This window comes from Alsobacter sp. (genome assembly GCF_059501845.1).
In genome coordinates this window covers 1-187,005 of the sequence record NZ_JCACDK010000022.1, presented here as the reverse complement: position 1 = coordinate 187,005, position 187,005 = coordinate 1, and the positions used below count along the sequence as shown (strand labels likewise).

Sequence of the window (187,005 nt, the reverse complement as noted above, 5' to 3'; positions counted from 1 at the left end):
GCTCCTGGTTCATCGGCGCGACGTAGTCGAGCCGGTCGAAATAGGGCAGCGCCTGGAGGTAGGTCTTGGCCTCGATCAGCTTCTCGGTGCCGCGATGCAGCAGGCCGATATGCGGGTCGACACGCTCGACCACCTCACCGTCGAGCTCGAGCACGAGGCGGAGCACGCCGTGTGCCGCCGGGTGCTGGGGCCCGAAATTGATCGAGAAGTTGCGGATGTTCGTCTCGCCCATGGCGATGCCTCTCAGCCCTTCGCCTTCTCGTCGCCCGGCAGCACGTAGTCCGTGCCTTCCCAGGGTGACAGGAAGTCGAAGTTGCGGAATTCCTGGTTGAGGCGCACGGGCTCGTAGACCACGCGCTTCTGTTCGTCGTCGTAGCGGACCTCGACGAAGCCGGTCAGCGGGAAGTCCTTGCGCAGCGGATGACCCTCGAAGCCGTAGTCGGTGAGGATCCGGCGCAGGTCCGGATGGCCGGAGAAGAGGATCCCGTAGAGGTCGTAGGCTTCGCGCTCGAACCAGTTGGCGGCCGGGAACACGTCGACGGCGCTGGGAACCGGCGTTGCTTCGTCCGCCTGAACCTTCACCCGAATGCGCCTGACATGCTTCGGTGAAAGCAGGTGGTACACCACGTCGAAGCGCTTCTCGCGCGCCGGGTAGTCGACGCCGCAGATGTCGATGAAGCAGTAGAACGCGAAGCGCGGATCATCGCGCAGCATCCTCAGGGCGTCGACGATCGAGCCGGCCTCGATGACTACGCTGAGTTCGCCGAACACCACCGAGGCTTCGACTGCGCCCGGCACGCTGGCGACGATCGTCTGGCCAAGCTCGTTCAGGCTTTCGTCCATAGGACGGATCTCGCTTTGTGGACAGTGACGGAGCCTGTCCGGAGGAACATGCCACCGCGCCGGGGCGCGAAGGCCGTGGTCGGCATCCAGTCCCGAGAGGGAGCCGGACAAGGGTGTCAGCGCTCGATGGTACCCGTGCGACGGATTTTCTTCTGCAGCAGCAGCACCCCATACAGCAGGGCTTCAGCAGTCGGCGGGCAACCCGGCACGTAGATGTCGATCGGCACGATGCGGTCGCAGCCGCGCACCACCGCGTAGGAGTAGTGGTAGTAGCCGCCGCCATTGGCACACGACCCCATCGAGATGACGTAGCGGGGCTCCGGCATCTGATCGTAGACCTTGCGCAGGGCCGGAGCCATCTTGTTGGTCAGTGTGCCGGCGACGATCATGACGTCGGACTGGCGCGGGGAGGCACGCGGCGCGAAGCCGAACCGCTCGGCATCGTAGCGCGGCATCGACATCTGCATCATCTCGACGGCGCAGCACGCGAGCCCGAACGTCATCCACATCAGCGAGCCCGTGCGGGCCCACTGGATGAGATCGTCGGTGGCCGTGACGAGGAAGCCCTTGTCGGCCAGTTCGGCGTTCACGTCCTGGAAGAAGGGATCGTTGGCCCCGATGGGCTTTCCTGTCGACGGATCGATGATGCCGCGGGGCGCGGGCGCGACGAGGGGCGACGCCTTGTCAGCGATCAATCCCATTCCAGAGCCCCTTTCTTCCACTCATAGGCGAACCCGACGGTGAGCACGCCCAGGAACACCATCATCGACCAGAAGCCAAATGCCCCGATTTCCCGGAACGCCACTGCCCAGGGGAACAGGAACGCCACCTCCAGATCGAAGATGATGAAGAGGATCGACACCAAATAGAACCTGACGTCGAACTTCATCCGGGCATCGTCGAAGGCGTTGAACCCGCACTCGTAGGCCGAAAGTTTCTCCGGGTCGGGTCGCGAATAGGCGACAACGAACGGCGCGACGAGCAGGGCGACACCGATGCCCATGGCGACGGCGATAAACACCACCAGCGGCAGGTACTGTGAGAGCAGCTCTGGCATGGCCTCTCCGGAATGCTCGCGCGGACGACCGGCTCGGCGGAGGAACCCACCCCGGCCGGCGGCCGAAACGGGCATAAAGCCACGAGTTTCGCGCGAAACGGCCGCCCCGCCACGCGACGGGAGGCTTATCGCAGCGCAACGAGCGACGCAAGCCGCATCGGGTCGCACGGGCCAGGCGTCCACCGGGGCAAGCGCCCAAGGATTCAGCCCTCTCGACGGGCGCGGAGCGATCCGTATGATCGCGGCCCGTCAGGGAGCTGAAAAGACATGTCCAATTCCATCGATCTCAAGGGCCGCATCGCCGTCGTCACCGGAGCCGCCCAGGGCATCGGATACGCGGTGGCCTCGCGTCTCGCCGAATCGGGTGCGACCATTGCGGTCTGGGACCGTGACGACCAGCTGATGGCCGAGGCGCTGCCCGGCCTGGGTGCCGGGGCGAAGGGCTTTCGGGTCGAGCAGGCCGACAACGCCTCCGTTCAGGAAGCCGCACGCGCGACCGAGGCGGCGTTCGGGCGCATCGACATCCTCGTCAACAATGCCGGCATCTCGGGGCCTACCATGCCCGTCGTGGACTATCCGGTCGACGAGTGGCGTCGCATCCTCGACATCGACCTGAATGGCGTCTTCTACTGCTGCAAGGCCGTGGTGCCCGGCATGATCTCCCGGGGCTATGGCCGCATCGTCAACGTCGCCTCCATCGCCGGCAAGGAAGGCAATCCGAATGCCGCGGCGTACTCCGCCGCCAAGGCCGGGGTCATCGCGCTGACCAAGTCGCTCGGCAAGGAGCTCGCCTCGCACGACATCGCCGTGAACTGCATCACGCCGGCGGCCGCCAAGACCCGGATCTTCGACCAGATCAGCCAGCAGCACATCGACTACATGCTGTCGCGCATCCCTCGGGGCCGGTTCCTCAAGGTTGAGGAAGCTGCGGCCATGGTCGCCTGGCTTGTCTCGCAGGAGAACTCGTTCACGACCGGAGCCGTGTTCGACCTCTCGGGTGGCCGCGCCACCTACTGAACCCCTCAGCCGCCGAAGGCCGCCGCCGCCATCGGAACGGCATGCGTCGAGGACAGAAGCCCGGTGCCGTCATTGGCGGCAATCTGGGGCGCGTCGGCCGCATAGAAGTGCTCGATGCGCTGCCAAAGGGCCTTCGGTGCGAAAGGCTTCTTCAGCACGGTCTTGACCTTGCGCGCGGCCGCCTGCGCCAGAGTGCGCTGCGTCGGCGTGGAGGTCATGACAATGATGGGCACGTCCGCGTCGTTGGAGCGGGAGGGATCCCTCAGCACGTCAAGGACGTCGATCGCCGACAGGATCGGCAGGTTCCAGTCGATGATGATCAGGCCGGGGCGGAACTGGGTGAGCCGGAGCAAGGCTTCCGCCCCGTCCCGGCACTCGATGACGTAGCGCAGGTTCACCGGCTCCAGCATGCCGCGGACCATCCTGCGCACGAAAGCGCTGTCGTCCACGAGCAGGACCGGAATGTTGGGGAAGGACGGTGTCTTGAACATCGACCCGTAACGCAGAAGGCCAGTCGTGGGCAGCAGCTTGGCCATCACGCCCGCCGACCTTTGCTGGTCGACCGGCGGCGACGGACGCACCCACTGCTCACTTGCCATAGCAGGTTGCACGTCGAGGCTTACCGGGTCGCTCAGAAAATCAATATCATTGTCCAACATCGCGCACTATCCGGGGTCCACCGAAGCCAGACAGCTTCAGGAAATTGGCTGGCTGAACCAGCTGGGCCTAGTATTAGCATGCGCAGGTTAATCGACCGTCATTTATCATGCTTCTGTCCTTCAAAGTTCGTCTTTGCGGTAGGCGCGTGAAGCGTATCGTATTGCTGCGTTCGAGCTTCGTCATGTCCAGAGCAACTTACGGCGCATTGACAGACTTGATCCACGGCTGACACCCTCACCCGGGAGAGCCGGTCAGGCCGGCTCCTGAACTCGTCCGGAAATGCAACCCGGGCGCAATGATATGGGCGGGTACGCGCAACAGGGGTGGTAGCCGGCGAACCTGGAAGCAGGGCCGGCGTTCTCCGCCAAACGGGCGGCGTGCCCTCCCCTGCAAGGAGGAATTCCCATGATGCGCTTCACGAGACGCGACACGCTTGGTCTCGGACTGGGAGCCGTCGCCGCGTCGGCAGGTCTCGCCGGGACGGCGCGGGCAGCAATCCCTGTCGGCAATGCCACGGCTCCCAAGCTCGATGTCGAGAAGGACGCGAGCCTGCGCGTGCTGCGGCCGGCGAAATTCGTGCCCGCCGACGAGACGCTCTTCAACGAGAACACGAAGAAGTTCACGCAGGCCACCGGCGTGCAGGTGAAGGTCGACTACCAGGCCTGGGAGGATCTGAGGCCACAGACGGCGGTCACCGCCAACACCGGGGCGGGCCCCGATGTGGTCATCGGCTGGACCGACGATCCGCATCTCTATTCCGACAAGCTGATCGAACTGACCGACGTCGCCGAGTACCTCGGCCAGAAGTACGGCGGCTGGTACCCGCTGGCCGAGCGATATGGCAAGCGCTTCGGCACCAACAACTGGGTCGCCATCCCGATCGGCGGCAGTGGCGGGCCTGCCGTGTACCGGATGTCCTGGGTCAAGGAGGCCGGCTATGACACGTTCCCGACCAACCTCGACGACTTCCTGAAGCTGTCGCGGACGCTGCAGAAGAACGGGCATCCTGCCGGCTTCGCCGTCGGCCACGCCGTGGGGGACGCGAACTCATTCTGCCATTGGCTTGTCTGGTCGCATGGCGGCTTCATGATCGACGAGAACCAGAAGGTCGCGATCAATTCGAAGGAGACGGTTGAAGCGCTGAAATACGGCAAGGCGCTCTACGAGACGTTCATCCCCGGTACGAATTCCTGGCAGGATTCGTCGAACAACAAGGCCTTTCTGGCCGGCGAACTCGGTATGACGCAGAACGGCGTATCGCTCTACAACGCCTTCAAGAACGCGCAGGACCCCAAGCTCAAGGCCACGGCAGACGACGTGAACCACGCGCGCATGCCGGTGGGCCCGGTGGGCCGGGGGACGGAGACGGCGCTCGTCGTCAACGCCATGGTGTTCAAGCACACCAAGTTCCCCAACGCCGCCAAGGCCTACCTCACCTTCATGATGGAATCCGAGCAGTACGACCCCTGGCTCACCGCATCGAACGGCTACTGGGCGCAGCCCCTCGCCGCCTACGCTCAAAGCGAGGTGTGGGCCAAGGACCCGAAGGTGACGCTCTACCGGGACACGATGAAGGACGCGCTCTGGCTGGCCTACAAGGGCCCGATCTCGGAAGCGTCAGCCGCCGTCGTCGCGGACTACGTCATGGTCGACATGGTGGCGGCCGCCTGCACGGGCTCGATGACCGCCGAGGAGGCGGCAGCCGAGGCCGAGCGCCGCGCCAAGCGCTACTACAAGGCCTGATCCGCCCCGAACGTCCGGCGCGGGCTGAACCGCGCCGGATCCCCTGACCGGGAGCCGCCATGACGACGCAGACCGCCCTCCGTGAGCCTGCCATGGAGCGCGAGAGCTTCATGACGCGCTTGGCCGACTCCAAGCCGTTCCTGATCGTGGTGTGCCTCGCGCCCGCCCTCGGGCTCCTGCTTGTGTTTCTCACCTACCCGCTGGGTCTCGGCTTCTGGCTGGCCTTCACCGACACCAAGATCGGTCGGGCGGGCGTGTTCGTCGGGCTCGAGAACTTTGCCTCGCTGGCGCATGACCCGATCTTCTGGCTCTCGGTCTTCAACACGCTCGTCTACACCGCCGTGGCGACGGTACTGAAGTTCGGGCTCGGGCTCTGGCTTGCGCTGCTTCTGAACGAGCACATGCCGTTCAAGTCGCTGATCCGGGCCATCGTGCTGGTGCCGTGGATCGTGCCTACGGTGCTGTCGGCCATGGCGTTCTGGTGGATCTACGACCCCCAGTTCTCCATCATTTCCTACTTCCTGAAGGACGTTCTCGGCGTTCGCCAGACCAATATCGACTTTCTCGGCACGCCCTGGTCGGCACGGCTTTCGCTGATCGCAGCGAATGTCTGGCGCGGGATTCCGTTCGTGGCGATCTGCCTGCTAGCGGGGCTGCAGACGATCTCGCCCTCTGTCTACGAGGCAGCCCTGCTGGACGGCGCGAGCGGCTGGCAGCGCTTCCGCTACATCACCATGCCGCTGCTGATGCCGGTGCTGGCGATCGTGCTGACCTTCTCGGTCCTCTTCACTTTCACCGACTTCCAGCTCGTCTACGCCATCACGCGCGGCGGTCCGGTCAACTCGACGCACCTCATGGCCACCCTCGCCTTCCAGCGCGGCATTCCGGGCGGGCAGCTCGGCGAAGGCGCGGCGATCGCTGTGGCCATGGTCCCGTTCCTGATCGCGGCGACGATTTTCAGCTATTTCGGCCTCGCGCGGCAGAAGTGGCAGCAGGGAGAAAGCGATGACTGACGCCACCGCCGGCCGCGTCGGCGAGACCGGGCTTCGCAACCTGCCGAGGCGGTTCCTGACGCTGTGGCTGCCGCTCGGACTGTTCATCGTCGTGCTGCTGTTTCCGTTTTACTGGATGGCGATCACGGCGTTGAAGCCGAACGGGGAGCTTTACGACTACAAGACCTATTCGCCGTTCTTCGTGCATGCCCCGACGCTGGAGAATTTCCGCAAGCTCCTGTTCGAGACCGACTATCCCCGCTGGCTGTGGACGACGATGATGATCTCCATCGCCGCCACGGTGCTCTCCATCGCCGCCAGCGTGCTCGCGGCCTACGCCATCCAGCGGCTGCGCTTCCGGGGATCCCACTGGGTCGGGCTGGGCATCTACCTCGCCTACCTCGTCCCGCCCTCGATCCTGTTCATTCCGCTGGCGACGGTGGTGTTTCAGCTCGGCCTCTACGACTCGCCGCTGGCGCTGATCCTCACCTATCCCACCTTCCTCATCCCGTTCTGCACGTGGCTCCTCATCGGGTACTTCAAGTCGATCCCCTACGAGCTCGAGGAATGCGCCATGATCGACGGGGCGACGCGGCTGCAGATCCTGCGGCGCATCACATTGCCGCTCGCCGTTCCCGGCCTGATCTCGGCAGGTATCTTCGCCTTCACCCTGTCCTGGAACGAGTTCATCTACGCGCTGGCTTTCATCCAGTCGTCGGAGAAGAAGACGGTCCCCGTGGCAGTGCTCACGCAGCTCGTGCAGGGCGACGACTACCAGTGGGGCTCGCTGATGGCGGGCGCGCTGCTCGGCTCGATCCCGGTGGCGATCTTCTACTCGTTCTTCGTCGACTACTACGTCTCGAGCCTGACCGGCGCCGTGAAGGAGTGATCTAGCCGAAGACGAAGGGCGGCTCGATGTCGGCGAGACGAGGCAGCACCTCGTCCTTTCCCGACAGCGTCAGGTCTGCCACCGGCCAGGGCCATTCCACGCCGACGGCGGGATCGTCCCAGCGGATCCCGCCGTCGCATTCGGCGGAATAGACGGCGTCGACCTTGTAGGCGACCTCCGTGTCCGGCTCGAGAGTGACGAAGCCGTGCGCGAAGCCGCGGGGCACGAAAAGCTGCTCGCCGCCCTGCGCGGTCAGCGTGGCCCCGCACCACCGTGCGAAATGCGGCGAGCCTTTGCGGACGTCGACGGCGACGTCGAAAATGGCACCGCGGACCACCCGCACGAGCTTGGCCTGTGCAAAGGGCGGCCGCTGGAAGTGCAGGCCCCGCAGGGTCCCCGGCTTGGCCGACATCGACTGGTTGTCCTGGACGAAGTCGGCGTCGATCCCCGCCGCCGCCCACCGATCCCGGACCCATGTCTCCATGAACCAGCCGCGGTGGTCGCCGAAGCGCCTGGGGCGCACCAGCACCACGCCCGGGATGGAAAGTTCCTCGCTGTCGATCGCCATGCGCTTCGCCGTGCCCTGTCGCCAAAAACCCGCAGCACCACAACCCGACACGGCCGCCGCGTGCAAGGCCGTCCGCCGACCGCGGTGATCCCGCCGTGATGTCAGTGACGGTGATTTGCCTGAATTCTCGTCGCTTTCGCCGCTCGGGATTTTTGCGTGGCCTGCATCAGATGCGGCGAGGGCTACCGCGTCCGGTGAGCCAACCTGCGCGGGGCGCAGTGGCCCTGCTCGGCTCTCTGTGCTTCTCTTCCCAGCGACGTGCCCGGCGGCCAAGCGCCGGACCGCAAGAAACGCGAAAACGGGGGAAATTATGCTTCTCGGTATCGATCCGGTCCTCAACGCCGAAGCGCTCTACGTCCTGCGTGCGATGGGCCACGGCGACGAGATCATCATCTGCGACACCAACTTCCCGGCCGATTCGGTGGCCCAGCAGACGGTCCACGGCTCGCTGATCCGCATGGAAAACGTCACGGCCGCCCGCGCCGCCCGCGCCATCCTGTCGGTGATGCCGCTCGATACCTTCGTCGACGAACCGGCACTGCGCATGGAAATGGTCGGAAAGCCCGGCGAGATCCCGCCGGTGCAGCAGGAGGTCCAGGCCGAGGTGGACCGCGTTGCCCCCGCCCAGTTCGGCAAACCGAACTTCCCCCTTGCCTCCATCGAGCGCTTCGCCTTCTACGAGCGCGCCAAGGCCGCCTACGCCGTGGTCGTCACAGGCGAACGGCGGTTCTATGGATGCTTCATCCTGAAGAAGGGTGTGGTGCCGCCGGAAGCGTAGCACTCTGCCCGGAGCGCGATATCCGACAATTCCCGCCGCGGCCGTTCAGGTCGCGGAAACGCAAGGCGCGGATTGCGACCGGCGCGCCTTGCTCCACCGCTGCAACGCTTCCCATACTCGGATGTCACGAGGATGGGCGGGGTTCATGGCAAGCAGCAGACGCGTCCGCCGGACTAGCCTGACAATCGGACCCGCCCTCACGGCCGCCCTTGCCGTGGCCATGATCCAGATGCCGGCGCTGGCCGCGGGACAGGCGCCGACACTCGTCATCTCCCCATCGGGGAACCCCCACCCCGTCTATGTCTGGGCAACGCAGAGCTGCGATGCGGAGGCGATTCCGGATGCACCGGCCCGGGCTTTCCGCAGGGCGGACGACCAGGTTGCACTGATCGCGACGCATTACGAGAACTGGTCCCTGCTCGGCACCAGTCCCGCCGACCTCAAGCCGCGCTGCGGCACGATCTTCAGCAGCAAAAAGGCGTCCGACCCTGACCTCGGAAAGGTGTGGATCGAAGCCGTGTATTCACCCGATGGGCGCCGCGTGGCCGCCATCGGCAGCCGGGACATGACAGAGGTGATGAAACGCCGCGGTTGCCGTGCCACAGGCGGCCAGGGTGCCTGCTGGCTCAACGATCTCGTCAGCCTCGGCTCGTCCGACATGGGCGACACGTTCTCGTTGGGCGAGACGGTCGCGTCTTTCGGATCGACCTACCCCGAAGGTGAGAAAGGCCGCCTCGGCGCTTTCACGACGAGCAACATCGTCGCCTGGGAGGGGACGCACGTGATGCTGGCCTGGGTCGAGGCACCGCCCCGCCAGGCGCGCGGAAACTGCCTGCTTTCCAGCCGAGACCCCATGGATGGCCGCAGCTGGAGGGCGTGGAACGGGCGCGACTTCGGCGCCGATCTCGCACTGGGCGAACCGTGCGAGCCCGTGTCCCTGGGGTTTCTTCCGAACGAAGTTCGCTCACTCTCGTGGAGTGCCCGCCACAAGCAGTGGATCGCGGTTTACTCGAGCCGCCAGAAGCTGGCCGGTGACCGGGAGCCGGTACCGGGCTTCTACTACTCGCTGTCGCCCGACCTCCGGTCCTGGTCGACACCGCAGCGGATCATGGCGGCCCCGACGCGGCCGCGGGAGCAGCAGAGCGAGTTCTTCGTCGCTTACCCGTCGCTGATCGACCCCGAAAGCCGGTCCCGCAACTTCGACACCGTCGACGGAAGCAGTCCGCTGCTCTTCTACACCGTGCACCGTCTCAGGAACGGGTCCGGCACGCTCAACCGCGACCTCTACGCCCAGCCGCTCGACCTGCGTTAGGCCGACACCAGCCTATACCGCCATGGCGAGCTGCTGGATTTCGGCGATGTCCGACAGCCTCTCGTCCCGCTCCAGTCCCGCTCCGTCGAGAATGGAAAGGTAGGACTGCGCGAGCGACCGCCGTGTGCGGCGATAGCGTTCCGCGTCGAACGGGAAGAGGCGGCGGAGGCTGTCGAGCGACAAGGGTAGCGGGACATCCTTGTAGTCCAGCACCGGCAGCGCCATCGTCTGGCAGAGTTCGAGCGTACGGCTGTCATGCGCCACGCAGCCCGCGGGCACGCCCGCCTGGATGGCAAGCATGATGCCATGGAAGCGCGGGCCGACGACGAAATCGTGCCGCTGAAGCCACTTCATCCAGGCCTCGGCGTTGCCGAAGCAAAGCATGTTCCGGCGGCACCAGTACGCGAACTCCTCGTCGCTCAGCTTCGGACGGAAGTAGGCCTTGAGGAACGCGTAGTTCTTTTCGTCGATCTTGTTGAACTCGGCCTGGCCGAGATGAACCATCAGCTTATTGTGCTGGATGATGCAGGACCCGTCGGTCTCGTCGACGAGATCGAGGATCGACCGCTCGATGGCGGCGAGTTGCGGCCAGTGCGGCTGCCCCGCGGCGGATGCCACACGGCGCACCGGGCGCTCCGACCGGGCGATGATGTCGGCGACGAAGTCGCTTTCGAGGTTCGTGAAGTTGGACGGGCATCCGATCACGACGGCCTGCCGGTCGAGGCCGAGACGCTCCAGCTGCGCCAGAGTGTAGGCGCCGCGGACACCGATGTTCGGCGCCTTCGAGGGCGCATGATCTGACAGCACGCGAAGCCAGCGCTGCGTTCCCTCCGGGATTTGCGCATCCTGGGACTGGCTGTTGGCCTGTGCGCCGAGACCGATGGCCACAACCGGCAGCCCGGCCGCTTCCAGAACCGCCGCATTCCGGCCGAGGTCGACATGGGGACCGAGCTGGTTGGCGCAGGCTATGACGATCATGTCGGCGATCGCCTTGAGCTGGGCGGCGGGAGTGCCCCAGGACACGACCGTGGCCTTGCGCCCGAGATGCAGGTCTATCGCGTTCACGAAGGCCAGGTTGCCGGTATTGCCGCCGTGGAGGCGGTCGATCGTCTCGCCGTCCATCAGGTGCACATTGTCGAGGCCGACGGCGGAACTCATAAGGGCTATTCTCATCGCACGTCTCCTGTCGCGTCCTGCCGTTCGAATTGCACGTGCCCGGCGGCACCGCGGGCGAGCGACATCGGCCTGCCCGGTTCTGTCTGCCGCGACGTGTTGTGGGAGTTGCGCTGGGTCACTGGTAGCGCCCGACGATATCGGTGGTTGCTGCCGCCGGCAGCTCGGGCGGCGGGACCAGCCGGTCTTTCCAGCGCCCGATGTCGAGCAGTCGAGCCGCCAGGTCGCTGGCGCTTCCCGGCTCGAAGTAGAGCCCGGTCTCGCCGTCGCGCACCTTTTCCGCCATGCCGCCGATGCGGCTGCAGAGGATGGGCTTGCCGACGGCAAGCGCCTCCTGGATGACGACGGGCGAGTTCTCCCACCAGACGGAGGGGACGATGATCCAGTCGTACTCGGCCATGAGTTCGAGGACGCGGTCGTTCTGGTAGGCACCGCGGAGCGAAACGCAGTCCTTCACCGCGCCATGCAGCCGCGCGAACTTCTCCTGGAACCAGGGCTCCTGGATCTCCAGGTTGGCGCCGTGCAGGCCGACATGGAAGGCCGCCCTCTCCTCCTCGTCGAGGAGCGACAGGGCTTCCAGCAGCACGTCCACCCCCTTGTAGGGATTGATCTGGCCGAAGAAGCCGATACGCAGCCGTGGTCCGCGGCGCCGGGGGCGGCGCCTGTCCCTGCCGCGGTAGCCGTCGGTCTCGATCAAGGCGGGCTCGGGATCGGGTTCCGGCGGCGGCACGGGCGGCATGGCGGCGACGCGCTCGCGCACCCTCCTGGCCGCAGCCAGCACCTCCAGCGCCAGCGGGTTCTCGACGACGCTGATGCGGTCCGCAGGCACGCCCCAGGCCACGTAGCGGTCGGCAAGGAAACGGCTTGGCGCGATGAAGTGGTCGACGAAGCCGAAGAACGCCTTGAACATCTTCTCGCGCAGGAAGAACTTGCCCGGCGTGAAATCCGGGAAGCATGCCGCGCATTCGGCCGGCGAGGACACCGTGCACAGCCGCCCGTTGGTCTTCAGCATCTGCCCCTGCCGGTGGCAGATCGCGATGAATTCGTGGATCGTGAAGATCACGCGCACACCGCGCTTCTTCAGGATCTCGAAGAGCTCGATACCCCAGAAGGCGAAATGGTGGACATGGGCGACGTCCGGCTTGAAGCGGGCGAGCACCGCGTCGACGATCTCCTCCAGCCGCGCGTAATCGAGCGCCGTGTGGGTGAAGGGATCGAGGCCCGGCGGGCAGGCCAGCAATTCGTCCTGCCGCCCGCGGAAGGCGCCGAGGAAGGCGCTGTGGCCGATCGCGTCGCCGGGCGCCCGGGCCAGGAAGACGGCCTCCTCCACCCCGGCCGCGGTGCGGATGTGCTGGAAGAGCGAGTATGCCGCCCGCTCGCCGCCGCCGGCGGAGATGTCGGGATGGGCGTGTGAGATGACGAGGACTTTCATTCCGCGGCCGCCGGGTAGTCGATTGCGGGAGACTTGCGATCGGCGACGATGCCCGCCGCCGCGTCGTCGAGCGCCGTCTTCCAGCGCCGGTTGAAGGTGATGCAGTTCAGGTACATGACCACCTCGCGGAACGAGACCTCGCCCATCATGCGGATGGACTGGCGCTCGAGGTGATAGATGCCAGGCTCGCGCACGATGCCGGTGGGCAGGCCGAGTTCGGCGATGCGCAGGCAGAGGTCCGCATCCTCGAAGTCGCCGCGCACATAGATTTCATCGAAGCCGCCGACGCGGTTGAAGAGCTCGCGGCCGACCATCAGCAGGGCGCCGGTCGCGGCCGGGGCCCTGGCGATCTCGCCGGGAATTGCCGGGCGTGGCGGCAGGCCCTTGCCAGGATGCTCGACGAGGTAGAGGTCGTGCACGTCGGGGTGGGTCTGGAAGGCCAGTCCGTCATGCTGGATCGTGCCGTCCTCGTACAGCAGGCGGAACCCGATGGCGCCGAACTCTCCCCCGTCGAGCGCCGCGACGGCCCGCTCCAGCGGCCCGGCATCGTCGACCCAGATGTCGGAGTTCATGAAGAGCAGGTAGTCGCCCTCGGCGATCGAGGCGGCGATGTTGTTGGACGGGCCGTAGCCGTAGTTCTCGTGGTTGACGACGAGGCGGGTGCGGTTGCGCAGCAGCGGGGCGCGGCGGCGCAGATAGGTCTCAAGGTTCCGCCTGAGCGAAGGATCGTCGCAGACGAAGATCCACTCCACCGTTTCGGAGAACCACATCTGCATCGTGGTCAGGTGGCGGATGAACATGTCCTCCTTGTAGAAGGGGACGATGATGCTCAGGTCGGGCCTGACGGCGAGTGGCTTGACGTCGATGACCGTCCAGGCCGGCTCCTTGCGCGGCTCATGCATGAACGGACGGTAGAGCCGGTCGGCAGCTGCCGGCGCAACGAACCGCCCGCCGCCTTCCACGGCATTGATGCGGGCGAAGAGCCCTGCCATGTCGGAGTTCGCCTCGGTCCCGGCCGTGAAGAAGGCGGTGAGGCGCCCGCCGTCGAACGATCCGGCGAGAATGTGCCTTGCATGGGCGCCGGCGCAGGAGAAGACCGCGATCATGCCGTGGTCTTCGGTGGCCACGGGATGACCGATACGGCGCAGGTGCTGCGTCACGTCCGGCCGCGGGAAGAACAGGGCATCGCCGGGCCCGACGAAGGCGGCACCGTCGCCCGAGAGGAACGCGATCTGCCGCTGCCGGGCGTTGGCGATCCAGCCGTCGCAGGCGAGGCCATGCCCGGCCCGGGCGACGGCATCGACATGGGCCTCGAGGCGCGGGAGTCCTTCGAAGCCCGACATCGCCGCGTGGAAAAGGCGGGCGGCAGCCTGCGGTACGATGCCGGCCGCCGTCGCGTGCCCGACGCACTGAACGGCTTCCGCGTTCACTTCGCCGCCGATCTGCCCGACTGTCGTGCCTGGGCCGGCGTAGGCCGCCACCTCGTGGCCGTCGACGAGAAGCCGCCAGCGCGTTTCCTCGTCGGGAGCGATGCCCGGCAAGCGCGTCCGGTCCAGGCTGACGACGAAGCCGAAGCGCTGGTCGGCGCTGCCCCCGTTGGCCGCCCGCAAGGACGCGACCACGTCAGGCCTGTCCACTCTCGCAAGGCCTTCGAGGGGAAGAAGATGGGTCGCTCCCTGCAGGTCCACCTCGACCTCGCCCCTTTCCAAGGGCGGCATGCTCCAGCCCTCGAGGAGAATGCGGTTTGCGAAGTAGACGATCCGGTCGATGCAGGCTTGTCGGCGTTTCGGCCGGTCGTTCATCGTGCCACCTGTCTATTCTGTCTACGCGTTCAAGGGCGCAGCATTTGATTCTATTTCGACGAACTCTGGCGCCTTGGTCAGTGCCTTTTGCAGGCTTTCCTTGACCGTTTCCGCAGAGGTCAGCGCGACGATCGTCCTTCTGACCTCTTCGATGACGCTATCGTTCGTCGTGTTCCCGTTGTGTAGCTCCAATATTGCTTTTGAAAACGCTTCGGCCCCATTAACGGTCCACCCTTGTATTGTAGTCATTCTTGGTAAACCCTCGGCTGCGCATTCCGACATGAGGCATGGAACCCCGGAGGCAAGGCTGAAAAGCACCTTTCCCTTCAGCCCCGCCCCGAAGCGAAGGGGCGCGACGGTGAGGCGGACACGCGACAGCACCCCGTCGTGCAGATCCGGTACCCAGCCGGGCATCTCGATGCCTTTCCGGCCCGCGGCGAAGCCGTCAGGCAGCCCCGCCCCTGCCAGGATCAGCCTGATGCCGGGGTCCTCGCGGTGCACGAGAGGCATGATCTCGTCGACGAGGAAGCGCGCAGCATCGAGGTTGGGGGCGTGCGCATAGCTGCCGATGAAGGCGATGCCCGAGCGATCGTCGCGCAGCCGCTCGATGGGGCGCGCCTCGACCGTCCAGGGAACGACGAAGACACGCTCGGGCGCGATTTCCGCGGACAGGATGCGGGCCTCTTCGCCCGAGTGGGTGATGACGGCGTCTGACTGCGCGGCGAGCGCCATCTCCTCCACCCGCAGCGCTTCTGAGGCGGCCAGCCTCTCCGGATCCCCGGTCACCTCGGCCTCGCGCCGGTCGCGCAGGAAATGCAGGTCGGCGACCGAGAAGACGATCCGGGCGCGTGGTGCGAGTTCGCGCGCGATTGGCAGGTAGCCGCGGGCGTTCGGCAACCGGTGAATGTAGACGACGTCCAGTTCCGGACCCAACTGCCGCAGCACGTCGGCGGGGCCGGAAACGAAGGGCGCGTGCCAGCACGCAACACCCATCGCCTGCAAAGGCGCCATGGCGCGTTCATCCCGATCCGGCGGTCCTCCGGGGACAAAGGACACGTCGTAACCGAGCGAAATCATCGCGCGGATATGCGAAACGACCGCGGCGGAGCCAGCGTCCCGATCCGGTGTCGGCCAGGAATGATCGATGACGAGCGCACGCATCGCCTTGCCCCGCAGCCCCGGACGCTCCCCAGGATGAGGCGCGGACAGCTGTTCGGCCCAATGCTTCGCGAAGCGCGCGGACGCGTCGGCATGGCGCAGACGCCCGGAGACATGGCCGCCGGTCAGCACGGCCTCCGCCGAGATGGCGGTCGCGAAGCGGGCTCGCGGATCAATGATCGCGATGCGGCCGGCCTTGCGGGCGCGCATGGCGAGATCCGCACCGGCATGGGCGCCGTCGCCGCTCTCCTCGTCACACCCACCGATCCGGGTCCAGAGCGCCTTCTCGATCATCAGGGCGAGCGCCGGTACGGCGTCGACCTCGCACCGCCGTGCCGAGAGAGGGTCATCCGGCGGCAGGCCGGCGCCGAGAACGCGCAGGATGCCAGTGGGGTCGATCGCCATTCCCGCGCAGGCCAGCTTGCCGTCGCCGCCTTCGAGGAGGCCACCGACGATTCCGGGGCGGTCCTCTGCCTCGAAGGCTGCGGCCATCGCGTCGATGGCGCCTCGCGACGGGCGGACGCCGGGATCGAGGAACAGCACGAACCTGCCCTGTGCCAGCGCCTGTCCGGCCCGCATCGCCCTTACTGGCCCGAGTGGCTGAGCCGTCCGGAACAGGCGCACCGATGCCGGCAGGACCGACCGCGCAATCATGGTCTCGTCGGTCGAGCAGTCGTCGACGAGGATCACCTCGGTCGGCACGGAAGGCGGTGCGGCCGCGATTGCCGTGATGCAGGCGTGGGCTTCGGCGAAACGGTCCCTCGACACGATGACCACCGACACGAGCGGCGAGCGCACCAGGTCCAGGCTGATTTCGGAATAGCGACGCCGAATGCTCTCGACCGCCTCGCTGAAGCTGCCGGGCGGCAAGTCCCGCGTCTCAGCAGGGCGTTGTGCCAGCACCGGCAGCCCGACCCGGAAACGCTGCGCGAGTGCCTCGTCGATGGCGCCGGCCAGCATGTGGACGAACCCGCCGAGCTCGTCGGCGTCCGCAATGGCTTGCAGGCGAGCGATGATCGTGGCGCGCAGGCGCGCGGCGTCGAGAGCGATGTCCTCGCCCGGCTTGCGGATGATCGTGGGCGATCCCGCCAGATCGACCCCTGTATCCCCGAAGCGGACCCGGACGGTATGCAGGCCGAGAGGAAGGAGGTGCGGGTCGAGCCGTAAGGTGAAGCCGTACTGGCCTGTGCCGATCCCGGCTTTCAGGAGGTCGGGCCGGTTCTCACTGGCCAGCACGCGCGACAGCACGCGATCGCCCTCCAGGAGTTCGACCGCGACGGCGCGTTCCGGGGCTGATGGGTCCCAGGCCCAGCCCTTCACGCGGCCGACCTCCACCAGGTCGACGTGCCCGCGCAACGGGCGCAGCTTCGGCTGGCCGGCATCGGGCTTGGTATCGATCGCTTGCGTCATGCCCCTGTGTTCCCGGAATTTCGTGGTCTAGAGCGAGCCCCGCCGGCGTCAGGCCGCGGCAACTCCCGTGCCCGCCACGCGGTCGATCAGCCCGAGTTGCGCGGGCAGGCAGCGCGTCCGCAGGTCGTAGCGCTCGACGATCGTGTCGCGCGCCGCCCGGCGCAGCGGAACCATGTCTGCGCGCCGTTCCAGCGCGTCGCAGACCCGGGCGGCGAGTGCCTCAGCGTTGAAAAAGTCGACCAGGAGGCCGTTGGCGCCGTCCGTGACAATTTCTTCGACTGGAGGGGTGCGGGACCCGATCACCAGCGCCCCGCAGGACATCGCTTCGAGCAGGGACCAAGACAGGACGAAGGGATAGGTCAGGTAAATGTGCGCCGTGCTGATCTGCATGGCCGCGAGGAAGGCCTCGTAGGGCAGCGGGCCCAGGAAATGGACCCGCTGGCGGTCGAGCCGTGATCCCACTTCCTCCAGCATCGTGTCGGTCCAGGACCGGCCGCGGGGCGGCTTCGTGCCGTACGACGTTCCGTCACCGCCGATCACGAGGACTTTGCAGTTGGGGCGGTTCTCTAGGATCCGCGGAAGCGCCCGCATGAAGACGTGGAAACCGCGATAGGGCTCGAGGTTTCGGGCGACATAGGTGACCACCTCGTCGTCCGGGGAGAGCACGACATCGCCGAGGTCCATCCGAACGGAGGGGTCCGGCACGGCCCGCCGTGTGTCGACTCCCTCGTGGACGACGTCCAGCCGAGCGCGAATATCCGCCGGGAAGCGGCTGGCCTGCCACTGCGTCGGCGTGACCAGGGCGTCCGAATCGACCGCGGCAAACAGCGCCGGGGCGTTCCGCGCCCGCACCCGCTCACGTGCGTCGACCCCCAGGGGCGGGAACTCCGGATCGAAGTTCACGTCGGCGCCGTCGAAGCTGAAATAGAACTCCAGGTAGGAGACGATCCGGGCGTGCGGGAAGACGTCCCGGACGAACTGCATCTCGCCCCAGCCTGAGTGCCCGACCACGACTGCGGGATCGCAACCCTGCTCGCGCAGCGAACGGCAAACAGCGGCGACCGCCAGCGCGCGACGCGTCTCCACGGCACCGCGGCGCACGACCGGCTCAAGCCCGTCGAGACCGTCCGCGTCAGCGGCGTAGCGTTCCAGCCGAATGCCGGGCAAGCCCCTGGCGGTCTCTCCCCCGATGGAGAAGACCTTCCAGCGACCCGACCGCGCCAGTGCCTTGGCAAGGTGTACGAACTGGCCCGGAAAATTGATGTGAATGAATAAAATGTCTCGCATCTTCCCCCCGTCGAGCGTATCAACAAATCATCTTATGATCACTTTCATCGACGTTAAATTGTACTGCTGTCGAGGCGGCGATCTGTGTAACTCCCACTTCACCATAGGATATTCTTTACTTCCGGTTCTGCTGCATTCTCTTTGACCGGAGCCGGGCGCTGCCTATCCTCAGCTCTTCGGGCGCGCCGCATCCGCCGCTCAGCCCTCACATCACGGACCAATCCGGGGACCCCATGACCGAACGCTTCGCGACCGTCCTGCTGCCCGTGAAGAAGGGGTTGCACGTGCTGCGCTACGTGTCGGCCACCGACATGATGCGGCCCCCGCGCATTCTCGTGCTCGGCAAGCCCGGTGCTGCCGAGGGCATAGAGATGCTGTTCTCTCCGGACGTCTCGGAGCAGGTTCTGTCCCGCTTCGACGACTGCGTCGCCATCAGGGCCTCGCAACCGGCCACGCTCATGGTCACGTCGATCGCGGACCCGTTGTGCGTTTCGACGGACGTCGAACTGAAGCTGGAGCCAATCGGCAGGCCGGAAGTCCGCCCGCCTGCGGCCGCGAACCAGCAGGCGCCTGCCGAGGCCGCCATTTCCTCCGGGCGCTTCATCCTCGAAGGCCATCTGAACAAGCAGGGTGATGCCCGGGCCGGCGCTTCCGGCTGGCTCGGCTCGGTCGGAGGCGACGACAGGCTGGAAGCGTTCTCGCTCTCCTGGATCGAGTCGATCAAGGGCGTGAGGCTGTCCTACGGCTGCGAAATGCCCGGGCGTGGCCGGCACATGGCGCGTGTGCCGGGCCAGATGGTGGGAACGAAGGGCCAGGCCACACCCATCACGCGCGTCTTCTTCGAGTTGAACGGCTCGCAGGCCGACGGCTACGAGTTCGTTGCCACGGCTGTGTTCAAGGGCATGCCGGCGCGAACCGTCACCGGGCGGACGGTCGAGATCGCCGGGCCGACCGGACACGAGGCTCTCACCGGCTTGCGGGTCGACCTCAAGCCCCGCGAGGCCGCAGCATTGGCCGAGCCCGCGCCGGAGACGGAAGCGGCCCCTCCGGCTGCCTCGCCCGAGCCTGTGCCCGCCCGGGGCCGCGTCAGGGTCTTCCGCGCCGCCAACATCGCGCGCTAGGAGCAATCCCTTGCTGTCCCAACCGGCCGACCTCCGGCCGGAGGCCGACCCCGTGCAGGCCTGCCACGAGACCGCGCCCGGCGCGGTGCTCGAGCGGGTGTGCCTGCACGTGGGCTGCGGCCACCGCCATGCCGACAAGCTCCACCCTGCCTTCCGGGGTACAGCATGGCGCGAGCTGCGCCTCGACATTGATCCGTCGGTGTCCCCTGATGTCGTGGCATCGATCGCCGATCTCGGCTGCATCGCGGACGGCAGCGTCGATGCGGTGTGGTCGTCACACAATCTCGAACATCTCTACGAACACGAAGTCCGCAGGGCACTGCGCGAGTTCGTCCGCGTTTTGAAGCCGTCCGGCTTTCTCCTGTGCACGACGCCGGATCTCGTGCGGGTCGCGGCGGAGATCGCGGCGGGCCGGCTCGAAGACACGCTCTACCTGGCGCCGGCCGGGCCCGTGACTCCGGTGGACGTGCTGTTCGGGCTCCGCAGCGCCGTTTCTGCGGGCAACGCCTTCATGGCTCACCGCACCGGCTTTTCCGCCGAGCGGCTCGGCCGACTGTTGCTGGAGGCCGGCTTCGAGGAAGCGCGCACCTGGGAGGGCCGCGTCTTCGATCTTTGGGGGCTGGGCCTGAAGCCCGGCACGGACACCGCGGAACTCACCGCCTTCTTTCCGGTGTGAGCGCCCGGGCGCTCCCAAAACTCCCCAATCGGCCTTCGCTACCCCGCAAATGAAAAGGGGCCGCCCCGCGGGACGGCCCCTCTCCGTTTCGACTGTCCTGGCCGCGTCAGGCGGCCCTGCGCAGCGGCTCCGGCTGCGGCAGCCCTTCGAGAACGGCGCGGAGAGCGTCGCCCCCTGTCGCGAGCGGATAGGGCCGCTCGAACTCGCCAGCGGCGTTCGGCTGCACGGCGTCCTCCGACCCGTAGAGGTCGACGTATTCGCGCCAGTTCACGAACATGCGGCGGCTGTTGTGGTTGGCGAACGTCTCCGTTGCCGCACCGTTTGCGAAGATCACGTCGGCTGTGTCGAGCTCGACGTGGAAGTACTCGATCAGCTCCAGGCTGGTGTCCCGGGTGATCGTGTCGCCGTTGACCAGATCTTCGGCGCGCACGAAGACGCCGTCGAAGAACATGGCATGCTTACCCGAAACTGTGAGATCCCGGTGCGGCACGCCGAGGCCGAGGGCACCCGCGCTGATGAGCACGGGGTTTGCCTCGGAGTTCCGGCCGATGAACCGGCGCTTGTAGGAGCGCCGGCCGATCCACTTCACGGGGCGCTCGACCCCGCCCAGCGTCGAGACGAGGTCGCCGATGGCGAGCGTCTCGACGGGTACTTCACCTGCAGGCGTCAGGATCGCCGTCCCCCGCACGAAGCAGGCAACGAGCAGGTTTTCCTTGGTGAGTTCAGCCTCGGTCACACCCTTGAGAAGGATGCGAACGTTGATGTTCGCGTCGGTCGAGTAGACCTCGACACCCTGCGAGGTGGCATTGAACGCCAGGTGGTTCCTGGTGAGGCCGGTGATGCCGGTCAGGTCGAGCGTATCCTCCGATGGATTGAAGTCCTGGATGATGTCGCTGCCCGAGTTGGCACCGTCGTAGACGAACGTGTCCTTGCCCCGGCCGCCGGACAGGAGATCGCTCCCTGCCCCGCCGCTGATGACGTCGTCACCGGCTCCGCCACGGATCGTGTCGTTGCCGGCATCGCCTGAAATCGCATCGTTTCCGGCGCCTCCGAGGAGGTAGTCGTTGTCATCCCCACCGAAGATGTCGTCCTGTCCGGCGCCGCCGATGATGGTGTCGTCTCCGCCGCCACCAAAGAGCGCGTCGTCACCGTCCTTTCCGATGATGCGATCCGCCTCGTCCGTTCCGAAGATGTAGTCGTCCTCGTCATCGCTTCCGATGTATGTGGCCATGATCGTGTTCCTTGAACTCTAGAACGCTGTGATCGAAGGCGATCAGGTCGTGGTGGTGTCGATGTGGATGCCGATGTGGTCGTCGGCCGCGGAGATCTTGGTCACCAAGTCGGCGACGATCTTGGCCTTGCTCCAATTCGGCAGTGACGACACGTAGCTGTCCACGTCGGCGCTCTTCCAGGCACCCGCTGAACCGTCGAACAGGTTGCCGATCACCTCGGTGACAAAGGTCTTCTTGGCTGCGGCGCTCGTGAGGTCGGCCCCACCCAGGTCCGTGTCACCGTCCAGCTTGTCGACCATGGTCTTGGCGATGTTCTCGAGCGAGTCGCCATTGTTGAGGGCGACGAGCGCGCTCTTGTAGTCGGCCGCCGTCGGGTCCTGGTTGTTCACGGCCTGGAACAGCCTGGCCAACGCGGCCTGGTGGTCGGACGCCACCGTGATCAGAACGCTGTCATCGCTCAGTTGCGTGTATTCGACATTGCCGATCTGGTCGCCGGTCTCGGAGCTGACCCAAGCGTGACCGACATAGTGGAAGTCGGCCTTTGCGCCATCGACCACCGCGACGTCGAAACCCGAGCCGCCGTCGATCGTGGCGTCGCCGCCACCACCGATGATGCTGTCGTCGCCGCGCTCGCCTGACAGATGATCCGCGCCACCGCCACCGTAGATGGTGTCGTTGCCGCGGCCTGCCAGGACAATGTCGTCGCCGTCGCCAGACATGATCAGGTCGTTGCCTTTCCCGGTCTGGACGAAGTTGTCGCCAGCACCGGCATCGACAATCTGAGCGGAGCTGCCGCTGATGGTGATGCTGTCATCGCCGGCGGTGAGTCCGATGAAATGCGACTTGCTGCCGGCCAGATCGAGGTCCACATCCTCGACAGATTTGTCGAAGAGAATGATCCGGGCGTTGTCCAGCGCCGTCTGACTTGTACTGTCGGCCGCGTTGTATGTGGAGATATAGGCGGCGTCGTAGCCGGAGTCGTCGAAGTTCTCGCCGTAAAGATCGAGATTCTTGATATCTACCTGACCAACCTTGCCGGTCTGGTCCGGCGCAGAGTTGAGAAGTGCGTGCTCAAAGGCATCGCTGTAATTCTGCGCGTGTACGAAGTCTGCGAACGAACCGAGCGCAGACCCCTTGTCGAGGTTATACTGGAGAGCCATCTGCTTGCCTTTCCCGATATTTCAGGTTTTTTGATAAGTTTTATTCTTGTTATGATTTTGTTGTTCTTGTTAGTGCGACGTACAATCGGGCCTCAGGAATTAACGCGCAGTAACTTTGGCTTCTCAGGTTGCATACATTGGCGATATTTCTTTCTGACTCACAACCAATCTACGCGATGCAACGAAAACGCTCGTTTATTGTTTGCTTAGGCCGATAAATTACTTCGGAGTTGCTGAGCATCGCTATTCTGCCGTTCGCGCCAAACGAAGCGCGCGGCGGGATGGATCCCCGCCGCGCGCCGCCTTCGATCAGCTCTACCTCGACGCTGTATGCCGGCCCGTCAGCGCTCGCGCATGCCGGAGCGCAGCCGTTCGACGAGCGGGCCGATCAGGTACTGGATGGCCGTGCGCTCGCCGGTTGCGATGACGACATCGGCGGCCATGCCGGCCAGGATCCGGTCACGGTACCAGGGCTCGATCTTGTCGTAGTCGACGGCGATCTCGGCCGCGAAGTAGGGCTGAGCATTCGGGTTGCGGTCATCCGTCACGCGATCCCGCGACAGCCTCCGGACAGTGCCGAAGAAGAGCGGCGGCTTGGTGCTGGAGAAGGACGGAAAGCGGATCTCGGCCTTGTCGCCGATATGTACGGTGTCGACGTCGATCGGATTGACCTGGGCCCGTATCACGAGCTGGTCGGCCACGGGAGCGACCTCCATCAGCGGATCGCCCGGCCTGATCACGCCACCCACCGTGAACACTTTTGTACCCTGGATCACCCCGGTCTGCGGGGCCACGATGTCGACGCGCCGCAGGATGTCGTGCTGGACGGAGAGCTTTTCCCGCAGTTCCGCGATGTTGCGCCGGACGTTGGGAAGATCCTTGCTGACGTTTTCGAGAAACTGCTGCTTCAGCTGGGCGATCTGCATCCGTGTCTCGCCGATGGACTGCTCGGTCTTGGCCAGGTCCGCCTGTGCCCGGCCGACCGCGCCGCCGAGCCGGGAGCGTTCTCGCTCCAGCGCGAGCACACGCGGCAGCTGGACGAGGTTCTTCTCCAGCAGGCTGCGGAGGCCGACGAGTTCCCGCTCGATGGTGGCCAGTTGCTCCTCATTGGCCTGGTTCTCGCGCTGCGTGCCGGTGATCACCTCGCTCAGCTGGCCGATGCGCGCCTCGAGGATCGCCTGCTGGGCCGTCACGTTCGAGTTGCGCTCGCGGAACTGGGCGAGCTGGTCGGCAATCGCGCGCGCGATCATCGGGTCGTCCTGCTCACGCGTCACCTCGGGCGGGAAGGCGACGGTTTCAGCGCCATCCCGCTCGGCGACGAGCCGGGCCTCTTCGGCGAGCGTGGCCGCCAGCTGCTTTTCGATGACGCGGGCCGAAGCTCTCGCCTGCGTATCGTCCAGCCGGACGAGAAGCTGGCCCTTTTGAACCAGGTCTCCGTCGCGGGCCAGGATCTCCTTCACGATGCCGCCTTCGAGGTGCTGGACAGTCTTGCGGCTGGATTCCACCGCGACGACACCTGGCGCCACGGCGCCGGAGTCCAGACGTGCCGTGAAGGCCCAGGCTCCGCCCAGCCCGAACACGCAGAGGATCACGATCCAGGACTGGCGGACGAGCCGGCTCCAGTCGGCGTGGGGCGCGAGGTCTGGCGTAGCGTGGTCGGTGCTGGCCGTCATGAGCCGGTCCTCGTGCGGAGCGCTGCGGGAATCCAGGTCTGCGGCCCGGTGCGTCCCTGGGCTGCCTCGACCGTGGTCTTGGGAGGGGGTGCCATCATGGGCACGACGTTGCGCATGCCGAGCTGCCCCATCACCTCCTCCCGCGTGCCGTAGAGCCGCGCGGTCCCCTCGGACATCAGCAGGATGCGGTCGACCTGGGAGATCATGTTGGAGCGGTGGGTGACGATGACGACCGTCGAGCCCGCGCGCTTGAGGTGGCGGATCGCCTCCACCAGACACTCCTCCCCGATGGTGTCGAGGCTCGCATTGGGCTCGTCGAGAACGATCAGGGGAGGCGTGCCGAAGACGGCCCGCGCGAGCGCGATGCGCTGGCGCTGGCCGCCGGACAGGCGCAGGCCGCCGTCGCCGATCTCGGTGTTGTAGCCGTCGGGAAGCGACTGGATGAGGTCGTGCACGCCGGCCATCATCGCCGCCGCGATCACCTCCTCGCTGGTCGCGCTTCCGAAGCGGGCGATGTTCTCGGCCACGCTGCCTGCGAAGAGCTCGACGTCCTGCGGGATGTAGCCGATGTGGCGGCCGAGTTCCTGCGGGTCCCAGTGCGAGATCTCGTTGCCGTCGATGCGGACAGCGCCCTCCGCGGTCGGCCAGATGCCGACGAGGACGCGCGACAGGCTCGACTTGCCGGCCGCGCTGGGGCCGATGACACCCAGAACCTGCCCTGCCTCGAGCTCGAAGCTCAGCTTGCGCAGGACGGGCCGCCCGCCTCCTGGTGCGGTCGCGGTCACGTTGTCGAAGGTCACGTGCCCCGCCGGACGAGGCAGCGCCATCCGCGGCGGCAGGTCGGGAAGGCTTTCAAACAGGCGGTCGACTCGCTGGAAGGAGTATTCCGTGGAGACGAAAGACTTCCAGTTGCTGGCGAGCTGCGACATCGGCAACAAGGCCTTCGCCGCCATCACCATGGCACCGAACAGGATGTGGGCGGAGGCGAGGTTTTCAAGAACGAGGAACAGGGCGATGGCGGCAACGAGGGTTGAACCGCCAAAATTGATGGCCTGGAGACCGATACTGGCCCAGACGGCGCTCTCCCCGGCCTTTGCGTGCCAGGCGAGGCCCGCTTCGCGCAGCCGCCGCCAGCGCCCCTGGAGTTCCCCGCCCATGCCGTGGGCCTGGATCACCTCGCTGTTGCGCAGGATCGCGGTGGCGAATTCGGAGGCATGAACACTCGCCGCGGTAGCACGCAGCATCGAGTTCGCGCTCGACATGTTCTGGATGAAGCCCAGCGCAACGACACTGGCCATCAGCACGAGGGTGGCGAGGCCGATCAGCGGGTGCAACAGGCCCAGCGTGATCACAAAGAGCGGCGCGAAGCACAGGTCCACGCCGGAGGCGACGAGCTTGCCCGAGAGGTTGTCGCGGATCACGTCGAGGTCGCGCATCGCCTGGACGGGCGTCACGACGCCCTGCCCGGGCGCCCGGCCGAGCATGGCCCGGTGCACGGCGTCGAACAGCTTGCGGGACAAAGCCTGGTCGAAGGCGTAGCTGACGCTCGACAATGTGCGCGCCCGGAGGCTGCTCAGGATGGCGTAGGCGAAGCAAAGGACCACGAAAATGCCGGTCAGGAACGTCCACGTGACGACGTTCCGCGACGACAGCACGCGCTCGAATGCACCCATCATGTAGAGCGCGGGGGTGAATGCGAGGAGGTTGAGAAACAGGCTGATCGCGATGATCGAACGCATCGCCGGCCACGTTCCCCTGACGGCATCGCGCAGAGGGTTCGACTTCGCGAATATTTGTCTGATCACGACGTCGATCCTCGTGCCATCGTCAGCCTGCTTGCCCGGATCCCGGACCGGACCCGTGTGGAAGTCTCTGTGATCGAGTTACTCGTCATCCGCCGGCCTCCGGCAGGATTCGCAGATCGCGGCTCCGAGGCGGCGCCGCGAGGCCGCTGAACGGGTAGAGGTCGAGGCAGAGGCTCGGGTGGTAGAAGGGGTCGTCTGCCAGCACGTGCCCCCACCGCCGCCGCAGCTCCTCGAGTTCCTTGCGGGCGCGGGACCGCTTCTCGTGAGAGAGGTGGTCGAGGCCCCGGCTGGCGCTCTCTTTGTGCAGCAGGCGCGCCCGCGGGGTGATCAGCACCTCGCCACCCGCCGCGCCGGCCTTGAGGCAGAGGTCCACGTCGTTGAAGGCAACCGGGAAGGCGTCCTCGTCCATGCCGCCAAGGGCGAGGTAGTCGGCCCGGCGCATGAGCATGCAGGCTGCGGTCACGGCGCTCTGCCGCCGCGGGACGAGAAGCTGGTCGTCAAAGCCCCCCTCCCCGTCAATCCGGTCGTTGAAGGAGTGCGCTGCGGCGAAGTGCGGCCCCAGCACCACGCCGCCGTGCTGGACGATGCGGCTCGGCCACAGCAGCGTGGCGCCGACGACGGCGACGGACGGGTCGGCCAGCTCCAGTGCCATCTCCCGCAGCCAGGCGCCTTCAATGATCTCGACGTCGTTGTTGAGGAAGCAGACGAGCTCGTTGGAGGCGCGGGCGACGGCGAGATTGTTCAGCCGCGCGTAATTGAACGGCATGTCGGCGCGGATCACCGTGCCGCCCGCCTCGGACAGGGCCTGCAGGAAGGCCAGGGTCGCCGGCTCGCGTGAGCCGTTGTCGACCACGATCACCTCATAGGCGACGCCCTGCGTATGATGCAGCATGGTCTCGATGCAGGGCTGCAGGAGGTCGAGCCGGTCCCGTGTCGGGATGATCACCGACACCCTGTTCGCCCTAGTGTCCTCCGGCCAAGCAATGGACAGAGCGGGCCGGGCGGCGGAGGCCAGCGGTTCGACGATGGCGGCCCGTCCGCGCGCGGCTGCTTCCTCGCGAACGGCGGCGACGACATGAAGAATGCGAGCGGGCGAAGCGGCCTCGTTGACCGTGACGAGAAGCTCGGGCAGGTGCGCCACTATCTCCCCGAGGCGCCCAGCGATGCGAACCGACCGGAAAAGAAAGCTCCACAGGCTCGAAGGAGGTTGGTGTCGAAGCTCTTCGAGTACCCGGCGGGAGATGGCGAAGAGGTCGGCCGCATACGGCTGGGCGAGCAGCCGGTGGCGGTCGAAGGACGGCTTGAGGCTCGGCGCCGTCCGGCCGTCGCGCATGCGAACGACGGAGTCGGAGTAGACCACTCCGGGAAAGCGGGCATCCTCGAACGCTGCGGCGAGATGGCCGAAGGCATGGGGATCGAGGAGGGCATTGGCCTCGAGCACGACCACGATCTCGGCGCCTGCATCCGCCAGTTCGGAGGCGGCTGCCACGAAGGCTTCGCCGGAGAATGCGCCGTCGCTCCCGGCGATGCTGACAGCGACCCAGTGCGGATGCGACTGCGCACTCAGGTTGATCAGGGTCGAGCTGACGTCCGCATCGATGTCGCCGATCACTGCGACGCCGACGAGCGTCGCAGTCTCGCGCGGTGGGCGTACCGGGAAGTGGACGCGCCAGGCATCGAACTCGCCCATCGGTACGGAGGACGGCATCAGCCGGTCCAAGAGCCGGGCGCGCAGGAGATGGCCGGTCGTGCCGTCCGGGTCGATCTCGGCCGCGAGCCCTTCGAACCCCTGTCCGTGGGCGAGGACCACGCAGGGTGAGCCGGCCAATTCGGTTCCGCCCACGAGGCAGCGCACGGTGTGGACGATGCCGTCGGCGAAGCGCGCCGGCAGGCACGCATCGAAGGCAAAGCGGCCGGACGGCGCGGCCTCGTTCGGCCCGGCCTCGCGCCAGCGGTGCGGCGTGACCTGTGTGATGGGATCGCCGTCGACGAGAATGTCGATGGTCAGCGGCAACACGGGGGCGGCGACGTCGCAGGCCCAACCGGTGATGCGCAGGCCTCCCATCCAGTGCGTCTCGCCGACGATGCGCCCGGTCCCCGCAGCCGGCTCCTGCAGCTCGTCGAGCCGGAACGCACCGAGGCGGATGTCCGTATTCGCGACGTAAGCCTCGACGAGCACCGCGCCGGCGAGGCGGACGCGGTCCAGCCGTACCAGGAAGCCGTGGCATCCATCGCCGCCGAAGCGGTCGCGCAGTGTCGGGATGAAGGTTTCGGCGAGGATGAGCGACATGCTCTCCCCGTCAACGCGCACGTCGACGACAAAGCGCCGGGACGGGTCCTGCGGGTCGTAGCACCACCCCATGGCGTGCTGGCCCACCGGATGGAAGGCGCGCAGCCCCTGGGCATCGTCGTCAGAGCTATCCTGCGGAGGTGGCGGGATCACGTGTGCGGTCATGCGGCATCCAGGTTGCGCAGGCTGCGGTCGTTGCGGAGTGACAGGAAGCTCTCGACGACGAGCGCGATCTCCTCGGCGTCCCAGTTGAGGTCGAGCGTCAGCGCGTCGCGACGGGACAGCAGGTCGGCTGCTCCGCCGACCGGGTAAGCGGCGAAGGGCAGGCCCGACTGGTCGGCAATGTCGAGCGACACGTGAGCGTAGACCGGCCGGCGGAGCGTCAGGACGAGCCCGGCGCAGGGGTGGATCCTGAAGGCCTCGCGCCAGTCCTCCTCCGAATTCAGGGCGCCGGTGACGAAAATGTTCCCTGCGCGCATGAGGCCGACGTCGCGGAACGTTTCGCCGAAGACAACGAGCCCGCGCGGCGCATTCCGGCGGCGCCACGCCCGTGCCAGCCCGGCAATGGCGGCGCACGTTCCCGGCGACGCATCGCCCGGCAGGATGCCGAGCAGCGGACCCTCGAAGCCGAGCGCCATCCCCGCCGGGAAGGCGCGCGGCAGGTGGACGTGATCGAGTGTGCGGCCCGCCACGTCCGACGCGGCCGCCGGCGTGGGCAGCAGGATCCGCCGCGCCCGGGCTGACACGGCGGGCGGAACGCGTGTTCGCGCGGCCAGCGGCATGAGATCCACCGGCAGTCCCGCCGCGAAGCAGGCCTCTGCCAGCTCCGGGGAAAGTCCGGGCGATGGCGCGACGACGATCTCCTCCGCTCCAAGACGCTCTGCGACGTCGACCAGTGCGTCGGCCGGCGAAAGAGCCTGCGTCTCGGTCAGTGGCGGTACGGGAATGTCGAGGCCGGGCAGCCGGAACGACCAGTTCTGCGGGCTAAGCCCCACGGCGGAGAGGACAGCGGTTTCCAGAGCGGGCTGCTCGCGTGCTAGCCGCAGGGCGAGCGAGGCGTCGAGGCCATCCTTTCCGGTGACCACGAGCCGGCGCCCTCCGGCCCGGCGCAGGCTGGGCCAGGCCAGGGCGAGGCGCACCGGCCGAAGCGGATCGGCGGCGACGAAGGCTTCCGTCTCCGCCTCGATGTCAGGCCAGCGGCGAACGAGGGCGGCAGCATTCGACAGCACGAGGGCGCGCTTGCTCCCGCCGAAGGAGGCTTCGCCGCGATGCCCGACGAAGACGTTGGTGGCGCAAACGTTGCGGTAGCCGGCCGCTGCGACGCGGAGGCAGAAATCCACCTCTTCCAGGTAGCCGCGCTCATAGCGCGTCGCGTCGAGCGACCCGACTGCGCGAAGGGCGTCGTTGCGCACGTAGAGGCAGAAGCCGACGCCGTTGGGCATGTCGACCACCCCGCCCCCGATGCGGGCTGCCGAGGCGTCGATCTCGGCGAGGCGCGCCGGGTCCGGCATCGGGTTTGAGCGAAACGGAACGGGAAGGCTGACGAGTTCGCCATTGTTGGAGAGCGGCGTCACCGTGCCGATGTCGGGCGCGGTGCAGGCTGCTGCACGCAGCCGGTCCAGCCAGCCGGGCGGCACGCAGGTGTCCGCGTTGAGGAGGACGACGTCCTCCATGCGCACAAGCCGGAGCGCCCGGTTCACGGCGCGGATGAAGCCGACATTGTGCGGATTCCGCAGCAGCGTGATCCGCCCCTGGGCGGCCAGCCTATCGAGCAGAGCCCGGATCATCGCGTCCGGGCTGGCGTCGTCGACGACGACGATCCGCGAACGCGTCTGGGACACGGTGTCTGCGGCGAGGCTTTCGAGGCACTCGCGTGTCGCGGGCGCATCGGCGTAGATCGGCACGACGATGGTGACGTCGACCTGTTCGACGGGCGCGGGCCTCGAATGGCCGTCGAGTGCTGCGTCATCCATCAGCGGCGCGCCCCGCAGCAGTTGGCCGGAGACGGCGTCCCGCACCTCTAGGACGGCAGCGCCGACCGGCCAGCCGAGACGGAACGCCGCGTGACGGAAGCCGAGGCGGGCCCAGGCGGGATTGGTCCTTGCCTCGACAGCGAATGTCGCCTGCCGTCCGTCGGCGATGACGAGGAGGTCGCGCGCGGCATCCTCGCTGCGCCAGATGCACCAGCCCTCGATCTGCCTCCCGGTATGCCGCACCGCGCCGAAGGCCGCCGGGCCGGCGCCGCGACCGCATTGCAGTGCGACGGCGATGGCCTCGGGATCGTTGGCAGAGTGGAGCAGACCTGCCGCGAACGTCTCCGCCTCGCGGTCCTCCCCGGCGTCGAGGAGGCCGTGCAGCAGCCGTTTCTGGATGACCGGGTCTGTCGGATCCACGGAGAAGGCGCGGCGCAAGGCGGGAAGAGCTGCCAAAGGTCCGGCGAGATCACGCCTGATGGAAGCCTCGAGGAGACGGTCGGCCGCCGTTTCTCCCCCCAGCCGGCGGTACCGGGCCAGCAGCGGCAGCGCCTCGTCCGGGCGGCCCTTCGACTGCAACCAGCGCGCGAGAAGCGGAAGCGACATCCTGTGCCGCTCCTCGTCGAGGTAGAAGGTCGCGAACTCGGTGACGAAGCGTTCGACCGCAACGTGGTGGTGTCCGGAGGAGGCGTTCATCGCGTCGCTCCGATAAAGCTCGGCAGCCTTGCGCCGATCAGAAGAATTCGAGCACGCGCGCGGGAGATCTCGTTCACGGTCTGCCCGCTATGTCTTTGGGCATCGGGCACCTCCGCTACCGTGACCACCGAGGACGACACGCCATGTACAGCGCCCTGCGCCCCCTCGAGAAAGCCGCCGACCTCCGCCGCATGCCGGCCCTGGAGGACCTGCTGCCGCAGGCCAACCCCGTGTCGATCCCGGTCGCTCCGGTAGAGGTGCCTCTGCTGATGGAGCGCTACCCCATCGCATGGCGTCGGGACGGCGCTCTGTGGGACCTCGTTGCCATTACCGGCCTCGCCCCCGACCAGGAGACCTGGCGTCCAGCCCAGGGCGACAGCGGCGCCCGCGTCGTGCCGCTGGTCGTGCGCGCCTACCCGCTCGCCGTCGCGGACGGAGTTGCCGTCGACACGATGGCTGTGCTGGTCGACGAGCCCGGTCTGCTTGCGCCGACGCGGCCCGGCACAGCATTCGACGAGGCTGCCGCCGAAGCCGATCTCGACTACCGGCTGCAGGCGCTGTGGACGTTCGCCAATTCCCGGCATGCGCTGCAGGCCGCCTATGCCGACATCGAGGCCGCCGGCGGCTTCGTGACGTGGCCACTGACCTTCCGCAGCCGTACCCGCAGCATCGCCCTGGACGGCTTCTGGATCGTCGACTGGGCTTTCATCGGAACGCAGGCGCATGCCGAAATCGTCGCCAGGCACGGCTGGCTGGCTGCGAGCCTGATCTCGCTCCACCGCATCTCCACGCACCGCGTGAACGGCCTCCTGCACGATCTCGCGCGGCAGGACGCTGCCTGAGGCGGAGTCCAGGGGCGGCTGGTGGCGTCCCGGGCTCACGTCAGTCTCGCATAATCGAGGGTGTCGGAGCGATCGAGGGCAAAGCCGGTCGTCACGGCCGCAGGCGGCGCCGCCGGAACGACATCGGGCGCGGGTACGGCGCCGCCCTTCATGAGGTCGGCGATACGCCCCTCGAGATCGGTCAGGGCCGCTGCGTCGTAGTGGCCTTTGAGGAGCCGCATCGAGTAGATGGAGGCGAAGGCGAGATCGAGCGCTGACGGCGAACCAGCGGCAAGACTGGCGAGCAAGCGAGGCTGAGCCTCGACCATCCGGAGCGCGTCGACGCAGAAGAGTGCCGCCAAGCCCTGGGACATCGTCTCGGCCACGAAAGCCATGGGGACGGGCGTGATGAGCCCGGCACGCTCGAGCCTCGCGGCGTGATCCCTTAGCTCGGCCCTGCCTTTGGCTGCGTCGGCCAGCATTGCCTTGATGGTGACGAACTCCGGCGCTGGGGAGCCGTCCGGCAGGTAGAACGGCCGACCGCGCTCGCGCGCCTGCGCCAAGCCGACTGGGTCGACCTCCCACGCCTCACCGTCCGGCGCCGGGCGGAACGGATGGATCCGTAGCAGAAACGGCGAGTAGCCGCCGAGCCAGGCCCCATCGCGGGAAACGAGTGACCGGCGCAGAGCCGGATCGGTGACGACGCCGACGACGTCCCAGCCCCGAACGCTTTTGGCGAACAGGACCGGGACCTCGTGGCACACGTTGTAAAGTTCAGATGCGATCAGAGGGACGAGCTGGCGGCCGAGCGCATGTGTGAAATCGCGGCTGAAGCGATAGCGCTTGGACCGCAGCTCGTCCTCGTCACGAATCATCTGACCTCAGTTCCCGTATTTCGGCGCCCGTCCCCGCATGAGGAGAGGCGCCGGGACCTTCCTTTTTGTTGAAGTGTCCGAAAGGGACATTGAAGCCTCAGGAGTTAATTTTGCTTCATACCAACCTCTGCAATTCTTCAGCAGAGACGACAAATTCAGCTGAAATATCAGCAACTCAGGAGACTTTGACGAAACCTTGGCGTAGTATACGATGTAAACCTTCACCCGTCCTTTCCATTTACCTCCCATTTACCCACAGGTGTCGGAGATAAACAGAAAATTGCAGGCGATCACAGGCTCGCGACTGGGCTCCCGCGGGCGTCGTTCGCAGACCGCGGTCACGGGATTTTCGCTGGCTTATCTGGGCCTTAGCCAAGCCCTTGGCGATCAGCCGGCTCGTTTCGCGGCAAATGCGCGCTAACGCGGTGACGATTGCTTGAGGAATGTCATCTACGGTCCGCCGCGGGTCAACGCCATCTGCTGACCCAGTTCCCGACTTCGCCCCGGTGCATGACGCCGGGGCCTTTTTTGAGCGGGACCCTCAACCCATCAGAACGGAAAGCGCGAGCAGGAGGCATCCTGCTCCGATCAGCGCGACCGCGATGGTCTTGGCAGACTGTTCGAGGCGGCGCTGACGCGCCGAACGATGAATTGCGAATGTCGATACGCGAACGCCCGGTATCGAGGCCATCGGACCACTCCCAAGCGGCAGGATGCATGATCCTCCCACCGTCCCCCCTGCTTCGCCAGTGCAGCGAGGACACACTCGCCGGCGGGGCGGCCCTTCCGGCAGAACGTCGGCGTACAGATGGCTGATTTAACACTCATCCGCATTTTAAATTTACGCGTTTGATACTCCGCCCGCGCAGGATGCCGACCTCTCAAGCCGGGTCCCCGAATGTCCGCCTCGCTGCGCGCCCAACGTCCCCTGCCCTATGACCCAGGAACGGCTGCAATCCAGCCGGACCGGACACAACCCGCTGCCGAGAAACGCGGCCATCAGGCGCGCACGCCCGACGAAAGCGGCGACGGCTCGCCCCGCCGACGCGGGGCGTTGCGGCCGGACGTTCTCGCTCCGTCACGCGCCCGGATCGGCGGCCGGACCCGCGTGGCGCTGTTCCGGGCGGTCGACATGTTCGCCGTATCGCTGCTGGCCGCGCTCGGCTGGACGATGGCCGTGGGCGGAAATCCCCTGCTCGCGCCGGCCGGATTCCTTTTGCCGTTCGTTTTCGGGCCCCTCTGGACCATGGGTCTCCTGAAAGCGGCCGACTGCTACTCCTTCGGCAACCGCGACGGGCTGCTGGCCCATGTGGCGAAGGTGGCGGCCGCAATCCTGTGCGTCTTTCTGCTGCTGGTCACGCTCGTCGAGGTTCTTCCCCAGCGCCTCGCGCTGCGCCCTGCCCTGCCCGCCCTGACACTCCTGCCCGTCATCCTGTGCGGATTGCACGGGATCTGGTGGATGCTGGTGCGCCGGTGGCGCAAGGCGGGCGTGCTGACCCCGAACATCGTGCTCGTTGGCGCAACGGCGAACGCCGAACGCTTTATCAGCAAGGCCAAGGAGAGCGGATCGGTTTCCATCCTCGGCATCTTCGACGACCGCGCCGGGCGCGTGCCGCCTGACATCCTCGGCGTGCCGGTTCTCGGCGACACCCGCGACCTCGTCGAGCACAGGCTGATGCCGTTCGTCGACCGGATCGTCGTTTCGGTTCCCGCCGAGGCACAAGGCCGGGTCAGGGAACTCATGCAGCGGCTGCGCGTGCTGCCGAACGAGATCAGCCTGATTCTCGACGAGGACGACCCGACACGCCAGGCCGCGTTCGACCGGCTCGCGGACGCTCCGCTCGCCCGCCTGTCGGGAGTGCGGGCCGGCAGTCACCCGGCCTTGCTGAAGCGCCTGCAGGATCTCGTGCTCGGCACCATCATCTTTGCGCTGGCCGTGCCGGTGATGGCGATCATCGCGGTTGCCGTCCGTCTCGACAGCCCAGGCCCAATCTTCTTCCGCCAGCGCCGGCACGGCTTCAACAACGAGGAGATCGTCGTCTGGAAGTTCAGGTCGATGCGGCATGACGCGAGCGACGCCCGGGCGCACAGGCAGGTGTCGGCCGGCGACGACAGGATCACCCGCGTCGGGCGCTTCATCCGGCGCACCAGCCTCGACGAGATCCCGCAGATCATCAACGTGCTTCGTGGCGAGATGTCGCTTGTGGGCCCACGCCCCCACGCCATCGGCATGCGCTCGGGCGGCCAGGAAAGCGCAAGGCTCGTGGCGGAGTATGCGCACAGGCACCGCGTCAAGCCCGGCCTGACGGGCTGGGCCGCGATCAAGGGCTCGCGCGGCCCTGTCGATACGCCGGAGGAAGTCCGCCGCCGCGTCGCTCTCGACGTCGAGTACATCGACCGCCAGTCGTTCTGGCTCGACCTCTACATCATCCTCATGACTGTGCCCTGCCTGCTCGGCGACCGGTCAGCGGTGCGCTGAGGAAAGCAAGCTGCTTGACTTGAGCGCCGGTCGCGACGTTCCGTACCGAGCCTGAACGGGACTCACGAGGCAGCCGGCACATGGCGACGGGACACGGCGACGACCTCCCCGCCTGCCCCATGTGCGGGGATACCGCGGTGTCCCTCGTCTGGAAGAGCTACCCCGGATACCGGGAGCCGGACGTCTTCGACATCGCCGAATGCAGGGCTTGCCGCACGCGCTTCGCCATGCCCCTGCACGGGGACACGTCCGCATTGTACGAAGCGATCTACCGGCAGGCTGACCGGATCCCGGGCTACGAGCGCTATGCGCGCTATGCCGTGGATGTGGAACGTTCGCTGGACCCTCTCGGATACCTGGCGAACCGGGAGCCCGCCTATTGGGGGATCTGCAAGACACTTGCGAGAGAGACGGGAGACCGCTTGAAGGTGCTCGAAGTCGGCAGCGGCCTGGGCTACCTGACGTCCGCACTGCGCCACGCCGGGCATGAGGCCACCGGGCTCGACATTTCGGCTGAGGCCGTGAGCCGTGCCAGGCAGCGCTTCGGTCCGTATTTCGAGGACATGTCGATCGAGAGCTTCGCTTCGTCGCAGCCTGGTCAGGTCGACGTGGTGGTTGCAACCGAAGTGGTGGAGCACCTTCCAGCCCCCCTGCCCTTTCTCGAGTCCTGCCTGAGGGCCGCCCGCCCGGGTGGCGCGGTCGTGGTGACGACGCCGAACAAGGACTGCTACGCTCCGCACGTCACCTGGGCAGTTGACTCGCCGCCCGTGCATCTTCTCTGGCTCACGCAGGACAGCCTTGCTGCAGCGGCCATAAGGCTGGGAGCGACGGTGGAGTTCGTGGATCTCGGCGGCTTTCCGGGCTCGTCGTCGTGGCGGCTCCGGACACCCCGGGCAGGATCGGTCAAGCCGCCTATCCTCGACCGGGACGGCCGGCCCCGGCGCAAGCCGGAACCTGCGCAGGGGTTGGCCAGATCGCTGAAGTCTCTGCGCAAGGCCGCGAGCCTGCGCGTCGCCCAGCTGACCGGGCGGACACAGGCCGGGCAGGTCGGCCCCAGCCCGACGCTTTGTGCGGTTTTCCGGCGGTCGCCATCCACCTGACTTCCGTTCCGGTGACCATGCCGGCAACACATTCGTCTGTTGAACGGGTCGCAGCTTGACACCAACAGGCCGCGGCAGGCTGATGAACTGACCAAGGACGAGACTGACGTTGAGACAGCTACTCTGGGCAATCACCGACATTTCGGATCAGGCGGTGATCCTGCCGGTCGTCGTCTCCGTCGCAGCACTACTGCTGCTTGCGGGTGAGCGGCGCGCGGCCGCGTGGTGGAGCTTCGCGATCTGCGTTGCACTCGGCGGCACGTTCTTCGCGAAGATCGTGATGATCCCCTGCGGGCCCCATTTCGGGATCCCCGTCAGGAGCCCCAGCGGCCATGCCGCGGCGGCGGTCGGCGTCTTCGGAGGGCTGTGCGTCCTCGCGGTGCGTCTCGGCATGGCCCGTGTTCTGGCTGTCACACTCGGGTGCGGGTGTGCCGCCCTTGCGGTCGCGGTCGGCCTGTCGCGCGTCCTGCTCCACAAGCACAACGTTCCGGAAGTGCTGATGGGCGGAGCGATCGGCCTGTCGGCGCCGATGATCCTTTTCTCCGTGCGCCGGCTCTACCAGGAGGACCCGCAGATCCGGATGCGCTGGCTGGCCGCCGCTCCGCTCGCGGTTGCCGTGCTCTTCGTCGGAGGGCAGGCCGGCGCCGAACCCAAGATCCTGCGCCTCGCCCATTTCTGGGCCGACAGCCTGCAGGTCTGCCAGTCGCGGCGCGCCGTCCATGCCGGGTCACACACAGCGCAGCTTCAGTTGCCGGAGGCAGGAACCTCTGCCGAGCCTGCCTTGCCCTTCCGCTTGCCGGGATAGGTGGCCACGCCCTCCTGCTTCTGCCAGTTCGGGTCATAGGGCTCGTAGGGCTCCGCCGGGAGGACGGCTGCACCGTCGACGTCGGGCGGCGGCGCGGCGGCGGCGTCGAGCTGAGCCTTCCATGCAGCCTGTGCCTGCGCCCTGCGCTGGGGTGACTCCTGGACGGCGCGTTCGTCGACGGGACGCGGCCGGAACATGGGTCGCGGCCCTTTCGCCGTCACCACCGGGAGCGCCATCAGCCTGCCGCCGTTCCTGACCACCTCGATGCCCTCCTGCGTCGGGCCGAAGGTGACTTTCCGGCCGCCGAGGATGTCGAGGATGGAACAGCGCGCGAAGTGCTCCTCGCAGGCCTTACGGGTGGGGAATCGCGGCGATGTTTCCCCGAGTTCGGCGCGGGTGTTGGCAAACGCGTTCGAACATTGCTGCTGGGACAGTCGGCCCGAGAGCTGGCACGTGTAGGGCGTGCCGAACGTCCCCGTCTGCGCCGCGGCGGAACCGGGAGACCCCAGCAGAAGCCCCAACGCAAGCGCGGCGACGGCGGCGGCAGCCGGCTGCGCCGGCACGGCACGGTTGCAGATCATCGATCGCTCTCCAGGCCGGAGGCTCCGGCGATGCCGCCCCTAGCATCCTTGGCGGCCCGGGGGGAACCCCCTGCGTCCACGCGCGAAGCAATCGGCCGGAGCCGCGGAAGGCGGGGTTTTGCCGGGCGGCGTACCGCTTCCGGCCAGGTTTCCGCAGCGGCATTCGCCAGCTTAATTACTGCCTTGCGTTAATGTATCGAGTGTAAAGCCGCATGACCACCGCTGCGCGTCACGATTCCGCCGGAGCTCCTCCGGCGCGGCACTACAAGGTCCTGCGCACCAAATCGAAGGCGGGAGGGCCGTGGGTGGTCGCCTGGGGCTTCCTCGTGAGGCACCAGACGCCATCCGGGCGGAAAGTGCTGAAGTTTCGCTCAGAGACGATCGTTTCCGAACATGCCACGCGCGAGGAAGCGGAAGAAGCCGTTCTCCGCCTGACCCGTATCGGTGGCGCGCCCGAGGGACCCACAAGCGAATGAACACACGTGCCGTGGGGGTCGCGCTCAACCATTGGCAAGGCAGCGTTCCGGCTTACTCACCACATTTCAAGGATGTGGGATTGTGCATCTTGCGGTTTGTCCGGGTGTAGCCGATAGATGTGCGGCGCAATGGGGTCGGCGGAATCACTGGCGGGGGCGCAACGCGGTCTTCCTCAGAGTGAGCGATCGATCCCAACGCATGACGGCCTGGTGGCGGAGTGTTACGCACGGGATTGCAACTCCCGGTAGGGAAGGTTCGAATCCTTCCCCAGGCCTCCATTCAGCACTGCGATCGACATGTCGTCTGGCCGTCCGTGACCGGCGGACGCCGTGATAGGGTTGAGCAAGCATGGCGCGGCGGCGACCATTGCGCCAGGTTCGCACTGCGATGGAATCGGCCATGACCCCTTCTTCCGACGATGACCCGGTCCTGGTGACGGGGGCAGCCGGCTTCATCGGCTATCATTTCGCGCTCAGGCTGCTGCAGGCAGGCCGTCCCGTCGTCGGCATCGACACCGTGAACGCCTATTACGATCCGGCCCTCAAGCGTGCCCGGCTCGAGCGTCTCGCCGCCCTGCCCGGCTTCACCTTCATCGAAGCCTCGATCTGCGACCGCGTGGCCGTGGAAGAGGCGTTTTCGCGCCACCGGTTCCGCCACGTCGTAAACCTCGCCGCGCAGGCGGGCGTGCGCTACTCCGCCGTCAACCCCTACGCCTACGGCGAAAGCAACCTGGACGGCTTCCTCGTCCTGATCGAGGCGTGCCGCCGGCACGCAGTGGAGCACCTCGTCTTCGCCTCGAGTTCGTCCGTCTATGGCGGCAACACGGCGATGCCGTTTTCCGTGCACCAGAACGTCGACCACCCGCTCTCGCTCTATGCCGCCACCAAGAAGGCGAACGAGCTGATGGCGCACGCCTACGCCCACACCTACGGGCTGCCCTGCACCGGGCTGCGCTTCTTCACAGTCTACGGCCCCTGGGGCCGGCCGGACATGGCGATGTGGCTGTTCACCGAAGCAATCCTCGCCGGCAAGCCCATCACGCTCTTCAACCAGGGCCGCATGCGGCGTGACTTCACCTATGTCGACGATATCGTGGAGGCGATGGTCCGCCTGCTGCCCCTCGCACCGGCGCCGGACCCGGCCTGGTCCGGCGAGATGCCGGATCCCGGCACCAGCGCCGCGCCCTGGCGCATCTACAACATCGGCAACAACAATCCGGTGGAGCTGATGCACCTCGTCGCGGTGCTGGAGAAGTGCCTGGGCCGCACGGCCGAGAAGGTCTACGCACCCATGGCAGTGGGCGACGTGCCCGCCACCTACGCCGACATCTCCGACCTCTCGGCCGCCGTCGGCTTCCGGCCCGCCACGACAATCGAGGACGGCGTCGCACGCTTTGTCGCGTGGTACCGGGAGCGGTACGGCGTGTGAGGGCTTCGATCCACCGCTGCAACGCAGCCGTGCTGTTTAAGCGACCCAAATGACCCCAATCAACCCGGTTCGCTCGCAAATCGTGCCTCAAGATACGTCAGTCAGCTTGTTTGAGGACTTTGTTCCGCCGGCTTGGCAATCCGGAGCGCGCAATTTCCCGGTTGACTGCACAGCAACACTGCTTAACCTCCAGTACTGAGGTTGATTTCAAAGTTTGCCTGGCTGTGGAGCGTGTTCTGCCGAAGACTTACTTACCGCAGATAGACGGCATACGGTGCATTGCCGTTCTGCTGGTCATGTACTCGCACTATTGCGATCCAGATTCTGCCTGGGGTCATTACGGTGTACGAATATTTTTTCTGCTAAGCGGGCTTCTTATCACATCAATATTACTCAGGCCCTCTGCTCAGGAACCCCATCGTAAGCTCATCAATTTCTATGCACGCCGCACATTGCGGATATTCCCAGCATATTATGTTCTCGCGGCTATTCTCGCATTTGAATCGGCCGACGTGCGCGCAGTCTTTGGATACGTCGTAACCTACCTCGTAAATTTCTACTTTGCCTTCCACGCCACATGGGAACCTTGGCAGGTTGTCCATCTTTGGACGCTCAGCGTGGAAGAGCAGTTCTACCTTCTCTTTGCACCTTTCTTTATCTACGTGAGAAGGTCGCTTGCTGTTCCTATTCTTGCGGTCTGCGTTGTAGCCGCCCCTGTTTTCCGGTGGGTTGTATTCGGCCTCGCCCCGGATGTTGCGCCATATGTACTGCTACCGAGTTCACTTGACGCACTCGCCGGTGGAGCGCTTCTCGCCGTGTTTGCAAAACACTTGGAGCGCTTTCCCGATGCCGGCTTGATTGCCATCATGCTCCTGTTCCCAGCAATCATCTTCTTGATGGGTTTCGTCTCCGAGAGGAACGACGTAGCGGTTGAAGATTTTCTTGAGCTTTTACCTTTTTCAGCTCTGCTGCTATACGCTGCGCGGGGAAGAGCCGGGCCGCTGGGAACACTGCTTGGTAATCCCGTCATGGTATCGATGGGACGAATTAGTTACGGCTTGTACCTTTATCATTTGCTGCCCGTCTCAATATTGGTTCGCGTGTCAGAGCATTTTGGCTTGGGCTCAGTGTTTGAAAAGCCCGGCCCCGCCCTCTTTGCCGCTGCGATGCCGGCAACGGTGCTGATCGCAGCGTGCTCGTGGTTTGCGTTTGAGAGGTGGTGCAACAGTCTCAAGGTCAAATTCCCAAACTGACCGGCCGAAGAGGGGCCCGAGCATTGGCCAGCGTAAGGTGATCCCGCTCCCTGAGCGCGGCTGCATCCGGAAACTCATTAGGGCCGGCTCAAACCACGAAGATGTCGGTGTGGTCCAGGATCGCGCCCGGCTTCAGTTTTGCGAAGGCCGACAGGCCTCCGGCGTCCGATCCATTGGCGTCGTAGGAGAGCGTTCCCGTCGTCGCGTCGTACACGATGTGCTGTGCCGGCGTGGTTGCGGCTGTGCCCTGGATGAAGGCAGATGCATCCAGCGATCCTGCGGATAGCTGCGTGAACACCGTGTGGTCGAGGACGAGACGGTCCGCGCCGTGGGCGAAGTCCGTCAGAGTGTCGATGTTGCCGGACGACAGCGCCGACTTGAAGACGAAGCTGTCGTTGCCCTTGCCTCCGGTCAGGACGTCGTTGCCCGGCCCACCATTGATGACGTCGTTCCCCAATCCGCCGTCGATGCTGTCCTTGCCGGCTCCTCCCAGGAGCGTGTCGGCCGCGTTTCCGCCCGTGATCTTGTCATCGCCAGACCCGCCGGTGATCGTGTTCGTGCGGTTATTGCCGGTTGCGGTGAAGTTGCCGCTGCCGGCGAAGGTGAGGTTTTCCACCCATGGCGTGGAGGCGAGGCTGTAGGACGACAGTGTCGTGACGATGGTGTCCGTGCCGCGGCCGCTCAGCTCGACGACCACGTCGAGAGGGTTGTCGACGTAGTAGGTGTCGTCGCCGTAGCTGCCCGACATCGTGTCGGCACCCTTCCCTCCGTCCAGCAGGTCATTGCCGTTGCCGCCGTCGAGATTGTCGTTTCCGGTGCCGCCGAAAAGGGAGTCGTGTCCGTCGCCGCCCTTCAGGACGTCGTTCCCGGCATCCCCGCGCAGGACGTCGTTACCGCCCTTGCCGTCCAGAAAGTCCTGATTGTTGCCGCCGGAGAGTACATCCTTGCCGGCTCCACCGATGATCGTGTTGTCACGGTTGTTTCCGGTCCCGGTGAAATCAACGGCTCCCGAGTAGACGAGATTTTCCACATACGGGGTAGACGCCAGCGAGTAGGACGCGAGGCCTGTGATAACCGTATCGGTTCCCCGGCCGGACTGTTCGATGACGGTGTCGCCGGGACTGTCGACGTAATAGGTATCGTCGCCGTAGCTGCCCTCCATGCGGTCGGCGCCCAGGCCGCCATTCAGCGTGTCGTTGCCGGCGAGCCCGAAGATCGTGTCCCCGAACGCGGTGGGGAAGGGCTGCCCTGGAACGGTGCTGGACGGGGTGATGAGGTCTGCACCCGCGGTGCCGGTGATGGTCACGCCCGCTCCCGTTGAGTCGATGATCGTGCCCGACCCGGTATCGGCGCCCCCGATCTTGCCCGCCCCGCTGGTCCCGGTAAGGAGCAGGGTGACGGCTTCGTTCCCCTCCACGAGCGCGTCCGCCTTGGTCGCGACCTCGATCGTCTTTGTGAGCTCGTTGGCCGCGAACGTCACGGATGTGGAGGGCACGGTATAGTCGTCGTTCGGCGTCGCCGATCCGCCGAGCGAGAAGGACACCGTTTCAACCGTGCCCGTTGCCGTGCGGCTTACGGTGAACTGGAGATTGCCACCCTCCGCCACCGGGGATGCATTGCCGATGGTGTAGACCGACGCGGGTGTCGCATCGGTGATCGTGCCGGACGCGGAATCAGACGCGCCGATCATTCCCGTTCCGCTCGCGTTGGTCAGTGTCAGGCTGACCGTCTCGTCACTCTCGATCACCTTGTCCGTCTTGGTGACCACGCTGACCGTGGCGGTAAGGTCGGACGCCCCGAAGGTGACCGACCCCGAGGGGACGGTGTAGTCGAGCCCCGGCGACGCGGACCCGCCCAGCGAATAACTCACCGTCTCCGAAGCACCCGCCGTCGTGCGGCTCACGGTGAACATGAGGGTTCCCCCCTCCCCAACCGTGGGTGCCGCGGCGATGCTGTAGACGGGTGTTGCCGTGGCATCCAGGATGGTGCCAACCCCGGGAGTGGCGTCGACCGTCCCGGTACCGCTTGCATTGGTCAAGGTCAGGCTCACGGTTTCGGGTGACTCCGGGACCGCGTTCGTCTTGGTGCCGACGACGATCGTCTTGCTCACCTCGTCCGCTCCGAAGGTCACGGAGCCTGCGGGAGGCGTGTAGTCGTCGTTCTGGGTCGCCGTCCCGCCCAGAGTGTAGTTCACCGTCTCTTGGGTTCCCGTAGACGTCCGGGTGACGGTGAAGACGAGGTCTCCACCCTCGGTCACCGCCGCGGCGTTCCCGATGCTGTAGACAGGATCCGGGGTCGCGTCCGTGATCGTGCCGGTGCCGGTCTTGGCCGCGCCGAACGTGCCGGAGCCGCTGGCATGCGTGAGCGTGAGGCTCACCGTCTCGTCGGCTTCGATCACCGTGTCGGTCTTTGTGGCCACCGTCACGACCTTGACGAGCTCATCCGGCTTGAAGGTCACGGTCCCGTCCGGAGGCGTGTAGTCGGCGGTGGGCAGAGCCGTGCCGCCGAGGGAGTAGCTGATCGTCTCGTCGGTCCCGCTGGTTGTCCTGCTGATGGTGAAGCTCAGCGAACCGCCTTCGGCCGCCGCGTCGGCGTTGGAAATGGTGTAGACGGGCGCCCCGGTCGTGTCGGTGATGGCGCCGGTGCCTGTCTTGACCCCGCCCAGGGTGCCGTCGCTGGCGGCGGTCAGCGTCAGGCTGACCGTCTCGTCCGTTTCCGTGACCGCATCCGTCTTCGTCGCGATGGTGACGACCTTCGTCAGGTCGTTGATCCCGAAATCCACAGAACCTGACGGCGCCGTGTAGTCGGCGCCTTGGCTCGCCGTGCCGCCCAGCGAATAGGTCACCGTCGAAGCGGCGCCACTGGCCGTGCGGCTGATCGTGAAGCTCAGCGTGCCGCCCTCGGTAACCGGACTGGCGTCGGCGATGGTGTAGACGGGCGCACCATTGCTATCGAGGATGGTACCGACACCTGTCTGCACTGCGCCCAGCGTGCCACCGGGGGCATTGGTCAACGTCAGGCTGACCGTCTCGTCCGGTTCAGCGACAGCGTCCGTCTTCGTTGCGATGGTGACGACCTTCGTCAGGTCGTTGATCCCGAAATCCACAGAACCCGACGGCGCCGTGTAGTCGGCGCCCTGGCTCGCCGTTCCGCCCAGCGAATAGGTCACCGTCGAAGCGGCACCGCTGGCCGTGCGGCTGATGGTGAAGCTCAATGCGCCGCCCTCGGTGACCGGGCTGGCGTCGGCGATGGTGTAGACGGGTGTCCCGGTTGCATCGAGGATGGAAACGCTGGCGCTCGCGGGAACGCCGAGCGTTCCGCCTCCCGACCTGCTCCCGAGAGTGAGTTCGACGGACTCGGTGCTTTCCGCAGCGGCATCCGTGAGGGTGTGGATCGTCACCGTCTTCGACGTATCCCCGGCGCCGAAGACGACTGATGTCCCGGGTGACGTGTAGTCGGTGCCCTCCGTGGCCGTGCCGCCCAGCGAAAAGTTCACGGTCTCGCCCACGCCGGTTGTGGTGCGGTTTACCGTGAAGGTCAGGTCGCCCCCCTCCGACACGGATCCTGGGGACGGCCCCGTGACCGTGTAGGCAGGCTGAGGAGTTGCGTCGGTGATGGTCCCCGTCGCGCTCTTGCCCACCTGGCCAATCGTGCCGGTGCCGCTTAGCGTCCCGAGGGTGAGCTCGACGGTTTCGGATCCTTCGATGACGGTGTCGCTCTTCGTCGCGATCGTGACCGTTTTGGTGACGTCGTTCAGGCCGAATTCGACAGAACCGGACGGAGCGTTGTAGTCGGACGGGGAACCTGCGGAGCCTGCGAGCGAATAGCTCACCGTTTCCGCTGTGCCCGTGGCCGTCCGCGTGATCGTGAAAACGAGGTCATTGCCTTCAATGGCGGCCGCCGGGGTTCCAACAGTGTAGACGGGCGGGGCCGTCTGATCCGTGATGATGCCTCCGGCAGTGCCCTGCCCTTCCGCAATTGCACCGCCGGCGGTGGGGTTGCTCAACGAGACCGTCACCGTCTCGTTCGGCTCGATCTTCGTGTCGGTGAGGGTCGGGACCGTGACCGTCCTGGTGTACTGGCCGTTGGTGAACTGCACCAATGTGGACGGGGCGGTGTAGTCTTCGCCTGACGTCGCCGTGCCGCCGAAACTCACGGTTACCGCGCCGTTGCCGGTAGCGTTACTCCGGGTGATCGTAAACTGGAGGGCCCCCCCTTCGGCTACTGTTAGGGCGTCGGAGATGGCGTATTCAGCGGCGCCGCGAAGGCTCGCGGCCGAGAAGGTTACGCCGTTGCCGAAGGAGACTTTTTCGACGTTGACGATGTCGTCGATTCCGTCCGGCGAACCGCCGCGCTTGTCGGCAATGTGGAGGTACCCATTGCCCGGTTCGGTCACCGTGTAATCGGAGCGAAGGCCGCTATACGCGACGGTGTCGGTGTCGCTCCCCCCGTCGATTGTGTCGTTGCCGGCGCCGCCCGAGATCGCGTCGTTGCCGCCAAGTCCTGAAATGGCATCGTCTCCGCCGCCGGTTGTGATCCCGTCATTGCCGCTGTTGGCCTGATTGGGGTCGACGTTGAGAACGACTTCGCTTCCAGTAATGCTTGCGGCTGTTGTGCCCAACTCACTGGAAAGGTCGACAATGCCCGCTTTCGATAGCGTCAGGTAAACTCGGTCGTTTGGAAAATCAGCGTTGTAGCGGATCGTGTCGAACGCCTCAAACTGAGTCGCCGTGCCGCGCACGTTTCCGCCGATCGTGTTGAGAATTTCCATTCCCGTGAAAGTCAGGGAACCCAGGATCTGACTTCCTTGGATCGTGAGTTGGTCGTTGCCGGTGCCTCCGTCGACAGTGCCGGCCCCGGCATTCAGGACGTATAGGCTGATGCTGTCGTCGTCGGTACCGGCGCTTATGCTGGTGGTGCCTCCATCGTCGATCGTATCGCTTATGATGTCATCACCGGCATTACCCTGAAGGGTGTCGTTGCCGGTGCCTCCCTCAAGCGAGTCGTTGCCTGAACCGCCAGTTACCGCATCGTCCCCGGCACCCCCGTCTATTGTGTCGTTTCCAATCCCGCCCGACAATGTGTCATTGCCCCCCCGTCCGGAGAAGACGTCATCGCCATCGCCGCTCGTGATCTTGTCATTACCGCTGTTGGCCTGGTTGGGATCTACGTTGACAACGACATCACTTCCCGTGATGTTCACCCCTCGTGTGCCCAACTCACTTGATAGGTCAACGGTGCCCGCCTTTGACAACGTGAGATAAACTGAGTCATTCGGGTAATCAGCGTTGTAGCGGATAGTGTCGAAGGCCTCGAACTGCGCGGCCGTTCCCGTAACAACACCTCCATTGGTGTTGAGGAACTCCATGCCCGCAAAAGTCATAGAACCCAAGTTCTGAGACCCTCCAACGCTCAGCTGGTCGGACCCGCTACCTCCGTCGACGGTGCCGGCTCCTGCATTAAGAATGTAAAGGTTGATAACGTCGTCGTCGGCCCCACCAGAAATACTGGTCGTACCGCCATCATCGATCGTGTCAGAGATCGTGTCGTCGCCCGCATCGCCGTTCAGCGTGTCGTTGCCGGCGCCGCCATCGATCGTGTCGTTGCCGGCGCCGCCCGAGATCGTGTCGTTGCCGCCAAGTCCTGAAATGGCATCGTCTCCGCCGCCGGTTGTGATCCCGTCATTGCCGCTGTTGGCCTGATTGGGGTCGACGTTGAGAACGACTTCGCTTCCAGTAATGCTTGCGGCTGTTGTGCCCAACTCACTGGAAAGGTCGACAATGCCCGCTTTCGATAGCGTCAGGTAAACTCGGTCGTTTGGAAAATCAGCGTTGTAGCGGATCGTGTCGAACGCCTCAAACTGAGTCGCCGTGCCGCGCACGTTTCCGCCGATCGTGTTGAGAATTTCCATTCCCGTGAAAGTCAGGGAACCCAGGATCTGACTTCCTTGGATCGTGAGTTGGTCGTTGCCGGTGCCTCCGTCGACAGTGCCGGCCCCGGCATTCAGGACGTATAGGCTGATGCTGTCGTCGTCGGTACCGGCGCTTATGCTGGTGGTGCCTCCATCGTCGATCGTATCGCTTATGATGTCATCACCGGCATTACCCTGAAGGGTGTCGTTGCCGGTGCCTCCCTCAAGCGAGTCGTTGCCTGAACCGCCAGTTACCGCATCGTCCCCGGCACCCCCGTCTATTGTGTCGTTTCCAATCCCGCCCGACAATGTGTCATTGCCCCCCCGTCCGGAGAAGACGTCATCGCCATCGCCGCTCGTGATCTTGTCATTACCGCTGTTGGCCTGGTTGGGATCTACGTTGACAACGACATCACTTCCCGTGATGTTCACCCCTCGTGTGCCCAACTCACTTGATAGGTCAACGGTGCCCGCCTTTGACAACGTGAGATAAACTGAGTCATTCGGGTAATCAGCGTTGTAGCGGATAGTGTCGAAGGCCTCGAACTGCGCGGCCGTTCCCGTAACAACACCTCCATTGGTGTTGAGGAACTCCATGCCCGCAAAAGTCATAGAACCCAAGTTCTGAGACCCTCCAACGCTCAGCTGGTCGGACCCGCTACCTCCGTCGACGGTGCCGGCTCCTGCATTAAGAATGTAAAGGTTGATAACGTCGTCGTCGGCCCCACCAGAAATACTGGTCGTACCGCCATCATCGATCGTGTCAGAGATCGTGTCGTCGCCCGCATCGCCGTTCAGCGTGTCGTTGCCGGCGCCCCCGTCGATTGTGTCGTTGCCATCTCCACCATTGACGGTGTCATTGCCTCCCTGCGCCGTCGCCGAATCGTTGCCTCCCAGCAAGTTGAGCAACGGATCGGCCAAATCGGAACCCGTGAAGCTGTCATCGCCTTCGGTCGGCAGGGTGTTCGGCGTCCAGGCCATGACGGATCCTCCGGGCTCGAGTTGGTGCCCGCGAGGCCTGTCGCTTTGCCGTCCCTACCTGCGCTCCACTCGGCGCACAGGTCCGCGATCGCGCGGGAGGGCACGGTGTGACGGTTTCAGGCGTATCGGAGCTACCACTTTTGGTTGGGTTAAGTTTTCAGTAACCATGTTCGTGTGTCAAGCGGGATGACGTCCAATTAGACCAGTTTCCGTACGCAAGATTCGTTTACTCAAGTTTTTCAATTACTTGTTTGCCCCTTTCATGGAAGTGCCGCCCGTTCGCCACACTGCTGCCTCGAAATGGACTGAGCGAATTCAGTGCGTTTGACATTGGCTGCTCACGATCATTAAAGTTACCAAAGTGTTACCTCATTGGGGCGAGGTGGATGCGCGTTCCTGTTCCAGCCTCCTGGCCAAAGCTCCGCTTCGACCTCACGGCAGGCCGACTGCTTGCCGGCCTCGTGGCGCTCAGCGCCGGCACGAACATCCTGTATCTCACCGGCTCCTTCTTCATGCTGGAGGTGTATGACCGCGTCATTCCCAGTCACAGCGTCCCCACGCTCGTCGCGCTGTGCGTGATCGCGGGCGTTCTCTATGTCTTCCAGGGCCTGTTCGACGTGCTGCGCGGCCGTGTGCTGCACCGGGTCGGCACAGGCCTCAACGCGCGGCTGGGCCCGGCGGTGTTCGATGCCGTGGCGAGGCTGCCGCTCAATCGCGAGCGCGGCGGCGACACCCTGTCCCCGCTTCGCGATCTCGACCAGGTGCGGGCCTTCGTGGCGTCGGGGGGCCCGGCCACCTTCTTCGACCTGCCCTGGATCCCGCTCTATCTCGTCATCTGCTTTGCCTTCCACCCCCTGATCGGGGTCACCGCCCTGGCGGGTGCGGTGGTGCTCTTCGGGCTGGCGCTTATGTCGGAACTCGGCGCACGCCGGCCCGCCAAGGCGGTGGCGGAGGAGGCCGGGGCCCGCTTCGCGCTCGTGGCGTCGGTGGCCCGCAATGCCGAGGCCACGCGCGCGCTCGGGATGAACGGTTTCCTGCGATCCGTGTTCGACGGCCGCAACGAGGCCTTCGGGCTGCGGCAGCAGGAGGCAGCGGACCTTGTTTCGACACTGGGCGGCATTTCGAAAGTGGTGCGCCTCGCCCTGCAGTCCGGTGTCCTCGCCATCGGGGCGCTCCTGGTCATCGAAGGCTCCGCGACGGCCGGCATCATCATCGCCTCGTCCATCGTCACCGCGCGCGCGCTGTCTCCCGTCGAGCAGGCGATCGCGCACTGGAAAGGCTTCGTCGCGGCACGCCAGGCGTGGGGGCGTCTCACGGATCTGCTGGCCTCGGCGCCGGAGGCCGAGCCGAAGATGCAGCTTCCCGCTCCCAAGGCCGTGCTAACCGTGACAGGCCTCACAGGCGCCCCGCCGGGATCGCCGATCGCCGTGGTCCAGGATGCCACCTTCACGCTGAAGGCCGGGCAGGCGCTGGGGGTGATCGGCCCCAGCGGATCCGGCAAGTCCTCTCTCGCCCGGCTGCTCGCGGGCGTCTGGAAGCCTGCGCGCGGAACCGTTCGCCTGGACGGCGCGGCGCTCGACCAGTGGGACCCCGACCAGCTCGGCCGCCACCTCGGCTACCTGCCGCAGGACGTCGAGCTGTTCTCGGGCTCGGTCGTGCGTAACATCGCCCGCTTCGACCCGCAGGGCCGGGCGGAGACCGCCCTTGCGGCGGCCAGGGCCGCCGGGGTGCACGAGATGATCCTGCGCCTGCCGGACGGGTACTCCACCGCCATCGGCGAAGGCGGAGCCCGCCTCTCCGCCGGCCAGCGCCAGCGCGTCGCGCTCGCCCGTGCGCTCTACGGGGATCCTTTCCTGGTTGTGCTCGACGAGCCGAATTCCAACCTCGATGCGGAGGGCGACGAGGCGCTCACCGCCGCGATCCTCGGCATCCGCGGCCGGGGTGGCATCGCCGTCGTCGTCGCGCACCGGCCGAGCGCCCTGGCCGGCTGCGACCTCGTCGCCGTGATGCGGGAGGGAAGGATCGTCGCGTTCGGCCCCAAGGACGAGGTGCTCAACGCCGTGCTGCGCGAGCCGCCCGCTCCGATGCGCCCCGCTGCCGTCGTCACCGGCATCGGCGCCGGCGCGCCGCGGGCGGCGAATGGCGGGGGAGCCTGATGAGCAAGTCCCGTTCTCTCCTGGGGCCACTCGCCGGCGCACTGGACGGCCGCCACCCTGCGGTGTCGCCGACGATCCGCCGGCATCTCATCATGGGCGGCGCCTCCCTGTTGCTGCTGTTCGGCGTTGCGGGTGGCTGGGCGGCCACGAGCGAGTTCGCCGGCGCGGTTATCGCGCCCGGCATCATCGTGGTCGAGAGCGCCGACAAGAAGGTCCAGCATCCCACGGGCGGCGTCGTAGGCGAGATCCTGGTCTCGGAAGGCGATGCCGTGCGGGCGGGAGACGTGATCCTGCGCCTCGACGGCACGGTGACGCGCGCCAACCTCGCCATCGTTTCCAACAGCCTCGACGAGACGATGGCACGGCTGGCCCGTCTCGAGGCCGAGCGCGACGGCGCCGACGAGATCATCTTCCCCGACGCCCTGACGCAGCGTGTGGGCTCGCCTTCCGTTCAGCGGCTGATGCAATCGGAGCAGAAGCTGTTCCGGCTGCGGCTGGAATCGCGTGTCGGGCAGAAGGGACAGCTTTCGCAGCGGGTCGCCCAGCTCCGCGACGAGATCGAAGGGCTGAACCGCCAGATCGAAGCAAAGGCAAGGGAGGTCGAGCTGATCTCCGGCGAACTCGACGGCGTGCGCAAGCTCTACCGCCAGAAGCTCGTGCCGCTGACGCGCGTCAACGCGCTGGAGCGCGAAACGGCCCGGCTGGAGGGCGAGCGCGGGCAGCTGATCGCGGCCACTGCGCAGGCCAAGGGCAAGATCGCCGAAACGGAGCTTCAGATCCTCAACGTCGACCAGGATCTGCGCTCGGACGTGGCGCAGGACATCCGGGAAGCCCAGGGCAAGATCGAGGAGCTGGTGCAGCGCAAGGTCACGGCGGAGGACCAACTCCGCCGCATCGAATTGCGGGCTCCGCAGGAAGGCACCGTCCACCAGCTGGCGGTCCACACGGTGGGAGGCGTCGTCGCCCCCGGTGAAACCGTGATGGTGATCGTGCCGGCCGCCGAACTGCTGGAGATCGAGGTGCGCATCGCGCCTCAGGACATTGACCATGTCCGCCAGGGCCAGGCGGCGATGCTGCGCCTGCTCGCCTTCGACCACAGGGCGACGAAGGAGGTCCCCGGCACTGTGCGACGCGTCTCGCCTGACCTCACCAACGAGGACCGGACCGGCAAGTCGTTCTACACCGCGCGGGTCGCGCTCACGCCCGAGGCAGTCGAGCAGCTGAAGGCTCTGCGGCTCGTGCCGGGCATGCCCGTCGAGGCGTACATCCAGACCCTGCCGCGAACGGTGCTCTCCTATCTCACGAGCCCGCTCGTCGACCAGGTTCGGCAGGCTTTCCGGCATTGAGCCGATGCGCTGGTGGAAGGGAGGCGGCGTGAAGATCCTCTTCGTCCATCAGAACTTTCCCGGCCAGTATGTCAGGCTGGCTCCGGCCCTGGCATCCAGGGGACACGAGGTGACCACCATCGGCGGACCGCGCTCCCGTCCGCTGCCCGGCATCCGGCATGAACGCTACAGGCTCCCGGCTGACACGCTCTCGGCGACCCATGGACTGGCGCGCGACTTCGAAGCCAAGATGGTGCGCGCCGAAGCGGTTGCTGGGCTGGCTCTCAAGCTCCGGCAGGCGGGCTACCGGCCCGATCTCGTGCTCGGCCATTCCGGTTGGGGCGAGACCGTCTTCCTCAAGGACGTCTGGCCCGACGCGAAGCTGGTCAGCCTCGTGGAATTCGTCTATGGCGCGAGCGGTGCAGACGTGGGCTTCGACCCAGAATTCTCGGGCAATGGGGCGGAGTCTGTCTCCCTGGTGCGCGGGCGAAATGCCGCCGTGCTCCTGGCCATGGATGCGTCGGACAGCATCGTTGCCCCCACAAAGTGGCAGGCGAGCCGAATTCCGCCGAATTATTCAGACCGGACCAGCGTGATCCATGACGGGATAGACACTACAGCGGTGCGGCCCGATCCCGCGGCCAGCATCTCACTCGCGCGCGACAGCGTCGTCTGCAGGGCGGGCGACGAGATCGTCACCTTCGTCGCCCGCAATCTGGAGCCATATCGCGGTTTTCACAGCTTCATGCGCGCGCTGCCCGAGATCCTGGAGGCCCGGCCCAAGGCACGCGCCGTCATCGTCGGCGGGGACGGCGTCAGCTACGGTCAGCCGCCGCCGCCGGGGCAGACGTGGAAAGCGATGATGCTCGCGGAGGTCGGCAGCAGCCTCGACATGTCGCGCGTGCACTTCGTCGGGCAGATCCCTTACGGCACCTATGTCCGGCTGCTGCAGGTCTCTGCCGCGCATGTCTACCTGACCTACCCCTTCGTGCTCTCCTGGTCGATGCTGGAGGCCATGGCCGCGGGGTGTCTCGTCATCGGCTCCGCCACCCCTCCCGTCCAGGAGGTCCTGCGGCACGGCGAGAACGGACTGCTGGTGGATTTCTTCTCGCCAGACGATATTGCCGGCCGGGTGATCGAGGTTCTCGAAACGCCCCGCCGATATGCGGACCTCCGCGACGCCGCGCGCGGGACCGCGAAGCGCTACGATTTCCGAGGAGCCTGCCTCCCCCGGCATCTCGACCTGCTCGACGGCTTGATGGCGGGTCGCGCGTCGGCGTCCGACGCGGCGTGAGAAGAAAAGATCACGCCGACGGGACGGCGTGGTGCTTCAGGAACCAGTCGTAGGTCGCCTCGATCCCCTGCCTCAGCCCGATGCGGGGGGACCAACCCATTTGGATGAGTCTTGAGATGTCCATCAGCTTGCGCGGGGTGCCGTCGGGCTTGCTCGTGTCGAAGCGCAGTTCTCCCCGGAAGCCGACGGCCGTGCACACCATCGATGCGAGTTCGCGGATGGTGAGGTCGTCGCCACACCCGACATTGACGTGTGTCTCGCCGGAGTAGTGCTTCAGCAGATGCACCACCGCGTCCGCGCAGTCGTCGACATGCAGGAATTCGCGGCGAACCTGGCCGGTGCCCCACACCTCCAGCGCGGCCGCGCCCGAAAGTTTCGCCTCGTGCGCCTTGCGGATGAGGGCGGGCAGCACATGGCTCGACTGCAGGTCGAAGTTGTCGCCCGGCCCATACAGGTTCGTCGGCATGGCGGAGATGAAGTCGAGACCGTGCTGGCGCCGGAACGCCTGGCAGAGCTTGATGCCGGCGATCTTGGCCACGGCATACCACTCGTTTGTCGGCTCCAGCGGGCCTGTGAGGAGGCTTTCCTCCTTCAGCGGCTGGGGCGCGAGCTTGGGGTAGATGCAGCTCGAGCCGAGGAAGACGAGCTTTCCGACGGGCTGCGCCGCCGCGGCGCCGATCACGTTCGTCTCGATCAGGAGGTTTTGATAGAGGAAGTCGGCCGGGTACCGGTCATTGGCGAGAATGCCGCCGACCTTCGCGGCAGCCAGCACCACGGCGTCGGGCCGGTTGGACTGCATCCAGCGCTCGACGGCATCCTGGCGCAGCAGGTCGAGTTCGTCCCGCGTGGCGACAAGCACGGTGCAGTCCTCGCGGGCAAGACGGCGCACCACCGCCGACCCGACCATGCCGCGATGGCCGGCAACGAAGATGCGCTTGCCCTTGATGTCGAACGCGCGTGCCTGCGCGCCCTCTTCGGCCGCCATGTCCGGTCAGTCCTTCTCGGGCCCCCGCCCGTCGTGCTTCACCCTTTCGAGGTCCTCGGCGACCATTTCACGCACGAGTTCCTCAAGCGTCGTCTCATGCCGCCAGCCGAGCCGCTGGTGCGCCTTCGACGGATCTCCGATCAGCAGGTCCACTTCCGTCGGACGGAAATAGCGCGGATCCACCTCCACCACACAGCGCCCGGTCCGCGCGTCATACCCCTTCTCGTCAACCCCGGCACCTTTCCAGACGATCTCAGTGCCGACCTCTGCGAATGAGCGCTCGACGAAGGAGCGGACCGTGTGTGTCTCGCCGGTCGCGAGAACATAGTCGTCCGCCTCGTCCTGCTGCACGATCATCCACATGCCGCGGACATAGTCGCGGGCGTGGCCCCAGTCGCGACGCGCGTCGAGGTTGCCGAGGAAGAGCTTTTCCTGCTTGCCCAGATGGATCGCCGCGACTGCACGGGTGATCTTGCGGGTCACGAAGGTTTCGCCGCGGATGGGGCTCTCGTGATTAAAGAGGATGCCGTTTGAGGCGTGCATGCCGTAGGCCTCGCGGTAGTTCACCGTGATCCAGTAGGCATAGAGCTTTGCCGCCGCGTAGGGACTGCGGGGGTAGAATGGCGTGCGCTCGCTTTGCGGCGTTTCCTGCACCTTGCCGTAGAGCTCGGACGTCGAGGCCTGGTAAAAGCGCGTCTTCCCGGTGAGCCCCAGGAGCCGGATCGCCTCCAGGACGCGAAGAGTGCCGATGCCGTCGGCGTTGGCGGTGTACTCGGCCGTCTCGAAACTGACCTGCACGTGCGACTGCGCCGCGAGATTGTAGATCTCGTCCGGCTGTACCTCCTGCACGATACGGATGAGGTTGGTCGCGTCCGTCATGTCGCCGTAGTGAAGGACGAAGCGCCGGTCCTCCTCGTGCGGATCCTGGTAGAGGTGCTCGATGCGGGACGTGTTGAACGACGAAGACCGTCGCTTGATGCCGTGGACGACGTAGCCTTTCGAGAGCAGGAGCTCGGAAAGATAGGCTCCATCCTGCCCGGTGACCCCGGTCAGAAGGGCGACTTTCCTGTGCGGCGGCCGATCAGTGATGTTCAAATGGGGTTCCCTTCACAAAGTTGGCCGCCTCAGGCGGGCTCGTAAGGTTGGCTCGGGACTTGAAGCCCCCCTGCTCCGGCCAGCGGCACCCGTACGGCCTCCCCCATAGGCTGCAAACCTGACGGATTGCAGCGAGCTAGGCAGCAATGATCGCGCGAGGTCAATGACAACAAGCTGCAATGGGCTCAAATTTGATGCTATTATTAATAGTAGACTGTCGCTCATCCTCGTTTAAACAGGTCCGGCGCGGGCTCGGCTGGTGGCGTCAGGAGTGGCGTCAGCCAACCAAAGGCAGCGCGAGGGAATAAAGGTGCCGGTGGCGACCGCAGTGCTGCATCGGGTCGATGTGCCTTGTTAGCGACCTACTGCGTCGATAACTTGCGTGCAGTTGACCAACGAGGTGCGCGGCGCTTGGCGACGGTGCGATAGATTTCAGGTGCCGATGATTGCCCGCCCGAACGACCTCCTGACCCTGCGGCGTCTCTGGCGCATTGCCGGAGTCCCCCGGTGGTCACTGCCCTCCGTGGTCGCTCTCAGCACGGTCTCCACCATCGCCGAAGGCATCGGCATCGGCCTCCTGATCCCCATCCTCGGCTCGTTCGGGCAGGGAAGCTCGGATTTCGAGGCCGACGACGAGATCCTGGGCAGGCTCGGCGCGCTCACTTCCGCCATCCCGGAAGACCGGCGCATCCTGGTTCTGTCGATGATCGTGTTCGCGCTGATCGCCGTGAAATCGATCCTGGTCTACTTCGACGGCCTCCTCTCCTCCTGGGTGACCGGCCTTGCTGCGCACCGCCTGCGTCTGGCCGTCGCGCACCAGCTTCTCACCGTCAGGTTCGACTACATCAACGAAAACGACGACGGGCGCTTCCTCAACACGCTGGAGAGCGACACGTGGGCGGTCACGTCGGCCATGTTCGCCGTTCTCGGCTTTGTCACGCGGATCTGCGTCATCCTCGTCTATGGGGCGTTGCTGCTCCTGCTGTCATGGAAGCTGACGCTGGCGTTCCTGGTCGGCTCCGTGTGCGTCTGGTTCGCGACGCGCCCCTTCGCGCGCTTCGCCTGGCGCGAAAGCCCCGGCTTGCTGCGCGCCGAGCAGATCATCTCCGAGAGGGCGTGTGACCTGCTCGATGCCATGCGCACGATCCGGGCCTTCGGGAAAGAAGAGGCCGAGCTCCAGCGTTTCGGGCGCGCTTCGGAGACGCTGCGGACAAAGAGCTTCAGCGTCGAGAGGCTGACCGGATTGACAGGGCCGGTCCTCGAACTCGTCTATGTCGCCCTTTTCCTTTTCATTCTCATCGTGGCCCAGTGGACCGGGATGCAGGGCGCCGCGCTCGTGACCTATCTGGTGGCGCTCTACAGGGTCCAGCCGCATGTCCGGGCGCTCGACGGGCTGCGGCTGGAACTGGCGAGCGTTTCGGCTCCGCTGCAAAACATCGACAAGCTGCTGGACCGCTCCGACAAGCCCTATGTCCCTGACGGCAGCCGCCGGTTCGAGCATTTGCGGGATAGTGTGACGTTCCGGGACGTCAATTTCGGCTATTCCCTCTCGCAGCCCGTCTGGCCCGTGCTGAAGGGGGTCTCCTTCGAGATCGCGGCAGGCAAGGTCACCGCCATCGTCGGCGGGTCGGGGGCAGGCAAGACCACACTCATCAACCTCCTGCTCCGGCTCTATGATCCAGATTCGGGCGAGATCCTGGTCGACGGCGTCCCCCTGTCCACCTTCGACATCGGCAGCTGGCGTTCACGCCTCGCCATCGCCGGACAGGACATCGAACTGCTGAACGGAACCGTCCGGGACAACATCGCCTACTCCCGGCCGGATGCGACCATCGAGGAGATCGTGGCGGCAGCCATCAAGGCGAGCGCCCACGATTTCATTGCGGCCATGCCGAAGGGCTACGACACGCGGGTCGGCGACGCCGGTGCCCTGTTGTCCGGCGGGCAGCGCCAACGTCTCGGCCTCGCCCGCGCGATCCTCGCCGAGCCCCGTCTGCTCATCCTGGACGAGGCCACGAACGCGCTGGACGCGATCACGGAAGATTCCGTTCTCACCGGCATCGAATCCTGGCGAGGCGACATGACGGTCGTCGTCGTAGCGCACCGTCTGAGCACGTTGCGTCAGGCCGACCACGTCGTCGTCCTGGAGGACGGAAAAGTGAGGGAAAGCGGTCCACCGCGGCAACTCATCGAACAGAAGGGCCTCTTTGCCCGCCTGCGCGACCTGCAGCTGATCGGAGACTAGCGTGCTGCCAGAGCCATACCGGACGCAGGGTGAAACCGCTGCCGTTCCGTTGAAACCATGGAGGCGATGAGGTCCGTGCCGAAGACCAATCTTGTCGACGCAGCCCGGAAAGTCGTGCGGCCCCGCCTGGAACGCTTCCTGGTGAGGAACGTACTGGGCCGGGAGTACAACCCTGCGCCCGGACGGGTCGATTGGGGCGATTTTCGCTCGCTGGAGCCGATCAGCCGCGACTACGGCTATGGCCGCGGACGTCCGGTGGACCGCTACTACATCGAGACGTTTCTCGAAGCGAACGCGCAGGTCATCCGCGGGACGGTCTTCGAGATCGGCGACAACACCTACACGATGCGGTTCGGCGGCGACCGGGTGGAGAAAAGCGTCGTCCTTCACGCGTCGGAATCCGCCCATTGGGCGACCTATATCGGCGATCTGACGGACGCGCCCGACATCCCGACCGCCTCACTGGACTGCGTGATCCTGACCCAGACCTTGCAGCTCATCTACGATCTGCGCGCGGCGCTGGCGACTGTCTATCGCACGCTGAAGCCCGGCGGGGTGTTGCTGGCCACCTTCCCCGGAATCACCCAGATCGCCGACGAAGACTGGAACGACACCTGGCACTGGGGCCTGACCCGGGCTTCTGCAGAGGCGCTGCTCAGGGAGACTTTCGGGCCCGAGGCCGAGATCAAGATCGAGCACTTCGGCAACGTGCTGACCTCGATCGCATTCCTGGAGGGCCTCGCTGAAGAAGAGCTGACACGCGAGGAACTCGCCTTTTCTGATCCCGAGTACCAGATGCTGCTCGCGGTGACCGCGCGCAAGCCGCTGGATGCACCGGCGGAGCGCGTCAAAGGCCGCTGGCAGTACGAAGGCCGGCCGCAATTCGCCTACGATGACGACCAGTCCTACCGGAAGGGCATCGAATTTCTCGACGGCCACGGCACCATCGAAGACTGGGGCTGCGGGACGGCCTACGCCAAGACATTTGTTGCGAAGAGCGCCTATGTCGGGCTCGACGGATCGGAGAGCGAGTTCGTCGACAAGGTCGTCGACCTGCAGGCGTATCGGTCCTCGCCCGACTGCATCTTCATGCGCCACGTGCTGGAGCATAACTACGGCTGGCGCGCCATTCTCGCGAACGCCGTCGCGTCCTTCCGGAAGAGGATGGTGCTCGTCCTTTTCACCCCATACGCGGACAAGCAGACAACCCTGACCCTGAACGACGGCATTCCCGACCTTTCCCTGCCGAGATCCGCCATCATCGAGGCGCTATCCGGATGCCTGATCACGGAGGAGAGCATCAAATCGGCAACGGAGTACGGGCAGGAGACGATCTTCTACATCAGGCGCGCGGATGAGACAGAAGCTGAAAGCCGGCATCCGTAGGCTCCTGCGCCGGGTACGCGGCGCCGACCAGCGGAAGATCCTGATGTACCATCGGATCGGCAGCGAAACGGTCGATCCGTGGGATCTCGTCGTGTCTCCCGCGCACTTCGAGGAACACGTCGCCTATCTCGCTCGGACCGGGCCCTGCGCGACGCTTTCGGCTGCCCTGGCGGCTTCGCCGGCTCAGCGGCAGCGCCTCTCGGTCGTGACCTTCGATGACGGCTACCTCGACAATTTGATGGTCGCTCTCCCGATCCTGGAGCGTCACGGCGTTCCCATGACGCTTTTCGTGGTGTCGGGCGCGGTGGGGAGCGCGAGTTGGTTCTGGTGGGACGCAGTGGAAGCTGCCCTTCTCGGCAAAACCGAACTGCCAGCATCGCTCAGATTGAGCCTCGACGGCGCCATTCGCGAATGGCAACTCGACGAGGCTGCGGTCCTCTCGCCGGCCGAGGCCAGGCGGTTGGCGACGTGGCGTGCGGACCAGGATCCCCCCGACACGCCGCGTGCGGTCTTGTTCCTCTCCGTCTACGAAACCTTGTTCGAGCTCAGCCCCGAAGCGCGGGATCTCGCTGTCGAGGAGCTCCTGTCCTGGGCCGGCCTTCCCCCCTCTGCCCCTGGTGACCGGCGCTGCGTGACGCGGACCGAACTGATGGAACTCGCCAACCATCCGCTCGTGGAGATCGGAGCACATACCGTTTCACATCCGGCGCTTTCACTTCTGAACGCCGAGCGTCAGGAGGCCGAAATCGCAGGCGGGAAGCAGGCGTTGGAGCAAATGCTGGACCGGCCGGTACGCACCCTCTCCTTCCCGCACGGCCGCTACGACGAGACGAGCGTCAGGCTGGCGAGCGAAGCCGGCTATTCATGCGCCTGCACGAGCGGCCCGGGGCCGGCCTTCGCTGCCTTCCGCAAGATGGCGCTTCCCCGCCTCCAGGTCTGCGACTGGCCCGCCGACCGCTTCCGGCAAGAGCTCGCGCTCACTTTTGGAACCTGAGCCATGCCAACGACACCTCACTCCGCTCCGGGCGGCGATGCCGTTCTGTCACCCCGCGTGACCGTGGTGATGATCTTCCTGAACGGCTTGCCTTACATGGACGAGGCCATCGAGAGCGTGCTGGCGCAGGAGTACCGGGACTGGGAACTCGTCCTCGTGGACGACGGGTCCACGGACGGCTCGTCGGAGCTGGCGAAGTCCTACGCGGATGCCCATCCCGCCCGGATCCGTTACGTCGAGCATGAAGGCCATGCCAATCTCGGCATGAGTGCGTCCCGGAACAGGGGCATCGCCGAGGCCAGGGGCGAGTTCGTCTGCTTTCTCGACGCCGACGATATCTGGCTGCCCCGTCGGCTGTCAGAGCACGTGGCTATGCTGGACGCCAACCCGGAGGTCGGCATGGTCTACGGGCCGACGCTCTACTGGTTCAGCTGGCATTCGAAACAGGACGTCGATCCGTTCTTCGCGGACCAGTCCGACGTCGCTGGAGACATGGTGTTGTCAACAGGCAGGGTTCACTCCCCTCCATCCGTGCTGACGGCTTTCCTGACGACCCGCGGTGGATCGCTCCCCGGAATCTGCAGCCTGCTGTGCCGCAAGGAAGTGTGCGTCTCGCTTGGGGGGTTCGAGAGCAGTTTCAGGGGCCTCTACGAAGACCAGGTTTTCCTCTCGAAAGTCTGCCTGAACGTCCCGGTCATGATCCACCCCCAGGTTCTCGACTACTACAGGCAACACCCCGACTCGCATTGCTACCAGGCCATCGGAAGGGGTGACTACGATCCCGACAAGCCGCATCCCGCTCGGGGGCGGTACCTGGACTGGCTGGAATCCTACCTCAAGTCACACCGTATCGATGATCCGGTGATCTGGTCTGCCCTGAAGAAGGAGCAGTTCCCCTACCGGCATCCCACGGCCTACGCGGTAGCCAACGCACCCGGCGAAGCCGTCGAGCGGGCAAGACGCTTCGTCGCCCGCCGCGTTCCCCGCGGTGTGCGGACGAAGATCAAGTCGCTTGTGCTCGGACGCCGTCCCGAGCGATGACCCCGGCCGCGGACGAGCAGGGTTCTTCCGACCGCGCCGCGATCATCGTGACTGCCGGCGCGGTCACGGACGCCCTGCGGGACACACTGGCCTCGTGCGACGAGCAGACACTGCCTCCCGCACGGGTAATCCTGGTCCTCACCGGGCCTGCAGGCAACGAAGATCAACCCGTCCCTCCCCGGCCTTCGCTCACGGTGCTCAGCCGCCCCGGCCTGTCCCGGTCGGCTGCGCGGAACGAGGGCCTCGCCGCGGTGAGCGAGCAGTTCCTGGTCTTTGTCGAAAGCGGAGATCGCCTGGCTCCTGAAGCGATCCGGGCCGGCCTGGCGGCCTTTTCGGCTCATTTGGGCGCCGTTCTCGTGTACGGGGCGCACCGGTATGTCGACCGGCTGGGACACCCGTCATCCTTCATCCGGTTCGCGCCTGCGCCGGAGGACGCCCACGCGGCGCTGCTCGGCACTGGCGACTTCATCGGATTGGCCGCTTCCGCGCTGTTTCGGCGTGACGCGCTGGCGCAGGCCGGCGGGTTTGATCCGGCTGCCGAGCCCATGGACGAATTCGACGCGTATTTGCGGCTTTCCCGTTCCGGTCCGTTCGCCTCCCACGACATGGTCACAGCCGAGCGAAGCCAGGCCGAACGCCGCGCCGAAGCGCAGCCGGCCGAGATGCTTTCGGCCCTCCGCAACGTGGTCGACCGAGACGAAAGGCGGTGCGGCTCGCCGAGCGAGCGTGAGGCTCACAAGGCTGCCCGCCGCCGCCTGTCCGAGCAATATGGTCCGCTGGTTCTCAAGCAATCGCTGGGGCTGTCGGACGGCGACGGTGGCGCCCGCCCTCCCCTCCCCGCCGAGACCGCCCGCGGCCTCGCGACGGCATTGCGGCTTGCTCCTCGCGGGAGTGCGCTGGCAGCGGCGGCAAAGGGCAGAAAAGTCGCCGCGAAGGCGCTGCAGCGGCCGTTCGGATCCGTGCTGGACTCCTGGACGCCCGCGAAAGGTCATGTGCGCTTCGGGGATTTCGGGCGCACTTCTCCGATCAACGACAATTTCGGCATAGGCCGCGGGTTGCCGGTGGATCGGCACTACATCGAGGACTTTCTAGACACCAACAGCGCCTCCATCCGAGGGCATGTCCTGGAGATCGGAGGCAACGCCTACACCGTCCGTTTCGGGGGCGAGGCGATTACGCGAAGCGACGTTCTCCACGTCGACTGCCGGAACTCCGCGGCGACCCTCTTCGGGGACATATCGCGACCGGGATCGCTGCCCGAAGCGGCGTTCGACTGCATCGTGCTCACGCAGACCCTGCATCTGATCGAGGACATGGCGAGCGCGCTGCGCCATCTCGCAGGCGCGTTGAAGCCCGGGGGCTCGCTTCTCGTGACCGTTCCCGGCGTGTCTGCGATCGACAGGCACGAATGGGGTGACGCCTGGCTCTGGTCGTTGAGTGCAAGGGCGCTCACCCTCTTGCTGTCGCACGCCTTCGGGGAGGCGTTCGTCGACGTCGTGTCCTACGGCAACGTCTATGCGGCCTGCGCCTTTCTCCACGGGCTCGCGACCGAGGAACTGGATCCGGGCAAGCTTGCGCAGGCCGATCCTTCGATCCCGGTCATCGTGGCTGGCCGGGCGTGGAGGGCTCCGGATCCCGACTGACCGGGCTCGCAGCGGTGCGCTTTCTGCATTCCGCGAAAATCACGACAGGGCGCGCCGGGTCAGCCGGTTGAAGCGCTGCCTGGTCGATCTCGCTCTCGAGCAGGCCATGCCAGGCCGCCAGGGCGGCGTAGTCGTTTCCCTCGCTCCAAATTCTCACGTCTGGGAAAACGGAAGCGAGAACGCTCCGGACAGCATCGATCGTCGACATGGATGAGGCGTGATCGCGGGGCTCAGATCGAACGAGTTGGAAGGACAAAAGAAGCCGCCCACCAGGCTCAAGCAGTTCCTCCGCTTGGCGGATGGGGACTCTGGCCTGCTCAACGGGCAGGCCCGCCGCCAGCAGGATGATTGTCTCGAGACTTGCCGGCGTCTGGCCCGCGGCGATGGTCTCGCTGCCGGGCATGAGAAGCGCCGGAATGCACACCGGCCTGCGGTTCAGACCTGCGGCCGGAGCCGTCCAGATTTCCAGGGCGCGATCGCCGGCCTGTTGACGCCACTTCGGCAGGACGCCCCGCAGATACAGCTGGGGGATCGTCAGTTCGGCGCCTAGCTCGAGCTGTTGCCTGTGCGCGACCTGCCTCTCCAAAGCCCTGGGATCCACGCGACGGCGTTGCGGGACGCGAACCTCCTTGTAGAGCAACTCGCCCAGCGGTCGTGGCAGCCGGCGGGCGGTACGGTCCCTGATCCTGTCTGCGACGGTCGCCACGACATCGGCGGGGTGTCGCGCGGCGATCGCGACCGCGCGGCGCAGGCCGGCACCGGTCACGCCGCCCGCAATGGCATCCCTCACCATCGGGCCGGCGTATATGCGCGTAAGAGCCGCAATTCCCGCTTCCGCCTGGGCGCGGGCGTTGGCCGATCCACCCGACCGTTCCGCTTCCCGCATCAGCACGCGGGAGGCGGTGGCCAGCATGCGTGCACGGTTCTTGGACATGTTGCCGCCGTGCCGGCGATACTCCGCCACCGTCTTCCCGTGCGCGGCCACGAGCCTCGTGCGGGACATGCGGAGATAGACGTCCAGGTCTTCGCACTCCCTGAGGGTCTCGTCGAACCCGCCTTCGGACTCCAGCGCACGCCGCTGGTACATCACCGCGCCATGCATCCCGACGACATTGCCGCGGGTCATGAATGTGAGGTGAGGATCCCGACCGGGAGCAGCGAAGATGTCGCCCGTTGCAGGCCGCAGCCCCTCGTCCACGAAACGGAAGGCGCCGTAGACGAAGCCGGCGTCCCCGTTATCATGATGGCACGCGAGACCAGCGGCAATCGCCGGCGGCAACAGGCGGTCGTCCGCGTCGAGAAACACGATGCCGTCGCCGCTGGCACGTGCGAGCCCGGCGTTTCTCGCCGCCGCAAGCCCGAGATTGTCTTGTCGAAGAAGAATGACGCCGGGGAATTCGCGAACCACCGCGGCAGGATCGTCCGAGGAACCATCGTCGACGACGATGATCTCGTCCGGCAGGACACTCTGATTGAAACAGCTCAGCAGCGCGTCCCAGAGATACGCGGCATGGTTATAGGTCGGGATAACGATGGTGATTGTCCGGACTGGACTCATTCGGATCCCGCACCCATAGACCAGTTCAGCGCCGGCTCGCGGCGCCAGACAGGTCTTGATCCGGCAACTCAGGCTGGACCTGACAATAACTCAATGGTCTGTTCGGCCTCATGTCAACGCCGGTGGTCTCGGTCGTCATTCCTGCACGCAACGCGGCCAGAACGCTCGGCCTGACGCTGGGCGATGCTTTGGCCCAGACGCTGCAAAGCATCGAGGTCATCGTCGTTGACGACGGCTCGAACGACGAGACGGCCGACATCGTCAGGGCCGCGGCGTTTCAGGACCAGCGGGTCTCGCTCATCCGGGGTCCGCATCGCGGACTGCCGGCAGCGCGGAATGCAGGTATCGCCGCGGCGCGTGGACGCTTCATCGCGCCTCTCGATGCTGACGATCTCTGGCATCCCACAAAACTCGAGCGGCAGGTCGCCGTTCTCGAAGAGGCGGGCGCATCGGCTGGCCTGGTCTATTGCGGGTTCCGCGACATCGACAAGCACGGGCGCGTGATCCGGACGCCGCCACCGTATTTCTACAATGGCAAGGTGCTCAACCGGCACCTTTACTACAACTTCGTCGGCAACGGGAGCAGCCCGCTCTTCCGCCGCGACATCCTCGACGTGGTCGGCCCCTACGACGAGAGCATGGTTCGCGGTTGCGAGGACTACGATTTCCAGCTGCGCATCGCGGCCGGCTTCCGCTTTGTCTACGTCCGCGACTACCTCGTCGGCTACCGGCGTGGGGATGGCGGGATGTCTGGCGATTACGAGCGCATGCTTGCCGAGGAACTGACCCTCGCGAAGAAGGTCGCCCGGTCCCGCCCGGAGGTTCAATCATTCACCGCCCGTCTGAAGGAGGCGGAGGTTCTGCTCGGCCTGTCCAGGAGGCGGCTGAAAGACGGCCAGGTGCGAGGCGGGCTGCGGGCCGCGGCTCATGCCGTCACCGGCTATCCTTCCGCGACTGCCACGGCGATGGTTCGCATGTTCACCGGGCCGGCGGAGCTTATGATCCGCCTCGCGCGTCCGGACCCTACGGTGGGCCGGTACTTCCACGATGTCGACCCCACCGAGTACACGAGGCGGCGCTTCCATTCGCGCTCGCTCCTGATGTCCGTCATCGGCGATCGGTGACCAGACCACCAGGTCACGACGCGGCCCTCGTCTTGCCCGCAAGCGCGCCACGATAGACGTCGATCACGGCCCTGCACTGCGCCGTCGCCGTGTAGCGCGCGTGAATTTTCCTCGCGGCCTCCGCCCCGATCTTCTCGCGATCAGTGCTCCGGAGCGCCCTGATGATCCCGGCGGAGAGAGCTTCGGGATCGTCGGGGGGGACAAGGAAGCCGCTCACCCCATCTTCGATCGCCTCGGCAATTCCGCCGACCCGGGTGGCAACGACCACACGCCCCATGGCCATCGCCTCGAGCGCAACCATGCTGAGCGATTCATGATGGATCGAGCTGGAAACAACGACGTCCATCGCCTTCATCCAGCGGTAGACGTCGTTGCGGTGACCGACAAAATGAACCTGCCGGGCTATGCCGAGCGCCTGGGCAGTGGTTTCGATTTCGCTGCGGAACTTGGCCGAGTGCGGCGAAGGGGTTCCGCCTACCACCCAGATTTGCGCGTCCGGCATCTGCGAGAGGATCGAGACGGCGGATTGCAGCAGTACGTGGTGCCCCTTCCTTCGCTCCAGGACGCCGAACACACCGACGTGCGGCCCTTGGCCAGTGATTTCCGGCGGCGCCGCTTCACCGGCCGGTGGAAGCTGCGAGAGGTCGACACCGTTTGGGATCACCTGCGCCCGCGACCCATCCGCACCTGCGACCCGCAGCAACTCGTTCCCGACCGACGACACGCACACGATGCGGGTGGCGAGCGCGGATGCCTGCCTCAGCGCTCTCGAGTACAGCGACTTGGCGGGCAGCCCCTCGTGAATGTGCAGCACGAGCGGGATGTCGAGGTGCCGGACGGCGTCGCGGCAGTAGAGCGCGCTCAACGGGTGGTGGGCATGGATGAGGTCGATCTGCCTCGACTTGCAGATGCCCAGGATCTCCTTCTGCACCGTCCGCAGTTCGAGCAGGTATCGGACGAGGAGCAAGGGGTTCGACGTGACCCTGAGATGGGCGGCCGAGATCATGGCCGTGCCGAGCCCCGCCCGCCTGGCGAGATCCTGAACTTCGCCCGGCGGCGAAACGACTACGGGTTCCGCTCCGAAACGCCGAGAGCACTCGGCGATGGTCAGAAGCACCCGCTCCGCTCCGCCGAGATAGCCGACGCGCGCAACGTGAAGGACGCGGCCATGGAACAGTGGCTCACGGATGTCGCGCTGCTCGGGGTCAACTTTTCCTAAGGTCGTGAATGGGCTCGTCACATCGATGACTTGTCGCTGCCGCGGTACGAAACGTGGATCTTCTCGTTGCACAATCGGCACTCAATTCTGCCAACGCAAGCAGCAACGACCCAAGCCGAATGCCTGAAGTTCAGCTAGCTTAATACTGCTTAAGTCGCGCGCTCAAGGCAAGCAAGGCGCGTGATTCGTTTCCCACTGATTTTGAACGCTCACCTTCTTGTGGCCAGCGCGGTCAGGCGCCCCGCGAGCTTAATGGCGCGTTCGATGGCGTTCTTTTCGCCGCGTGACCTGTCGAGCAGATCGTAGCGCAGCTCTCTCGCGAGGAAGCGGATGTCGCTGGAGAATAGATAATGGTCGAGGTTTTTTCGCGTGCGCTCCTCGATGCGATCCTCGAGTTCAACGCCGTCCTCTTCCCCGACAAGATAGTCAGCCGCGTGCAGGAACAGCCGTCGCATGCGCCAGTCCGACTCCATGTCGTGCATCAACCGGGATGGCAGGCTGGTCCCGAGCAGGCGATGGGACAGCAGCAGGCCCGGGCCAACCACGCGCGTCACGCCCAGGCGCCTGGCAGCCTCGTAAAGTTCCTCCGCGTCAACCCAACCCATTCGGAGAGCGGCACCTATGTCGGCCAGCCATTTGAGCCGCATCCAACCGTGCTCGGCGCCATGCACGCAGAGATAGAGCAGCTCGAGCTCGCGAGGGAGTACGCTGACCTTGCGCCCACCCATGAGCATCGTGTCTCGCTCGCGGATTGCACTGCGCGGGAAAAGAAACGGGTTCTGGAACAGCCTCCAGTGAAGCTCGATGACGACGTCGCGTGCGGGGTGCACGAAGACGAAGTCCTTGTGAACGAGAACGTGTCGGGCCAGCAGCCGTTGTTCCACATCCTGCGCGGGCTCAATGCGTCTGTAGCCGTCGGATTCGAGCTGGTGCGAGGCAGCATCGATGCTCTCGGCGGAGATGAGCAGATCGACGTCCACGCTTTGCCGTATCCCGAGCCGGCCATAGATGCGCAGGGCGAGTTCGGCCCCTTTCAGAACGGCGACCGGCACGCCTCCCTCTTCGAGTATTCCGGTGAGCCGGAGCGTCTCGTTGAGGAGCATCAGCTCCGTCAGCGTATCGTTACGCGCAGCAAGGGCCAGCTCTCGCTGAAAAGTCTCCGGGATGCTGGCGTGCGACGGGCTGAGCGTGGCATTCACCAGTCCGGCCACCCTGTGCTGCCGCACGAGCGCAAGAAACCGCCGCCAATCGATCGGTGATGACAAAAGCTGGCCGATGCGATCCGGGTCTTCCGGTTGGGCGGGCCAGCGAACACAGCGCGTGAGTAGCTCGAACTCGCGGGTGCGGAACAGTGTGCTGCCCGCCTCACGGCAGTCCGTCCAATCCGTGTGCCGACCTCTGCCGCTCGTCATCTTCAGCCTGAAAGGGAGAGCCGCTCTCTCCCCACGTCACATTCTCAGTCGCCGCCGTTTACGCGGCATCCGTGTTAGCGGGTCGCCCATGAGAGGCAAACACCGGGTGGGTCTATACCCGGCAGAACCTCCGCTGTGCGCGCTTGCGCACACCCGAGTCATGGCAGGGAACCGTTCTCCTCATTCACGGGAACCTTTCAATGCACAAAAACTTGACGCCAATAAAGCTTGAACGGGTGGTTCCGAGTTTGATGGGTGACTGCTTGTTTCAAGTGCATTCAGGTACGACGCAACCGCTCATTGTGCAAAATTTGTGGGTCCGAAACATGCCGAGAGCGAGGACTGCCTACCATCCAGACAACATGCGATCATGGTTAATGCATCCCTATGAAGGTGAGCTTAAATAATGCCATGATGCAATGAAGTCGAGCACGGCAAGGTCCTAAATTTTGTGCGAGTGTTGTAAATCCTCAACAACAATTCGATGACACAGATCTGCGGGCAAACCTGCCGGTTCGCCCTGTTCTTGCCACAGATTTTGGTGCATCATTCTGACTGCATGAAGCTTGAACGAAACTCCACGCTCACTTGTTTTAAAATTTAACATTGAGACGTTATGGACGGTTGTGCTAGTGGGTGCAGAGATTCGGAAAGGACATATGGATGAGGCAGACCGAATCCACTGAATGGGCCCCGCCGCAGACCGCGGTCGACATGTCTCTTGCGGTGACGCGGGACGACTGGGCCCGGGTGGACAGGCCGGTGGGCGGGCGGGCGAAGCGCGCTTCCGATCTGGCATTCGCATTCACCTGCATCGTTCTGCTCCTTCCCCTGATTGCCACGATCGCGCTGCTGATCTGGCTGCAGGATCGGGGGCCGGTGTTCTATTCCCAGAAGCGCCTGGGATACCGGGGGCGAATGTTCTCCTGCTACAAGTTCCGGTCGATGGTCCCGAACGCCAACCAGGTGCTCTCCGACCTTCTCGAGCGTGACGCGGCCGCACGGCTGGAATGGGAGCAGACGCGCAAACTCAAGCGCGATCCGCGGTGCACGACCCTGGGACGCATTCTCCGCAAGACGAGCCTCGACGAGCTCCCGCAGCTGATCAACATCCTGCGCGGCGACATGAGCCTGATCGGCCCGCGTCCGATCGTGCAGGCTGAGCGGTCCTACTACGGCCGCATCATCCACCTGTACGAGGCCGCCCGCCCGGGACTGACCGGCCTCTGGCAGGTGAGCGGCCGGAACGACACAAGCTACACCGAGCGTGTCGAGTTGGACGGCCGCTACGTCTCCAACTGGTCATGGCGTCTCGACGCCTCGATCTTCATCCGGACGTTCGCCATCCTGATGTCCGGCCGGGGCAGCTATTGACGACCGTCCGCCGGACCTGCCCCTTTTCCTTCCTGATCGCGGGCCCGTTCTCGAGCCCGCGGCGACTGGGTTGACTGAAGCACTGACCAAGCTCTGGCACATCAATGGCGATTTCCTGTCGCTGAAGCCGACTGGCGTTGCGCGCTACGGCCATGAGGTCGCCCAGGCGCTTGATGCGCTCGTGGCCGAAGGACACCCGCTGACGCAAAGTGTGCGGTTCGAGGTGATCTCGCCGGTTCAGCCTGCAGCCGGATTCTTCCGGTCGATCCCGGTGCGGGTCGTGCCGCCCCTGCCCGTCCACATCCCGCAATTCTGGGTTCAGGTTCAGCTCCCCTGGGCGGCGGCGGACCGGCTCCTCAGTTTCGGCAACCTCGGCCCTGTGGCTGCCAGACGCCAGATCCTGTGCGTCCACGACCTCCATTCGATCACCATGCCGGAAAGCTTCAGCCGCGGCTTCCGCTACGCTCATTCGCTCCTGACGCCTCTCTTGGGGAAGCGCGCGCGCCTCATGACTGTCTCGGAGTTCTCGAAGGCCGAGATCGTGCGCCTCGGCTTCAGCCGGCCGGAGAACATCACGGTCACCTACAATGGCAGCGAGCACGCGCTCCGCTGGAACCCCGCCCTCTCCCATTCGCTTCCGGAGCTTCCCAAGCCCTTCGTTCTCGGAATCGGGCGGGACCTGCCCTACAAGAACACTGGACTTATGGTCGGAATGGCCGAAGCACTCGACGCGCTGGGCCTCGATCTCGTGCTGGCCGGGTCGTTCGACGTCAGCCGCTACGACGGCTGGCAGGCTGGCAACATCCGGGTCGTCGGCCGGGTCAGCGACGACGATCTGGCGTCGCTGCTCGACAGAGCCCTGTGTTTCCTCTTCCCCTCGCGGATGGAAGGCTTCGGCCTGCCGATGGCCGAGGCGATGGCGCGCGGCTGCCCCGTTCTCGCGTCTCGGGCCGGGAGCCTTGCCGAGATTGGACGAACCGGCGCGATCCTCCTCGACCCCGACGATCGGGATGCGTGGGTCGATGCGACGGCGTCACTTCTGCACGACCCTGCTGCACGGCAGGCGCTGGCCGCCGCGGGCCGCAGGCGGGCAGAAGACTTCTCGTGGCGCCGGATCGCCGTCCAGTATCTGGAAGCCATGGCGGATATCGACGGACATCGCCCGGCCTGAAGCCGACCGGGGCTCGCGACGGCTGCCGGGTGGTTGGCGGGCTGGCCGGGAGACGCGCCCGGCCAGCGCGCTTAGTCGCCGTCCTTGAAATACTTCTCGAACTCGGGCGCGCCGTAGTACTGGTACGGCTTGTCGTGACCCCATTTGGGGTCCACGTCGTTCAGCACTACGCCCGCGATTTTACGCAGCGGAAACTTGCGCAAAGTCTGGACGACCGCTTCTCGCGGCGTCATCTGCCACTTCACCACGAAAATGATGCGGGTGAAAAACTGCGAGAGAACGATCGCATCGGTAACGGCGCCGGCCGGCGGCGTATCGACGATCACCACGTCGTAGCGATTCGCGAGACCTTCCAGCAGGACGCGAATCATGTTCGACGCGATCAGCCCGGACGGGTTGCCGACCGGCGTGCCGGCGGGCAGGACGTCGACGGAGAGTTCCTGAAGCGAGGAGATCGCCTGACCGACCGGAGATCTGCCCATCAGGATATCCGTCAGGCCCGCCTGCCCGGTCAGGTGCAATGTGCCCGTGATCGAGGGCCGGCGCAGGTCGGCATCGATGAGGAGCACCCGGCTGCGATTTTCAGCGGCCGCGATGGCGAGCGCCAGGGCAACGCTCGACTTGCCCTCCTGAGGGAAAGCTGACGACACGGCATAGATCTGCCTGCCCGGCTCTGCTCCCCCGGTCCGCATGAAGGCCCAGATGGACCGGACTGATTCGGCATACCGCGACAGGGGCCGTTCGATCAGGCGAAGCGCCACCGGTTCACCGGCGGTGGTTGCCCTCTGTCGCATGATGGTGGCGAGGACGGGGAAGCCGGTGACGTCCTCGACCTGCTTCGTCGTGGAAAATCCCGACGCCATGAATTCCAGCGCCGCGCTGATACCGACGCCGACAACGAGGCCGAGCATGGCACCGAGAGCCATGGTGAGCTTCTTGCGCGGCCAGCTGGGCGCCCCGATCGGGATTGCCTCGGTGATCACGCGAACATCTTCAACGGGCAGCTTGGCCTGTTCCTGCGAGCGCATGGCTCGGGTCAGGAAGTCCTCGTAGATCGCCTTGTTGGCCGCAGCCGTGCGCTCGAGTTCGTTGAGCTGCACCCCCACGACGCCGTTGGACCCCGACTGCGTTGTCAGGTTCTTGAGGCTGGCAGTCAGCGCGTCTTCTCGCGCTTTCGAAATCTCGTAGTCGCTGCGGATGGTTGCCAGGGTCCGCCGGACCTCGGCTCCCATGGCTGCGCGCAGCTTGCCGCGTTCTGCGCGAACGGACATGACCTGAGGATGCTGCGGACCGTAACGCGCGGCGAGGTCTGCCTCCTTTCTCGCGAGTTCGGAGTCCTGCTGCTTGAGGTTCTGAATGACCGGTGAGCGCATCACCTCCGGCACCGCCTCGACGTTGCCCAAGTTCGAGCTCGCTTGCGTCGCCTGCTCCAGCCGGACTCGCTTCTCGGCCGTGTCGGTCTGTGCCGCGACAAGCCGGGAGTTGATGTCGGCGAGCTGCTGGTCGGTCACCGTCTGGGTGTCGCGGCTCAGGGTGAGCTCGTTCTGGTTCCGGAAATTCGCGACGGCATCCTCGGATGCGGTCAACTGAGAGCGCAACTCGTTCAAGCGCCCCTTCAGCCAATCTGCATCCCGAGACGCACGCTCGTATCGCTGTTCGGAGCGCTCTTTCGAGTAGCCGTAGCTGATCGCGTTGGCGAGTTGCGAGGCCTTGTCTGGAGTTGATGCAGTCACTTGAACGGTGATGACGTAGGCCGTCCCCGACCGCGCAGTGGTCAGCATACCCTGAAGGCTGTTCGCGGCTGTCACCGCCGGATCGTTCGCGTCTGCGTCAGCCGTGTCGTCCGCCTGGGAAGAGGAGAACAAGCCCGCTATCCAACCCATCAGACGTGCGGTAAGCGGCGGCGCATCGACCGGAGGATTGAGCTCCGGGTCGTTCTCGAGCTTGTTGCGCACCACTACGCGCTTTAGAAACTCAATTGAATTGAGAACCTCGATCTGCGTCTCGACTGCCGCAGTCTCGGCAAACTCGGACCCCGTCTGCCCGGCCTTGGTGATCTGGTCCGAGAGCTCATCGCTGTTGCGGTCGAGCAGCACGGTCGCTGTCGACGAAAAGAGCGGTGTCGCGCGCATCACATAGACGAGGGCGCACGCAATGCCGATCGCCATGCAGATGCCGACGATCCACCACCGCCGGCGAACGACGTCCGCGATCTGACGCAGCTCGATCTCGGCGATCTGCGAAGAGCCGCCGCCGATCTCGCTCGTCGTCATTGCCGGCAGTTGATCGCCAATGTTCATTCGCATGTCGATCCCGAACCTCGCTCCTGGATACGCTCGACCCGTTTTGCGGGTTGCGCCCCGAGCAGCCGGGGCACTCTATCCTGTCCTTGAAATCGGTTCCTATTATGGTGCTTGCTGCGCCGCAGCATAATCATTGCGTGCAGGCGTTCAATGTTCCCGCCAGCCGGGCCATCTGATGGCGGCAACAATGTTCAGGTTCCATCTTTACTCAACATGGTTAACAAGATCGTTGCCACACGACCGCCACCTCCGTAGGCAATCGTCGCGTTGAAACGCATGAATCAGGCCAGAATCGGCCCTGTCCGGCCAAGCTTCAGTGAAATGAATGGATAGGGGTTTTAATCCAATGTGAGGTGTTGCTCTGTTGCGACGGATGGTGCCCGTCGCCTCGGCTATGGTGAGTTCGCAGGTGCGTACGAAAGGGAGTGCCTTGGCTGGTATGCACGGTTTAGCTTCAGTCCTTGGGCGGGGACTTGTGATCCTGACGCTCGCCTCCCTGGCGGCATGCGACACGATAGATCAGTCAAACCTCGGCTCACCCGTGGTGGCGAACCAGGCGGTGCGGCTGGCTCCGGGCGACAAGGTACGTGTCACCGTCTTCGAGGAAGACCGCCTGTCCGGCGAGTTCGAGGTCGATGCGGTGGGCAACCTCACAGTGCCGCTCGCCGGCACCGTTCCCGCCAAAGGCCGCACGACGGACGACGTGGCGAGGTCGATTGCCGCGGGCCTTCGGGGGCAGTTCCTGACGAGCCCGAAGGTGACGGTGACTTCCGTCTCGCTTCGTCCCTTCTACATTCTCGGCGAAGTCACGCGCCCCGGAGAGTATCCGTTCCGCACAGGGCTTAACGTGCTGAGCGCGATTGCCGTCGCGGGAGGGCCGACCTACCGGGCCAGCAAGGCAAAGGTCCAAATCCAGCGGGCCGGTACGGAAGATTTTAAGGACTTCCCGATGGACCCCTCCGTCATGATCGCGCCAGGTGACCTGATCAAGGTCCCCGAGCGCTATTTCTAGCGGAGGCGCGACGTCCGACATGGCCGGCCGCTCGACCAAACTCTCCTTGTCTGCGTGCAAACGTACAGTTCCACTGTGCGTCGTTCTCGCGGCTACATGTGCCGCATGGCCCGTTGCTGCTCAGCAAACGGTCACCATCTTCGATCCGGAACTGTTGTCCGCTTCCCAGTTCGGACGCGGGTTCAGTAGGTCGCAGCTCAATCCGGCGCCAAGCACCGAGAACGAGGCCATCGAGGCCTGGGGCTGGCTGTTGTCGCCCTATGTGTCCGCAGGAACGGTTTACGACACCAATCCCGGCAATGCGTCCTACAACGCCAAAGGGCAGTGGGGAGTGCGGCTGCAGCCTGGGTTCAGCGCCCGCAGGGACACCGGCATCCACAATACGCGTATCTATGGCGCTGCCGATCTGCGCGCTTACGAGGGTGGGGACTACAATCAGGTCACCGGCTATCTCGGGTTCACGCATCGATACGAGATCATGCGCGATCTCGTCTGGCGCTTCCAGGGCGAGTATGGCCAGTATGCAACTCGCGGCTCTGGCGGGTTCGGCCGGTCCGGCGTGGACTATTTCCGGGACGCCTATTTCTCGACCGCGCTGCTGAAGGGCTTCGACCGCTTCACGATTGGTGGTGGGGCGTCGTTCTCGAACTCAGACCCTCTGTCCTCGTTCCAGAGTGGCGGCAGCACGGCTACGGTCTCCCTGCAGTCGGGATACCAGCTGCTGCCAAGGCTGAACGGCTATATCACGACGGAGTACGATCACGTCTTCAACACGTCCCGTGACTCGTCCGGCTACAACGCCACCATGGGGGCGACCTACGCCATCACTGATCTTTGGAATTTGAACGCATATGGTGGCGTTGCCACGCAGGAATATACCGGAACGTCGATTGGCTCGGTCACGACGCCCATCTTCGGGGCTACGCTGAGCTGGACCGCTACGCCGGAAACGAGCTTCATACTCCAGGCTCGCCGCCGCGTTGGCGTCGCCGGCATCACAGAGTTCGAAAACCAGGACTACGCGCAAATCGTCACCGACGACGGCGCATCGTTAACCGGAAACTGGGCGTTCGGCTCGCGGATCACATCCCAGTTGCGCGTTGGCTACGATCGCCGCCAGTTTTCGCAGTCGGACCGCGTCGACAACATTTTCCTCGCGGGCGGGCAGCTCAACTGGCGGTTCACGAACAACGTCAGTTTCCTGCTTTCCAATGTGTACACGACCGTCGACTCCAACAGACCCGGAAAGAGCTACGACCGGAACGTGACGACCGTTGGCGTCAGGTCGAATTTCTGACGTGATGATCGACGTCGAGTTCTCCCTCGCGCTTCACAATCGAACGGGCAAATTTTTTCTCGGCCGGGACATTCTGGAAGACCAGAACGACCTCGTCCGTTCGATTTGGTTCTGGCGGAAACAGTACGGTCGGCCACCGGCGCGCGCGACGAGCCGGGTTCTCGGTAAGCTGATGGCCGCCGAGATCAATGCGCGGCAACATCTGTCGGGATTGTCGCAGTCAATGAAGCTGAGGCCGAATAGACCGGTCCTGCACACCGATCCGTTCAGCGTCGTCATCCACGCCTTGCAGAGATCCGATGCGATTCTCTGCCATGATGTCGGGCCACTGACCCACCCTGCCTTATTCGCCCCGGACGTGACCGCGCTTTATCGCAGGGCCTATGCAGAGATTGCTCTAGCCAAGCCCCACATGGTTTTCGTGAGCGATGCGACACGGCGGAGCTTCGCGTCGTTGTTCGGCGACGACTTTGCGAGCATGGAAGTGATCCATGCCCACTTGCGGGCCGAGGTCGACAGCAGCCGCGAGGTCTCACCTGTCGCGGTCTCGAAGCCTTTCCTGCTGACGGTCGGCAACGTCGGCGCACGCAAAAACCATCTGGCTTCCATCAACGCCTTCGAAGCTTCGGGCCTCGGCCGGGAAGGCGTGAGCTATGTCCTTGTTGGCGGAACCGAGCCTGGTGGGACGGACGCCCTGTCCCGAGCCCGTGAGGTCGAGGGAGTGAAGTATCTGGGCTATGTCGGAGACGGTGAGCTCGCCTGGCTATACGGCAACGCGACCGGGTTCGTCCTGTTGAGCCAGCTTGAAGGGTTCGGCATGCCCGTAGCCGAGGCAGCCCACCGCGGTGTTGTCCCGCTGGTGGCCTCGTCCAGCGTGCTGGAGGAAGTGGCGGGGTCGGGTGCCCTGGCGGAACAGCCGTCAGATCGTGCCGCTGTCGCAGCCGCCATGAGGCGGCTCGTGAGCATGAGTTCCGAGGAGCGCGACGCCCGAAGGAGCGCGCTACGCGACAGCACGAAACGCTTCGGCCGAGACACGTTCTCGCGAGCCTGGCGCAGTCTCATCGAGAACCGCATGATCAGAGACTTCGTCGAGCGTCCGTGACGCGCGGCGCCATCCACACGGGCACCATCACAGACGTTGTGCGAGGCGCCGTTCGGGTGTAGCGCAGGCCGACAATCGTGCCGAGCACGATGCCGGCGAAGGCTCCGTAGTCAACGCCCACCGCGACCAGCGAGTAGGTGGCGAGGTTCGTCGCAACGATCAGCTTCAGGCGCCGCACGAACGGTCTGAGCTCGAGCGGGCCCCTCGAGATCGCGAACGTCGTCGTGATGAAGATCGCGAAGAACGTTCCGCCGATGACGCCCCCGGCGGCAAGCAGCGCGACCGGCCAGCTGGAAGTTCGAGTGGATCCAGGGCCTAAGCCGAGTCCATATGACTTCAGCATCGCGTTGAATGACACTGTGTTCCACATTGAACGCTCCTTGAAGGAGCCGCTACTCGATTTCTGGAACACGAAATAGTCGATCGTCTTCGTGATGCTATCGATGAATTTTTCGTTCGTGAGAATAAGCGTGATGATGAGGACAACTCCCAGCACGACGAAGGACACCTCGATCATCGTCGACGTGGAGACAGATACCCCCTTTTTTTCCAGCAGATCCAGGAACCAGGAAGCCCCGATCAGGGCTGTTACCATGCCCAGACCGAGATAACCGGTGCTCGAGCGGGCCGTGAAAATGAGAAAGAACAAAAGCAGGATGAGCGGCCGGCAGTAGTAGTTCTTGATCCTCGAGCTCTGCACGAACGGCTGCAGCAGGTAGAGCGCTGCGAGGTAAGGCACGCCGATCTGGGCAAAGGTCGATGCCTCCGGCATAAGACCGATCGTTCGTCTGGCGCCGCCATACTCGACCTCGGTCAGGAGCGAATAAGATGCCGTGCGAAACGGTTCGAGGAGATTGCCGAGCCCAACGCCCCCGAGCACAAAGTCGACCGTGCCGGTCAGTGCTACCGCACCTGCTCCGATGAGGAGGCCCTTCACGAGGGCTTGCCTCATGTCCTGCAACGCCGCCAACGCCGCATAGGAATAGAGCAGTCCAGAGGTGATCAGCAGATAGCCGAGCTGTGAGACGTTGGAGTTGGTGAACCGCAGCGGCGCGGTGTCGTGAACCAGTCCCCGAACGGGGAAAATCATGATCTGACCGTGGAACAGCCTCGGCATGATAAAGGCCGCAAAGCCCGCATAGACCAGGAACAGCGTGTAGAAGCCGAATGCGAGCGGCCGGCAGGCGAGGTCGAGCATGACCATGCGCACTCTCGACGAGAGCAGCATGCGCATCACAAAGAGCAGCGCGAAGACCGTGTAGGGCAGGATCGTCAGCCCCCCAAGCGCTTCGGGAGGCAGCATCGCAAGAGATCCGAACGGGACCGAAGAGAGCAATATCGCCGTCGCCGTCGGGATCGACACGAAGGGGATCGCGAGCGCGACCAGCCAGAAAAGAACGGCGATCATGACGCGCCCGAAAGCCTCTTTAAGTAGAGATCAATCTGCCGGTCCACCCATTCGGTGGGTGTGGTGCAGAGCTCGAACGCCCGGGTGAAGGCCGCGTGGCTCATGGCCGCGACGAGTTCGTCGTCAGACGCGCAGCGCTGCAGGGCCGTTGCGAGCTGATCGGCATTGCCTGTGGGAAACATCAGCCCCATGCCCTTGGCCTCGACCTCCGGCCCGAGAAACGCCATTGCCGACAGCGCTACGGGAATGCCGCTTCCGAGTGCCTCGAGCGCCACGAGCCCGAAGGGCTCGGGATAGCGGGAGGGAAGAACGAGCACCCTGGCCTTCAAGGCCTGCTGCCGGAGTCCGTCCCGGTCGAGCCAGCCAGGCAGTTGTACCTCGGGGAAGCGCTCGGCGATCTCGGCCCGCTGGGGCCCTTCCCCGACCATGACCAGCGGCACGCCGGCCTTGCGGGCTGCGAGGGCAAGGTCTCCGGCTCCCTTTTCCCGCTCGATCCGGCCTGCAAAGAGCACAGCGGAATTGTCCTCTGCCCGGACCCGCTCGTCCACAAACGGCACCACAGGGTTGCGGACCTCGTGGAGCACGCCGGGAGCAAAGCCTGCGCGCTCGAGTCCGTCGCTCATGGACCGGTGGATCATCAGGAGGGGAACGTCGTCCCTGCTGCCGAAGGTCCGGAGAAGCAGGGCCTGCCGCGCGACCCTCCAGAGCTTCTGGACGTGGCTCCGCTTGTCGCAGCGGCGGACGAGGCATGCCGCGGAGAGGGGCGTGAGCGCGCACGCTTCCATGGACTGGTAGTCCATGTAGGCGCCGTTCGGGCAAGCGTTGAAGAAGTCGTGGCAGTGGACGAGCAGCCGGCTCCGTGCCTTTCCGAACGCCGTGAAGATTGCAGGGGAGAGTGCCTTCGACCAACCGTGAAGGTGGTAGACCGTCTCCTCGTCGTCGTTGTCCGCAATCCAGCGCTTGAGTCCCGCCGACGCCGCGGAATTGTAGAGGCCCGCGGCGGCGGTGCCGAGCGACATGCGTCCCCCGATGTGCTCTCCGGGCAGCTTCACCATCTCGACACCAGCCTGGCGGAGACCGTCATTGCCCTCGTCGAGGGCATGCACGAAGGTCACCTCGATCCCGCGCTCGCGCAGCCACAGCGCCAGCGACAGAGCAAGCCCTGTCGCTCCCCCGCGCGCCACGGCAGCATCGTTCACGAGGACCACCCGGCGCAGCCCCTTCATACCGTGACCCCGGAGCCCGAAATCAGATCGGCCCTCGCCTGTTCCACTATGCGGCTGAACCGCTCGTTGAAGTGACGCCGGTCGAACGTCTCGGCGTGGGCGCGGATCACGTCGGGATCGAAGGAGCCCTCGCGGGCTTCGAACGCAGTGACGCACTGCTTCAGGCTGTCGACCGTCTGCTCTTCGAAGAGCATGCCTGTCCGGCCGTCGATGACCGTGTCGAGCGCACCTCCTCGCCCATACGCCAGGACGGGCTTGCCGCAGGCCATCGCCTCGACCGGCACGATGCCGAAATCCTCTTCGCCCGGGAAAATAAGGGCGCGGCACTCGCCATAGGCCCGCGCCACCTCCTCGTCACTCTGCCAGCCGCGAAACTCGATCGTCGGACCGGCAATTTTCGCCAGCATCTTCTGCTGCTCGCCGGTTCCGATGACGACCAGGCGCTTGCCAAGTTCCGTGAACGCCCTCACGGCGAGGTCGACGCGTTTGTAGGCGACCATCTGGCCGACGACGAGGTAATAGCCCTCGCTTGATCGGCTCACACGAAAGGCATCCACATCGACCGGCGGGTTCACAACATGGGCGCCGCGCCGGTAGAACTTGCGAATCCGGCCTGCGACGAAACTGGAGTTGGCCACAAAACAGTCGACGCGCGCTGAGGTCGTCACGTCCCACATGCGCAGGAACGGACCGAAAACGTAAAACGCCCAGCGCGCCAGCACGCCTCTTGAATTAACATACTGGTTGAACTGATCCCAAACGTAACGCATTGGCGAGTGGCAGTAGCACACGTGGAGAGTGCGGGGCCCGGTGATCACGCCTTTCGCCGGACCGGCCTCCGATGAGATGACGAGGTCATAGCCCGAAAGATCCAGCACCTCGAGCGCAAATGGCATCAGAATGAGATAGTACTGGTAGAACCTGCGCGCGAACGGCATGCGAGCGATGAACGTCGTGTGCACCTTACGACCGGAGACGAGCGGAGCAACCTTGTGCGGGTCAACGACGTGCGTGAAAATGTCAGCGTTTGGGTAAAGCTTGCACAGTTCTTGAACAACCTTTTCTCCGCCGCGCATGCCCACAAGCCAATAGTGTATGATCGCCACTCGCAATCGCTGGACTCCTTAAGTTTGGCGTTGCAACAACGGCCCTGAACCACAGCCCGCTCGCCCGTGAGGGCTCGTCGCAGACACCGGCGTTTATGAGGATGAGGAAGGCGCTTTATATGTCGACACGAGCCTACCCTGGACATCTGGCCTCAATATGAAGCTTTGTGTGATTATTGCCACGCACGGCCGTATCGCAATCGTGGAGCGGCTGCTTGGACATCTCTCCTTGCAGACCCGGCCCGCCGATGCCGTCGTGCTGGCGGTTCCACTTGGCGCAGCGGCCGAGGGAACTGCCCCGGGGTTTGCACAGGTTGAGGTCGTCAGGTCGGAATTAGGGTCATGCGCTCAACGCAATGCTGGCCTGGAGGCGGCCAAGGACCGGTTCGACATTCTCATATTCCTGGACGACGACTTCGTACCGCATGACACGTTTCTGGAAACCGTCGAGCACCTGATGGAGCAGAACCCGGACTGGGCTGTTCTTACGGGAACGGTTATCCTCGATGGCGTCCGCGGTGAGGGGTACAGCTACGATGTCGCTCTAGATACCCTGCGGGCGGCGGCGCTGCCGGCTGAAGCCGCGCCGGAGCCGACCTTGGGCGCCTATGGGTGCAACATGATCGTGAGGTCGTCGATGATCGGCGACACCCGGTTCGACACAAATCTGCCACTCTACGGATGGCAGGAAGACATCGATTTTTCGGTGCAATTGTCTTGCCGGGGTAAGGTGATCCGGGCCAAAAATCTCCTGGGTGTCCATCTTGGGACGAAGAAGGCGCGTTCTCCCGGGCGAAGGCTAGGCTACTCGCAGGTTGCGAACCCCGTTTATCTTGTCCGGAAGGGAACGATGCCGTTCGCATTCGCACGCAAGCTGGTCGTCCAGAACATTGGTGGCAATCTCGTCCACGCGCTCAACCCAGAGCCTTACGTTGATCGCAGGGGGCGGCTCGCAGGGAACATGCTGGCCATCGCCGATCTGGTGCGGGGCAGACTGCACCCCACCAAGATCCTGTCCTTCGATTAGGCGGGACGGAATGCCAAAGAACGTAGGCCTGGTGAATGTCGCCTACTCCCCCAATCTCGGGGATGGCGTCATCGCAGAATGTCTCTCGGCCATTCTGCTGCAGCACTTTGGATGGCGGGCTCACAACGTCGACATCGCCGGAAGGCACGGTTTCGGCGAAGCTCCACGCCGCAGCCTCATGCTGAGGACGCTTTCCACCATGCCCCCGCCGGTACGGAGGGCCAGCGTTCGTCTGGCGCTCGCGGTCAAGCACATGCGGGACGAACGCCCGCTGACGAACCCGGCTGACCTTGTGCTGGTCGGAGGGGGCCAGCTCCTGCAGGACGACGACCTCAACTTTCCGCTCAAGCTCCGGCGCGTGCTGAACGAGGCGGCGAAGCTGAAGATACCCGTCGCGGTCGTGTCCGCGGGCGTCGCCGGGACCTGGTCGGACCTCGGGCTCAGCATGATCCGCGAGGCTCTCGCGAAATGCGACGTGATCGCGATCGGCCTGCGCGACCCCGGTTCGCTTTCGAACTGGAAGCGCCTGTTCGGTGACCTCGCTCTTCCGCAGGCCCAGCTCTGCCCCGACCCCGCCATCGGCATCGCGACACTCATGCCGGAGCTGCGGCGGCAGGGGCCGCGTGAGGGCCCCGCCCGCATCGGTGTCAACATCACCAACCCCATGGTGCTTGCGCGGCACGGGCGCACGGCCCTGCCGTCTCACCGGGATGCGCTGGCTGCCTGGGCCGGGCTTGTCCGCGCCATCGCGACCAGCGGCCGCACGCCGGTGATGTTCACAAACGGCTCGCCCGAAGACGAGGAGTTCCTGAGCGAGGTGATGGCTGCACTGGGCACTTCGTCCACTGCCGTACGCTTGCGCAAGGCTGCCAACCCCATCGATCTCGTTCGAGCCATCGCCGGGCTCGATGCCCTTTTCGCCTACAGGCTTCACGCCGCGATCGTGGGCGTGAGCTACGACGTCCCCGTGATCGGGTTCAGGTGGGACGACAAGCTCGCCGCATTCTTCGAGTATGCGGGGCTTGGAGAGTTCGCGATGGACCTCCATTCGACCCCTGCCGGCGAACTCCTCGCGGCAGTCGATCGCGCCGCGGACGCCAGATATGACGCCGTTCGCGCAAGGATGCGCGACAGCTCGCAGGACCTGCTCGTGCGGTTCCTCGCGCAGACGCTCGCCTGTTGCGACAACCGGCCGACGAAGGCCGAGACGGCGCTTCACGTCGGCTAAAATCGGAGTCGGGACCCATTCAGGAGGACAGAATGCGCAGTCGGCGCCTCTCTACATTCGCCGGTATTCTGGGCATCGCGCTGTCGATCACTGGTTCCGTTCCCGGCCGTGCGGCGGAGATCGAGCCTGGCGCGCCGGTCGCAGTGTCCACCTTCCTGGACATGATCGGCGTCCAGACACACATGAGCTATTCCGACACGGCCTATGCGGACCGTGACCGCGTGCTTTCGGCGCTTCGACTACTCGGGATCGATAGCGTTCGAGACCGCGTCCCGAGCGGCCGAGGCATGGACGCCACGAAGTACCTCGCGCAACGCGGCATCAAGTTCACGCTCACGATCCGGGCCGGCCAGACCCCCGAAGACGTGCTTAAGGCGCTCTACGATATCCGCCGCTCAGTCCCGAACGCCGTAGAGGCGGTGGAGGGATACAATGAGATCGACCATGGTCCGGTCACGTTCGAAGGCAAGACGGGCGTCAAGGGGGGAGCAGCAGGTCAGGCCGCGATGTACGCCGCCGTTAAGGGCGACCCGACCTTCGGCAAGCTGCCGGTCTACAATCTCACCGGGATCGACATGGTGAAGGATCCCGAAGTGCCCTGGAACAGCCTGAAGGGCTTCGCCGACTACGGCAACTTTCACCTCTATCCGCAGAACGGGCGCCAGCCGGGAATCTGGATAAGCCCTCGCCTGTCGAGTGGCTACTCGATCCAGGGCGACTTCCCGAAGGTGATTTCCGAGTTCGGATACTTCACCCTGCCGAAGCCCAACGTCTCGGGCTTCATCGGCGTCGACGAGAAGACCCAGGCCAAGGGCATCGTGAATGGTGTTCTCGATGCCGCTAAGTCAGGTATTAAGCGCATCTTTCTCTACGAGTTGCTGGATGAAAAGCCGGACCCGGAACGGCGGCTGCGCGAGCAGAACTTCGGGCTGTTCCGGAATGATTTCTCGCCCAAGCCTTCTGCCATGGCACTGGCGAACCTTCGGGCGATACTCACGGGCAAGCGTTCGGGGAACGGTCGCACGGAGGTCAAGGATCTCACCATCCGATCAGAGGCTGCCGATATTCGGGCCCTTCGCCTGAGCGCCGGCGGTAGCCGCGAGTTTTTGGCACTTTGGCGCGAACCCCCGTTCTGGGACAGGGCGGCAGGCGTGCCAATTGAGGTGACACCCGTTCCGGTCAGCATCGACCTCCATCGCCCTGCCACAGTGAGTGTCTTCGATCCGTTCACAGGGCGGGAGGCAACACGGACGGACCGGAACACCACTTCAAGCACGGTCGAGGTCAGGGATACACTTGTTCTCCTCGGTTTGGACTGATGTGCCCGGCGTCTCCCGTCCATGCCTCACGCGAAGCGCAGATACGCCCTCTTCAGCCCACGCGATCGAAGGAACAGCGACTGAACGGACCAATAGACCAGGCGCGCAGCAAGGCCCACTGGGCCAAATCGCCTCGACCGGCGACCCTCATTGGCGCCAGCGTCCATGCGTTCGGCACCAATGGCGCTCTTTGCCGCGCTCTCGTCGGCTGCCGTCCGTCCGGGCCACATGGCCAGCTGGATGCAGGGGGCAGGGCAAACCTGGAACACCGTGACGCCCCGCGCGCTGGCGCGCCCGGGCTCGAACATCTCTTTGTCGATAGGCAGGATCATCTCGGTCCAAACTGCCCTGAGCCGTTCGGCGGCTGCGCGGTTGATGGCGTAGATCCCGGTGCCGGCATGGAAGGACTTCAGCTCGCAGACGCTATGCTTCCCGATTTTCTGAAACGGCGTGCGCGAGAGAAGCGCCGGAACGAGATATGTCTCCAGTTTCGTCACGGCGGGTTCGTCGACCGGCATCCGGAGTTCGCCGAGAACCGCGCGGGCAGAAGGCGAGAAATGGACGTCGTCCTCGCAGACGAAGGCGAAGGGCATGTCAGATGCGAGAAGCAATTCCCAACAGCGGACGTGGCTCAAGAGGCAGCCAATCTCTCCGGGAGAGAGTCCCAGGCTCGACCTGTGCTTGAAACGGTCAAGTTCATCGTCGCTGAGATTGCGGCCAACAACGCCGGGTACGAAGACATGCGGAAGACCGAGCTTCCTGAGAAGCGGCTCGAGGCGGGCGCGGCGATCAAAAGCGTCTTCCAGGCTGATAACGAACAACTGCATGTCGGTACGGATCTCCAAACGCACTACGACGGCCCGATTCGTCAGGCCACTACTGGGAGCGAAATGTGAACGACGCAAGTGACACAATTCAGGCGCTACAGTCGGTAATCAATGAACATCTGGCCCCACTGGTCCCGAAAGACCGTCCGTTTGCTCTCATCGACTTTCCAGACCACGCTAATGTCGGCGACTCCGCGATCTGGGTCGGCGAAATAGCCTATTTCGAAAAGGTTGCAGGGCGTCGCCCAGATTACGTTGCGAGCTTCCGGACATATTCGGAGGAGGCGTTGCGCAATGCTGTTCCGGACGGACCAATCCTCATCCACGGTGGCGGCAACTTCGGCGATATTTATCGAGAGACCCAGGAATTCCGGTGCACGCTCCTGGACCGTTTTCCTGATCGTGACGTCATCCAGCTGCCGCAGTCGGCGTTTTTCTCGAACGAACAGGCCACACGCCCGACCGCAGAGGCTATCGCGCGGCACGGGCGCTTCACGTTTCTGGCGCGAGATGTCCCGTCTCTGGAACTGGCCAGAAAGTTCTTTTCCTGCCAGTCGCATCTTTGCCCCGACATGGCCTTCTGCATTGGTGCCATGTCGGCCGGAAGCCCGGAGACCGATGTCGTTGCCCTGATGAGGGCGGACGTCGAGCGGGCCGACTTCGGTCAGGCGGATGTCCCCGGCAGAGTTCAACTCGAGGACTGGATGAAAGAGCAGAACAATGCACGGCGTGTTGTTCAGTATTCGGGAGCACTGGCCGGTTTGGTCTCCCACGGCAGGCCGGGCGCCCGGTATGGCCAGTTCGAGGCCATCGCCACCGCACGTCTACGGCGGGGAGCGAGGCAGCTTGCGCGGGGTCGGACCGTCGTGACGGACCGGCTCCATGCACACATCATGTCACTGCTCTTGGGCCGTCCTCACGCCGTACTCGACAATTCCTACGGCAAGATCCAGAGGTTCATGGACGCTTGGAAGACCGACGTGCCACTCACCTACCGGGCGAAGTCGTGGCCTGACGCTCTTGAATGGGCAGAGCAAGCGGCACGCAAGCCTTAGTTGCGCGCGCTCAAGACGCCGTTTCAGGCCTGCTCTTCGCAAATTGAGCAAAAACGGCACGCAGACCTCTGAGCGCCTCGGCTTCAGGTCCTTTCGGCCGACCCTGAAGGGTCCAGAGCAAATATGTGCACAGCCCGTAGGTGAAAGCGCCAACGGCAATCGAAATCGCCAGTTTCGCGATGAGAACAGACGTGTCCAGGCTCGTGAAGAAGGTCTGAACGCCGGCGACCGCGATCGCCATCACAACGACGCTCGCCATTGCCCGGCCATTAAGACTAAGCTGCCGCCACATGGTGACGTTCACCGTCTCCTTGACGAGGTACAGGTTGATCGCAATCGCGATCAAACCAGTCACCATACGCGCGATGATCACGCCCTGTAGTCCGGCAACGACCATGCCAAGCACAATCAGCGGAATGCGGATTACGAAACTCATCAGGTCTCGAAAGAAAAGCTTTCGCGTTTGGCCGAGAGCCATCATCAGCGCCTGTGTACCGCCGCTGAGTGTCTGCAGTGCAAAAATGGCGGAGAGTCCCTGGATCACCGGTATCACCGGCGCCCAGGTTGCTCCCAGGGCGAGACGCACGAGCGGCTCGGCGCACAAGGCGAAACCAACGCCGATGGGCAAGGCGATCGCCGTCATCAGCGCCTGAGCGGACAGGTAGGCCGAGCGAAGCCGGTCGGGCTCGAAGGCAAGCCGCGCAAGCCCGGGAAACAAGACTTTTGTGATCGGCATGATCGCTTCGCGCGTCGGCAAGCTCGCGAGATTGTCGCCAACCGAGTAATAGCCTAGCGCGGGACGGCCGACGTATGTTCCGATCAGCAGGTAGTCGGCGCGCCAATTGATCGTATTCAGGACCTGGCCGGCCGTCAGCCAGAGAGAGAAGCTGAACAGCTCCCGCGTGTGGGTAAGGCGGAATCGCGGACGGTAGGGCAGCAGGAGATAGGAGACCAGAATGTTGGCCGCCTGGCTCGCTATGGCGCTCAGGACGAGAGCCCAGTAGCTCCGCGTTATGAGCGCTACAATTACGGCTACCGCGAAACCGACAACCTTCTGTGACAACTGCAGAATAAAGTCCTGGTGGAAAGTCAGGTTGCGCGAAAAAATGATGGTCTTCGGGTTCGACATGCCTGTGAGCGCTGCACTCAGGGCAAGGGCGAGCATCACGTTCAGAAGCCTGGGATCGTCATAGGCGTTCGCAATGGGCAGCGCTGCCGCAGCGAACCCAATTCCGACGATGAGCGACCGAAGGATGCCCAATGTCCAGGCACTATGGAAATGGTCGTCCTGGGGGTCCTTATGTTGGATCAGCGCATTGGCAAGCGAGAGATCCGTGATCGAGCTGATGACCGCCAGCATGGTGGTCGCGAGAGCGACCAGGCCAAAATCCTCAGGCGTGAGCAGACGCGCGAGGATGAAGGTGCTTACGAGAGAGATCAGATTGACCGAGGCACGCGACACCAGCGACCAAACGGCGCCCTTGGCAAGACGGTCCCGGATTGCGCTCACTGCAGATCGTCTCCATTTCGCATTCGTCGGCCGGAGCACGATCCCAGCAATGTCGCGCGAGAATGCAATCCCCGCGAGGCATGATCATTTAACCGGAAACGGTGTCCGGCGATCCTGAGATTTGCCTTGGCGCGTTCCTGCTAGTGGACGTTTGCGGCGAGAGTCCGACACGTTCGGAATGATACCAGCCGCTCTTTGCCGTTCGCACTCCGAGATTGCCACCCGGAGTGCAACGTCCGGGGTGAGGTCAGCCAAACGCAAAGTTGTCCGCAGTCAGCGAGCTGAGCATCACGTTGCGCAACAGGATGCTGTCCTCGGGTGTGAGGGAGATGAGCACATCCTTCCCGGACGTCTGCGCGCAAGCCATCACCTCACTCAGCGAGGCAGGTCCCTCCGTGAACCTGATGACATCGTGAGCGCTGCCGCGGACCGTGAAATCAGTGATGACGTCCTTGCCGTCGTGCGCACCGAAAACGAAAACGTCCGCTTCGGAACCGCCGGACAGCGTGTCGTTACCCCGACCACCGACAATCGTGTCGCAGCCCCGCCCGCCCGACAAAATGTTCGATCCCTCATTCCCCACGAGGACATTGTCCATGCGGTTCCCGGTTGCAGAGAGATTTCCTGATCCGAGCAGGCGGAGCTCTTCTACATTCTCGGGCAGGGCGTAACTGACCGACGAATAGATGACGTCCCGGCCCTGCCCCGCGGATTCGACGACCACGTCCCCGGAATTGTCCACCATGTATGTATCGTCGCCGATGCCTCCCGCCATCCGATCGGCTCCGGCACCGCCGTCGAGCAGGTTGGCCGCGGCGTTCCCCACCAGCTTGTTGTCGAGATCGTTGCCGTATCCGTCGATTGCGTCGTCGCCCGTCAGGTAGAGCCACTCCACGTTTGCCGAGAGATGATGCGTGACCGAGCTGCGGACCTGATCGATGCCCTCACCTGGCCTTTCCGTGACCACGTCTCCTGCCGAGTCTACGATGTAAGTGTCGTTGCCAAGGCCGCCCGACATCACATCGGCGCCTGCCTTCCCGTCGAGGACGTTATCAGCGACGTTGCCGACCAGGATGTTATCCAGGCCGTTGCCTTCCCCCTTCAGGGCGCGGCCCGTGAGATAGAGGTCCTCGACATCGTTGGACAGCGTGTAGCTGACCGAGGAATAAACCGTGTCATGGCCCTGCCCGGCATGTTCGACGACCTTGTCGAGCGCGTTGTCGACCACGTAGGTGTCGTTCCCGGCGCCTCCCTCCATGAGGTCAGCTCCGGCTGAGCCGTCCAGCCTGTTGGCGCCGTCGTTTCCGACAAGATGGTTCGTCAGCTTGTTGCCAACGGCATTGATGTCGGCCGTACCCATCAGGATCAGCCGTTCCACATTGTCCGGCGCTGCATAGGAGATCCAGGACTGGATCGTATCAGTGCCGCCGCCCGTCTTCTCGACAACGCGGTCACCCGCATCGCGCACGAGGTAGGTGTCGTCGCCGACTCCGCCGATCATCAGATCCGCGCCTGCACCGCCGTCCAGCGTGTTTGCCGCGGCATTGCCCGTGAGGGTGTTGTCGAGGTCGTTGCCCGTGCCGTCGATTGCGGCCGTTCCGGTCAGGATGAGCTTTTCGACATTGGCGTCCAGCGCGTGGCTGAAAGCCGTCATGACGGTGTCGGTCCCGCCGCCAGCCTTCTCGTCGACGTGGGATTGAGCCACCGTCAGCGTGTAGACGTCGTCGCCGGTGCCCCCGCACAGGGTCGCGCAGGTGCCCGCGTCCGTCATCTTGTCAGCCGCGGTGGTCCCTGTGAGGAAGCGGGCCGTCACCGCTCCGCCATACTCGATGATGACGGGGTGGTCGGAGATGGCGACATCGATGCTCGAGACGTTCGACCAGGACTTGATGGCAGTGTCGCCGACCAGGGGATCGTAGAGCTGGACCGAACTGACGATGCTTCCGAACGTCACCGTCACGTTCTGCGCGGGAACGGTCATGGGCTTGCGGTTCGCCTGGTCCCAGATGTCGGGCTCGGCCCAGATCACGAGGTCGCGGACGCCGTAGCCCTTGTCGAGCAGCAGGCTCGCTCCCTTAGCCGGCAGTTGCCCCACTGTCGCGTCGACGGCGTCCCCCAAAGATGCGCCGGGAGCGTGTCCGAGGATCGAGGTCAGGTTGTGCAGGGCGACCGCAACGTCCTTGGGCCTGTTGTTGATGTCGAACAGCCCGAAATGCTTTTCCTGCTGGCTGTTGGTGGGGTCGGCATAACCGTCCATCAGCTGGTAGAGATAGGTCTGCTTCACGCCGGCCTTGAAAGCGTCGAACACCAGATTAAGCGTCAGCTTGGCCTGGGTCGGCTCATCAACGCCCTGCCAGCTCGTGCTGTTGACGGCGGTATGGTAGCCGGCCTCACTGATGACCATGTCCTTGCCGGGCGTGACGTAGGACTGGACGTTCTTGAGCGGGCCGACCAGCGACCCCGGCTGGTCGCCGTTGTTGAAGTAGGTATGGGCGTTGCCGTAGTCGACGACGCCGGACATGTCGCCGATACGGTAGGTATAGCCCGACCACCCCGTGGAGAAGCTCAGGTTCGCGAGCGGGATGTCCTTGAGCAGCGGGTCGGCCTTGAGCGTGTTGTAGAGCCACGTCTGGTAAGCTACCGCCCCGGCGAGGCCGGTCTGTCCGTCGAACGAGACGGGCCAACTGTCGATCTCGTTCGGGCCCTCCATCATGGTGAGGGAGCCCGGGTGCTTCGTCACGAAGTCGCGGATGCGCTGGATGGTGAAGTTCGGATCGGATTCACGCGACACGACGAAATCGAACTTGATGCCGGCATCGGCGAGCGGATCGTAGTGCTTGCCCCCTCCCCCGCCGGTGTAGATGTTCTGCACGCGGTCGCGGACGTTGGAAATTCCCAGATACTGCAGGTCGGCCAGCACATTCTGCCAGTTCGCGTACTGGCTGTCGGTGTACGGCAGATGGGTTTGGACCCCGAGTGAATTGATAAAGCTACCGGCAGTTCCCGAGATTTTCTCACTCATTTTTTGCTTCTGTCTCTGCTTCTATCCTTCATTCAACTGAAACATGAGCGTATTAATCGCCAAAAAACCTGGTGCGCGTGATTTTCTGCAGTAATTTAGATCGTATTTTCAAGGTTGGCGGCCTGCCCGCGGGAGATCGCTTTGCGTGTCCCCGGCGGCTGCGGAACTTCTCGAGCAGGACGGGCGGAGACGGCAAGGCTGGCGACTCAAGCCATGGTCGCGCCGGGCCGGCTCGACCCGCCGGCCGGCCAATTTGGCACCGGGTCGGCGCGGCGTGCGACCGTTGGAGAATTGCAACATTGAGCTTAAATGCCGTCGATCTGGTCGTACGACGTTGACCCTTTTGGGATCGAGCACTACCTTGCATTGTAAGCGGCGCGACAATGCCCGCTCTTCTCCAGAAGAGATCATGAGGTTCGGCATGGACATCACCAAGAAGCCCTACGAGGCACCCCAGCTTGTTGTTCTCGGCTCTTTCGAGGAGATGACGCAGGCTACCAAGAGCGGCGCCAATGCGGACCAGACCATTCCGGCTGGCACGCCTATCGCTGGGAAACTTTCGTAACGACATCGTTCCGCGAACGGGGTCGGCGACGCGGATTGCCCGCGACGCCGTCCGAATATTGAAGCTCCATGTCGGCTCCTACCAATGCGACCTATATGGCGGCGCCAAGCGTCGTGGGTAGCGAACTCGATGATGGCCTTGTTCTCCTCGACGTGGAGACGGGCCTCTACTTCAGGCTGACGGGCGCAGGTCCCATCGTTTGGGAAAAGCTGTCCGCACCGGTGACCCTCGCGGGACTTGTTGCCGCCGTAACAAGCCGTTTCGAGGTTGATCCCGACACGTGCCGCCGTGACATCTCTGCCCTCCTCGATGACCTGATTGCGCGGCGTCTCGTCTCAATCAAGAGCTGAGCTGGCCGGGACGCTCCGACGAACGGCGATGAAGGCTCAGATTTCGAAACGCATGGTCGACCTGGAAGCCCTGGCGATGCTGACGCTGGTGAGGCTTGGTCTTTCCGTGTTCGGCCATAAGCGTATCCGTCCCTGGGTCGCCCGGCTGGCATCACGGGACGGGGCTGCCGTTCCCTCCCCCATGGTGTGCGGGAGCGTTTCGCGCATGGCCCGGTTTATTCCACGGGCGACGTGCCTGACCCAGGCGGTCGCCGCCCAGGCCATGCTGGCACGACGCGGGGATCGAACTCTCGTTTCTGTCGGTGTCAGGACTGGAAACCTTGGCAATGCAGAGGCTCACGCTTGGCTGGTCCGCGGGGGAGAGGTGCTGCTGGGCGGAAGCGCCGAGGAGATCTCCAGCTATCGCCCCCTCATCGCGTTTGATCCCTCTGGTGCCGAGGTCAGGGGCCGGTGATATCCATCGGCGGGATCGTAGGGTCCCGGAGCGACGACCGGGAACCGGTTCTCACCTCCATGATGCGCGCGATGGTGAGAAGCGACACGACCGCGATAACGCTCGCCACTTCCGATCCTGCAGCCCTATCAGCCTCGCCGGGCCAAAAAGCTCTGGCGGTGGTAGAGCGAAACGAACTTCGTACCATCTGCGTCGCCGACGCGCGTCTCTCCAATTCCGACGAGCTGGCAGCGCGGCTCGGGGTTGTCCGGGAAAGCCCGGCCCACCTGATCCTTGCGGCCCACGCGCGCTGGGGAAGGGACTGTGTCCATCACCTGTCGGGCGACTTCGCCTTTGCGGTGTGGGACGAGGGCTCGGGCACGCTCTTTTGTGCACGTGATCCTTTCGGCGTCAGGCCGTTCTTTTTCGCACCGGGCACTCGTGCTCTGGTCTTCGCCTCCGAACTCGCAGGCGTGTTGGCGTGGCCGTTCGTCGACAGCACACCCGATCGCAGCCGGATCGCCGACTACGCGTCCGGCCTTGTCACAGACGCCGAGTCTACGTTTCACCGCGGCGTGAGGCGCCTGCCGCCCGGACATGTGCTCGAATTCGACGGCACTGCCGTCCATTTGCAGCGCTGGTGGCACATCGACGCGCTCTCGGCCGACCTCGCGGGAGATCCTGCGGAAGGGCTCCGGGCCAGGCTGGACGCGGCGGTGGCACGCTGTCTCAAGGGGGCAAACAGGCCGGGAGCATTGCTCAGCGGCGGCCTCGATTCCTCGTCGATTGCCAGCCTTGCAGCCCGCCAGACCGCCGGCCGCCCCTTTGCCACGATCACCCAGGTGTATGACGCGACACCCGATCTCAACGAGCGCCGGTTCGCCGAAGCCGTCGCGTCCGGCAGCCACATGTCCCCTGTGTTTGCACCGGCCGACGACGTTGCGGCGTTCGCGAGCCTGCCCGACCTCATTGCCGAGCAACAGGAGCCCGTGCTTGCGCCCAACCTCGCGACATCCCGCTTGACCTACCGCGTGGCGGCCTCCCTGGGGCTCGACATGCTGCTGGATGGTCACGGTGGCGACGAGGTCGTGTCTCATGGCTACGGCCGGATCGCGGAGCTCGCACGGTCGGGACGGTTCTACGCGCTCTGGACGACAGCACAGGGCCTGGCGGCAGGAGCCGGCGTGCCTCCGTGGCCGGTCTATCTCGAGTGGCTGAAGGAGCATGGTCCGTTGGCACCGGTCCGCTCCCTGAGCCAGCGGCTCAAACGGGTGGTCGGGGTGATCCCGCCGCAGGATCCGGAGCGCCCCGGCAGGTGCCGTTATGTCTCCCGCCAGTTGGCGCGCGAGACCCACCTCGCGGACCGGTACCGCGCAGCCATCGGTTCCAACGACTCGCAGACCACCGAGGCGGAGCAGCACCGCCGGATGCTGCTCGATCCGCTGATCGCTCATGCAAGTGAGATTCTCGACAGGTCCGCGGCCGCGGCTGGCGTCGAAGCGCGGTACCCCTTCTACGACCTCGACCTCGTTGCGTATTGCCTTGCCCTCCCCGCGAAGGAAAAGTTGGACGGGGGCTGGAGCAGGCTCGTCCTTCGTCGAGCCATGCAGGGCCTGCTCCCGCCGGAAGTGCAGTGGCGACGCGACAAGCTGGATTTCACGCCCCACATCGTCGCCAGCATTTTGAGATCCAGGGAGCTCGTGGAGGCCGTGTTGATCGACGACGCGTTCGGCATCGAGGATGTTTTCGACATGGAAGCGCTGAGACGCGCATACCAGTCCCTTACGTCCGAGAGCCCGGTCAATGGGTACGACATGCAGGCGGTCTGGCGTGCGGTGTTTTTCGGCGCGTGGCGCGCCGGCCAGGGCCGTTCCGCCCATGCAGGGTCGGCGCAATGATCGACGCCAAGGCTGTGGGCACCCCGGCTTCGCTCCCCTTCGTCTACCGCGCGTTCGGAGTGGGGGTGCAGAGTGCATTCGAGCTCCCCGAGTTGCAGCCGGACGGCTCCGCCGCACCAGAGTTGCGGATCCTGACGGGAACGACCAGCCGCCGGACGCCCGCTGATCTGAACGACGTCCTGTTTGAACGGGCCGAAGACGGCTCGGCATACTTCTGCTGGCCGGGGATCGGGTCTTTCGCGGTGGAACGCGACGGCCGGATCATCGTCGACCGCTGGGGAGGAGCCGAGGAACGGACGACGAGGCTGCCGCTGCTCGGCATCGTCCTTGCCTATGCGCTACACCTGCGGGGCACCTTCACTCTCCACGCCAGTTCCGTGGCCATCGATGATGCGGCATACATTTTCTTGGGAGACAAGGGCGCGGGAAAGTCGACGACGTGCGCCGCCGCCGTGGCGGCCGGGGCCCGGCTGCTCACCGACGACGTGGTGGCCGTCAGAGCGGTCGCCGGGGAGGCGCCGCTCGTCATGCCGGGCTTTCCGCAGATCAAGATCGAACGGCAGGTGGCAGAGCGTCTCTTCGGACAGGACGTCACTCTCGAGCGCCTCTTCGAAGGGTACGTCAAACTCAGCTACAGGCCGCCCGGCTCGTTCGATCTCACGCCCGTGCGGGTCGCAGCCGCCTTCGTACTGCGCCGCGGCGCGCCAGGCCTTGCCCGCCGGCTCCCTCCGCATGAGGTTTTTGGGGCAATGATGCGCTACTCCTATGTCGTCCGCTTCCCCGGCGCCTTGGGAAAGTCCGGCGAAATTGAGCATTTTCGCACCTGCGCTTCGCTGGCCAAGGAGATCGAGGCTTTCGAGCTCGGTGTGCCCGGGGAGATCGACCGCATACCGGAAGCACTCGAAGCGGCAGTGGCCGCAGTCGCTGCGGGACGGCGCCGGTGAAAGTCCCGGCCTGGGCAAGCGTCGCTCGCCTCTGGTCGTTCGCGCGGACGGTCTACGGAGATTCGCCGGGACGGGCAGCGGGAGCTCTGACCTTCCTGCTGCTGGGGAGCGTTACGGAAGGTGTTTCCATCCTTCTCCTCATCCCGCTGATCCACCTGATCGCACCCGGAAGCGACGTCGTCACGGTCCCGGTTCCGTCGAGCCTGCAGGGCCTATTTGGTCCGGCCCTGTCCCTCTCGCTCGCCAGCGTCCTCGTGATGCTGGTCGTCACCGTCTCGGTTCAGGCGCTTTTTGACCGATTTCGGACTATTCACCGGGCAGAACTGCTTTATGACGTCGTTACGCGCCGCCGATTGCTTCTGTTCGAGAGCATCGGACGGGCTAGGTGGAGCTTCATCGCAGCCCGGCGCGGCTCGGATCTGCACCACGCGGTGACGGCCGACATCGACCGCATTCAGGCGGCGGCCTACTACCTGCTGCTGCTGGTGCAGGATTCGGTACTGCTTCTGGCCTATCTGACCCTGTCCCTAGTCGTTTCTCCGACCATGACGCTGTTCGCATTCGCGATGGGGCTCATCATGCTGGCCGTCCTGCGGCCGGTACGCCGGCGCGCGTCACGCTATGGTCAGTTGCTCACCGAGAACCGCCAGCAGCAGTACAGGACGGTGTCCGAGTTCATCAATGGCCTGAAAGTGGCCAAAAGCCTGAACGCGGAGCCCCGATACCTCGCGGATCTCGCGGGGACGCTGGCAGACATGCGCGACGAGTTCGGACGGTACCTGCGAGTGACCACGCTGGGTACTGCGCTCTTTCAGGTGGGGAGCGTCGTCCTGCTCTCGGTCTTCGTGTTCGTGGCCATCACGGTTTTTCATGTGGCGCTGCCCGAGCTCGTCGTGCTCGTGCTGCTGTTCTGGCGCACGGCGCCCCGGTTTTCTGCGCTCCAGACCGACCTGCAGGAGCTTCTGGTCGACCTGCCCGCGTTCGATGCGGTCGAGCGGCTGAAAGCGGCCTGCGACGACGCCCGGGACGATCTACAGGGCGCGACAGTGGCAGCGCCCGTGCTCGATGGCGCGTTGCGCTTCAGGGACGTCACCTTCCGCTATCCCGAGGCCGAACAGACGGCACTGCAGGCGGCGAGCTTCACCATTCCGGCAAAGCAGGTGACGGCGCTGATCGGACCATCGGGCAGCGGGAAGTCCACGGTGGCGGACCTGGTGATGGGTCTCCTCGAACCGGCGGAAGGAACAATCGACGTAGACGGCGTCCCGCTCACGCCCGCAAACCGGCGCGCATGGCGAGACGGGATGGCCTATGTCCCACAGGAAGCGTTTCTCCTGCACGACACGCTGGGCGCCAACCTTCGGCTGGGGCTGACGCAGCCAGTTTCGGACGACGAGGTCTGGGAGGCGCTTGGCACGGCTTCGGCGGACGGATTCGTGCGGGCGCTTTCCGACGGCCTCGACACCATCGTCGGCGATCGCGGGCTGCGGCTGTCGGGGGGCGAAAGGCAGCGGATCGCGCTGGCGCGCGCCCTGCTTCGCCGCCCCCGAGTCCTCGTGCTTGACGAGGCGACGAGTGCGCTCGACTGGCAGAGCCAGACCGCAATCGCGGCGGCCGTCGAGCGGCTCAGGGGACAGGCTACCGTGGTGACGATCGCACATCGGGTGTCGATGATCGCCTTCGCCGACCGGGTGATCGCGCTCGAGGACGGCGAGGTGGTCGAGGAAGGCCAGTATACCGCCCTCCTCGCCGATCCTGGCAGCCGCCTCTCGCGCATGGTTGCGGCAGAGGGGCGCTTGCCGGCCGCGTGACGTCCTTTTCGGCGGGACATCACTTCCGAGCTTTGCCTAGAAGCTCGCTGCCAGCAGCCGTCTCGTATCGCCCTCCAGCGCCAGCGCGGTCAGCCGGCCCGTGGCGTAGGCGCCCGTGTCGATCCCGATCCGGTTCGCTTCGATGACGGGCTCCTGGGTGGGCGTGTGGCCATGCACGACCACTTTCCCGAAGTCGGCGGTCGAAGACAGGAAAGGCTCCCTGATCATGATCAGGTCCTCGCGGGCCTGATGATCGAGCGGCACGCCCGGCCTCACCCCGGCGTGGCAGAAAAAGTATTCGCCGGCCGAATAGGTCGTCTCGAGGCGCATCAGGAAGCGCCTGTGACCATCCGGAATTCTGGCGGCAAAATCCTCCCGCACGGCCTCGTAGTCGCGTGCCCGGATGGCAGGCTGCACGTCGACGCCGTAGGAGGCCAGCGTTTCCAGCGCGCCCCATTGGCGCCACACCTCGAGAATCGTCGGGTCGTCCAGGAACCGCAGAAGAACGTCCTCGTGGTTGCCGAGAAGGCAGACGACAGGTGTCGGCCAGTCACCCCGAGCGAGCCGGTCGACAACATCAAAGGAGCGGGGGCCGCGGTCGACATAGTCGCCCAGGAAGACCGTCGCCGCGACCTGGGCCGGGCTGGTGCGCATCTCCTGCGCGATATGGTCGGCAAGCGCTTCCATGAGGTCGAAGCGGCCGTGAATGTCACCTATGGCGTAGATGCGCCAGCCGGGCGGCACGGCCGGCGCCGCGTCCTGAGTCGGGCCGCCGGCCTTTCGCGACCGACCCAGGCCGAACTTGTCCAATATCGACATCGGAACTCCGCGCAATTCCAAGCCGCCACGAGTCTAGACCACGAATCTATCGGGCATGCTCACAATTCGGCAAATGTCATGGCTCAATGCCACAATAAGGAAAATGGAGGCACGGACACCCTGGAGCGAGAGCCCGCGTCACATTCAGTGAGGATCCAGCAACCACCCCGAAATCAATGCACCGGGCTCATGCGCGAGCGCCCAAGCATCTTCACGCCCCATGCGCTGGCGATGGTGGCGACTAGTGCCGCCGCAATGAAGACGAAGGCCAGCGCGGGATAGCCGTGGTCCATGAAGCTCCCGACGGCAACGGGTGCGATGGTGGCACCGATGTCGAGGCCGGAATAAACGAAGCCGAAGACCTTGCCGGTGGCCCCGGGTGGGGTCGCCGCGCGCACGAGCATGTCACGCGAGGGCATCGTCGCGCCGGTGAGAAAGCCCGCCACGCCGAGCAGAACGAATGTGGCCACCCACGGAAGTTGATACAAACCGACGATGAGCGTCAGCACGGCGGCGGCTGCAAGGCCGGCGGCCACGATCCGCTCATGGGACGGCACGATGTCGGCCAGGTATCCCCCCGCCAGATTCCCCGCCGCGCCGCCGACGAGATAAAGCGTCGTGGCGCTCACCGCCATCGCGTAGGTCACGTCCTGCACGCCGGGCAGAAGCACCGGCAGGAAGTTTTGCGTACCGATCTGGGAGATCGACAGCAGCGTGAAATAGAGGAGGCAGGCGAGGATCGGCGCGGTCAGCAGAAGGCGCCAGTTCGTGGGTTCGCCGGCTGCCGCTGCGCGCGGATGGGATCGGACTGACGTGTAACGGTGAGCGAGGGCGACGATGATCGCCACGACGAAGGCGCCCAGAGCCACATAGGTCAGCGCCATGCGCCAGCCGAAAAGGCCGGCGAGGGCGACCATGGTGGCGGGCGCTGCGGCCCAGCCGAGGGTGCCCGTCACCGTGTGCACGCTATAGGCCCGGCCAATGCGCCCCGGAGTGATGCGCGCCGTGAGGATGGCGTAATCGGACGGATGGAACACGCTGTTGCCGAGCCCCGCCAGGGCGGACCCGACGGCCAGTCCGAGATAGCCGGCCGACATGCCGGCGACGAGTGCTCCGGCGCCGAGCAGCGCGATCCCGACGGGAAGAACGATTTGCGGTCCGATGCGGTCGACGACAAAGCCGGCCAAGACCTGCGCCACTCCCGAGCAGGCAAAGAAGATCGTGACCAGCAGCCCCAATTGGGTGAAGCCGATAGAAAGGTCGCCGCGGATCAACGGGAACAGTGATGGAAGAGCGAGCTGGAAGAAATGGCTCGCAAAATGCGCCAAACCGACCAGCGCAACGATGCGGCCATCACTGGCAACGACAGAATTGTCCTTCATGATCCGACCCAACTGCACCTTCTGGCTCTATCCGAGCCGCCTCACGCAGACCAGAGCAATCGGGCATGGCAGCACTGTGCGCGGCCGATCGGCGGGTGGCTGGCTTTGATGGGCTCCGAAAAGCCGATGGCACCGCCGAGAGAGCTTGGCGGGCGTATCGAGGATTAAAGGGCTGATCGAATGGCCAAGTCCCCGCCTGAATGCCTGACAATCCCTGGCAAGCGCGGGCCCGAACGCCGGATCCCGCATCGGGTACGACGGACATTAACGGAAACTTTAATCTTAAGTTGAAGCCGTTGCTTAATTTGGCGATAAGCTTGAGCAGATGCGGACGAAGGCAGGTCACGCTGGAGTGCAGTGATGCGAGGAATCGTCTTCGGGGCGCTACCCGCAATCGGACTATGGATCCTGATCGCTCTCGCCTCGAGCTGGGCGCTGCACGCGGAGCGCTACGGGGCCAGCGTGACGTCCCGGACACTTGTCAGCCAGCAGACCAGCGCATTCCGGTGACGGAAGTCAGAACGGACGGCGGTCCGTCTGCCTCCTCCGCTCGTGGCGAACCTTGTCCCGGACTCGGAGTTGAGCGGCTTCACTGATCCGCCAACACCGGAGCCACTCCATGGATCGCCGTCTCGCCATCGCCGCACTGGGTGCGGCTGCTGCATTTCCGTTGGCCGGCCGCGCTTTTGCGCAGTCCGGCGGCCCGGCGCAGCGTCCTCAGAACCTGAACGTCCGCCACCTCGAAGACACGATGCAGGTCGGCACAGTCGCGCTGGCCACCAGCCGCATGGCGCTGGAAAAGGCCCGCGACCCGCGCGTGAAGCAGTTCGCGCAGTTCGAGGTTGCCGAGCAGGAAACCATCGCAGCCGTCCTCAAGGCGATGCAGGAACCCGACACCACTGCCACGACCCAGAACACCGGCGGTGCAAACGGCCAGCCTGCTCAGGCCGGCACCTCATCTCGGATGGCCGACTCCAATGCCCAGCCGAGCCTTGGTCCTCAGGGTGGGCCGATGGTGGACAAAATGCAGGACCTCAACGGCGCCGAATTCGACCGGGCCTATCTCAAAGCGCAACTCGACGGACACCGCCAGCTCCTGCAGATCCAGGACGCCGCGCTGCAGGCCGGCGGTCCCCGGGAGCAAATGGGCGTTGCCCGCATGGCCCGCACGCAGATCAGCGAGCACATCGTGCTCCTGCAAGGGCTCGAGCAGGCGGTGGGCCGGGGCTGACAGTCGAGCTCTTCTTGCGGGCGGCCCAAGGGCCGCCCAATCCCGTGCTGCAAATGCTAACCGTTCGCTGATGCAGTCGGCCTCGACGAACGACAATCTTTCGGAAAATGAGGCGAGGCGGATCGCCGCCTGGATCGCCTGGTTTCCCGAGTTATTGGGGAAAACGGAAGCGGAACGGTAGCCCCAGGATCTCCGGACCGTCATGACTGAGCGGCGCAATATTGCTGCGCGGCCTCAAAGGAGATTCGAATGGCCCCCGGAGACGTTGTCGTCCTGAAATCTGGCAGCCTGTTGATGACCATCTCGCAGATCAAGGACAAAGAAGCCCTTTGCATCTGGTTCCTGAACGGAGATCTGAAGCAGGGCTTTATCAAGGTGGAATGCCTGGAGCCCTACAAGGGGCCGAAGAACGACGTAATAGAGTTCTAGCTCGCCTGCCCAGCCACCCTGTCGAGCAACCCGTCGAGCCGCTTGCAGCACCTCGACGGGGCCGTCGTTGAGCACCCGCCGGCGCCCTCTACGAGACCTATGCGCCGGCCGACGTCACGTCCCTGGCCGACGTCGCAACCGCCGCCGCAAGGGCCGAACGAAGCTGCGCGAGCAGAACGGATCGGGCTCAAAAGTCTGAATTCGCCGGCCGGCTCAGACTTTTTGCGTGCGGCGGCGCTGCTAAGTGTCTGAAAAAGTGGCGGGAGTGACGGGACTCGAACCCGCGGCCTCCGGCGTGACAGGCCGGCGCTCTAACCAACTGAGCTACACCCCCGCGAAGCAAACGGTTGCCCGTCGCGGTGGCGGTGATCTACGGGACGGTTCACCGCCTGTCAAGCGGACGCCGGCGCTCCCCTCGCCACGAAGTTCCGGAGCAGACGGGACACTGAACGTTGGTGGGGTTCCAGCGCGGCTCTCTTCAGTGTTCACCGGCGCGGGCACCTGAAACTGGGCAGGAATCGAGGTGAAGGAACCACTTTTGCGCGCTGGAAACTTCGGCGCCTCGCGTTTCCGAGACTTCAATGCGGACGCGCTATCGAGACTGCAGAGAGAACTCGATGGCGCAGGAGCGCAACATGGTCCGGGCCGCGCTGGTTTCGCTTAAAACGGCGTTCGTCTACTGGCAGTACCGTCGCCAGGTCAGGGCGGGTCAAAGCCGAAGCCGGCCAGTCCTCCACGGGCAGCTGCGACACCGCAGCGGCTGAAGGCCCATACCCTCCGGGGTGCCCTACCCCGCAAACCTGTTGCGCGTGGGATGGGCTCTCGCCGCTTCGCGCAGCGTCTCGGCCAGAGTCGCGGCCGTGAAGGGTTTCAACATGTAGGCGTCGACGCCGCTCGCCTTTGCCTCGGCAATCTGGGCGCGGTCCGAGCGTGCCGTCATCAGCAGCACCGTCATGTCCGCTGTGGCGGGCTGGTTGCGAATGGCCCGCAGCAGCTGGATCCCGCTGAACGGCACCATCTCGACATCCGCGATCACCGCGGCGAAGCGCCGTTCATGCAGCAGTCGCATTGCGGTCGAGGCATCTTCGGCCTCCCGGACATCGCTGATGCCGGCTTCATGGAGCAGCCTGCTGACCACGCGGCGCACCGGACTGGAATCATCGACAATGAGAACAGACGGCACGATCTCGAACAGGGAGCGCTCGGTCTCGACGAAAATGTCTTCGCCGACAACCGTTGCTGGAATGTGGATCGGACCTCCCGACATCGTCTGTGTGGCCTGTTCCCCTCAAGCGGCCGGCAAGCGCCTGGCAGGGCGGCCAGTCATTTCCGCACCGCAAACCGCGGCTGGGAGCGTACGTGGGAGACCTGGGCCTTGCGCGTCGCCTCCTCTTCCTCCTCGGACGTCCGCTCGGGAGCGCGCCTGGCCATGACGTCGAGAACGGTCCTGCGCAACGCCGCCGCTTCGAAAGGCTTGAGCAGATAGCCGTCCGCGTTGAGAGCCCTGGCATCAGAGACATGCGTGAATTGCAGGCTCGCCGTCACCAGCACGAACGGGATGCGCGCCAGGGAGGGCTGGGCGCGGACGAACTGCAGGAACTCGAACCCGTTCACCGGGCTCATCTCGACATCGCTGAAGATGAGGCCGTGGGTTCTGCGCCGGAGCGCTGCAACAGCCTCCGGCGGATTGGCGACCAGCGTCAGGTCGTCGAGGCCGATCTCCTCGAACCGCGACCGCAGGATCTTCAGCATCGTCGGCTGGTCGTCCACCACCAGCACCGGGCGTGCGGCGGCGAGCAATCCTGCAGCGTCATCCGGTGAATGCGGCATTACAGTCTCCTGCAATGACGTTACGGGATAATGGTTTAGCAAAACGGAACGTTTGCTATCGCAACCCGGTTGGGCTCTCCGGTCAGCCCGCGCGATTCAGCGAATCAAGCCGAAACTCGGCTGCGATCATCCGATCATTGATATTGGACAAGCATTTGGCCCGCAAATAGGGGCGAAGACGTAGCGGTCCTGACCGTCACACTGCGAAATATGATCGAAAGCAGTTGAACCTGTAGCATTATCCACAAGCTACGATACCGCCTTGATTGCGCCATGCTAGATTTGGAACGGAGATTGATTCGTGGTGTGCAATAACATGCGTTAACGCCCCGGGCGATGTGCCCGCAGGTTGAACGGCACGAGAAGGCCGGCCTTGGGGACGGGAGGAATGCCATGCGGTTCTACCGAGGCTTGCTCTACGGTATCATTCCGGCCCTCGTACTGTGGGCCGTTATCGCCGTCGTCGCCCATCGCGCGCTCGTCATCCTTGTTCCGCCTTCTTCTCCCCTGATCGCCTCCCAGGACACTGGTCACTCGCTCCGCTGACGTTTCTGCCTAGTGTGCGGCCGGCAAACCCGAGGAAATACGCCCTGCCACGGCGCGGCCGGCCCTGCCGGGTCGCGCGCCGTCCAAGGCTCCGCCGGACAACGCCCGCAGCGCGTTGAGAACCACGGCAACGTCGATTGCTTCCTGAAGCAGGGCTCCCTGCAGTGGGGTAAGCCATCCCAGAGTCGCCGCCCCCATCGCCAGCACAGACAATCCCATCCCGGCTGCGACACTCTGGCGCGCGATGGAAAGTGACCGGCGCGCCGCTGCGAGGGCGAGGGGCAGCCTGTCGAGGGCATCGACGAGGATCACGGCATCGGCTGCCTCGGACGACGCGGCAGCCCCTCGCGCTCCCATGGCGATACCGACGTCGGCGGCGGCGAGAGCAGGCGCGTCGTTGACACCGTCGCCCACCATCGCGGTGCGCGCCACCTCCCCCTCCTCGCGCACTACGGCAACCTTTCCCTCCGGGGTTTGGTCGGCGGCGATCCTGTCAATGGCGAGTCCAGCCGCTACACCCTCGGCCACATCGGCCCTGTCCCCCGTCACCAGCACGATTCGGGTGATGCCGGCGCGCCGCATGGCCTCCAGCGTGCCGGCCGCTTCGGGGCGCAGGGTATCTTCGAGCGTCAGGACGCCGGCGGGCCTGCCGTCGAGGGCGACATGCGTCAGCAGCCGGCTAGCCTCCCCCGGTGGCGTGCTGACCGGCAGGCCCGTATGCGTCTGAATAAATCCGCCGGAGCCCAGCGCCACCTTGCGGCCCGCCACCACTCCGACAACCCCCGCGCCATGCTCCTCGTGCACGGCTTCGGGCGTCGTCAGGCTCTCGCCGGCCTGCAAGGCATGCAGCACGAGCGCGGACGACACCACGTGTGGCGAGCCCTGCGCGAGCGACGCCGCCAGCCGCAGCACTTCCGCTGCGGAACAGCCCGCCTCGGCGGACACGCCCGTCACGCGGGGGGTCCCGGTGGTGAGGGTTCCCGTCTTGTCCAGCAGGAGCGTCCGCAGCGCCGCCATGCGCTCCAGCGCGCTGGCACTCTTGACCAGGACACCTGCACGGGCGGCACGCGACAGGCCTGCGACGATGGCCACCGGGACGGCGAGGAGCAGCGGACATGGGGTGGCCACGACGAGCACGGCCAGCGCCCGGGAGACCTCACCCGTCCACATCCAGACACCGCCTGAGAGGGCGACGGTGAAAACCAGGAAGCCGACGGACCAGCGGTCCGCGAGCCGTGCCGCGGGGGCCCGCGAACTTCGGGCGCCTTCCACTAGCGCGACGATCCTGGCGAAGGTGCTGCGCGAGGCGTCGCTGGTCGCGTCGAGCGTGAAGGCGCCACCGGCATTGGTGGTGCCGCTGGTGACGGGTTCACCTCTCTCGCGGGTCACGGGAAGGGACTCGCCGCTCATCGCGCTTTCGTCCAGCACGGCCCGCTCGTCCATGAGCAGGCCGTCGACCGGGACGACCTCGCCCGGGCGCACCAGCACCCGGTCACCGGCTCGGACAGCCTCCAGCGGAACCTCGACAACGGAGTGGTCGCGCAGCAGCCGGGCTCGGCGCGGAACGCGGGACAGAAGCGCGGTCATCTCGCGCTCCGCCCGCCCCTGCGCATAGCCCTCCAGCAGTTGCCCGCCGGAGAACATCAGCGCGACCACGCAGGCGGCCAGCATCTCGCCGGCCGCCAGGCATCCGGCCATGGCCAGTGCCGCGATCACGTCCAGGCCGAATGCCCCGCGGGACAGCGACCGCACGATCTCGACCGCGAGAACGGCAAGGACCGCCGCCGCACCCGCTGCCCAGAACAAGCCCGCGCGCGCCGGATCGCCCACCCACGCGCCAGCAAGGCCGGCGGCCAGGCTCGCGACGGTCACACCGAAGAGGGCGGCCGAAAAGGCGCGTGCGGACATATGATCTCTCGCGCATGGTCTAGCGGGCGTCGGGAGTACCGGCCATGCGCGAGATCAAGTCTGAGGGCGGATCAGAAGTGGCGCATCGCCTGCCACATGGTCCATACGCCGATTGCGATCAGGGCGAGGCCTAGCGCCCTGGCTACGGCGAGAGTCGTTTCGGGAAGACGGCTTGCGCGCAAGCCGAGGGGAGCCTCACTGGACATACGCTTCAGGCTCATGCCTACCTCCACGCTACGCAGTGGTGTCCTCCAGGGGCGCCGGACACTTCGGACCGGGGGAACCGCCCACACGAAAGAGGTACCTCGTTGCGTTGGTAAGGTTAAGTACAATTAACCACGTTCCATTTGTTTCGCTCAAAATGGTTAACGTAGTCTTAGCCCTATGCCGGGAGTCCTCCTTTTGCATGCAGCCAACGCGGCCCGGAACGTGTTTGAGCGAGTGAAACCGGCGCGGGGCCCGTGCTGCGAAGGCTTTTGTTTCGCCCGAAAACGTGAAGGCGCACTCACCGAGGCCGAAAGCGGTTGTGGCCCTGCCCGGAAACTGTCTGGCGGCTGCCGGATTTCGCCGGCACCTGTGTAGAACGAGCCAGCAGCCCCGTCTGCGACCGCGCTTCCGACGACGAGCTTGCTACCTCCTTCGCATGAGAGGCGCCGGCGTCGACAGGTCCTATGCGCCCTGGGCGAGACCGACCTGCCCTGCCCCACGCGCCATCGCAGTAGCGGGCCCGGACGGGCTGGACGAGGGGGCGCACACCGGCATTGTCCCGGGCTACAGCAGCCTCCTCCAGGCTGGCCTGGCAGGCTCCCACGAAGGGGGCAGTACGGCCGAACCCTGGGAGGTGGCCGCCAAGTGCAGAACGATGCAGCGAGATGGTCGTTGCTCTGCACGACCGGCACCGTATATCGGTCGCGCGCCGCAGACGATGCCGGGATGGTGGTGGTGGTGGGCGGTGAGGGTTTCGAACCCCCGACCCTCTCGGTGTAAGCGAGACGCTCTACCGCTGAGCTAACCGCCCTGTGGGTCCATATGCCAGCGGCGCCTTGCGGGCGCAAGGTGCGGCACGCCGGAAGCAGGAAGGGCCGGCGTCAGGCCGGCCCTCTTCAGAATGGGGTGGACGAGATCAGCCGTTGAGGGCGGTCTTCAGGCCAGCGCCGGCCTTGAACTTCGGCGCGAGCGAAGCCTTCGTCTTGATCGTCTCGCCGGTGCGCGGATTGCGCGCTTCGCCGGCCGGGCGCTTGGTGACGAGGAAGGTGCCGAAGCCGACGAGCCGGACTTCGTCGCCCGCCTTGAGGCTGGAGGTGATGGACTCCAGCACCGCGTCGACCGCTGCGGTCGCCTGCGCCTTGCTGAGATCCGCCTGTCCCGCCACTGCGGCGACCAATTCGCCCTTGTTCATCGTATTCTCCCTGATCGTAGAAGATCGCTGCGCCGAATCCCGGCGTCCGCGCCCTTCTTTCAGGTCGCACCTTCCGAGGCAAGTCGCCGGGCAGGTTCAAAGCCCAGAAATCCGTGGATTTGCCCCAAAAAAATGGCCCCCGGATCGATCCGGGGGCCTTTTCTCAACAGAGGTGACCGTGGACGCCTCAGTGCGCGACGATGCCGGCTGCCTCATCCTCGGCGGGGGTCGGCCGGGTGGCAGGCACCGCGGGCTCCTCCCACTCGATCGGCACGGGCTGGCGGATCAACGCGTGGCGGATGACCTCCTCCATGCGCGAGACCGGCACGATCTCCATCCCGTTCTTGACGCTCTCCGGCAGCTCCACGAGGTCCTTGGCGTTCTCCTCGGGGATCAGCACCTTCTTGACGCCGCCACGCAGCGCCGCGAGGAGCTTCTCCTTGAGGCCGCCGATCGGCAGCACCCGGCCGCGCAACGTGACCTCGCCGGTCATGGCGATGTCGTGCCGGACAGGGATGCCGGTCAGCACCGAGACGATGGCCGTAGCCATGCCGATGCCCGCAGACGGACCGTCCTTGGGCGTCGCGCCTTCCGGAACGTGCACGTGGATGTCACGCCGGTCGAAGAGCGGCGGCTCCAGCCCGAAATCGATGGCACGGGAGCGGACGTACGACGCCGCCGCCGAGATCGATTCCTTCATCACGTCCTTCAGGTTGCCGGTCACGGTCATCTTGCCGCGGCCGGGCATCATGACGCCTTCGATGGTCAGCAGCTCGCCGCCCACCTCGGTCCACGCCAGACCCGTGACAACGCCGACCTGGTCCTCCGTCTCGGTCTCGCCGTAGCGGAACTTCGGCACGCCGAGGAAGTCGGGCAGGGTCTTTGCGTTGACCAGCACCTTCTTCTTCTTGGAGAGCAGGATCTCCTTCACCGCCTTGCGGGCGAGATTCTGGAGTTCCCGGGTCAGGTTGCGCACGCCCGCTTCCCGCGTGTAGCGGCGAATGAGCATGAGCAGGGCTTCGTCGTCGATCGCCCACTCCTTCGCCTCGAGGCCATGCTTCTTCAGGGCCTCGGGGATGAGGTGGCGACGGGCGATCTCGACCTTCTCCTCCTCGGTGTAGCCGGCGAGCCGGATCACCTCCATGCGGTCCAGCAAGGGGGGCGGGATGTTGAGCGTGTTCGCCGTCGTCACGAACATCACGTTCGACAGGTCATAGTCGACCTCGAGGTAATGGTCGTTGAAGGCGTTGTTCTGCTCGGGATCCAGCACCTCGAGAAGGGCCGACGACGGGTCGCCGCGGAAGTCCATGCCCATCTTGTCGATCTCGTCGAGCAGGAAGAGCGGGTTGGACGTCTTGGCCTTGCGCATCGACTGGATGATCTTGCCGGGCATCGAGCCGATATAGGTGCGCCGGTGACCGCGGATCTCGGCCTCGTCACGCACGCCGCCGAGCGACATGCGCACGAACTCGCGTCCCGTGGCCTTCGCGATCGACTTGCCGAGCGACGTCTTGCCGACGCCGGGAGGTCCGACGAGGCACAGGATCGGCCCGGTCAGCTTGTTCGCGCGGCTCTGCACGGCGAGATACTCGACGATACGCTCCTTGACCTTCTCGAGGCCGTAATGCTCCGCATCCAGGATCTGCTGCGCGAGCGGCAGGTCCTTCTTGACCTTGGAGCGCTTGCCCCACGGCAGCGACAGCATCCAGTCCAGATAGTTGCGCACCACCGTCGCCTCGGCGGACATCGGCGACATCTGGCGGAGCTTCTTCAGCTCGGCCATCGCCTTGTCGCGCGCCTCCTTCGACAGCTTGGTCTTGTTGATGCGCTCCTCGATCTCGGCGAGTTCGTCCTTTCCGTCCTCGTCGCCGAGTTCCTTCTGGATCGCCTTCATCTGCTCGTTCAGGTAGTACTCGCGCTGGGTCTTCTCCATCTGGCGCTTGACGCGCGAGCGGATGCGCTTTTCCACCTGAAGCACCGAGATCTCGCTCTCCATGAAGCCGAGCACCTTTTCCAGGCGCTTGGTCACGTCGGTGATCTCGAGCACGTCCTGCTTGTCGGTGATCTTCACCGCGAGATGCGAGGCGATGGTGTCGGCGAGCTTCGAATAGTCGTCGATCTGGCCAACCGCGGCCACGACCTCGGGAGAGACCTTCTTGTTGAGCTTCACATAGCTCTCGAACTCCGAGACGACGGAGCGCGCCAGCGCCTCGGCCTCGATCTTGTTCGGGATCACGTCGGCGAGTGCCTGCGCCTCGGCCTCGTAGAAGTCGTCGGAGCGGACATAGCTGCGCACGGAGGCGCGGCCCACACCTTCGACCAGCACCTTCACGGTACCGTCGGGAAGCTTCAGCAGCTGGAGCACGCTGGCCAGCGTGCCGATCGGGAAGATCGCGTCGGTCGCCGGGTCGTCATCGGCGGCGTTCTTCTGCGTGGCCAGCAGGATCAGCTTCTCGCTCTTGACGACCTCCTCGAGAGCCTTGATGGACTTCTCGCGGCCGACGAAGAGCGGCACGATCATGTGGGGGAAGACGACGATGTCGCGAAGCGGCAGGACGGGGAACACGTCCACCGATCCCGGCTCGACCTGCGGACGCTGTCTGGATGTCGTCATGGAACAGATGTCCTTTCTGGTGCGCTCGCGAGGGCGCCCGTGGCGGGCCGTCCGGCGAACGAGATGCGAAGGGCCGGCGATATGCCGTTCCTGCGCGACGCACCCGGTTCCTCCGGTCCCTTTCGGGGCCGTTTGGGATGAGCGAACCGGCTCAGTAAACTAGATGGTTACCCATCGCCCTGCCTTCAAGCGGGGCCATGGCCCGCGCCCGGAGGCGCGGGCCACAATGCCGTGATCAGGCGCTGGACGCCGTTTCGCCGACCTTGTCGGAGTAGATGTAGAGCGGCCGGGCCTTGCCTTCCACCACCTCGGGTCCGATGACCACCTGCTCGCACCCTTCGAGGCTCGGCAGGTCGTACATCGTGTCGAGCAGGATGCCCTCCATGATGGAGCGCAGGCCGCGCGCGCCGGTCTTGCGCTCGATGGCCTTCTTGGCGATCAGCGACACAGCCTCGTCGGAGAAGGTCAGTTCGACGTCCTCCATCTCGAAGAGACGGCCGTACTGCTTGACCAGCGCGTTCTTGGGCTCGGTGAGGATCTTCTTCAGCGCGGGCTCGTCGAGGTCCTCGAGCGTGGCAATCACCGGCAGACGGCCGACGAACTCCGGGATGAGCCCGAACTTCAGCAGGTCCTCCGGCTCCACCTCGCGGAAGATCGCGCCGGTGCGGCGGTCGTCCGGGGCCTCGACCTTGGCGCCGAAGCCGATCGAGGTGCCCTTGCCGCGCGACTGGATGATCCGCTCGAGCCCCGCGAAGGCGCCGCCGCAGATGAACAGGATGTTGGTCGTGTCCACCTGCAGGAACTCCTGCTGGGGATGCTTGCGGCCGCCCTGCGGTGGCACGGAGGCAACGGTGCCTTCCATGATCTTCAGCAGTGCCTGCTGCACGCCTTCGCCCGACACGTCCCTCGTGATGGACGGGTTGTCGGACTTGCGGCTGATCTTGTCGATCTCGTCGATGTAGACGATGCCGCGCTGGGCACGCTCGACATTGTAGTCGGACGCCTGCAGCAGCTTCAGGATGATGTTTTCGACGTCCTCGCCGACATAGCCGGCCTCGGTGAGGGTGGTCGCGTCCGCCATCGTGAAGGGCACGTCGAGGATGCGTGCGAGCGTCTGCGCGAGCAGCGTCTTGCCCGATCCCGTCGGGCCGACGAGCAGGATGTTCGACTTCGCCAGTTCCACGTCGCTGTGCTTCGTGGCGTGGTTCAGGCGCTTGTAGTGGTTGTGCACCGCGACAGACAGGACCTTCTTCGCGTGATCCTGGCCGATGACGTAGTCATCGAGGACCTTGCGAATTTCCTTGGGTGTCGGCACCCCGTCCCGCGACTTCACCAGCGAGGATTTGTTCTCCTCGCGGATGATGTCCATGCAGAGCTCCACACACTCGTCGCAGATGAACACCGTCGGACCGGCGATCAGTTTACGGACTTCGTGCTGGCTCTTGCCGCAGAACGAGCAGTACAGCGTGCTCTTGGAGTCACCGCCGCCGACTTTGCTCATGGCAAACCTCCGCTCGATCGCCCCGCCGCGCTATGTTGCGCGTCACGGCCACGATCACGTTAACGGCCGGCAGCCTAAGAAACTGTAGCGCTCCAAAGGCTCCGGACCACCAGAGACCGATCCCCGCTTGATACGCTTACACAGGCGGATTCGGCACCATGTGTCCGAATGCAAACATGGTGCCGTGCAGGGATCAATAGGCTCCAACCCCTATAAGGTTGGAGATTCCGGAATTGAAACAGATTGGACACGCCCGGCGTTCCGGCATCGGACAACGACCCGGGCGGTTCTCTCTGGCATCAGGACGGCTCGACCGGGCGTTTTTCCATGACCTGGTCGACGATGCCGAACGCTTTCGCACCCTCGGCCGTCATGAAATTGTCGCGCTCCAGCGCTTCCTCGATCGTCTTGTAGTCCTTGCCCGTGTGCTTCTCGTAGATCTCGTTGAGGCGGCGCTTCAGCCCCTCGACCTCGCGGGCGTGGATCAGGATGTCGGTGACCTGGCCCTGGTAGCCGCCGGAAGGCTGGTGGACCATGATCCTGGCATTCGGAAGCGCGAACCGCATGCCGGCCTCGCCGGCCGCGAGCAACAGGGAGCCCATCGAGGCTGCCTGGCCGACGCAGAGCGTCGAGACCGCCGGGCGGATGAACTGGATCGTGTCGTAGATCGCCAGGCCGGACGTGACGATTCCGCCGGGCGAGTTGATGTAGATGGAGATCTCCTTCTTCGGGTTCTCCGACTCGAGGAACAGCAACTGGGCGACGACAAGCGACGCCATGTTGTCCTCGACGGGACCGGTGAGGAAGATCACACGTTCGCGAAGCAGCCGTGAATAGATGTCGAACGCGCGCTCGCCGCGGTTCGACTGCTCCACGACCATCGGCACGAGCATGTTGTTGTAGACTTCGATGGGATCGCGCATGGCCGTGCCCGAGTGTCCTGTCTTGACGAGAACGGCGCAGGCAAATCACCTGCGCCGGATCCCCAACATAGTCACCGCACGACCCCGCGCAAAGGGGGCCGGGCGGATTGGTTAGGAAAGCGTCCGCCCGATCGCCGAGAGAGCCGGGCTCAGGCAGAGGCCTTCTTGCGGCTCTTCTTCGGCTTGGCAGGCGCTTCACCGCTAGAAGATGCCTCCGCGTCGTCCTCTTTCATGAGGTCCTCACGCGAGACCTTCTTTTCCGTCACAGAGGCGGTCGACAGGATGTGATCGATCACCTTGTCCTCGAAGATGGGGGCGCGAATCTCGGCTAGCATCTGCGGGTTGTTCCGGTAGAACTCCCACACCTGCCTTTCCTGGCCGGGGAACTGACGCGCGCGCTCCACGAGGGCCTGCGTCACTTCGTCGTCAGACACCTGCACCTGCGCGCGCTCGCCGATCTCCGCCAGGACCAGCCCGAGGCGTACCCGGCGCTCGGCGATCTTGCGGTACTCGGCGCGCGCCTCCTCCTCGGTCGTCTCCTCGTCCGCGAAGGTCTTGCCGCTCTGCTTCATGTCCGCCTCGACCTGTCCCCAGATCTGCTGGAACTCCTGGTCGAGCAGCGTCGGGGGCAGTTCGAACGTGTACTGGCCGTCGAGCGCGTCGAGCAGCTCGCGCTTCAGCTTGCGGCGGGAGACCTGCGTCAGTTCGCCCTCGAGCGAGCCGCGGATCGCCTCCTTGAGCTTGTCGAGGCTCTCGAGGCCGAAGCCCTTGGCGAGTTCGTCGTCGACCTTCACGTCACCCGGGGCGGCCACGCCCTTCACGGTCACGTCGAAGGATGCCGCCTTGCCGGCGAGCTGCGTCGCCCGGTAGTCCTCGGGGAAGGTGACCTCGATCACCTTCTTATCGCCGGCCTCGAGGCCGACGAGCTGTTCCTCGAAGCCGGGAATGAAGGTGTTCGAGCCGATATCGACAGCCACGTCGGTGCCGGTGCCACCCTCGAAGGGGGTGCCGTCGATCGCGCCGACGAAGTCGATCGTCAGCCGGTCGCCGGTCGCAGCCTTCCCGCTCTTGTCGGAGAAGCTGCGGTTCTGGTTGGCCATGCGGTCGATGGCCTCTTCGACCTGCTTGTCCTCGACGTCGGCCACCTCGCGGGTGACCTTCAGGCCGGAGAAGTCGGCGAGGTCGAACTTCGGCAGCACCTCGAGCTTGACCGTGTAGCTGAAGTCACCCTTGGCAGCGATGGCGGCCTCGACCTGGTCCTTGTCCTCGGGGAGGACGACCTGGGGCTCGAAGGCGAGCTTGAGCTGATTTTCGTCGACGATCTTGCGGTTCGCCTCGTTGACGAGTGTCTGCAGGAGGTCGGCCATGACCGAGCGGCCATAGACGCGGCGCAGATGCTGGACGGGCACCTTGCCGGGACGGAAGCCGTTGATCCGGACCTTGTCTTTCAGGCCGCTGAGTTCGCTGGTGAGGCGCTCGTCGAGCTCCGTGGCGGGCAGCACGACGGTATACTCGCGCGTCAGACCTTCCGAACGTGTTTCCGTGACCTGCATGGTGTCCGTGCCTTCGCAACCGAATTTCGTTGAGGGGCGCCGTCGCGACGGCTTCGGCGACGGCCTGGTGCGGGCGGAGGGACTCGAACCCCCACGACTTTCGCCACCGGAACCTAAACCCGGCGCGTCTACCAGTTCCGCCACGCCCGCATGTGGGCAAACGACGCCCGCCGCGGGTTGCCCCGCCGGGTGCGGCTCTATAGCACGGCCGACATGGCGTGCCAGCGAAAAAATCAACCCGTCCCCGGCCCCTCCGCCGCCGCAGGAAAGCTCGCGCCGGGCGCTGGGGCATGGCACATAAGTCTACGGATAATTCGCCGCGATCGCGCGGCGTCGCAGTTGCAGGACGACGGGACAGCATGACAGAAACGTCGGGGCGCGGCACCGGACGCCATGCCGTCAGCCGCAGGACCATTGTGAAGGCACTCGGCGCCGGCATCGCCGCTCCACTCGCCCTGCCCTTCCCGCAAGCGCTCGCGACGACCGCCGGCACCTCGGCTCCGAACCCGGAAGGCGCGCCCACTGCCCTGCTTGAGGCCAAGCCCGGCTTTGCCGAGTTCCAGCCGGGCGTGGCGACCAATGTCTGGGGTTTCGGCGGCAAGGCCCCTGGGCCGGACCTTCGCGTGCGCCGGGGGGAGGACTTCCGGGCCCGCCTCGTCAACGGCATCACCCAGCCGCTCAGCCTGCACTGGCACGGCGTTCGCCTCGCCAACGACATGGACGGGGTGGCCGGCCTCACGCAGGAGGCGGCGGCGGCGGGTGGTGCCTTCGACATCCGCTTTGCCCCGCCGGACGCCGGCACCTTTATCTATCGCCCGATGGCGATCGGTTCTGCCGCGCAGGCGGCCGAACGCGGTCTGACGGGCGTCCTCGTCGTCGAGGATCCGGGTGCGCCCGAGGTCGATGTAGACCGCGTCCTCGCCGTCGACGACTGGCGGCTTGGCGAGGACGGCCAGATCGATGAGTTCAACCGCGCGGAGGAGCGCACCGGTGCGGGCAGGCTCGGCAACCTGCTCACGGTCAACGGGACGCGCGCACCGTTCCGGATCACGGCGCCGCCGGGGTCCCGCGTGCGGCTTCGCCTCGCCAACCTGTGCAACGCCCGCATCCTTCGGCTGCGCCTCGACGGGTTGAAGGCCTATGTCGTCGCGGTGGACGGCCAGCCGACCGACACGTTCGAGCCCTTGAAGGCGACGCTGCCGTTCGGCCCGGGCACCCGCTACGACCTCATTTCGGACCTGCCCACCGAGGCGGGTGTGACGGGCACCATTACGGCGATGCTCGGGGGCGGACTGCCGATCGCGCAGGTGGTGACGGAGGGCGAGCCGGTGACGACGCGGCGCCAGCCGTTGGCTCCTCTCGCGCCGCTCACCGAGAACAGCCTGCTGCCGGGCGCGATTCCGCTGGAGAAGTCGCAGCGAGCAGACATCATCTTTGACGGAGGAGCCAAGCCGCCGGCCGGCGGCGGGCCGCCGGTGTGGTCCGGCGACCCCAACAGGATCTGGACCGTCAACGGCGTCAGCGGGCCGACGGCTGCCGACAAGTCTCCCGACTTCGGCAAGCCCGTTCTCAGCGTGAAGCGCGGAACGCCGGTGGTGTTCACGCTCGCCAACCGCACCTCGTTCACGCAGGTGATCCACCTGCACGGCCACTGCTTCCGGCTGCTGCACCCGCTCGACGACGGATGGGAGCCCTACTGGCTGGACACCGTGATCCTCAACGAGAAGCAGACGTCCCGCATCGCCTTCATCGCCGACAACAAGGGCAAGTGGCTGATCGGCTCGGGCGTTCTGGAGCGGCTGGATACCGGGCTGAGCACGTGGTTCGAGGTGACGTGAATCCGGCGTGGCGGCCACCGGATCCAGCGACGTCGGCGATCGCCGAGCTTCAAGCCTCTCCGATCCTGTTCCAGCGCTCCTGCATCTCTGCAGGACCCACCTCTTCCACTTTTTGGCTGATGAACCAGCTGTAGCCGAAGGGATCGGCCACCAGGGCCTGCTTGCAGCCGTGAAATTGCAGGTCGAGTTTCCTCAAGATCGTCGCGCCGACTGCTTCGGCAGATTGGACCACACGTTGCGCATCCTCGACGTCCAGATGCAGCTTTACGGCGGATCCACCGATGCTGTCTGGCGAAAGGGCTCCAAAATCCGGGTACTCGTCGGAGATCATCAGAATGCCCTTGCCGATGCGCAGCTCCGCGTGACCGACCTTCCCGCTGGCCGGATCGACGAGGCGAAACAGTTCTTCGGCACCAAAGGCGCGCTTGTAGAAATCAATGGCGGCGTCTGCGTCGTTCACAACGATGTAGGGCGAAAGGCCACCTGCACCCGCCGCGACCTGATCCGTCCTGGTCATTGCTGGCTCCCCGTTTCAGCGCTATTATAATACGAAACGGAGCGTAACGTATACATGCCGGATGTCAATGCTTCGAAAACACGCGGACGGCCGCGAAGCGCAGCTGCCCAGGAGGCGATTCTCGATGCCGCCGCGGCGCTGATCGCGAAAGGCGGCATCGGAGCAGTGACGATGGAGGCCGTCGCCCGCGTGGCTGGAGTGGGCAAGCCGACGGTCTACCGGAACTGGGAAAGCCGCGAAGCGCTTGCGATGGCGGCCCTGCTCAGGGGCGGGCCGCTCAAGACGAGCGTCAAGGAAACTGACTCGGCGCTGGATGACCTGGGTCGCCAGTTGACGCGGGTCGCAAAGGCGTTCTGTGCGCCCCGCGGCCGAAACGCGGCCCTAATGGTCGCATCCGCAGAACCGGATAGTGAACTCGCAAAGGCATTTCGAACCCAGGTGATGCTCGCCAGCCGAGAGGAAGGCCTTGCTCTCCTCAAACGGGCAGCAGCGGAAGGCAGCATTCGTCACGACGCAGATTTCGACGTTGTTCTCGACCTGATCTACGGCCCGATCTTCTATCGCCTCCTGATCGGGCACGCGCCGGTGAATGAGACCTTCGTGGACGCCTTGCTCAAGGAAGTGCTCGCAGGGCTCGGGCGACATGCTTCGTGACCGCGGGGGATGGTTTCCCCACCATGCGCGGCTGGAAGGCCTGAGTTCTTCGCCGATGACGTCCTCGCCGCTTCGCTGACGAAGCCCGTTACCCCCCGCTGGCCTCGAGGTATTCTGCCAATATGGCCGGCAGCCGCTCGGGGAGGTCCTCCGCGATGAGCCCCGGGCCGATCGCTTTCCCAGCAGCCCCGTGAAGCCAGACGGCAGCGCAGGCCGCCTCGAAAGCGGGCAGGGACTGGGCGAGAAGCCCTCCCGCAAATCCGGCGAGAACGTCGCCGGAGCCTGCCGTGGCCAGCCAGGGCGAACCGTTGGCGTTGATGGCGGCGCGTCCGTCGGGGGTTGCGATGACGGTATCGGGTCCTTTCAGGATGATGACGGCACCGGTCGCGGTGGCGGCAGCGCGGGCCCTTTCAAGCTTCGATGCTGAATCCGAAACTCTGGCTTGGTCGCTGAAAAGGCGAGCGAACTCTCCTTCGTGCGGGGTCAGCACGACCCCCTGCCCCGCCCCACCGGCCCGGCCGGCGACAAGACGACCAAGGCCGGTGCTGTCTCCGGCAAAACTCGTGAGCGCATCTGCGTCGAACACGCAATGGGCGCCGGAGGAGAGCGCGGCGGCGACCATGGCGCGGGTTTCTTCGCCAACTCCCGCCGCCGGGCCGAGCACGACCGCGTTGCGTCGCTTGTCCGACAGCAAGTCGGCGATGCCTGCTGCGCCGTCGCTCCGGCGGACCATCACGGCCGTGAGAGCCGCCGCGTTTACGGCCAGCGCCGAACCGGGCGAGGCCACGGTCACGAGCCCAGCGCCGATCCGAAGCGCTGCGCGCGCCGCCAGCCGTGCTGCGCCGGTGCCCTCGATCCCGCCGGAGACCACGACGGCATGTCCGCGCCCATATTTGTGGCCGGCTTCGGCGGGCGGGCGGAGGTGCTCGCCCCAGAGCCCGGGGCCATTGCGCCAGGCGCGCGCTCCGGACGCAGGGCCTGCCTCACCCGGGATGCCGATGTCGGCCACACGCACCGCGCCACACAGGGCACGGCCGGGATAGAGGAGATGCCCCGGCTTGAGGCGGAAAAACGTCACCGTTTCGGCAGCCTGAACAGCGACGCCGCGTACCTGCCCCGTATTGCCGTCCAGGCCTGACGGGACGTCGACGGCCACGACCTTCTTCGCCGTGGCGTTGACGGCACTGACGAGCGCTGCTGCCTCACCGTCGAGATCGCGGGCGAGCCCGGCGCCGAACAGCGCGTCGACGACGACATCAGCCCCTCCCGGATCGGCGCCGGTGACCGGGCAAACGTCGCCTTTCCAGAGCGCCGCGGCCGCGGCGGCATCGCCCTTCAGCGCTTCCGGCGATCCCAGCAGCACCAGGGTGACAATGAAGCCTCGCTCGCGCAGCACGCGCGCCGCGACGAAGCCGTCGCCCCCGTTGTTGCCGGGGCCGCAGAGCACGAGCACGCGGGTACCTGCCCGGTGGGCCCGGGCGACCGCATCGGCCACCGCCCTCCCTGCCCGGTCCATCAACACGTGACCGGGCGTCCCCCGCCCGATGGCGAAGGCATCCGCGGCGGCCATTTCCGCGGTGGTCAGGAGAAGATCGGGGTTGTCAGCGCCCATTGTCACGCTCCCGCCGCACAGCGAACGGACACGCCGCGGCGACAGACGATCCTGCCGCTGTGCAGATGATGTATTTTTGTGCAGAGTGTGATCAGGGTTTCGGCACCAGCGATGGTAAGCCGGATATGCCACGGAAAGCGCGGCGCCGCACGAGCGTATAATCGGCTGGGTCGTTGGCGCAACGGCACGGTTGATGCTAAGAGCCGCATGGGCCGCGAGGGCGTCATCCGGCGTCGCGCGGCATGCGGGGTTCGGGCGTTTCCATGAAGAAGATCGAAGCCATCATTAAACCCTTCAAGCTGGACGAGGTGAAGGAGGCTCTGCAGGACGTCGGACTGCAGGGAATCACGGTCACCGAGGCCAAGGGTTTCGGTCGGCAGAAGGGTCATACTGAACTGTACCGCGGCGCCGAGTACGTGGTCGACTTCCTTCCCAAGGTGAAGATCGAGATCGTCCTTCCGGACGACGTCGTAGAGCGTGCCGTGGACGCCATCCGCAAGGCTGCCCAGACGGGCCGCATCGGGGATGGCAAGATTTTTGTCTCACCCGTCGAAGAGGCGATCCGCATCCGTACCGGCGAGACCGGTCTCGACGCGATCTGACCGTCGGCGGGGCGCCTTCGCCCGGATCCGCCCCGAGATTTCCATCCAGAGTTTCCCGACTCTCCACAGAGGATGACGATTGATGAAGAACGCCAAGGATGTCCTGAAGGCGATCAAGGACAACGACATCAAGTATGTCGACTTCCGCTTCACTGATCCGCGCGGCAAGTGGCAGCACGTCACCTTCGACGTGTCGATGATCGACGAGGACATCTTCGCCGAAGGCACGATGTTCGACGGGTCGTCGATCGCCGGCTGGAAGGCCATCAACGAGTCCGACATGACGCTCATGCCGGATCCGCAGACGGCCACGATGGACCCGTTCTTCGCCGCCTCGACCCTGTCGATCGTCTGCGACGTTCTCGAGCCCACCACCGGCGAGCCCTATCCGCGCGATCCGCGCGGCATGGCCAAGAAGGCCGAGGCCTACCTGAAGTCCACGGGCGTGGGCGACACGATCTTCGTCGGCCCCGAGGCCGAGTTCTTCGTGTTCGACGACGTGCGCTTCTCGTCGGACCCGTACAACACGGGCTTCAAGCTCGACTCGATCGAGCTGCCGATCAATGGCGACACCGAGTACGAGGGTGGCAACCTCGGCCACCGTATCGCGACCAAGGGCGGCTATTTCCCGGTTCCCCCGCAGGACAGCGCCCAGGACATGCGCGGCGAGATGCTCGCCGCCATGGCCGCCATGGGCGTCAAGGTGGAGAAGCACCACCACGAGGTCGCCTCGGCGCAGCACGAGCTCGGCATGAAGTTCGACACGCTGACGCTGATGGCCGACCAGATGCAGATCTACAAGTACTGCATCCACAACGTTGCCCAGAGCTACGGCAAGACGGCGACGTTCATGCCGAAGCCGATCTTCGGCGACAACGGCTCGGGCATGCACGTGCACCAGTCGATCTGGAAGGGCGGCAAGCCCCTCTTCGCCGGCAACAAGTACGCCGACCTGTCGCAGGAGTGCCTGTATTACATCGGCGGCATCATCAAGCACGCCAAGGCGCTGAACGCCTTCACCAACCCGTCGACGAACTCCTACAAGCGTCTCGTCCCGGGCTACGAGGCCCCGGTTCTGCTGGCCTACTCGGCCCGCAACCGCTCCGCGTCCTGCCGCATCCCCTACACGTCCTCGCCCAAGGCGAAGCGTGTCGAGGTGCGCTTCCCCGACCCGATGGCGAACCCCTATCTTGCCTTCGCCGCGATGCTGATGGCCGGCCTGGACGGCATCCAGAACAAGATCGATCCCGGCGCCGCGATGGACAAGGACCTCTACGACCTGCCCCCGCGCGAGCTGAAGAAGATCCCGACGGTCTGCGGCTCGCTTCGCGAAGCGCTGGCCAGCCTCGACAAGGACCGGACGTTCCTGAAGGCCGGCGGCGTCTTCAACGACGACTTCATCGACAGCTACATCGAGCTGAAGATGCAGGACGTCATGAAGTTCGAGATGACGCCGCACCCGGTCGAGTTCTCGATGTACTACTCGTACTGAGCACTGCATCCGTAGAGGATGGAGAAAGGGCGTCTTCGGGCGCCCTTTTTTCTTGAGGCTCACGCCTCGGCATCAAACGAATGTGAGGTGACGAAACCTGCAGGGGAAGCGGATGCTCGACGCCGTACCTATTGCGTCAAGCCCGTGTCATTCTCCTCGCCCAAGGTCCCCACCGGTGCCGGCTGACGGCGACCTCACGGATCACTCCTGTCCGAGGACATGTCTCATGCGATCGACCGCTTACCGGGCGAGCCTCGCCATCGTGCTTTTGGCAGCCGTTCCGTGCGCAGCCTCGGCACAGACGATCTACCCGATCGACAGGGCCGACATCCTGTCGGGCGCGAAGTTCGACTTCAAGGTCGAGTTTCCCGTCGTTGTCGACCGCTCGAAGCTGTCCGTCACGGTGAACGGCAAGCCCTATGCCGACGTCCTCGGGCAGGCGGGCGAGTTCGTCGAGCGCGAGGGCGGCAAGGATCAGTCGGCGCTGGTGCTCCGCGGCGTCACCCTGGCAGATCCCGGCGACGTCACGGTATCGGCAGGCGACGGCACCAACTCCGCATCGGTGACCTGGCGGGTCTTCGACACGCCCTCCCCCCGGAAGGCGAAGAACGTCATCCTCTTCATCGGCGACGGAATGTCGAATGCCCACAGGGTGGCTGCACGGGTGCTGTCCCGGCAGATCGCGCAGGGCAAGTACAAGGGGCGGCTCGTCATCGACGATTTCGGCCAGACGGCCCTGGTCGGCACATCGGGCGTCGACTCGCTGATGACCGACTCGGCGAATTCCATGACGGCGTACACGACCGGCCACAAGTCATCCACCAACGCGCTCGGTGTCTATGCCGACCGCACACCGGACACGCAGGATGATCCCCGCGTCGAGACGGTCGGCGAGATCGCCAAGCGGAAGGGACTCGCTCTCGGGATCGTCACCAACACCGAGATCGAGGACGCCACCCCGGCCGGCGTCGCCGCCCACACCCGCAGGCGCTCCGAGTACGACGTCATCGTCCAGCAGTTCTTCGCCCTCCAGCCGGAGGTGCTGATGGGCGGCGGTTCCGCGAACTTCCTTCCCAAGAGCACGCCGGGTTCAAAGCGCGGCGACGAGCAGGACTATGTCGGCAAGTTCCGCGACGCCGGCTATGCCGTCGCCACGACGGCCGCGGAATTGAAAGATGCCGGCCCGGGCGCGACCAAACTCCTCGGCCTTTACAATCTCGGCAATCTCGACGGGGTGCTGGACCGGCGCTTCCTGAAGGGCGGGTCGGTGAAGCGGTTCCCCGATCAGCCCGACTTGACCGAGGAGGTCGGCGCCGCTTTGAAGGTCCTCTCCCGGAGCGAGAACGGGTTCTTCCTGATGGTGGAGTCGGGCCTGATCGACAAATACACGCACGCCCTCGACATGGAGCGCGCCATGTACGACACGATCATGCTCGACAATGCGGTCGGGGTCGCCAAGGCGTTTGCCGACCAGCGCAACGACACTCTCATCCTCGTCCTCGCCGATCACACGCACCCCGTGGGCATCGTCGGCGTGATGAACGACGACATGAGCGCCCAGGGCGTGAACACCCCGATGCGCGACAGGCTCGGCGTCTACAACGAGGCGGGGTACCCGAACTATCCCGTGCCCGATGCCGACGGCTACCCCGGCAGGGTCGACGTGAGCAAGCGGATCGCGATGTTCTCGGCCGGGTTCCCGGACTACTATGAGACCTTCAGGCCGAAGCTCCAGAACCCGATGAACCCGACGGTCGCCGGCGAGGAGAAGGGCGTCTATGTCGCCAACACTCTTTATGCAAAGGAGCCGGGTGCGGTGTTCCGCGAAGGCAACCTGCCGCGCTCGGCCAACAGCGACGTCCACAGCGCCGAGGACTCGCTCCTCAACGCCTACGGGCCCGGCTCGGAGATGGTGAAGGGCTTCATGGACAACACCGATGTCTTCAAGGTGATCGCCCATGCGCTCGCCCTCGGGTCGAAGTAGGACGCGTTCCCCGGCGGATCGCGGTCCGTGCCGCCGGACCGTGATCGCCGCTGCGCTCTCGTGGGCGGCGTCTCCGGTCTTGGCGGGCGGCAACGTCCTTCGTTTCGACGACCTCTACGAGGGGTCCGGGGTGCTGGGCCTCCGCTTCGCGCCGCCGCTGCTCGCAGCCCGCGGACAAAATGTCCGGATGCAGGGCTACATGGCACCACCGCTCAAGGCGGAGAGCCTGTTCTTCGTCCTGACGCGAGAACCCGTGTCGATCTGCCCGTTCTGCTCGTCGGACGCAGACTGGCCGACCGACATCGTGGTGATCTATCTGCGTGATCCCGCGAGGCCGACCCGGTTCTCGGACGAGATTGCAGTGACGGGGACGCTGGAGGTGGGCTCCTGGACGGATCCGGAGACCGGCTTCGTCTCGCAGATCAGGCTGGTCGATGCCGCATTCCGGATCGTCTGAGCGCGAGGGACTGACGGTCTCCGGCCTGAGCCTGTCCTATCCGTCCGGAGGCTCCGCCCGCCAGACTGTACTCGCGATCGACAGCTTTGCCTTGCCCCGCGGCGGCGCGTTGGGAATTTCGGGCCCGTCTGGCGCCGGCAAGACGTCCCTCCTGCATGCGCTCTGCGGCATCTCGCGCCCGGATGCCGGTTCCATCGTCTGGGACGGGCGGGAGATATCCGGACAGGCCGAGGCGAACCGCGATCAATGGCGAAGGCGCCATGTCGGCCTCGTCTTCCAGGACGTCCACCTCGTCCCGGAGCTGTCGGGGCTGGAGAACGTGCTCCTCCCCCTGCGGTTCGACCAGTGGAGGCTGCCGCGCGGCGCGGCCGGGAAGGCCGGCTCGCTGCTGGCGGCGATGGGCATCCCGGACCAGTCCCGGCCGGCACGGTTGCTGTCGCGCGGCGAGCAGCAGCGTGTGGCACTGGCCCGGGCGCTCGTCCGCGAACCCGACATCCTGATCGCCGACGAGCCGACCGCGAGCCTCGACGCCCTCTCGGCAGCGACCGTCGCTCGTATGCTGATCGAGGCCGCTGCCGAACGGAACGCCACGCTGATCGTCGCCTCGCACGATCCCGACCTGCTGGCGAGGTTGCCGCGCCGGGCACGCCTTGAACTCGGACGCCTGACCTGGATGTCCGCGTGAACCCTCTGGTGCTCGTCGTTGCGCATTTGCGCCGGTCCTGGGCCGGCGCACTTGCGCTCACGCTGGTCGTGGCGGTCGCAATCGCCATCGGCGTCGGGGTTCTGGCTCAGGAGCGTGCCTTGCGCCAGGGCAGCGCGCGGGCGGCGGACCCTTTCGATCTCGTCATCGGCGCCCCGGGCAGCCCCACCCAGCTCGTGCTGAGCACGGTCTACCTTCAGGAAGCAGCGCTCCCCCTCCTGCCCCCGGAAATCCTCGCGGAAGTCGGCCGGCGCAACGGGATCGCCTGGTACGCGCCCCTCGCCTTCGGCGATACGTGGAAAGGCCATCCGGTGATCGGGACGACCGAGGCGTTCGTCCGGCTCGGAGGAAAACGCGCACTGGCGCAGGGCCGGATGTTCGCCACGCCGGACGAGGCCGTGATTGGGGCGGACATCTCGCTGGCGCTCGGTGACACCTTCGAGCCGTCCCACGGCCACAGCGGCCCCCGGGCGGGCGAGGAGGGCCACAGGCACGAGGGAGCGGGCCACATGGTGGTCGGCCGACTGCCGAGGACCGGCACCCCCTACGACGGCGCGCTCCTCGTCCCCGTCGAGAGCGTGTGGCAGTTGCACGGGCTGCCGTCCGGGCACCCCGACGGCGACGCACGCATCGGCCAGCCCTGGACCGAGACGACCGGTGGCGTTCCAGCCATCGTGGTGAAAGCGGCATCGGTGTCCGACGCTTACCGCTTGAGAGGCCAGAACCGTGGCCCGGACCGTACGGGCGTCTTCCCGGCGGAGGTTCTCGTCTCCCTCTACGCCACTCTGGGCGACATCAGGGATGTCATGCAGGCCCTCACCACCGCAACGCAGGCGCTCGTCCTGGTGGCGGTTCTCGTCGCCGTGATGGCCGCCACGGCGGGACGGAGGCGGGAGATCGCGGTCCTGCGGGCACTCGGAGCCTCGCGGCTTTTCGTCTTCTCCACGATCTGGATCGGGATTGGCATCGTCCTTCTCACCGGCGGCACGCTGGGATTGCTGCTCGGCTACTGCGCCACCTGGATCACCTCTTCCGCGCTCGGTGCGCGCTACGGCATCGCACTTCCTGTGCAATTTGCAGCGGAAGACGTCTGGCTCGCAATTGTCGTGGTCGGTATCGGGCTCGTCTTCGCCGTGCTCCCGGCCGGGATGGCATGGCGCCAGCACGTCGCTGCGGGTCTGCGCTGACGAGGGTCGGGCTGGCCGTCCACAGGCCTCCTCCCCTCCCCTTGCGTTTCCGATCCGTTCCGGTCAAACGGAGAGGTGATGTAGACTTGCGCCCGGATCGAATCGGTGGGCTCGGAGGCGGCAGAGGCATGGCGAGTTCGGGAGACCTGTTCGGCGACGGTTCGGCTGCGCGCAAGCTCGCGGAACCGACGGCGCCGCAGCCGGCGAAGAAAAAGCCCGCCGCCCTCGCCCCCGTTCCCCAGGGGACGCCGGGCGAGGCGGGCTATACCGCCGCATCCATCGAGGTCCTCGAGGGGCTGGAGCCCGTCCGCCGCCGGCCGGGCATGTATATCGGCGGCACCGACGAGAAGGCGCTCCACCACCTCTTCGCCGAGGTGATCGACAACGCGATGGACGAAGCCGTGGCGGGGCACGCCACGTTCATCTCGGTGGAGGTGGCCGAGGACGGCTCGATCACCGTGGTCGACAATGGCCGGGGCATCCCGGTCGACCCGCACCCCAAGTTCCCGGACAAGTCCGCGCTCGAGGTCATCATGACCACGCTGCACGCGGGCGGAAAGTTCGACAGCAAGGTCTACGAGACGTCCGGCGGTCTTCACGGCGTCGGCGTGTCGGTGGTCAACGCGCTTTCCGACTTGCTGGAAGTCGAGGTGGCCCGCGGCCAGCAGCTCTACCGGCAGACCTTTTCGCGCGGCGTTCCGCAGGGGCCGCTCGAACGGCTCGGCGAAGTCCGCAACCGGCGGGGCACGAAGGTGCGCTTCCACCCGGACGCGCAGATCTTCGGCGAGGAGGCGCGGTTCTCCCCGCGGCGCCTCTTCAAGATGGCGCGCTCCAAGGCCTATCTCTTCGGCGGTGTCGAGATCCGCTGGGCCTGCGCGCCCTCCCTGCTCGAAGGCCAGGAGGGCGTTCCGGCCGAGGCGGTGTTCCGCTTTCCGGCCGGTCTCAAGGACTATCTGGCCCGCGAGATCGACGGGCGCGAACTGGTCGCCGAGACGATCTTCTCCGGCAAGATCGAGAAGCCCGGCGGGCATGGCTCGCTGGAATGGGCGGTGGCGTGGCTGGGCGGCGTGGATGACGGCTTCGTCAACTCCTACTGCAACACGATCCCCACGCCCGAGGGCGGCACGCATGAGCAGGGCCTGCGGATCGCGCTGCTGCGCGGCCTGAAAGACCACGCAGAGCGTATCGGTCAGAGCAAGCGCGCCTCCACGGTGACGACCGACGACATCATGGTCACCTGTGCGGCCATGCTGTCGGTGTTCATCCGCGAGCCTGAGTTCCAGGGCCAGACCAAGGACAAGCTCGCCACCCTGGAAGCCTCGCGCATCGTCGAGAATACCGTGCGCGATGCCTTCGACCACTGGCTCGCCGCCTCGCCGTCGCAGGCGACCAAGCTTTTGGACTGGACGGTGGACCGCGCCGAGGAGCGGCTGCGCCGGCGAGCAGAGAAGGAAGTCGCCCGCAAGACGGCCGTGCGCAAGCTGCGGCTGCCGGGCAAGCTCGCCGACTGCACGGCCGCCGGAGCGGCCGGCTCCGAGATCTTCATCGTCGAAGGGGACTCGGCCGGCGGGTCTGCCAAGCAGGCCCGTGACCGGCAGACCCAGGCTGTCCTGCCGCTGCGGGGCAAGATCCTCAACGTGGCGAACTCCAGCCGCGACAAGCTCGTTGCCAACCAGCAGCTGGCCGATCTCGGCCAGGCTCTGGGGTGCGGCACAGGCTCGCATTATCGCGAGGAGGATCTGCGCTACGAGAAGGTCGTGATCATGACGGACGCCGACGTCGACGGCGCCCACATCGCCTCGCTGCTGATCACCTATTTCTACCGCCAGATGCCGAAGCTCATCGATGGCGGGCACCTTTATCTGGCGATCCCGCCGCTCTACCGCCTGACGCATGGTGGCACGACGGTCTATGCGCGCGACGACAGGCACAAGGACGAGCTGATCCGCACCGTCTTCAAGGGCAAGTCCAACGTCGAGCTCGGCCGCTTCAAGGGCCTGGGCGAGATGATGCCGGCTCAGCTCAAGGATACGACGATGGACCCGCGCAAGCGCACTTTGCTCCAGGTCCGCATCGTGCCCGAGGAGCGCGCCGACACGGGCGACGCAGTCGAGCGGCTGATGGGCAACAAGCCCGAGGCTCGCTTTGCCTTCATCCAGGCAAGGGCTGCCTTCGCAACGGACCTCGTGGATATCTGAGCGCGACTTGCTGCGGGTAACCCAGGCTCAAACACGGATGAACGACGGTCAGGTTGGCGTCAGCTGGCTGTGTGACATGTGGTGGTGAAGAAACGAGAGCGGCCACATCATGAACACTGACGACATCTCCGCATCCCCCGCACGCTACGGCGCCGTCGCCCGCCTGCTTCACTGGCTGGTGGCGCTGCTGATCGTCTTCGTCTTCGCGCTTGGACTGTCCGTCGACGCGTTCCCGCACGAATGGGAGGATGGGATCGTCCTGATCCACAAGGATGCGGGCGTCGCGATCGTCGTGCTTGCGCTCCTGCGCCTCGCATGGCGGCAGGCGGTGCCGCCGCCGGCTGCCGTCGGCGAGGGCACAGTCGCTGCCAGGCTCGCCTTCCTGGGCCATGTCGCCCTCTACGTGCTCATGGTCGCCGTTCCCGTCATCGGCATTGCCTTGTCGGTCCTGCGGGGCCAGGGCTTCGACTTCGGCCTGTTCTCGATCCCGCCGCTGATGGAGGCAAACAGGCCCCTGGCGCGGTCGGTGAAGGAGGTGCACGAACTCGCCGCATGGGCGCTCGTGCTGCTGGCCGGCGCGCACGCGCTCGTGGCCCTCTTTCACCACTACGTCCTGAAGGACGGGGTGCTGATGCGCATGATGCCGCCCCGCACCGCAACGCAGCGTTAAGGCCGCCGGGACGATGCTCCGGCGGGGCCGTCCGTCCCGCTGGACCACCACGCCATGCCGCTCAGACCCACGGGGTCTCTCGCCATCACGCTCGCTGCGGCGACGATCGGCGCTGCCGGAGCCCTCGCGGCGGCAGGGCTCCTGCACAGTCCGGACGCGCCGCTCAGGCCGCTCGTCGAGGCGTGGCTTGCCGGACCTGCTCCGGCCGGAGCCGGGCCTCTCGCGGTTGCAGCCGCGGAGCGCGCGGATGAGCCGGAGACGACGGGGACGATCGTGCTTCCCCTGCGGCGGGGCGACTGACCGGCCCTAAGCCCGCAGCCACACCTCCAGTTCGCGCGTCACTGCGCCCGGCTGCTCCAGCGTCGAAAGGTGGCCAGCGCCGGAAATGACGGCGAGCCGCGCGCCCGGGATGATCTCGGCCATTTCCCGAGCCATCGCGGGCGGCGTAATGGCGTCCGCCTCACCCACGATGACCAGGGTCGGCACGGCGACGTGCTCCAGCGCCGTCCGGGAATCCATGCGGCCGATGATGGCGCGCTGCTGGCGCTCATAGGCTGCCGCGCCCGTGCCCTCCAGCATGGCGCGGATCGTCGCGCCCAGAGCCGGGTCGGCGGCGTTGGACGGGTGAAGCAGCCGCGGAAGGGTCTCGTCGTGAATGGTGTCGAGCCTTCCTTCACGCGCCAGTGCGATCATCTTCATGCGCCGCTGTGTCGCGTCCTCCGTGTCGGGCCGCGCCGTCGTATCCATGACGCACAGGCGGGTCACACGGTGTGGTGCAAGGCGCATGATCTCGAAGCAGACATAGCCGCCCATGGAAAGCCCCGCGAGAGCGAAGCGGTCGGGTGCTCCTGCGAGGATGCGGGCGGCCATGCTGGAGATTGTTTCGTCGCGCGTGCAGTCCGCCACGGTTACATCTGCCAGTCCAGAAAGTGCTTCGATCTGTCCGGCGAAGAGTCTCCCGTCGCAGGCAAGGCCGGGTATCAGGAGCAGCTGCGGTGTCACCTTTGTTTTTCCTTTGCGACTTCGACGGTTATGGCGCTTTTCGGAGCCTTCACAATTGACAGCCCGCCGATTCTCCTTATGTATCTGCCGTAATCCAAAGGCCGGTTTCCGGTGGCCGCTGACGCGTTGGCCCGGTCCGCCCTTCCCTAACGCGCAGACGCGTCATTCGCCGCGGCAAGAGGCGGCTTCAACATGAATTTCTCTGAACTTGGCTTGAGCCAGAAGGTGCTCGATGCGGTTACCGCCTCGGGCTACACGGAACCCACCCCCATCCAGGCGCAGGCCATTCCCCTCGTTCTCGAACGGCGGGACGTTCTCGGCATCGCCCAGACGGGCACCGGCAAGACGGCGGCCTTCACGCTGCCCATGCTGACCCTGCTCGAGCAGGGACGCGCCCGGGCCCGCATGCCCCGCACGCTCATCCTGGAGCCGACCCGCGAACTCGCGGCGCAGGTGGAGGAAAGCTTCAACCGCTACGGCGTGCAGCAGCGCCTGAACGTGGCTCTCCTGATTGGCGGCGTCTCCTTCGGGGACCAGGACGCCAAGATCACACGCGGCGTCGATGTCCTGATCGCGACGCCGGGCCGTCTGCTCGACCACTTCGAGCGCGGCAAGCTGCTGCTGACCGGAATCGAGATCCTCGTCATCGACGAGGCCGATCGCATGCTGGACATGGGCTTCATTCCCGACATCGAGCGCATCTGCCGGCTGGTGCCCTTCACCAGGCAGACGCTGTTCTTCTCAGCGACAATGCCGCCGGAGATCCAGCGCCTCACCGACACGTTCCTGCACAACCCCGCAAAGGTGGAGGTTGCACGGCAGGCCAGCGCGGCATCCACGATCACGCAGCGACTCATTGCCGCCGGTCGTGACCCCGCCGCCAAGCGCGAGGTTCTCCGCAACCTGATCCGCAGCAGCGACGACTTCAAGAACGCGATCATCTTCTGCAACCGGAAGCGCGACGTTCAGGTGCTCTACAAGTCGCTTGAGCGGCACAAGTTCAACGTGGCCGCCCTTCACGGCGACATGGACCAGCGGGCCCGTATGGCCGCGCTTGAGGGTTTCCGGAACGGCACGACTCAGCTGCTCGTAGCCAGCGACGTCGCCGCGCGCGGCCTCGACATTCCCGACGTCAGCCACGTCTTCAACTTCGACGTCCCGCACCATGCGGAGGACTATGTCCACCGCATCGGCCGCACCGGCCGCGCGGGGAAGAAGGGGACGGCTTTCACGCTCGTGACGTCTGAGGACACCAAGTCGCTTTCCGCCATCGAGCACATGATCGGAAATAGCGTCGAGTGGCAGGGACCGCCGGAAGTTGCAGAGGAATCCGACGCGCCCCGCCGTTCGGCGCGCAGCGGCGAGCGTCGCAGCCGGCCCGGCGGGCGCGACAGAGGGACCCCGGAAAGCACGGGTGAATCCCGCCGACCCGCTTCCTCCGAAAGGCCGGCGCCACGCCGGGATCGCCCTGCACCGGCACGCGAGAAAGCCGCCGAGGCACCCGCCGCCGCAGCTGCCCCCGCGCCCTCGCCTGTCCGCAGCGCTCCGCCTCCGCCACGCCGGCGGGAGGAGCGGGAGGAGGCTCCGGTCGTGGGTTTTGCGGATCACGTTCCGTCATTTCTGCTGCGTCCGGTTCGCATTCGATAATTCCACTTGCAGCCAGTGCGGCATTAGAGCTGCATTAACGCCAAGAGGTTATGTTTCGCCCGAACTGAAGGTGAGGGCGCGACGTGACGAGCGACAACAGCCGGACCGAATTTCGGGCGGAGATTGGCGAACGCGTCTTCCAGCACCTGCGGACGAACGGCATCGAGCCGTCGCCGCGGGCCTATGAAGTCTTTTTCGTCCACTTCTCCGGCGAGAACACCGCGCTCAGCAAGAGCGTGACCGAGATGCTGGCCGGCGGCCAGGTGCTGACGGTCGAGCAGATCGACGAGATCCACGGCAAGTATCTCGCCCCGAACCGTTTCGCGCATCAGGCCGAGAAGTCCGGCAATTCGCTGCTTGCCGAGATGGACGTCGTCATGGAGATGCTCGATCTCGCCGCGGGTTCGACGCGCCAGTACGGCCAGTCGCTCGAGGCGATCAGCGCCGACCTGAAGCATGATGTCGACCTGCAGCGCGTTCGGGAGATCGTCGTCCGGCTGGTCACCGCCACGCGCGAGACGCTGGCCACCAACCAGACACTGGAAGGGCGGCTGCGCGAGACGCGCAACGAGGTCCAGGACCTGCGCGAGACCCTCGAGGCGATCCGTACCGAGTCGCTGATCGACCCGCTGACGACGCTCGCCAACCGCAAGCACCTCGACCGTACGCTGCTCCAGGCCGTCGACCATGCCGCCGTGTCGGGCGAGAGCCTGACGGTCCTGATGATCGACGTCGACAAGTTCAAGGAGTTCAACGACACCTGGGGTCACCTGACGGGCGACCAGGTGCTCAGGCTGGTGGCCATGTCGATCAAGGGCGCCGTGCGCCCGCATGACACGGCCGGCCGCTTCGGCGGCGAGGAGTTCGCGATCGTGCTGCCGCGCTCGACGCTGAAGGGCGGCCACCTGGTGGCCGAGCGCATCCGGCAGACGGTGATGAGCCGCGAGCTGGTGAAGCGTTCGACCGGCGAGGCGCTGGGCCGCCTGACGGTGTCCATCGGCATCGCCAGCTTCTCCGGGGGCGACACCGCGGCCTTGCTGCTGGAGCGCGCCGACCGCTGCCTGCTGGAGGCCAAGCGGACCGGACGCAACAAGTGCGTCATCGAATCCGAGATCGCCGACACCTACCCCGAAGTGGCCTGACCCTTCGGCTGCCGCCTTCGCGGCGCTGCCCGGGCCAGGGCGATCCTCGCCGCGGCAGCCCGGGCCATGGCAAACCACTCGCGCATCACGTCGGGATCGTCGAACGCGTCCTCCGGCAGCCGGCGGTAGGTGCCGATCGACCGGCGCTCGCCCTTGCGCGTGCCGTAGCTGAAGACCTCGCAGCCCCGCTCCTCGAAGGCCGGCGCAGAAATCTCGTCCGCTTTAAGGTAGATCGTCCCGCCGGACTCCAGCGCGATCATCGCGTCACCGTCAAAGATGCCGTGGCCGCCAAACATGCGCTTGATGGCGAAAGGCCTTGCCGGCGCGAGGAGATCTTCCAGCGCGACCCGGTCCATGCCGGTGTCAGTGCGCGGAGGCGTGCTCTGGCTGCGCGGCGGGCGTGATCGCCACCGACTCGCCGCAGCCGCAGGCCGAGGTCTGGTTCGGGTTGTTGAAGACGAACTGCGAGGCGAGCTTCGTCGTCTGGAAGTCCATCTCGGTGCCGAGCAGGAAGAGCACGGCCCGTGCATCGATCAGCACCGTCGCGCCCTTGTCCTCGACGACCTCGTCGCCGGGCTTCACGTCGTCCGCCAGTTCCATCGTGTAGGACATGCCGGCGCATCCGCCATTGCGGACACCGACCCTGAGGCCGACCACCGGCCGGTCAGCGCCGGCCACGAGCGCCTTCACACGCTCTGCCGCTGCATCGGTGATCGACACCACCTTCAGCGAGGCAAACAGGGAACCCATCGTTTCAAGTCTCCTCGGCAAGCGGGTTCAAGGCCCGTGCGAAGCGATGTGCCTAACATAACAATGAAAGCATCGGTGTGAAGGGCGCGTTACACCAGTCCGTATCACACCTGACGCATGGCCACGAAGCCGGACGGCGGAAGAGGGTTGGGCGAGCCGCCGCCGTCATCCCCGGGCGGAGCCGCGCAGAGGCGGAGGGAAGGGATCCAGGGGAGGTCCGGGCGCTTGCGCGCTCCACGTCGGGAGCGGGCAAAAAAGCTGGCCTTTCTTCCCGCGCCTGCAGCGCGCCGGGGATGACAAGCAATGAGCGTTGCTCAGACCGCCGGCACGTCTCCCCTCGTCCACCCCTCCTTCACGCCCGCCACATGGTCCTCCAGCCGAGCTTCGGCAATGGCGGCCCGCAGCCCGGCCGTGAGGTCCTGGTAGTAGGCCAGGTTCACCCAGGTCAGCAGCATCATTCCGAGGATCTCGCCTGCCTTCACGAGATGGTGGAGATAGGCGCGGCTGTAGTCGCGCGCTGCCGGGCAGGACGACTCCGGGTCGAGCGGGCGCGTGTCGTCGACATGGCGGGCATTGCGCAGGTTCACCTTGCCAAAGCGCGTGTAGGCCAGGCCGTGCCGGCCGGCGCGGGTCGGCATGACGCAGTCGAACATGTCGACGCCGCGCCGCACGGATTCCACGATGTCGTCGGGCGTGCCGACACCCATCAGGTAGCGCGGCTTCTCCTTCGGGAGATGCGGCTCCACGGCCTCTATCATGGCGAGCATCACATCCTGCGGCTCGCCGACCGCCAGCCCGCCGATGGCGTAGCCTTTCAGGTCCATGTCCGTCAGCGCCCGGGCGCTCTCAACCCGCAGCCGCTCGACGGCACCACCCTGCACGATGCCGAACATGGCCTTGCCCGGCTGGTCTCCGAAAGCAGTCTTGCAGCGCTCCGCCCAGCGCAGCGAAAGCTGCATGGCGCGCTCGGCCTCCTCGTCGGAGCAGGGCAGGCGCACGCATTCGTCGAGCTGCATCTGGATGTCGGAGCCGAGCAGGCCCTGGATCTCGATGGAGCGCTCGGGCGTAAGGTCGTGCTTCGATCCGTCGACATGGCTCTGGAACGTCACGCCCCGCTCGTTCAGCTTGCGCAACTGGGCGAGCGACATCACCTGAAATCCGCCGGAATCCGTCAGGATCGGGTGCGGCCAGTTCATCATCCGGTGCAGCCCGCCGAGCCGCGCCACCCGCTCGGCACCCGGCCGCAGCATCAGGTGGTAGGTGTTGCCCAGCACGATGTCGGCGCCCAGCTCGCGCACCTGCTGCGGGTACATCGCCTTCACCGTACCCGCCGTCCCGACCGGCATGAAGGCCGGCGTGCGGACCGTCCCGCGCGGCATGGAGATCGCGCCCGTGCGTGCGCGACCGTCAGTGGCGTGGACGGCGAAGGTGAACCGGTCTTCGGTGGAATCACGGTTCATCGGGCGCTGCCCTCCACTGACGGAAACAGCAAGCTCGCATCCCCGTACGAGTAGAACCGGTACCCCTCCTCGATAGCGTGCGCATAGGCGGCCTTCATGGTCTCCAGTCCGGAGAAGGCCGAGACCAGCATGAAGAGCGTCGAGCGCGGCAGGTGGAAGTTGGTTATGAGCGCGTCCACGACCCTGAAGCGGTAGCCGGGCGTGATGAAGATGTCCGTCGTGCCCTGCCAGGGCGGGACGGTGCCGTCCGGCTGCGCGGCGCTTTCCAGCAGCCGCAGCGAGGTTGTGCCGACCGAGACGATCCGCCCTCCCCCGGCGCGCGCCGCCGCGATGGCCCGTGACGTTGCGGGCGACACCTCGCCCCACTCGGAGTGCATGCGGTGATCGCGAGTGTCCTCCGCCTTCACCGGCAGGAAGGTCCCCGCTCCCACATGCAGTGTGACACGGGCGGTGCCGATGCCGCGCTCAGCAAGTCTCTGCATCAACTCGGGCGTGAAGTGCAGTCCGGCCGTGGGCGCGGCGACGGCACCGTCCTTCTCGGCGAAGAGCGTCTGGTAGTCGCGCCGGTCGGCCTCGTCCTCCCCCCGCTTGGCGGCGATGTAGGGCGGCAGCGGCATGTGGCCGTGCAGGGCGATCGCCTCGTCCAGCGCCGGGCCGGAGAGGTCGAAGCGCAGCAGCACCTCGCCCCCCTCACCGCGCTCCATCACCTCGGCGTCGAGGCCAGCGAGCAGGCACGCCATGCTCTCCGTCTCCTGGCCGAAGGCGATGCGGTCGCCCACCGCGAGCCGCTTTGCCGGACGCACGAAGGCGCGCCAGCGGTCCGGCGCCTCACGCAGGTGCAGCGTGGCCTCGATGTGCGCGACGGTCTCCCCCCTGCGGCGCACGCCGGACAGGCGGGCCGGGATGACGCGGGTGTCATTGACGACGAGGAGGTCGCCGGGTGCCAGCAGGCCGGGAAGGTCGCGCACGACGCGGTCGCGCAGCATGGGCAATGCCCGGGGATCGACGACGAGCAGCTTTGCGCTGTCCCGCGGCTGGGCAGGCCTGAGGGCGATTCGGTCTTCCGGAAGGTCGAAGTCGAAAAGATCCACGTTCATGATGCGCGCATCAACTCAACCGCGGCAACTACAAGCAATTATGCCGCTCATTACGGACACTCAATTCTTTCAACAATGGGTATATTTTCAACCATCTGACGAATACCCGCTTGCCGTCCCGCATTCGCTGCTGTCTGCTCGGGTTGCCTTTCCTGGAGTGCGTTTGCAACGCGAGCCTGGGCTTGCAGGGACGGGCGTCATTTCAGAACGTCGACATTGAAAGGATCGGCCGGCCCCTCGGGACCGGCCGGTCTGACGTCGTTTTCCGTCTCAGGCCGCCTGGTCGGCGGTGCGGGCCGTGACGATCCTGTCGGGATCGCGCACGGGCTCGCCGCGCTTGAACTGGTCGACGTTCTCCATGCCCTCGGTCACGCGGCCCCACACCGTGTACTGGCGGTCGAGGAAGCGGGCGTCATCGAAGCAGATGAAGAACTGCGAGTTGGCGCTGTCGGGGTTCTGCGAACGGGCCATCGAGCACACGCCGCGCACGTGCGGCTCGGTGTTAAACTCGGCCTTCAGGTTGGGGAGCTTGGAGCCGCCCATGCCGGTACCGGTGGGATCCCCACCCTGGGCCATGAAGCCGTCGATGACACGGTGGAAGACCACGCCGTCATAGAACTGCGAGTTGGCCAGTTCGCGGATGCGCGCGACATGGTTCGGCGCCACTTCGGGCAGGAGCTCGATGACGACGCGGCCTTTGCTCGTCTCGAGGATGAGGGTGTTCTCGGGTGTCGCCATGGTCATCTCCTTGCGGCGTTCCGGATGGGGGAGCGCCGGCCTCACTGGCCGGCGGCGAGCTTCATCGAGATGATCTTGTCGGGATTCTTGACCGAGCCGTTGTCGGCCTGATCGCCCTTCTTGATCTTGTCCACCACGTCCATGCCGGACACGACCTCGCCGATGACCGTGTACTTTCCGTTCAGGAAGGACGCGTCGCCGAAGCAGATGAAGAACTGGGAGTTCGCGGAATTGGGGTCCTGCGAACGGGCCATGCCCACGGTACCGCGCTTGAACGGCGTCTTGGTGAACTCGGCCGGGATGTCGGGCAGGTCCGAGCCGCCCATGCCGGTGCCTGTGGGATCGCCGGTCTGCGCCATGAAGCCGTCGATGACACGGTGGAAGACGACGCCGTTGTAGAAGCCCTTCTTCACCAGCGTCTTGATCTGCGCCACGTGCTTGGGCGCCAGGTCGGGACGCAGCCGGATGGTGATCGGGCCGTCCTTCGTCGTCAGGACGACCGTGTTCTGGGCATCCTCCTTGGTCTGGGCGCGCGCGCCCGGCGCGGCGAGGGTGAGGCCGGCACACAGGGCGGCGGCGAGCATCATGAAGCGCAGCATGGATCCTCCTGGATAGTGTGTTCTGGCGAGGCTCACGCCCTTGGCGGGAAACGGTGCGCCAGGCGTTGTGCGACTGTGGCGGGTACGAAGCGGCCGACATCGCCGCCCATCGCGGCGATCTGGCGGACGAGCGTGGCCGTGATGGGCCGGACCATGGGCGAGGCCGGCAGGAAAACCGTTTGGATCTCGGGCGCCATGGCTTCGTTCATCCCGGCGAGCTGCATCTCGTAGTCGAGGTCGGTGCCGTCGCGCAGGCCGCGGATGAAGATGGTGGCTCCGGCCCGGCGCGCCGCGCTGACGGCGAGGTCGTCGAACGTCACGACGTCGAGAGACGCCCCCGCCTCCCGCGCCAGCCGGCCGAACTCGTCGCGGATCATCTCCGCGCGCTCCTCGGCGGTGAAGAGCGGCGCCTTGCCGGGGTGAACGCCGATCGCCACCACCAGCCTGTCGACGAGACGGCAGGCGTGACGAACCACGTCCAGATGCCCGTTGGTCACGGGATCGAAGGACCCGGCATAGAAGGCCGTGCGGGGCGCTGGCGTCGACATGGGCCAAGGGCTTTAAGCCTTCCGCAACGCTGCGACAAGCCGCGCCGGACGCGGCCGGGGGGCGCGGGCTGGCCGGACCCGCCGATTGCGTCGATACTGATGGCATGGAGGCCCTGTTCCACGCCCACGCTGCGCTGCTCTTCGGAAGCGCGCTCGTCCTGCTCGGCATCCTGTCGAGCCTGCTCGCATCCCGCTTTGGGGTGCCGCTGCTGCTCGTCTTCCTGGGCGTCGGCATGCTGGCCGGCGAAGACGGGCCGGGCGCCGTCTCCTTCGGCAATTACGGCATGACCTACATGGTCGGCTCCGCCGCGCTCGCCATCATCCTCTTCGACGGCGGGCTGCGCACCCGCTTCGCCATGGTCCGCGCCGTGCTGGCGCCGGCCGGGCTGCTCGCCTCCGTCGGCGTGGCGATCACGGCCGGCCTCACTGGCGCCGCCACCGCCCTGCTGCTGCGCCTCGACTGGCTGCCCGCTTTGCTCGTCGGCGCGATCGTGGCCTCGACCGACGCGGCCGTCGTGTTCTTCCTCCTGCGCTCTGGCGGGCTACAGCTGAAGCGGCGCGTCGGCGCCATGCTGGAGGTCGAATCGAGCACGAACGACCCCTTCGCCGTGCTCCTGACCGTCATCCTCGTGGAGCTCGCGCTCGGAACCACAGGCAGCGGATCCTCCGCGCAGATCGCCGGAGAGATCGTGTTCGAGGTCCTGCTCGGCCTCGTGCTCGGCGTCGGCGGCGGCATGATGATGACCCTGGCGCTGAACCGGCTGACCCTGCCCTCCGGGCTGCACCCGGTGTTCGTGATCGCCTGTGCCGTCGTGCTCTTCGCCTTCACCCAGATGGCGGGGGCGAGCGGCTTCCTGTGCGTCTACGTGGCCGGGCTCGTGCTGGGCAACCGGCCGCTGCGCGCCTATGCGAGCATCGTCTCCTTCCACGACGCCGCCACGTGGCTGTGCCAGATCGTCATGTTCACGCTGCTGGGCCTGCTGGTGACGCCGTCCAAGCTCGTGCCTCTGCTGCTACCGGCGACGGCGCTGGCGCTCTTTCTCATCTTCGTCGGGCGGCCTGCCGCCGTCTTCGCATCGCTGGCGCCCTTCGGCTTCTCGCGCCGGGAGATGACCTTCGTCTCCTGGGTGGGGCTGCGTGGCGGCGTCAGCATCTTCCTCGCCACCATCCCGGTGCTGGCTGGGCTGCCGGGGTCCGACACGTTCTTCAACGTCGCCTTCGTCGTCGTCGTCGTGTCGCTGGTCGTGCAGGGCTGGAGCGTGCCGGCGGCGGCACGGCGCCTCGGCGTGGCATTGCGCGACCCCGCGCCGGAGGTGCAGCGCATCGACCTCGACCTGCCAGGCCAGCTCGATTCGGAGCTCGTCGGCTATCCGGTGCTGGTCAACAGCGCCGCCGCCCGCCACCGCGCCCTGCCGCCCTGGGTGAAGCCGGTTCTGGTGGTGCGCAACGGCGAGGTGATGCAGGCGAGCGAGGCCGGCGCCCTCGTGCCGCGCGACTACGCCTATTTCCTCGCCCCCACCCGGCGCCTGGGCCGGCTCGACCGCTTCTTCGCGGTGGACGGCTCGCCCGCTGCGCCGGAACCGCTGCCCGAGTTCCCCTTCGACGCCAACCTGAAGGTCGGCGAGGTCGCGCTCCTCTACGGGCTGGACGCGGGCTCTGGCGAAGCGACGCAGAGCATCGCCGACCTCTTCGCCGAGCGCCTCGACGGCGTGCCGCAGGAGGGGGACCGGATCGACCTCGGCGCGGCCACGCTGATCGCCCACGACGTCGTCGACGACCGCGTGCGGCTGGCCGGGCTGGTGCTGGAAGCCGAGCCCGAGAGCGCGGAAGCCGCCGGCGCGGCCCCGCCTCCCGCCGGCCTGTGGCCCCGCCTGACCGCTGCCCTCAGCGCCGGGCTGAAGCAGCTGCGGCGGGCCTAGGTCCGTTCGCCCCGGACCGCGCGTCTTCGGACACGCTTCAGGCCCGCAAGAGCGGGTCTGAAGACCCGCGCTCCGGACCGCGCGTTTTTCGGTCCCGCCCTGCTCTACTCCACGTCCTCCACCTCGACCTCGCCGCCATAGACGCGCTGGGCCAGTGCGGCTTCCATGAAGGGGTCGAGCTCGCCGTCGAGCACGTCGCCAGGGCTTGTGGAGGTGGCGCCGGTGCGCAGGTCCTTCACCAGCTGGTAGGGCTGCAACACGTAGGAGCGGATCTGGTGGCCCCAGCCGATGTCGGTCTTGGAGGCCGCCTCGGCGCTCGCCTTTTCCTCGCGGATCTGCAGCTCGCGCTCGTAAAGGCGGGCGCGCAGCATGTCCCACGCCTTGGCGCGGTTCTTGTGCTGCGAGCGCTCCTGCTGGCAGGCGACGACGATGCCGGTGGGAAGGTGCGTGATGCGCACCGCCGAATCCGTCGTGTTCACGTGCTGGCCGCCGGCGCCGGACGAGCGATAGGTGTCGATGCGGCAGTCGCTCTCCTTCACGTCGATCTGGATGCGGTCGTCGATCACCGGGTACACCCAGACGGAGGCGAAGCTGGTGTGCCGCCTTGCGTTGGAATCGAAGGGCGAGATGCGCACCAGCCGGTGCACGCCGCTCTCCGTCTTCGACCAGCCATAGGCGTTGTGGCCCTTGATCAGGAGCGTGGCGCCCTTGATGCCGGCCTCCTCGCCGTCCTGCTCCTCGATGAGCTCGACCTTGTAGCCGCGGCGCTCTGCCCAGCGCGTATACATGCGCGCCAGCATCTGCGCCCAGTCCTGGCTCTCGGTGCCGCCGGCCCCGGCATGCACCTCGAGATAGGCGTCGTTGCCGTCGGCCTCGCCCGACAGCAGCGTCTCCACCTGCCGGCGGGCCGCCTCGGCCTGCACGGCGCGGATGCCCGCCTCCCCCTCGGCCACGGCCGCGGTATCTCCCTCGGCATCGCCGAGCTCGATGAAGGTGATGGCATCCTCGAGGTCGCGCTCCAGCCGCGCGATGGCGCCGAGCTGGTCCTCCAGGTCGGTGCGCTCGCGCATCAGCTTCTGTGCGGCCTCTGGGTCGTTCCAGAGCGTGGGATCCTCGGAGCGGGCGTTCAGCTCCGCCAGGCGTCGTGTGGCAGCATCGACGTCAAAGATGCCTCCTCAGCAGTCCCACGGACTGCTTGGCGGCATCGACGAGCGCTTCAATCTCGGCGCGCATCTCGGGGTCTCTTTTGTATGTGCGGGCGGGAGGGAGTGAGCCCTCGACGCGGGAGACGGGAGATAGCGAGGGCGGGGGGCGGTGTCAAAGGGGGGTGGGGGCTCCCCACCCCTGACGATCCCCTCACCTCTCCTGCACGCGCCGGTTTGTGGCGCAACCGGCGCTCTGCCGCATAGCCTCTCCCGGCCGGCCTCCATGATTGGGAGCGCGCCGGGCTGAGTTGCGGGACGGGGAATGGCGGAGGACGGCCCCGCCCGGAGCGCCGCAGGTGCGCAGGGAAAGGGAGCCCAGTCGGCCCCAAATCCGAGAAGCGCGTCTGGAGACGCGCGCTCCGTAGCTACCCCGTTGTCATTCCCGGCCGGAGCGCCGAAGGCGCGGAGGGGAAGGGAACCCAGGGGCCACTAGTTGAGCCGGCGAAAAGGACTCTGGATCCCCTTCCCGGCCCTTCGGGCCGCTGGGGATGACAAGGCATGTCGACGCAGCTGGCGGCGAGGAGAGAGCTTGTCGGCGCCGGGCTTCCCCCTCCCTGCCCTCCCCCGTGAACGGGGGAGGGTTTCTCGCGCCTTTTCGCTCCCCCGCGAAAGGGGCAGCGTTTCCTGAGCCTCTCAGGACGGAGGGAGCGGGCTTTGTGCCCGCACTCCTCCAATTAGGCGCGTCTGGAGACGCGCGCTCCTTAGCTCCCCCGTTGTCATTCCCGGCCGGAGCGCCGCAGGCGCGGAGGGGAAGGGAATTCAGGGGCCACTCGTAGAGCCGGCGAAAAGGACTCTGGATCCCCTTCCCGGCCCTTCGGGCCGCCGGGGATGACAAGGCATGTCGACGCACGTGGCGGCGGAGGACAGACGTTCCCGGGCTTCCCCCACCCTGCCCCCCCCCGTGAACGGGGGAGGGTTTCGCTCGCCCTGTCGGGCGGGGGCGGAGCGCGGGTCTTCAGGCCCCGCGCCTCCCGATCAGGCGCGTCCGGGGACGTGCGGTCCTGGCGTCAGCCCCCCGACAGCGCCGACTTGGCCTTGGACCACCAGCCGGCCTTGCGGGGCGCGGCGGGCTCGGAGCCGATGAGGACCGGCTCGGTCGTGATCGGCTCCGGCAGCGGGGCCGCTTCCTCGGCCGGGGCCTCGACAGGAGCCTCGGCAGGAGGCTTTGCCGGGGAAGCCTCGGCGGCCCGCGGCGGCGGGGCTGGCTCGGACACGGCAGGCTCCGGCGGGCGGGCTGCGGCGGCTGCGGGCTCGGCTGCGGCGGCCGGCGCGGCGGCCCGGCTGCGGCTGGCCCTGGCGGGAGCCCGTGCGGGCGCCGCCTCGACCGGCGCCGCGGCGGGAGACGCCTCGGCGGCCACGGCGTCGCCCTCCGTTGCCTTGGGCTTGCGGGCCCGGCTGCGGCGGGGCTTCGGCGCGGGAGCCTCGGCGTCGGGCTCCGGCGCGGCTGCAGCGACGTTCTCGGCCACCTCCGCCACCTCGGCGATGGAGACGACGCCGTCATCGGCCGAATCGGCGACCTCGCCCTCCCCGGCCTCGGCCGTCACGACACCGGCCTCGTCCTCGCGGCGGGTGCGGCGACCGCCCCTGCGGCCGCGGCGGCGGCGGCCGTTGCGGTCGGCCTCGGCCGCGCGCTCGCCGCCCTCGGCAGCCATGGGGCGCTCGCCCTCGGCCTCGTCGCCCTCATCGGGCTCGAAGGTGGCGGTGCCGGTGAACGGAGCGCCTGTGACGTCCGGCTGCGGCGCATCGATCGGCATGGGCGCGCCACCCTCCGGCCTCCCGCCACGCCTGCGGCGGCGGCGGCGCCTGCGGCGGCCATTTCCCTCGCCGGCATCGGCGGCGTCGCGCCGCTCGGGATGCTCGGGCCGGTCACCGCGCTCGGGGCGGCTGTCGCGGCGCGCCGGGCGGGCTTCCGCCTCGGCCTCGGCCTCGACTTCCTCGTCGTCCTCGGGCTCCTCCACGGCCTCGTCCGCCAGATCCTCGGGCATGACGACCGAGTCAACCTGGACGAAGGCGGCGATCGGCTTGGGATTGAGCACGGCCTCGCCGCGCTCGACGGTGAAGGCGTGCTGGCCGGACTGCCCGTCGTCGGCGAGGATCGTGATGTCGACGCCGAACCGGTCCTCCAGCCCGCGCAGGTGCGAGCGCTTCTGGTTGAGGATGTACAGCGCCACTTCGGTCCGCGTGCGGACGATGAGGTGGTGGCCGTTGTTCTTGATCAGCGTCTCCTCCACCGAGCGCAGCACGTGCAGCGCGACGGAGGGGACGGCGCGGACGATGCCGGCGCCGGCGCAGTGCGGGCACGGCACGGTGGAGCCTTCCAGCACGCCGGTGCGGATGCGCTGGCGCGACATCTCCATCAGGCCGAAGGCGGAGATGCGGCCGACCTGGATGCGGGCGCGGTCGTTCTTGAGCGCGTCCTTCAGGCGGCGCTCGACCGACCTGTTGTTGCGCTTCTCCTCCATGTCGATGAAGTCGATGACAATGAGGCCGGCGAGATCGCGCAGGCGAAGCTGGCGGGAGACCTCGTCGGCCGCCTCCATGTTCGTCTTGAGCGCGGTGTCCTCGATGTTGTGCTCGCGCGTGGCGCGGCCGGAGTTGACGTCGATGGCGACGAGCGCCTCGGTCTGGTTGATGACGATGTAGCCGCCCGACTTCAGCGTCACCTGGTTGGAGAACATCGCGTCGAGCTGCGATTCCACGCCGAACTTGGCGAAGATCGGCTGGACCTCCTTGTAGGGCTTCACGTTCTTGGCATGGCTCGGCATGAGCATGCGCATGAACTCCTTGGCGTCGCGATAGGCCGCGTCGCCGGAGACAAGCACCTCGTCGATGTCCTTGTTATAGAGGTCGCGGATGGCGCGCTTGACGAGCGAGCCCTCCTCGTAGACCAGCGCCGGCGCGGAGGACTGCAGCGTCAGCTCGCGCACCGTCTCCCACAGGCGCATCAGGTACTCGAAGTCGCGCTTGATCTCCGCCTTGGTGCGGGAGGCACCGGCGGTGCGCAGGATGACGCCCATCCCCTCCGGCACGTCGAGCTCCTGCGCCACGCTCTTCAGGCGCTTGCGGTCGACGGCATTGGTGATCTTGCGGGAGATGCCGCCGCCGCGCCCGGTGTTGGGCATCAGCACGGAGTAGCGGCCGGCGAGCGACAGATATGTCGTCAGCGCGGCGCCCTTGTTGCCGCGCTCTTCCTTGACGACCTGCACGAGCAGCACCTGACGGCGCTTGATCACTTCCTGGATCTTGTACTGGCGCCTGGACTGGCGGGGCCGCTCCGGCACCTCCTCCAGCGCGTCGCCGGAGCCCACCTGCTCGATGACCTCCTCCTCCTCGCCGCCATGGTCGGCGTCGCCGTCGTCATCGGCGGCGTGGCCGGCGCCCGGCTCGGCGGCGTCCTCGGAGACGCTCTCGCCGTTCTCGGCGTCCTTGGCGCGCGGGCCGCCGGGCTTGCCGCGCCGGCGGCGGTTGCGGCCGCGGCCTTCCTCGTCGGCCTCGGCGTCACGCTCCTGGCGGGCCTCCTCGGCCAGCAGGGCCTGCCGGTCGGCGATCGGGATCTGGTAGTAGTCGGGGTGGATCTCGCTGAAGGCGAGGAAGCCGTGGCGGTTGCCGCCGTAATCCACGAACGCCGCCTGGAGCGACGGTTCGACCCGGATCACCTTGGCGAGATAGATGTTACCGCGGAGCTGCTTCTTGTTGGCGGACTCGAAGTCGAATTCTTCGACCCGGGTTCCACGGACCACCACGACCCGGGTCTCCTCCGGGTGCGAGGCGTCGATGAGCATCTTGTTGGCCATGAGGAACTCTCGATGGCGCTGCTCCCGCTGGTCGGCCAGGCTTGTCGTACAGGGTTGCGCCGGGCCGAACGGGGTCGGGTCCCGGCGGGGATGTGATGACAAGAGAACGGACGAAAACGGAAGCGGCGCACGGTTGTCGCCCCGACGGGACGAGGGGATGGTACGCGCTGTGAAGGGAAAGCTGGGAGCGAGCCGGCCTGACCCGATGACGGCGCGAAGGGCGGTGAAGAACCGCTTCGACTTCGATGACACGCCGGGTCTCGAGCACGCCGCTCACCCTCAGAAAGACGTCTTTACGGACCGGCCACCCCGGGCAAAGACTGGCAGGCCAGCCGCGCCGTGATGACCGTCGCCCCGCGGCCTGCGACGACGCGCTTGGCGGAGCATTGTGCCGCGCTGCGGAATTGACCCGGGCCAGGGAGAGCGACGATGCGCGGGCGGCCGGGTGGACACGGGATTTCAAGGAAAGCCCAGTCCGGAATGAGCAAACGCGACATTCCCCTCATAGCGAGCGAATACCCTCTTTGGCAAGTCTCAGTTCCATGTGGCTTAAGCGCCACAAAGATCGGAAACCACTTGTGGATCGGTGACGTTCGATTAACCAAAGCCGGCCTATAGCCTAGTTTAAACGGTGTTCCCGGCCCTGCCGGGGCGGATGCGGTTTGGGCGGAGGCGATGGGCGGCGGTTTGAGGCGTTGGAGACGGTTCTGGCCAGGCTTGGCGCTGGTGGCGCTGATGGCGTGCGTTCACGGCCTTCCCGCCCTCGCACAGGGGCAGGCGCCCGCCGTTCCGATGCCCCCGCCGGTCGCGTTCGGCACGGATCTGTCCGCCGACGGCACCTCGACCCGGCTCACTTTCACCCTGTCCGCGCCTGTGCCGGGCACGGTGGCCGTTCTCGACCGGCCGGACCGCATCGTCGTCGATCTGCCCGAGGTCAACTTCCAGATCCCTGTGGAGGACGGCCGCAAGGCTCGCGGTCTCGTCAAGTCGGTCCGCTACGGCATGGTCGCGCCGGGCCGCTCCCGGGTTGTGGTCGAGCTCGCCGGGCCCGCCCTGCCCGGCCCTCTCACGAACGAAACGATTCTCGGCGGCGCAGCCGTCAACATGAGCCTCGAGCTGAAACGCGCTGACCGCGAGCAGTTCGCCAAGGTCGCCGCCTCGCAGCGCAAGGAGCAGGTCACAGGAACCGTCAGCAGCCCTGTGATGGGCGGCGACGACCGGCCGGTGGTCGTGCTCGATCCCGGCCATGGCGGCATCGACACGGGCGCGATCGGGCTGACCGACACGATCGAAAAGGACGTCGTGCTGTCCTTCGCCAAAACCCTCAAGACGAAGCTCGAGCGTACAGGACAGGTGCGCGTCGTGCTCACGCGAGCCGACGACACCTTCGTCAGCCTCGCGGATCGGGTGGAGATCGCGCGGGCCCACGGCGCCGCGCTCTTCGTGTCGATCCACGCTGACACGCTCACGCACGGACCCGAGGTGCGCGGCCTGACCGTTTATACCAATTCCGAACGCCCGTCGGACTCGGAGGCGGCCCGCGTCGCCGAATCGGAGAACCAGGCTGACGCGCTGGCCGGGGTCGAGTCGCACCAGGAGACCGAGGACGTCGCCGGTATTCTCGGTGACCTGACGCTGCGCGAGACTCGTACCTATTCGCACCTTTTCGCGAAGACGCTCGTGGGCCGCATGGCCGAGGCGGCCAAGCTCAACAAGAACCCCCACCGCTCGGCGCGCTTCCTGGTGCTGCGCGCACCCGACGTGCCATCGGTCCTGGTCGAGCTCGGCTACCTGTCCAGCAAGACCGACGTGGACCTGCTGCGGCAGGATTCCTGGCGGGAGAAGGCAGCCGAAACGGTCTCCAGCGCGGTGACTGCGTTCCTCGCGCCACGCGTCGCCGCAAAGGCGGAAACGCCCCAGAACTGAACGGGCTGGCGTCGTCTTTTCAACACAATGCGCCCGCAGGGCTTGTGCAGCGCGATAAACCGTGTCACCGGCGTAACGGCGGTGGTAAACTGCTGATGGCAGCAGCCTCCGGGTGCGACCCCCGGCGGTGCGGGAGCGCCAAGGCGCGGGCCGGAAGACCTCACCGGGGTCGCGGTTGTGCCTTGCGGAGCGAGCGGTAGGCGCGCTCCGTGGCGAGAGACGAGAGAAGCGACGCAGACCCTATGCGCTATGTTCTTCGCCTGTTCGGCATCCTCTTCACCGCCGGCGCGATCGTCTTCGTGATCGGCGCGGCGGGAGCCGGCTTCCTTTACTGGAAGTTCTCGAAGGATCTTCCCGACTATAGCCAGCTCGCCAATTACGAGCCCGCGGTGATGACGCGCGTGCACGCGGCGGACGGAAGCCTGCTTGCGGAATACGCACGCGAGCGGCGGTTGTTCATTCCCATCCGCGCCGTGCCGAAAATGATGGTGGCGGCCTTCCTGTCGGCCGAGGACAAGAACTTTTACCGTCATTCTGGGGTCGATCCCGAGGGGATCATGCGCGCCGCGGTTTATTTCGTGAAGCGCGACAAGGGCCAGCGCCCACAGGGTGCGTCGACCATCACGCAGCAGGTCGCCAAGAACTTCCTGCTGTCCAACGAGCAGACCTTCGATCGCAAGATCAAGGAGATGATCGTCGCGCTGAGGATCGAGAACACCTACACCAAGGACAAGATCCTCGAGCTCTACCTCAACGAGATCTACCTCGGCCTGGGCAATTACGGCATCGCCGCAGCGTCCCTGAACTATTTCGGCAAGTCCGTGCACGAGCTGTCGCTGGCCGAGGCCGCGTACCTCGCGGCCCTGCCCAAGGCTCCCAACAACTATCACCCGTTCCGCTTCAAGGATGCCGCGATCGGTCGCCGCAATTGGGTCATCGACCGCATGGTCGAGAACGGTTACGTCACCCGCGAGGATGGCGAGAAGGCCAAGAAGGAGCCGCTCGAGGTCAATCCGCGCAACCTTTCGCCCAACTCCTACGCCGCCGGCTTCTTTGCCGAGGAGGTGCGCCGGCAGCTCGCCGACACCTATGGCGAGAAGAAGCTCTACGATGGCGGCCTGTCCGTCCGCACCACGCTCGATCCCAAGATGCAGCTGATGGCGCGCAAGGCGCTCGCCGACGGCCTCGTCCGCTACGACGAGGCGCATGGCTGGCGCGGTGCCATTCAGCGTCTCAACCTGACAGGTGGCGACTGGGGTGTGGCCCTGGCCGACGTTCCGGCGCTGGGAGACGTGCAGCCCTGGCAGCTGGCGGTCGTTCTCGACGTGACCGACGCCGGGGTCAAGATCGGGCTCCAGCCGGGCCGTTCCGCTTCCGGCCAGGTGCTGCGCGACCGTGAGACCGGCATCATCACGCCCGACGGGGCGAAGTGGACGCGCAAGCCGCCGAAGCAGGTCTTCTCGCCCGGCGACGTGATCTATGCCGAGGCGGTCGACGGCAAGCCGGGACAGTACCGCCTGCGCCAGCTGCCGGAGATTTCCGGCGCGCTCGTCGCCATGGACCCCTATACCGGCCGCGTGCTGGCCATGGTCGGCGGCTTCTCCTACGACCAGTCCAAGTTCAACCGCGCGACACAGGCGCTGCGGCAGCCGGGCTCGTCCTTCAAGCCCTTCGTCTACGCTACGGCGCTCGATAACGGCTACACGCCCTCCAGCGTCGTGCTCGACGCGCCCATCGAGATCGACCAGGGCGGCGACCTCGGCGTGTGGCGGCCGGAGAACTACGACGGCAAGTCGACCGGGCCGCACACGCTGCGCTACGGCATCGAGCACTCCAAGAACCAGATGACGGTGCGCCTGGCGCAGGACGTCGGCATGCCGCTGATTTCCGAGTATGCCAAGCGCTTCGGTATCTACGACGACATGCTGCCGGTGCTGGCCATGTCGCTCGGAGCCGGCGAGACGACCGTGCTGCGCATGACGACCGCCTATTCGATGTTCGTGAACGGCGGGAAGCGCATTAAGCCGACTCTGATCGACCGCATCCAGGACCGCGAGGGCGCGACGATGTACCGGCACGACGAGCGCCAGTGCGTCGGCTGCGACACCGAGAAGTACGCGGGCCAGGACGAGCCGAAGCTCATCGACAAGCGCGAGCAGGTGATCGATCCGCTCACCGCCTACCAGGTCGTCTCGATGCTGGAGGGCGTGGTGCAGCGCGGCACGGGCCAGGCGGTCAAGGAGGTCGGCAAACCCCTCGCGGGCAAAACCGGCACCACCAACGATGCCAAGGACGTGTGGTTCGTCGGCTTCTCGCCCGACCTCGCGGTGGGCGTCTTCATGGGCTATGACAAGCCGCGCTCGCTGGGCGACAGCGCCACCGCCGGCGTCTACGCCGCGCCCATCTTCCGCGATTTCATGAAGGTCGCGCTCGCCGATAAGCCGGCAACTCCGTTCCGCGTGCCGCCCGGCATCAAGCTGATCCGCGTGTCGTCGGCCACGGGCATGCGTGCAGGCCCGGGTGACCCCGGCGCGATCCTCGAGGCCTTCAAGCCCGGCACGTCACCGCCAGACACCTACTCGGTCATCGGCGCCTCGGCGCCCTCCGGGTCCGTGACGCCGGAGGCCGACAGGGCCGTGGGCGCGGGGACCGGCGGGCTGTACTGACGCCGGACCAAACGGGGTTGCTTCACCTCGTGCAGCATTGACGGGGTTTCAATGAGGGGCGGGGCTGACCCCGCCCGCTCTTTTTCATCAATCCGGCCGGCGCCGCTCTCCGTCGGGCTGGAGGATGCCGGGATGCTCGTCGGGGGCCGGGGCGCCCTCCTCGTCGGGGCTCGACCGCCCGCCATGCAAGATCGCGCCGCCCTGCCCCAGCGCTCCGGTGCCGGACCCGTGGCCGGGTGGAGTGCCGGGGGCATATTCGTCTCCTGCGCCGCCAGACGCTGGCCCTCCGCCGCCGAAGCCTTCGCGCGCACGCGGCCAGTCCGAGCCCCAGCCTCCGAGGTCGTGGTCTTCTCCACCCAGCTGCGGATCGTCGGCGCGGCCCTCTCCGGCCTCGTCGAGTTTCCGGATGCGGCCATAGTCGCTGCCCTGGACGGGCGAGCCACCCTGGCCGCGGTGCTGCTGGTACCGGTACGTCTCGTCCGGACGGGTTCCGTCCGGCCCGACGCTGCCTTCCGACGGCGCATCGGCGCCACTTCGCTTCTGGTCCTCGGCCATGGCCTTCGCTTCCTCTCGCTGCGGGGGTTGGGCGGCCAACGTGCCCCCCGGCGGCGGGTTCCTTTGCGACGGGATGGTCGCAGGCCGGGAACATTGCCGGCCGAACTGCCGTTTGGAATCCGACGCGGCCAGTCCGCCCGCTTTGGAGCGCTCGCAGGAGCGAAACGACCATGACCGATTTCCAGGACCATCTTCCCGGTGACCGCTATTCCGATGACGGCCTCGCCGATCGCGCAGCTCTCGCCAGGCGGGCACAGGCTCGGGTCGAGGTTGCCAAGGCCCCCGGTAATGGGGGCGGACTGGATCCCGAGATGATGTCCTTCGGCCTGAAGCTCGCCTTCGGCGTGGCGCTGTTCCAGCTCTCGCTCATGGCGACGCTGTTCGGCCACTACACCCGCGGCTGACCTTCCGAAGCGGCTCAGTGCGCCGCTCGCGCTGGCCCTTCCCGCACTTTCCCGCTACCCATGCGGCGGGGCATGCAGGAGACCGGCCATGACGCAATTCCACCCGGCTGCACTGGACGCATCCACCGATCCGCTCGGCCCGGCCGACGGGCCGGCCATCGATACGGTGATCATCCCCCGGGCGCGTGACCTCGGCGGCTTTGAAGTGCGCCGCGCGCTTCCCGCCGCGTCCCGCCAGATGGTCGGGCCCTTCATTTTCTGGGACCAGATGGGTCCGGCCGTGTTCCGCGCCGGTCAGGGCATCGACGTCCGGCCGCATCCGCATATCGGACTGGCGACCCTCACCTACCTGTTTGAAGGGCAGATCCTTCACCGGGACAGCCTTGGCAGCCTGCAGGCCATCGATCCCGGCGAGGTGAACTGGATGACCGCCGGTCGCGGCATCGTTCACTCCGAGCGTACCGCGCCGGAGGTCCGGCAGAACGAGGCGACGCTGTTCGGAATCCAGTCCTGGATCGCGCTGCCCGAGCGCCACGAGGAGACGGACCCCGGCTTCAGCCATCATGCGTCCGGCGACATGCCGACGCTGGAGGCGGAGGGCAAGACGGTGCGCGTCATCGTCGGCAATGCCTACGGAGCATCCTCGCCCGTCCGGACCTATTCCGAGACGCTCTACGTCGACGCCGTCCTCGCCGACGGCGCCCGCCTTCCCATCCCTGCCGAGCACGAGGAGCGCGCCCTCTACGTGGCGACCGGCGCGATCCATGTCGGACAGGACCGCTTCGGCCCTGCCAGTCTCGTCGTGCTGAAGGCGGGCGTTCCCGTGACCATCACTGCCGAGGGAGCCACGCGCGTGCTGCTCTTCGGCGGCGAGCCCATGGATGGGCCGCGCTACATCTGGTGGAACTTCGTATCCCGCTCGAAAGACCGCATCGAGCAGGCCAAGGCGGACTGGCGTGCCGGCCGCTTCCAGGCGGTGCCGGATGAGACGGAGTTCATCCCGCTCCCCGACTGAGCGACGCAGCGCCCTTGCGCTGGCGGGCGGCCTTTGCCAAGAGGAGCCCGCCATGCTCCACGTCAACGACCTCACCTTCCGTATCGGGCCGCGGGTCCTGTTCGACCGTGCCACCGTCGCCATCCCCGGCGGAGCGCGGGTCGGCTTCGTCGGCCGCAACGGCACGGGCAAGACGACACTGTTCCGCATCCTGCGGGGCGAAGTGTCTCCGGAGGGCGGCTCGGTCAGCATCGGCCGGGGCCTGCGGATCGGCTCCGTGGCCCAGGAGGCTCCCGGCGGGCCTGAGAGCCTCATCGAGGTCGTGCTCGCCGCCGACACCGAGCGCGCGGCCTTGCTGGCCGAGGCGGAGACCGCCACCGACCCTCACCGCATCGCCGAGATTCAGACACGGCTCGCCGACATCGGCGCACACGCCGCGCCGGCCCGTGCGGCAGGCATCCTGCACGGGCTGGGCTTCGACACCGAAGCGCAGGCACGGCCCTGCTCGTCCTTTTCGGGCGGCTGGCGCATGCGCGTGGCGCTCGCTGCCGTCCTCTTCGCCGAGCCGGACCTGTTGCTGCTGGACGAGCCCACCAACTACCTCGACCTCGAGGGCACGCTGTGGCTGATGTCCTACCTCGCCCGCTACCCCCACACGGTGCTGGTGATCAGCCACGACCGCGACCTCCTCAACCAGTCGGTCGACCAGATCCTGCATCTCGACCAGGGACGCCTGACGCTGTGGCGCGGCGGCTACGACCAGTTCGAACGGCAGCGGGCGGAACAGCAGGCCCTGCAAGCGAAGCTGCGCAAGAAGCAGGAGGACGAGCGCAAGCACCTGCAGGCCTTCGTCGACCGCTTCCGGGCCAAGGCCTCGAAGGCCAAGCAGGCGCAGTCCCGCGTCAAGCGGCTGGAGAAGATGCAGCCGGTCGCCGCCCTCGTGGACAGCGACGTGCTGCCCTTCCATTTCCCCTCGTCGGAGCGCCCGCTCTCGCCGCCCATCGTCGCGATGGAAGGGGCCAGCGCCGGCTATGGCGACGCGACCGTGCTGTCGCGCCTCTCGGTTTCGGTTGCCGACGATGACCGCATCGGGCTGCTCGGCTCCAACGGCAACGGCAAGTCGACCTTCGCCAAGCTGGTGGCCGGGCGCATGGAGGCGCTGGCCGGCACCGTACGCCGCTCGTCGAAGCTGCAGGTGGCCTATTTCGCCCAGCACCAGCTCGACGAACTGAATCCGGCTGCGACATCCTACCGGCATGTCGCCGACCTGATGCAGGATGCACCCGAAGCAAGGGTGAGGGCTCGCTGCGCGCAGATGGGCTTCCCCGGCTCGAAGGCGGACACGCCGGTGTCTCAGATCTCCGGCGGCGAGAAGGCCCGCCTGCTCATGGGCCTCGCCACGTTCGGCGGGCCTCATCTGCTGATCCTCGACGAGCCCACCAACCACCTCGACATCGATTCCCGGGCAGCCTTGATGGAGGCCATCAACGACTTTCAAGGCGCGGTGATCCTGATTTCGCACGACCGCTTCCTGCTGGAGGCCTGCGCGGACCGGCTCTGGCTGGTGGCGAACGGCACTGTGAAGCCGTTCGACGACGACCTCGACGGCTACCGCAAGCTGGTGCTGGAGGGCACGGAGCCGCGCTCGGGCCAGGGAAGGCAGGCCGAGGACGCCCGCGCCTCGCAGGCCGAACAGCGCCGCGAAGCCGCCGGAAAACGTGTGGCGCTCGCGCCATTGCGCAAGCGGATCGAGGCTGTCGAGGCCCGCATGGCGAAGCTGAACGGGCTGATGGAGAAGGTCGACAGCGTCCTCGCCGATCCGAAGACGTTTCAGACCGATCCAGCCAAGGCTTCGCAGCTTTCCGCCCAGCGGGCTGAGCTGGAGCGCGGCCTTTTGGCAGCCGAAGAGGAATGGCTCGCTTTGTCTGGCGAGTACGAGGAAGCGCTCGCGTCCTGAGCGTACACTCCTGGACCGCGGCGCGCCGCTACCGCACGACCTGGATGAGCCGGTTGTTGCGGAACAGGTACAGCGCCTTCCCGGTCGGCTCCATGTAGAGCATCGTCGTCTCGCGCTTCGCCGCCGGGCTCGACCCCGTCTGCACGCTGAGGGGTTCGCCCTTCACAGCGACAAGCTCGCACTCGGTGAGGCCGAGCAATCCGTCGCCCTCGCGGCCGCGGAAGGTGGCGGGATCGATCGAGAGGTCGGCGGTGCACCGGCCGTCCTCGCCGACCACGGCCTCGCTGGTGGCGACGCGGGCCGTGGCGGACTTGTCGTTGACGAAGCCGGACATCTCCATCGCGCAGCCGCCGAGGACGAGTGGCATCGCTGCTGCGAAAACGAGTCCGGTTCCCCGGACAAGCCTCGATTGGATCACGCTTTCTTCTCCCATCGTCCGCGCTCGTCCTGCTGCCAGTAGGTCGGCTGCAGGGAGCGCGCCTTCAGCTGCGCCCACATCGCCCTCGCACCCGCGACGGCGTCGTCGTCATTGCCGTCGAAGAGAACCACCAGGCGCTCATACGTTTCGATCTCGCCCGGCAGTTGGGCTCCCTCGACGAGGAAACGCACCTGGGCGCCGTTGGGGTTCGTCTCCGCCAGGGTGAGCACCACCTGCTCCGCTGCGGCGTCGGGATCGCGGTCGGTCCCGTGCGGCAGGAAGCTTTCGTCGGCATAGGTCCAGAGGTGGTCGTCGAGCGCCTGCAGGCGCTCCGGCGAGGTGGCCTGCACGACGGCTTTCCAGCCGCGTTGCAGGGAGCGCTCGAGCAGCGTCGGCAGCACGCCCTCCAGCGGCTGCCGCTGCAAGTGGTAGAAGAGGATCTCTGCCACTGCGCCCCTTCCGCGTCAGCCTTCGTAGTGGTCGGCGACGAGCCTCTCCAGCAGCCGGACGCCCCAGCCGGAGGCCCAGCTGGTGTTGATGTCGCTGGACGGCGATCCCATGCCCGTCCCGGCAATGTCGAGATGCGCCCAGGGCGTATCACCGACGTAGCGCTTCAGGAACTGGGCGGCCGTGATCGAACTCGCCTGACGGCCGGCCGAGTTCTTCATGTCTGCGAACTTGGAGTCGATCATCTTGTCGTAGGCGGCCCCGAGCGGCATGCGCCACACCGTTTCGCCGGTCGCCTTGCCTGCCGCGGCCAACCTCTCCGCGAGAGTGTCGTCGTTGCAGAAGAGGCCGGCATTCTCGGCACCTAGGGCCACGATGATGGCTCCCGTCAGCGTGGCGAGGTTGACCATGAAGACCGGCTTGTACTGCTCCTGCACGTACCAGAGCAGGTCGGCGAGGACGAGGCGGCCCTCGGCGTCGGTGTTGATGATCTCGATCGTCTGGCCGGACAGGCTCTTCACGATGTCGCCGGGGCGCTGGGCGTTGCCGTCCGGCATGTTCTCGACGAGCCCGATGATGCCGATGGCGTTCACCTTGGCCCGCCGGCTGGCCAGGGAGTGCATGAGGCCGACGACGCAGGCGGCGCCCGCCATGTCCCCCTTCATGTCCTCCATGCCCTGCGCCGGCTTGATGGAGATGCCTCCGGAATCGAAGCAGACGCCCTTGCCGACGAAGGCGACGGGCTTGGACTTGGCGCGCGCGCCGTTCCAGCGCATCACGACGACCCTGGGAACGTGCCGCGACCCCTGTGCAACGCCAAGCAGCGCACGCATGCCGATGGAGGCGAGCCGATCGCCATCCATCACCTCGACCTCGACGCCGAGTTTCTCGAGATCCTCGGCCCGGCGGGCGAACTCCGCGGGATAGAGCACGTTCGGCGGTTCATTGACGAGGTCCCGCGCCAGCACGACACCTTCCGCGAGACCGCTCCGCACCTTCCAGGCCTTCTTGGCGGCCGCGTGGTCCTCGAGTGCGAGCGTCAGCGTCACGGGGCCATCGGGCTCGTCGGTATCGCCCTTCTTCGTCTTGTAGCGATCGAAGCGGTAGCTGCGAAGCGAATATCCCATCGCAAAATCGGCCGTCGCCTGCGCGTCGGCTGGCCAGTCGGACGGCCCGGCGAGGATCACGGTGACAGCCTTCGCGCCCCCCACCCTGCCGGCCACCGTTCCACCGAGGTTGACGAAATTCTGCTCGGCTCGATCTTTCGCGCCTCCGATGCCGACGACGACGAGCCGGTCCGCCTGGAGACCGGTTGGCGCCACGAGCGAGACCACCGAGCCGGGCTTGCCGCGAAACGACTCGGCGGCGAACGCCCGGGACAGCACTTCGCCGATCGCCGGCCCCAGCAGGTCCCGCGCTCCGGGTGCCAAAGTGAGGTCATCCGCGACGAAAACGACCAGCGTGCCGGTCGCCGGAACGGCAGGACCGGAGAAGACGATTTTCAGGCGGTCCGGCATCGAGGGCGGCTCCAGCATTCACAAAACCGGGAGAGGCGATCGCGTCATGCAGCCCATGCCCGGTCTTCGCTTCATACCGGGACTGCCAGATCAATACCAGCGGCGGGGACCCGATTGCGCGGCCGTGCAATCGCCGCATTTGAGGTGCCTCCCCTGTTGGCTTGCGGGTGGCTGTGATCGAGGCTAGGGCTGGCGGCGGAAATTCGCATTCATGACGATCCTCGACCGATATATTTTCCGGACGGCCGCCCTCGCCTTCGTTGCGACGCTGGTCACGCTGACGGCTGTCATCTGGATTACGCAGGCCTTGCGTGAATTCGATCTGATGACGGCCAAGGGCCAGAGCCTGCTGATCTTTCTGACGGTGACGAGCCTCTCGATCCCGGCCCTGGTGACGATCATCGCCCCGGTCGCGCTGTTCATCGCGACCATCTACGCCCTCAACAAGCTGAACGGGGATTCGGAGCTGATCGTCATGAGCGCGGCAGGCGTGCCGCCGGCACGCGTCGCACGTCCTCTGGTGGCCCTGAGCCTGCTGGTCGTCGGGCTTGTCGCCTCGATGACGCTCTACGCCATGCCGGACAGTTTCCGGAGCTTGCGTAATCTCGTGACGCAGATCCGGGCCGATTTCGTCACCAAGATCGTCAAGGAGGGTGTCTTCACCACCCTCGATTCCGGCATCACGTTCCACTACCGCGAGCGTGCCGGGGACACGCTGCTCGGCATCTTCATGGAAGACCGGAGCGATCCCACCCGCACGAACGTCTACATCGCCGAGCGCGGCCAGACCGTCGACCTCCAGGGCTCGCCCTATCTCGTTCTGGAAAAGGGCAGCGTGCAGCGCGAGCAGCCGGGCGGAAACGACGCGGCCATCGTCGTGTTCGAGCGCTACGCCATCGACCTCAGCCAGTTCGGAAAGGACGACGGGGCGATCGTCTACAAGCCGCGCGAGCGCACCACGCAGGAACTGCTCAACCCCGACCCCAAGGACGAGTTCGCCCAGGAGCAGGCTGGGCGCTTCAGGTCCGAGCTTCACGACCGCTTCACCGGTCCGCTCTATCCTCTAGCGATGATGGCCATAGGCTTTGCCGCGCTCGGCCTGCCCCGCACGACCCGCCAGGGCCGCGGCGCGGCCATCGCCGCCGGCATCATCGCCGTCATCGTCATGCGCATCGCCGGCTTCGCCGCAACGAGCCTGACGGTTCATTCGAAATCGGCCATATTGCTGGTCTACGCCATTCCCGTGCTGTCGACGCTCCTCGCCTTCGGCTATGTCTGGTGGCAGACGCGAGCGTCGCGGTTCCGGTTCGTGCGCCGCCCCGCGCGGTTGCAAGCCGCCGGAGCCTGACGCGCATGCCCGGACTGATCGGACGGACGCTGGGCCGCTATTTCGCGATGCGCTTTCTGCGCGCGATCATCGGCGTGTTCGTCACCGTCTTCGCGCTCATCTACACGCTCGACTTCGTCGAGCTGGTGCGCCGGACGGGAGACGTCGCCGACGTCTCGGCAGCGCTGCTGGCCCAGCTTTCCCTGTTCCGGACGCCAGCAGTGGCCGAGCAGGTCCTTCCCTTCGCGGTGCTGTTCGGCGCCATGGCGGCGCTGCTGAACCTTTCGCGCAAACTCGAGCTCGTGGTGGCGCGTGCGGCTGGCATCTCCGTCTGGCAGTTCCTGACGACTCCGCTCCTCGTCGCCCTGCTTCTCGGGATCCTGGCAGTCTGCGTCTACAATCCCGTAGCGTCCTACCTGAAGGAGCAGGCGTCCCTGACGGAGGTCGCCCGTCTCGGGAAGGCGACGAACCAGAACGACAGCGAACTCTGGGTGCGTCAGCGCAGCATCGACGGGCAGGCGATCATCCGCGCCTCCCGTTCCACGGCGTCCGGAACGGTGCTCAGCGGCGTGACCGTGTTCGAGTTCGACAAGGAAGGCCGCTTTGTCCACAGGATCGAGGCGACCCAGGGACAGTTGCGGGACGGCTACTGGGACCTCAGCAAGGTGCGCGTGATCGGCCTGGAGCAGCCTGAGTCCTTCGAGAGCTACTCGCTGGCCACCAATCTCTCGCCCGAGCAGGTGCGCCAGTCCTTCTCGTCGGCCGAGACCGTGCCTTTCTGGGAGCTGCCCGGGCTGATATGGAGGACCGAGAAGGCTGGCCTTGATGCAACACCCTACCGGCTTCAGCTCCAAACCCTGCTCGCAAAGCCGCTTCTCTTCCTCGCAATGGTTTTCATTGCCGCTTCGGTTTCCTTAAGATTTTTCCGGTTTGGTGGAGTCGCGAAAATGGTCCTCGGCGGGGTCACGGCGGGCTTCCTGCTCTACGTGGCGAACAAGCTCACCTCGGACCTTGGGTCGGCAGGGATTCTCTCGGCGGGTGTCGCCGCGTGGTCTCCTGCTGTGGTAGCCAGTTTGCTCGGAACGCTCGCCCTGTTGTATCAAGAGGACGGGTGATGACGGGCCGTGAGTTTGTCGGCCGTTGTGGTTCGGGCATGCATGATCGCCTTCTGATAGCTGCCCTGCTCGCCTCCGTCGTTGGGGTTGGGCTCCTTGCAGGTTCGCGTCCCGCAGAGGCGCAAACGCTGTCGGACATGCTTGCCCGGAAAGCCAACGGGAAAAAGCAGGACGAACAGAAAGACAAGCTGCTCGTCGAGTCCAAGGAGCTTGTCTACGACCGCGACAAGAACACCATTTCCGCGTCAGGCGATGCGCAGCTCTACTATCAGGGGCGTGTGCTGGAAGCCGACAAGGTCACGTTCGATCGCAATACCAACCGCGTCTATGCCGAGGGCAATGCCAAGCTGACCGAAACGGACGGCCAGGTCGCCTACGGCGACCGCTTCGATCTGACCGGCGACTTCAAGGAAGGCTTCATTGACTCGCTCCGGGTGAAGACGAACGAGAACACCCGCCTCGCCGCGCCCCGTGCCGAGCGCACGGGCGGCGAAACCACCGTCTTCGACAACGGCACCTACACGGCCTGCCTGCCCTGCGCAGACGACCCGTCCCGTCCGCCGGTATGGCAGGTGCGTGCCAAGCGCATCATCCACAAGAACCAGGAACGGATGATCTACTACGAGGATGCGACGCTGGAGTTCGGCGGCATCCCGGTGGCGTACGTCCCCTACTTCTCCGCGCCGGACTCGACGGTGAAACGCAAGTCGGGCTTCCTCGCGCCCCGCTACATCGCGTCCACGGCGCTCGGCACGGGCGTGTCCATCCCGTACTTCTGGGCGCTCGCACCGAACTACGACATGACGATCACGCCGACGCTCCTGTCGCGGCAGGGCGTGCTCGGCAATCTGGAGTGGCGCCATCGGCTGATGAACGGCAGCTACCTGATCAGGGGCGCCGGCATCTTCCAGCAGGACCAGAACGCCTTCCTCTACCCGCCCTACGGTCCGCGCGGGCGCGACTTCCGTGGCTCGCTCGAGACCGCCGGGCAGTTCTTCATCAACGAGAAGTGGAAGTGGGGCTGGGACGTCAAACTCGTCTCCGACAAGTGGTTCCTCAGCAACTACAAGTACCGGCTCCAGTCCGCCGACAACTTCAACCTGACCGGGTTCAAGGAAGCCGTCTCGACGATCTACATGACCGGCAAGGGCGACCGGAGCTGGTTCGACGCACGCGGCTACTATTTCCAGACTTTGTCCTACAAGGACTGGCAGAAGATCCAGCCTGAAGTGCTGCCTAGCATCGACTACGACCGGCGCTTCCAGGGACCCGCATTCCTTGGGGGTGAACTCGCCCTCAGTGCCAACCTGACGCACATCCAGCGGTCGGAAGCCGCGTTCCAGAGCCTCGTCAACGAGAACGGCGCACCGGGACAGTACCTGTTCCCGATCATCTCGAACGGCGAAACCAACAACCTGTACGACACTTGCGCACCGAACCGGTACAATCGGCTGGAGTGCCTGGTGAAGGGCTTCCCCGGCGACTACACGAGGGGATCGGTCCAGATGGACTGGCGGCGGACATTCATCGATCCGCTGGGTCAGTCCTGGACGCCGTTCGGCTCGCTGCGGGCCGACCTCGCACTGGCCAACATCGACTCGACCGGCACCTTCAACCAGTACATGCCCAATTTCACGGACACGTCCGGCGAGGTGCTGGCCCGCGTCATGCCCGCCGTCGGCGGGACCTACCGCTATCCATTCGTCGCCAACTCCTTCCTGGGCGAGAGCGTCATCGAGCCCATCGGCCAGATCATCGTCCGGCCGAACGAAACCCAGATCGGCAAGTTCCCCAACGAAGACGCCCAGAGCCTCGTGATGGACGACACCACGCTCTTCAGCGTCAGCAAGTTCTCGGGATACGATCGCGTCGAGGGTGGCACCCGCGCCAATGTCGGCGCGCAGTACACGCTGAATTTCCCGAGCGGCGGCAATTTCAATGCGCTGTTCGGCGAATCCTTCCAGCTTGCCGGCCGCAACTCCTACAACTACTCCGACCTTTCGGGCACGGGCCGGGATGCCGGCCTCTCCGGCACGCGATCCGACTACGTCGCGCGGGCGCAGTACGTGCCCAACCAGAATTTCTCCTTCACAGCGCGGACGCGCCTCGGCGAAAGCGACTTCAGCCTGCAGCGGCTGGAGCTTGAGTCGCGCGTGAGCTTCAGCCGGTTCAGCGCCAGCCTGCTCTACGCCAACTACGCGCCGCAGCCGGCGCTGGGCAAGTACACGAGGCAGGAAGGCATCGCCGCCTCCGCCCAGCTTTTCGTGCTCCCGAACTGGTTCGTCGCGGGCGGCGTGTATGTCGACCTTGGCCGCCAGGCCGAGGAGGAGTTCTATTATCCGGGCCAGCAGACCTCGAACAAGGTGGGCATCAGCAGGCTGTCGCTCGGCGGCGGCTACCGCGACGAGTGCACGACCTTCACGATCAGCTACTCGAACTCGGCCAAGGAATCGAATTCGGACGGCACCAAGGATCGGGACCAGACGGTCATGGTCCGCCTCGAGCTGAGGACACTCGGTGCAGCCGGCTACTCCTACACGTCCAACACCTCCGACTCCAACAACTGAGCCGCAAGCGCGGAGGCGGCCGTGACCGCGATCGACGACCTGCCTCCCCTGCGTGAGGTGATCGCGCGGCACGACCTCGCCGCTCGCAAGTCGCTGGGCCAGAACTTCCTTCTCGACCTCAACCTGACCGGCCGCATCGCGCGGTCATCGGGCCCGCTCGATGGCGTGACCGTGCTCGAGATCGGCCCCGGTCCCGGGGGGCTCACACGGGCGCTCCTCGCGCATGGCGCCCGCCGCGTCGTCGCCGTGGAGCGGGACGAGCGTGCCCTCCCGGCGCTGGCGGAGATTGCCGCGCGGTGGCCCGGCCGTCTCGAGGTGGTGAGCGGTGATGCGATGGACATCGACCCGTCCGCGCTGGGGCTGGAGCCGCCGGCGCGGATCGTCGCCAATCTGCCCTACAACATCGCGACCGCGCTTCTGGTGCGCTGGCTCGAGACCGAGCCCTGGCCGCCGGTGTTCGACAACTTCACCCTGATGTTCCAGCGCGAGGTTGCGGAGCGCATCGTCGCCACTCCGGCCCGCCAGCAGGACTATGGCCGGCTGGGCGTGATCGCCGGCTGGAGGGCGCGCAGCAAGATCCTCTTCGACGTGCCGCCCTCGGCATTCGTGCCTCAGCCGAAGGTGACGTCGTCGGTGGTGCAGGTCGTGCCTCGCCCCGACCCGCTGCCCTGCCGTAAGGACGACCTCGCCGCCGTGACGCAGGCTGCCTTCGGCCAGCGCCGGAAGATGCTGCGGCAAAGCCTGAAGAGCCTCGGCTGGAATCCCGCGCCACTTCTCGCGGCGGCCGGCATCGAGCCGACCGCCCGGGCCGAGACGGTGCCGGTGGAGGGGTTCGTCGCCCTCGCCAATGCGTGGCGCGCCGCGCGTGAGGAGCGCTGAGCAGAGAGCTCAGAAGGCGGAGAGCAGCGTGTCCACGAAGGCCGGCAGGCCGACCTGCCTGTCACGCCGGAGCCGCTCGGCCACGAGGATGGCCCGCAGCCTCGCGAAGGTGCGCTGCAGGTCGTCGTTGACGAGCACGTAGTCGTAGTCACGCCAGCGGTCGATCTCCACTTTCGCTGCCGCGAGCCGCTTCTCGATCACGTCCGCCGCGTCTTCCGCCCGGCGCTCGAGACGGCGGCGCAACTCGGGAATCGACGGCGGCAGGATGAAAATGCTGACCACGTCGTCGGGTGCTTTCTGGCGCACCTGCATCGCGCCCTGGTAGTCGATGTCGAACAGGATGTCCTTGCCCGCTGACAGCGAGCGGTCGATCTCCCGCCGCGGAGATCCGTAGAAATTGCCGTGGACCTCGGCCCATTCCAGGAGGTCGCCCCTGTCACGCAGGCTGATGAATTCGTCAACGTCGATGAAGCGGTAATGCACCCCCTCCACCTCGCTCGGACGGCGCTTTCTCGTGGTCACGGAGACCGACAGCGTGAGGCTCGGCTCCTCGTCGCGCAACAGCCGGGTGAGCGTGGTCTTCCCGGCTCCGGAGGGAGACGAGAGCACGAGCATCAATCCCCGGCGGGCGACGACGTCGTTTTCGAGCTGCGTGGTCATATCGGTCATTCGACGTTTTGAACCTGCTCACGAAACTGCTCGACCTCTGTCTTGAGGTCGAGGCCGATCACGGTCAGCGACACGTCGTTGGCCTTGGCGCACAGCGTGTTGGCTTCCCGCGAGAACTCCTGCGCCAGGAAGTCCAGCCGCCGGCCTACCGGCCCCCCCTGCGCGAGGAGTTCCCGGGCTGCCCCTACATGGGTCCGCAGCCGGTCGATCTCCTCGCGGATATCGGCCTTGGTGGCCAGCAGAACGGCTTCCTGATGCAGCCGGACGGGATCGAGTTGCTGGGATGCGTCCAAAAGGGCGGCGACCTGCTCGGCAAGACGGGCCTTGATGGCCTCCGGACGGCGGGCCGGCGCGGCGTCTGCCGCATCGGCGAGGGCTGCCATCCTGTCGAGGCGCTGCACAAGGATGGCACCGAGCGCCGTTCCCTCCCGCCTCCGCGCGATGACGAGTGCTTCCAGTGCCGCGTCGAACCCGTCCAGCAGCCCTTTTGCCGCCTCTTGGGCCTTCTCCGGCTCGTCCTGCGTCTCCGCGATCTCGACGACCCCTCGCACGGACAGCAGGCTGCCCACCGAGGGCGCGCGCAGGCCCATGCGGCCGTCATAGGGGGCGAGAGCCTCGACGAGGGTATCCAGAAGCTGCGTGTTCAGGCGCGCCACCGGGGCGCTTTCCTCACGCGTAGCGGTGAGGTTGACGAAGCAGGTGCCGCGCTGCGCGGCCTTGCCGAGCCGGCCACGCACCTCGTCCGTCAGAAACTCGAACACTGCAGGCACGCGCAGCCGCACGTCGAGGCCTTTGGCGTTGACGGATTTCAGCTCCCACGCCCAGCGCCATGGGCCGGTCTGTCCGGCCTCTCGGGCGAAGCCGGTCATGCTGGATAGGGCCATATGCGCGTCAACTCCGGGCCGAACGGGCGCGCACCTTAGCGCATTCCACGCAGATTGGGAGCGCAGCGGGCCCGGAGCCCACAGGACCCGACCGGCCCCGCTATTGTGGGATGGCCGGCACCGTCTTCGGGCTGTTGAGGTCGAAGGTCCGGTTCAGGATCGGGTCCTTGGGCGTACCCGCCACGGCGTCCAGATTGCCACGCGGACCGCTGTTGTAGGCCGAGGCGCTGGGAATGGCGGCATACGGCATGTCGCCTATGCCGAGGTCGGCGGGCGCCTTCGTCGTGCCCGAGCGGACCTTGCGCTGGGTCGGCGGCCCGCTGGGTGAGACCGGCGGGAGGACAGCCGCCGGATCGGCGGCCTGCCCGGCGTCGCCACGCAGCCCCGGAGCCGAGCCGCCGGGCGCTCCGGGAAGGGCGTCGGCCGGCGCCGCGTCGCGCTTGTCACCCTCGATCTGGCGCCACTTGGTGACGTTCTTCTGGTGCTGGTCGAGCGTCTCGGCGAAGACGTGCCCGCCGGTGCCGTCGGCCACGAAGTAGAGTTCGCGCGTGCGGGACGGGCTCGCGACGGCTTCCAGCGCTGCCCGGCCCGGATTGGCGATCGGCGTCGGGGGCAGCCCGGCGATGACGTAGGTGTTGTACGGGGTCGGCTTCTCGATCTCGCTGCGGAGGATGCCGCGGCCGAGCGTGCCCTGCCCACCCACCAGTCCGTAGACGATCGTGGGGTCGGACTGCAGCTTCATGTTCCGGTTCAGCCGATTGATGAACACGGCCGCGACCCGGCTGCGCTCGTCGGCCCTGCCGGTCTCCTTCTCCACGATGGAGGCCAGCACCACCATGTCCTTCGGCGACTTCACGGGAAGGTCTCCGGTGCGGCGCGACCACACCTCCTTCAGCACCTTCTCCTGCTCCTGCGCCATGCGGTCGAGGAGCTGCGCGCGGCTCATGCCACGGGCGAACTTGTAGGTGTCCGGGAGCAGGGTGCCCTCGGCCGGGATGTCCGTGACGTCGCCGCTCAGGACGTCGTTCTCGCGAAGCCGGTCGACGATCTGCTGGCTCGTTAGTCCCTCCGGAATTGTCACGGTGTGCAGGATGGAACGGCCTTCGACCAGCGTCTGCATGACGTCGGACAGGCTCGCATTCTGCTTGAACTGGTACTCGCCCGCCTTGAGCTTCGACGAATTGCCGAGGATCTGGAGGCCTGCCATGAACAGCAGCGGGTGCTCGATGATGCCTTCCTGCCGGAGCTGGTCGGCGACGTCGGTCATCCCGCCCTTCACCGTCACAACCTTGTCGGAGGCGAGTGGGCCGGGCGCGTAGAACTGGATCTTGCCGATGAAGAGCGCCGCGCCGGCGAGAACGGCCAGCACCATCACCAGGGAGAACATGCCGCTGAGGAAGTTGATGAATGGCCGCCGGCGCTTCTCGGGCGGTGGCGGCGGTGGTGGCGGAGCGGCCACCGGCTGAAGCGCTTCCGTCGGGCTACGCGGCATCAGTCGCCCTCCGGCGTACCGGGGCCGAGCGTGGAATCGCCCTTTTCGTCGCCCTCGTCATGGCCAAGCTAACACACTCCACGCTGGCAAACGCCAGCATTGCAAACCCCCAGGGTGCCCAGAGCCTACCCGCCAATATGGCGAAAGGAGGTTCGCTTCCTCAGGCGTCGTGGCGCCGGAAGACCAGGGACGCGTTGGTGCCGCCGAACCCGAATGAGTTGGACAGCGCGACGTCGATGCGCCGCTCACGGGCAGCATGCGGCACGAGGTCGACCGGCGTATCCACCGACGGGTTGTCGAGGTTGAGGGTGGGCGGCGCGATCCCGTCGCGCATGGCCAGAATGCTGAAAATCGCCTCGACAGAGCCGGCCGCGCCCAGGAGGTGCCCGACTGCCGACTTGGTCGACGACATCAGGAGATCCCCGGCCGCGTTGCCGAGCAGCCGCTCGACGGCCTTGAGCTCGATCTCGTCGCCCAGCGGGGTCGATGTTCCGTGGGCGTTGATGTAGTCGACGTCGCTCGGGGTCAGGCCGGCCCGCTTCAGTGCGGCAGCCATGCAGCGATAGGCGCCGTCGCCGTCCTCGCTCGGCGAGGTGATGTGGTAGGCGTCCCCTGACAGGCCGTAGCCCACCACTTCAGCATAGATCCGTGCGCCGCGGGCCCGGGCATGATCCAGGTCCTCCAGCACGACCGCTCCGGCGCCTTCGCCCATGACGAAACCGTCGCGGTCCTTGTCATAGGGGCGGGAGCCTTTTTCCGGCGTGTCATTGAAGCTGGTCGACAACGCCCTGCAGGCCGCGAAGCCAGCCAGGGAGAGCCGGTTGATCGGGGATTCCGCGCCGCCCGCCACCATGACGTCGGCATCGCCGAGCGCGATCAGCCGAGCCGCGTCGCCGATCGCATGGGCGCCGGTAGAGCAGGCGGTCACCACCGCATGGTTTGGCCCCTTGAGGCCGTGCATGATGGAGACGTAGCCAGAGACGAGGTTGATCAGGCGCCCCGGGATGAAGAACGGCGAAATGCGCCGCGGGCCCTTCTCGGCCAGCGTGATGGAGGCATCGTAGATGCCGCCAATCCCGCCGATGCCGGAGCCGATGAGGACGCCGGTCGCGATCTGGTCCTCGTAGGCGGCAGGCTTCCAGCCCGCGTCCGCGAGGGCCTGGGTGGCCGCGGCCGCGCCGAAGATGATGAAATCGTCGACGCGGCGCTGGTCCTTTGGATCGAACCAGTCGTCGGCGTTGAACGTGCCGTCGGAGCCGTCGCCCCTCGGCACTGAGCACGCTATCCGCGCCGGCAGGTCGGACACGTCGAAGGCCGTGATGGCCGACGCGCCGCTGCGCCCCTCGATGATCCGCTTCCAGGTGACTTCGACGCCGCATCCCAGCGGCGTCACCATCCCCAGGCCCGTCACGACGACACGCCGCATCAAACCGGTCCCGATCCGCTTACTTTAAAGGCGGCCGTCAGGCCGCCTTCTTCTCGAGGAAGCTGACGGCGTCGCCGACCGTGCGGATCGTCTCGGCTGCGTCGTCCGGGATTTCGACCGAGAACTCTTCCTCGAAGGCCATCACCAGCTCGACGGTGTCGAGGCTGTCAGCGCCGAGGTCGTCGATGAAGTTGGCGCTTTCCACGACCTTCTCCGGCTCGACGCCCAGATGCTCGACCACGATCTTCTTCACGCGGGCGGCGATATCGCTCATCTCAAAACCTCACTTGCACTGTTCGACACCGCTCGGCCCAACCCGCAGCGGCCACGAAAGAACCGGCCCGCGAATGCGAGCCGGCTGTTGCGACGGGGTGTCCCGCCGGGATGCCCTCGGTCGCGCTCAAACGCCGCACGGTGCGTTCCAGCCCCCACAGGACGTTGCCGGTTGGTAACATACTTTCATAGGGTTGGCGAGAGGTCCGCCAACACTGGAAAAGGTCTGCATACCTCGGCGTAATCCATTCATATCATTGCCATTCCGCCATTGACGTGAAGTGTCTGGCCGGTGACGTAGCCCGCCTCCTGGCTGGCCAGGTACACCACAGCGGACGCCACGTCCTGCCCGCTTCCGAGCCGTCCCATCGGCACGTTGCCGAGGATCGACTCGCGCTGCTTGTCGTTGAGCACATCCGTCATCGGCGTCTCGATGAAGCCCGGCGCGACGCAGTTTACGGTGATGCCGCGCGAGGCGACCTCGGCCGCCAGCGACTTCGACATGCCGACCAGCGCCGCCTTGGAAGCCGCATAGTTGCCCTGCCCGGGATTGCCGGTCGTGCCGACGATCGACGTGATGGAGACGATGCGGCCGCTGCGCCGGCGCATCATCCCTTTGACGGCGGCGCGCATCAGCCGGAACGAGGCTTCCAGGTTCACCCGGATCACCTGATCCCACTCGTCGTCCTTCATGCGCATGAAGAGGTTGTCGCGGGTGACGCCTGCATTGTTGACCAGGATGTCGAGCTGGCCCATCGCCTGCTCGGCCGCCGGCACAAGGGCCTCGACGGAGTCCTTGTCGGACAGGTTGGCCGGCAGGACATGAACGCCCTCGCCGATCTCGCCCGCGAGCGATTCGAGAGCCTCGCGCCTTGTGCCGGAGATCGCGACGACCGCGCCCTGGGCTCGCAGCGCCCGCGCGATGGCGCCGCCGATACCGCCCGAGGCACCTGTGACGAGGGCCGTCCTGCCGGTCAGGTCGAACATGAAGGTGCTCCCTGGATGCGGCCGATCAGGCCGGAGAATCGGGACGGGTTCGGTTCAGCCCTGTCGGGCCTTGTACGCTTCTACATCGTGCGGCGTGCCGACGGCGACGCCCTCGGCTTCCGCAGCGATGCGTTTGACGAGTCCGCTCAGCACCTTGCCGGCACCCAGTTCATAGAATGTCTGAACTCCCTGCGCCGCCATGAAGGCGATGCTCTCGCGCCAGCGCACCGTGCCGGTGACCTGCGCCACCAGAAGCTCACGGATGCGGGCGGGATCAGTGACCGGCGCGGCGAGCACGTTGGCGACCACCGGGACCTTCGGCACACGGATCTGTGCGCTGGCCAGCGCCTCCGCCATGCGGTCGGCGGCGGGCTGCATCAGCGCGCAATGGAAGGGCGCGGAGACCGGCAGCAGCACGGCCCGGCGCACGCCCTTTCCCTTGGCGAGCTCCATGGCGCGCTCCACGGCGGTCTTCGTTCCCGAAATCACCACCTGCCCGCCGCCATTGTCGTTGGCGGCCTGACAGACCTCGCCCTGGGCCGCTTCCTCGGCGAGGGCGGCCGCCACCTCGAACTCGGCCCCGAGAAGGGCGGCCATGGCGCCCTGCCCCGGCGCGACCGCCGCCTGCATGGCGTCGCCGCGAATACGGAGGAGGCGCGCGGCGTCGGCGATGCTGAGGCTGCCCGCGGCAGCCAACGCCGAATACTCGCCGAGCGAATGGCCCGCCACGAAGGCCGCGTCCCGGGCAAGGTCGAGCCCGGCTTCCGCCTCCAGAGTGCGCACGACCGCCATGCTGACCGCCATCAGCGCCGGCTGCGCGTTGGCGGTGAGGGTCAGCTCAGCCTCGGGTCCGTCGAACATCAGCGCCGACAGGGTCTGGCCCAGTGCGTCATCGACCTCGGCAAAGACGGAGCGGGCTGCCGGGAAGGCCTCGGCCAGCGCCTTGCCCATGCCGACGGCCTGGCTTCCCTGGCCGGGAAAGGTGTAGGCGGACGACATTTCTGAGCTCCCGGAAGTGACAGTGCGGCGGGAAAGGCATGCGCGCGCGGCGCATGTCAAGTGCCGGGCGGCCCTTGCGCCCGGCCGTCCTCCCCTGTATGGGAGCGCCTTCGCAGCTTCCGGCCGGGGGCTGAACGGAAGGCCGGCATGCCGGCAGGGGGTTCGCTCCCGTCTTCCCGTGTCTCCGCCTTCGGATACTTCCCGCTCGGGCCTTTCGCAGGGCCCGAAGGGCTTCGCGCCGGAAGCGCTGAACTGGAAAGGCCAAGGAATGCCTCTATACGAGCATGTGTACCTGGCCCGTCAGGACGTGACGGCCCAGCAGGTCGAGACCATGACCGAGCAGCTGAAGTCCGTCATAGAGGCGGGCGGCGGCAAGGTCGAGAAGGTCGAGTATTGGGGCGTGAAGTCCCTCGCTTACCGCATCAAGAAGAACCGCAAGGCGCACTTCTCCCTCTTCAACATCGACGCCCCCGCGGCGGCGGTGGCCGAGATGGAGCGCCAGATGCGCATCAACGAGGACATCATCCGCTTCATCACGATTCGCATGGACGAGCTTGAGGAGGGTCCCTCCGCGATGCTCCAGAAGCGCGACCGTGACGATCGCGACGACCGCGGCGAGCGCGGCTTCGGTGGCGGCCGATTCGGTGGCCGGCCCGGTGGCGCTCCGCGCCCGGGCGGTGATCGCCCGCCGCGTCCGCGTCGTGATGATGTTCCTGCCGAGGAGGCTGTCTGATGTCCGGAGCCGGTGCTCGCCGCCCCTTCTTCCGCCGCAGGAAGACCTGCCCCTTCTCCGGCCCGAACGCGCCGAAGATTGACTACAAGGACACGCGCCTGCTCTCGCGCTACATTTCCGAGCGCGGCAAGATCGTGCCCTCGCGCATCACGGCCGTGTCGGCCAAGAAGCAGCGTGAGCTGTCCCAGGCCATCAAGCGCGCGCGCTTCCTCGGCCTGCTGCCCTACGTAATCGCCTGATCTTCCGGCGGGGCGCTCCGGTGCCCCGCCACTCCTACTGTCACCCGGGCGTCATCCGGCGCAGGGCATGGCTGGGGCGGGCTTGACCCGTCCCTAACCGCTTGGAGGCGGGACAGCTCGACGATGGCTTCTTTTCTCGGCATAGGCGCCGCAGCCGGCTTCGTGTCCGCGCTGCTCTTCGTGGTGATCGACAGGGCCGAATTGTCGGCGCTGGCGATGCTGCTCTATTTCCTGTCGCCCCTGCCGATCCTGATCGTCGCCATGGCGTGGAACCACCGCGCCGGTCTGGTCGCCGCGATCGTCTCGACGATTCTCGTCCTGCTGGTGTCCGAGAACCAGTCGATCGAGCTTGCGATCCAGTTCGCCGTCGGCGTCGCGCTCCCCGCGTGGTGGTTCGCCTACCTGCTGCTGCTCGCGCGCACGACGGACACCACGACCGAATGGTATCCCATGGGCCGCCTGCTGGGCTGGGTGGCCTGCGTCTCGGCGGCCACGACCGTGGTCAACGCGCTCCTGATCAGCCTGTCCTACGATGAATTCGTCGCCAGCTTCAAAAGGGCGGCACCCCTCCTCGAGACGCTCAATCCGAACGCCTTCCAGGGGCTGTCGCCGGACGCGAAGACGCAGTCGCTGGACCAGTTCGCCGACCTGTTCGCGATCGTGGCCCCGCCGGTGGCGACCGCCGCCGATGCCGCCATCTCCGTCTTCCTGATCTGGCTGGCCGCCCGGATCGTGCTCAAGTCCGGCCGCTTCCCGCGTCCCTGGCCCGACCTCGCCTGGACGACGCTGCCGATGGGCGCGCTCGGGCTCCTTCTCGCCGGGATCGCCGCAGGGATCGCGCTGCCGGGCTTCCTCGGCCTCGCCGGGCGCGCGCTCGCAGGGGCGATGACCATGGCGTACTGCCTGCAGGGCCTCGGCGTCATCCACGTCGTCACCAAGGGCATCGGCGGGCGCGTGGGCATTCTGGCCGCCGCCTATGTCGTCTTCTTCCTGCTGCCCGGCTGGCCGCAACTCCTCTATGCCGTCATCGGCATCATCGACCCGTTCCTCGGCCTCCGCGCCAAGCGGGCCGGCAGGAGCGGCCCGCCTGCGGCGCGGCCCGGCTCCACCTGATCCACCCCTGTTTCGACAGCATGACCCTCAACACATCAAGGAGAGACCCATGGAAGTGATCCTGCTCGAACGCGTCGCCAAGCTCGGCCAGATGGGCGAAACCGTCCGCGTCAAGGACGGCTACGCCCGCAATTTCCTGCTGCCGCGCGGCAAGGCCCTGCGCGCCACCAAGGACAACAAGGCCCGCTTCGAGACGCAGCGCTCGCAGCTCGAGGCCCGCAACCTCGAAGCCAAGGGCGAGGCCGAGAAGGTTTCGGAAACGCTGAACGGCCAGTCGTTCGTGCTCATCCGCCAGGCCGGCGAAATGGGCCAGCTCTACGGCTCGGTCTCCACCCGCGACATCGCGGATGCGCTGACCGCCGGCGGCTTCAGCGTGTCGCGCAATCAGATCGTGCTGAACGCGCCGATCAAGACGCTGGGCCTGCACTCGGTGCCGGTGCACCTGCACTCGGAAGTCGAGGTGCCGGTCACGGTCAACGTCGCGCGCAGCCCCGAAGAAGCCGAGCGTCAGGCGCGTGGCGAGAGCGTCCTCGCCGGCCGCGAGGAGACGAACCTCGAGGAGCTCGGCCTGGAAGTCGGCGCGGCGCTGGCCGAAGCGCAGGGCGACGAGGGCTGAGGCCAAGACTCTCACCTCTACCCTCTCCCAAATCGGGAGAGGGCACTTGGGCGTGGTGTCAGAAAATCAAACGGCGGAGCCTGGCTCCGCCGTTTTCGTTTTGTCTCGACGTGGAAGACCCCCTTTTCCCAGGTCGGGAGAGGGTAAGGGTGAGCGCCCTACTTTTTTTTATCGTACGGGTTTTCAGGCATGCGCATGCTGATCCGGATCGGGGTGCCCGGCAGGTCGAACGTCTCGCGCAGGCCGTTGATGAGATAGCGGACATAGCTGTCGGGCAGCGAGTCCAGCTGGTTGCCGAACAGGGCGAAGTGCGGCGGCCGCGCCTTCACCTGAGTCATGTAGCGGATCTTGATGCGGCGCCCGGAAACGGCCGGCGGCGGATGCTGCTGCACCGTGCGGTCGAGCCAGCGATTGAGCTGCGACGTGGAGATGCGCTTCGACCAGATGCGCTCGGCCTCGGCGCACGCCTTCATCAGCGGATCGATGCCCGTGCCCGCGAGCCCGGATACCGGCACGATGGCGGCTCCGCGAACGTTGGAGAGGAGGCGCTCCGAATCCTCCTTCATCCGTGTCAGCCGGCCGGGATCGTCGGCGACGAGGTCCCACTTGTTGACGGCGACGACGAGGGCCCGGCCCTCCTTCTCGATCACGCTGAGAATGGCGAGGTCCTGCTTCTCGAACGGGATGGTGGCATCGAGCAGCAGCACCACCACCTCGGCGAAGCGCACGGCGCGCAGCGCGTCGGCGACCGACAGTTTCTCGAGCTTGTCCTCGACGCGTGCGCGCTTGCGGATTCCGGCCGTGTCGAACAGCTTCACGGGACGGCCGTACCAGGACCAGTCGAGGCCGATGGAGTCGCGCGTGATGCCGGCCTCGGGGCCGGTCAAGAGACGCTCTTCGCCCAGCATGCGGTTGATGAGGGTGGATTTCCCGGCGTTCGGCCGGCCGACGATGGCGATGCGGAGCGGGCGGCGGGCGCGCTCCTCCTCGCTCTCCTCCTCCTCGCCCTCGACGACGACGACGTCATGCTCGGCCACGTCGTCGTCGGGCGCGGCCGTCTGCTCCGGCAATGCTTCACGCAGCGCGTCGTAGAGGTCGGACAGCCCCTCCCCGTGCTCGGCGGAAAACGGGATGGGATCGCCGAGGCCGAGCCCGAACGCCTCGTAGGTCTGCAGGTGCCCGGCGCGGCTCTCCGCCTTGTTGGCCAGCAGGATGACGGGCTTGGCGGCCCGCCGCACGAGATCGGCGAAGTGCCGATCCGTCGGGGTGAGCCCTGCCCTGGCATCGATGACGAAGAGAATGGCGTCGGCATCCCCGATCGCCGCCTCGGTCTGCGCGCGCATGCGGCCGGCCAGCGTCTCGCGGCCCGCTTCCTCCAGGCCGGCGGTGTCGATCACCTTGAAGTCGAGGTCGCCGAGACGTGCTTCGCCGACGCGCCGGTCGCGCGTGACGCCGGGCTGGTCGTCGACCAGAGCCAGCTTCTTGCCGACGAGCCTGTTGAAGAGGGTCGACTTGCCGACGTTGGGCCTGCCGAGAATGGCGACCGTGAAGGACATCCAGGGGTCTCCGTGCGGGGCGGATCTCCCCGCCGAACACTCAGGAGGCGGGCTTCAGCGGCCCGGCCTTGACGAGCGCCAGCAACAGTTCGGCGCGCTGGCGCAGCGAGGGCGGCGCATTGCGGTCCGTGATGATCTGGTCGAACGCCTTTCCGGCAGCCTCGTAGTCGCCCGCCTTGAGGGCGGCGAGGCCGATCAATTCATGCGCGTTGGGCGCAAAGGTTCCCGCGTCGATGACAGGCGAGAGCCGCTTCTGGAGATCGTCGCCGGATGCCGTGTCGACCAGCAGCATGGCGGCACGAAGGCGTGCCACGTCGCGCATGGCGGCGTCGACAGAGCCGTCGGCGGCAATCGCGTCATACGCCTCGACGGCCTTTGCCGCGTCTGCCTTGGCGATCTCGCCGGCCTCGCGCAGGCGGGCCAGCTTCTGATAGCCGGAGGTGGAGGACTTCGCGAGGTCGGACAGGACCTGCTCGGCTTCCGCGGTCTTGCCGGCCTTGCTGTCCTGCAATGCCTGCTCGAACTTCGCGCCGGCCTCCTGCGCCTTCTGCGTCTCGAAATACTGCCAGGCGCGCCAGCCGGCCACGGCGATGACGATCAGGACGGCAAGCCCGACGATCTTGTTGCCGTGCTTCCTCCAGACGTCGAACGCGCGTTCGCGCCTGACTTCCTCGTCGATCTCGCGGAAAATGTCGGCCATGGCCCTGCTTGATGCTGGCGCGGGAAAGTGCCCCGCTCGTGTCGCCACGGCGATTAGCATGCGGGGCGGGCTTTGTCATGCCGCCCCGCCTGACAGGGACGATCAGCCGCCGAAGACGGGAACGCCGATCAGCAGCGGGTGCAGCGCGATCATGGCGCCCCATGCGACGATGCCGATGACCACCGTGATGACGTCGTTTCGCATGGCATGCGCGGGATCGGGCGGCGGCGGCAGTTGCGCGCCACGGCGCTTCACCGAGATCCGGTCATAGACCGCCCAGGCGAGCACGGCGCCGAAGAGTATGACGGACCCGAGGTCGCCATTGGCGAGGAGGTGGGCCAGCGCCCAGATCTTTACCGCCACCAGCATCGGGTGCTTCAGCCGGTAGCGGATGTTGCCGGGCGGCCCCTTCGAGGCTGCGAGGGCGATGAAGGAGAACAGCATCAGGAGCACGGTCAGGTGCCGCAGCCCGGTCGGTGGTTCCCACAGCGGGATATAGCCCGCCCCGCGATACGACCCGAAGCCCCAGACGATCAGGACGAACCCCGCAAGCGACAGCAGGGTCATGAGGCCCTTGTAGCCGTTCTCGCCCATCGAGGCGACGAGGCTGGCGCGAAGGGCCGGACGCGTGGGCAGGGAGTGCGCGCCGAGGAAGAGGATCAGGCCGAGGATGAGGAGGAGCATGACGGGTCCGCATATGAGGGCGCCGGAGCCTAAGCTCCCGGTGATGCGGGGGACAAGGGCGCGGTTCCCGAAAAGGCGATTGCTGGCGCTGTCGAGGCCATTTCCGGCTGGACAGCCGCGTGGCGTCAGTCCTGACGCACCCAGAGAGGCCCCTCGATGTGGCCGCGCCGGACGGCCATCCTCTCCCTCACTCCCACTCGATCGTCCCGGGCGGCTTCGACGTGATGTCGTAGACGACCCGGTTGATGCCGCGCACCTCGTTGATGATGCGGGTGGCGGCACGGCCGAGGAAGTCCATGTCGAAGGGGTAGAAGTCGGCCGTCATGCCGTCGACGGAGGTCACGGCGCGCAGCGCGCAGACATGGTCATAGGTGCGGCCGTCGCCCATGACGCCCACGGTCTTCACCGGCAGCAGCACGGCAAAGGCCTGCCAGATGTCGTCGTAGAGCCCGGCGCGGCGGATCTCCTCGAGGAAGATCTCGTCGGCGAGGCGGAGCATGTCGGCCTTCTCGCGCGTGATGTCGCCGGGGATGCGGATCGCGAGACCGGGACCCGGGAATGGGTGGCGACCGACGAAGGCCTCCGGCAGACCGAGCTCGCGGCCGAGGACGCGGACCTCGTCCTTGAACAGTTCGCGCAGCGGCTCGACCAGCTTCATGTTCATGCGATCGGGCAGGCCGCCGACATTGTGGTGCGACTTGATCGTCACCGACGGACCGCCGGTGAAGGAGACGCTCTCGATGACGTCGGGATAGAGCGTGCCCTGGGCGAGGAAATCCGCTCCGCCGAGCTTCTTCGCCTCCGCCTCGAACACGTCGATGAAGAGCCTGCCGATGGTCTTGCGCTTCTGCTCGGGGTCGGTGACGCCGGCAAGGGCGCCGAGGAAGGTGTCCGAGGCATCGACGTGGACGAGCGGGATGTTGTAGCTGTCGCGGAAGAGCGTCACCACGCGCTGGCCCTCGGCGAGGCGCAGGAGCCCGTGGTCGACGAAGACGCAGGTGAGCTGGTCCCCGATCGCCTCGTGGATGAGGACCGCAGCGACTGCCGAGTCGACTCCGCCAGAGAGGCCGCAGATCACGCGACCCTCTCCGACCTGCTCGCGGATGCGGGCGATGGCCTCCTGCCGGAACGCCTTCATCGACCAGTCGGCCTTCGCCCCGGCGATGCGCCGCACGAAGTTGCGGATCAGGGCCGCGCCATGCGGCGTGTGCACGACCTCGGGATGGAACATCAGCCCGTAATAGCTGCGCGCCTCGTCGCCGATGACGGCGTAGGGCGCGTTCGGGGAAGTGCCGAAGCGCGCGAAGCCGGGCGGCAGGCGGGTGATGCGGTCGCCATGGCTCATCCAGACCGGATAGGCTTCGCCCTGCCGCCAGACATCGTCAAAAAGCCTGCTCTCGGCGAGCACCTCGACCTCGGCGCGCCCGAATTCGCGGTGGTGGCCGCCCTCGACGTCGCCGCCGAGTTGGGCGGCCATGGTCATCTGGCCGTAACAGATGCCGAGCACCGGGACGCCGGATTCGAAGATCACCTCGGGAGCCCGGGGGCTGCCCTCCTCGTGCACGGATTCCGGCCCGCCCGAGAGGATCACGGCCTTCGGGCTCATGCGCCGGAAGGCGGCCTCGGCGGACTGGAACGGGACGATCTCTGAGTAGACCCCCTCCTCGCGCACGCGCCGGGCGATCAGCTGCGTCACCTGGCTGCCGAAGTCGACGATGAGGATCTTGTCGTGATGGGGCTCGGTCATGGCCCTTGCTACGTCAAGCGCCGGACGCCCGCAACATCGCGCGCAGCCTCACCCGGCGCCTCCCCCAGCTTCGCGATCGCACCGTCGCGAACCGACTGCCTTGCAGGGCGTTTGTGGGCGCAACCAGAACAGGAGGTCACCATGACCGCACGATCCGTTTCCCTCGCCGTCGCCCTTCTCGCCGCCACCGGCCTCGCCGCATGCAGCACCACGGAGGAGCGTGCGTCCGGCGTGGGAGTCGGAGCCGTTGCTGGCGCAGCCGTCGGCGGGCCCGTGGGTGCCGTCGCGGGCGGCGTGGTCGGCGGGGTGACCGGGCCGTCCGTGGCGAGTGCCAGCGGCGTGCCGCACACCTCACATCACCGCACCACCAAGAAGCGCCGGCCGCCGGCGTACTGACGCCGCGCGCCGCTCAGGCGGCGCGGCGCAGGGACGCGACGTAGAACCCGTCGGTTTCCGTTCTCAGCGGCGAGAGCTGAAGGCCGAAGCCGTCCTGCGAACGGAACCTCGCCAGATCGGACAGACCGGCATCCTCCGCGGCGCGCTGAGGGTCGACCGAGGAATAGTCCGGGTGACGGCCGAGGAAGGCGGCTACGGAGCCGTCGTTCTCCGCGGCGAGGACCGAGCACGTGACGTAGACGAGCCTGCCGCCCGGCTTCACCAGCGCAGCGCCACGGTCGAGCACCGTGGCCTGCTCCGCGATGCGGTCGTCCAGGCTGCCGGGCCGCACGCGCCATTTGGCGTCCGGATTTCGCCGCCAAGTTCCGGTGCCCGTGCAGGGGGCGTCGACGAGGACGAGGTCGGCGCGGCCAGCGAGGTCGCGGACGGGGTCGTCGTCTCTTCCCTTCGGTGCGCGCACCTGCACGTTGCGGGCGCCCGCGCGCGTCAGCCTCTCGAAGATCGGCGCCAGGCGGCGCTTGTCGCTGTCGGTCGCGAAGATCTGGCCGCGATTGTCCATGGCGGCCGCGAGGGCCAGCGATTTGCCCCCGCCTCCTGCGCAGAGATCGATGACCTGCATGCCGGGATCGGCGGCGGCGAGCATGGCCGCAAGCTGCGAGCCCTCGTCCTGGATCTCGACCCAGCCTTTCTGGAACGCCGGCTCGGCCTGCACTGCGGGTGCCCGGGCGTCCTCGCCCAGCGCTATGCGCAGCCCGAGGGGCGAGAGCCTCGTCGGCTTTGCTCCCAGATGGGCCAGTTCACCCGCCACCTTCTCGGGGCCGGCCTTGAGCGTATTGATGCGCAGGTCCACGGGCGCGCGCCGCGCCAGGGCCTGCGCCTCGCCCAGTCTCGCCTCGCCGAAGGTCGCGGCCAGAGCTGGATCCATCCATTCCGGATAGTCGCCGGCGACCCAGGGGGGCGCGAAGGCCAGAGCAGCTTCGGCATCGCGGTCGATGGCAGCTGTTTCGGCTTCCGACAACGGCTCGGGCGCGAAACGCTCACCCGTGAACTGGCCCGCGATGCGGGCAGGTTCCCAGCCCCGGGCGAGGCGCAGTGCGCCGATGAGCGCGGCGCGCGGCTCATCCGAGCCCATCAGCCAGGCGGCCGAGGCACGGCGGCGCAGGGCGTCGTAAACGAAGCCGGAGATCGCGGCCCGGTCTCCCGATCCGGCGAAGCGGTGGTTCAGCCCCCAGTCCTTGAGAGCCTCGGAGGCCGGACGGCGGCGCGACGCGATGTCGGCGATCACCTCGATGGCGGCTGACAGGCGGGCAGACGGGGTCATGAGGTTTGAATCCCGGGTCGTCGGACAGCCCCGCCGGAGCTGCAGCGGAAAGGCTTGAATGCGAGGAGACGCGAAGCGGATCGCGGGTCAGATGAGCACCGGCCGGTGTGCGGCGGCAAGGAATACCGGACACCGGCGCCAGCTCTGCCGCATGACTGCCACAGTCGCGCCGGTGACTCCGGCCGCCGAGACCGGCGATTCTTCAAGGATTCCAGAATGACCAAAGTGTTCCGCCTTCTGGCCGCCGTCATCATCGCAGCGGCAGTCGCAGCCTGTGCCACAACGCCCCCGCCGCCCGCGCCAGTCATTCCCCAGAAGAAGCTCGACGCCAAGAGCGACCTCGAATCCGGCCGCTGAACGGGCGACGCACCACCCTCCTGCCCGGCTGCGGTTGCGGCCGGGCGGGATCTCAGACGCGGGTGGGATAATTCGGGCTCTCGCGCGTGATCGTCACGTCGTGCACGTGGCTCTCGCGCAAGCCCGCCGAGGTGATCCGCACGAACTCAGCCTTGGCCCGGAAGTCGGAGAGGTCGCGGGCGCCGACATAGCCCATGGCGGCGCGCAGGCCGCCTGCGAGCTGATGCAGAACACTGCCGACCGGGCCCTTGTACGGCACCTGGCCCTCGATGCCCTCGGGCACCAGCTTCAGCGTGTCCTTGATGTCCTGCTGGAAGTAGCGGTCGGCCGAGCCGCGCGCCATGGCGCCGACCGAGCCCATCCCGCGATAGGCCTTGTAGGACCGCCCCTGATAGAGGAACACCTCGCCGGGGCTCTCGTCCGTGCCGGCCAGCAGCGATCCTACCATTGCGACTTCCGCCCCCGCCGCCAAGGCCTTGGCGAGATCGCCTGAGAACTTGATTCCGCCATCGGCGATGACGGGAACGTCGGCGGCGGCCGCGACCTCCGCGGCGTCCATGACAGCGGTGAGCTGCGGAACGCCGACGCCCGCCACGATGCGGGTGGTGCAAATCGAGCCCGGCCCGATGCCGACCTTGATGGCGTCCGCGCCGGCGTCGATCAGCGCGCGGGTGCCCTCGGCCGTTGCCACGTTGCCGGCAACGATCTGCACCGCGTTGGACAGCTTCTTGATGCGGTTCACGGATTCCAGCACGCGCTGGGAGTGGCCGTGGGCGGTGTCGACCACGATCACGTCGCAGCCTGCGTCGATCAGCATCTCGGCACGGAGGAAGCCCTGTTCGCCCACCGTCGTCGCCGCGGCAGCGCGCAGGCGCCCCGCCTGGTCCTTGGACGCACCGGGATGGGCGACCTGCTTCTCCATGTCCTTCACGGTGATCAGGCCGATGCAGCGATAGTGGTCGTCGACGACCAGCAGCTTCTCGATGCGGAACTGGTGCAGGAGCCGGCGCGCCTCGTCCTGGGTCACGCCCTCGCGCACCGTGATCAGCCGGTCCTTGGTCATCAGTTCCGAGACGGGCTGGGCCGGATGGTCGGCGAAGCGGACGTCGCGGTTGGTGAGGATGCCGACCAGCATGCCGGGCCGGCCGGCCGGGCCGCGCTCGACGACGGGGATGCCGGAAATGCCGTGCTTCTTCATGAGCGCCAGAGCGTCGGCGAGGGTCTCGTCCGGGTGAATGGTGACGGGGTTCACCACCATGCCGCTCTCGAACTTCTTCACCGTCCGCACCTCGGCCGCCTGCTCCTCCGGCGTGAGATTGCGGTGGATGACGCCGATGCCGCCGGCCTGCGCCATGGCAATGGCGAGGCGGGCTTCCGTCACCGTGTCCATGGCAGAAGACACGATGGGGAGGTTGAGCGAGATCGAGCGGGTCAGCCGCGTGGCGACGCTGACATCGGACGGCATCACCTCGGAATGGCCGGGCTGCAGCAGCACGTCGTCGAACGTCAGCGCTTCGCGGATGCTGGCACGACTGCCGCCGGACTTGCTCGTATTCGCCATGGCCAACTCCTGTCCGCACGGGGGAGATGAACGAGAAAGGGCGCCGCGGAGACCGCGCGCCCTCGTGTCATCAGGTTGGCGAGTGCTGTTAGCATGACGGCCGACGAGTCGAAAGCGGCTTTCAAGCGCGGGCGTGGCCCGTGTCAATCCAGCGCAGCGTCCAGACGCTCGGCAATGGTGCGCAGCACCTTGAGGCGGGCATAGCGCTTGTCGTTGGCCGGAACGAGCGTCCAGGGCGCATGGTCGGTCGAAGTGCGGTCGACCATCTCGGTCACGGCCGCCTCGTAAAGCGGCCACTTCTCGCGATTCCGCCAGTCTTCCGGCGTGATCTTGAAGCGCTTGAACGACGTCTCCTCGCGCGCCTTGAACCTGCGCATCTGCTCTTCCGGCGTGATGGCGAGCCAGAACTTCATGACGACGTAGCCGGCTTCGTGCAGCGCCTGCTCGAATTCGTTGATCTCGTCATAGGCCCGCCGCCAGTCGTCCGGCGTGCAGAATCCCTCGACCCGCTCGACCAGCACCCGCCCGTACCAGCTCCTGTCGAAGAAGGCGGTGTTGCCGATGCGCGGGATATGACGCCAGAAGCGCCACAGGTACGGGTAGCCCCGCTCCTCCGCGGTGGGCGCAGCCACGGGATGCACGCGGAAGCGGCGCGGGTCGAAGCACTGGCGTACCCGACGGATGGCGCCGCCCTTTCCGGCGGCGTCATTGCCTTCGAACGCGCAGACCAGCCCGACCTTCTCGAAGCGCGGGGACCGGGCGTAGCGCCGGAGCTTGCCCTGGAGATCGGCGATCTCCTCCTCGTACTCTTCTTTCGTCACCGACGCGGTCATGTCGAGCGACTCGGTGACCGGCCGGCGCACGAGGGCGGCGACCTGTGTCGCCCGTTTCGCGGCAGCGCCTTTTCCCTTGGGGCTGATCGTCTCCGGAACGCCGCGGGGCGGCGGTGGCTCTGCCAGGGCGCCGCGGATCGCCTCGAGCACCAGCCTGCCGACCTCGGCATCCCTGTAGTGAATGTCCGCGGCGGGCACGACCTGCCATGGAGCAGGTCCGGTCGAGGTGACGCGGACAGCTTCCAGCGCGCCCTTCACCATCCGGGCACGCTCCTTCTTCGTGTCGATCTCTCCCCATTCCTCGACGATGGGATGTGTATCGACGCCTTCCTTCTGCTGCCTGCGATGGCGCTTCTGCGAGACCTCGGGATCGATGTGGAGCCAGATCTTGACGAAGCGCACGCCGTCGGCGTGCAGCATCGCCTCCATGTCGTTGATGCGCCGGAGAGTGGCCGCGAAGGCCTCGCTCTTCATCTTCCCCGTCGCGCGCAGCAGCAGGAGCTCGTGATACCAGGAGCCGATCACGATGCCGATCTCGCCCTTGGCCGGCATGTCGCGCCAGTAGCGCCACTGGGCGGGACGGCAGCGCTCCTCCTCCGTGCGTTCCCCATAGGCAAGCGTGTCGAGGTGGCGGGCGTCCAGCCACTCGTAGAGGCGGTTCAGCACCTCTCCCTTGCCGGCGCCGTCCGGTCCGGCGAGGACGACCATCACCGCGTGCCGCTTGGCCTCGATCAGGTCGAACTGGGCGTCGAGCAGGTCGGTGCGAAGCGCCGGCTCCACGGCGTCGAAGGCATCCTTGTCGAGCACATGCTCGAGGCGCGCGGATTCGAACATGGCATCCCCCTTTGACGCGGGCTTCAGGCGAGCCCGTCGCCCTCCTCCGGGCCGTCTTCGGCAGCCGGTGCGTCCCTGCGCCCGCGGAAGCCGGTCGCCAGAACATAAAGTTCCGCCGAATCCGACCGGCTGGCCGCAGGCTTGAGGTGTTTCACCTGCGCGAAGTCGCGCTTGAGATCGTTCAGCACCTCCCGCTCGGTCCCGCCCTGCAGCACCTTTGCGAGAAACGCTCCGCCGGGTGCCAGCACGGACCGGGCGAAGTCGGCGGCCATCTCGGCCAGCCCGATGATGCGCAAATGATCCGTCTTCTTGTGGCCCGTGGTGTTGGCGGCCATGTCGGACATCACCACGTCGGCCTGCCCGCCGAGCATGGCCTTGAGCCTCTCCGGCGCGCTGTCGTCGAGGAAGTCCATGACCTCGAACTGAACGCCGGGGATGGGGTCGATGGGCAGGAGGTCGATGCCGATGACCCTGCCCTTTCCGTGGACGGAGCCCACCCGCGCGGCGGCGACCTGCGCCCAGCCGCCAGGGGCGGCGCCGAGATCGACGACCCTGCCGCCGGGGCGGAAGAGCTTCGCCCTGTCGTCGATTTCCAGGATCTTGTAGGCCGCGCGCGAGCGGTAGCCTTCCAGCTTGGCCCGCGCGACGTAGGGGTCGTTCAGCTGGCGCTCAAGCCAGCGGTTCTGGGACACCGTCCGTTTGGCGGAGGACTTCACGCGCTGCTTGAGCGACCGGCCGCCCTCGCGGCCGGACGCAACAGGCGCGCTACCCTTGCCGGACCCGCTGCGGGGTCCTCCCGGCTTGGTCAAGGCCTGCGCCTCCGGGGCTCCTTCCACACGCCGTCTTCGTTCATGAGTTGCATGAGGATGCCTTCGCGCAGTCCGCGGTCGGCGATGCGCAGCCGGGGAGACGGAAAGCTGCGCCGGATTGCCTCGAGAATGGCACAGCCGGCAAGGACGAGGTCGGCTCTCTCATGCCCGATGCAGGCATTCGCGGACCGTTCCTCAAACGACATTTCGAGGAGCCGGCCGATGACTTCCGACACCTCGGCGTCGCGCATCCAGAGCCCGTCGACACGGCGGCGATCGTAGCGGGGAAGCCCCAGATGCACACCCGCGATGGTCGTGACCGTGCCGGACGTGCCGAGCAGGTGGAAACGGTGGCAACGGCGCGCTCCCGAGACCTTTCGCGTGAAAGGCGCCAGAAGGCCGCGCACCTCGTCCGTCATGTCCTCGAACATGGCGCGGGTGACGTGCACTCCGCCATGGCGCTCCGCCAGCGTCACGACGCCGACCGGAAGAGAGATCCATGCCCGAACCCGCGAGCGCGGCGCGCCACGTCCACCGGACAGCCAGACGAGTTCAGACGACCCTCCGCCGATGTCGAAGAGCAGCGTGCTCTCCGCGACGGGGTCGGCCAGGACGGCGCAGCCGGCCACGGCCAGATGCGCCTCGGTTTCGCGGTCGACCACCTCCAGGTCGAGCAGGGCCTCCTCGCGCACGCGGTCGACGAAGTCGGATCCGTTCTCCGCGGCCCGGCACGCCTCGGTCGCGATGAGCCGCGCCCGGGTGACGCCGCGAGCCTCCATCTTGGACCGGCAGACCTTGAGCGCGTCGATGGTGCGGCCGATGGCGGCGTCGTTCAGTCGGCGCGACGCCGCGAGGCCCTCGCCGAGGCGGACGATCCGGGAGAATGCGTCGACGACCCGAAAGCCGTCGGGAGACGGACGCGCGACCAGCAGCCTGCAATTGTTGGTGCCGAGGTCCAGGGCCGCATAGGTCGGGCCACGGCGCGCAGCGTCCTGCCCCTCGGACGGCTGGGCCGGCACGGCAGGCCGCAGCCACGCAACGCCTTCTCCTGCGAGAGCGGCGACCGGATCGACGGCTGCCACCGCGCCATGCTCGTCCACGGCCGACACTTGGACTCTCCGACACCTGTCATGAGAGCTTAACAAGCGGCGGCGATTTCTGCCAAGTGAATCGGGTGCCTGCGGCTCATCAGAAGCGCGCGGAGCCCAGTTCGGCTTCCGCGCCGGATGGCCCCACGAACAGGCCCGGACGAATTCGGCCGGTAGCGACCAGCGTATCCAGCCTGGCCCAGAGTGCGCTCGGCTTGATCGGGCGCGCGAGTATGTCGCGGAGGCCAAGGCGCATCGCCGCCTCGATGAACGGCACTGTCGGCCGCGACACCGTGAGAATGATGGGCATGGTGACAGGGTGCCTGGTCAGCGCCCGCATGATTTCCAGGGTCGATGCGCCGGGGAGATCCGTGTCGAGAATGAGCACATCGGGCAAGAGCCTGGTCGAGGCAGCGATCACCGCCTGACCGTCCGGGACCTCATAGACTTTCCGGATGGCCGCGCTCCTGAGCGCCTCGCGAAGAAGGCGCCGCTGGTATTCACTGGATTCCGCAACCAGTACGGACAGATCTGGAAGCTGTGGTGGCTTGATCATCGTAGAAATGAGCGTTATTGGACAAATGAATTAGATCTGAATCTATCATGGTGTGAAACTTTCGCCATCACTGGTGATGCGATTAGTGAAGAGATACTGAAACATTGGCACGGTGATCTGACCTGCTCAATCCGCGCAATGGAACTCCGTCTCACTCGTCCCCAGGACGTGCGTTTCGGTTGCGCTTGATGCCGGACCGGATCGTCTTACCCGCCAGCCGCCTTTCTTTCGAGGCGCGGGTCGGCTTCGTCGGACGGCGTACCCGCGGGATCACTGCGGCCTCGCGGATGAGAGCGAACAGCTTTTCGCGTGCCTCCGCGCGGTTGCGGTCCTGCGTCCGGTGCTCCTGGGAGAAGATGACGATCACACCCTCCTTGGTCAGCCGGCTGCCGGCCAGGACCGCGAGGCGAACCTTCACGGGATCCGGGATCCCTGGCGATCGCGCCATGTCGAAGCGAAGCTCGACGGCCGTGGAGACCTTGTTTACGTTCTGCCCGCCCGGCCCCGAAGCCCGGACGAAGCTCTCCTGGAGTTCGTCGTCCTCCAGGGCAATGCGGGGCGTAACCCTGATCATGGCCTCTTCCGTTCTCCTGCCATCCCTGCGCTTGCGCCCCGCCCTTCATAGGTCCCGGCGGTCTTTCGCGGAAGGCGGTCGGCCCTCCGTCCCGGATGCCGCATGAGCCCCGCCCCAGTCCGGATTATCCTTGCCGGCGCCGGCCACGCTCATCTCGTTGCCCTGCGCAACCTGGCAGGCATGACCCGCGACGGCATTGCGCTGACTATCGTCGAGCCTGAACCCGAGTCGCTCTATTCCGGAATGGTCCCCGGGTTGATCGCGGGCCATTTTGAACGCGGTGAGCTCGCCATCCCGGTCGCCCCGCTCGCCACGGCCTGCGGCGCCACAGTGCTGCGCGACGCCGTCGTCGAGGTTCTGCCGGGCCAGAGGTCCGTCCGGCTCCGCGGGGGCGGCACGCTGGACTACGACGTGCTTTCGCTGGACGTGGGCGCCATCTCCGCCCTCTCCAGCGTTGCCGGGGGCGAGCGACATGCCATCCCTCTGCGGCCGCTGTCCGGCTTCCTGAGCGCGCTGGGAGATCTCGAGCGCCGGCTTCCCGGGCCGTTGGATCCGCCTCTCGCCGTCGTCGGCGCCGGCGCCGCGGGGGTCGAGGTCGTGCTGGCGCTCCATCACCGGTTCAACTCCGCTGCTCCGGCAGGCGCGCGGGTTCCCCTGGCGCTCGTGGCGGATCGCACGATCCTCGACGGCTTTCCGGGATCGGTGGTCCGGCGGTTCGAGCGACTCCTCGCCGAACGCGGCATCACGGTCCATGCGGGCACCGGGGTTACGGAGGTCGGAGCTGACTCCCTCCGCCTTGCCGACGGCCGCTCGATCCCGGTGACCGCGGCCATCTGGGCAGGCCACGCCGCGCCCCACCCCTGGCTGTCTCGCTCGGTTCTCGAGACCGACGAGGCGGGCTTCATCCGCGTCGACCGCACGCTGCGTGCCACGGGACACGAGTCCATCTTCGTCGTTGGCGATGCCGCGTCTTTCGATGTGCGCCCACTTCCCAAGGCTGGCGTCCACGCCGTGCGCCAGGGCGAAATGCTGGCAAGGTCGCTGCTCGCGTCCGCCCGCGGCGACGCGCCGCCGCCCTATGAGGCCCAGCGTGCCATGCTGGCCATCCTCACCACCGGGGGACGGCAGGCCGTCGCGACCCGCAACGGACTGTCGGTCGCGGGCCATTGGGTGTGGCGATGGAAGCGGTTCATCGACAAGCGCTTCGTCGAGGGACTGAAGTCTGTCGGCCGATCCTGAGAACGTGAACAGCCCGCGCGGGCCAAGGCACAACTAAAGCGAGCATTTCTCCAGCGGAAGCTTAGGCTGGTCCGGCACCCTCACTGATGGGAGAAACGCCGATGATCCGCCTCACGATCCTCGCAGCCGTCTCGATCAGCCTCATGGCCGGCGTCGCCATGGCACAGTCGGTCACCGACCCGGTCAAGCGGGACGCCTGCATGCAGAAGGCCAAGGAGGCCGGACTGTCCGGCAAGGGAGCCAACCAGATCCTCGCCAAGCAGCGCAAGGACTTCATGAAGAAGTGCATGGCCGGCCAATAGGCGGCAGGTCTATTCCGCAGGCGCGCCGGCGGCGGACGGAGCGGCCGCCGGCGCCCCCGTGCGGCGGGCGACGAGGTCCGCGCCCGCTCCGGCCGGCAGCAGGCGCCAGAAGATCACCGCCGAAAGCGCCGAGAGCACGCCGATGACCGCGAAGACGATCGGAAAATGCCCGAGTTCCAGCGGGTCGGACCCCGTCAGCACGCCGAGCCCCTCCAGTCCCAGCGCCGCCATCGAGACACCGACGGAGCCCGACAGCTCCTGCAGCACGGTCGTGAAGCTGGTGGCCCGCGACAGCTGCGGGGACGGCACGTCGGCATAGGCGACGGCGTTGATACTGGTGAACTGGAGCGAGCGCAGGAAGCCGCCCAGCGCCAGCCCTCCGACGATCAGGAACCACGGCGTGGCCGCCGTGAACAGCGAAGGCATTGCGACGAAGGCAGACGACAGGACGGCATTCAGCACCAGCACCCGGCGAAAGCCGAAGCGCCGCAGGATGGGCGCCGCGACGAGCTTCATCGCCATGGCGCCGATGCCGGTGGTGAAGGTCAGGAGCCCGGAGTTGAAGGGAGAGAGGCCGAACCCGGTCTGCAGCATCAGCGGCAGCAGGAAGGGCGTCGCTCCCACGCCCACGCGGAAGAGAAAGCCGCCGGTGACGCTGGCCCGGAAGGTGGGCAGGCGCAGCAGCTTGAGGTCGATGATGGGGTTCTCGGCCCGCATGGCGTGGCGGACATAGGCGACCAGCAAAGCCGCGCCGGCCCCCATCAACAGCACGATGCCGTAGCCCGGCAGGAGGCCGAGCCCGGCGAGCGTCGCCCCCGTGAGGAACGAGGCGAGCCCCGGGCCGACCAGCAGGAACCCCAGCGCATCGAACCGCGTGCGCTCCTCGCCCCTGATATCGGGAATGAAGAGCGTCGCCAGCACGACCCCGAGCGCCGCGATCGGCAGGTTGATCCAGAAGATCCAGCGCCAGGAAAAGTAGGTGGTGATGAAGCCGCCGAGCGGCGGACCCATCACGGGCCCGAGGAGGGCGGGAATGGTCAGCCAGGCGAGCGCGTTGACGAGCTGCGTGCGATCCACTGTGCGCAGCACGACGAGGCGGCCGACCGGAATCATCATCGCACCGCCGACGCCCTGCAGCACGCGGGCGGCGACCAGCGTCGGCATGTCGACGGACAGCCCGCAGCCGATGGAGCCCGCCGCGAAGACGAGCATGGCGGCGCGAAACACGGTGCGCGCGCCGAAGCGGTCGGCCACCCAGCCCGAGGCGGGGATGAAGATGGCGATCGCGAGGAGATAGGACGTCAGCGCCAGCTTCAGCGCGATCGGGCTCTCGTTCAGGTCGCGCGCGATCGCCGGCAGCGAGGTGGAGAGCACCGTCGCATCGAGATTTTCCATGAAGAGGGCCGTCGCCACGATGAGCGGGACGAGGCGCTCCTTCGGCAACGACGAAAGTGACAGGGACAAGCCGGAACCTCGGGCGGAACGGCAGAGAGCAATTGCGAACGGCAAAGCAGGAGTGCAGTTCCCGCGTCAGACCCGCGCGGCTGCCGGTCCACACCTCGAGACATAGGACCAGGTGCCTCGCGCGGGAACCCGCTGTCCGCGCCGCGCTGCCATGCTAAGAGGGGCGCCCACGCCTGGAGCCCCCATGACTGAGACCGCCGTCACCCCCGCCCGCAAGCTTTCCTGCCGCGTCGAGGCCGTGCTGGTTGCAGACGGCTCCACCTTCGCGACGCGGCCCGTCGAGCGTGTCGAGATGGATCTCGAGGGGATCGTTCTGGGTGAGGGACGGGAGCGCCATCGCGGCTTCAGCCGCGGCGCAGACGTGCGCGTGCCCTGGTTTCCGCGCGGAACGCCCATCCGGAACTCGCGCCAGGTCTCCCTCGTGTCGCGGGAGGAGCTTGACGGCGTCGCCGCCGACCTCGGCATCCCCGAGGTCATGGCCGAGTGGCTGGGCGCCAACATCGTCGTGTCCGGCGTTCCCAGCTTTTCCTTCCTTCCGCGCGGGACGCGGCTGATGTTCCCCGGGAAGCTCGCTCTTGCCGTCGAGGACCAGAATGCGCCGTGCCGCGGTCCGGGCCGCAACATCGCCGCCCAGCACCCCGGCAGGCCAGGCCTCGATCTCGACTTCGTGAAGGTGGCCAGCCGCCGCCGGGGCCTCGTCGCCTGGGTGGAGCGGGCCGGCACCGTGACGACCGGCGAGACGGCCGAACTGCGCATCCCGGAACAATGGGTCTGGTGACAGCCGCCCCCGCCGCAGGCCGGTGGCTCGCGGGCACTGCCGTCGTGCTGGCCCTGCTGGCCGGGGTGGCGCACGCTTCCGACAAGGATCGGGACGGGCCTCCCGGGCTCGCCACAACCGGCGACACCACCGCCAATGCCGCGGTGGCGGACGCGATCTGCCTGCTGATCGAATCGGCGGCGACCGCAAACGGCCTTCCCGTCTCGTTCTTCACCCGCCTGATCGGGCAGGAGAGCAGCTTCCGCACGCAGGTCGAGGGGCCGGTGACGCGCAGCGGCGAGCGCGCGCAGGGCATCGCGCAATTCATGCCGGGCACCGCGGCCGAGCGCGGGCTGCTGGATCCGTTCGATCCCGTGCAGGCCCTGCCGCGGTCGGCCGAGTTCCTGAAGGAACTGCGCGACCGGTTCGGCAATCTCGGCCTCGCCGCCGCCGCCTATAATGGCGGGCCCAAGCGGGTGGAGAATTTCCTCGCGGGCAGCGGCGGGCTCCCGTGGGAGACGCGCGACTACGTCCTGTCCATCACCGGGCACCCGGTGGAGGACTGGGTGCAGGCGGGCCGCGACGCCGGCAGGCTCGACCCGGCGGGCGATCAGAACTGCACTGCAGTGCGCGCCATGCTGGGGCGGCCGAGGAGCCAGTATGTGGAGGCGCTGGAGCGCCGCGTCGGGATCGGCGTCACGCAGCCCTGGGGCGTGCAGCTGAGCGGCGGCTTCTCGAAGGCGCGCGCGCTGATGTCGTATGACCGCGCCGAGAAGCGTTTCGGCGCCGTGCTGGCGGGACACGATCCCATGATCATCCGCTCGCTGCTGAGAAGCCGCGGCACGCGCGCCTTCTACCAGATCCGCGCCGGCGCCCCGTCCCGGCAGGAGGCGAACGCGCTCTGCAACCGTCTGCGCCAGGCCGGCGGCGCCTGCCTCGTCCTGCGGACCGGGAGAGCGCCGAAGCGGGCGTGACGTTCTTGCGACGAGCTTCGCCTCGCTCGCGATGACGAAATGCTGGCTACTCGGCGAAATCCACCTTCGTGCCTTTGTGCACGAGGGCTGCGAGGTCGAGAACGTCCCAGTTGGTGAGCCGCACGCAGCCATGCGAGAAGCTCTTGCCGACGAGGCGCGGTTCCGGCGTGCCGTGGATCCCGTAGGTCTCGGCCGAGAGGTCGATCCAGACTGCTCCAACCGGATTGTTCGGTCCGGCCGCGAGTTTCACGGGCCGGTCGACCTCCAGCCCCTTGAAGGCAAACTTGGGATTGTAGGTCCAGGTCGGATTGCGGGCGATCCGCAGCACCTCGAAACGGCCGGAGGGCGCGGGCTTCTCCTCGCTTCCGATCGAGGCGGGGTAGCTCGCCAGCAACTTTCCGTCCGCCGAATAGGCGCGCAACCGCCGGTCCTGCTTGTCGACCTCCAGCATGTCGGCCCTCTCGTCCTCCTTTGGACGGGTGACGTCGGCGACGAGAATGCGGTCGCCTTCCTTGAAAGGGCTCTTCGGGTTGAGGGTACGCAGGAGCCGCTCGTCCATGTGGAAGCGCTCGGCCAGCATCTCGACCACGGTGCGGTAGCCGAGCCGCTTCAGGGCCGCCTGTTTCTCCAGCTTGGGCGGGATCTTCTTGACGTAGGGCCCCTTCTCGTCACCGGCGGTGATCTCGTACTCCATGATTACCGGCCCCGCGTCGCGGGTGAGGCGCTCATAGGTCTCGCGGTCCAGCTTTCCCGTCTCGGGGACGCCGTTGCTGCGCTGCCAGGCGCCGACGGCACGGTCGATGTTGTCGCCGCCGCGGCCATCGATGACGCCGGGCGAGAAGCGCATCCGGTCGAGCAGCACGGCGGCGCGTATCAAAGCGGGATCGATGCCCTTGCGGGCACGGCGCTCGAATGCGGCGGAGTCGATGGTGGCGGCGTCGAGCCGGACGGCCGTCGCCGCGTGCCGGGGCCTAGCCAGCGCGGGCATGGCCGGGAGGCCCACGAGGGCGAGGATGAGGAGAACGGACAGGTGAGCGCGCATTGGATAGACACTCCGGCGGCGCCCGCCCTCCCCGGCCGCGCCGGACAAAGCGCGAGACCGGGCGCAAGTTCCTCGTCCTACTGGCAGATGCGATAACCCCTGCTGCGCTCGCGCTGGTCGAGGTGCAGATGGGTGGCGTGCGACGGGTCGCTGCCCGGCCCGAGCACGGTGGTGAAGGTCTTGCAGGCGCCTTCCCGCGCCGCCTTCTGGAACACCTCCTCCGGCGACCCCGGCGGCTGGGTGGTAACGCCCACGGTCTTTCCCTTGCCGATCTCGAAAGCAGCGACGTCGACGCCGTTTGCGAAGGCGTGCTCGCTGAGCTTGGCGCCCGGCACGTGGTTCTGGCTGCGGCACTGGTACGAGGTGCCGATCTGCACCGCCTTCAGCGGCTCGCTCCAGCCGGCCCTGGCCGCCGGCACGAGCACGTCACGGTTCCAAAGCGCGAGGCCTTCAGCCACCTTGCAGGTGACCGTCGGGCCTGACGGCACTGCGACATCGCCGCCGAGCCCCGTCAGTTTCAGCGGACGGGGGGCGCCGCAAGCGCCCTCGACGATGGCGGGGAGAGGCTCGAACGCCGCGCCGAGTTCCTTCAGGCGGGTCCGGCAGGCCTCCTCTTCCGGCTCCGTCGTGTCGGGCGGAGGCGAATCCGGGCGCGCGGCCTGCCCCTGCTGGAGGTCGCCCGGACGCTCCGGCGGAAGCGGCGGCACGTCGCCTTCCCCGGCGAGGGACGCGGGTGTGGCGGGCGCCTCCGAGGCACCGGATGCGGCAGCGTCCGCCGCCCCGGCGGGACGCTCGGGTGGGACAGGAACATCCTTGGCGGGTGGCGGAGGTGGACCTGCGGGCTCCGGCCGCTCGGGCGGGAGCGGCGGTGCGAGCGCGTCGCCGGCGGCGAGTGCCGGGGCTAAGATGGCGGCTGCGAAAAGGACGGCGATGGCCGTGACGGGGGCTGGGCGCATGCCCCCCAACGCTACGGCGGCGCCTGCGGTTCTGCACGCTCAGATTGAATTGCCGCGAACAGAACTCCCGAAACGCGAACGGGCCGCGCGAGGCGGCCCGTGTTCCCTGGGGGACGGCCAGCGGTCACCCTTCGGCTTTGGCGATGGTGTCCTGTATGGCGGTGTTGACGTCGGAGCTT

Annotated in this window: 156 protein-coding genes, 4 tRNA genes and 1 pseudogene; 77 read left to right on the top strand and 84 right to left on the bottom strand. The window is 66.3% G+C overall.

The features are described 5' to 3' along the window. From AC5JCN_RS27195 to AC5JCN_RS27180, 4 genes and pseudogenes are all read right to left on the bottom strand, one after another. A pseudogene (locus tag AC5JCN_RS27195) lies at positions 1 to 232 on the bottom strand (NADH-quinone oxidoreductase subunit D); the annotation flags it as partial. Positions 233 to 243: 11 nt separating this feature from the next. Beyond that, positions 244 to 843 (bottom strand): NADH-quinone oxidoreductase subunit C, encoded by a 600-nt coding sequence (locus tag AC5JCN_RS27190; protein WP_495758280.1) that lies wholly within the window; start codon positions 841 to 843, stop codon positions 244 to 246. A 116-nt stretch (positions 844 to 959) separates the two neighbouring features. Then, the gene (locus tag AC5JCN_RS27185) at positions 960 to 1,544 is read right to left on the bottom strand and encodes a NuoB/complex I 20 kDa subunit family protein (protein WP_495758279.1); all 585 of its coding nucleotides are present in this window, start codon (positions 1,542 to 1,544) and stop codon (positions 960 to 962) included. After that, complete coding sequence (locus AC5JCN_RS27180) at positions 1,535 to 1,900, bottom strand: NADH-quinone oxidoreductase subunit A (protein ID WP_495758278.1); 366 nt, start codon at positions 1,898 to 1,900, stop codon at positions 1,535 to 1,537. Before AC5JCN_RS27180 ends, AC5JCN_RS27185 begins: the two co-directional genes overlap by 10 nt. Positions 1,901 to 2,167: 267 nt before the next feature. Here AC5JCN_RS27180 and AC5JCN_RS27175 point away from each other — a divergent pair, with 267 nt between their 5' ends. Next, positions 2,168 to 2,917 (top strand): SDR family NAD(P)-dependent oxidoreductase, encoded by a 750-nt coding sequence (locus AC5JCN_RS27175; RefSeq protein WP_495758277.1) that lies wholly within the window; start codon positions 2,168 to 2,170, stop codon positions 2,915 to 2,917. Between the two features lie 5 nt (positions 2,918 to 2,922). Here the strand turns inward: AC5JCN_RS27175 and AC5JCN_RS27170 are convergent, their stop codons facing one another. Beyond that, entirely contained in the window at positions 2,923 to 3,453 is a 531-nt protein-coding gene (locus AC5JCN_RS27170) for a response regulator (RefSeq protein ID WP_495758276.1), read from the bottom strand. 529 nt (positions 3,454 to 3,982) lie between these two features. Between AC5JCN_RS27170 and AC5JCN_RS27165 the strand changes: the two genes are divergently transcribed. From AC5JCN_RS27165 to AC5JCN_RS27155, 3 genes are read left to right on the top strand one after another with little or no spacing between them, the layout of a single operon-like run. Continuing rightward, a complete protein-coding gene (locus tag AC5JCN_RS27165) occupies positions 3,983 to 5,320 on the top strand; it encodes an ABC transporter substrate-binding protein (protein WP_495758275.1) in 1,338 nt (445 codons plus the stop codon). 59 nt (positions 5,321 to 5,379) lie between these two features. Beyond that, positions 5,380 to 6,333: a carbohydrate ABC transporter permease gene (locus AC5JCN_RS27160; protein WP_495758274.1), complete on the top strand. Its 954-nt coding sequence runs from the start codon at positions 5,380 to 5,382 to the stop codon at positions 6,331 to 6,333. Continuing rightward, a complete protein-coding gene (locus tag AC5JCN_RS27155; protein WP_495758273.1) occupies positions 6,326 to 7,201 on the top strand; it encodes a carbohydrate ABC transporter permease in 876 nt (291 codons plus the stop codon). Before AC5JCN_RS27160 ends, AC5JCN_RS27155 begins: the two co-directional genes overlap by 8 nt. Position 7,202: 1 nt before the next feature. Here the strand turns inward: AC5JCN_RS27155 and rfbC are convergent, their stop codons facing one another. Next, positions 7,203 to 7,769, bottom strand: coding sequence for a dTDP-4-dehydrorhamnose 3,5-epimerase (rfbC, locus tag AC5JCN_RS27150; RefSeq protein WP_495758272.1), 567 nt, complete (start codon positions 7,767 to 7,769; stop codon positions 7,203 to 7,205). Between the two features lie 310 nt (positions 7,770 to 8,079). Between rfbC and AC5JCN_RS27145 the strand changes: the two genes are divergently transcribed. Beyond that, positions 8,080 to 8,547 (top strand): RbsD/FucU family protein, encoded by a 468-nt coding sequence (locus tag AC5JCN_RS27145; protein ID WP_495758271.1) that lies wholly within the window; start codon positions 8,080 to 8,082, stop codon positions 8,545 to 8,547. A gap of 145 nt (positions 8,548 to 8,692) precedes the next feature. Further along, positions 8,693 to 9,859 (top strand): hypothetical protein, encoded by a 1,167-nt coding sequence (locus tag AC5JCN_RS27140; protein ID WP_495758270.1) that lies wholly within the window; start codon positions 8,693 to 8,695, stop codon positions 9,857 to 9,859. A 12-nt stretch (positions 9,860 to 9,871) separates the two neighbouring features. Here the strand turns inward: AC5JCN_RS27140 and AC5JCN_RS27135 are convergent, their stop codons facing one another. The 5 genes from AC5JCN_RS27135 to AC5JCN_RS27115 all read right to left on the bottom strand — a co-directional run bounded on the left by AC5JCN_RS27135 (position 9,872) and on the right by AC5JCN_RS27115 (position 18,121). Beyond that, complete coding sequence (locus AC5JCN_RS27135) at positions 9,872 to 11,032, bottom strand: polysaccharide pyruvyl transferase family protein (RefSeq protein WP_495758269.1); 1,161 nt, start codon at positions 11,030 to 11,032, stop codon at positions 9,872 to 9,874. Between the two features lie 118 nt (positions 11,033 to 11,150). Then, positions 11,151 to 12,464 carry a glycosyltransferase gene (locus AC5JCN_RS27130; RefSeq protein WP_495758268.1) on the bottom strand — a complete coding sequence of 438 codons (1,314 nt, stop codon included), beginning with the start codon at positions 12,462 to 12,464 and terminating at the stop codon, positions 11,151 to 11,153. Beyond that, positions 12,461 to 14,266, bottom strand: a complete 1,806-nt coding sequence (locus tag AC5JCN_RS27125) for a glycosyltransferase family 2 protein (RefSeq protein ID WP_495758267.1) — start codon at positions 14,264 to 14,266, stop codon at positions 12,461 to 12,463. Before AC5JCN_RS27125 ends, AC5JCN_RS27130 begins: the two co-directional genes overlap by 4 nt. 21 nt (positions 14,267 to 14,287) lie before the next feature. Continuing rightward, positions 14,288 to 16,834: a glycosyltransferase gene (locus AC5JCN_RS27120; RefSeq protein ID WP_495758266.1), complete on the bottom strand. Its 2,547-nt coding sequence runs from the start codon at positions 16,832 to 16,834 to the stop codon at positions 14,288 to 14,290. 48 nt (positions 16,835 to 16,882) lie between these two features. Next, complete coding sequence (locus AC5JCN_RS27115; RefSeq protein ID WP_495758265.1) at positions 16,883 to 18,121, bottom strand: glycosyltransferase; 1,239 nt, start codon at positions 18,119 to 18,121, stop codon at positions 16,883 to 16,885. 233 nt (positions 18,122 to 18,354) lie between these two features. Here AC5JCN_RS27115 and AC5JCN_RS27110 point away from each other — a divergent pair, with 233 nt between their 5' ends. Beyond that, complete coding sequence (locus AC5JCN_RS27110; RefSeq protein ID WP_495758264.1) at positions 18,355 to 19,242, top strand: hypothetical protein; 888 nt, start codon at positions 18,355 to 18,357, stop codon at positions 19,240 to 19,242. 10 nt (positions 19,243 to 19,252) lie between these two features. After that, positions 19,253 to 19,918 (top strand): class I SAM-dependent methyltransferase, encoded by a 666-nt coding sequence (locus AC5JCN_RS27105; RefSeq protein WP_495758263.1) that lies wholly within the window; start codon positions 19,253 to 19,255, stop codon positions 19,916 to 19,918. A gap of 106 nt (positions 19,919 to 20,024) precedes the next feature. On the opposite strand, the gene AC5JCN_RS27100 is transcribed toward AC5JCN_RS27105, so the two are convergent. The 6 genes from AC5JCN_RS27100 to AC5JCN_RS27075 form a co-directional block, all read right to left on the bottom strand. Further along, complete coding sequence (locus tag AC5JCN_RS27100) at positions 20,025 to 21,149, bottom strand: Hint domain-containing protein (RefSeq protein WP_495758262.1); 1,125 nt, start codon at positions 21,147 to 21,149, stop codon at positions 20,025 to 20,027. A gap of 42 nt (positions 21,150 to 21,191) precedes the next feature. Further along, the gene (locus AC5JCN_RS27095; RefSeq protein WP_495758261.1) at positions 21,192 to 22,310 is read right to left on the bottom strand and encodes a calcium-binding protein; all 1,119 of its coding nucleotides are present in this window, start codon (positions 22,308 to 22,310) and stop codon (positions 21,192 to 21,194) included. 341 nt (positions 22,311 to 22,651) lie between these two features. After that, entirely contained in the window at positions 22,652 to 23,983 is a 1,332-nt protein-coding gene (locus AC5JCN_RS27090; protein ID WP_495758260.1) for an HlyD family type I secretion periplasmic adaptor subunit, read from the bottom strand. Continuing rightward, complete coding sequence (locus tag AC5JCN_RS27085) at positions 23,980 to 25,788, bottom strand: type I secretion system permease/ATPase (RefSeq protein WP_495758259.1); 1,809 nt, start codon at positions 25,786 to 25,788, stop codon at positions 23,980 to 23,982. The genes AC5JCN_RS27090 and AC5JCN_RS27085 overlap by 4 nt, the downstream gene beginning before the upstream one ends. A gap of 85 nt (positions 25,789 to 25,873) precedes the next feature. Continuing rightward, a complete protein-coding gene (locus AC5JCN_RS27080; RefSeq protein ID WP_495758258.1) occupies positions 25,874 to 28,243 on the bottom strand; it encodes a glycosyltransferase family 2 protein in 2,370 nt (789 codons plus the stop codon). After that, positions 28,240 to 30,747: a glycosyltransferase gene (locus tag AC5JCN_RS27075; protein WP_495758257.1), complete on the bottom strand. Its 2,508-nt coding sequence runs from the start codon at positions 30,745 to 30,747 to the stop codon at positions 28,240 to 28,242. Before AC5JCN_RS27075 ends, AC5JCN_RS27080 begins: the two co-directional genes overlap by 4 nt. A gap of 143 nt (positions 30,748 to 30,890) precedes the next feature. Here AC5JCN_RS27075 and AC5JCN_RS27070 point away from each other — a divergent pair, with 143 nt between their 5' ends. Next, a complete protein-coding gene (locus tag AC5JCN_RS27070; protein WP_495758256.1) occupies positions 30,891 to 31,589 on the top strand; it encodes a SapC family protein in 699 nt (232 codons plus the stop codon). 35 nt (positions 31,590 to 31,624) lie between these two features. On the opposite strand, the gene AC5JCN_RS27065 is transcribed toward AC5JCN_RS27070, so the two are convergent. Both AC5JCN_RS27065 and AC5JCN_RS27060 read right to left on the bottom strand, forming a co-directional pair. Beyond that, positions 31,625 to 32,443, bottom strand: coding sequence for a SapC family protein (locus AC5JCN_RS27065; protein WP_495758255.1), 819 nt, complete (start codon positions 32,441 to 32,443; stop codon positions 31,625 to 31,627). Between the two features lie 541 nt (positions 32,444 to 32,984). Next, positions 32,985 to 33,134 (bottom strand): hypothetical protein, encoded by a 150-nt coding sequence (locus tag AC5JCN_RS27060; protein WP_495758254.1) that lies wholly within the window; start codon positions 33,132 to 33,134, stop codon positions 32,985 to 32,987. A 207-nt stretch (positions 33,135 to 33,341) separates the two neighbouring features. On the opposite strand from AC5JCN_RS27060, the gene AC5JCN_RS27055 reads away from it, so the two are divergent. The 3 genes from AC5JCN_RS27055 (at position 33,342) to AC5JCN_RS27045 (ending at position 36,827) form a co-directional block, all read left to right on the top strand. After that, a complete protein-coding gene (locus tag AC5JCN_RS27055; RefSeq protein WP_495758253.1) occupies positions 33,342 to 34,922 on the top strand; it encodes an exopolysaccharide biosynthesis polyprenyl glycosylphosphotransferase in 1,581 nt (526 codons plus the stop codon). A gap of 80 nt (positions 34,923 to 35,002) precedes the next feature. After that, a complete protein-coding gene (locus AC5JCN_RS27050) occupies positions 35,003 to 36,022 on the top strand; it encodes a class I SAM-dependent methyltransferase (protein ID WP_495758252.1) in 1,020 nt (339 codons plus the stop codon). 109 nt (positions 36,023 to 36,131) lie between these two features. Beyond that, the gene (locus tag AC5JCN_RS27045; protein ID WP_495758251.1) at positions 36,132 to 36,827 is read left to right on the top strand and encodes a phosphatase PAP2 family protein; all 696 of its coding nucleotides are present in this window, start codon (positions 36,132 to 36,134) and stop codon (positions 36,825 to 36,827) included. Here AC5JCN_RS27045 and AC5JCN_RS27040 read toward each other — a convergent pair. Then, on the bottom strand, positions 36,767 to 37,408 hold the full coding sequence (locus AC5JCN_RS27040; protein WP_495758250.1) for a DUF1190 domain-containing protein: 642 nt from the start codon (positions 37,406 to 37,408) through the stop codon (positions 36,767 to 36,769). The genes AC5JCN_RS27045 and AC5JCN_RS27040 overlap by 61 nt on opposite strands. Positions 37,409 to 37,620: 212 nt before the next feature. Between AC5JCN_RS27040 and AC5JCN_RS27035 the strand changes: the two genes are divergently transcribed. The 4 genes from AC5JCN_RS27035 to AC5JCN_RS27020 all read left to right on the top strand — a co-directional run bounded on the left by AC5JCN_RS27035 (position 37,621) and on the right by AC5JCN_RS27020 (position 40,566). Continuing rightward, complete coding sequence (locus AC5JCN_RS27035; protein WP_495758249.1) at positions 37,621 to 37,884, top strand: hypothetical protein; 264 nt, start codon at positions 37,621 to 37,623, stop codon at positions 37,882 to 37,884. A 204-nt stretch (positions 37,885 to 38,088) separates the two neighbouring features. Then, positions 38,089 to 38,163 (top strand) — tRNA-Cys (locus AC5JCN_RS27030). Between the two features lie 121 nt (positions 38,164 to 38,284). Beyond that, entirely contained in the window at positions 38,285 to 39,313 is a 1,029-nt protein-coding gene (locus AC5JCN_RS27025) for an NAD-dependent epimerase (RefSeq protein ID WP_495758248.1), read from the top strand. Between the two features lie 224 nt (positions 39,314 to 39,537). Beyond that, positions 39,538 to 40,566 (top strand): acyltransferase family protein, encoded by a 1,029-nt coding sequence (locus AC5JCN_RS27020; protein WP_495758286.1) that lies wholly within the window; start codon positions 39,538 to 39,540, stop codon positions 40,564 to 40,566. Positions 40,567 to 40,654: 88 nt separating this feature from the next. On the opposite strand, the gene AC5JCN_RS27015 is transcribed toward AC5JCN_RS27020, so the two are convergent. Continuing rightward, positions 40,655 to 47,458 (bottom strand): Calx-beta domain-containing protein, encoded by a 6,804-nt coding sequence (locus AC5JCN_RS27015; protein WP_495758247.1) that lies wholly within the window; start codon positions 47,456 to 47,458, stop codon positions 40,655 to 40,657. A 386-nt stretch (positions 47,459 to 47,844) separates the two neighbouring features. Between AC5JCN_RS27015 and AC5JCN_RS27010 the strand changes: the two genes are divergently transcribed. The 3 genes from AC5JCN_RS27010 to AC5JCN_RS27000 are packed head-to-tail and all read left to right on the top strand — an operon-like array spanning position 47,845 to position 52,233. Beyond that, positions 47,845 to 49,614, top strand: coding sequence for a type I secretion system permease/ATPase (locus AC5JCN_RS27010; RefSeq protein WP_495758246.1), 1,770 nt, complete (start codon positions 47,845 to 47,847; stop codon positions 49,612 to 49,614). Then, positions 49,614 to 50,960 (top strand): HlyD family type I secretion periplasmic adaptor subunit, encoded by a 1,347-nt coding sequence (locus AC5JCN_RS27005; RefSeq protein ID WP_495758245.1) that lies wholly within the window; start codon positions 49,614 to 49,616, stop codon positions 50,958 to 50,960. Before AC5JCN_RS27010 ends, AC5JCN_RS27005 begins: the two co-directional genes overlap by 1 nt. 28 nt (positions 50,961 to 50,988) lie before the next feature. Continuing rightward, positions 50,989 to 52,233 carry a glycosyltransferase family 4 protein gene (locus tag AC5JCN_RS27000; RefSeq protein WP_495758244.1) on the top strand — a complete coding sequence of 415 codons (1,245 nt, stop codon included), beginning with the start codon at positions 50,989 to 50,991 and terminating at the stop codon, positions 52,231 to 52,233. 10 nt (positions 52,234 to 52,243) lie between these two features. Here AC5JCN_RS27000 and fcl read toward each other — a convergent pair whose 3' ends face one another. Further along, positions 52,244 to 53,218 carry a GDP-L-fucose synthase gene (gene fcl, locus AC5JCN_RS26995; RefSeq protein WP_495758243.1) on the bottom strand — a complete coding sequence of 325 codons (975 nt, stop codon included), beginning with the start codon at positions 53,216 to 53,218 and terminating at the stop codon, positions 52,244 to 52,246. 6 nt (positions 53,219 to 53,224) lie between these two features. Then, entirely contained in the window at positions 53,225 to 54,307 is a 1,083-nt protein-coding gene (gene gmd / locus AC5JCN_RS26990) for a GDP-mannose 4,6-dehydratase (RefSeq protein ID WP_495758285.1), read from the bottom strand. Between the two features lie 448 nt (positions 54,308 to 54,755). On the opposite strand from gmd, the gene AC5JCN_RS26985 reads away from it, so the two are divergent. The 5 genes from AC5JCN_RS26985 to AC5JCN_RS26965 all read left to right on the top strand — a co-directional run bounded on the left by AC5JCN_RS26985 (position 54,756) and on the right by AC5JCN_RS26965 (position 61,622). Beyond that, positions 54,756 to 56,558: an ABC transporter ATP-binding protein gene (locus AC5JCN_RS26985; protein ID WP_495758284.1), complete on the top strand. Its 1,803-nt coding sequence runs from the start codon at positions 54,756 to 54,758 to the stop codon at positions 56,556 to 56,558. Between the two features lie 75 nt (positions 56,559 to 56,633). Continuing rightward, positions 56,634 to 57,944, top strand: a complete 1,311-nt coding sequence (locus AC5JCN_RS26980) for a methyltransferase domain-containing protein (protein ID WP_495758242.1) — start codon at positions 56,634 to 56,636, stop codon at positions 57,942 to 57,944. Between the two features lie 43 nt (positions 57,945 to 57,987). Next, positions 57,988 to 58,938: a polysaccharide deacetylase family protein gene (locus AC5JCN_RS26975; RefSeq protein WP_495758241.1), complete on the top strand. Its 951-nt coding sequence runs from the start codon at positions 57,988 to 57,990 to the stop codon at positions 58,936 to 58,938. Positions 58,939 to 58,941: 3 nt separating this feature from the next. Further along, complete coding sequence (locus tag AC5JCN_RS26970; RefSeq protein WP_495758240.1) at positions 58,942 to 59,979, top strand: glycosyltransferase; 1,038 nt, start codon at positions 58,942 to 58,944, stop codon at positions 59,977 to 59,979. Continuing rightward, complete coding sequence (locus AC5JCN_RS26965) at positions 59,976 to 61,622, top strand: methyltransferase domain-containing protein (RefSeq protein ID WP_495758239.1); 1,647 nt, start codon at positions 59,976 to 59,978, stop codon at positions 61,620 to 61,622. The genes AC5JCN_RS26970 and AC5JCN_RS26965 overlap by 4 nt, the downstream gene beginning before the upstream one ends. Here AC5JCN_RS26965 and AC5JCN_RS26960 read toward each other — a convergent pair. Next, the gene (locus AC5JCN_RS26960) at positions 61,579 to 63,180 is read right to left on the bottom strand and encodes a glycosyltransferase family A protein (protein WP_495758238.1); all 1,602 of its coding nucleotides are present in this window, start codon (positions 63,178 to 63,180) and stop codon (positions 61,579 to 61,581) included. The genes AC5JCN_RS26965 and AC5JCN_RS26960 overlap by 44 nt on opposite strands. Positions 63,181 to 63,290: 110 nt before the next feature. Between AC5JCN_RS26960 and AC5JCN_RS26955 the strand changes: the two genes are divergently transcribed. Then, positions 63,291 to 64,304, top strand: a complete 1,014-nt coding sequence (locus AC5JCN_RS26955) for a glycosyltransferase family 2 protein (RefSeq protein ID WP_495758237.1) — start codon at positions 63,291 to 63,293, stop codon at positions 64,302 to 64,304. A 13-nt stretch (positions 64,305 to 64,317) separates the two neighbouring features. Here the strand turns inward: AC5JCN_RS26955 and AC5JCN_RS26950 are convergent, their stop codons facing one another. Together AC5JCN_RS26950 and AC5JCN_RS26945 are read right to left on the bottom strand one after the other, a co-directional pair. Beyond that, positions 64,318 to 65,421 carry a glycosyltransferase family 4 protein gene (locus AC5JCN_RS26950; protein ID WP_495758236.1) on the bottom strand — a complete coding sequence of 368 codons (1,104 nt, stop codon included), beginning with the start codon at positions 65,419 to 65,421 and terminating at the stop codon, positions 64,318 to 64,320. Between the two features lie 311 nt (positions 65,422 to 65,732). Then, the gene (locus AC5JCN_RS26945; RefSeq protein WP_495758235.1) at positions 65,733 to 66,935 is read right to left on the bottom strand and encodes a nucleotidyltransferase domain-containing protein; all 1,203 of its coding nucleotides are present in this window, start codon (positions 66,933 to 66,935) and stop codon (positions 65,733 to 65,735) included. A 663-nt stretch (positions 66,936 to 67,598) separates the two neighbouring features. Between AC5JCN_RS26945 and AC5JCN_RS26940 the strand changes: the two genes are divergently transcribed. Next, entirely contained in the window at positions 67,599 to 68,309 is a 711-nt protein-coding gene (locus AC5JCN_RS26940) for a sugar transferase (RefSeq protein WP_495758234.1), read from the top strand. A gap of 70 nt (positions 68,310 to 68,379) precedes the next feature. Then, positions 68,380 to 69,480 (top strand): glycosyltransferase family 4 protein, encoded by a 1,101-nt coding sequence (locus tag AC5JCN_RS26935; protein ID WP_495758233.1) that lies wholly within the window; start codon positions 68,380 to 68,382, stop codon positions 69,478 to 69,480. Between the two features lie 71 nt (positions 69,481 to 69,551). Here AC5JCN_RS26935 and AC5JCN_RS26930 read toward each other — a convergent pair whose 3' ends face one another. After that, a complete protein-coding gene (locus tag AC5JCN_RS26930; RefSeq protein ID WP_495758232.1) occupies positions 69,552 to 71,780 on the bottom strand; it encodes a GumC family protein in 2,229 nt (742 codons plus the stop codon). Positions 71,781 to 72,258: 478 nt separating this feature from the next. On the opposite strand from AC5JCN_RS26930, the gene AC5JCN_RS26925 reads away from it, so the two are divergent. The 3 genes from AC5JCN_RS26925 to AC5JCN_RS26915 are packed head-to-tail and all read left to right on the top strand — an operon-like array spanning position 72,259 to position 75,194. Beyond that, positions 72,259 to 72,795: a polysaccharide biosynthesis/export family protein gene (locus tag AC5JCN_RS26925; RefSeq protein WP_495758231.1), complete on the top strand. Its 537-nt coding sequence runs from the start codon at positions 72,259 to 72,261 to the stop codon at positions 72,793 to 72,795. Between the two features lie 19 nt (positions 72,796 to 72,814). Continuing rightward, complete coding sequence (locus AC5JCN_RS26920; RefSeq protein ID WP_495758230.1) at positions 72,815 to 74,092, top strand: outer membrane beta-barrel protein; 1,278 nt, start codon at positions 72,815 to 72,817, stop codon at positions 74,090 to 74,092. A 4-nt stretch (positions 74,093 to 74,096) separates the two neighbouring features. Then, complete coding sequence (locus AC5JCN_RS26915; RefSeq protein WP_495758283.1) at positions 74,097 to 75,194, top strand: glycosyltransferase; 1,098 nt, start codon at positions 74,097 to 74,099, stop codon at positions 75,192 to 75,194. On the opposite strand, the gene AC5JCN_RS26910 is transcribed toward AC5JCN_RS26915, so the two are convergent. Genes AC5JCN_RS26910 through AC5JCN_RS26900 form a run of 3 tightly spaced genes read right to left on the bottom strand, consistent with a single transcriptional unit; the run spans position 75,169 to position 78,934 of the window. Beyond that, positions 75,169 to 76,602: a hypothetical protein gene (locus AC5JCN_RS26910; protein ID WP_495758229.1), complete on the bottom strand. Its 1,434-nt coding sequence runs from the start codon at positions 76,600 to 76,602 to the stop codon at positions 75,169 to 75,171. The genes AC5JCN_RS26915 and AC5JCN_RS26910 overlap by 26 nt on opposite strands. Further along, positions 76,599 to 77,828, bottom strand: coding sequence for a glycosyltransferase family 4 protein (locus tag AC5JCN_RS26905; protein WP_495758228.1), 1,230 nt, complete (start codon positions 77,826 to 77,828; stop codon positions 76,599 to 76,601). The genes AC5JCN_RS26910 and AC5JCN_RS26905 overlap by 4 nt, the downstream gene beginning before the upstream one ends. Continuing rightward, positions 77,825 to 78,934, bottom strand: a complete 1,110-nt coding sequence (locus tag AC5JCN_RS26900; protein ID WP_495758227.1) for a glycosyltransferase — start codon at positions 78,932 to 78,934, stop codon at positions 77,825 to 77,827. The genes AC5JCN_RS26905 and AC5JCN_RS26900 overlap by 4 nt, the downstream gene beginning before the upstream one ends. A gap of 169 nt (positions 78,935 to 79,103) precedes the next feature. Here AC5JCN_RS26900 and AC5JCN_RS26895 point away from each other — a divergent pair, with 169 nt between their 5' ends. The 3 genes from AC5JCN_RS26895 to AC5JCN_RS26885 are packed head-to-tail and all read left to right on the top strand — an operon-like array spanning position 79,104 to position 82,508. Further along, the gene (locus AC5JCN_RS26895; protein WP_495758226.1) at positions 79,104 to 79,961 is read left to right on the top strand and encodes a glycosyltransferase family 2 protein; all 858 of its coding nucleotides are present in this window, start codon (positions 79,104 to 79,106) and stop codon (positions 79,959 to 79,961) included. Positions 79,962 to 79,971: 10 nt separating this feature from the next. Continuing rightward, entirely contained in the window at positions 79,972 to 81,189 is a 1,218-nt protein-coding gene (locus AC5JCN_RS26890) for a polysaccharide pyruvyl transferase family protein (RefSeq protein WP_495758225.1), read from the top strand. Positions 81,190 to 81,221: 32 nt separating this feature from the next. Continuing rightward, positions 81,222 to 82,508 carry a hypothetical protein gene (locus AC5JCN_RS26885; RefSeq protein ID WP_495758224.1) on the top strand — a complete coding sequence of 429 codons (1,287 nt, stop codon included), beginning with the start codon at positions 81,222 to 81,224 and terminating at the stop codon, positions 82,506 to 82,508. 26 nt (positions 82,509 to 82,534) lie between these two features. Here the strand turns inward: AC5JCN_RS26885 and AC5JCN_RS26880 are convergent, their stop codons facing one another. Then, positions 82,535 to 83,335 carry a glycosyltransferase family 25 protein gene (locus tag AC5JCN_RS26880; protein WP_495758282.1) on the bottom strand — a complete coding sequence of 267 codons (801 nt, stop codon included), beginning with the start codon at positions 83,333 to 83,335 and terminating at the stop codon, positions 82,535 to 82,537. 65 nt (positions 83,336 to 83,400) lie between these two features. Here AC5JCN_RS26880 and AC5JCN_RS26875 point away from each other — a divergent pair, with 65 nt between their 5' ends. After that, on the top strand, positions 83,401 to 84,390 hold the full coding sequence (locus AC5JCN_RS26875; RefSeq protein ID WP_495758223.1) for a polysaccharide pyruvyl transferase family protein: 990 nt from the start codon (positions 83,401 to 83,403) through the stop codon (positions 84,388 to 84,390). Positions 84,391 to 84,400: 10 nt separating this feature from the next. Here the strand turns inward: AC5JCN_RS26875 and AC5JCN_RS26870 are convergent, their stop codons facing one another. Beyond that, a complete protein-coding gene (locus AC5JCN_RS26870; RefSeq protein WP_495758222.1) occupies positions 84,401 to 85,900 on the bottom strand; it encodes a lipopolysaccharide biosynthesis protein in 1,500 nt (499 codons plus the stop codon). A 247-nt stretch (positions 85,901 to 86,147) separates the two neighbouring features. After that, positions 86,148 to 88,922, bottom strand: coding sequence for a calcium-binding protein (locus tag AC5JCN_RS26865; RefSeq protein ID WP_495758221.1), 2,775 nt, complete (start codon positions 88,920 to 88,922; stop codon positions 86,148 to 86,150). A gap of 409 nt (positions 88,923 to 89,331) precedes the next feature. On the opposite strand from AC5JCN_RS26865, the gene AC5JCN_RS26860 reads away from it, so the two are divergent. The 6 genes from AC5JCN_RS26860 (at position 89,332) to AC5JCN_RS26835 (ending at position 94,923) form a co-directional block, all read left to right on the top strand. Next, positions 89,332 to 89,487 (top strand): lasso RiPP family leader peptide-containing protein, encoded by a 156-nt coding sequence (locus AC5JCN_RS26860; protein WP_495758220.1) that lies wholly within the window; start codon positions 89,332 to 89,334, stop codon positions 89,485 to 89,487. Between the two features lie 68 nt (positions 89,488 to 89,555). Beyond that, on the top strand, positions 89,556 to 89,837 hold the full coding sequence (locus AC5JCN_RS26855) for a PqqD family protein (protein WP_495758219.1): 282 nt from the start codon (positions 89,556 to 89,558) through the stop codon (positions 89,835 to 89,837). Positions 89,838 to 89,865: 28 nt separating this feature from the next. After that, a complete protein-coding gene (locus tag AC5JCN_RS26850; RefSeq protein ID WP_495758218.1) occupies positions 89,866 to 90,291 on the top strand; it encodes a lasso peptide biosynthesis B2 protein in 426 nt (141 codons plus the stop codon). Between the two features lie 71 nt (positions 90,292 to 90,362). Further along, positions 90,363 to 92,168 (top strand): asparagine synthase-related protein, encoded by a 1,806-nt coding sequence (locus tag AC5JCN_RS26845; protein ID WP_495758217.1) that lies wholly within the window; start codon positions 90,363 to 90,365, stop codon positions 92,166 to 92,168. Further along, positions 92,165 to 93,112: a hypothetical protein gene (locus AC5JCN_RS26840; RefSeq protein WP_495758216.1), complete on the top strand. Its 948-nt coding sequence runs from the start codon at positions 92,165 to 92,167 to the stop codon at positions 93,110 to 93,112. The genes AC5JCN_RS26845 and AC5JCN_RS26840 overlap by 4 nt, the downstream gene beginning before the upstream one ends. Beyond that, positions 93,109 to 94,923, top strand: a complete 1,815-nt coding sequence (locus AC5JCN_RS26835) for an ABC transporter ATP-binding protein (RefSeq protein ID WP_495758215.1) — start codon at positions 93,109 to 93,111, stop codon at positions 94,921 to 94,923. The genes AC5JCN_RS26840 and AC5JCN_RS26835 overlap by 4 nt, the downstream gene beginning before the upstream one ends. Before the next feature lie 36 nt (positions 94,924 to 94,959). Here AC5JCN_RS26835 and AC5JCN_RS26830 read toward each other — a convergent pair whose 3' ends face one another. Beyond that, positions 94,960 to 95,742 (bottom strand): metallophosphoesterase, encoded by a 783-nt coding sequence (locus AC5JCN_RS26830; protein WP_495758214.1) that lies wholly within the window; start codon positions 95,740 to 95,742, stop codon positions 94,960 to 94,962. 173 nt (positions 95,743 to 95,915) lie between these two features. After that, a complete protein-coding gene (locus AC5JCN_RS26825) occupies positions 95,916 to 97,124 on the bottom strand; it encodes an MFS transporter (protein WP_495758213.1) in 1,209 nt (402 codons plus the stop codon). A gap of 360 nt (positions 97,125 to 97,484) precedes the next feature. Between AC5JCN_RS26825 and AC5JCN_RS26820 the strand changes: the two genes are divergently transcribed. From AC5JCN_RS26820 to AC5JCN_RS26810, 3 genes are all read left to right on the top strand, one after another. Then, on the top strand, positions 97,485 to 97,634 hold the full coding sequence (locus tag AC5JCN_RS26820) for a hypothetical protein (RefSeq protein WP_495758212.1): 150 nt from the start codon (positions 97,485 to 97,487) through the stop codon (positions 97,632 to 97,634). Positions 97,635 to 97,743: 109 nt separating this feature from the next. Further along, positions 97,744 to 98,355, top strand: a complete 612-nt coding sequence (locus AC5JCN_RS26815; protein WP_495758211.1) for a DUF4142 domain-containing protein — start codon at positions 97,744 to 97,746, stop codon at positions 98,353 to 98,355. A gap of 249 nt (positions 98,356 to 98,604) precedes the next feature. Continuing rightward, positions 98,605 to 98,784: a YodC family protein gene (locus AC5JCN_RS26810; RefSeq protein ID WP_495758210.1), complete on the top strand. Its 180-nt coding sequence runs from the start codon at positions 98,605 to 98,607 to the stop codon at positions 98,782 to 98,784. Between the two features lie 257 nt (positions 98,785 to 99,041). Here the strand turns inward: AC5JCN_RS26810 and AC5JCN_RS26805 are convergent. The 3 genes from AC5JCN_RS26805 to AC5JCN_RS26795 form a co-directional block, all read right to left on the bottom strand. After that, a tRNA-Asp gene (locus AC5JCN_RS26805) sits at positions 99,042 to 99,118 on the bottom strand. Positions 99,119 to 99,571: 453 nt separating this feature from the next. Next, positions 99,572 to 100,051, bottom strand: a complete 480-nt coding sequence (locus AC5JCN_RS26800; protein WP_495758209.1) for a response regulator — start codon at positions 100,049 to 100,051, stop codon at positions 99,572 to 99,574. A 56-nt stretch (positions 100,052 to 100,107) separates the two neighbouring features. Further along, a complete protein-coding gene (locus AC5JCN_RS26795; RefSeq protein WP_495758208.1) occupies positions 100,108 to 100,614 on the bottom strand; it encodes a response regulator in 507 nt (168 codons plus the stop codon). Between the two features lie 393 nt (positions 100,615 to 101,007). On the opposite strand from AC5JCN_RS26795, the gene AC5JCN_RS26790 reads away from it, so the two are divergent. Continuing rightward, a complete protein-coding gene (locus AC5JCN_RS26790) occupies positions 101,008 to 101,160 on the top strand; it encodes a hypothetical protein (RefSeq protein WP_495758207.1) in 153 nt (50 codons plus the stop codon). Positions 101,161 to 101,169: 9 nt separating this feature from the next. Here the strand turns inward: AC5JCN_RS26790 and AC5JCN_RS26785 are convergent, their stop codons facing one another. From AC5JCN_RS26785 to AC5JCN_RS26745, 9 genes are all read right to left on the bottom strand, one after another. Beyond that, positions 101,170 to 103,068, bottom strand: a complete 1,899-nt coding sequence (locus AC5JCN_RS26785; RefSeq protein WP_495758206.1) for a heavy metal translocating P-type ATPase — start codon at positions 103,066 to 103,068, stop codon at positions 101,170 to 101,172. A 71-nt stretch (positions 103,069 to 103,139) separates the two neighbouring features. After that, positions 103,140 to 103,289: a hypothetical protein gene (locus AC5JCN_RS26780; RefSeq protein WP_495758205.1), complete on the bottom strand. Its 150-nt coding sequence runs from the start codon at positions 103,287 to 103,289 to the stop codon at positions 103,140 to 103,142. Between the two features lie 722 nt (positions 103,290 to 104,011). Continuing rightward, a tRNA-Val gene (locus AC5JCN_RS26775) sits at positions 104,012 to 104,086 on the bottom strand. Between the two features lie 105 nt (positions 104,087 to 104,191). Further along, on the bottom strand, positions 104,192 to 104,482 hold the full coding sequence (locus tag AC5JCN_RS26770; protein WP_495758281.1) for an HU family DNA-binding protein: 291 nt from the start codon (positions 104,480 to 104,482) through the stop codon (positions 104,192 to 104,194). 172 nt (positions 104,483 to 104,654) lie between these two features. Beyond that, on the bottom strand, positions 104,655 to 107,081 hold the full coding sequence (gene lon / locus AC5JCN_RS26765; protein WP_495758204.1) for an endopeptidase La: 2,427 nt from the start codon (positions 107,079 to 107,081) through the stop codon (positions 104,655 to 104,657). Between the two features lie 235 nt (positions 107,082 to 107,316). Then, on the bottom strand, positions 107,317 to 108,582 hold the full coding sequence (gene clpX, locus AC5JCN_RS26760) for an ATP-dependent Clp protease ATP-binding subunit ClpX (protein WP_495758203.1): 1,266 nt from the start codon (positions 108,580 to 108,582) through the stop codon (positions 107,317 to 107,319). 299 nt (positions 108,583 to 108,881) lie between these two features. Further along, complete coding sequence (locus AC5JCN_RS26755; protein ID WP_495758202.1) at positions 108,882 to 109,505, bottom strand: ATP-dependent Clp protease proteolytic subunit; 624 nt, start codon at positions 109,503 to 109,505, stop codon at positions 108,882 to 108,884. Between the two features lie 149 nt (positions 109,506 to 109,654). Then, entirely contained in the window at positions 109,655 to 111,058 is a 1,404-nt protein-coding gene (tig, locus tag AC5JCN_RS26750; protein ID WP_495758201.1) for a trigger factor, read from the bottom strand. A 65-nt stretch (positions 111,059 to 111,123) separates the two neighbouring features. Next, a tRNA-Leu gene (locus tag AC5JCN_RS26745) sits at positions 111,124 to 111,208 on the bottom strand. A gap of 209 nt (positions 111,209 to 111,417) precedes the next feature. Here AC5JCN_RS26745 and AC5JCN_RS26740 point away from each other — a divergent pair. Then, complete coding sequence (locus AC5JCN_RS26740) at positions 111,418 to 112,896, top strand: multicopper oxidase family protein (protein WP_495758200.1); 1,479 nt, start codon at positions 111,418 to 111,420, stop codon at positions 112,894 to 112,896. 49 nt (positions 112,897 to 112,945) lie between these two features. Here AC5JCN_RS26740 and AC5JCN_RS26735 read toward each other — a convergent pair whose 3' ends face one another. Next, complete coding sequence (locus AC5JCN_RS26735; RefSeq protein WP_495758199.1) at positions 112,946 to 113,413, bottom strand: VOC family protein; 468 nt, start codon at positions 113,411 to 113,413, stop codon at positions 112,946 to 112,948. A gap of 54 nt (positions 113,414 to 113,467) precedes the next feature. Between AC5JCN_RS26735 and AC5JCN_RS26730 the strand changes: the two genes are divergently transcribed. Further along, on the top strand, positions 113,468 to 114,067 hold the full coding sequence (locus tag AC5JCN_RS26730) for a TetR/AcrR family transcriptional regulator (RefSeq protein ID WP_495758198.1): 600 nt from the start codon (positions 113,468 to 113,470) through the stop codon (positions 114,065 to 114,067). Positions 114,068 to 114,155: 88 nt separating this feature from the next. Here AC5JCN_RS26730 and AC5JCN_RS26725 read toward each other — a convergent pair whose 3' ends face one another. Then, positions 114,156 to 115,679, bottom strand: a complete 1,524-nt coding sequence (locus AC5JCN_RS26725; protein WP_495758197.1) for an NAD(P)H-hydrate dehydratase — start codon at positions 115,677 to 115,679, stop codon at positions 114,156 to 114,158. A 263-nt stretch (positions 115,680 to 115,942) separates the two neighbouring features. Between AC5JCN_RS26725 and AC5JCN_RS26720 the strand changes: the two genes are divergently transcribed. The 9 genes from AC5JCN_RS26720 (at position 115,943) to AC5JCN_RS26680 (ending at position 125,272) form a co-directional block, all read left to right on the top strand. After that, positions 115,943 to 116,281, top strand: a complete 339-nt coding sequence (locus tag AC5JCN_RS26720; protein WP_495758196.1) for a P-II family nitrogen regulator — start codon at positions 115,943 to 115,945, stop codon at positions 116,279 to 116,281. Between the two features lie 82 nt (positions 116,282 to 116,363). Next, on the top strand, positions 116,364 to 117,773 hold the full coding sequence (gene glnA, locus AC5JCN_RS26715; RefSeq protein WP_495758195.1) for a type I glutamate--ammonia ligase: 1,410 nt from the start codon (positions 116,364 to 116,366) through the stop codon (positions 117,771 to 117,773). A gap of 226 nt (positions 117,774 to 117,999) precedes the next feature. Beyond that, positions 118,000 to 119,757: an alkaline phosphatase gene (locus tag AC5JCN_RS26710; RefSeq protein WP_495758194.1), complete on the top strand. Its 1,758-nt coding sequence runs from the start codon at positions 118,000 to 118,002 to the stop codon at positions 119,755 to 119,757. Further along, complete coding sequence (locus tag AC5JCN_RS26705; protein WP_495758193.1) at positions 119,732 to 120,214, top strand: hypothetical protein; 483 nt, start codon at positions 119,732 to 119,734, stop codon at positions 120,212 to 120,214. The genes AC5JCN_RS26710 and AC5JCN_RS26705 overlap by 26 nt, the downstream gene beginning before the upstream one ends. Then, entirely contained in the window at positions 120,192 to 120,899 is a 708-nt protein-coding gene (locus AC5JCN_RS26700; protein ID WP_495758192.1) for an ABC transporter ATP-binding protein, read from the top strand. Before AC5JCN_RS26705 ends, AC5JCN_RS26700 begins: the two co-directional genes overlap by 23 nt. Then, on the top strand, positions 120,896 to 122,104 hold the full coding sequence (locus AC5JCN_RS26695; RefSeq protein ID WP_495758191.1) for an FtsX-like permease family protein: 1,209 nt from the start codon (positions 120,896 to 120,898) through the stop codon (positions 122,102 to 122,104). The genes AC5JCN_RS26700 and AC5JCN_RS26695 overlap by 4 nt, the downstream gene beginning before the upstream one ends. Positions 122,105 to 122,232: 128 nt before the next feature. Next, positions 122,233 to 124,302 carry a DNA topoisomerase IV subunit B gene (gene parE, locus AC5JCN_RS26690; protein ID WP_495758190.1) on the top strand — a complete coding sequence of 690 codons (2,070 nt, stop codon included), beginning with the start codon at positions 122,233 to 122,235 and terminating at the stop codon, positions 124,300 to 124,302. Positions 124,303 to 124,411: 109 nt separating this feature from the next. Next, a complete protein-coding gene (locus AC5JCN_RS26685; protein WP_495758189.1) occupies positions 124,412 to 124,972 on the top strand; it encodes a cytochrome b in 561 nt (186 codons plus the stop codon). A gap of 54 nt (positions 124,973 to 125,026) precedes the next feature. Further along, the gene (locus AC5JCN_RS26680) at positions 125,027 to 125,272 is read left to right on the top strand and encodes a hypothetical protein (protein ID WP_495758188.1); all 246 of its coding nucleotides are present in this window, start codon (positions 125,027 to 125,029) and stop codon (positions 125,270 to 125,272) included. A 6-nt stretch (positions 125,273 to 125,278) separates the two neighbouring features. On the opposite strand, the gene AC5JCN_RS26675 is transcribed toward AC5JCN_RS26680, so the two are convergent. Next, complete coding sequence (locus AC5JCN_RS26675; RefSeq protein ID WP_495758187.1) at positions 125,279 to 125,974, bottom strand: alpha/beta fold hydrolase; 696 nt, start codon at positions 125,972 to 125,974, stop codon at positions 125,279 to 125,281. A 192-nt stretch (positions 125,975 to 126,166) separates the two neighbouring features. On the opposite strand from AC5JCN_RS26675, the gene AC5JCN_RS26670 reads away from it, so the two are divergent. Together AC5JCN_RS26670 and AC5JCN_RS26665 are read left to right on the top strand one after the other, a co-directional pair. Continuing rightward, the gene (locus AC5JCN_RS26670; RefSeq protein WP_495758186.1) at positions 126,167 to 127,621 is read left to right on the top strand and encodes a DEAD/DEAH box helicase; all 1,455 of its coding nucleotides are present in this window, start codon (positions 126,167 to 126,169) and stop codon (positions 127,619 to 127,621) included. An 83-nt stretch (positions 127,622 to 127,704) separates the two neighbouring features. Continuing rightward, on the top strand, positions 127,705 to 128,763 hold the full coding sequence (locus AC5JCN_RS26665; RefSeq protein ID WP_495758185.1) for a GGDEF domain-containing protein: 1,059 nt from the start codon (positions 127,705 to 127,707) through the stop codon (positions 128,761 to 128,763). On the opposite strand, the gene AC5JCN_RS26660 is transcribed toward AC5JCN_RS26665, so the two are convergent. The 7 genes from AC5JCN_RS26660 to coaD all read right to left on the bottom strand — a co-directional run bounded on the left by AC5JCN_RS26660 (position 128,745) and on the right by coaD (position 133,955). Then, positions 128,745 to 129,119, bottom strand: a complete 375-nt coding sequence (locus tag AC5JCN_RS26660; RefSeq protein ID WP_495758184.1) for a TfoX/Sxy family protein — start codon at positions 129,117 to 129,119, stop codon at positions 128,745 to 128,747. The genes AC5JCN_RS26665 and AC5JCN_RS26660 overlap by 19 nt on opposite strands. A gap of 7 nt (positions 129,120 to 129,126) precedes the next feature. Next, positions 129,127 to 129,513 (bottom strand): HesB/IscA family protein, encoded by a 387-nt coding sequence (locus tag AC5JCN_RS26655; protein ID WP_495758183.1) that lies wholly within the window; start codon positions 129,511 to 129,513, stop codon positions 129,127 to 129,129. A 314-nt stretch (positions 129,514 to 129,827) separates the two neighbouring features. Next, positions 129,828 to 130,973: a tRNA guanosine(34) transglycosylase Tgt gene (gene tgt / locus AC5JCN_RS26650; RefSeq protein WP_495758182.1), complete on the bottom strand. Its 1,146-nt coding sequence runs from the start codon at positions 130,971 to 130,973 to the stop codon at positions 129,828 to 129,830. Continuing rightward, the gene (queA, locus tag AC5JCN_RS26645) at positions 130,970 to 132,070 is read right to left on the bottom strand and encodes a tRNA preQ1(34) S-adenosylmethionine ribosyltransferase-isomerase QueA (protein ID WP_495758181.1); all 1,101 of its coding nucleotides are present in this window, start codon (positions 132,068 to 132,070) and stop codon (positions 130,970 to 130,972) included. Before queA ends, tgt begins: the two co-directional genes overlap by 4 nt. 270 nt (positions 132,071 to 132,340) lie before the next feature. After that, on the bottom strand, positions 132,341 to 132,808 hold the full coding sequence (locus AC5JCN_RS26640; RefSeq protein ID WP_495758180.1) for a peptidylprolyl isomerase: 468 nt from the start codon (positions 132,806 to 132,808) through the stop codon (positions 132,341 to 132,343). A gap of 41 nt (positions 132,809 to 132,849) precedes the next feature. Then, on the bottom strand, positions 132,850 to 133,407 hold the full coding sequence (locus AC5JCN_RS26635; protein ID WP_495758179.1) for a peptidylprolyl isomerase: 558 nt from the start codon (positions 133,405 to 133,407) through the stop codon (positions 132,850 to 132,852). A gap of 32 nt (positions 133,408 to 133,439) precedes the next feature. Next, positions 133,440 to 133,955 (bottom strand): pantetheine-phosphate adenylyltransferase, encoded by a 516-nt coding sequence (gene coaD / locus AC5JCN_RS26630; RefSeq protein WP_495758178.1) that lies wholly within the window; start codon positions 133,953 to 133,955, stop codon positions 133,440 to 133,442. 104 nt (positions 133,956 to 134,059) lie between these two features. Here coaD and AC5JCN_RS26625 point away from each other — a divergent pair, with 104 nt between their 5' ends. Then, complete coding sequence (locus AC5JCN_RS26625; protein WP_495758177.1) at positions 134,060 to 135,874, top strand: potassium/proton antiporter; 1,815 nt, start codon at positions 134,060 to 134,062, stop codon at positions 135,872 to 135,874. A gap of 104 nt (positions 135,875 to 135,978) precedes the next feature. On the opposite strand, the gene prfB is transcribed toward AC5JCN_RS26625, so the two are convergent. Together prfB and AC5JCN_RS26615 are read right to left on the bottom strand one after the other, a co-directional pair. Next, positions 135,979 to 137,107 (bottom strand): peptide chain release factor 2 gene (prfB, locus tag AC5JCN_RS26620; RefSeq protein ID WP_495758176.1). Its coding sequence is split into 2 segments (ribosomal slippage): positions 135,979 to 137,037 and positions 137,039 to 137,107, totalling 1,128 coding nucleotides; the frame shifts between segments, so codons are not numbered across the junction. A 979-nt stretch (positions 137,108 to 138,086) separates the two neighbouring features. Continuing rightward, positions 138,087 to 140,873, bottom strand: coding sequence for an Rne/Rng family ribonuclease (locus AC5JCN_RS26615; RefSeq protein ID WP_495758175.1), 2,787 nt, complete (start codon positions 140,871 to 140,873; stop codon positions 138,087 to 138,089). A 735-nt stretch (positions 140,874 to 141,608) separates the two neighbouring features. Here AC5JCN_RS26615 and AC5JCN_RS26610 point away from each other — a divergent pair. Next, positions 141,609 to 142,799 carry an N-acetylmuramoyl-L-alanine amidase gene (locus AC5JCN_RS26610; protein ID WP_495758174.1) on the top strand — a complete coding sequence of 397 codons (1,191 nt, stop codon included), beginning with the start codon at positions 141,609 to 141,611 and terminating at the stop codon, positions 142,797 to 142,799. 242 nt (positions 142,800 to 143,041) lie between these two features. Beyond that, entirely contained in the window at positions 143,042 to 145,465 is a 2,424-nt protein-coding gene (locus AC5JCN_RS26605; RefSeq protein ID WP_495758173.1) for a penicillin-binding protein 1A, read from the top strand. 87 nt (positions 145,466 to 145,552) lie between these two features. Here AC5JCN_RS26605 and AC5JCN_RS26600 read toward each other — a convergent pair whose 3' ends face one another. Then, positions 145,553 to 146,020 carry a hypothetical protein gene (locus tag AC5JCN_RS26600; RefSeq protein ID WP_495758172.1) on the bottom strand — a complete coding sequence of 156 codons (468 nt, stop codon included), beginning with the start codon at positions 146,018 to 146,020 and terminating at the stop codon, positions 145,553 to 145,555. Positions 146,021 to 146,190: 170 nt separating this feature from the next. On the opposite strand from AC5JCN_RS26600, the gene AC5JCN_RS26595 reads away from it, so the two are divergent. From AC5JCN_RS26595 to AC5JCN_RS26585, 3 genes are all read left to right on the top strand, one after another. Further along, positions 146,191 to 146,424 (top strand): hypothetical protein, encoded by a 234-nt coding sequence (locus AC5JCN_RS26595; protein ID WP_495758171.1) that lies wholly within the window; start codon positions 146,191 to 146,193, stop codon positions 146,422 to 146,424. An 88-nt stretch (positions 146,425 to 146,512) separates the two neighbouring features. After that, positions 146,513 to 147,439: a pirin family protein gene (locus AC5JCN_RS26590; RefSeq protein ID WP_495758170.1), complete on the top strand. Its 927-nt coding sequence runs from the start codon at positions 146,513 to 146,515 to the stop codon at positions 147,437 to 147,439. A gap of 52 nt (positions 147,440 to 147,491) precedes the next feature. Next, positions 147,492 to 149,375: an ABC-F family ATP-binding cassette domain-containing protein gene (locus tag AC5JCN_RS26585; RefSeq protein WP_495758169.1), complete on the top strand. Its 1,884-nt coding sequence runs from the start codon at positions 147,492 to 147,494 to the stop codon at positions 149,373 to 149,375. Between the two features lie 28 nt (positions 149,376 to 149,403). Here the strand turns inward: AC5JCN_RS26585 and AC5JCN_RS26580 are convergent, their stop codons facing one another. The 3 genes from AC5JCN_RS26580 to AC5JCN_RS26570 are packed head-to-tail and all read right to left on the bottom strand — an operon-like array spanning position 149,404 to position 151,757. Next, positions 149,404 to 149,793 carry a hypothetical protein gene (locus AC5JCN_RS26580; protein WP_495758168.1) on the bottom strand — a complete coding sequence of 130 codons (390 nt, stop codon included), beginning with the start codon at positions 149,791 to 149,793 and terminating at the stop codon, positions 149,404 to 149,406. After that, positions 149,790 to 150,242, bottom strand: a complete 453-nt coding sequence (locus tag AC5JCN_RS26575) for a DNA polymerase III subunit chi (RefSeq protein ID WP_495758167.1) — start codon at positions 150,240 to 150,242, stop codon at positions 149,790 to 149,792. Before AC5JCN_RS26575 ends, AC5JCN_RS26580 begins: the two co-directional genes overlap by 4 nt. A 15-nt stretch (positions 150,243 to 150,257) precedes the next feature. Continuing rightward, positions 150,258 to 151,757, bottom strand: a complete 1,500-nt coding sequence (locus AC5JCN_RS26570; protein WP_495758166.1) for a leucyl aminopeptidase — start codon at positions 151,755 to 151,757, stop codon at positions 150,258 to 150,260. A 211-nt stretch (positions 151,758 to 151,968) separates the two neighbouring features. On the opposite strand from AC5JCN_RS26570, the gene lptF reads away from it, so the two are divergent. The 4 genes from lptF to rsmA all read left to right on the top strand — a co-directional run bounded on the left by lptF (position 151,969) and on the right by rsmA (position 157,645). After that, on the top strand, positions 151,969 to 153,105 hold the full coding sequence (lptF, locus tag AC5JCN_RS26565) for an LPS export ABC transporter permease LptF (RefSeq protein ID WP_495758165.1): 1,137 nt from the start codon (positions 151,969 to 151,971) through the stop codon (positions 153,103 to 153,105). A 5-nt stretch (positions 153,106 to 153,110) separates the two neighbouring features. Further along, on the top strand, positions 153,111 to 154,199 hold the full coding sequence (lptG, locus tag AC5JCN_RS26560) for an LPS export ABC transporter permease LptG (protein WP_495758164.1): 1,089 nt from the start codon (positions 153,111 to 153,113) through the stop codon (positions 154,197 to 154,199). A 137-nt stretch (positions 154,200 to 154,336) separates the two neighbouring features. Next, the gene (locus tag AC5JCN_RS26555) at positions 154,337 to 156,766 is read left to right on the top strand and encodes an LPS-assembly protein LptD (protein WP_495758163.1); all 2,430 of its coding nucleotides are present in this window, start codon (positions 154,337 to 154,339) and stop codon (positions 156,764 to 156,766) included. 21 nt (positions 156,767 to 156,787) lie between these two features. Beyond that, positions 156,788 to 157,645: a 16S rRNA (adenine(1518)-N(6)/adenine(1519)-N(6))-dimethyltransferase RsmA gene (gene rsmA / locus AC5JCN_RS26550; RefSeq protein WP_495758162.1), complete on the top strand. Its 858-nt coding sequence runs from the start codon at positions 156,788 to 156,790 to the stop codon at positions 157,643 to 157,645. A 9-nt stretch (positions 157,646 to 157,654) separates the two neighbouring features. Here rsmA and gmk read toward each other — a convergent pair whose 3' ends face one another. The 7 genes from gmk to fabD form a co-directional block, all read right to left on the bottom strand. After that, on the bottom strand, positions 157,655 to 158,314 hold the full coding sequence (gmk, locus tag AC5JCN_RS26545) for a guanylate kinase (protein WP_495758161.1): 660 nt from the start codon (positions 158,312 to 158,314) through the stop codon (positions 157,655 to 157,657). Further along, on the bottom strand, positions 158,311 to 159,198 hold the full coding sequence (locus tag AC5JCN_RS26540) for a YicC/YloC family endoribonuclease (protein ID WP_495758160.1): 888 nt from the start codon (positions 159,196 to 159,198) through the stop codon (positions 158,311 to 158,313). Before AC5JCN_RS26540 ends, gmk begins: the two co-directional genes overlap by 4 nt. Before the next feature lie 100 nt (positions 159,199 to 159,298). After that, complete coding sequence (gene mltG / locus AC5JCN_RS26535; protein WP_495758159.1) at positions 159,299 to 160,690, bottom strand: endolytic transglycosylase MltG; 1,392 nt, start codon at positions 160,688 to 160,690, stop codon at positions 159,299 to 159,301. 160 nt (positions 160,691 to 160,850) lie between these two features. Then, positions 160,851 to 162,116, bottom strand: coding sequence for a beta-ketoacyl-ACP synthase II (fabF, locus tag AC5JCN_RS26530; protein ID WP_495758158.1), 1,266 nt, complete (start codon positions 162,114 to 162,116; stop codon positions 160,851 to 160,853). Positions 162,117 to 162,153: 37 nt separating this feature from the next. Next, positions 162,154 to 162,390 (bottom strand): acyl carrier protein, encoded by a 237-nt coding sequence (locus AC5JCN_RS26525; RefSeq protein ID WP_482756720.1) that lies wholly within the window; start codon positions 162,388 to 162,390, stop codon positions 162,154 to 162,156. 248 nt (positions 162,391 to 162,638) lie between these two features. Next, on the bottom strand, positions 162,639 to 163,376 hold the full coding sequence (gene fabG / locus AC5JCN_RS26520) for a 3-oxoacyl-[acyl-carrier-protein] reductase (RefSeq protein WP_495758157.1): 738 nt from the start codon (positions 163,374 to 163,376) through the stop codon (positions 162,639 to 162,641). Between the two features lie 54 nt (positions 163,377 to 163,430). Further along, positions 163,431 to 164,375, bottom strand: coding sequence for an ACP S-malonyltransferase (gene fabD, locus AC5JCN_RS26515; RefSeq protein WP_495758156.1), 945 nt, complete (start codon positions 164,373 to 164,375; stop codon positions 163,431 to 163,433). A 268-nt stretch (positions 164,376 to 164,643) separates the two neighbouring features. Between fabD and rpsF the strand changes: the two genes are divergently transcribed. From rpsF to rplI, 4 genes are all read left to right on the top strand, one after another. Continuing rightward, complete coding sequence (gene rpsF / locus AC5JCN_RS26510; RefSeq protein ID WP_495758155.1) at positions 164,644 to 165,108, top strand: 30S ribosomal protein S6; 465 nt, start codon at positions 164,644 to 164,646, stop codon at positions 165,106 to 165,108. Next, complete coding sequence (gene rpsR, locus AC5JCN_RS26505; RefSeq protein WP_495758154.1) at positions 165,108 to 165,347, top strand: 30S ribosomal protein S18; 240 nt, start codon at positions 165,108 to 165,110, stop codon at positions 165,345 to 165,347. The genes rpsF and rpsR overlap by 1 nt, the downstream gene beginning before the upstream one ends. 123 nt (positions 165,348 to 165,470) lie before the next feature. Further along, positions 165,471 to 166,460 carry a DUF2232 domain-containing protein gene (locus AC5JCN_RS26500; protein WP_495758153.1) on the top strand — a complete coding sequence of 330 codons (990 nt, stop codon included), beginning with the start codon at positions 165,471 to 165,473 and terminating at the stop codon, positions 166,458 to 166,460. Between the two features lie 49 nt (positions 166,461 to 166,509). After that, the gene (rplI, locus tag AC5JCN_RS26495; protein ID WP_495758152.1) at positions 166,510 to 167,076 is read left to right on the top strand and encodes a 50S ribosomal protein L9; all 567 of its coding nucleotides are present in this window, start codon (positions 166,510 to 166,512) and stop codon (positions 167,074 to 167,076) included. A gap of 158 nt (positions 167,077 to 167,234) precedes the next feature. On the opposite strand, the gene der is transcribed toward rplI, so the two are convergent. The 4 genes from der to guaA form a co-directional block, all read right to left on the bottom strand. Beyond that, complete coding sequence (gene der, locus AC5JCN_RS26490; protein ID WP_495758151.1) at positions 167,235 to 168,632, bottom strand: ribosome biogenesis GTPase Der; 1,398 nt, start codon at positions 168,630 to 168,632, stop codon at positions 167,235 to 167,237. Between the two features lie 40 nt (positions 168,633 to 168,672). Then, positions 168,673 to 169,332, bottom strand: a complete 660-nt coding sequence (locus tag AC5JCN_RS26485; protein ID WP_495758150.1) for a tetratricopeptide repeat protein — start codon at positions 169,330 to 169,332, stop codon at positions 168,673 to 168,675. A 102-nt stretch (positions 169,333 to 169,434) separates the two neighbouring features. Beyond that, a complete protein-coding gene (locus AC5JCN_RS26480) occupies positions 169,435 to 170,016 on the bottom strand; it encodes an NnrU family protein (RefSeq protein ID WP_495758149.1) in 582 nt (193 codons plus the stop codon). A 187-nt stretch (positions 170,017 to 170,203) separates the two neighbouring features. Further along, positions 170,204 to 171,763 (bottom strand): glutamine-hydrolyzing GMP synthase, encoded by a 1,560-nt coding sequence (guaA, locus tag AC5JCN_RS26475; protein WP_495758148.1) that lies wholly within the window; start codon positions 171,761 to 171,763, stop codon positions 170,204 to 170,206. Positions 171,764 to 171,904: 141 nt separating this feature from the next. Between guaA and AC5JCN_RS26470 the strand changes: the two genes are divergently transcribed. After that, entirely contained in the window at positions 171,905 to 172,159 is a 255-nt protein-coding gene (locus tag AC5JCN_RS26470; RefSeq protein WP_495758147.1) for a hypothetical protein, read from the top strand. Between the two features lie 13 nt (positions 172,160 to 172,172). On the opposite strand, the gene AC5JCN_RS26465 is transcribed toward AC5JCN_RS26470, so the two are convergent. Next, positions 172,173 to 173,480 carry an RsmB/NOP family class I SAM-dependent RNA methyltransferase gene (locus tag AC5JCN_RS26465; protein ID WP_495758146.1) on the bottom strand — a complete coding sequence of 436 codons (1,308 nt, stop codon included), beginning with the start codon at positions 173,478 to 173,480 and terminating at the stop codon, positions 172,173 to 172,175. Between the two features lie 216 nt (positions 173,481 to 173,696). On the opposite strand from AC5JCN_RS26465, the gene AC5JCN_RS26460 reads away from it, so the two are divergent. Continuing rightward, complete coding sequence (locus AC5JCN_RS26460; RefSeq protein ID WP_495758145.1) at positions 173,697 to 173,837, top strand: hypothetical protein; 141 nt, start codon at positions 173,697 to 173,699, stop codon at positions 173,835 to 173,837. Positions 173,838 to 173,889: 52 nt separating this feature from the next. Here AC5JCN_RS26460 and guaB read toward each other — a convergent pair whose 3' ends face one another. The 6 genes from guaB to arfB form a co-directional block, all read right to left on the bottom strand. Further along, positions 173,890 to 175,398 (bottom strand): IMP dehydrogenase, encoded by a 1,509-nt coding sequence (gene guaB / locus AC5JCN_RS26455; RefSeq protein ID WP_495758144.1) that lies wholly within the window; start codon positions 175,396 to 175,398, stop codon positions 173,890 to 173,892. A 143-nt stretch (positions 175,399 to 175,541) separates the two neighbouring features. Further along, positions 175,542 to 177,065, bottom strand: coding sequence for a polyphosphate:AMP phosphotransferase (pap, locus tag AC5JCN_RS26450; protein WP_495758143.1), 1,524 nt, complete (start codon positions 177,063 to 177,065; stop codon positions 175,542 to 175,544). A 23-nt stretch (positions 177,066 to 177,088) separates the two neighbouring features. Further along, positions 177,089 to 177,874 carry an RlmE family RNA methyltransferase gene (locus AC5JCN_RS26445; RefSeq protein WP_495758142.1) on the bottom strand — a complete coding sequence of 262 codons (786 nt, stop codon included), beginning with the start codon at positions 177,872 to 177,874 and terminating at the stop codon, positions 177,089 to 177,091. After that, complete coding sequence (locus AC5JCN_RS26440) at positions 177,871 to 178,983, bottom strand: Ppx/GppA phosphatase family protein (protein ID WP_495758141.1); 1,113 nt, start codon at positions 178,981 to 178,983, stop codon at positions 177,871 to 177,873. Before AC5JCN_RS26440 ends, AC5JCN_RS26445 begins: the two co-directional genes overlap by 4 nt. Positions 178,984 to 179,062: 79 nt before the next feature. Beyond that, positions 179,063 to 179,518, bottom strand: coding sequence for a response regulator (locus AC5JCN_RS26435; protein WP_495758140.1), 456 nt, complete (start codon positions 179,516 to 179,518; stop codon positions 179,063 to 179,065). 151 nt (positions 179,519 to 179,669) lie between these two features. Further along, on the bottom strand, positions 179,670 to 180,092 hold the full coding sequence (gene arfB / locus AC5JCN_RS26430; protein ID WP_495758139.1) for an alternative ribosome rescue aminoacyl-tRNA hydrolase ArfB: 423 nt from the start codon (positions 180,090 to 180,092) through the stop codon (positions 179,670 to 179,672). 102 nt (positions 180,093 to 180,194) lie between these two features. Here arfB and AC5JCN_RS26425 point away from each other — a divergent pair, with 102 nt between their 5' ends. Then, positions 180,195 to 181,331 carry an FAD-dependent oxidoreductase gene (locus tag AC5JCN_RS26425; RefSeq protein ID WP_495758138.1) on the top strand — a complete coding sequence of 379 codons (1,137 nt, stop codon included), beginning with the start codon at positions 180,195 to 180,197 and terminating at the stop codon, positions 181,329 to 181,331. A gap of 101 nt (positions 181,332 to 181,432) precedes the next feature. Beyond that, positions 181,433 to 181,633, top strand: coding sequence for a hypothetical protein (locus tag AC5JCN_RS26420; protein WP_495758137.1), 201 nt, complete (start codon positions 181,433 to 181,435; stop codon positions 181,631 to 181,633). 9 nt (positions 181,634 to 181,642) lie between these two features. Here AC5JCN_RS26420 and AC5JCN_RS26415 read toward each other — a convergent pair whose 3' ends face one another. Further along, the gene (locus AC5JCN_RS26415; protein WP_495758136.1) at positions 181,643 to 183,097 is read right to left on the bottom strand and encodes a DHA2 family efflux MFS transporter permease subunit; all 1,455 of its coding nucleotides are present in this window, start codon (positions 183,095 to 183,097) and stop codon (positions 181,643 to 181,645) included. 184 nt (positions 183,098 to 183,281) lie between these two features. Between AC5JCN_RS26415 and AC5JCN_RS26410 the strand changes: the two genes are divergently transcribed. Together AC5JCN_RS26410 and AC5JCN_RS26405 are read left to right on the top strand one after the other, a co-directional pair. After that, complete coding sequence (locus tag AC5JCN_RS26410; protein WP_495758135.1) at positions 183,282 to 183,875, top strand: MOSC domain-containing protein; 594 nt, start codon at positions 183,282 to 183,284, stop codon at positions 183,873 to 183,875. Next, a complete protein-coding gene (locus tag AC5JCN_RS26405; RefSeq protein ID WP_495758134.1) occupies positions 183,863 to 184,828 on the top strand; it encodes a lytic transglycosylase domain-containing protein in 966 nt (321 codons plus the stop codon). The genes AC5JCN_RS26410 and AC5JCN_RS26405 overlap by 13 nt, the downstream gene beginning before the upstream one ends. A gap of 46 nt (positions 184,829 to 184,874) precedes the next feature. Here AC5JCN_RS26405 and AC5JCN_RS26400 read toward each other — a convergent pair whose 3' ends face one another. After that, complete coding sequence (locus AC5JCN_RS26400) at positions 184,875 to 185,870, bottom strand: L,D-transpeptidase family protein (RefSeq protein WP_495758133.1); 996 nt, start codon at positions 185,868 to 185,870, stop codon at positions 184,875 to 184,877. Positions 185,871 to 185,947: 77 nt separating this feature from the next. After that, complete coding sequence (locus AC5JCN_RS26395; protein WP_495758132.1) at positions 185,948 to 186,826, bottom strand: extensin-like domain-containing protein; 879 nt, start codon at positions 186,824 to 186,826, stop codon at positions 185,948 to 185,950. Between the last annotated feature and the right edge of the window lie 179 nt (positions 186,827 to 187,005).

Excerpts from the sequence above, each read along its gene's own strand:
- AC5JCN_RS27060 (WP_495758254.1), bottom strand. The coding sequence starts at position 33,134 with ATGGCCTCGATACCGGGCGTTCGCGTATCGACATTCGCAATTCATCGT.
- AC5JCN_RS26920 (WP_495758230.1), top strand. The coding sequence starts at position 72,815 with ATGGCCGGCCGCTCGACCAAACTCTCCTTGTCTGCGTGCAAACGTACA.
- AC5JCN_RS26555 (WP_495758163.1), top strand. The coding sequence starts at position 154,337 with ATGCTTGCCCGGAAAGCCAACGGGAAAAAGCAGGACGAACAGAAAGAC.
- AC5JCN_RS26480 (WP_495758149.1), bottom strand. The coding sequence starts at position 170,016 with ATGCTCCTCCTCATCCTCGGCCTGATCCTCTTCCTCGGCGCGCACTCC.
- AC5JCN_RS27165 (WP_495758275.1), top strand. The coding sequence starts at position 3,983 with ATGATGCGCTTCACGAGACGCGACACGCTTGGTCTCGGACTGGGAGCC.
- clpX (WP_495758203.1), bottom strand. The coding sequence starts at position 108,582 with ATGAGCAAAGTCGGCGGCGGTGACTCCAAGAGCACGCTGTACTGCTCG.
- guaA (WP_495758148.1), bottom strand. The coding sequence starts at position 171,763 with ATGACCGAGCCCCATCACGACAAGATCCTCATCGTCGACTTCGGCAGC.
- AC5JCN_RS26585 (WP_495758169.1), top strand. The coding sequence starts at position 147,492 with ATGCTCCACGTCAACGACCTCACCTTCCGTATCGGGCCGCGGGTCCTG.
- coaD (WP_495758178.1), bottom strand. The coding sequence starts at position 133,955 with ATGTCGACGCCAGCGCCCCGCACGGCCTTCTATGCCGGGTCCTTCGAT.
- AC5JCN_RS26740 (WP_495758200.1), top strand. The coding sequence starts at position 111,418 with ATGACAGAAACGTCGGGGCGCGGCACCGGACGCCATGCCGTCAGCCGC.
- AC5JCN_RS27155 (WP_495758273.1), top strand. The coding sequence starts at position 6,326 with ATGACTGACGCCACCGCCGGCCGCGTCGGCGAGACCGGGCTTCGCAAC.
- AC5JCN_RS26795 (WP_495758208.1), bottom strand. The coding sequence starts at position 100,614 with ATGCCGCATTCACCGGATGACGCTGCAGGATTGCTCGCCGCCGCACGC.
- AC5JCN_RS26985 (WP_495758284.1), top strand. The coding sequence starts at position 54,756 with ATGATTGCCCGCCCGAACGACCTCCTGACCCTGCGGCGTCTCTGGCGC.
- AC5JCN_RS26590 (WP_495758170.1), top strand. The coding sequence starts at position 146,513 with ATGACGCAATTCCACCCGGCTGCACTGGACGCATCCACCGATCCGCTC.
- AC5JCN_RS26465 (WP_495758146.1), bottom strand. The coding sequence starts at position 173,480 with ATGACCCCGTCTGCCCGCCTGTCAGCCGCCATCGAGGTGATCGCCGAC.
- AC5JCN_RS26815 (WP_495758211.1), top strand. The coding sequence starts at position 97,744 with ATGGATCGCCGTCTCGCCATCGCCGCACTGGGTGCGGCTGCTGCATTT.
- fabG (WP_495758157.1), bottom strand. The coding sequence starts at position 163,376 with ATGTTCGACCTGACCGGCAGGACGGCCCTCGTCACAGGTGCCTCGGGC.
- lptG (WP_495758164.1), top strand. The coding sequence starts at position 153,111 with ATGCCCGGACTGATCGGACGGACGCTGGGCCGCTATTTCGCGATGCGC.
- AC5JCN_RS27010 (WP_495758246.1), top strand. The coding sequence starts at position 47,845 with ATGCGCGTTCCTGTTCCAGCCTCCTGGCCAAAGCTCCGCTTCGACCTC.
- AC5JCN_RS26780 (WP_495758205.1), bottom strand. The coding sequence starts at position 103,289 with ATGAGCCTGAAGCGTATGTCCAGTGAGGCTCCCCTCGGCTTGCGCGCA.
- AC5JCN_RS26460 (WP_495758145.1), top strand. The coding sequence starts at position 173,697 with ATGACCAAAGTGTTCCGCCTTCTGGCCGCCGTCATCATCGCAGCGGCA.
- AC5JCN_RS26890 (WP_495758225.1), top strand. The coding sequence starts at position 79,972 with ATGCCAAAGAACGTAGGCCTGGTGAATGTCGCCTACTCCCCCAATCTC.
- AC5JCN_RS26910 (WP_495758229.1), bottom strand. The coding sequence starts at position 76,602 with ATGATCGCCGTTCTTTTCTGGCTGGTCGCGCTCGCGATCCCCTTCGTG.
- AC5JCN_RS26735 (WP_495758199.1), bottom strand. The coding sequence starts at position 113,413 with ATGACCAGGACGGATCAGGTCGCGGCGGGTGCAGGTGGCCTTTCGCCC.
- guaB (WP_495758144.1), bottom strand. The coding sequence starts at position 175,398 with ATGGCGAATACGAGCAAGTCCGGCGGCAGTCGTGCCAGCATCCGCGAA.
- AC5JCN_RS27025 (WP_495758248.1), top strand. The coding sequence starts at position 38,285 with ATGACCCCTTCTTCCGACGATGACCCGGTCCTGGTGACGGGGGCAGCC.
- AC5JCN_RS27185 (WP_495758279.1), bottom strand. The coding sequence starts at position 1,544 with ATGGGATTGATCGCTGACAAGGCGTCGCCCCTCGTCGCGCCCGCGCCC.
- AC5JCN_RS26670 (WP_495758186.1), top strand. The coding sequence starts at position 126,167 with ATGAATTTCTCTGAACTTGGCTTGAGCCAGAAGGTGCTCGATGCGGTT.
- AC5JCN_RS26615 (WP_495758175.1), bottom strand. The coding sequence starts at position 140,873 with ATGGCCAACAAGATGCTCATCGACGCCTCGCACCCGGAGGAGACCCGG.
- AC5JCN_RS26425 (WP_495758138.1), top strand. The coding sequence starts at position 180,195 with ATGAGCCCCGCCCCAGTCCGGATTATCCTTGCCGGCGCCGGCCACGCT.
- AC5JCN_RS26850 (WP_495758218.1), top strand. The coding sequence starts at position 89,866 with ATGAAGGCTCAGATTTCGAAACGCATGGTCGACCTGGAAGCCCTGGCG.
- AC5JCN_RS26880 (WP_495758282.1), bottom strand. The coding sequence starts at position 83,335 with ATGCAGTTGTTCGTTATCAGCCTGGAAGACGCTTTTGATCGCCGCGCC.
- AC5JCN_RS27075 (WP_495758257.1), bottom strand. The coding sequence starts at position 30,747 with ATGAACGCCTCCTCCGGACACCACCACGTTGCGGTCGAACGCTTCGTC.
- AC5JCN_RS27015 (WP_495758247.1), bottom strand. The coding sequence starts at position 47,458 with ATGGCCTGGACGCCGAACACCCTGCCGACCGAAGGCGATGACAGCTTC.
- AC5JCN_RS26640 (WP_495758180.1), bottom strand. The coding sequence starts at position 132,808 with ATGGCGACACCCGAGAACACCCTCATCCTCGAGACGAGCAAAGGCCGC.
- queA (WP_495758181.1), bottom strand. The coding sequence starts at position 132,070 with ATGAACGTGGATCTTTTCGACTTCGACCTTCCGGAAGACCGAATCGCC.
- rfbC (WP_495758272.1), bottom strand. The coding sequence starts at position 7,769 with ATGGCGATCGACAGCGAGGAACTTTCCATCCCGGGCGTGGTGCTGGTG.
- AC5JCN_RS27090 (WP_495758260.1), bottom strand. The coding sequence starts at position 23,983 with ATGACGGCCAGCACCGACCACGCTACGCCAGACCTCGCGCCCCACGCC.
- AC5JCN_RS26700 (WP_495758192.1), top strand. The coding sequence starts at position 120,192 with ATGCCGCATTCCGGATCGTCTGAGCGCGAGGGACTGACGGTCTCCGGC.
- der (WP_495758151.1), bottom strand. The coding sequence starts at position 168,632 with ATGTCCTTCACGGTCGCCATTCTCGGCAGGCCCAACGTCGGCAAGTCG.
- AC5JCN_RS27135 (WP_495758269.1), bottom strand. The coding sequence starts at position 11,032 with ATGAGAATAGCCCTTATGAGTTCCGCCGTCGGCCTCGACAATGTGCAC.
- AC5JCN_RS26790 (WP_495758207.1), top strand. The coding sequence starts at position 101,008 with ATGCGGTTCTACCGAGGCTTGCTCTACGGTATCATTCCGGCCCTCGTA.
- AC5JCN_RS27120 (WP_495758266.1), bottom strand. The coding sequence starts at position 16,834 with ATGACGCAAGCGATCGATACCAAGCCCGATGCCGGCCAGCCGAAGCTG.
- rpsR (WP_495758154.1), top strand. The coding sequence starts at position 165,108 with ATGTCCGGAGCCGGTGCTCGCCGCCCCTTCTTCCGCCGCAGGAAGACC.
- AC5JCN_RS27065 (WP_495758255.1), bottom strand. The coding sequence starts at position 32,443 with ATGATTCGTGACGAGGACGAGCTGCGGTCCAAGCGCTATCGCTTCAGC.
- AC5JCN_RS26860 (WP_495758220.1), top strand. The coding sequence starts at position 89,332 with ATGAGGTTCGGCATGGACATCACCAAGAAGCCCTACGAGGCACCCCAG.
- AC5JCN_RS26635 (WP_495758179.1), bottom strand. The coding sequence starts at position 133,407 with ATGCTGCGCTTCATGATGCTCGCCGCCGCCCTGTGTGCCGGCCTCACC.
- AC5JCN_RS26435 (WP_495758140.1), bottom strand. The coding sequence starts at position 179,518 with ATGATCAAGCCACCACAGCTTCCAGATCTGTCCGTACTGGTTGCGGAA.
- AC5JCN_RS26845 (WP_495758217.1), top strand. The coding sequence starts at position 90,363 with ATGGTGAGAAGCGACACGACCGCGATAACGCTCGCCACTTCCGATCCT.
- AC5JCN_RS26960 (WP_495758238.1), bottom strand. The coding sequence starts at position 63,180 with ATGAGTCCAGTCCGGACAATCACCATCGTTATCCCGACCTATAACCAT.
- AC5JCN_RS26685 (WP_495758189.1), top strand. The coding sequence starts at position 124,412 with ATGAACACTGACGACATCTCCGCATCCCCCGCACGCTACGGCGCCGTC.
- AC5JCN_RS27170 (WP_495758276.1), bottom strand. The coding sequence starts at position 3,453 with ATGGCCAAGCTGCTGCCCACGACTGGCCTTCTGCGTTACGGGTCGATG.
- AC5JCN_RS26955 (WP_495758237.1), top strand. The coding sequence starts at position 63,291 with ATGTCAACGCCGGTGGTCTCGGTCGTCATTCCTGCACGCAACGCGGCC.
- AC5JCN_RS27190 (WP_495758280.1), bottom strand. The coding sequence starts at position 843 with ATGGACGAAAGCCTGAACGAGCTTGGCCAGACGATCGTCGCCAGCGTG.
- AC5JCN_RS27110 (WP_495758264.1), top strand. The coding sequence starts at position 18,355 with ATGACCGAACGCTTCGCGACCGTCCTGCTGCCCGTGAAGAAGGGGTTG.
- AC5JCN_RS26940 (WP_495758234.1), top strand. The coding sequence starts at position 67,599 with ATGAGGCAGACCGAATCCACTGAATGGGCCCCGCCGCAGACCGCGGTC.
- glnA (WP_495758195.1), top strand. The coding sequence starts at position 116,364 with ATGAAGAACGCCAAGGATGTCCTGAAGGCGATCAAGGACAACGACATC.
- AC5JCN_RS27070 (WP_495758256.1), top strand. The coding sequence starts at position 30,891 with ATGTACAGCGCCCTGCGCCCCCTCGAGAAAGCCGCCGACCTCCGCCGC.
- AC5JCN_RS26830 (WP_495758214.1), bottom strand. The coding sequence starts at position 95,742 with ATGTCGATATTGGACAAGTTCGGCCTGGGTCGGTCGCGAAAGGCCGGC.
- tig (WP_495758201.1), bottom strand. The coding sequence starts at position 111,058 with ATGCAGGTCACGGAAACACGTTCGGAAGGTCTGACGCGCGAGTATACC.
- AC5JCN_RS26730 (WP_495758198.1), top strand. The coding sequence starts at position 113,468 with ATGCCGGATGTCAATGCTTCGAAAACACGCGGACGGCCGCGAAGCGCA.
- AC5JCN_RS26905 (WP_495758228.1), bottom strand. The coding sequence starts at position 77,828 with ATGAAGGGGCTGCGCCGGGTGGTCCTCGTGAACGATGCTGCCGTGGCG.
- fabF (WP_495758158.1), bottom strand. The coding sequence starts at position 162,116 with ATGCGGCGTGTCGTCGTGACGGGCCTGGGGATGGTGACGCCGCTGGGA.
- AC5JCN_RS27050 (WP_495758252.1), top strand. The coding sequence starts at position 35,003 with ATGGCGACGGGACACGGCGACGACCTCCCCGCCTGCCCCATGTGCGGG.
- AC5JCN_RS27180 (WP_495758278.1), bottom strand. The coding sequence starts at position 1,900 with ATGCCAGAGCTGCTCTCACAGTACCTGCCGCTGGTGGTGTTTATCGCC.
- AC5JCN_RS26710 (WP_495758194.1), top strand. The coding sequence starts at position 118,000 with ATGCGATCGACCGCTTACCGGGCGAGCCTCGCCATCGTGCTTTTGGCA.
- AC5JCN_RS27175 (WP_495758277.1), top strand. The coding sequence starts at position 2,168 with ATGTCCAATTCCATCGATCTCAAGGGCCGCATCGCCGTCGTCACCGGA.
- AC5JCN_RS27100 (WP_495758262.1), bottom strand. The coding sequence starts at position 21,149 with ATGGCCACATACATCGGAAGCGATGACGAGGACGACTACATCTTCGGA.
- AC5JCN_RS26600 (WP_495758172.1), bottom strand. The coding sequence starts at position 146,020 with ATGGCCGAGGACCAGAAGCGAAGTGGCGCCGATGCGCCGTCGGAAGGC.
- lon (WP_495758204.1), bottom strand. The coding sequence starts at position 107,081 with ATGACGACATCCAGACAGCGTCCGCAGGTCGAGCCGGGATCGGTGGAC.
- AC5JCN_RS27005 (WP_495758245.1), top strand. The coding sequence starts at position 49,614 with ATGAGCAAGTCCCGTTCTCTCCTGGGGCCACTCGCCGGCGCACTGGAC.
- AC5JCN_RS26800 (WP_495758209.1), bottom strand. The coding sequence starts at position 100,051 with ATGTCGGGAGGTCCGATCCACATTCCAGCAACGGTTGTCGGCGAAGAC.
- AC5JCN_RS27130 (WP_495758268.1), bottom strand. The coding sequence starts at position 12,464 with ATGAAAGTCCTCGTCATCTCACACGCCCATCCCGACATCTCCGCCGGC.
- AC5JCN_RS26965 (WP_495758239.1), top strand. The coding sequence starts at position 59,976 with ATGACCCCGGCCGCGGACGAGCAGGGTTCTTCCGACCGCGCCGCGATC.
- fcl (WP_495758243.1), bottom strand. The coding sequence starts at position 53,218 with ATGGCGGCCGAAGAGGGCGCGCAGGCACGCGCGTTCGACATCAAGGGC.
- AC5JCN_RS26705 (WP_495758193.1), top strand. The coding sequence starts at position 119,732 with ATGCGCTCGCCCTCGGGTCGAAGTAGGACGCGTTCCCCGGCGGATCGC.
- parE (WP_495758190.1), top strand. The coding sequence starts at position 122,233 with ATGGCGAGTTCGGGAGACCTGTTCGGCGACGGTTCGGCTGCGCGCAAG.
- AC5JCN_RS26595 (WP_495758171.1), top strand. The coding sequence starts at position 146,191 with ATGACCGATTTCCAGGACCATCTTCCCGGTGACCGCTATTCCGATGAC.
- AC5JCN_RS26915 (WP_495758283.1), top strand. The coding sequence starts at position 74,097 with ATGATCGACGTCGAGTTCTCCCTCGCGCTTCACAATCGAACGGGCAAA.
- AC5JCN_RS26680 (WP_495758188.1), top strand. The coding sequence starts at position 125,027 with ATGCCGCTCAGACCCACGGGGTCTCTCGCCATCACGCTCGCTGCGGCG.
- rpsF (WP_495758155.1), top strand. The coding sequence starts at position 164,644 with ATGCCTCTATACGAGCATGTGTACCTGGCCCGTCAGGACGTGACGGCC.
- AC5JCN_RS26785 (WP_495758206.1), bottom strand. The coding sequence starts at position 103,068 with ATGTCCGCACGCGCCTTTTCGGCCGCCCTCTTCGGTGTGACCGTCGCG.
- AC5JCN_RS26885 (WP_495758224.1), top strand. The coding sequence starts at position 81,222 with ATGCGCAGTCGGCGCCTCTCTACATTCGCCGGTATTCTGGGCATCGCG.
- AC5JCN_RS26825 (WP_495758213.1), bottom strand. The coding sequence starts at position 97,124 with ATGAAGGACAATTCTGTCGTTGCCAGTGATGGCCGCATCGTTGCGCTG.
- AC5JCN_RS26420 (WP_495758137.1), top strand. The coding sequence starts at position 181,433 with ATGATCCGCCTCACGATCCTCGCAGCCGTCTCGATCAGCCTCATGGCC.
- AC5JCN_RS26405 (WP_495758134.1), top strand. The coding sequence starts at position 183,863 with ATGGGTCTGGTGACAGCCGCCCCCGCCGCAGGCCGGTGGCTCGCGGGC.
- rplI (WP_495758152.1), top strand. The coding sequence starts at position 166,510 with ATGGAAGTGATCCTGCTCGAACGCGTCGCCAAGCTCGGCCAGATGGGC.
- AC5JCN_RS26725 (WP_495758197.1), bottom strand. The coding sequence starts at position 115,679 with ATGGGCGCTGACAACCCCGATCTTCTCCTGACCACCGCGGAAATGGCC.
- AC5JCN_RS27140 (WP_495758270.1), top strand. The coding sequence starts at position 8,693 with ATGGCAAGCAGCAGACGCGTCCGCCGGACTAGCCTGACAATCGGACCC.
- AC5JCN_RS26660 (WP_495758184.1), bottom strand. The coding sequence starts at position 129,119 with ATGGACCGGGTCGCGCTGGAAGATCTCCTCGCGCCGGCAAGGCCTTTC.
- AC5JCN_RS26525 (WP_482756720.1), bottom strand. The coding sequence starts at position 162,390 with ATGAGCGATATCGCCGCCCGCGTGAAGAAGATCGTGGTCGAGCATCTG.
- AC5JCN_RS26625 (WP_495758177.1), top strand. The coding sequence starts at position 134,060 with ATGGAGGCCCTGTTCCACGCCCACGCTGCGCTGCTCTTCGGAAGCGCG.
- lptF (WP_495758165.1), top strand. The coding sequence starts at position 151,969 with ATGACGATCCTCGACCGATATATTTTCCGGACGGCCGCCCTCGCCTTC.
- AC5JCN_RS26610 (WP_495758174.1), top strand. The coding sequence starts at position 141,609 with ATGGCGTGCGTTCACGGCCTTCCCGCCCTCGCACAGGGGCAGGCGCCC.
- tgt (WP_495758182.1), bottom strand. The coding sequence starts at position 130,973 with ATGAACCGTGATTCCACCGAAGACCGGTTCACCTTCGCCGTCCACGCC.
- AC5JCN_RS26540 (WP_495758160.1), bottom strand. The coding sequence starts at position 159,198 with ATGGCCCTATCCAGCATGACCGGCTTCGCCCGAGAGGCCGGACAGACC.
- AC5JCN_RS26970 (WP_495758240.1), top strand. The coding sequence starts at position 58,942 with ATGCCAACGACACCTCACTCCGCTCCGGGCGGCGATGCCGTTCTGTCA.
- AC5JCN_RS27055 (WP_495758253.1), top strand. The coding sequence starts at position 33,342 with ATGTCCGCCTCGCTGCGCGCCCAACGTCCCCTGCCCTATGACCCAGGA.
- AC5JCN_RS26605 (WP_495758173.1), top strand. The coding sequence starts at position 143,042 with ATGCGCTATGTTCTTCGCCTGTTCGGCATCCTCTTCACCGCCGGCGCG.
- AC5JCN_RS26865 (WP_495758221.1), bottom strand. The coding sequence starts at position 88,922 with ATGAGTGAGAAAATCTCGGGAACTGCCGGTAGCTTTATCAATTCACTC.
- AC5JCN_RS27115 (WP_495758265.1), bottom strand. The coding sequence starts at position 18,121 with ATGCGAGACATTTTATTCATTCACATCAATTTTCCGGGCCAGTTCGTA.
- AC5JCN_RS26930 (WP_495758232.1), bottom strand. The coding sequence starts at position 71,780 with ATGAACATTGGCGATCAACTGCCGGCAATGACGACGAGCGAGATCGGC.
- AC5JCN_RS27040 (WP_495758250.1), bottom strand. The coding sequence starts at position 37,408 with ATGATCTGCAACCGTGCCGTGCCGGCGCAGCCGGCTGCCGCCGCCGTC.
- AC5JCN_RS26500 (WP_495758153.1), top strand. The coding sequence starts at position 165,471 with ATGGCTTCTTTTCTCGGCATAGGCGCCGCAGCCGGCTTCGTGTCCGCG.
- AC5JCN_RS26840 (WP_495758216.1), top strand. The coding sequence starts at position 92,165 with ATGATCGACGCCAAGGCTGTGGGCACCCCGGCTTCGCTCCCCTTCGTC.
- AC5JCN_RS27035 (WP_495758249.1), top strand. The coding sequence starts at position 37,621 with ATGACCACCGCTGCGCGTCACGATTCCGCCGGAGCTCCTCCGGCGCGG.
- AC5JCN_RS27080 (WP_495758258.1), bottom strand. The coding sequence starts at position 28,243 with ATGACCGCACACGTGATCCCGCCACCTCCGCAGGATAGCTCTGACGAC.
- AC5JCN_RS26755 (WP_495758202.1), bottom strand. The coding sequence starts at position 109,505 with ATGCGCGATCCCATCGAAGTCTACAACAACATGCTCGTGCCGATGGTC.
- AC5JCN_RS27125 (WP_495758267.1), bottom strand. The coding sequence starts at position 14,266 with ATGAACGACCGGCCGAAACGCCGACAAGCCTGCATCGACCGGATCGTC.
- AC5JCN_RS26820 (WP_495758212.1), top strand. The coding sequence starts at position 97,485 with ATGCGAGGAATCGTCTTCGGGGCGCTACCCGCAATCGGACTATGGATC.
- AC5JCN_RS26570 (WP_495758166.1), bottom strand. The coding sequence starts at position 151,757 with ATGCCGGACCGCCTGAAAATCGTCTTCTCCGGTCCTGCCGTTCCGGCG.
- AC5JCN_RS26410 (WP_495758135.1), top strand. The coding sequence starts at position 183,282 with ATGACTGAGACCGCCGTCACCCCCGCCCGCAAGCTTTCCTGCCGCGTC.
- AC5JCN_RS27095 (WP_495758261.1), bottom strand. The coding sequence starts at position 22,310 with ATGGCTCTCCAGTATAACCTCGACAAGGGGTCTGCGCTCGGTTCGTTC.
- fabD (WP_495758156.1), bottom strand. The coding sequence starts at position 164,375 with ATGTCGTCCGCCTACACCTTTCCCGGCCAGGGAAGCCAGGCCGTCGGC.
- AC5JCN_RS26720 (WP_495758196.1), top strand. The coding sequence starts at position 115,943 with ATGAAGAAGATCGAAGCCATCATTAAACCCTTCAAGCTGGACGAGGTG.
- gmk (WP_495758161.1), bottom strand. The coding sequence starts at position 158,314 with ATGACCGATATGACCACGCAGCTCGAAAACGACGTCGTCGCCCGCCGG.
- mltG (WP_495758159.1), bottom strand. The coding sequence starts at position 160,690 with ATGCCGCGTAGCCCGACGGAAGCGCTTCAGCCGGTGGCCGCTCCGCCA.
- AC5JCN_RS26470 (WP_495758147.1), top strand. The coding sequence starts at position 171,905 with ATGACCGCACGATCCGTTTCCCTCGCCGTCGCCCTTCTCGCCGCCACC.
- AC5JCN_RS26655 (WP_495758183.1), bottom strand. The coding sequence starts at position 129,513 with ATGGGTTCCCTGTTTGCCTCGCTGAAGGTGGTGTCGATCACCGATGCA.
- AC5JCN_RS27160 (WP_495758274.1), top strand. The coding sequence starts at position 5,380 with ATGACGACGCAGACCGCCCTCCGTGAGCCTGCCATGGAGCGCGAGAGC.
- AC5JCN_RS27145 (WP_495758271.1), top strand. The coding sequence starts at position 8,080 with ATGCTTCTCGGTATCGATCCGGTCCTCAACGCCGAAGCGCTCTACGTC.
- AC5JCN_RS26400 (WP_495758133.1), bottom strand. The coding sequence starts at position 185,870 with ATGCGCGCTCACCTGTCCGTTCTCCTCATCCTCGCCCTCGTGGGCCTC.
- AC5JCN_RS26395 (WP_495758132.1), bottom strand. The coding sequence starts at position 186,826 with ATGCGCCCAGCCCCCGTCACGGCCATCGCCGTCCTTTTCGCAGCCGCC.
- arfB (WP_495758139.1), bottom strand. The coding sequence starts at position 180,092 with ATGATCAGGGTTACGCCCCGCATTGCCCTGGAGGACGACGAACTCCAG.
- pap (WP_495758143.1), bottom strand. The coding sequence starts at position 177,065 with ATGTTCGAATCCGCGCGCCTCGAGCATGTGCTCGACAAGGATGCCTTC.
- AC5JCN_RS26975 (WP_495758241.1), top strand. The coding sequence starts at position 57,988 with ATGTACCATCGGATCGGCAGCGAAACGGTCGATCCGTGGGATCTCGTC.
- AC5JCN_RS26810 (WP_495758210.1), top strand. The coding sequence starts at position 98,605 with ATGGCCCCCGGAGACGTTGTCGTCCTGAAATCTGGCAGCCTGTTGATG.
- AC5JCN_RS26485 (WP_495758150.1), bottom strand. The coding sequence starts at position 169,332 with ATGGCCGACATTTTCCGCGAGATCGACGAGGAAGTCAGGCGCGAACGC.
- AC5JCN_RS26855 (WP_495758219.1), top strand. The coding sequence starts at position 89,556 with ATGTCGGCTCCTACCAATGCGACCTATATGGCGGCGCCAAGCGTCGTG.
- AC5JCN_RS26945 (WP_495758235.1), bottom strand. The coding sequence starts at position 66,935 with ATGACGAGCGGCAGAGGTCGGCACACGGATTGGACGGACTGCCGTGAG.